191 protein-coding genes and 1 pseudogene (1 of these 192 running past the window's edge) are annotated in these 230,686 nt (G+C 45.1%); 92 read left to right on the forward strand and 100 right to left on the reverse strand.

Annotation, left to right across the window (positions count from 1 at the left end; all coding sequences use genetic code 11):
* Positions 1-80: the 3' end of a PQQ-dependent sugar dehydrogenase gene (locus JQC93_RS05495; RefSeq protein WP_205157481.1), read on the forward strand. 991 nt of this gene lie to the left of the window's left edge; 80 of the gene's 1,071 nt are visible here — the last part of the coding sequence; its start codon lies beyond the left edge, outside the window; it ends in the stop codon at positions 78-80.
* 88 nt (positions 81-168) lie between these two features.
* On the opposite strand, the gene JQC93_RS05500 is transcribed toward JQC93_RS05495, so the two are convergent.
* From JQC93_RS05500 to JQC93_RS05510, 3 genes are all read right to left on the reverse strand, one after another.
* Positions 169-546: an iron chaperone gene (locus tag JQC93_RS05500; protein ID WP_205157482.1), complete on the reverse strand. Its 378-nt coding sequence runs from the start codon at positions 544-546 to the stop codon at positions 169-171.
* A 17-nt stretch (positions 547-563) separates the two neighbouring features.
* A complete protein-coding gene (locus JQC93_RS05505; protein ID WP_205157483.1) occupies positions 564-1,262 on the reverse strand; it encodes a GIN domain-containing protein in 699 nt (232 codons plus the stop codon).
* 178 nt (positions 1,263-1,440) lie between these two features.
* The gene (locus JQC93_RS05510) at positions 1,441-3,468 is read right to left on the reverse strand and encodes a hypothetical protein (protein WP_205157484.1); all 2,028 of its coding nucleotides are present in this window, start codon (positions 3,466-3,468) and stop codon (positions 1,441-1,443) included.
* Positions 3,469-3,832: 364 nt separating this feature from the next.
* On the opposite strand from JQC93_RS05510, the gene JQC93_RS05515 reads away from it, so the two are divergent.
* A complete protein-coding gene (locus JQC93_RS05515; protein ID WP_205157485.1) occupies positions 3,833-5,014 on the forward strand; it encodes an OmpP1/FadL family transporter in 1,182 nt (393 codons plus the stop codon).
* A 107-nt stretch (positions 5,015-5,121) separates the two neighbouring features.
* On the opposite strand, the gene rplT is transcribed toward JQC93_RS05515, so the two are convergent.
* The 4 genes from rplT to thrS all read right to left on the reverse strand — a co-directional run bounded on the left by rplT (position 5,122) and on the right by thrS (position 8,295).
* Positions 5,122-5,475 (reverse strand): 50S ribosomal protein L20, encoded by a 354-nt coding sequence (gene rplT / locus JQC93_RS05520; RefSeq protein ID WP_084887931.1) that lies wholly within the window; start codon positions 5,473-5,475, stop codon positions 5,122-5,124.
* Positions 5,476-5,514: 39 nt separating this feature from the next.
* A complete protein-coding gene (gene rpmI / locus JQC93_RS05525) occupies positions 5,515-5,709 on the reverse strand; it encodes a 50S ribosomal protein L35 (RefSeq protein WP_019275792.1) in 195 nt (64 codons plus the stop codon).
* A gap of 102 nt (positions 5,710-5,811) precedes the next feature.
* Complete coding sequence (gene infC / locus JQC93_RS05530; protein ID WP_205158018.1) at positions 5,812-6,363, reverse strand: translation initiation factor IF-3; 552 nt, start codon at positions 6,361-6,363, stop codon at positions 5,812-5,814.
* A gap of 3 nt (positions 6,364-6,366) precedes the next feature.
* Positions 6,367-8,295: a threonine--tRNA ligase gene (gene thrS, locus JQC93_RS05535; RefSeq protein WP_205157486.1), complete on the reverse strand. Its 1,929-nt coding sequence runs from the start codon at positions 8,293-8,295 to the stop codon at positions 6,367-6,369.
* Between the two features lie 352 nt (positions 8,296-8,647).
* Between thrS and JQC93_RS05540 the strand changes: the two genes are divergently transcribed.
* Both JQC93_RS05540 and JQC93_RS05545 read left to right on the forward strand, forming a co-directional pair.
* On the forward strand, positions 8,648-10,783 hold the full coding sequence (locus tag JQC93_RS05540) for a PQQ-dependent sugar dehydrogenase (RefSeq protein WP_205157487.1): 2,136 nt from the start codon (positions 8,648-8,650) through the stop codon (positions 10,781-10,783).
* 95 nt (positions 10,784-10,878) lie between these two features.
* Positions 10,879-11,592, forward strand: coding sequence for a DUF3581 family protein (locus JQC93_RS05545; protein ID WP_205157488.1), 714 nt, complete (start codon positions 10,879-10,881; stop codon positions 11,590-11,592).
* A 56-nt stretch (positions 11,593-11,648) separates the two neighbouring features.
* Here the strand turns inward: JQC93_RS05545 and ydiJ are convergent, their stop codons facing one another.
* Positions 11,649-14,693 carry a D-2-hydroxyglutarate dehydrogenase YdiJ gene (gene ydiJ / locus JQC93_RS05550; protein ID WP_205157489.1) on the reverse strand — a complete coding sequence of 1,015 codons (3,045 nt, stop codon included), beginning with the start codon at positions 14,691-14,693 and terminating at the stop codon, positions 11,649-11,651.
* Between the two features lie 204 nt (positions 14,694-14,897).
* Between ydiJ and JQC93_RS05555 the strand changes: the two genes are divergently transcribed.
* The 10 genes from JQC93_RS05555 (at position 14,898) to cydC (ending at position 26,189) form a co-directional block, all read left to right on the forward strand.
* Positions 14,898-15,575: a DUF3334 family protein gene (locus JQC93_RS05555; protein ID WP_205157490.1), complete on the forward strand. Its 678-nt coding sequence runs from the start codon at positions 14,898-14,900 to the stop codon at positions 15,573-15,575.
* 240 nt (positions 15,576-15,815) lie between these two features.
* Positions 15,816-16,508, forward strand: a complete 693-nt coding sequence (locus tag JQC93_RS05560) for a DUF7168 domain-containing protein (protein ID WP_084887919.1) — start codon at positions 15,816-15,818, stop codon at positions 16,506-16,508.
* Positions 16,509-16,979: 471 nt separating this feature from the next.
* Positions 16,980-17,402 (forward strand): hypothetical protein, encoded by a 423-nt coding sequence (locus tag JQC93_RS05565; protein WP_205157491.1) that lies wholly within the window; start codon positions 16,980-16,982, stop codon positions 17,400-17,402.
* Between the two features lie 114 nt (positions 17,403-17,516).
* Positions 17,517-18,620, forward strand: a complete 1,104-nt coding sequence (locus JQC93_RS05570; RefSeq protein ID WP_205157492.1) for a phosphoribosylaminoimidazolesuccinocarboxamide synthase — start codon at positions 17,517-17,519, stop codon at positions 18,618-18,620.
* A 155-nt stretch (positions 18,621-18,775) separates the two neighbouring features.
* Positions 18,776-20,467: an NAD-dependent malic enzyme gene (locus JQC93_RS05575; RefSeq protein WP_205157493.1), complete on the forward strand. Its 1,692-nt coding sequence runs from the start codon at positions 18,776-18,778 to the stop codon at positions 20,465-20,467.
* Between the two features lie 11 nt (positions 20,468-20,478).
* Positions 20,479-20,799 carry a DUF3392 domain-containing protein gene (locus JQC93_RS05580; protein WP_205157494.1) on the forward strand — a complete coding sequence of 107 codons (321 nt, stop codon included), beginning with the start codon at positions 20,479-20,481 and terminating at the stop codon, positions 20,797-20,799.
* Positions 20,800-20,875: 76 nt separating this feature from the next.
* Positions 20,876-21,532 (forward strand): SanA/YdcF family protein, encoded by a 657-nt coding sequence (locus tag JQC93_RS05585; protein WP_205158019.1) that lies wholly within the window; start codon positions 20,876-20,878, stop codon positions 21,530-21,532.
* Positions 21,533-21,633: 101 nt separating this feature from the next.
* Complete coding sequence (gene trxB, locus JQC93_RS05590; protein WP_205157495.1) at positions 21,634-22,587, forward strand: thioredoxin-disulfide reductase; 954 nt, start codon at positions 21,634-21,636, stop codon at positions 22,585-22,587.
* 97 nt (positions 22,588-22,684) lie between these two features.
* Entirely contained in the window at positions 22,685-24,469 is a 1,785-nt protein-coding gene (gene cydD, locus JQC93_RS05595; protein ID WP_205157496.1) for a heme ABC transporter permease/ATP-binding protein CydD, read from the forward strand.
* The gene (gene cydC / locus JQC93_RS05600; protein ID WP_205157497.1) at positions 24,462-26,189 is read left to right on the forward strand and encodes a heme ABC transporter ATP-binding protein/permease CydC; all 1,728 of its coding nucleotides are present in this window, start codon (positions 24,462-24,464) and stop codon (positions 26,187-26,189) included. The genes cydD and cydC overlap by 8 nt, the downstream gene beginning before the upstream one ends.
* 59 nt (positions 26,190-26,248) lie before the next feature.
* Here cydC and JQC93_RS05605 read toward each other — a convergent pair whose 3' ends face one another.
* From JQC93_RS05605 to JQC93_RS05620, 4 genes are all read right to left on the reverse strand, one after another.
* Positions 26,249-26,734, reverse strand: coding sequence for an outer membrane beta-barrel protein (locus JQC93_RS05605; RefSeq protein WP_205157498.1), 486 nt, complete (start codon positions 26,732-26,734; stop codon positions 26,249-26,251).
* 153 nt (positions 26,735-26,887) lie between these two features.
* Positions 26,888-30,787: an ATP-dependent RNA helicase HrpA gene (hrpA, locus tag JQC93_RS05610; RefSeq protein ID WP_408068588.1), complete on the reverse strand. Its 3,900-nt coding sequence runs from the start codon at positions 30,785-30,787 to the stop codon at positions 26,888-26,890.
* 104 nt (positions 30,788-30,891) lie between these two features.
* A complete protein-coding gene (locus JQC93_RS05615; RefSeq protein ID WP_205158021.1) occupies positions 30,892-32,208 on the reverse strand; it encodes a MipA/OmpV family protein in 1,317 nt (438 codons plus the stop codon).
* A 201-nt stretch (positions 32,209-32,409) separates the two neighbouring features.
* Entirely contained in the window at positions 32,410-33,150 is a 741-nt protein-coding gene (locus tag JQC93_RS05620; protein ID WP_205157499.1) for a sulfite exporter TauE/SafE family protein, read from the reverse strand.
* Positions 33,151-33,229: 79 nt separating this feature from the next.
* On the opposite strand from JQC93_RS05620, the gene JQC93_RS05625 reads away from it, so the two are divergent.
* A complete protein-coding gene (locus JQC93_RS05625) occupies positions 33,230-33,670 on the forward strand; it encodes a tellurite resistance TerB family protein (protein ID WP_205157500.1) in 441 nt (146 codons plus the stop codon).
* 15 nt (positions 33,671-33,685) lie between these two features.
* Here JQC93_RS05625 and JQC93_RS05630 read toward each other — a convergent pair whose 3' ends face one another.
* Entirely contained in the window at positions 33,686-34,216 is a 531-nt protein-coding gene (locus tag JQC93_RS05630; RefSeq protein WP_205157501.1) for a 3'-5' exonuclease, read from the reverse strand.
* Between the two features lie 238 nt (positions 34,217-34,454).
* On the opposite strand from JQC93_RS05630, the gene JQC93_RS05635 reads away from it, so the two are divergent.
* From JQC93_RS05635 to msrB, 4 genes are all read left to right on the forward strand, one after another.
* Positions 34,455-35,087, forward strand: a complete 633-nt coding sequence (locus tag JQC93_RS05635; RefSeq protein ID WP_205157502.1) for a DUF2760 domain-containing protein — start codon at positions 34,455-34,457, stop codon at positions 35,085-35,087.
* Between the two features lies 1 nt (position 35,088).
* Positions 35,089-36,966 carry an Hsp70 family protein gene (locus JQC93_RS05640; RefSeq protein WP_205157503.1) on the forward strand — a complete coding sequence of 626 codons (1,878 nt, stop codon included), beginning with the start codon at positions 35,089-35,091 and terminating at the stop codon, positions 36,964-36,966.
* 67 nt (positions 36,967-37,033) lie between these two features.
* Positions 37,034-39,778, forward strand: a complete 2,745-nt coding sequence (locus JQC93_RS05645; protein ID WP_205157504.1) for a hsp70 family protein — start codon at positions 37,034-37,036, stop codon at positions 39,776-39,778.
* A gap of 130 nt (positions 39,779-39,908) precedes the next feature.
* Positions 39,909-41,030 carry a peptide-methionine (R)-S-oxide reductase MsrB gene (gene msrB / locus JQC93_RS05650; RefSeq protein ID WP_205157505.1) on the forward strand — a complete coding sequence of 374 codons (1,122 nt, stop codon included), beginning with the start codon at positions 39,909-39,911 and terminating at the stop codon, positions 41,028-41,030.
* A gap of 120 nt (positions 41,031-41,150) precedes the next feature.
* Here msrB and JQC93_RS05655 read toward each other — a convergent pair whose 3' ends face one another.
* The 8 genes from JQC93_RS05655 to JQC93_RS05690 form a co-directional block, all read right to left on the reverse strand.
* Positions 41,151-41,624 (reverse strand): DUF2947 domain-containing protein, encoded by a 474-nt coding sequence (locus JQC93_RS05655; protein ID WP_205157506.1) that lies wholly within the window; start codon positions 41,622-41,624, stop codon positions 41,151-41,153.
* A gap of 17 nt (positions 41,625-41,641) precedes the next feature.
* Positions 41,642-42,232, reverse strand: a complete 591-nt coding sequence (locus JQC93_RS05660; protein ID WP_205157507.1) for an HD domain-containing protein — start codon at positions 42,230-42,232, stop codon at positions 41,642-41,644.
* Positions 42,232-42,795 carry a ribosomal protein S5-alanine N-acetyltransferase gene (gene rimJ / locus JQC93_RS05665; protein ID WP_205157508.1) on the reverse strand — a complete coding sequence of 188 codons (564 nt, stop codon included), beginning with the start codon at positions 42,793-42,795 and terminating at the stop codon, positions 42,232-42,234. The genes JQC93_RS05660 and rimJ overlap by 1 nt, the downstream gene beginning before the upstream one ends.
* Positions 42,785-44,335: a transcriptional regulator TyrR gene (gene tyrR / locus JQC93_RS05670; RefSeq protein WP_205157509.1), complete on the reverse strand. Its 1,551-nt coding sequence runs from the start codon at positions 44,333-44,335 to the stop codon at positions 42,785-42,787. Before tyrR ends, rimJ begins: the two co-directional genes overlap by 11 nt.
* 74 nt (positions 44,336-44,409) lie before the next feature.
* Positions 44,410-45,483, reverse strand: coding sequence for a YcjF family protein (locus JQC93_RS05675; protein ID WP_205157510.1), 1,074 nt, complete (start codon positions 45,481-45,483; stop codon positions 44,410-44,412).
* Entirely contained in the window at positions 45,477-46,856 is a 1,380-nt protein-coding gene (locus JQC93_RS05680; protein WP_205157511.1) for a YcjX family GTP-binding protein, read from the reverse strand. The genes JQC93_RS05675 and JQC93_RS05680 overlap by 7 nt, the downstream gene beginning before the upstream one ends.
* 84 nt (positions 46,857-46,940) lie before the next feature.
* Positions 46,941-47,126 carry a hypothetical protein gene (locus JQC93_RS05685; RefSeq protein WP_205157512.1) on the reverse strand — a complete coding sequence of 62 codons (186 nt, stop codon included), beginning with the start codon at positions 47,124-47,126 and terminating at the stop codon, positions 46,941-46,943.
* 89 nt (positions 47,127-47,215) lie between these two features.
* Positions 47,216-48,727 carry a fumarate hydratase gene (locus JQC93_RS05690; RefSeq protein ID WP_205157513.1) on the reverse strand — a complete coding sequence of 504 codons (1,512 nt, stop codon included), beginning with the start codon at positions 48,725-48,727 and terminating at the stop codon, positions 47,216-47,218.
* Between the two features lie 129 nt (positions 48,728-48,856).
* Here JQC93_RS05690 and pabB point away from each other — a divergent pair, with 129 nt between their 5' ends.
* Positions 48,857-50,248: an aminodeoxychorismate synthase component I gene (gene pabB / locus JQC93_RS05695; RefSeq protein WP_408068589.1), complete on the forward strand. Its 1,392-nt coding sequence runs from the start codon at positions 48,857-48,859 to the stop codon at positions 50,246-50,248.
* A 234-nt stretch (positions 50,249-50,482) separates the two neighbouring features.
* Here the strand turns inward: pabB and sugE are convergent, their stop codons facing one another.
* On the reverse strand, positions 50,483-50,800 hold the full coding sequence (sugE, locus tag JQC93_RS05700; RefSeq protein WP_205157515.1) for a quaternary ammonium compound efflux SMR transporter SugE: 318 nt from the start codon (positions 50,798-50,800) through the stop codon (positions 50,483-50,485).
* Positions 50,801-50,880: 80 nt separating this feature from the next.
* Entirely contained in the window at positions 50,881-51,627 is a 747-nt protein-coding gene (locus JQC93_RS05705) for a phosphatase (protein ID WP_205157516.1), read from the reverse strand.
* 295 nt (positions 51,628-51,922) lie between these two features.
* On the opposite strand from JQC93_RS05705, the gene recQ reads away from it, so the two are divergent.
* The 4 genes from recQ to JQC93_RS05725 all read left to right on the forward strand — a co-directional run bounded on the left by recQ (position 51,923) and on the right by JQC93_RS05725 (position 57,729).
* On the forward strand, positions 51,923-54,049 hold the full coding sequence (gene recQ, locus JQC93_RS05710) for a DNA helicase RecQ (protein ID WP_328833340.1): 2,127 nt from the start codon (positions 51,923-51,925) through the stop codon (positions 54,047-54,049).
* Positions 54,050-54,146: 97 nt separating this feature from the next.
* Complete coding sequence (locus JQC93_RS05715; RefSeq protein ID WP_205157518.1) at positions 54,147-54,737, forward strand: CoA pyrophosphatase; 591 nt, start codon at positions 54,147-54,149, stop codon at positions 54,735-54,737.
* A 208-nt stretch (positions 54,738-54,945) separates the two neighbouring features.
* Positions 54,946-56,346: an asparagine--tRNA ligase gene (gene asnS, locus JQC93_RS05720; RefSeq protein WP_205157519.1), complete on the forward strand. Its 1,401-nt coding sequence runs from the start codon at positions 54,946-54,948 to the stop codon at positions 56,344-56,346.
* A gap of 192 nt (positions 56,347-56,538) precedes the next feature.
* Positions 56,539-57,729: an amino acid aminotransferase gene (locus JQC93_RS05725; RefSeq protein WP_205157520.1), complete on the forward strand. Its 1,191-nt coding sequence runs from the start codon at positions 56,539-56,541 to the stop codon at positions 57,727-57,729.
* Between the two features lie 88 nt (positions 57,730-57,817).
* On the opposite strand, the gene JQC93_RS05730 is transcribed toward JQC93_RS05725, so the two are convergent.
* From JQC93_RS05730 to nrfB, 17 genes are all read right to left on the reverse strand, one after another.
* Positions 57,818-58,462, reverse strand: coding sequence for an outer membrane beta-barrel protein (locus JQC93_RS05730; protein WP_205157521.1), 645 nt, complete (start codon positions 58,460-58,462; stop codon positions 57,818-57,820).
* A 99-nt stretch (positions 58,463-58,561) separates the two neighbouring features.
* The gene (locus tag JQC93_RS05735) at positions 58,562-59,197 is read right to left on the reverse strand and encodes a response regulator transcription factor (RefSeq protein ID WP_205157522.1); all 636 of its coding nucleotides are present in this window, start codon (positions 59,195-59,197) and stop codon (positions 58,562-58,564) included.
* Positions 59,198-59,206: 9 nt separating this feature from the next.
* Entirely contained in the window at positions 59,207-60,556 is a 1,350-nt protein-coding gene (locus JQC93_RS05740; RefSeq protein ID WP_205157523.1) for a cache domain-containing protein, read from the reverse strand.
* 103 nt (positions 60,557-60,659) lie between these two features.
* Positions 60,660-61,943 carry a TRAP transporter large permease gene (locus tag JQC93_RS05745; RefSeq protein ID WP_205157524.1) on the reverse strand — a complete coding sequence of 428 codons (1,284 nt, stop codon included), beginning with the start codon at positions 61,941-61,943 and terminating at the stop codon, positions 60,660-60,662.
* Positions 61,944-61,960: 17 nt separating this feature from the next.
* Entirely contained in the window at positions 61,961-62,482 is a 522-nt protein-coding gene (locus JQC93_RS05750; protein WP_205157525.1) for a TRAP transporter small permease subunit, read from the reverse strand.
* Between the two features lie 54 nt (positions 62,483-62,536).
* On the reverse strand, positions 62,537-63,616 hold the full coding sequence (locus tag JQC93_RS05755) for a TRAP transporter substrate-binding protein (protein WP_205157526.1): 1,080 nt from the start codon (positions 63,614-63,616) through the stop codon (positions 62,537-62,539).
* A 375-nt stretch (positions 63,617-63,991) separates the two neighbouring features.
* On the reverse strand, positions 63,992-64,363 hold the full coding sequence (locus tag JQC93_RS05760) for a MarR family transcriptional regulator (protein ID WP_205157527.1): 372 nt from the start codon (positions 64,361-64,363) through the stop codon (positions 63,992-63,994).
* Between the two features lie 133 nt (positions 64,364-64,496).
* Positions 64,497-65,150, reverse strand: coding sequence for an MBL fold metallo-hydrolase (locus JQC93_RS05765; RefSeq protein WP_205157528.1), 654 nt, complete (start codon positions 65,148-65,150; stop codon positions 64,497-64,499).
* 65 nt (positions 65,151-65,215) lie between these two features.
* Complete coding sequence (locus JQC93_RS05770; RefSeq protein ID WP_205157529.1) at positions 65,216-66,772, reverse strand: L,D-transpeptidase family protein; 1,557 nt, start codon at positions 66,770-66,772, stop codon at positions 65,216-65,218.
* Between the two features lie 95 nt (positions 66,773-66,867).
* On the reverse strand, positions 66,868-67,470 hold the full coding sequence (locus tag JQC93_RS05775) for a GTP cyclohydrolase II (protein ID WP_205157530.1): 603 nt from the start codon (positions 67,468-67,470) through the stop codon (positions 66,868-66,870).
* Between the two features lie 168 nt (positions 67,471-67,638).
* Positions 67,639-67,803 (reverse strand): hypothetical protein, encoded by a 165-nt coding sequence (locus tag JQC93_RS05780; protein WP_205157531.1) that lies wholly within the window; start codon positions 67,801-67,803, stop codon positions 67,639-67,641.
* Between the two features lie 71 nt (positions 67,804-67,874).
* Positions 67,875-68,336, reverse strand: coding sequence for a heme lyase NrfEFG subunit NrfF (nrfF, locus tag JQC93_RS05785; RefSeq protein ID WP_205157532.1), 462 nt, complete (start codon positions 68,334-68,336; stop codon positions 67,875-67,877).
* A gap of 7 nt (positions 68,337-68,343) precedes the next feature.
* Entirely contained in the window at positions 68,344-68,865 is a 522-nt protein-coding gene (locus JQC93_RS05790; protein ID WP_205157533.1) for a DsbE family thiol:disulfide interchange protein, read from the reverse strand.
* Complete coding sequence (locus tag JQC93_RS05795; RefSeq protein WP_205157534.1) at positions 68,862-70,748, reverse strand: heme lyase CcmF/NrfE family subunit; 1,887 nt, start codon at positions 70,746-70,748, stop codon at positions 68,862-68,864. Before JQC93_RS05795 ends, JQC93_RS05790 begins: the two co-directional genes overlap by 4 nt.
* A gap of 126 nt (positions 70,749-70,874) precedes the next feature.
* A complete protein-coding gene (nrfD, locus tag JQC93_RS05800) occupies positions 70,875-71,831 on the reverse strand; it encodes a cytochrome c nitrite reductase subunit NrfD (protein WP_205157535.1) in 957 nt (318 codons plus the stop codon).
* A gap of 1 nt (position 71,832) precedes the next feature.
* The gene (gene nrfC / locus JQC93_RS05805; protein ID WP_205157536.1) at positions 71,833-72,516 is read right to left on the reverse strand and encodes a cytochrome c nitrite reductase Fe-S protein; all 684 of its coding nucleotides are present in this window, start codon (positions 72,514-72,516) and stop codon (positions 71,833-71,835) included.
* 3 nt (positions 72,517-72,519) lie between these two features.
* Positions 72,520-73,110, reverse strand: a complete 591-nt coding sequence (nrfB, locus tag JQC93_RS05810) for a cytochrome c nitrite reductase pentaheme subunit (protein ID WP_205157537.1) — start codon at positions 73,108-73,110, stop codon at positions 72,520-72,522.
* Positions 73,111-73,578: 468 nt separating this feature from the next.
* Between nrfB and nrfA the strand changes: the two genes are divergently transcribed.
* Positions 73,579-75,000, forward strand: a complete 1,422-nt coding sequence (gene nrfA, locus JQC93_RS05815) for an ammonia-forming nitrite reductase cytochrome c552 subunit (protein ID WP_205157538.1) — start codon at positions 73,579-73,581, stop codon at positions 74,998-75,000.
* Between the two features lie 84 nt (positions 75,001-75,084).
* Here nrfA and JQC93_RS05820 read toward each other — a convergent pair whose 3' ends face one another.
* Complete coding sequence (locus JQC93_RS05820) at positions 75,085-75,642, reverse strand: TPR domain-containing protein (protein WP_205157539.1); 558 nt, start codon at positions 75,640-75,642, stop codon at positions 75,085-75,087.
* A gap of 118 nt (positions 75,643-75,760) precedes the next feature.
* The gene (gyrA, locus tag JQC93_RS05825) at positions 75,761-78,400 is read right to left on the reverse strand and encodes a DNA topoisomerase (ATP-hydrolyzing) subunit A (protein ID WP_205157540.1); all 2,640 of its coding nucleotides are present in this window, start codon (positions 78,398-78,400) and stop codon (positions 75,761-75,763) included.
* 287 nt (positions 78,401-78,687) lie between these two features.
* Between gyrA and ubiG the strand changes: the two genes are divergently transcribed.
* The 5 genes from ubiG (at position 78,688) to JQC93_RS05850 (ending at position 84,595) form a co-directional block, all read left to right on the forward strand.
* Complete coding sequence (ubiG, locus tag JQC93_RS05830; RefSeq protein ID WP_205157541.1) at positions 78,688-79,392, forward strand: bifunctional 2-polyprenyl-6-hydroxyphenol methylase/3-demethylubiquinol 3-O-methyltransferase UbiG; 705 nt, start codon at positions 78,688-78,690, stop codon at positions 79,390-79,392.
* 475 nt (positions 79,393-79,867) lie between these two features.
* Complete coding sequence (gene nrdA / locus JQC93_RS05835) at positions 79,868-82,156, forward strand: class 1a ribonucleoside-diphosphate reductase subunit alpha (protein WP_205157542.1); 2,289 nt, start codon at positions 79,868-79,870, stop codon at positions 82,154-82,156.
* 61 nt (positions 82,157-82,217) lie between these two features.
* A complete protein-coding gene (gene nrdB / locus JQC93_RS05840) occupies positions 82,218-83,351 on the forward strand; it encodes a class Ia ribonucleoside-diphosphate reductase subunit beta (protein ID WP_205157543.1) in 1,134 nt (377 codons plus the stop codon).
* Positions 83,351-83,635, forward strand: coding sequence for a 2Fe-2S iron-sulfur cluster-binding protein (locus tag JQC93_RS05845; protein WP_205157544.1), 285 nt, complete (start codon positions 83,351-83,353; stop codon positions 83,633-83,635). The genes nrdB and JQC93_RS05845 overlap by 1 nt, the downstream gene beginning before the upstream one ends.
* 81 nt (positions 83,636-83,716) lie before the next feature.
* Positions 83,717-84,595 carry a DUF3943 domain-containing protein gene (locus JQC93_RS05850; protein WP_205157545.1) on the forward strand — a complete coding sequence of 293 codons (879 nt, stop codon included), beginning with the start codon at positions 83,717-83,719 and terminating at the stop codon, positions 84,593-84,595.
* A gap of 63 nt (positions 84,596-84,658) precedes the next feature.
* On the opposite strand, the gene JQC93_RS05855 is transcribed toward JQC93_RS05850, so the two are convergent.
* The 6 genes from JQC93_RS05855 to JQC93_RS05880 all read right to left on the reverse strand — a co-directional run bounded on the left by JQC93_RS05855 (position 84,659) and on the right by JQC93_RS05880 (position 93,580).
* Positions 84,659-86,950, reverse strand: a complete 2,292-nt coding sequence (locus tag JQC93_RS05855) for an acyl-CoA dehydrogenase (protein WP_205157546.1) — start codon at positions 86,948-86,950, stop codon at positions 84,659-84,661.
* Positions 86,951-86,991: 41 nt separating this feature from the next.
* Entirely contained in the window at positions 86,992-87,618 is a 627-nt protein-coding gene (locus tag JQC93_RS05860; RefSeq protein WP_328833354.1) for a TetR/AcrR family transcriptional regulator, read from the reverse strand.
* Positions 87,619-88,003: 385 nt separating this feature from the next.
* Entirely contained in the window at positions 88,004-89,182 is a 1,179-nt protein-coding gene (gene nhaA, locus JQC93_RS05865; RefSeq protein ID WP_205157548.1) for a Na+/H+ antiporter NhaA, read from the reverse strand.
* Positions 89,183-89,356: 174 nt separating this feature from the next.
* Positions 89,357-90,475: a lipocalin-like domain-containing protein gene (locus JQC93_RS05870; RefSeq protein ID WP_205157549.1), complete on the reverse strand. Its 1,119-nt coding sequence runs from the start codon at positions 90,473-90,475 to the stop codon at positions 89,357-89,359.
* A complete protein-coding gene (locus tag JQC93_RS05875) occupies positions 90,475-92,928 on the reverse strand; it encodes an ABC transporter permease (protein WP_205157550.1) in 2,454 nt (817 codons plus the stop codon). The genes JQC93_RS05870 and JQC93_RS05875 overlap by 1 nt, the downstream gene beginning before the upstream one ends.
* Complete coding sequence (locus JQC93_RS05880) at positions 92,909-93,580, reverse strand: ABC transporter ATP-binding protein (protein WP_205157551.1); 672 nt, start codon at positions 93,578-93,580, stop codon at positions 92,909-92,911. Before JQC93_RS05880 ends, JQC93_RS05875 begins: the two co-directional genes overlap by 20 nt.
* Before the next feature lie 228 nt (positions 93,581-93,808).
* Here JQC93_RS05880 and JQC93_RS05885 point away from each other — a divergent pair, with 228 nt between their 5' ends.
* Entirely contained in the window at positions 93,809-95,269 is a 1,461-nt protein-coding gene (locus JQC93_RS05885) for a DUF2867 domain-containing protein (RefSeq protein ID WP_205157552.1), read from the forward strand.
* Positions 95,270-95,277: 8 nt separating this feature from the next.
* Here JQC93_RS05885 and JQC93_RS05890 read toward each other — a convergent pair whose 3' ends face one another.
* From JQC93_RS05890 to rsuA, 3 genes are read right to left on the reverse strand one after another with little or no spacing between them, the layout of a single operon-like run.
* The gene (locus JQC93_RS05890; protein ID WP_205157553.1) at positions 95,278-95,955 is read right to left on the reverse strand and encodes a DUF2913 family protein; all 678 of its coding nucleotides are present in this window, start codon (positions 95,953-95,955) and stop codon (positions 95,278-95,280) included.
* Entirely contained in the window at positions 95,955-97,145 is a 1,191-nt protein-coding gene (locus JQC93_RS05895) for a Bcr/CflA family multidrug efflux MFS transporter (protein WP_205157554.1), read from the reverse strand. The genes JQC93_RS05890 and JQC93_RS05895 overlap by 1 nt, the downstream gene beginning before the upstream one ends.
* Positions 97,142-97,855: a 16S rRNA pseudouridine(516) synthase RsuA gene (rsuA, locus tag JQC93_RS05900; protein ID WP_205157555.1), complete on the reverse strand. Its 714-nt coding sequence runs from the start codon at positions 97,853-97,855 to the stop codon at positions 97,142-97,144. The genes JQC93_RS05895 and rsuA overlap by 4 nt, the downstream gene beginning before the upstream one ends.
* A gap of 151 nt (positions 97,856-98,006) precedes the next feature.
* On the opposite strand from rsuA, the gene JQC93_RS05905 reads away from it, so the two are divergent.
* Together JQC93_RS05905 and rplY are read left to right on the forward strand one after the other, a co-directional pair.
* The gene (locus JQC93_RS05905) at positions 98,007-99,743 is read left to right on the forward strand and encodes a DEAD/DEAH box helicase (RefSeq protein ID WP_205157556.1); all 1,737 of its coding nucleotides are present in this window, start codon (positions 98,007-98,009) and stop codon (positions 99,741-99,743) included.
* A gap of 202 nt (positions 99,744-99,945) precedes the next feature.
* The gene (rplY, locus tag JQC93_RS05910; protein ID WP_205157557.1) at positions 99,946-100,224 is read left to right on the forward strand and encodes a 50S ribosomal protein L25; all 279 of its coding nucleotides are present in this window, start codon (positions 99,946-99,948) and stop codon (positions 100,222-100,224) included.
* 391 nt (positions 100,225-100,615) lie between these two features.
* Here the strand turns inward: rplY and JQC93_RS05915 are convergent, their stop codons facing one another.
* Genes JQC93_RS05915 through JQC93_RS05925 form a run of 3 tightly spaced genes read right to left on the reverse strand, consistent with a single transcriptional unit; the run spans position 100,616 to position 105,792 of the window.
* Complete coding sequence (locus tag JQC93_RS05915; protein WP_205157558.1) at positions 100,616-103,663, reverse strand: efflux RND transporter permease subunit; 3,048 nt, start codon at positions 103,661-103,663, stop codon at positions 100,616-100,618.
* The gene (locus JQC93_RS05920) at positions 103,663-104,715 is read right to left on the reverse strand and encodes an efflux RND transporter periplasmic adaptor subunit (RefSeq protein ID WP_205157559.1); all 1,053 of its coding nucleotides are present in this window, start codon (positions 104,713-104,715) and stop codon (positions 103,663-103,665) included. The genes JQC93_RS05915 and JQC93_RS05920 overlap by 1 nt, the downstream gene beginning before the upstream one ends.
* 21 nt (positions 104,716-104,736) lie before the next feature.
* A complete protein-coding gene (locus JQC93_RS05925; RefSeq protein ID WP_205157560.1) occupies positions 104,737-105,792 on the reverse strand; it encodes an efflux RND transporter periplasmic adaptor subunit in 1,056 nt (351 codons plus the stop codon).
* 134 nt (positions 105,793-105,926) lie between these two features.
* On the opposite strand from JQC93_RS05925, the gene JQC93_RS05930 reads away from it, so the two are divergent.
* Positions 105,927-106,691: a TetR/AcrR family transcriptional regulator gene (locus JQC93_RS05930; RefSeq protein ID WP_205157561.1), complete on the forward strand. Its 765-nt coding sequence runs from the start codon at positions 105,927-105,929 to the stop codon at positions 106,689-106,691.
* 64 nt (positions 106,692-106,755) lie between these two features.
* Here the strand turns inward: JQC93_RS05930 and JQC93_RS05935 are convergent, their stop codons facing one another.
* Positions 106,756-107,007, reverse strand: coding sequence for a DUF1289 domain-containing protein (locus JQC93_RS05935; protein ID WP_205157562.1), 252 nt, complete (start codon positions 107,005-107,007; stop codon positions 106,756-106,758).
* Between the two features lie 163 nt (positions 107,008-107,170).
* Here JQC93_RS05935 and JQC93_RS05940 point away from each other — a divergent pair, with 163 nt between their 5' ends.
* The gene (locus tag JQC93_RS05940) at positions 107,171-107,644 is read left to right on the forward strand and encodes an META domain-containing protein (protein ID WP_205157563.1); all 474 of its coding nucleotides are present in this window, start codon (positions 107,171-107,173) and stop codon (positions 107,642-107,644) included.
* Between the two features lie 46 nt (positions 107,645-107,690).
* Here JQC93_RS05940 and metE read toward each other — a convergent pair whose 3' ends face one another.
* Positions 107,691-109,994: a 5-methyltetrahydropteroyltriglutamate--homocysteine S-methyltransferase gene (metE, locus tag JQC93_RS05945; RefSeq protein ID WP_205157564.1), complete on the reverse strand. Its 2,304-nt coding sequence runs from the start codon at positions 109,992-109,994 to the stop codon at positions 107,691-107,693.
* A gap of 229 nt (positions 109,995-110,223) precedes the next feature.
* Between metE and JQC93_RS05950 the strand changes: the two genes are divergently transcribed.
* On the forward strand, positions 110,224-111,138 hold the full coding sequence (locus JQC93_RS05950) for a LysR substrate-binding domain-containing protein (protein ID WP_205157565.1): 915 nt from the start codon (positions 110,224-110,226) through the stop codon (positions 111,136-111,138).
* A gap of 46 nt (positions 111,139-111,184) precedes the next feature.
* Here the strand turns inward: JQC93_RS05950 and JQC93_RS05955 are convergent, their stop codons facing one another.
* The 3 genes from JQC93_RS05955 to JQC93_RS05965 all read right to left on the reverse strand — a co-directional run bounded on the left by JQC93_RS05955 (position 111,185) and on the right by JQC93_RS05965 (position 113,388).
* Positions 111,185-111,382, reverse strand: coding sequence for a DUF4250 domain-containing protein (locus tag JQC93_RS05955; RefSeq protein WP_205157566.1), 198 nt, complete (start codon positions 111,380-111,382; stop codon positions 111,185-111,187).
* Positions 111,383-111,467: 85 nt separating this feature from the next.
* Complete coding sequence (locus JQC93_RS05960) at positions 111,468-112,181, reverse strand: hypothetical protein (protein WP_205157567.1); 714 nt, start codon at positions 112,179-112,181, stop codon at positions 111,468-111,470.
* Between the two features lie 46 nt (positions 112,182-112,227).
* A complete protein-coding gene (locus JQC93_RS05965) occupies positions 112,228-113,388 on the reverse strand; it encodes a BamA/TamA family outer membrane protein (RefSeq protein WP_328833363.1) in 1,161 nt (386 codons plus the stop codon).
* A 183-nt stretch (positions 113,389-113,571) separates the two neighbouring features.
* On the opposite strand from JQC93_RS05965, the gene JQC93_RS05970 reads away from it, so the two are divergent.
* Together JQC93_RS05970 and JQC93_RS05975 are read left to right on the forward strand one after the other, a co-directional pair.
* Positions 113,572-115,848, forward strand: a complete 2,277-nt coding sequence (locus tag JQC93_RS05970; protein WP_205157568.1) for a YgiQ family radical SAM protein — start codon at positions 113,572-113,574, stop codon at positions 115,846-115,848.
* Positions 115,849-115,985: 137 nt separating this feature from the next.
* A complete protein-coding gene (locus tag JQC93_RS05975) occupies positions 115,986-118,565 on the forward strand; it encodes an HD-GYP domain-containing protein (RefSeq protein WP_205157569.1) in 2,580 nt (859 codons plus the stop codon).
* On the opposite strand, the gene JQC93_RS05980 is transcribed toward JQC93_RS05975, so the two are convergent.
* The 12 genes from JQC93_RS05980 to JQC93_RS06035 all read right to left on the reverse strand — a co-directional run bounded on the left by JQC93_RS05980 (position 118,562) and on the right by JQC93_RS06035 (position 135,208).
* Positions 118,562-118,765 carry a hypothetical protein gene (locus JQC93_RS05980; protein WP_084887753.1) on the reverse strand — a complete coding sequence of 68 codons (204 nt, stop codon included), beginning with the start codon at positions 118,763-118,765 and terminating at the stop codon, positions 118,562-118,564. The two genes, JQC93_RS05975 and JQC93_RS05980, sit on opposite strands and share 4 nt — an antisense overlap.
* A 137-nt stretch (positions 118,766-118,902) precedes the next feature.
* Complete coding sequence (gene lhgO / locus JQC93_RS05985) at positions 118,903-120,108, reverse strand: L-2-hydroxyglutarate oxidase (RefSeq protein ID WP_205157570.1); 1,206 nt, start codon at positions 120,106-120,108, stop codon at positions 118,903-118,905.
* Positions 120,109-120,147: 39 nt separating this feature from the next.
* Positions 120,148-121,161: a LacI family DNA-binding transcriptional regulator gene (locus JQC93_RS05990; RefSeq protein ID WP_205157571.1), complete on the reverse strand. Its 1,014-nt coding sequence runs from the start codon at positions 121,159-121,161 to the stop codon at positions 120,148-120,150.
* 204 nt (positions 121,162-121,365) lie between these two features.
* A complete protein-coding gene (locus tag JQC93_RS05995; RefSeq protein ID WP_205157572.1) occupies positions 121,366-124,443 on the reverse strand; it encodes a GH116 family glycosyl hydrolase in 3,078 nt (1,025 codons plus the stop codon).
* Between the two features lie 127 nt (positions 124,444-124,570).
* Positions 124,571-126,982: a GH36-type glycosyl hydrolase domain-containing protein gene (locus JQC93_RS06000; protein ID WP_205157573.1), complete on the reverse strand. Its 2,412-nt coding sequence runs from the start codon at positions 126,980-126,982 to the stop codon at positions 124,571-124,573.
* Between the two features lie 110 nt (positions 126,983-127,092).
* Positions 127,093-128,184, reverse strand: a complete 1,092-nt coding sequence (locus tag JQC93_RS06005; RefSeq protein WP_205157574.1) for an ABC transporter ATP-binding protein — start codon at positions 128,182-128,184, stop codon at positions 127,093-127,095.
* A complete protein-coding gene (locus JQC93_RS06010; RefSeq protein WP_205157575.1) occupies positions 128,184-129,533 on the reverse strand; it encodes a GH1 family beta-glucosidase in 1,350 nt (449 codons plus the stop codon). The genes JQC93_RS06005 and JQC93_RS06010 overlap by 1 nt, the downstream gene beginning before the upstream one ends.
* 3 nt (positions 129,534-129,536) lie before the next feature.
* Complete coding sequence (locus JQC93_RS06015; protein ID WP_084887740.1) at positions 129,537-130,433, reverse strand: carbohydrate ABC transporter permease; 897 nt, start codon at positions 130,431-130,433, stop codon at positions 129,537-129,539.
* A 1-nt stretch (position 130,434) separates the two neighbouring features.
* Complete coding sequence (locus tag JQC93_RS06020; RefSeq protein ID WP_205157576.1) at positions 130,435-131,424, reverse strand: carbohydrate ABC transporter permease; 990 nt, start codon at positions 131,422-131,424, stop codon at positions 130,435-130,437.
* Positions 131,425-131,497: 73 nt separating this feature from the next.
* Positions 131,498-132,745: an ABC transporter substrate-binding protein gene (locus tag JQC93_RS06025; RefSeq protein ID WP_084887736.1), complete on the reverse strand. Its 1,248-nt coding sequence runs from the start codon at positions 132,743-132,745 to the stop codon at positions 131,498-131,500.
* Positions 132,742-133,785, reverse strand: a complete 1,044-nt coding sequence (locus tag JQC93_RS06030) for a LacI family DNA-binding transcriptional regulator (RefSeq protein ID WP_205157577.1) — start codon at positions 133,783-133,785, stop codon at positions 132,742-132,744. The genes JQC93_RS06025 and JQC93_RS06030 overlap by 4 nt, the downstream gene beginning before the upstream one ends.
* 343 nt (positions 133,786-134,128) lie before the next feature.
* Complete coding sequence (locus JQC93_RS06035) at positions 134,129-135,208, reverse strand: LacI family DNA-binding transcriptional regulator (protein WP_205157578.1); 1,080 nt, start codon at positions 135,206-135,208, stop codon at positions 134,129-134,131.
* A 249-nt stretch (positions 135,209-135,457) separates the two neighbouring features.
* Here JQC93_RS06035 and JQC93_RS06040 point away from each other — a divergent pair, with 249 nt between their 5' ends.
* The 7 genes from JQC93_RS06040 (at position 135,458) to JQC93_RS06070 (ending at position 147,469) form a co-directional block, all read left to right on the forward strand.
* A complete protein-coding gene (locus JQC93_RS06040) occupies positions 135,458-137,560 on the forward strand; it encodes an alpha-galactosidase (protein ID WP_205157579.1) in 2,103 nt (700 codons plus the stop codon).
* A 132-nt stretch (positions 137,561-137,692) separates the two neighbouring features.
* Entirely contained in the window at positions 137,693-139,462 is a 1,770-nt protein-coding gene (locus JQC93_RS06045; protein ID WP_205157580.1) for a solute:sodium symporter family transporter, read from the forward strand.
* 233 nt (positions 139,463-139,695) lie between these two features.
* Positions 139,696-140,640: a trehalose operon repressor TreR gene (gene treR, locus JQC93_RS06050; protein WP_205157581.1), complete on the forward strand. Its 945-nt coding sequence runs from the start codon at positions 139,696-139,698 to the stop codon at positions 140,638-140,640.
* Positions 140,641-140,906: 266 nt separating this feature from the next.
* Positions 140,907-142,331, forward strand: a complete 1,425-nt coding sequence (treB, locus tag JQC93_RS06055) for a PTS trehalose transporter subunit IIBC (protein WP_205157582.1) — start codon at positions 140,907-140,909, stop codon at positions 142,329-142,331.
* Between the two features lie 72 nt (positions 142,332-142,403).
* On the forward strand, positions 142,404-144,101 hold the full coding sequence (gene treC / locus JQC93_RS06060) for an alpha,alpha-phosphotrehalase (protein WP_205157583.1): 1,698 nt from the start codon (positions 142,404-142,406) through the stop codon (positions 144,099-144,101).
* Positions 144,102-144,482: 381 nt separating this feature from the next.
* Positions 144,483-146,150, forward strand: coding sequence for a methyl-accepting chemotaxis protein (locus JQC93_RS06065; protein WP_205157584.1), 1,668 nt, complete (start codon positions 144,483-144,485; stop codon positions 146,148-146,150).
* Between the two features lie 533 nt (positions 146,151-146,683).
* Positions 146,684-147,469 (forward strand): ABC transporter permease, encoded by a 786-nt coding sequence (locus tag JQC93_RS06070; protein ID WP_205157585.1) that lies wholly within the window; start codon positions 146,684-146,686, stop codon positions 147,467-147,469.
* Between the two features lie 2 nt (positions 147,470-147,471).
* Here the strand turns inward: JQC93_RS06070 and JQC93_RS20445 are convergent, their stop codons facing one another.
* On the reverse strand, positions 147,472-148,710 hold the full coding sequence (locus tag JQC93_RS20445; protein WP_205157586.1) for a BamA/TamA family outer membrane protein: 1,239 nt from the start codon (positions 148,708-148,710) through the stop codon (positions 147,472-147,474).
* A gap of 409 nt (positions 148,711-149,119) precedes the next feature.
* Here JQC93_RS20445 and JQC93_RS06080 point away from each other — a divergent pair, with 409 nt between their 5' ends.
* From JQC93_RS06080 to JQC93_RS06150, 15 genes are all read left to right on the forward strand, one after another.
* Positions 149,120-150,094, forward strand: a complete 975-nt coding sequence (locus tag JQC93_RS06080; protein ID WP_205157587.1) for a TAXI family TRAP transporter solute-binding subunit — start codon at positions 149,120-149,122, stop codon at positions 150,092-150,094.
* A gap of 183 nt (positions 150,095-150,277) precedes the next feature.
* Positions 150,278-150,820 (forward strand): heme NO-binding domain-containing protein, encoded by a 543-nt coding sequence (locus tag JQC93_RS06085; RefSeq protein ID WP_205157588.1) that lies wholly within the window; start codon positions 150,278-150,280, stop codon positions 150,818-150,820.
* Positions 150,821-150,840: 20 nt separating this feature from the next.
* Complete coding sequence (locus JQC93_RS06090; RefSeq protein ID WP_205157589.1) at positions 150,841-152,571, forward strand: ATP-binding protein; 1,731 nt, start codon at positions 150,841-150,843, stop codon at positions 152,569-152,571.
* Between the two features lie 143 nt (positions 152,572-152,714).
* On the forward strand, positions 152,715-153,041 hold the full coding sequence (locus tag JQC93_RS06095; protein ID WP_205157590.1) for an STAS domain-containing protein: 327 nt from the start codon (positions 152,715-152,717) through the stop codon (positions 153,039-153,041).
* 75 nt (positions 153,042-153,116) lie between these two features.
* The gene (locus tag JQC93_RS06100; RefSeq protein WP_205157591.1) at positions 153,117-153,932 is read left to right on the forward strand and encodes an OmpA family protein; all 816 of its coding nucleotides are present in this window, start codon (positions 153,117-153,119) and stop codon (positions 153,930-153,932) included.
* On the forward strand, positions 153,929-156,040 hold the full coding sequence (locus JQC93_RS06105) for an SLBB domain-containing protein (RefSeq protein WP_205157592.1): 2,112 nt from the start codon (positions 153,929-153,931) through the stop codon (positions 156,038-156,040). Before JQC93_RS06100 ends, JQC93_RS06105 begins: the two co-directional genes overlap by 4 nt.
* Positions 156,040-156,741: an AAA family ATPase gene (locus JQC93_RS06110; RefSeq protein WP_205157593.1), complete on the forward strand. Its 702-nt coding sequence runs from the start codon at positions 156,040-156,042 to the stop codon at positions 156,739-156,741. Before JQC93_RS06105 ends, JQC93_RS06110 begins: the two co-directional genes overlap by 1 nt.
* A gap of 88 nt (positions 156,742-156,829) precedes the next feature.
* The gene (locus JQC93_RS06115) at positions 156,830-157,201 is read left to right on the forward strand and encodes an Hpt domain-containing protein (protein ID WP_205157594.1); all 372 of its coding nucleotides are present in this window, start codon (positions 156,830-156,832) and stop codon (positions 157,199-157,201) included.
* 56 nt (positions 157,202-157,257) lie between these two features.
* Positions 157,258-158,799, forward strand: coding sequence for a sigma-54-dependent transcriptional regulator (locus JQC93_RS06120; RefSeq protein WP_205157595.1), 1,542 nt, complete (start codon positions 157,258-157,260; stop codon positions 158,797-158,799).
* Entirely contained in the window at positions 158,799-159,872 is a 1,074-nt protein-coding gene (locus JQC93_RS06125; RefSeq protein WP_205157596.1) for a glycosyltransferase family 4 protein, read from the forward strand. Before JQC93_RS06120 ends, JQC93_RS06125 begins: the two co-directional genes overlap by 1 nt.
* Positions 159,873-159,914: 42 nt before the next feature.
* Positions 159,915-160,901 (forward strand): Solitary outer membrane autotransporter beta-barrel domain, encoded by a 987-nt coding sequence (locus JQC93_RS06130; RefSeq protein WP_205157597.1) that lies wholly within the window; start codon positions 159,915-159,917, stop codon positions 160,899-160,901.
* Positions 160,902-161,097: 196 nt separating this feature from the next.
* Entirely contained in the window at positions 161,098-162,351 is a 1,254-nt protein-coding gene (locus tag JQC93_RS06135; RefSeq protein WP_205157598.1) for a glycosyltransferase, read from the forward strand.
* Positions 162,348-163,520, forward strand: a complete 1,173-nt coding sequence (locus JQC93_RS06140) for a glycosyltransferase (RefSeq protein WP_205157599.1) — start codon at positions 162,348-162,350, stop codon at positions 163,518-163,520. The genes JQC93_RS06135 and JQC93_RS06140 overlap by 4 nt, the downstream gene beginning before the upstream one ends.
* Complete coding sequence (locus tag JQC93_RS06145) at positions 163,517-165,025, forward strand: lipopolysaccharide biosynthesis protein (protein ID WP_205157600.1); 1,509 nt, start codon at positions 163,517-163,519, stop codon at positions 165,023-165,025. Before JQC93_RS06140 ends, JQC93_RS06145 begins: the two co-directional genes overlap by 4 nt.
* 2 nt (positions 165,026-165,027) lie before the next feature.
* The gene (locus tag JQC93_RS06150; RefSeq protein ID WP_205158023.1) at positions 165,028-166,374 is read left to right on the forward strand and encodes an O-antigen ligase family protein; all 1,347 of its coding nucleotides are present in this window, start codon (positions 165,028-165,030) and stop codon (positions 166,372-166,374) included.
* A 10-nt stretch (positions 166,375-166,384) separates the two neighbouring features.
* Here JQC93_RS06150 and JQC93_RS06155 read toward each other — a convergent pair whose 3' ends face one another.
* The 4 genes from JQC93_RS06155 to JQC93_RS06170 all read right to left on the reverse strand — a co-directional run bounded on the left by JQC93_RS06155 (position 166,385) and on the right by JQC93_RS06170 (position 170,552).
* Positions 166,385-166,954 (reverse strand): TRAP transporter small permease, encoded by a 570-nt coding sequence (locus JQC93_RS06155; RefSeq protein ID WP_205157601.1) that lies wholly within the window; start codon positions 166,952-166,954, stop codon positions 166,385-166,387.
* Positions 166,954-168,243: a TRAP transporter large permease gene (locus tag JQC93_RS06160; RefSeq protein WP_205157602.1), complete on the reverse strand. Its 1,290-nt coding sequence runs from the start codon at positions 168,241-168,243 to the stop codon at positions 166,954-166,956. Before JQC93_RS06160 ends, JQC93_RS06155 begins: the two co-directional genes overlap by 1 nt.
* A 264-nt stretch (positions 168,244-168,507) precedes the next feature.
* The gene (locus tag JQC93_RS06165) at positions 168,508-169,491 is read right to left on the reverse strand and encodes a TRAP transporter substrate-binding protein (RefSeq protein ID WP_205157603.1); all 984 of its coding nucleotides are present in this window, start codon (positions 169,489-169,491) and stop codon (positions 168,508-168,510) included.
* Positions 169,492-170,036: 545 nt separating this feature from the next.
* Positions 170,037-170,552 carry a YgjV family protein gene (locus tag JQC93_RS06170; protein WP_205157604.1) on the reverse strand — a complete coding sequence of 172 codons (516 nt, stop codon included), beginning with the start codon at positions 170,550-170,552 and terminating at the stop codon, positions 170,037-170,039.
* Between the two features lie 289 nt (positions 170,553-170,841).
* On the opposite strand from JQC93_RS06170, the gene JQC93_RS06175 reads away from it, so the two are divergent.
* From JQC93_RS06175 to JQC93_RS06205, 7 genes are all read left to right on the forward strand, one after another.
* Positions 170,842-171,636, forward strand: coding sequence for an acyltransferase (locus tag JQC93_RS06175; protein WP_205157605.1), 795 nt, complete (start codon positions 170,842-170,844; stop codon positions 171,634-171,636).
* On the forward strand, positions 171,624-172,742 hold the full coding sequence (locus JQC93_RS06180) for a glycosyltransferase (RefSeq protein ID WP_205157606.1): 1,119 nt from the start codon (positions 171,624-171,626) through the stop codon (positions 172,740-172,742). The genes JQC93_RS06175 and JQC93_RS06180 overlap by 13 nt, the downstream gene beginning before the upstream one ends.
* Entirely contained in the window at positions 172,739-174,205 is a 1,467-nt protein-coding gene (locus JQC93_RS06185; protein ID WP_205157607.1) for a GumC family protein, read from the forward strand. The genes JQC93_RS06180 and JQC93_RS06185 overlap by 4 nt, the downstream gene beginning before the upstream one ends.
* A gap of 138 nt (positions 174,206-174,343) precedes the next feature.
* A complete protein-coding gene (locus tag JQC93_RS06190) occupies positions 174,344-175,522 on the forward strand; it encodes a glycosyltransferase (RefSeq protein WP_236009378.1) in 1,179 nt (392 codons plus the stop codon).
* Positions 175,509-176,687, forward strand: coding sequence for a glycosyltransferase family 2 protein (locus JQC93_RS06195; protein WP_205157608.1), 1,179 nt, complete (start codon positions 175,509-175,511; stop codon positions 176,685-176,687). The genes JQC93_RS06190 and JQC93_RS06195 overlap by 14 nt, the downstream gene beginning before the upstream one ends.
* 125 nt (positions 176,688-176,812) lie before the next feature.
* Positions 176,813-178,930, forward strand: a complete 2,118-nt coding sequence (locus JQC93_RS06200; RefSeq protein WP_205158025.1) for an LruC domain-containing protein — start codon at positions 176,813-176,815, stop codon at positions 178,928-178,930.
* 34 nt (positions 178,931-178,964) lie between these two features.
* Complete coding sequence (locus JQC93_RS06205; protein ID WP_205157609.1) at positions 178,965-179,429, forward strand: hypothetical protein; 465 nt, start codon at positions 178,965-178,967, stop codon at positions 179,427-179,429.
* 58 nt (positions 179,430-179,487) lie between these two features.
* Here JQC93_RS06205 and JQC93_RS06210 read toward each other — a convergent pair whose 3' ends face one another.
* The 3 genes from JQC93_RS06210 to arfB all read right to left on the reverse strand — a co-directional run bounded on the left by JQC93_RS06210 (position 179,488) and on the right by arfB (position 183,290).
* Entirely contained in the window at positions 179,488-180,411 is a 924-nt protein-coding gene (locus JQC93_RS06210; RefSeq protein ID WP_205157610.1) for a diguanylate cyclase, read from the reverse strand.
* 36 nt (positions 180,412-180,447) lie between these two features.
* Positions 180,448-182,559 carry a sensor histidine kinase gene (locus JQC93_RS20450; protein ID WP_205157611.1) on the reverse strand — a complete coding sequence of 704 codons (2,112 nt, stop codon included), beginning with the start codon at positions 182,557-182,559 and terminating at the stop codon, positions 180,448-180,450.
* A gap of 320 nt (positions 182,560-182,879) precedes the next feature.
* Entirely contained in the window at positions 182,880-183,290 is a 411-nt protein-coding gene (gene arfB, locus JQC93_RS06220; protein WP_205157612.1) for an alternative ribosome rescue aminoacyl-tRNA hydrolase ArfB, read from the reverse strand.
* Positions 183,291-183,407: 117 nt separating this feature from the next.
* Between arfB and JQC93_RS06225 the strand changes: the two genes are divergently transcribed.
* Entirely contained in the window at positions 183,408-184,592 is a 1,185-nt protein-coding gene (locus JQC93_RS06225; RefSeq protein ID WP_205157613.1) for a DEAD/DEAH box helicase, read from the forward strand.
* Between the two features lie 206 nt (positions 184,593-184,798).
* Here the strand turns inward: JQC93_RS06225 and JQC93_RS06230 are convergent, their stop codons facing one another.
* Positions 184,799-185,311, reverse strand: a complete 513-nt coding sequence (locus JQC93_RS06230) for a DUF3299 domain-containing protein (RefSeq protein WP_205157614.1) — start codon at positions 185,309-185,311, stop codon at positions 184,799-184,801.
* Between the two features lie 175 nt (positions 185,312-185,486).
* Positions 185,487-187,322 (reverse strand): amidohydrolase, encoded by a 1,836-nt coding sequence (locus JQC93_RS06235; protein WP_205157615.1) that lies wholly within the window; start codon positions 187,320-187,322, stop codon positions 185,487-185,489.
* Positions 187,323-188,027: 705 nt separating this feature from the next.
* Between JQC93_RS06235 and JQC93_RS06240 the strand changes: the two genes are divergently transcribed.
* Positions 188,028-190,271, forward strand: coding sequence for a Calx-beta domain-containing protein (locus JQC93_RS06240; RefSeq protein WP_205157616.1), 2,244 nt, complete (start codon positions 188,028-188,030; stop codon positions 190,269-190,271).
* A gap of 120 nt (positions 190,272-190,391) precedes the next feature.
* On the opposite strand, the gene JQC93_RS06245 is transcribed toward JQC93_RS06240, so the two are convergent.
* Positions 190,392-190,748, reverse strand: a complete 357-nt coding sequence (locus JQC93_RS06245) for a rhodanese-like domain-containing protein (RefSeq protein WP_205157617.1) — start codon at positions 190,746-190,748, stop codon at positions 190,392-190,394.
* A 152-nt stretch (positions 190,749-190,900) separates the two neighbouring features.
* Here JQC93_RS06245 and JQC93_RS06250 point away from each other — a divergent pair, with 152 nt between their 5' ends.
* A complete protein-coding gene (locus tag JQC93_RS06250) occupies positions 190,901-191,131 on the forward strand; it encodes a glutaredoxin family protein (protein WP_205157618.1) in 231 nt (76 codons plus the stop codon).
* 6 nt (positions 191,132-191,137) lie between these two features.
* Here JQC93_RS06250 and rlmF read toward each other — a convergent pair whose 3' ends face one another.
* Both rlmF and JQC93_RS06260 read right to left on the reverse strand, forming a co-directional pair.
* Positions 191,138-192,133, reverse strand: a complete 996-nt coding sequence (gene rlmF, locus JQC93_RS06255) for a 23S rRNA (adenine(1618)-N(6))-methyltransferase RlmF (protein ID WP_205157619.1) — start codon at positions 192,131-192,133, stop codon at positions 191,138-191,140.
* Complete coding sequence (locus JQC93_RS06260; RefSeq protein WP_205157620.1) at positions 192,130-192,630, reverse strand: M48 metallopeptidase family protein; 501 nt, start codon at positions 192,628-192,630, stop codon at positions 192,130-192,132. The genes rlmF and JQC93_RS06260 overlap by 4 nt, the downstream gene beginning before the upstream one ends.
* 211 nt (positions 192,631-192,841) lie before the next feature.
* Here JQC93_RS06260 and JQC93_RS06265 point away from each other — a divergent pair, with 211 nt between their 5' ends.
* Positions 192,842-193,258: a GFA family protein gene (locus JQC93_RS06265; protein ID WP_205157621.1), complete on the forward strand. Its 417-nt coding sequence runs from the start codon at positions 192,842-192,844 to the stop codon at positions 193,256-193,258.
* Positions 193,259-193,358: 100 nt separating this feature from the next.
* Here JQC93_RS06265 and JQC93_RS06270 read toward each other — a convergent pair whose 3' ends face one another.
* From JQC93_RS06270 to JQC93_RS06280, 3 genes are all read right to left on the reverse strand, one after another.
* The gene (locus tag JQC93_RS06270; RefSeq protein ID WP_205157622.1) at positions 193,359-194,171 is read right to left on the reverse strand and encodes a crotonase/enoyl-CoA hydratase family protein; all 813 of its coding nucleotides are present in this window, start codon (positions 194,169-194,171) and stop codon (positions 193,359-193,361) included.
* 106 nt (positions 194,172-194,277) lie between these two features.
* A complete protein-coding gene (locus tag JQC93_RS06275) occupies positions 194,278-194,820 on the reverse strand; it encodes a hypothetical protein (protein ID WP_408068592.1) in 543 nt (180 codons plus the stop codon).
* Between the two features lie 273 nt (positions 194,821-195,093).
* Positions 195,094-195,918 (reverse strand): DUF2797 domain-containing protein, encoded by an 825-nt coding sequence (locus JQC93_RS06280; protein WP_205157624.1) that lies wholly within the window; start codon positions 195,916-195,918, stop codon positions 195,094-195,096.
* 181 nt (positions 195,919-196,099) lie between these two features.
* Between JQC93_RS06280 and JQC93_RS06285 the strand changes: the two genes are divergently transcribed.
* Positions 196,100-196,681 (forward strand): DUF6151 family protein, encoded by a 582-nt coding sequence (locus JQC93_RS06285; RefSeq protein ID WP_205157625.1) that lies wholly within the window; start codon positions 196,100-196,102, stop codon positions 196,679-196,681.
* A 112-nt stretch (positions 196,682-196,793) separates the two neighbouring features.
* Here JQC93_RS06285 and JQC93_RS06290 read toward each other — a convergent pair whose 3' ends face one another.
* Complete coding sequence (locus JQC93_RS06290; RefSeq protein WP_205157626.1) at positions 196,794-197,927, reverse strand: ribosomal protein uL16 3-hydroxylase; 1,134 nt, start codon at positions 197,925-197,927, stop codon at positions 196,794-196,796.
* 218 nt (positions 197,928-198,145) lie between these two features.
* Here JQC93_RS06290 and JQC93_RS06295 point away from each other — a divergent pair, with 218 nt between their 5' ends.
* Entirely contained in the window at positions 198,146-198,313 is a 168-nt protein-coding gene (locus JQC93_RS06295) for a YoaH family protein (RefSeq protein ID WP_084887663.1), read from the forward strand.
* A gap of 61 nt (positions 198,314-198,374) precedes the next feature.
* Here JQC93_RS06295 and JQC93_RS06300 read toward each other — a convergent pair whose 3' ends face one another.
* Entirely contained in the window at positions 198,375-199,181 is an 807-nt protein-coding gene (locus JQC93_RS06300) for a Cof-type HAD-IIB family hydrolase (RefSeq protein WP_205157627.1), read from the reverse strand.
* 248 nt (positions 199,182-199,429) lie between these two features.
* On the opposite strand from JQC93_RS06300, the gene JQC93_RS06305 reads away from it, so the two are divergent.
* From JQC93_RS06305 to JQC93_RS06320, 4 genes are read left to right on the forward strand one after another with little or no spacing between them, the layout of a single operon-like run.
* On the forward strand, positions 199,430-200,446 hold the full coding sequence (locus JQC93_RS06305) for a GGDEF domain-containing protein (protein ID WP_205157628.1): 1,017 nt from the start codon (positions 199,430-199,432) through the stop codon (positions 200,444-200,446).
* Between the two features lie 59 nt (positions 200,447-200,505).
* Positions 200,506-201,558 (forward strand): aldo/keto reductase, encoded by a 1,053-nt coding sequence (locus JQC93_RS06310; RefSeq protein ID WP_205157629.1) that lies wholly within the window; start codon positions 200,506-200,508, stop codon positions 201,556-201,558.
* Positions 201,559-201,605: 47 nt separating this feature from the next.
* On the forward strand, positions 201,606-202,283 hold the full coding sequence (locus JQC93_RS06315) for an NAD(P)H-binding protein (protein ID WP_205157630.1): 678 nt from the start codon (positions 201,606-201,608) through the stop codon (positions 202,281-202,283).
* Positions 202,284-202,309: 26 nt separating this feature from the next.
* A complete protein-coding gene (locus JQC93_RS06320; protein WP_205157631.1) occupies positions 202,310-203,374 on the forward strand; it encodes a threonine aldolase family protein in 1,065 nt (354 codons plus the stop codon).
* Positions 203,375-203,454: 80 nt separating this feature from the next.
* On the opposite strand, the gene JQC93_RS06325 is transcribed toward JQC93_RS06320, so the two are convergent.
* The gene (locus JQC93_RS06325; protein WP_205157632.1) at positions 203,455-204,051 is read right to left on the reverse strand and encodes a cytochrome b; all 597 of its coding nucleotides are present in this window, start codon (positions 204,049-204,051) and stop codon (positions 203,455-203,457) included.
* Positions 204,052-204,142: 91 nt separating this feature from the next.
* On the opposite strand from JQC93_RS06325, the gene JQC93_RS06330 reads away from it, so the two are divergent.
* Together JQC93_RS06330 and JQC93_RS06335 are read left to right on the forward strand one after the other, a co-directional pair.
* A complete protein-coding gene (locus JQC93_RS06330) occupies positions 204,143-205,048 on the forward strand; it encodes a LysR family transcriptional regulator (RefSeq protein WP_205157633.1) in 906 nt (301 codons plus the stop codon).
* 51 nt (positions 205,049-205,099) lie between these two features.
* Complete coding sequence (locus JQC93_RS06335; protein WP_205157634.1) at positions 205,100-205,288, forward strand: helix-turn-helix transcriptional regulator; 189 nt, start codon at positions 205,100-205,102, stop codon at positions 205,286-205,288.
* On the opposite strand, the gene JQC93_RS06340 is transcribed toward JQC93_RS06335, so the two are convergent.
* The 8 genes and pseudogenes from JQC93_RS06340 to JQC93_RS06370 form a co-directional block, all read right to left on the reverse strand.
* A complete protein-coding gene (locus tag JQC93_RS06340) occupies positions 205,289-205,813 on the reverse strand; it encodes a hypothetical protein (protein WP_205157635.1) in 525 nt (174 codons plus the stop codon).
* 173 nt (positions 205,814-205,986) lie between these two features.
* Complete coding sequence (locus JQC93_RS06345) at positions 205,987-207,285, reverse strand: allantoate amidohydrolase (protein ID WP_205157636.1); 1,299 nt, start codon at positions 207,283-207,285, stop codon at positions 205,987-205,989.
* Positions 207,286-208,569 (reverse strand): pyridoxal-phosphate-dependent aminotransferase family protein, encoded by a 1,284-nt coding sequence (locus JQC93_RS06350; protein ID WP_205157637.1) that lies wholly within the window; start codon positions 208,567-208,569, stop codon positions 207,286-207,288.
* Between the two features lie 96 nt (positions 208,570-208,665).
* Entirely contained in the window at positions 208,666-209,484 is an 819-nt protein-coding gene (locus JQC93_RS06355) for a sulfite exporter TauE/SafE family protein (protein WP_084887626.1), read from the reverse strand.
* Positions 209,485-209,487: 3 nt separating this feature from the next.
* Positions 209,488-211,113: a gamma-glutamyltransferase family protein gene (locus JQC93_RS06360; RefSeq protein WP_205157638.1), complete on the reverse strand. Its 1,626-nt coding sequence runs from the start codon at positions 211,111-211,113 to the stop codon at positions 209,488-209,490.
* Between the two features lie 42 nt (positions 211,114-211,155).
* On the reverse strand, positions 211,156-212,385 hold the full coding sequence (locus JQC93_RS20260; RefSeq protein ID WP_328833536.1) for an amidase family protein: 1,230 nt from the start codon (positions 212,383-212,385) through the stop codon (positions 211,156-211,158).
* A gap of 18 nt (positions 212,386-212,403) precedes the next feature.
* Positions 212,404-213,306: pseudogene (gene puuE, locus JQC93_RS20265) on the reverse strand (allantoinase PuuE); the annotation flags it as partial.
* A 129-nt stretch (positions 213,307-213,435) separates the two neighbouring features.
* Complete coding sequence (locus JQC93_RS06370; protein WP_205157640.1) at positions 213,436-214,071, reverse strand: TetR/AcrR family transcriptional regulator; 636 nt, start codon at positions 214,069-214,071, stop codon at positions 213,436-213,438.
* Positions 214,072-214,412: 341 nt separating this feature from the next.
* On the opposite strand from JQC93_RS06370, the gene JQC93_RS06375 reads away from it, so the two are divergent.
* From JQC93_RS06375 to JQC93_RS06425, 11 genes are all read left to right on the forward strand, one after another.
* Positions 214,413-215,945, forward strand: a complete 1,533-nt coding sequence (locus tag JQC93_RS06375) for an ABC transporter ATP-binding protein (protein ID WP_205157641.1) — start codon at positions 214,413-214,415, stop codon at positions 215,943-215,945.
* Positions 215,938-217,077 (forward strand): ABC transporter permease, encoded by a 1,140-nt coding sequence (locus tag JQC93_RS06380; RefSeq protein WP_205157642.1) that lies wholly within the window; start codon positions 215,938-215,940, stop codon positions 217,075-217,077. The genes JQC93_RS06375 and JQC93_RS06380 overlap by 8 nt, the downstream gene beginning before the upstream one ends.
* On the forward strand, positions 217,077-218,003 hold the full coding sequence (locus JQC93_RS06385; RefSeq protein WP_205157643.1) for an ABC transporter permease: 927 nt from the start codon (positions 217,077-217,079) through the stop codon (positions 218,001-218,003). Before JQC93_RS06380 ends, JQC93_RS06385 begins: the two co-directional genes overlap by 1 nt.
* Positions 218,004-218,331: 328 nt before the next feature.
* Positions 218,332-219,408 carry a BMP family ABC transporter substrate-binding protein gene (locus JQC93_RS06390; protein WP_205157644.1) on the forward strand — a complete coding sequence of 359 codons (1,077 nt, stop codon included), beginning with the start codon at positions 218,332-218,334 and terminating at the stop codon, positions 219,406-219,408.
* A 105-nt stretch (positions 219,409-219,513) separates the two neighbouring features.
* Entirely contained in the window at positions 219,514-220,932 is a 1,419-nt protein-coding gene (locus tag JQC93_RS06395) for a xanthine dehydrogenase small subunit (protein WP_205157645.1), read from the forward strand.
* Positions 220,925-223,342 carry a xanthine dehydrogenase molybdopterin binding subunit gene (gene xdhB / locus JQC93_RS06400; RefSeq protein WP_205157646.1) on the forward strand — a complete coding sequence of 806 codons (2,418 nt, stop codon included), beginning with the start codon at positions 220,925-220,927 and terminating at the stop codon, positions 223,340-223,342. The genes JQC93_RS06395 and xdhB overlap by 8 nt, the downstream gene beginning before the upstream one ends.
* Positions 223,339-224,322 carry a xanthine dehydrogenase accessory protein XdhC gene (gene xdhC, locus JQC93_RS06405; protein ID WP_205157647.1) on the forward strand — a complete coding sequence of 328 codons (984 nt, stop codon included), beginning with the start codon at positions 223,339-223,341 and terminating at the stop codon, positions 224,320-224,322. The genes xdhB and xdhC overlap by 4 nt, the downstream gene beginning before the upstream one ends.
* Positions 224,315-224,839, forward strand: a complete 525-nt coding sequence (gene uraD / locus JQC93_RS06410) for a 2-oxo-4-hydroxy-4-carboxy-5-ureidoimidazoline decarboxylase (protein WP_172401001.1) — start codon at positions 224,315-224,317, stop codon at positions 224,837-224,839. The genes xdhC and uraD overlap by 8 nt, the downstream gene beginning before the upstream one ends.
* Entirely contained in the window at positions 224,836-225,198 is a 363-nt protein-coding gene (gene uraH / locus JQC93_RS06415; RefSeq protein WP_236009380.1) for a hydroxyisourate hydrolase, read from the forward strand. Before uraD ends, uraH begins: the two co-directional genes overlap by 4 nt.
* Before the next feature lies 1 nt (position 225,199).
* Positions 225,200-226,579, forward strand: a complete 1,380-nt coding sequence (guaD, locus tag JQC93_RS06420; RefSeq protein WP_205157648.1) for a guanine deaminase — start codon at positions 225,200-225,202, stop codon at positions 226,577-226,579.
* A complete protein-coding gene (locus JQC93_RS06425) occupies positions 226,513-227,724 on the forward strand; it encodes a urate hydroxylase PuuD (RefSeq protein ID WP_205157649.1) in 1,212 nt (403 codons plus the stop codon). The genes guaD and JQC93_RS06425 overlap by 67 nt, the downstream gene beginning before the upstream one ends.
* Positions 227,725-227,776: 52 nt before the next feature.
* Here the strand turns inward: JQC93_RS06425 and JQC93_RS06430 are convergent, their stop codons facing one another.
* The gene (locus JQC93_RS06430; RefSeq protein WP_205157650.1) at positions 227,777-228,139 is read right to left on the reverse strand and encodes a DUF413 domain-containing protein; all 363 of its coding nucleotides are present in this window, start codon (positions 228,137-228,139) and stop codon (positions 227,777-227,779) included.
* Positions 228,140-228,419: 280 nt separating this feature from the next.
* Here JQC93_RS06430 and JQC93_RS06435 point away from each other — a divergent pair, with 280 nt between their 5' ends.
* Positions 228,420-229,253 (forward strand): mechanosensitive ion channel family protein, encoded by an 834-nt coding sequence (locus JQC93_RS06435; RefSeq protein ID WP_205157651.1) that lies wholly within the window; start codon positions 228,420-228,422, stop codon positions 229,251-229,253.
* A gap of 152 nt (positions 229,254-229,405) precedes the next feature.
* On the opposite strand, the gene JQC93_RS06440 is transcribed toward JQC93_RS06435, so the two are convergent.
* On the reverse strand, positions 229,406-230,026 hold the full coding sequence (locus tag JQC93_RS06440) for a cytochrome b/b6 domain-containing protein (RefSeq protein WP_205157652.1): 621 nt from the start codon (positions 230,024-230,026) through the stop codon (positions 229,406-229,408).
* A gap of 116 nt (positions 230,027-230,142) precedes the next feature.
* On the opposite strand from JQC93_RS06440, the gene JQC93_RS06445 reads away from it, so the two are divergent.
* A complete protein-coding gene (locus JQC93_RS06445; RefSeq protein WP_205157653.1) occupies positions 230,143-230,574 on the forward strand; it encodes a c-type cytochrome in 432 nt (143 codons plus the stop codon).
* Positions 230,575-230,686 lie beyond the last annotated feature (112 nt).

Below are 230,686 nucleotides of genomic sequence, written 5' to 3' on the forward strand. Positions count from 1 at the left end.
GAGATATTAGCCTCTCGCCTAATGACTATCTCTATATCTCGACAGACTCAGGCAACCTGTACAGAGTTTTACCCAATTAGGCGTAATCTACGACTTTACAATGCGACCACAGCGGCCATCTGTTACTTAGCAGCCTGTTTTTAACAACGGACATTTAGCAACCGTCCTTTAGCAACTGTGGTCTTTGCCTGACTTCACATGGGCAGTCGCGTTCAATACGAACGTTTTGAAAGGACCTTCAACAACTTGCTTAGTCTTGCTAATACGAACACACCCCTTTCCTACATTAAAGTGCTCGCCGATTTGGTTTGTTGGGTCGATTTTTTCAATGTCGCCGACGTAAAATCCAATAAATTTCTGCTGTGCATTCAGATGAAATACCGGTTCATCATTAAACCGGTAACAAAGCATTTTATAGTTAATGCCCTCTTCCAGCTCAGGAAAACAATCCATCAATAATGTGCGAACTTGCAGCAGTTTTTCTTTGCGCCAATCGCTTTCCAACGCGTCGAGATAGTCATTTACTGAATTTACGTCATATTGCATCTTAATTCCTTTCGCAATTATTTGTATGCTGTGACCTGACCCGCGCCTGATATATAGGATTGAACCATTGCTTGAGCGCCAGTTTTGTATTTCACATCACCACTACCAGAGATTTGTACTTCCAAATCGTTTACCGTACCTAAAATAACGTTGGCGTTGCCGATTATGGTGACTGACGCTTTGTGACTGTTAAGTCCACTCAAGTCTAGGTCACCGGAACCTGAAATGGTGATCACTAGATTTTTAACGATTCCTCTTGCATGGAAGTCTGCTTGTCCCGCTACATCGATGGTAAAATCTTCGAGTTCAACTTTGCTTAAGTTAAGTTCGGATGTTCCTTTAATACTAATAGTAAAGTCGTCAAACTGATGTATTGCCAACCATGCTCGGGTTTGTTTGTCCAACACAAGATGATCAAACGTATCGGATGAAGCGTAAATACTTGCGCTGGTAGGCTCTATTTTGTCCTTTGAGGAAATGGTTAACATACCCTCAGTAAGTTCGTAACTCACCTGCCCCTGTAAGTTTTGGTCAATAGCGATATCTAAGCCATTAGTATGTGCTGGGCTAACCGTAATATAGGTGTCAATGGGTGTTGTAATTTGCATGGTGTCAAATGCGTCTAGAGTGACTTTTTCAGTCGTTACTTTACCGTCCCCTACGCTACTGCAACCTGCAAGAACCGCTAACGACAATAGGCCAATCCAATTTTTCATTACAACACCTCACTCCTTAAATTATGGGTTCTATTATGTCTTTGAATGGCATTAAAAGGCCAGTGATCTTTGTCTAAATCGTTCTTTTTGTTGCATTTGACTGTTATCCCTAAGCAACAAAAAGCCCCTGTTAATTGTTTTAACAAGGGCTTACGTCGGTACTAAAATTACTAACTATTTATCGCTCGATAGCGTCTTTCCAATCTAGGTACACGTTAATGGCCAAAGTAGCTTCTTCGAACGTCGCAGCGAAGTACTCTCTATGTGGGCCAGAATCTTCAACGATGCTTACGTTCTGCCCTTTAGATTTACGAGTAAGGACAATATCGTTGTCAGATGGGTCATCGTCGCTCAGCTGAATAAGCAATTTGCCATTTTCGATCGTCCAAGGCACAGACATTGAATCACCATCGCGCACCATAGGTTCGCTGATTTCAACGTCATACTCCGAAAATGAAAGCGTTGCTAGCATAGGGTATGGAGTTTTACTTGTTGAGTCATCGGCCAAATAATAGAGTGTGGTCCCAATAAGCTCATCCTGTGTGTATGAAACCATAGATTGTCCAAGGTTTGTTGGAGTAACCACGCCAAGGTCACCCTCTAGCGTTACAGCAAGTCCCGTATCGTCAGTAATTAAAAGGTAAGTATCTGTTTCGTCCTCATCAAAATGAATCTTCATGCCCTCAATTCGATAGTCCATTTCTTCGTCCGGAAACTCTGGAGAGGTAAATTGTCCGTCTGCGTAAGTTCCCGTGAAGATGAGTTCTTCGTGATAAAAACTAGTATTGAAACTGGCGTGGTACATCAATCTGCCAGATTCTAAAAACTGCTGTAGCTCACCTTGAGGTCCCGCGTTCTCACCTTGCCAACGTGTTAAGATATTATCTGCAAAATCAGCATCATAAGTAAAAATCGAATACGAATCTAAGTCGCTGCCAAAGTCGCTGTAAACGACCATCAAATCACGGTTGTTAACGAGCTTGGTCATCTGAAGTTGCATTGCAGAATCAAGAGCAACGCTTAGCAATCCATTTTCAACACTGTACGTTCCTGATTCAGAGGTTGAATCGTTTTCAAATACACTTAAAACTCCTGAGTTGAACTCCCATTTCAATAGCACAGGATCCGCTTCGCTATTATCTGAACGATCAAGCAGTTGATACAAAGTTGCACCGTCTAACTCTTCTTCTGTAAAGGTGTAAGCCACATGCTCATTATTGTTCACATCGTAGTTCTCTGTCGCGTGCAGCGTTAAGTCGCCATCTGCTTCAGGTACCGATAATCCAATTTTGTTTGATACATAAATGTAGCGATCTGTTTCCTGATCTTGTGGATATTCCAGATCATATATGGTGACCAAATCATCAGTAATTCGGAAACCGAGTGATTCGTCACTGTTCGAATCACGCCAAATACCGTCATTGCCGTAAATTCCAGTAAATACCCCTTCATCGCTCAAATAAGCACGATTTAAAGAAGAAAATGATAACTCTTCTCTTACGAGGAAATCTTCAACCGTTGAAATTCGAGGGGCGTCATCGACTTGAATGTCTCCAGAGTCGTCAACTTCAACGTCAATTTCGATTTCATCGAGATCCGTTTCGTCATCTATCTCGGAGATTTTGTCGTTTACTGCGTCAGCAATGCTTTTAAGCTGCTCTGGATCGTTGTTCTCTAATTGAGCGTCTAACTCTTTAGTCATGGTACGCGCAAGTAAGTGTACTGCCTTATCTTGCTTTTTAATGTAATCAGCACCAATGACTTCTGCATCAAGACCCAAATCAATGGCAAGCTCGTCAATAGTAATATCGTTTACTAAGGCTAACGTGGTAAACGGGGTGACGACACCAGTTTTGGTATCGGCAATCATTGTATAGCTGCGTGGACTAACACCGGTCGTATCAGAGTCTGAAGAAATACCACCAATGATATTTGCTACGATATAGCGCTTAACTGCATTGTCTCGGAGGGTAATGTTACCTTCTTTATCGGTCCAGCCGTGTTTAACACATGTATCATCCACAACGCTATTAGCGCAACTGCTTATGAATGCGTCTTCTAAATATCCATCAATAACGGTGAAGCGTGAAGTGGTGATCTCATTACCACCATCTTGATCATCGCCATTGTCACCACCAGAACTGCCATTACAACCCATTAAGCCAACATTTGCCGCAATCAACGCAGCTATCCATTTAATTTTCATTATTTTTCCTAGTCATTTTACTAAAAATCAATCCGTACTTTGTACGGCGCTGAACAGACTAGCGTAATTTAGTAGTGGGAATATGACATTGAAATGCAATCTAATCAGTATGTTACACAATGAAACACTAATGAGGTATATGCCAGTAATTTCATTATGTCGGCAAGATTATTAAATCCTTCATCAGGCAACACTGATTCAATCGCTGGCAATCGACAGTGTTTGTAAGCTGAAGTACAAATGGTTCTTAGATCGATATAAATGAAAATTATATGCAAACGTAAGTTGGATTTATGTATTGCAGTAAATCCACGTGACAGCATAGAGCCAATTTATCTATCGTCACGAGGCACTAATTCTCTTTATGAAAAACAATAAAAAATATTTAGCCGTTGTTATTCCGCTTTTAATCTCTAGCAATGCTAATGCGAGTGGTTTCTTTTTACCGGAAGCCACCTACTCTAACTTAGGTACTGCAGGTGCGGGTGACGGTGTTCATACCGACTCTGCGGCGGCAATGTTTACTAACCCGGCTACGATGTCTGGTATGGGTGACCGTCTATTCACTGGTAACTTGTCAGTGATGGATCTAGAAATGAAATACAGCGACACACAAGACCCTAGCAATCCTATAGGACCAAATGGCGATGCTAACGCGCATGAAGTTATGCCTACAATAGGGCTTTACTATGTTAAGCAGCTTAGCGATACCGTGCATGGCGGTATTGCGTTGGCTTCGCAAGGTGGCATGGCAGCCGATTATGGTTCTGATTGGGGTGCAGCGCTTGCGTTAAACGATATCACCTTAATGACCTTGCAGCTTAATAGCAGCGTTAGTGTTCAGGTGTCAGAGAAATGGTCACTGGGTGGTGGTTTGCAATTCAGTTATGCATCTTACGAAATGAACGCGACTGGCCCTAGCTTTGAGCAAGGTGATGACTGGGCTGTTGGGTATAATTTAGGTGCCCTTTATCAGCATAGCGAAAGGCTGAAGTTTGGCTTAAGCTATCGTTCTGCAATTGAACATGAGATTGACACAACAACATTGAACAGTAGCGTCGATGCCACAATTGGACTAGAAATCCCTGCAATTGCGGATATTTCAATGGCATATTCGCTAAACTCTGATTGGGATTTACTCGCGTCAGTACAATGGCACAATTGGTCAGCATGGGATACTACGCCCGTTAGTGTTGCAGGAGGTGACGCCTCTGTAATTAGGGGTTGGGAAGACGTTTGGCATTTTGCGTTAGGTACGGAGTATAAGCTTAATCGTGATTGGCGCCTTAAAGCAGGCATCTCTTACGAAACCTCACCGCAAGATGATCCATCGAAACAAAATGCAGACTTGCCTGTGGGCGAACAATGGCGCTACTCGGTTGGTGCATCAACCAAAGTGAACGACTACTTGATTGATTTCTATTACGAATATGCAGATCTAGGAAGCGTAGAAGTTGACCAAAGTAAAGGTCCTAGTGGAAATGCGGGATACGCTGGATATTTCGATGGCAGACTACACTTTATCGGTATGAGTGTAACTTACTAATATAGATTTATTTTTGCCCCGCTTCTAAGTGGGGCCTTTTATATTCTAAATGCAAGGCAATAAAAAAGGAGGCCGAGGCCTCCTTTATAAAGTCTTAAAGCGTTCTATTACAGAGCTGCTTTAGCCTTCTCAACTAGAACAGCAAATGCTGCTTTGTCGAATACAGCGATATCGGCAAGGATCTTACGATCGATTTCGATAGACGCTTTCTTAAGACCGTTGATGAAACGGCTGTAAGATAGACCATTTTGACGAGCTGCAGCATTGATACGTGCAATCCACAGTTGACGGAATTGACGTTTCTTGTTGCGACGGTCACGGTAAGCGTATTGACCCGCTTTAGTAACCGCTTGGAAAGCTACGCGGTAAACACGTGAACGTGCTCCGTAGTAACCTTTAGCTTGTTTTAGAACTTTCTTATGACGTGCACGAGCTTGTACACCACGTTTTACGCGAGGCATTATGTCTCTCCTAAACTAAACGATTGATAACTAAAAAGATTAAGCGTATGGCATCATACGAACAACTGCAGCCACTTCACATTTAGGAAGGATTGCATTTGGACGAAGCTGACGCTTGTTCTTAGTCGTACGCTTGGTCAGGATGTGACGTTTTGTAGCGTGCTTAAATTTGATTCCACCAGCAGTTTTCTTAAAACGCTTAGCAGCACCTTTGTTGGTTTTCATCTTAGGCATGATGAATAACTCCGCATTGTGATTAATTAAACAACATGTAACTAGGGCGAATAAAACCCTACAACTTAAAGCTGCAGGGCTATACTACTTGCAGGCCGTTTGTTACTTCTTTTTGGGGGCCAACACCATGATCATCTGACGACCTTCTATACGCGTTGGGAAAGATTCTACAACAGCGAGTTCTGCTGTATCGACTTTCAAACGGTTCAGAACGTCAACACCGATCTCTTGGTGAGCCATTTCGCGGCCACGGAAGCGAATTGTTACCTTCACTTTGTTGCCGTCTTCTAGGAAACGCGTCAGGTTGCGTAGTTTTACCTGATAGTCTCCAATATCAGTTCCAGGTCGGAATTTAACTTCCTTAATCTGAATCTGCTTTTGCTTCTTCTTCTGCTCTTTAGCAGCTTTGCTCTTCTCAAAGAGGAACTTGCCGTAGTCCATTACGCGACATACAGGTGGCTCCGCATTTGGACTGATCTCTACAAGATCCATTCCTGCTTCTTCGGCTGCTGCTACCGCTTCTTGAATCGAAACGATACCTACAGGTTCACCATCTGCACCCGTTAAACGAACTTCTTTAACGCCACGGATTTCACCGTTTAAACGGTGTGGGTTTTGCTTAACTGGCGCTTGGCCACGTCTTCCGCCTTTAATAGCTTATTCCTCCAGATTGAGCTTACGGCTAGCAATCTCGTCTTGGATGTATGAGATAAAATCATCCACTTTAAACTTACCGAGATCTTTACCTTTACGAGTACGTACTGCGATTTCGCCGGCTTCCATTTCTTGGTCACCACAAACCAACATGTACGGGACACGCTTCAAAGTGTGTTCGCGGATTTTAAAGCCAATCTTCTCATTTCTCAAGTCCGCTTTGGCTCTAATTCCACTTTTTTGCAGTTTTTTCGCTATTTCAGCTACATAAGCTTCTTGTTTTTGCGTGATATTCAAAATCACGGCCTGTTCTGGTGCTAACCAGGTTGGGAAGAAGCCTGCGTAGTCTTCGATCAAAATACCGATAAAACGCTCTAATGAACCTAAAATTGCGCGGTGAATCATCACCGGAACTTGACGTTCGTTGTTTTCGTCTACGTATGACGCGCCCAAACGGCCCGGCAAATTGAAGTCGAGCTGCACTGTACCACATTGCCATGCACGATCGAGACAATCATACAAAGTAAATTCAATTTTCGGTCCGTAAAATGCACCCTCGCCTTCTTGAATTTCAAAAGGGATGTCCATCGCTTTAAGAGATTCTTGTAGAGCGTCTTCAGAACGGTCCCAAATCTCATCCGAGCCTACACGTTTTTCTGGACGTGTTGACAGCTTAACAACGATGTTGTCAAAACCGAATGTGTTGTAGGTATCGTAGACCATTTTTATGCAAGAGGTCACTTCGTCTTGAATCTGGCTTTCAGTACAGAAGATGTGCGCATCGTCCTGTGTAAAGCCACGTACGCGCATAATGCCGTGCAATGCACCAGAAGGTTCATTACGGTGACATGAACCAAATTCGGCCATGCGAAGCGGCAGATCACGGTATGACTTAAGACCTTGATTAAAGATCTGCACATGACCTGGACAGTTCATCGGTTTGATGGCGTAATCGCGGTTCTCAGACTGAGTGGTAAACATAGCGTCGCCATATTTATCCCAGTGTCCTGAACGTTCCCACAATACACGGTCCATCATCAGTGGACCTTTTACTTCCTGATAATCGTATTCTGTTAGTTTTTCACGTACAAATACTTCTAAATCGCGGAAAATGGACCAACCATTGTGATGCCAGAACACCATGCCTGGTGCTTCTTGTTGCATGTGGAATAGGTCTAAGTGCTTACCGATTTTACGGTGATCGCGTTTTGCCGCTTCTTCTAAACGCACAATGTGTGCTTTTAGCGCCTTTTTGTCGTGGAAAGCTGTTCCGTAAATGCGCTGCAGCATTTTGTTGTCGCTATTACCACGCCAATATGCGCCTGCTACATTCATCAGTTTAAAATGCTGACAAAAACCCATGTGCGGTACGTGAGGTCCACGACACATGTCGACGTATTCTTCGTGATGGTACAACCCTGGACGATCGTCTTTGGCAACGTTCTCGTCTAAGATTTCCATTTTGTAAGGTTCGCCACGAGACTCAAACGTATCGCGCGCTTCCTGCCAGCTGACTTTTTTCTTAACGACTTGATATTTCGTTTTAGCCAACTCTTTCATACGCTTTTCGATTTTGGCAAGGTCTTCATCAGTCAAAGACTCTTCCATATCGATATCGTAATAAAAACCGTTGTCGATGGTTGGACCGATCGCCATTTTTGCTTGCGGGTACAGTTGCTTGATTGCGTGACCGAGCAAGTGCGCACAAGAGTGACGTACGATCTCTAAGCCGTCTACTTCGTCTTTTGCTGTGATGATTTCTAAAGCTGCGTCTTGTTCGATTAAATCGCACGCGTCAACACGTTCGCCATTTACGCGACCCGCAATGGTGGCTTTTGCCAAACCAGGGCCGATATCGGCAGCAACATCAAGAGTAGAAACAGGGTTTTCAAATTGACGTTCAGAGCCGTCAGGAAGTGTAATTACAGGCATGTTATGTCCTATTACAGTGGTCTTGCATACTAAGCAAGACGTGTTTTATTAATAATGCAGCTTAATTGGGTGAATGGCTGCGTGATAGGGACGCTGTTTTACGTACAAATACCAATGCACAGACAGCGAACGCAGCATTGTACTTCATTTAGCCTAAATGGCAATCACACCACCTTTGTTTAAGTCAACACAGCATTCCCCACCCTTTTCAATCAGATGCGAATTATCATAAGTTAAACAAAGTGATAAATAATCATCAACATTATGTACAACACATAACAACTAATGGCAGCATTAATACTGACTTTGCATCAACTTTAATTTGTATAGCAGTTCTAATAAGGAAGCGAACATGCGAGATAATGCGTTAAAATCGATATTGATGATATGCTTTCAACTAATCCTCATCTCGATTTCGGTCATAGTTGCGTACTACTTTTCTAGGCATTTTGATATTATCCCACGAAAAATACTGCACTTGCCTACGGTGTATGTAAGTACCTCAGATATGTGGACAATGCTTCGAGTATTTGCGGTTACTTACGCTATTCAGATAATCACTGTATTGATCATTACCCGAATCACGGCGTTTGAAACGATAAATCGGTTCGCGCTTGAATACATGTTCTATCTAGTCGCTTATACAACAGGTTCGCTATACATCTTCCTTGCAACAACCATTAATTACGATGCTCAGTTTATTGCAGCATTTGGCGTTTTCAGTACCTTAGCTTATGTTCTTAGCTACTATGTTTACGGAGTTAAAAATGGGGAATCGATATTTACGTTCCCGTTTAGGATCTTTGCTAGCCTAATTAAACGACTTTTCTCGTTGTCAGGACTCTTGGTTCTATTGTATTTCATAACGCCCTTATTGCTTGGTAAAGCGTTTGTTTCAGACAGAGACATTGCGAATAAAATTACTCAAGTTCGAATATTCTTTAATCCAATCGAGGAATCGGATTGGGGTTTTAAAAATCACCTTCCGGGCAAGACTTTTGCTCAGCCAGTTTTGGCTAAACAATCACCAAACGACGAAAGTGAAATTTACGTTCTAGAGCGCAAAGGAAAACTGTTTAGCGCTTCATCGTTAAATTCAGATTTACCTACAACTTTAGTAATCGATCTTTCGGATAAACTTGGTGAAGTTGAGATCGAAAATGGAGCACTAGGCTTCGCCTTTCACCCTAGATTTAGCGAATCAATAGATGAACAACCCTACATCTATGTATATTACACAGATTCTCGCCCTTCTGAGTTTCAATACAATCGACTCTCTAGATTTGACCTCAGCTTACCTACACTCGACGAACGAAATCTTTCAGAAGAAATTATTCTAGAAATGCGTCGTAGTAAGTCAGGGTTTCACAATGGTGGCTCCGTCGAATTTGGTTTGGATGGGTTTTTGTACTTAGGTCTTGGTGAAGGAGTACATCCTAAAGAGGCAACTCGTTATAATCAGGTTTTTCGTTCCGGAGTGCTGCGACTCGACATAGACATGGATGAAGAAAAAAGTGCCAAACCAACGATGCCATTTAATCATGGGCTCGCTCAGAACTATCTTGTTCCAAAAGACAACCCGTTTATCGGCAATAGTGATGTTCTCGATGAGTATTGGGCACTAGGACTTCGTAATCCATTCAGATTTAACTTTGATCCTCAAACCGGTCAGTTATGGTTGGGTGACGTAGGATCGACTGTGTGGGAAGAAGTTAATATTATTGAAAAAGGTAAGCACTATCAGTTTCCAGGGACTGAAGGCGAGTCTTGGCAAGGAAAAAGAGTGGAAGAACCTGAGAATATGGTCTTCCAAGGTCCATATTATGCATATGAACACAACGCTTACGACCGTGCAGTGATTGGTGGGGTTATTAATAGAGGCGAAACTTATCCTGGACTTGAAGGGCAATACATTTTCGCCGATAACTACTCTGCAAAGCTATTTATGGTTGATCCATTGGCAGAGCAATCGTCTCCTACAGATCAAAAGGCGGTACCTTTAGCACGAGCTAACCAATACGCACAACGCGGAATAAGCTCTGTAGTTCAATTGCGAAGTGGCACAATATTGGTGACAACATTAGGCGCAGCTTCTTCCCCAACTGGCGAGGTTTTGCAATTAGTTGACGCACAATATGCTGATATTACCGCTGCTGAAGAAACGACGAAGCAAGCTCCATCTGGATATAATGAACAAGCGACAGAAGAATTATTTGCTGTAAACTGCGCACGTTGCCATGGTGTAACAGGAGATGGAAATGGTCCCGACTCCGAAATGCTTGGCGTAGAAGAAATGCCCGATTTTACGTCTCCCCTTTACCAGTTTTCAGTAGACTCGACTGACATAAAAGCGATTATAGAACTTGGAGGGATCGGCGTAAACAAAAGCCCTATGATGCCTCCGTGGAAAGGTTTCTTAGAACCAAATCAGATAGATCATTTAGTCACTTATATAGAGTCTTTACCGGATAAACATCACAAGCACTAAATTCTTGGTCTATTCAGCCAGTAAACTGGATAGACCAATATTTTTGGTTTTAACGGCTATAATGCCGTAACTTACGACAGAGTATTAATATTAGCATGTACCTCACAAACTATTACACGGATGAAAATCAGTCTGTTCGATTTACCCGCCAACAAGCCAGTGATTTTGCCAAAACCATCGCGGGTGACTTTAACCCTATTCATGATGTAGATAACAAACGATTTTGCGTACCTGGTGATTTATTGTTTGCTTTTCTACTGCATAAAAATGGCCTGTCACAAAAAATGGCGTTTAATTTTGCAGGAATGGTTAACGAGACAACGAATATTCAGCTTGCTAAGCAATGCAACAACACGTCGTTATTGACCGACGATAATCAGAAGGTTTATTTAGAAATGACCCAATCTGGTGAGCTCAGTCATGACCATGCTTTGATAGAAAAAGTGGTTAAAGCGTATGTCGCGTTTTCGGGTATGAACTTTCCTCACATAATGGTTCCGCTAATGCGTGAGCAAGGAAAGATGATCAACATTGCGCGGCCATTAGTGATGTATCAGCACATGGAAGTTGAATTTCTTCACTTAGATATTGTTGACCCTAAAGTTAATTTCACTGGTGCGTCAATGGAAGTCAAAGGCAAACGTGGTCACGTTATACTCAATTTTGATTTTGTCGAAAATGGGAAAATAGTTGGGCACGGCACGAAAAACATGGTTGCCAGTGGCTTGGTCGATTTTGACGAAGGTGGAATCCAAGTGTTAGTCGACAAGTTCAATCTACTTAAAAGCAGTTATCTAGACGTGGCTTAACGACCTGTTACGCAATGGGATAAAAAAAGCCAACGTTAACGTTGGCTTTTTTGTGCTTAGCTTAGTGAGTTGAGCACCTCAACTGGGTGTAGGGGTTTGACCTCTGCAAATCGTTTCGCCTGGCTGCGACATGAGTAGCCCGTTGCCATGATACGGTTTGAGTCGTGTTTATCGATTGTCGGCCCCCAACTGAGTGCAAAAATATCTTTAGACATTTCTAATTTATCTTGCTCATGGCCAAAGGTTCCCGCCATTCCACAACACCCAACGGGTACCGCTTTAAAACAAGCGTTGAAGTGCTGGAATATCGTGCCCCACTCTTTCTCTGCGTTTGGCAACATCGTCTTCTCTGTGCAATGCGCCAACAAATACCAAGGCTGCTTACATCCTTCTACTTGAGGAGCATCAATGAGTCCTGATTCTAAACGAGGTAATAGCCACTCGTGGGCGGTCAACACATCGAAGCATTCATGGCTTGATTGTTCTATTTCCGAATATTCATCGCGGTAGCAAAGTACCAGCGCTGGATCAACACCTACCATAGGAATGCCAACCTCAGCAACTTCGGCTAAAAACTCTCCAGTAGAACGAGCAGTTTTACTAAATTGCTTTAAGAATCCTTTAATGTGTTGTGCTTTACCATTGGGTTTAAATGGCAAGACAACGGGAGTGATTCCCAGTTTAATGGCCAACTCAACAAACGCCTCAACGACTTGCCCGTCGTAATAACTGGTAAATGGATCCTGTACAATCAACACGTGTTTGTCTTTTTGCTGCTGACTTAATTTAGCCAACTGTGCCAAGTTAAACTCAGGCAACGGTAGCATGGACAACCGGGTAGCAAGCGTCGGATAGGTCAAGTGCGGAGTATCGACATAACCGACCGTCGATTTGATTAACTGATTCACCCAACGACTAGACAGCACACCGTTTACGACTTTAGGCAATGTCGCCATAAGCGGCAGTAAGTGTTCAATATTGGCGACTAGGTAGTCCTTAGCTGGTCGCTGGTAGCGCGAGTGGTAAAGATTTAAGAACCGAGAGCGGAAGCTAGGCACATCGACCTTGATTGGACATTGGCTGGCGCAGGCTTTACACGCAAGACAACCGTTCATAGCCTCGTAGACTTCATGAGAAAAGTCGTTGTGGTGTCGCTTGTTCAAACTGTGCCTAACTCTATCAATGAGGGTTTTAACCGGCGTTGCGCGATCAAGCGTTTGTTTCTCTAGATCAAGTATGTCGATGCCTTGTTCATTGAGCTGTCTGAGCCATTCCCTAACAAGACCTGCTCGTCCTTTTGGAGAGTGTTTACGGTCATAGGTTACTTTCATCGATGGGCACATGGGCGATGATGTATCGTAGTTAAAACACAACCCATTACCATTGCACTCTAACGCTTGGTGAAAGCTGTCTCGTACATTGACCGGAATCTGTCGATCAAAATAGCCTCTTTTAGTGTCACTCACTTTGACCAAACTATCGCTGCTATCAAGTGGTGTGCATATTTTGCCAGGGTTCATTTTGTTGAGTGGGTCGAATGCAGTTTTTACTCGGCGAAGCTGTTCAAACAATTGCTCACCAAAAAACTCTGGACCGTATTCTGAACGATACCCTTTACCGTGCTCGCCCCACATAAGACCACCGTATTTCGACACAAGCTTAACCACCTCGTCAGATAAACGGTGCATCAGTGCTTCTTGAGCAGGGTCGCACATATCTAATGCAGGACGCACGTGAAGCACACCTGCATCCACATGGCCAAACATTCCGTAATACAAATTGTGGCTATCGAGAAGCTGCCTAAATTCGGTAATGAAGTCGGCGAGATTTTCTGGCGGTACACAAGTGTCTTCGGCAAACGCAACTGGTTTTGCTGCACCTTTTGTTGCACCTAGCAGCCCAACCGCTTTTTTACGCATTCCATAAATCTTACCAATATCAGTGACGTTGTCACACACCTGATAACCGATAATACTGTCTGTGCCTTGCTTTAACTTGATGTCGAGCTGCGATAGTAGACGCGCAACGTCATCATTAACTTCGTCACTTGATTCACCGGCAAACTCCACCATATTAATGCCCTTCATCTCGGCATTAGGCACATCGGTGATTAACTGACTTACTGTATTCCAAACGATATCTTGCTTGGCAAGGTTCAGGACTTTTGAATCGATGGTTTCAACCGACAGTGCCTTAGCCTCAACCATAAAAGGAGCATGACGCAATGCAGAATCAAAGCTGTCGTATTTAATATTAATCAGTACACGTTTTTTAGGAATAGGCGTTAAATTGAGTGTCGCCTCCGTCAAAATTGCTAGCGAGCCTTCGGCGCCACACAAAATTCGGGTAAAATCGAACTCACCAGTATCCGTCAATGCATTCTTTAGATCATATCCGGTTAAAAATCGATTTAGATCGGGAAATTTGTCGATGATTAACGCTCGGTTCTCACGGCAGACCGCCTCGGAAATGGTAACCGCTTGCTCTGCAAAAGAGTCGGCTTTAGGCAGACCTTGAGAACCATCTGTTTCAAACATGGAGCCATCGGCAAAAACAGCCTGCAGTGATAAAACATGATCAGACGTCTTGCCATACTTTAGTGACCCTTGCCCTGAAGCGTCGGTATTGATCATCCCACCGATGGTGGCACGGTTGCTGGTCGATAAATCGGGCGAGAAAAAGTATCCGGCTTCTCGAACAGCATCATTCAACTGGTCTTTAATAACGCCTGTTTGTACGCGAACCCAACCCTCTTCGGTGTTGATCTCGAGGACTTTGTTCATGTGCCGAGACAAGTCAACAATAATCCCTGGTGTTAGCGATTGCCCGTTGGTTCCTGTACCACCACCTCGTGCGCTAAAACGGATATTACTAAATGGTGTGGTGTTGGCAAGACGAGTGATTAAAGAGATGTCGTCTGTAGTGCGGGGTAACAACACGGCGCTCGGCAGCTGTTGATAAACACTGTTATCGGTTGAGACAGCTAACCTACTGGAGTAACTTTTTTCGATATCACCGGTAAAGCCTTGCTGCTCTAACTGAGACAAATAATCTAGAGTGCTAGAATCGATAGAAGCTTGAGTATCGAGTCTTGGTATCATTGCGTTCCTTGCCTTTGTTCTGTGCGGGAACAGTGAATGTAACCGCATAAAAATTCAAATGAGTATATCGAATCACTTTACCTTATCTGTTTTTTAGTTCAACACGCATTCTCAACAAATAGTGGTTAAAAAACACTTGTCATCTCTGAAATATAAAATACCATGTACGGTATACCCAAGGGGTAGTAAATAAGGACGATTTAAATGCGCAAGAATAAAGTAGTGACTACAGAGGATATTTTACTGAAACTGTGTCAGTCGGTATCAGGGGTACTCACTTCAGCCACCAGTTCGCCAGTAAACTATTCGGCAATGGTGCAAAAAATAAACAAGACGAGTCTCAAGCCAGATTTTGGCTGTTTCGTTTTGTTCGACGGTGGGTTTTCGGGCCTGGTAGTGATTAACTTTACCTCGCAAGCGGCACTAGAAATCTACACCAATTACATGCGTAATATGGGGATGCCTGAAGAAGAACTTGCTATTTTGCACACCTCTGATGAAGTTGGCGATGTACTTGGCGAACTGATGAACCAGTTAGTGGGTGATTTCACAAACAAGATCCGTAAAGAGTTGCAAACCAACATTACCCAGAATCAACCTAAGATGCTGTCTCTCAATAAGCAAGTGTTGTTGTCAGTCGATACTAATCTTGACCGCCCACAAGCTCGACGAGTCACTTTTACCACAGAGCAAAACAACATCTTCTACCTTGAACTTGCTATGGATAAAACCGAATTTATTCAACTTGAAGAGTTTGAGGTTGAGGGTGATACCGACCCAGATGATATTCTCGACCAAGAACAGAATCGAAGCAAAAACACCAAAACCGAAAGTGTTAGCGACGTAGTCACTGACGATCTTCTTGATTCACTCGGTATATAGTTGCAAGCCAGTTCTAAAGGCCGCTTATGCGGCCTTTTTTGTTTTAAAATAATACGCATTTATCTGCTGTAACATCCACGTTGACCCTATTCACTGTCTCTTTCGCACAATTTCCTGGTGACTGTATATTTATACAGCTACTCGTAAAATGCTTATTTCTCGGTAATTATCCAAAGCTTTCTTTGATTGATCACAAGGAAATTTGGTAACATATGCCCCCTTAAAATTAAGAGGATAAGTATGGACAAGCGACGCGCGTTGAAGAAAATTGCCAAGTGCCTAGAATTAGGTAATTCGGCCAACGTTAACGAAGCCGCCAATGCAATCAAGATGGCGCACAGCTTAATGCTCAAATATGGTCTCGATAAGGACGATATTGAGTTTATTAAGATGGGAAAAACCCAATCGTCCCATTTGCTGCCCGCTTCAGTCGGTGAGTCCATATTGCGCATAATCCGTGGAATCAATACTCGATTTGGCGTTGAAGCCGTGCTAGTTAACCATAAAGGCCTAAAACGTGTTGAGTTTATAGGTGAAGCTGATCGTGCCATATTTGCCGCCTTTGCTTTCGATATCGTTTATCGGGAAATGAACCAGCAGACTGGACAGTTCCGCAATGGCTTCCAAGGTACTGGCACCAGTAATGCAGAAGTAACCAAACGAGTGAATTCATTTCTATCTGGCTGGATTGAAGGTGCGTTAGAAAAGCTCCCTGTAATCGCGCCTGATGACGACTCTCAAAACAAGATCAATAACTATATTGATAAAGAATTTAAAAATATCGATAGAGAAACGTTCAAAAAGCAGTTGTATGAAGCAATGAAAAACATCACTGAAGATTACGAAAAAGGGCTTAAAAAAGGACGTACTGTATCGGTAAGTCGAGGTGTACAAGGTGAGCAAGCTCGTAAAAGGCTTGGCAATGGGTCTTAATTGTAACGTTTAATTACTGGGCATTAACAGCACTGTAACAAATGTAAAAACTGTGTTATGCTTCACTTGTTTTCAAGTTAGTCGAGGCTGTATGCAAAAGGAAAGACAAAATTGCGACTGGTGTAAAGAGTTCCTGCCGGTCAACCCACTTAAGTATTCAGATGGCAAACGCTATCACTCATGCGATGGCTGCCTACCCTACGCAGAATTTGATATCCGCATGTTTAACTCTGATGAAAAACGGTTACAGAAAATATCTCTTCAGCTACAAGTAGCCTAGTAAAACTCTTCTTTCTAAGCCCCCTATTTTGGGGGCTTTTTTGTGCCTATAGCTTTTCGCTTAGCTTGCGGTCTCTAACCTCAACAGCAAGCACATGTCATAACAGCTCAAAAATACCGCAAAAAAAGCTTGCAAAACAAACACACTCGAATTACTGTTAATCCATACAGTATGTACAGGGAGACAGTATTATGAATTACACACAATCATCAGCCGCAGAAAACTCTTTTTCCGTTTCGGTTAATCCGCGTAACTCGTTTATTGCCTCCTCACCAGCAAAGTCGCAGCGCTCAGCCGATCACATTGCGAGTCAACTTGCACTAGCCTCTCGCCAAAGTAAGTGGATTCTATTTACTGGCCAATGCCCAAAACCTGATTTCAAATGGTTAAGCCAACGAAATGTCGACTGCAGTAAAGTGGTGTATCTCAAAAACTCTGACCATAATGAGCAGATAAAAGTGATTATGGATGGGATTTTGTCTGGAAATGCCTCAGCTATTGTGGCAACAAGTGCGATCGATTCAATTTCTCAACAACAGCTAACACAGCTCGCCAAAGACAATCACTGTGCATTGCATTTTGTTGATGTAAGTAGCGCGCAGCAACTGCATTAATAGGCGCCATAGCAAGCGCTTAAAGCAAACGTTTGCTTTATTGCTGGATCAAGAGGTGTTTTTTGGTATTATGCGCTCGTTGAAGCCGTATTACCCTTAAAGGAACGCCAAAAAATGAACTTAGCTGATCAAGTTTTAGATGTTAACGATGACTTGCCTATCCGTACTGACAAACCGGTACATAGCGGTAAGGTTCGCTCCGTTTATTGGTTAACCGAACAAGACAGTCGCCGATTGATTCAAGAAAAAGGCTATGATGTGCCAGCGGACGCTCCGTTAGCGATTATGGTGATCAGCGACCGCATTTCTGCATTCGATTGTATTTGGAAAGGTGAGCAAGGGCTCAAAGGAGTACCAGGAAAAGGTGCTGCACTAAACGCAATTTCAAATCATTGGTTCGACTTGTTTAAGCAAAAAGGTCTTGCCGATAGTCATATCCTTGATGTCCCTCACCCACTCGTTTGGATTGTTCAAAAGGCCACGCCTATAAAAATAGAAGCTATATGCCGTAGTTATATAACCGGCTCTATGTGGCGCGCCTACGAGAATGGTGAACGAGAGTTTTGTGGTATCGCGCTCCCAGAAGGTCTCACTAAAGACTCTCAGCTCCCAGAGTACCTATTAACGCCGTCAACAAAAGGCATATTAGAAGGCATTCCTGGTGTTCCGGCAGTCGACGATGTCAATATTACCCGTCAAAATATCGTTGATAACTTTGAAGCGTTTAATTTTAAAACAGTTCAAGACATTGATGCATATGAAGCCCTGCTGAAAGAAGGGTTTAATGTTATTTCTGAGGCATTGGCTCCACTGGGTCAGATTTTTGTCGACACCAAATTTGAGTTTGGTTATGTCAAAGACGCTGCAGGCAACGATAAGTTGATATACATGGATGAAGTCGGCACTCCAGACTCATCTCGCATTTGGGATAATAACGCTTACCAGCAAGGGAACATTGTAGAAAATTCGAAGGAAGGGTTTAGGCAGTTTCTTCTCAATCATTTCCCTGATCCAGATATTTTGCTTAACAAAGATCGCATGGCGGAAAGAGAAGCCTTGACAGCAGACAACCTATTGCCATTAGACACTATGACAACACTGTCCAAAACCTACACCGATATTGCTAAAACAATTACCGGTTCCCCTGTACATATTAGCCAAAATCCTAAGCAAGAAATTATCGATGTATTAAGAGCGCAGTACCAGTTGGTCGATTAATCTCATAATTCTCTATTACTCAAAGGCCAATCTTTCATAAGATTGGCCTTTTTGCACTGGCCAATAGAGAAAGTTACGGTTTAACGCATTTTATCACTGAATTTAGTGTGAAAAATGAATACACTATGCGCACCTATTTGCTGATTGCCTAGACCATGAAAAACGACAAACGCCCGCTATACATTCCTTTTGCAGGATCCGCACTGTTAAGTACTCCTTTACTCAATAAAGGCAGCGCTTTTTCAGCCGACGAACGCAGTTTCTTCAATCTTGAAGGCTTGCTCCCTGAAGCAACCGAAACCATCGAGGAGCAAGTAGAGCGGGCTTATCAGCAATATAAAAGTTTCGAAAATAGTATGGATAAACATATCTATTTAAGAAATATACAAGATACCAATGAGACTCTGTTCTATCGTTTGGTTCAAAACCATATCAGTGAAATGATGCCCATTATCTACACCCCGACGGTAGGTGCGGCGTGTGAAAATTTCTCTAATATCTATCGCCGTGGTCGTGGTCTATTTATCTCGTATCCAAATCGCGACCGGATTGACGACCTACTCAATAATGCCGCCAATCAAAATGTGAAAGTGATTGTGGTGACCGATGGCGAGCGTATTCTTGGATTGGGAGACCAAGGCATTGGTGGTATGGGGATCCCCATTGGTAAGCTCGCACTATATACCGCCTGTGGTGGTATCAGCCCAGCGTATACACTACCCATTGTCTTAGATGTGGGTACCAATAACCCGCAACGTCTTGCCGATCCAATGTATATGGGCTGGCGTCATCCTCGAATCAGCGGGCACGACTATGACGAGTTTGTCGATGAATTTATGCAAGCCGTGCAGCGTCGTTGGCCAGAGGCATTGGTTCAGTTTGAAGACTTCGCTCAAAAAAATGCCATGCCGCTTCTGAACAAGTACAAGAATCGCGTTTGCTGCTTTAACGATGATATTCAAGGAACCGCAGCAGTTACTGTCGGCTCGTTAATCGCGGCCTGTAAGGCTGCAGGTTCACAGCTTCGTGACCAGCGCATCACGTTTGTTGGTGCGGGCTCTGCGGGTTGTGGTATAGCGGAAGCTATAATTGCGCAAATGGTCGCGGAAGGATTAGACGAACAACAAGCACGTGGTCAAGTGTACATGGTTGATCGTTGGGGCTTATTGCAACAAGGTATGCCAAATCTTCTCGACTTCCAGAAAAACCTTGCTCAACCATTTAGCAACACTAAACACTGGGAACAGTCAGAAGATGCCGGTTATGGATTGTTGGAAGTCGTTAAAAATGCCAAACCAACCGTACTGATTGGTGTGTCTGGTGCTCCAGGGCTATTTAGCGAAGAAGTGGTAAAAACACTGTATCAACATTGTTCACAGCCGATTATTTTCCCGCTGTCTAATCCTACCAGTCGCGTTGAAGCGACCCCTGCAGACTTAATCGAGTGGACAGAAGGAAACGCGTTAGTCGCAACCGGTAGTCCATTTGAAGCTGTCGTCTATAAAGGTCAACGCTTCGAAATTGCTCAGTGTAATAACAGTTATATATTCCCTGGTATTGGCTTAGGCGTATTGGCTGTTGAATCTTCTCGGATAACAGATGAAATGCTTATGGAGTCAAGTCGCGCTCTCGCGAACTGTTCTCCTCTTGCACTTCAAGGTCAGGGGGCGCTGCTACCTCCACTAGAAGAAATTCATACTGTCTCTAAAGCCATTGCATTTGCTGTGGCCAAAAAAGCGATTGAACAAGGTGTTGCACTGAAGATCTCTGATGACGCAATACGCACGGCCATAGACAATCATTTTTGGCAACCAGTGTACCGCCGCTATAAGCGCACCGCTTATTAGGTCGTCAGTACATGGATGTAATCAATAGTTTCGCGCAGTTGTTAAGACCGTACTTGTCGGAAATTGCGATTTCACTCGTTGCCTGCACGCTCGTGATAGCGGGCAACGATATCAATCGTATTGTTCGCGGTGTGTTGCGTGGCCACAATTTCGTACTCCGTACCCTCGCGTTTGTATTGATTAACGCTTTTGGCTACGGCCTGCTCATTGTTCACCTATCCCCTTTTCTTGCACGGCAACTCGCTACGCTTAATTCAAACTGGTTAGTGAGTGTTGTCTGCGGAAGCTTTTTGGTGATTGGTGTGTGGGCGCAACGAAATAGACAGGTGTAACGTGATTAGGCGCAAACCTCCTCGTTCATTGCTCATTTGGCTCGCTCGCACAGTCCGTTCGCTGCTTATCGGTGGATTGGTACTTGCTGTATTAGCAGTTACTTTTGTTGTCGGAGTTGACCAATGGATTGCTCACAAAGCAAAAAATAAAATTGTGTCTAGTGTCGCTGATGCTCCGCTTGCGCCTGTCGCACTCGTATTGGGAACCAGTAAGTACATCGGTAAGTCACTCAACCCTTACTATACCTTTCGTATAGAGTCAGCGATCGAGCTGTATCAACAAGGCAAGGTCAAAGGCTTCTTATTGAGCGGTGACAATGCTCACCGCTCGTATAACGAACCTTGGACAATGAAACGAGATTTATTAAAAGCGGGTATTCCTGAGTCAGTGATCTTTCTAGATTATGCAGGGTTTAGAACACTCGACTCTATCGTACGAGCTCAATCGATATTCGACGTAGACGAAATGATTATCGTGACGCAAACATTTCATTGCTATCGCGCACTTTATATTGCTGATCACATTAAAATTGATGCTCATTGTTTGGGCGTTAAAGCCCCAATCCCAACACATTGGTATAATGTAAGGTTTCGAGAAATATTTGCCCGCACAAAAGCATTTTTGGACATCAATATCATTCATACGCAACCTCGATTTTTAGGCGACAAAGAGCCTATCATCGAGTTGCTCAATAATCCTGAACCAGAAAAAAAGGTGCATCAACAGGATTGATTTTTGTTGTGATCGCCGCAACTTAACATTTTGACTGCTTTTACTATCTTCTGTGGCACAAAATCAATACACTGCCAAAAACGTTGTTAATTGGAGAATTCATGGCTGACGTTATCCATAATCCATTGATCATTTTAGGATCAGGCCCAGCGGGTTACACTGCTGCTGTATACGCTGCGCGCGCTAACCTATCACCACTGCTTGTGACTGGAATGCAACAAGGTGGTCAGTTAACCACGACAACTGAAGTTGAAAATTGGCCGGGCGATCCAGAAGGACTAACGGGTCCTGCTCTTATGGAACGCATGCAAAAGCACGCCGAGAAATTCGAAACCAACATTCAGTTTGATCATATTCACACTGTTGATTTAAAAAACAGACCTTTTACCTTAGTAGGTGATAACGCTACGTACACCTGTGACGCATTGATTATTTCAACAGGCGCATCAGCAAAGTATATTGGACTGGAGTCCGAAGAAGCGTTTAAAGGTCGCGGCGTGTCTGCTTGTGCGACTTGTGATGGCTTTTTTTACCGTAACCAAAAGGTTGCTGTGATCGGTGGAGGAAATACCGCCGTAGAAGAAGCACTGTATCTGTCAAACATTGCGTCAGAAGTTCATCTGGTCCATCGTCGTGATACCTTCCGTGCAGAAAAGATCCTCATCAAACGCCTAATGGACAAAGTCAACAATGGCAACATTGTTCTGCATTTGGACCAAACACTGGAAGAAGTTGTTGGCGACGATATGGGTGTCACTGGCATGAAGCTTAAAAATGTTCAGTCGGGATCGGTTGTTGAGCATGACGTTATGGGTGTATTTGTTGCCATAGGCCATCATCCAAATACCGAGATTTTCAATGGCCAACTAGAGATGAAGAACGACTATATTGTTGTTCAATCTGGGCTGGAAGGTAATGCGACTCAAACCAGTATTGCTGGTGTGTTCGCAGCAGGTGATGTGATGGATCATACCTATCGACAAGCCATTACCTCAGCGGGAAGCGGCTGCATGGCCGCACTCGATGCAGAGCGCTACTTAGACAGTATTGAATAGTAATCAGGGCGTCAGTTAATTCTGGCGCTCTACTCATTAACCTGTCACTTAATTATTACGTCAGCAATCTATGCCACATAGATTGTATGGAATCTGCATGGACAAGCACACTCAAAAATCTCTTCGTAACTGGTTAAAGTTACAATCTAAACAAGCTCAGAAATGGATGATGCTATCAATAGCAATGGGGCTTGTATCGACCGTCGCCATTATTGCTCAAGCGGCGTTTATTGCGACCCTTTTACATTCAGCCATTATCGAAGCCACCGCATTAGAGCACCTGACCTCTCCTATTTTTGGTCTCGTTGCTGCTCTCGTTGTGCGCTCGTTGGCAAACTATGTGAAAGAAATCGCTGGGTTTAAAGCTGGTGCTCATATCAGAGTGTATATCAGACAGCTTGTGCTAGATAAGGTTCGTCAACTCGGTCCTGCGTATATCCAACAGAAGCAAGCTGGCGCTTGGGCAACGCTTATTTTAGAGCAAGTAGAAGAGATGCAAGATTACTTTGCAAAGTATCTTCCCCAAATGACCTTGGCTGGCGCAGTGCCTTTAATGATCCTGATTGTGGTATTTCCGCAAAACTGGGCTGCTGGCGTTATTTTCCTATTCACCGCACCTCTTGTTCCACTATTTATGGCTTTAGTCGGCAAGAAAGCCGCTGAAGCAAACCGCAAAAATTTTAAAGCGTTGCAGCGGTTGTCAGGCCACTTTTATGACCGCTTACAAGCATTAACCACCATACGCCTGTTTAATCAAGCTGATCAACAAGTTGAGCAGCTTAACGCTGCATCCGAAGTGTTTCGCAAGCGCACCATGAGCGTGCTAAAAATTGCCTTTCTATCCTCGGCGGTTCTAGAGTTTTTTACCTCAGTTTCCATCGCTATAACAGCGGTGTATTTTGGGTTTTCATTTATTGGTGAGCTCAATTTTGGTAACTATGGCTTGCCACTGACGTTATTCACCGGCTTATTCATACTCATCCTTGCCCCTGAGTTTTACCAACCACTTCGCGATCTTGGTGCTTATTATCACGCAAAGCAACAAGCCATTGGCGCAGCCGAATCACTGGTTGAGTTCCTAAATATTGCTGTTTATCAATCACAGTCGACAACACCAATTCCAGCCACCGACTCACTGCGGATCGAAGCAAAAGACCTGATTGTAACCGCTCAAGATGGCACTCAGTTAGTCGGTCCTATTAACGTCACAGTAGAGCAAGGAGAAAGTATTGCACTCGTTGGCCACAGTGGCGCAGGTAAAACGAGCTTAATCAATGCAATACTCGGCTTTCTACCATACAAAGGCAGCTTAAAGGTGAATGGTATTGAACTAAAAACCATTCAATCGGCAAGTTGGCATCAATGTATCAGTTGGGTTGGTCAAAATCCAATGTTGCTACATGGCACCTTGTTAGAAAACCTTAATTTAGGTGACCATGCCTACTCTGATCAGCAGATTCAACACGCACTGCATCAGTCACACAGTGATGAATTTGTTCACGAGCTCGGTTTAGATTATCAAATAGAAGACCAAATGGGCGGCTTATCTGTAGGTCAAGCTCAGCGACTTGCTCTAGCACGCGCCATTCTCCAGCAAGGGCAACTGTGGATCATAGATGAGCCTACCGCCAGCTTAGACTCTACCAGTGAAGCGCTCATTTTTGATTCTCTTTCACAGGTGACACAGCATAAGACAACACTCATGATCACTCACCAACTCTCCGCGCTTTCCACGGTAGATCGCGTACTGGTAATGGAAAAGGGCCAGATTGTCGAACAGGGTTCTTACGCCGAACTGGTTAAACAAGAAGGTGCATTTCATCGAATGCTAAACGACGCTCAGCACTTGTCATTAGACGGTAAGGAGAATTTAGATGGGTGATCTTAAACCTTACTTCCAGCTCTATAAGAAGCATTGGTTTCATCTAACCATTGGTTCGCTGATTGGATTGCTCACGCTTCTCGCCTCTGTTGGATTGTTAACTGTATCAGGATGGTTTCTATCTGCATCGGCAGTTGCCGGTTTAACCATTGCTCGCCAAACGTTTAATTACATGCTACCTGGTGCGGCGGTTAGAGGACTTGCAATAAGTCGAACTGCAGGTCGTTGGGGCGAGAGGGTGATCACGCATGATGCCACCTTTAAACTGCTAACGGATCTTCGTGTTCGATTTTTCAAACGCATGATCCCACTATTTCCACGAAAAAATGCCACTCTTCGTGACGCTGACTTACTAAACAGAATCACGGCTGATGTCGAAGCAATGGATCATATCTATCTAAGATTGGTCAGCCCTATTGCACAGAGTCTTATCGGTATTGTATTGCTGTCACTCATCGTAGCCTGGTTTGATACAGCCTCTGGACTTTGGCTAGGGACGACGCTTATTGCGGTCATGGTTATTTGGCCTCCCTTATTCTATAAACTGGGAAAGCACAATGGTGAACAACTCACTCTAACCAAAGCGACACTCCGAACGACACTGATCGATTATATTAGTGCGCACTCTGAACTTCTGATTTATGGCGGCGAAAACAAACGCTATAAGCAATTTATTCAGCAGCAAAGCAAGCTTATTGAACACCAGTTCTATCATGCTCGAATCAGTGCCTTAGCGAGCTCGTTACTCATGTTGGTAAATGGCGTTACCTTACTGGGTATCCTCTATTTGGGATTAAATGGCTATCACGGGGAGCCTGCAACTCCAATTACCGCTTTGATAGTGTTTGCCGCACTGTCTAGCATGGAACTGCTAATCCCTATAGCGGGGGCATTTCAGTTTTTAGGTCAAACTCTCACTTCAGCGAAGAGATTGAATCAAATAACGGAAGCATCCCCAGAAGTGACGTTTTTGGATGATGGCGCACAGGCTCAACCGCTGTCTTCTCAGTCGCTGGATGTTCAAATCGACAACGTAAGTTTTCAGTATTCAGAGCGCCCTGTTCTCCAGCAGATTGATTTAACGTTGCCTGCGGGCAGTAAAACTGCGTTATTGGGTAAAACAGGCTGTGGCAAGTCAACACTGGCACAACTGCTCACTCGCAGCTGGGATTGCGATTCCGGAGAGATAGTTTTTAATGGTGTGTCGCTGCGTCAAATCCCAGAAGACGTGCTAAGAGCGTCAACCTCTGTCGTGAGCCAGCGTGTTGACATTCTGAATGATAGTTTGCGAAACAATCTCACTATTGCCAACAACAAAGCTGATGACGAGCAACTCGCCGACGCATTACACAAGGTAGAGCTATCGCATTTACTCGATGACACTGGCCTAGAACAGTGGCTTGGCGACGGTGGACGCCAGTTATCTGGCGGCGAAAAACGTCGTATTGGACTGGCAAGGATGCTTCTTCACACTGGTAAACTGGTGATTTTAGATGAAGCAACTGAAGGACTTGATAAAACAACGGAAAAGAAAATGCTTGATCTTATTACCGAGCATTGTAAGAACAAAACGGCGTTGTTCATTACCCATAGACTGTCCAACCTGCATACCATGGACACTATAGTAATGATGGAGTCTGGACGGATCGTAGAGCAAGGTGACTTTAGGTTCCTGCTGAAACAAAACGGTCGATTTAAACGCCTTACCGAAGCGCTCTAAATCATACAAGCAATAAAAAAAGCCCCTTTTGGGGCTTTTTTATACGTCGAGAAATCGTATTAGAAAATATGAATTGTCGCGTTCAGAGTAAAGCTATCTACGTTACGATCGCCCATTGCGAAGTTCTGGTAGCCCGCACCGATTGATACCATAGAAAACACAAAGTATTCAGCGCCAACACCATACATGATGTCATAGCCATCTTCGTCACTAAAGCCAGTCGCACCTGCTAGGTCGTAAGTGTGAGCGCCAAGACGGCCATAGACGTGCAGTGGACCAAAATCGATGCTTGGTTTAATAGCCAAGTACAAAGACGATGAAGAATCTACATCAAAGTCAGAAAAGCCTGCACTACCGTGATTTTGGTAGCCTGCTTCAATACCAATGATTGGAAGAATACCAGTACCAATGTGAAGGCCAGTTGTTGTTGCACTGTCGCTATCAAAACCAGCTTGACCAATGTTTGCGCCGCCGTAAAGCCATGCGTCTGCCATTGCGAACGTTGAAGTACCTACTAGAGCAAGAGCAAGAAGTGTCTTTTTCATTATATTTCCTTTTGGATAATTCCATGCGGCAATCTACATTGCCGCTCTTTGAGCTTTAAGCTGTATTATGCAAATTTTTGGCCATCTAACCAGAGCTTAGTAACCTCAACTCATAGTTGTCGTTCTAAGTGATTTAAAAATCAGCACATTTTGCTACAACTCCGAAATAGCGTTATAAATACGTTTGTCTGAAATTGGAAATGGCGTACCCAGTTGCTGTGCAAAATAGCTGACCCGCAGCTCTTCGATCATCCAACGGATAGTTTTTGCCTCTTCAGGCACTGCCATACCCTTAGGTATTTTGTTAAGCAATTCTTTATATGCGGTATTGACCGACTCTATCTTTAACATGTGTATTCTATCTTTAGCTGGATCAATTGGGAGTTTTTCTAAACGCCTTTCTAGAGCCTTCATGTATCGCAGAATATCAGGCAACTTCTCCCAACCACAATCTGTCGCAAATCCTTTGTAAATTAGCCCTTCTAATTGCGCTTTAATGTCAGAAAGTGCAAATGCCATTGACAGGTCTACCCTACCCTTAAGCTTTTTATTGATCCCAAACGCCATGGTTAAAATGGTTTCAACCTGTTGTGCAATTTCAACCACAGTATCGCCGAGCTCTCCTCGGACCGTTTCTTTTAGACGCTCAAAAGACTCCGACTCCCAAACCAAACCTCCATGCTCTGCAATGAGTTTATCCACACCGCAGGCAATACAATCATCAATCAAATCCATAACTTTTCCATACGGATTAAAGTAAAGCCCTAGTTTTGATTTATTCGGCAAATTGGCATGCAAGTATTTGATTGGCGAAGGGACATTAAGTAGCAATAATCGGCGTTGTCCTTGCTGCATAACCTGTTGTTGCTCCGCTTGCGTTTCATAAAGTTTGATGGAAACACTGTTTTTGTCGTCGACAATCGCTGGAAACGCTTTAACTTTAAAACCACCACGCTTTTGTTGATACACTTCTGGTAGCGCGCCAAAACTCCAAGTGTGCAAATCGCGTTGCTCAATATCATCGTCGGCAACTTTCGACAAAGTTTGCTGAACTTTATCTTTTAAGCTCTCTTTTAACTCAAAAATATCTGTGTGCTCTTTGAGCTTTCTATTGCGATGATCGACAGCTCGATAGGTAATTCTTAAATGCTCAGGAACTTGATCCAACTTCCAGTCTTCACGAAGAACTTCCACCCCAGTCATGCGGCGCAGTTCTTTTTCCAGTGCATCTAACAACGGCATCTGCATCGGTTCTATACGCGCTAGAAACGCTTGTGCATAGTTCGGTGCAGGAACAAAATTTCGTCTTAGCGTTTTTGGCAAAGACTTTATCAACGCAATGATCAACTCTTCACGAAGACCTGGAATTTGCCAATCAAAGCCGTCTTGCGTGACCTGATTAAGAATAGGCAGCGGGATATGTACCGTTACACCATCACTGTCTTGACCGGGTTCAAACTGATAGCTCAATTTGAGTTTCAAGCCATCTTGATACCAAAAGTTAGGATAGTCTAAATCGGTAATATGAGACGCATCACCTTTGAACAGTGCTTGTTTTTTAAAATTAAGCAGCTCGGGTGACGATTGCTGGGTCTTTTTCCACCAGCTATCAAAGTGCTTGCCAGAGACGACATCAGTGGCGATACGTTGATCGTAAAACAGATAGAGATCTTCGTCGTCAATCAATATGTCACGGCGGCGCGATTTATGCTCAAGTTCTTCAACTTCTTTGATGAGCTTCATATTGGCTTTAAAAAACGGATGCTTATTGTCCCAGTCACCTTCGACTAGTGCAGAGCGAATAAAGATTTCTCGAGAAACAACCGGATCTATGTTGCCATAGCTCACGAGACGTTTAGCAACTATAGGGATGCCATACAGCGTTACTTTTTCATAGGCCATCACTTGAGCGCGTTTTTTCGACCAATGTGGCTCGCTATGGCTACGTTTAATCAGATGCCCGGCAACCGGCTCTATCCATTCTGGTTGGATCTTGGCAACAATGCGGCCCCATAAGCGCGATGTTTCAACCAACTCTGCTGCAATTATCCATTTAGGCTGCTTTTTAAACAGTCCAGATGCTGGGAAAATATTAAAGCGAGCGTTGCGAGCACCCTGATATTCATTCTTTTCTTGGTCTTTAACACCAATGTGCGACAACAAGCCCACAAGAAGCGCTGCGTGGATCGTTTGATTGTCCGCAGGCGATTTGTTGGGTTTGTAATCAAGCTCTCCCATCACTTGGGAAACTTGGAAGTAAACGTCCTGCCATTCACGTACACGTAGGTAATTTAGAAAGTCTTGTTTGCACTGTTTTCTAAATTGATTACCTGAAAGCGCCTTTTGCTGCTCTTTAAGATAATTCCACAAGTTAACAAATGCGATAAAGTCAGACTCTTTGTCAGCAAAGCGTCGGTGTTTATCGTCCGCTGACTGCTGCTTGTCTGAAGGACGCTCACGAGGATCTTGAATTGCCAATGCCGACGTGATCACCATCATCTCATGCAAACAACCCAATGCTGGTGCCGCCAATACCATTCTCGCCAGTCTAGGGTCGATAGGTAAGCGAGCAAGCTGTCGACCAATTTTGGTTAGACGATGGACACCACTACTATCACTTTTTTGTAATGCGCCTAACTCGTCCAGTAGTCTTACACCGTCAGAAATATTGCGTTTATCGGGCGCTTCAACAAACGGAAATGCTTGAATATCACCTAACCCCAAAGCCGTCATTTGTAAGATAACTGAGGCGAGATTGGTTCTTAAAATTTCTGGGTCTGTAAACTCAGGGCGGCTTAGGAAATCCTCTTCTGAGTACAAGCGAATGCAAATACCTTCGCTCACTCGTCCGCAACGCCCTTTCCGCTGGTTAGCGCTGGCTTGTGACACAGCCTCAATCGGTAATCGCTGCACTTTGGTGCGATAGGAGTAGCGACTAATACGTGCGGTACCTGGATCAACAACATACTTGATGCCGGGTACTGTTAGACTGGTTTCGGCAACGTTAGTACTGAGTATGATTCGTCGACCAGCATGTGATTGAAATACTCGGTTTTGTTCAGCCGATGATAAGCGCGCATAGAGGGGCACCACTTCGGTGGCTCTAAGTTTCAATCGATTAAGCGATTCTGCTGTATCTCTGATTTCTCGTTCACCATTCAAAAACACGAGAATGTCGCCTTGACCTTCCAGGCATAGCTCTTCGACGGCGTCATTAATGCCTTCTAGCACGTCTCGCTCTGACTCATCCTCACCATTAAGTGGACGATATCGAGTTTCTACTGGGTAGGTGCGCCCCGACACTTCAATGATCGGTGCATTATTAAAGTGTTTTGAAAAGCGCTCCGGGTCGATTGTTGCGGAAGTAATAATGACTTTGAGATCCGGTCTCTTAGGCAGCAAGTTGCGAAGATAACCCAAGATAAAGTCGATGTTTAAGCTTCGTTCGTGCGCTTCATCGATAATGATAGTGTCATACTGATTTAAGAATCGATCATGTTGAATCTCGGCCAACAAAATACCGTCAGTCATAAGCTTGACCTGAGTTTTGTCCGAGACTTGATCGTTAAAACGAACTTTATAGCCAACAAACTCGCCAAGCGGTGTATGCATTTCTTCTGCAATGCGGTTTGCAACGGAGCGAGCGGCTAAACGTCTTGGCTGAGTATGGCCAATTAAACCATACTTGCCTCTGCCAAGCTCTGCACAAATCTTTGGTAGCTGTGTGGTTTTCCCCGACCCTGTTTCGCCTGCCACAATCACAACTTGATTCTCTTCAATGGCTTTGGCAATGTCGTCGCGCTTTTGACTGACTGGCAAGTCCTGTGGATAGTCAATAACAGGCTTAGCATTAAGGCGCGATTGCACCTCACTCATTGAACGAGCAATATCGAGCGCTATCTGGTCATAAACAGCGTTTCTTGACTCCTCTGCTTTAACTCTTTGTTCTCCTTGAATTCGCTTGGACAAGCGAAAGCGGTCTCGGATCATGCATTGAGACAAGGCTTTTCTTAGGCTCTTCGGGGAGTTTTGTTCAAATGTGGGGGATGACACGCGCGACCTTCCATCTACGATTCTATTGCGCGCGATTGTAGCATAACCGTCAACAAAAAGGCCGCTTCAAGCGGCCTTAGTCAGTCGATTATTAGGCCAGATGGCTAAAAATGATACTGTAAATACACAGCGTTATAGTTACTTCCGCCTTTAAGTCGGCCGTATTGAGACGACTTTTCGAATATGGCTGAACGGTGATGAACATAGTAGCCTAGCCAAAGGTCATTAAGATCTGGGGAGTTAAACAGATCACCTATATTCACATCAAAAGAAAAGTCTAAGTAATTTAGCAAGTTACTAGTGTTTGCATAGTCTTTTCTTTCGGTAAAGTCATACTGTTCCAAGTAAGTGACATCTTTGACGTAAGACAAACCTTCGGCAACACCGACACGCCATTTAAATGGCCAGTTAATCGTGTAATAGGCTTTAATTGCGACGACATATTCTTGGGTGCTGCTTTGTTTTTCGTGGCTCCAGTGCCAACCAAAACCAGGTGTTACAAACACTTCTAAAGGAAGACCAAACAACTCATCGGTTAACGGGTGTCCATAAAACAACGTCGTCAATTGACTGTTGTAAGGATCTTTTTCGACATCAAAGCGCATAATATCACCTAAACTCGATGGCGTTCCCCAAGCATGGGCAATTCTCCAATAAGCTTTGCTGTCTAGTTCTTTTTTAGGTGGCACATCTTTGTTGTTAAAGAAGCCAAATCCAAGGTAGTACTCAGCCTGTGTGGATTCATTAATAAACGAGACACTTTGGGCTTCATCATCTAAAAATCGATAATCAATTCCGGCAAGTAAATAAAGGTTGGACGCTACATGGTAGGAAACATCTAAACCGATATTATAATCAATACCCGAACCGATAGATTCACCCACTTGCACATCGTCAACAACCAGCGGCTCCAAACCGTAATACAAAGAGTTAAAGCTTGCCGTCTTGTAGCGCATTCTCAAATTGGGTTCAAATATAAAATCGTTATAACCGTAAGTGCCACGCGCTTCTAAGTTTGAGTGCCAATTGGTTTTCTTATCTACCATGGCATCAAGTCTAAGTGTCCAATTTTCATCGACGTTATAGTCAAAAAGGACACCAACGTCACCTGTGTCTCCACCAATAAAGTTTTGATAGTCAGCAGGAATATCAATAAAGCGCATGCGAGCGATAGCAGACACAGTTAGCGGGCTTTGGTCATTGTCATATAGATACAAACCGCCCTCAATCCCATCTAAGTAACCGATTTCACCTTTGTAAAAAAGCATTGGGATAAACGTCGACACCGAATCTTCGTCAATACCATTATCGTATACAACGTCTGCATTTCGAAAAACTGCAGCGATGCCCCATTCTTGCTCTGGGTAGACATTATCGGCCGCATAAGTGGCTGTTGAGACAAAAGCAGTGCCAATGGACATCGCCAATAAAGAAAGTTGCGTAGAATGTTTAAACAATTAAGAATCCTTTCTTAGGGAACAGTCATTGATAAGTGATAAATATCCACGCTATACAATGACGTCGATTGCTCTAATGAGTGTAATCGCAATCCCATGATAAAAAAAGAGTAGTGTGCACTCAATCACATTGATGAGAAACACGAATAACAAAACAAGTGGCTACTAATAAAACAGAAACCCTTGCACGATGGCGGTGATTCCGCTCAGTGAACATAGCACCAAAGAACCATAGCGAATACTTTGTTGCGATATGCGTCCTAAACAGAGCAGCGCTAATCGATAGCCTAAGTAAGATGCAGGCAATAATGGTAGTGTCAGCCACACATGGGTAAGCGTGAAATGACCAACAAAAAATAATACAATCAAAGACATAATCGAGCTAAAAAAGAAGAATGCCGACAGGTTACCACGTAACTTATTGGCCTCTTGGTGCTGCAATAAAAGTGCCATAGGTGGTCCCCCAATGGCCGACGACGTGCCCATAAACCCTGAGAAAAATCCCGCAATCATCATGCGTGACGGATTTGGCTCTATACGAATAGGCAACAAACTAATGCATACCGAAAGCAATACAAAAAATCCAAGTGCTAATGACATTAAAGAGGCAGACACGTACACCAGTAACAACCCGCCCACGACCGATCCCGGAATGCGGCCTATTATCGCCATTTTAAGTCCACCAATAGAGATCGAACTTTTGTGTTTAGAGGCATTAATTAACGACAGTCCAATTGCGACGAGGCAAATTGGCGCGGGAACGTAATGGGGATCCAGTTGAAACAGCAGTGGCGCTGCCACAATGGCCATGCCAAAACCAATGGTTGTTTGTACAAATGACCCAGCAAATATCAGTAAAACGGCAAGGGCTACATCTAATGTGAATATCGAACTCAATTCAAACATGTTGCGCTTAAGGCTCCAAAGGTTGTATTTTTGTAGTTTGCACCCATTTAAAACTTAACCTGTTTGAATCGAGGCAACTATGATTAGAAAGATCAGTCAATTGTTCCAAAAGCTAAATCCTGAGCCACTTGAAACCAGCAGTGAGTCTCAGCATCAAGCCATTGCAGGGTTACTCTGTGAAGTATCGCATGCCGATAGTGTGGCGGATCTAGACGAGCATCAAGCCAAAGTAAGTTTGCTTCAAAAAATCACTCAAATTCCAGAAAGTGAATCAATTGCTCTCATCGAAAAAGGGGCTCAACAATTAAAAGACGCGGTGTCACTGTTTGAATACACCACACAGTTGAGAGCCATGGATCCAGAGCAGCGTTTTGAGCTAATTCAAGGTCTATGGGAAGTCGCCTATGCCGACGGTACCGTTGATCCGCAAGAAGAAGCGATCATTCGCCAAGTTGCGGAGCTTTTGTACGTGGATCATAGTGAATACATTAGAGCCAAGTTATCGGTAGTGCCGCACTAAGATAAGCAGACGCGATTACAACATGGTAAGCGCCAGTTTCGCCAAATTGTAGGCATCGACATAACCCGAATGCTGTCGCCCTTCCCAAGCAATACCTTGAGATTCTTGAGCCTGCTTATGCCCTATTCGTTTGTCTTTTAGGCGGTGCTGGATTCGATACAATGTGGCTAAGTTAATAAACTCTTTGAACGGAAACGGAATTCCTTTCGATTCACACTCATTAAAAAATATAAGGTCATCTCTACCCCAACTGGCGTAAATCTTATTCGTGCCACCGAAGTTTTTGATCATGGACTGAATAACCTGCTCTAGAGGTCTGCCTTGTTTTTCAATTTTTCGCGGAGTAATACCGGTTAGTTCAACACAAAACTGAGACACCTGATCTCGTTCTGGTTTCACATAATATTGAGCACGTTTCACGATGCGTTTTGAGGCCAAGTCGATCTCCGCTAGCCCTATTTCAATTATCTCTCCCGTTGTGCCCTTGCCATCCACGTTCCAACAACACATTTCAAGGTCGAAACACACTACACGGTTATAGTTCATGCTCGTTGAGTCCTAAAATTTCTTGCCACAGATTGTACCCATCCCATCGCTCAGGTCAAAGAACAAAGAACCTACTAGGCATTAAAAGCGACTGGATTGATTACTTTTTGTCTCACCTACGATAGATTGCTGTAAAAGTGGTCGAATCAGCGGGTGTAGATGCTTGAATTAATTACACTCAACCCCATATAAAGCTACAATCTAGTCAATTATCTATTCAATAGCGAGAGCATGTACCATGACTGTAAACCTTTCCCAGATCCCTGAGGTTTTTGATCTATTACACGGCATATTAGCCGCGTTAGCCTTGACTGGCTTTCTATTGGCATTCAACAAAAAACCCCAACTTATCGAAAAAGAAGTTGAAGTCGAAAAGATTGTAGAGGTTGAAAAACCAGTTGAGAAAATCGTTGAAGTTGAAGTAGAGAAAGTCGTTGAGGTCGAGAAAGTTATCGAGAAAGTGGTTGAAGTTGAATCAAACCTTACCACCACGAATCAAGATTCTGCGTTGCAGTTGCTGTCGCTAATGCAAAAAGAAGCTCGCCTCATCGATTTCCTCAACGAAGACTTAACCGGCTTTAGCGATGAAGATGTAGGTGCTGCGGCGCGCGTCATCCATACGGGTGGTCAAAAACTGCTTAAAAACTATGTCGAATTGTCGCCTGTGCGCACTGAAAGCGAAGAAACAACGGTACAAATAGAGCAAGATTTTGATCCCCAAAGTATCCGCCTAGTAGGGCAAATCGTTGGTGACGGACCGTATCGTGGATTGCTGCTACATAAAGGTTGGAAAGTAGATAAGCTTTCGCTTCCAAAACTATCAAAGGACATTAATTTGTCGGTCATTGCTCCAGCAGAGGTAGAACTCTAATATGTCACAAGCGTTGTATCATGTGGGTATAGATTTAGGAACGACCCACTCCGTAATAGCTTACAAGGATAAAAGTGACCAAAACAATGGCGTTCAGTTGCTGCCCATTGCGCAACTTACCGCTCCAGGGCAAGTTGAAGAGCCTCTTCAGCTCGCGTCTTTCGTTTACCAAGCTCATCATCACGAATTGGGCGAAGGGTCTCGAACCCTTCCTTGGACGACAGAGCCAGAGGCGTTAGTCGGGACAATTGCTCGTAACATGGGCGCCAAAAGTCCCACTCGATTAGTCAGCTCAGCGAAGTCATGGTTGTGCCATGCCGGAGTTAATCGCCGCGAAGCTATTTTACCTGCTGGTAGTCCAGAGGAAGTTGAGAAAATTTCTCCTTTACGAGCAACGGAGCTGTATCTTACACACCTTCATGATGCGTGGAACCATCGCTTTCCAAACGCACCTATTTCGGAACAAGATGTCACTATCACTGTGCCCGCATCGTTTGATCCAGCAGCGCGTGAACTCACTGCTGAGGCGGCGCGTAGTATCGGTTTTGAACATCTCACTCTGCTTGAGGAACCTCAGGCAGCTCTTTACAGCTGGCTAAACTTGGCGGCAGACGACTGGCGTGAGCAGCTAGAAACTGGCGATACTATCTTAGTCGTCGATGTTGGCGGCGGTACCACCGACCTTTCACTGGTGGCGGTTAACGATGATGACGGCAACCTCTCTCTCGAACGTATTGCAGTGGGCGAACACATCTTGCTTGGCGGCGACAACATGGATCTTGCCCTCGCCTACCAAGTGAAAGCAAAACTCGCAGCGATTGGCAAAGATATCCAGCCATGGCAAATTCAGGCTATTACTCAAGCTTGTCGTGATGCGAAAGAAACATTGCTTGCAGACAACGACATAGAGTCAGTGCCTATCGTTGTCCCGAGTCGTGGTTCAAAGTTGCTAGGTACTACGCTCAAGTGCGAGTTAACCCGACACGAAGTTACGCAGTTCTTAGTCGAAGGATTTTTCCCTAACGTTTCTATAGACAATCAACCGCAACAAGCCCGCCGAGGTGCTCTAACCCAAATGGGTCTGCCTTACGCGCAAGATCCAGCCATTACCAAGCATATTGCCGGTTTTCTTTCCAAACATGGCGAAAACGCGGAGCAAACCAATGACCCATATGCGGCAATGGTTAGTAATCCAATGTTGGGTGGACAACCTGCAGAGGCAGCTTCTAGCGCAAGTTTTAGAGCGCCTACTGCCATTTTATTTAATGGTGGCGTATTAAAGTCTGATCGACTGAGAGCACGCCTGCTAGACACCATAAACCAATGGCTTACTGAAGCAAATAAACCAAACTTAAAAGTACTGACGGGTACAGATTTGGATTTGGCGGTTGCTCACGGCGCGGCATACTACAGTGAAGTACGACAAGGTGATGGCGTTCGCATTCGCGGCGGTATCTCATCGAGCTTTTATATCGGCGTTGAAAGTGCATTACCTGCCATTCCTGGAATGGCGCCACCGATGGAAGCCTATTGTATTGCGCCATTTGGTCTTGAAGAAGGCAGCGAAGCTGTCATGCCAAAAAAAGAATTTGGTCTTGTCGTGGGTGAACCGGTGCATTTCCAATTCTTTGGCTCAACGGCTCGTCACCATGACCAAGCAGGAGATCTACTTGACCACTGGGCTGACGGCGAATTGGATGAACTGCCTGAAGTGCATCTAACGTTGTCCGCAGATAATGGACGTCAACCTGGTGACATTGTCCCGGTTACACTGCGATCTTCGGTTGATGAATTAGGTACTCTGCAGTTGCAAGCTATTGCATCAGACAATCAAGAAGCGTGGCGTGTTGATTTTGACCTGCGGGCAGAACAAGAATAACCCTTAATCAAAACGGCGCTTTAAGCGCCGTTTCATATTGCTAATTTGTTTTATCTTAGGTGACCCTATGAGCCGTCCAGCTTACTTAGTGGGAATTGATCTTGGTACCACTCACTGCGTCGTGGCTTTCGCCAGTATTGATGCTAACCCCAATGAGCCGATTAACTTACTTCCCATTCCACAACTTATTGGTCCTGGACAAGTAGCAGACAGACTCAGTTTGCCTTCTTTTCGGTTTCATCCGCATTCGACACAATTTAGCGTCGCTGATCTCACCCTACCTTGGCAACAGCAGCCGGTGTTAGGCGATGAGCAACCTGCAATCATTGGCGAGTGGGCTCGCGAATTGGGTACGCACTCTCCATCACAACTGGTGTCTAGTGCGAAAAGCTGGCTGTCCCACGACAAAGTCGATAGACATGATTCCATTTTACCCTGGATTGCGAGCGAAGAGACTCACCGCATATCGCCGGTTATTGCCAGTGCGAGTTACCTCAATTACTTGCGACAAGCATGGGATCATCAACATCCCGTCCACAAACTTGCCGAACAAAAGCTAACAATCACCATTCCCGCCTCTTTTGATGAAGCAGCTCGAAAACTTACCTTAGAGGGCGCGGCACTCGCGGGATTACATAATGTTACCCTGCTAGAAGAGCCTCAAGCCGCGTGTTACGACTGGGTTGCTCGAAGTCAGCAAGACGCTGAGCAGCAGCTCAAAGAGCATGCGTCAATTTTAGTGGTGGATGTTGGGGGCGGTACTACCGACTTAAGCTTAATAGCCACCCATGACCACAATAACAATTTTGAGTTGAACAGGGTTGCAGTCGGAGAGCACTTAATGCTTGGCGGTGACAACATTGACCTTGCCATCGCTCATCTCGCTGAAAGGAGCTTAAATAACAATGCGCGTATGAATACGGCCAATCTAAGTAAGCTGGCTCAACAAGCGCGTAAAACGAAAGAGCTGCTGCTAGGCGACAACGAACTGACTGAATCAAAAATCACATTACTCGGTAGCGGCTCAAAGCTTATTGGAGCAAGCCGAAGTACCTCCGTAACGAAATCTGACCTTCATCAATTAGCGTTAGACGGCTTTTTCCCACTTACTGATATCGACACTCTGCCTAGTACCAAACGAGGCGCGATCGTAGAGTTTGGTTTACCGTTTGTCTCAGATCCTGCTATATCGAAACATATAGCCCAATTTTTAGCTCAACATCAACAGCAGACAGGTTTACCTACAGCGGTGCTCTACAACGGTGGTTTATTTAACAGTGCTTTAGTCGCAAAACGCGTTACTGAACTTCTATCATCGTGGTCAAGTCGTGAGGTGACTGTATTAGAGAACCCTCACCCTGATCACAGTGTTGCTTATGGCGCCGTTGCCTTTCTACAGGCCAAACAAGGTAAACTAGCCACCATCAAGAGTGGTGCATCGCGCAGTTTCTACCTGCACCTTCCTAGCAAAAGTGGCCCCGGTCGAGCTTTGTGCTTACTTAAAAAAGGGGAAATGCCAGGAACCGAGGTTAAACTCACCGGTCGCACTTTCAATCTTACGATCAATCAGCCCGCTCGATTTCATGTACTCAGTGCCCATCAAGAGATATTGATTAAACAGAATGAAGTTGCGCACGGTCAGATCATCGACGTCGTGAACGCACCTTTGCATCCGCTACCAGCACTTGTTACTACGATAAGTGACAAGAGCATTGATGCCAACAACGTGGACGTCCAACTGATCACTCAGCAAACCGAGATTGGAACCATTAAGCTCGAGTGTCAATCCTTGGTTTCTGATCACCGTTGGGAGCTAGAGTTCGATACTCGACAACATGCTAATCCAGATTCTGACGGTGCACCCTCCCCTCAACTTAAGACTGCCAATCAACTCATCAGTCAGGCTTTCAGTGGGAACCGGAAAATTTCTGACGGAAAAGAAATCAAAACTCTTACTCGCCATCTAGAAAAACAGCTCGGCAACAAAGATGATTGGTCATTTAACACGCTTCGCAGTATTTACGATACCTTGCAGCAAGGAAGAAAAAGACGTCGCCGTAGCGATAGACACGAACAAGTTTGGCTACGACTTGCGGGACATACACTTAGACCAGGGTTTGGCGACGTGAATGACTCTTGGCGTATTGAGCAGCTATGGGCATTGAATCAGCATACATTGCAATTTCCATCCACTCAGTCGTGGAATGACTGGTGGACGTTATGGCGCCGCGTCGCTGGTGGATTAAATCAGGAACAACAAGAGCAGTTGTTGACACAACTTGCACCCTTTTTGCACCCAGGTGCTGTTAGCAGTAAGCAAGGACGCGAACGTGCTCATCAACATGGGTACGAGTCGATGGTGCGATTGGCCGCGTCATTAGAACAACTTGAAGCCGAAGATAAACTGCTACTAGGAAACTGGTTCTTTAAACGAGCAACCCAACAAAAAGATCATGTTGCGACACACTGGTGGGCAGTTGCACGGATCGGGACAAGATTTTCAATGCAACAGAGCCAACAAAAACTGTTGCCAAAATCCACGGTTGAAGCATGGTTAACCTCGTTGCTTGCGTTAAGTTGGGACAAAAGTGATGGCATTGCATTTTGTGCAAGCATGCTCGCCGCCAACGTCGCTGATCGTGAACTGGTGGTTAGCGACTCACTGCAACAGCAAGTCATCGCGCGTTTACAACAGGTTAAAGCACCAGCGAGTTGGATCTCAATGGTCGCTAATGTGCAACAATTGGATAGCGAATCTCAGGCTAAAGCTTTAGGTGATACGCTGCCAAGTGGTTTAAAACTGGTGTCATAGAATACACCTTAGCCACTGTAATCAGTGATCAATACGCGCCGTTTTGCGTAAAAAATAGTGGTGACATTGAAAGAAAAATAGCGAAAACCATGTCTACGTTAATAAGCTACCCAAAAAACAGGGAACAGATATGAAGTTGTTAAAATCATCGTGGCTCATTGCCCTACTAGTATTTGCCGCATTTGGCTCGGTTTTGTCCGTTGCCAAGACAGCTATCGAGGTACCTGAAGATACAGAATTGGCCACTCTTGCGGGTGGGTGCTTTTGGTGTACCGAATCAGACTTAGAAAAGTTGGACGGCGTGTATGATGTCGTTTCTGGTTATGCCGGTGGCGAGAAACCGAATCCAACGTATAAGGAAGTTGCTTCAGGAAAAAGCGGCCATATTGAAGTCATACAAGTAAGCTACGACCCTTCGGTTGTTTCTTATCTAGAAATTGTCGACCAATTATTTAGACACATGGATCCCACCGACAATCTAGGCTCGTTTGTGGATCGTGGCCCACAATATCGCCCTGCTGTGTTTTATCACAATGAGCAACAGAAAGCGCAAGTTGAACAGTTTATTACTCAAGTTGATGCCTTAGGCGTGTATCAAAAACCGCTAAAAGTGGATGTATTACCTCTGGAGGAGTTTTACGTCGCTGAGGATTACCATCAAGACTATTACAAAACCAATCCAATTCGATACAAATACTATCGCCATGCTTCTGGTCGTGACCAATACCTAGACAAAATATTTGGTAAAGATCGTGAAGAAAACCCAGTAACCTTACTAAGTCTTATAGAAGGTCAAGCAGCAACGGACGCAATTGCGTATGCCCGTCCTAGTGATGAAGAAATTAAACAAAAGTTGTCGAAACTGCAATGGGTTGTGACTCAAGAAGAAGGCACCGAGCGTCCTTTTGACAACGAGTTTTGGGATAATAAAGTTGACGGTATCTATGTCGATATTGTATCGGGCGAACCGCTATTCTCGTCAACCGACAAGTACAAATCAGGAACAGGATGGCCAAGCTTTACCAAGCCTATTGATTCGCATTATGTAACTGAGCACGAAGACACAAAACTCTTTTACACCCGCGTTGAACTACGAAGCAAATATGCAGACTCGCACCTAGGCCATGTGTTTACCGATGGGCCTGCGCCTACAGGTTTACGTTACTGTATTAATTCGGCCTCTCTAGAGTTTATCCCCAAAGAACAACTGGCTTCTCGTGGCTTTGAACGCTACCTTCCGATGTTTGAGTGAAGTTAGTCGATGCCTTAATGGGTTTTGAGCATCAACATTGAGCTCAAACGAGAAAAGCGCCATAAGGCGCTTTTTTTATTGCTTAAACTTAGCTGCAATCACACTCTTAACAACGAAGTGTTAAGGGCGTGTACCTAGTTTCACTTTACCATTATCTTGAAACCATGCTGCTTGCTTACGGCGACGAGCAATCAAGATAGGACCATCATCGTAAAACAGAAAGTTTTTCCAATGGCGTTTAAACGTTTTCCAGTTTGTCTCAATGACATTGTATTTTTCATAGCAAAAGTAGACCGTAACGTCGTCCTGCCAATCTAAGTGCGCCAACAACTCTTCGGGCATAGAGTCATCATCTGAATCCCACGACTTCATCCACTCTTCTTCACGGCTCCAGTTTTCAAGATTTGATGGCCAATCTTGGCGATTTAGACGCTCCATATCTGGGCTTTCTCGAGAGATGTTTTCTTTCCAAAACTGCGCCGCCTGCGCTTGCGAAAACGGTTTGATAAACGTTTGTGCTTCTTCACTCAGTGGCATAGAAGCGTGAGTGAAAATCCACTTTCTTTTATAGTCGTCAATCGATTGATATTTCATAGTAAATGCTTGTATTTTTATTCCGGTTTTAGCCAGCCGTTTTCGACAGACGTTTCAATGATGTTTAGCGCTTTCGTCCATAATGCGCGTGAGCCCTTCTCGATGCGGCCATTGATTGCGATGACTTGAGAACGACTGATGCCATGTTCTACCCAACTCTGCCCACTATTATTAAAGTTCATCAATAAAGGGATAAAACGATCCATGGCTTTGGCAAACCGTGCTTCCGCCGACTGCGCTTGCTCAAACTCATCCCAAATTGCACGTAGTTCTGCACGTTGTTCGGGCTCTAAGTAGCCAAATAGGCGATCGGCCGCCTCTAACTCTTTTTGCTGCTGGGATTGCGATGCAACTGCGTCATAAACAAAGGTATCGCCAGCATCTATTTCAACGATATCGTGCAGCAGAAGCATTTTGATCACTGTATTAATGTTAACAGGTTCATCCGCATGCTCTTCACATAACAGAGCCATAGTAGCGACATGCCAACTGTGTTCTGCGGTATTTTCTAGACGCCCTTGAGCGGATTTTACTTTTGTACGTCTGAGCACGGACTTTAGTTTATCGAGTTCGAAAACCAACGCCAATTGTTTATCTAATCTATCCACTACTGTGCTTTCCATTGTTGGTTGATAAGTGACGTCAAGACATGGTCTTGCCACTGTCCATCAATAAGTAAATACTGTTTTGCTAGGCCTTCTTTTTCAAATCCAAGCGACTCTAAAACGTTGGCGCTGCGAACATTGCGAGGAATGTATGCGGCCATAATTCGATGTAGTCCTTTTTCAGCAAACATCCATTGACAGGCCGCTTTCAACGCTCGCCTCATAATGCCACGCCCCTGTGCACTGCGTGCTAACGAATACCCCACATTACAGGCGTGAAATGGAAACTGGGTGAGATTCGAAAATGAAATAGTCCCTAACATGACTCCATCGCTATCAACGATGACACAGTAAAACGCAAGATCATGTTGATGTAACTCATTCAGCTTAATAAGTTTTTGTCGCCAGCCTTGCAGCGTATAGAACGCTTCTTCTCGCTTAGGGTCCCACGGTTTTAGGTGCTCTCTATTTTGCAAGAAATAGTCACTGATCCTGCCGGCATCTTCTGGGGCGGCTAATCGGAGTATAAAGTCAGACTCCTGATGAATACAGTCATTAGTCTTCATGCTTATTGATCTCATAATCTCGTAATTTATTGGCTATTGAGGTGTGTGAAACCCCTAAACGCTTGGCCAGTTTCCGGCTGCTTGGAAACGACAGATACAAGGTTTGAATGATTTGTGCCTCATAGGCCTTCATAATCGATTCTAACGAACCTTCAAGGTTCAGTTTTGCGCCTTGCTGAGACAACGCGTGTGGCTTCAAGTCGAAGGCACTTGCATCCAATAATTGCCCTTCACTCAACGAGAGAGCTCGTAGCGTGGCATTTTCTAACTCGCGAATATTGCCTGGCCATTGATAGTCCGCCAGTGCGGCTTTCCCGTCATCAGTGAGTTGGGCTTTTTCAACGCCTAAATCTCGGCTATGTTTCGCTATAAAATGCTCAAGCAGGGGTTCAACATCGTTTAGACGTTCGCGAAGAGGCGGAATGGTGAGGTTTAACACATTGAGCCTAAAATAGAGATCTTCTCTAAAGGCGTGATTATCCACCATACCGGCTAAGTTTTTCGCCGTCGACGCTATAACCCGTACATCTACGTGTACCTCTTCTTCCTCGCCGACTCGTCGAAAAGTACCATCTTGTAGAAACCGCACCAATTTCATTTGTAGGTGTGGGCTCATCTCGCCAATCTCGTCCAAAAAGACGGTGCCGCCATCGGCAAGTTCAAAAATACCTTTATGACCTTCGCTTTGGTTAAATTGGCCCGCAGCGTGCCCAAACAGTTCTGTTTCTGCTACATCATCGGGCATCGAAGCACAACTTAATATCAGGAACGGATGCGCTGACCTTAAGGTAGAGTCGTGGCACGCTCGAGCCAACACTTCTTTGCCGGTTCCTGTTTCGCCTTGAATGAGTAACGGTTGATTTAGTGGGGCCAGTTTTTTAGCTTGTGAGATCATCACTTTATGTTTGCTTGAGCGCCCTACAAGGTGCTCGAATACACGAGCTTGCCTGCTTGGTTCGTTAATCACCGGTTGCGCCGCAATCATGCTCTTGCTGCGAATAGAAACCAACGTACTGGCATGCATCGTTTCGGTTTCATTCTCTTTAATGTATATAGGGATAGCGTCTAAATCGTAGTCAAGGCCGTCTATGATGACAGTGAAGCTTTGCTCCGTTGCGCCTGCATCAAGCCATTTGCTGTAACTGAATCCGGACAATCGATTTGATAATACCGACCCAGGTAAACAGCCATCTCGCTCGCCAAACAGTTGCAATGCCGCCTTGTTGGCTTTATCGACTTCGCCTTTGGTGTTTAACGATAGGATTGGCTGAGGCATATTGTTTAGCAGAGAGAACAGCTCATGGTTCTCACGCTCACTTGGCATAAATTGGATGGTTCTAACGTCTGTCACACCTTGAATTAGGCGAATTTGAACCATGAGTTCACGAAACAACTCGAAGTCTGTTTCAGTGCAGTTAAGATAAATTTTTCCGCGTACATCAATTTCGATACCTCGAAGATCGATGTGACGCGCGACCAACAATTCGAGCAGCTCTTGAGTTAGCCCTAAACGATCGAGGCACAACACTTCCAATTTCATGGGGTTACAACACTAGGTGTCAACAATACTTGACACCTAGTGTGAGGTATCCGCTTTTCGCGGTCAAGAATTACCTATTTAAAGGTGAGTGTTTTAAGAGATTTCAGCAGATTTGCTCGCATATCCATCAATGTAAAACGTTGCGATTCTTTCCACGAGACGGGGCGCAGTAAATCAACGGTTCTGATCCCCAATCGAGCGACTAACAGCCCTACCCCTACACCTTGGGCTAACCGTGTAGAGACTCGCGCTGTCATGTCCATCGAGAGTATATCGACGCCAGCGTCAATGGCCACTTCGGTTGCACCTGCGGCGGCCATAGTGACAAATACCTGTCTGAGCAAAGATACTCTTGACCAATACCCAAGCTCTACACCGTACAGTCTGGATAATTCATTGATCATTTTCATAGCGCGCCACGCGACAATGCCAATATCGGCAAGCGCAAATGGACTTGCCGCTACTAAGATGGCGCATTGACTCGAATATTGGCTAACAATTGACTTTGCTTGAATGTCTTTACTCGCCAAAACTAAATTGTCGTACAGTGTAAACAGATGTTCTGCACTGTGGCTTTCGTTTTTGGCGTCTAGCCATTGTTGAAATTGAGGCTGCTCAACGCTTTTTTGTTTGTGTAAACTCTCAATAAACGCTTCGGCTTGTTTACGCTGATCGGCTTCGATGATCGCATCGACTTTGTCATTCATCGAAATCTGTTTTTTAAGTCTGCGTAGCTTAAACCACTCCCTACCAATCGCGCTTGCCCCCGCAAGAGCTACCGCACTGCCAAAGGCTGCCCATCCCAGTCCCAACCAATCCTGCGACACTGCTGCAGTATACCAACTGTTTAACAGTTGCCACGAACATAGGCCGCCAAAGCTAATCAGTCCGAGCTTAGTCCAACGACTTACTTTTTTGGGCTTTAACGCAGTCTCTAAGGGTGATTCGACCTCTTCTTCTGGCAATGCCACCGGGGTAAATGTCTGCTGCTGCTCAAACAGTTTTGCCGCACTTAATGTTTCTGTATTGATCTCATCGGTTCGCGCTTCTTCGAACACCTTCTTTGGTTTATACGAACTCGACTCATGATTAGGCTTCATATCGGCATTGTGCGAGTCATTGGATTCAGACGATGTCGGTTTTACCACAGTTTATCTCCTAATAAATATTCTAACGCTGCGTCAATTCTTATATGTCCAAGCGGTTCAAGTTTAGAGTACTGCTTAGGTGCAAATGGAGAGAACTCAAAACCCGCTTTTGCCCAATAATCAGCATGAGGCAAGTTATCTGGGACTTCACCTGGATACACGGTGACGGCATTGTAGGCCATATCTCGACCTCGCAGCGCTGGAGATTTGCCGTTTGAGTCGGTAACCAATCCATACTCTGTGGCTTGAATAGAGCTTACAGACATCGTTTTTAGCTCGACGTGCTCAAAAGAGGCGTATTGCCAGACAGGGGCAATCAATGTCTGCAATAACTTATCGACATTCTTTTGCTGCTCTGGCGTGACGTGGTCAATTTTGGTGGTGGCAAACAGTAGTTTGTCGGTTTTGGGCGAAAACAAACGATTTATGAGTGAATGCTTGCCAAACTTGAAACTTTTAATGATCTGCTCGAGGGCAAATTGCATATCTACGAAAGCGTGTTTACCTTGATTGAGCGAACCTAATAGATCCACCAGCACTATTTGGCGGTTAAACTGTGCAAAATAGTGTTTGAAAAACGGTTTAACGATTTCTTTTTTATACTCTTCAAACCGCTGTTCAAGAACGTATCGAGCCGACTTTTTAACCGTCTTGTTTGAAAATGCGCTTTTAGGCAGCGGGAAGAAATCTAATATTGGCGCCCCTGCATACTCACCCGGCAATACAAAGCGCCCAGGCTGGACATAGTGGTAGCCATGATCCTTACATTGATGTAAGTAATCTCGAAAAGTGTTGGCCGTTTCGTTAAACACCTGGTCATCACAGGGCAAATCGGGATCCAAATTGGCTACCTCGTGTATCCAGTCATTGGCTAGGGCTTGTTTGGTGTCATCGAGCCGTTGATACTGACTGTCGCTCCATTGCTCAAAGCTAAGTTCAAGTAGCGGCAAATCCAACAACCATTCTCCTGGATAGTCAACAATATCCACGTATAAGGTGGCTGTACTTCCCATTAATTTCTTGGTGCGCTTTTTGGGAGTGTAACGTAAGGCGAGTTTAATCGCCCCAACATCGGTTGTCGGTTTGGGCCAAATGGGTGGCTCTAAACTTAATGATTCGATGGCGGCGTTATAGCCAAAAGTTGGCGTAAGAATGTTGGACTGTGTTACCTGCCTTGCTCCAAGCAAGCGACCTTGAGATTGTGCCGTGAGTAAAGGCATCGCTTTGTGCGTGGAGCTGTATAACAATTGATTAGTAACAGACGTGATGAAAGCGGTTTTACCGGCGCGTGATAGTCCGGTGACACCCAATGAAATATGAGCGTCGACACCGCGTTGAAGTAACTGGTTAATTTCGTTTGATATTCGCTTCATACAGCCCTCTAGTTTTACTCAGAGTAAGCAAATAGTATTCAAAGATCTAGCCATTTACCCAACGCGATATCATTCTGCTGGATGTTAATCTTCTTCAATCAGTTTGTAGATGACAAAAAGAGCCAACTCAAGCAGAAGTGTCAGGACAACCGTGATAGTCACATACTTTTCGTGGAAAATAGCGATCCCACCGAGTATCAGGTCATAGGCAATCACACCGCCAACCAAAATAGCGATGAGGATTTGTAAAGCTTGTACAAACTTTGGCATGGTTTCTCCAGATTAGTTTTTTCTTTACTTTAGGAAATAGCTCGTTGAAATGATAGGAAAAAGCGCAGAAAACTGCGCTTTTCTTATTTTTAGTCCATCTCTGCGATTTTTACTTTCCAAGTATCAGGACCAATCTGGTGTGCGTTCGCACCGTTTGAATCCACAGCGACCGTAACTGGCATATCTTCTACTTCGAATTCGTAAATAGCTTCCATACCGAGGTCCTCAAACGCCACAACTTTCGCTTTTTTGATCGCCTTAGACACCAAATAAGCCGCGCCACCCACAGCCATTAAGTAAGCCGCTTTGTGTTCTTTTATGGAAGCAACCGTCTCAGATCCACGCTCAGCTTTACCGATCATACCGAGGACGCCCGTTTCTGTGAGCATCATATCGGTAAACTTGTCCATACGAGTCGAGGTTGTCGGGCCAGCAGGACCTACTACTTCGTCCCCTACGGCGTCAACAGGTCCAACGTAGTAGATGAACTTACCCTTGAAATCGACACCCTCAGGTAGCCCTTCTCCACTTTGCAGCATAGATTGAATACGTTTATGAGCAGCATCTCTTCCGGTTAAGATTTTTCCTGATAACAATAATGTCTCACCCGTTTTCCAGCTTTGGACATCATCAGCCGTAATATTATCAAGATTCACTCTACGCGTGTTTTCGCCCGCTTCCCAAGTGATCTCAGGCCAATCTTCCAGTTTTGGCGTAGGCAATTCGGCTGCACCGCTACCATCTAATGTGAAATGCACATGGCGCGTCGCAGCACAGTTAGGGATCATGCACACAGGTTTGGATGCGGCATGGGTTGGTGCGGTTTTGATTTTTACATCAACGATTGTAGTTAAGCCACCTAAGCCTTGTGCACCAATGCCTAGTTTGTTGACTCGATTGAAAATATCAAGTCGAAGCTCTTCTTCAGCATTCTCTGGGCCATTATCGATAAGCTGCTGAATATCAATATGTTCCATGAGTGACTCTTTGGCCAATACCGCGGCTTTTTCCGCCGTGCCGCCAATGCCTATACCTAGCATACCTGGTGGGCACCAACCTGCTCCCATTGTAGGCAATGTTTTCTCAACCCATTCTGCTATGTCATCTGATGGGTTTAGCATGACCATTTTGGTTTTGTTTTCAGAGCCGCCACCTTTAGCCGCAATCTGCACTTCAACTTTATCACCAGGCACCATATTAATATGTACTACTGCTGGCGTATTATCTTTAGTATTGATCCGTTTGCCCGCCGGATCTTTTAGAACCGATGCACGCAACGGGTTATCGGGGTCGGTATAAGCTCGACGTACACCTTCGTCCACCATTTGTTGAACGGTGAGATCGCTGTTCCATTGCACTTGCATACCAATATTCACAAAGCAGGTAACAATGCCAGTATCCTGACAAATTGGTCGACGACCTTCAGCGGACATTCGCGAGTTTATTAAAATTTGCGCGATGGCGTCTTTGGCCGCTTGGCTTTGTTCCTTTTCGTACGCTTGTTCCAGCGCCTGGACAAAATCAAGTGGGTGGTAATAGGAAATATATTGCAGAGCATCAGCAACGCTGCTGATCAGATCTTCTTTATTTATGACCGTCATAGCGATTCTCTTTTATCGTTCTAGGCTTCCAGTGAACAAAACTTGTCCTTTCAGAACCTGTTGAGCTTCAACAAGTTCAATTTATGATACTCTTGGCAGCCAAAACTGGCTATTTAGGGATTTATGTCTTTGTCACAAATTACGCAATTATTTTCTCGTTTTAGTTTCGATAGTGCGAAATTTCAAAAACTTAGTCTCGATTATCACCCCTTGTTGGCCCAAGAGCTGTTTTCTAAAGTTCACCACAAGCCCTGGTCAATGCTGCTCTCGTCGGCGGGCGCTGTTCACCCAGATAGCCGCTATGATATTGTGGTTTTTGATCCCATTGCATCAGTGTCCAGCCAAGGGACAGTAAACGTTATCGGTAGCTCAGACAGCTCAATCACAATTAAGGCCGCGCCATTTAAGGTGCTGCGCGAGATTGAACGCTGCTTACCAAACTGGGCAGAACTCGAGCCTAGTTTGCCATTTTGCGGCGGCATTTTAGGCTTATGGGGGTATGAACTGGGCAAAACGATAGAGCATGTCGCTGTGAGCACTATAAATGATATCTCTGTGCCGGATATGGCCGTTGGCGTGTTCACATGGGCTATCGTTATTGACCATAAAACAAAAACGGCATCAGCAGTGGGTTTAGACGCGAAGGCGCGTTACGCTCAACTCAAAGCGTCAACTCAGCCAGACCCCACGCCTTTTTCTTTAGTCAGTTCTTGGCAATCAAATATGGACAAAACGAGCTATATCGAGCGCTTCAACAAAGTAAAACAGTACATCTACGCGGGTGATTGCTATCAGATCAATTTGGCGCAGCGATTCCAAGCAACCTATCAAGGTTGTGAATGGCGCGCCTTTCAAAAACTGGAAGACAGCAATAAAGGTCCCTTTTCTGCCTTTTTGCGTTTAGAAGACTCGGCAGTTATCAGCGTATCACCAGAGCGATTTATTCGCTTAGATGGCGATGATATGCAAACCAAACCGATAAAAGGGACGCGGCCACGAGGCGATACTCCTACCCAAGATAAAAACAATGCGGTTGCACTCGCAAACGCTGAGAAAGACCAAGCAGAAAATCTAATGATCGTTGATTTATTGAGAAATGACTTTGGGCGAGTGGCCACTCCAGGCTCAGTACATGTCCCCATACTCTTCGATGTTGAGTCATTTCCAGCGGTTCATCATCTGGTCAGTACCGTTGAGGCAAAACTTGCTCCAAATAAGAGTGCCAGTGAACTGCTTGAAGCGTGCTTTCCCGGCGGCTCAATAACTGGGGCTCCAAAGGTACGCGCAATGCAAATCATTGAAGAGCTTGAACCACATACTAGAAATGCGTATTGCGGAAGTATTGGCTATATCAGCAACAATAATAAAATGGACACTAATATTGCAATTCGAACACTAGTAGCGCAAAACCAAACATTGTATGCATGGGCAGGAGGAGGTTTAGTTGTGGATAGTCAGGCCGATGCCGAATATCAAGAGACCTTAGACAAGCTGGCGAAGATCTTACCTACTTTAGACTAAACAAGCCTTCTTTGATTAAGAACTTTTATACCAAACGAAGTCATTAACTGGTCAGAAAATTGAGCTGGACACACCAATGAAAGCAAGGCAAAGATTTTGTAGATAGTGGTTTTACCTACAAAATCTTGAACGCCGTTATCAGTGACTTCAACGTGTAAGAATAATCAGGTAATGGCTTTTGCTGGTCCTAGAGCGCACTAGCACTCTAAAAGTTCATATCGTGTGGTGAGCCATTTAACTGTGAGCCAATTTTAGTCCAATAATTCCGGCAAAAATCAAACCAAGACTTACCAATTTAATAACATCGGTAGATTCATCAAACAGAACAATCCCAAACAGCGCGGTCCCAATTGCACCTATCCCTACCCATATAGCGTAGGCAGTACCAACAGGAAGGGTTTTCATTGAAACGCCGAGCAATACTATACTAAATAGTAAACAGCATACTGTCGCAATAGACGGCCCTAGTTTGGTGAAGCCTTGTGAATATTTGAGACCTATGGCCCACCCAATCTCTAATAAACCTGCGACGACTAAAATTATCCAATTCATAAATTTCTCTATGGATTGGGGTCGTCCCCATCAAAAAATTGAGCGGTAAGGTCGTCCTTACTTCTATTAGTGATCTCTTTTTAATACAGTGAGTCGAACTCGGCAATACGTGGTTTGCCCCGCAGTGTCAGAAAGTGCAAAAACTGCTGAGTCGACGAGGTAATAACCCTTTCTTCGCGCACATTATATTTCTCTAACAAAGCAACCGCGAGTTGCAGTTGGCCTATTTGATCGTAAAAATGAGCGTCTGACCCGGTAGTAAATAGAACCCCAACTTTAGCGCCCACTTCGACAATTCGGTCGCAACGCTCTTCACTGCCTTTGCGACTGTTGCCGATCAGCGACGTATTATTAATTTCTATCGCCACATCATTGTGTTTGGCGCAGGACAACACTCGCTCAATATCAAATGGGTAATTAGGGTTGCCCAGGTGACCCAACGCATCTATTCGACCACTCTCAATGGCCGAAATCAGGGCCTTGGTATGGCTTGCCTCATCACTTGGATGAAAAATAGGCTCATGGAAACTGCCAATCACCCAATCTAAAAGAGGGTCTGATGACAACGGAAGGTCAATCTCTCCGTCTTCGTTACAAATATTGGCTTCTACTCCACGGATAATACCGACACCTTCCAAGAATCGAGGTAATATTTTTTGGTTATTGAAGTACCAATAGTGAGGAGCACCTGGCATTTTGGGCGCATGGTCTGTTGTACATAATAGCGACAGACCATGACGTGAGGCTGCTGAGGCATTTTCAGTCAAAGTGCTATAGGCGTGGCCTGAAGCAACGGTATGGGTATGAGTATCGACGACAATGTTCATTGATTTCTCTTTGAATTCTACTACTAGATTACGACCGAGTTGGCATCACTGTGTTGACTGTAAGCACAGACAAGCACTTAAGGAGCCACTATATCGGATTTCGTGTCCATTGACTAAGCATCCTCATGTTTAGATGGGTTACAAAATAATTATAAGTACTAAATTCGGTTGGATTGAACGATATCCTGACAGCTTGACTAGCGTTTTGTATTCAGTTCGCTACTATCTCTTTTCATCTAATTCAAGTGTATTGCCACTGCGTGTCGATACCCCAAATGAGTACAAGAGAATCGGCGTGGCACAATCCCCCTTAAACATATTGCAATCGGTATTTGGTTATTCTGACTTTAGACATCAACAGCAAGACATTGTTGAGCAACTCATCGATGGCAATCATGTTCTAACAATCATGCCAACCGGTGGTGGCAAGTCATTATGTTATCAAATACCCGCTCTCGCCAGACAGGGAGTTGGCATTGTTGTATCCCCGTTGATTGCTTTGATGAAAGACCAGGTCGATGCTCTGCATCAATTAGGCATTAAAGCTGCGTTTCTAAACTCTACACAAGATCAGTACGAGCAGATTCAAGTGGAGCAATGGGTGCTCAACAATGAAATACAGCTACTCTATGTTGCACCCGAGCGGTTATTAATGGAGCGAACTTTACAGTTGTTGGAACAAACATCGATTTCTTTGTTTGCCATAGATGAAGCGCACTGTGTGAGTCAGTGGGGCCATGACTTTCGTCCTGAGTACCAAAAGTTATCGATACTTCAACATCGCTTCCCATCCATACCGAGGATTGCTCTGACTGCGACAGCAGACTCAAAAACGCAGCACGAAATCGCCACGCAGCTTGGTCTTGTCGACGCGAAGCACTATGTTCATAGTTTCGACAGGCCCAACATTCGATACCATGTTAACGAACCAAACAACGCTAAAGCCGATCTTTGGTCGTTTATCAACGACTCTCACGCTAACGATGCCGGTGTTATCTATTGTTTGTCACGAAAAAAAGTCGAAGAAACTGCGCAGTGGTTGAACGAGAAAGGCCGCACCGCACTGCCCTACCATGCAGGCTTATCTAATCAAGTGCGAGAAACAAATCAGCAACGATTTTTACGAGAAGATGGCGTGATCATTGTGGCGACAATCGCGTTTGGGATGGGTATTGATAAACCGGATGTGCGGTTTGTTGCGCATTTAAGTTTACCCAAAAGCATCGAGTCGTATTACCAAGAAACCGGACGCGCTGGACGAGATGGCGAGCCAGCAAACGCATGGATGGCCTACGGCATGCAAGACATGGTGTTGCAAAGACAAATGTTGGAAAACTCAGATGGCCCGCGCGAGTATAAGCAAGTTCAATCTCAAAAGCTCAATGCGCTATTGGGCTATTGTGAGTTGATCGACTGTCGTCGCCAAACACTGTTGCGATACTTTGGACAGCAGAGCGAACCATGCGGTAACTGTGATAACTGTTTGTCCCCGCCAAGTACATGGGATGGAACTGAAGCAGCGCAAAAAGCATTATCTGCAGTCTATCGATGCGGCCAGCGCTTTTCTGTCACCTACATCATAAACGTGCTACTGGGTAAAAAGGAACAACGAATAGAGCGCTTTGGGCATGACAGATTATCGACGTTTGGTATTGGCACAGATCTAAGTGCAAACCAATGGAAAGGGGTTTTTCGTCAACTTATCGCAATGGATTATTTAACCGTTGAAGGTGAATTCAATAACTTAAAACTCACATCGAGTTGCCGAGAAATCCTACGTGGCGAAAAACGTGTGCAACTTAGGCAATTAAGAAAAAGCAAAAGTGCCTCTCGTGCCACCCAATCTGCGGCTAGCGACGCACTTGATGCAGCAGACTTAGAGCAATTTGAAAAACTCAAGTCCGTAAGAGCTCAGCTCGCTAATGAACAAGGCGTGCCAGCATACGTAATCTGTCATGACAAAAGCTTACGTGAAGCCGCTAGGTCTCGCCCACTAACTAAAGAATCATTATCTAGCGTGTCGGGCTTTGGCGAGAACAAAGTCGCAAAATATGGTGACGCAATTATCGCGGTCATTGAAGCACGCCAATATGAAGCTAGACAGCTAAATGCAACGGAACAACAAAGCTGCACACTGTTTAAACAAGGGAGTAGCATTGACACAATCGCCTCGCAACGCTCGCTATCAAGTGCAACCATCTATGGACATTTAGTGAGCGGCGTTGAAGTCGGTCAACTCGAGCTTCATCAGCTGATGGATATTAATGAATCAGATCTTGCTGTGCTATCTTCAAAAGCCCAACAGTTAAATTCAATCAGTGATAGGAAACTCAAACCGCTGTTCGACGCTTTGGGAGAATCATGGAGTTACGATCAACTCAAAGCCATACTTGCCCATCTAACGTGGCAAAACAGACCCTAGTAATGAACCAATAGGTCGATTATTCTGTATTTAAAATAAGTGAATCGGCGCGATAACTTTAAAACGCCTATTATCGTTAACTTCTGAATAGATGATTATGACTAAAGACGAATTTTTGTTGCGCTTTCAAAGCCTTTCACCCACACAGTATCAGCACCATCGGCCACTTTCTAAGGTGCACTCTTCACCGAGACCACTGCGTGACGCCGCGGTACTGATTGGATTGGTCGAGCGAGAGCAACAGCTCCAGCTGGTGTTAACTCGTCGAGCAGACCATCTAAAACATCACCCAGGACAAGTGAGTTTTCCTGGCGGTAAAGTAGAAAAACACGATCTCGACGTAGCGGAAACAGCTTTGCGAGAAACCCATGAAGAGTTGGGTATTCCGCCACACAAGATCAAAGTTATTGGCGCACTTCCGTCACTCAATACAGTGTCTAGTTTTTCCGTTGTACCCGTCGTTGCTTTTATCGATGCAAGCTATCAACCGATCATCGACGAGAACGAAGTGGCAGAACTGTTTGAGGTTCCAGCATCATTCATACTCAGTCCAGACGCCCTAAGCAGTTACAGTGTCACTCATAAAGGCGTGTCTCATACTATTTATGGCGCTTTGTTTGAACAACAATTTATTTGGGGTGTAACCGCACAAATATTGCACGCCTTACAGAGGCAACTTTCGATTTGATCGTGTTTGTCTTTTGTTTAAAGTCTGGTTTTTGATGCCATAACCAACAGATAAGGTACAAGTCCTAAAAAACCGCTATTTTTTACTGTATTGCCGGCAATTAGTGGTTGAAGCCAAATAATTGCTAGGTAAACTGTACAGATCGATAAAAGTGCGCACTGCACTGCCTGTTTGGGCTCTTTTTATACACAATGGAGTATTACATTACATGACTTACGCGCCTGTTAAAGACGTGCTTGGTGGTAAGCTAGCTATCGACAGTGAAGTTACTGTTAAAGGCTGGATCCGCTCACGTCGTGATTCCAAAGCTGGAATCTCATTTCTTGCCATTTACGACGGCTCATGTTTCGACCCGATTCAGGCCGTGGTCCCAAACAATTTAAGCAATTACGAGCAAGAAGTACTTAAGCTGACCACCGGCTGCTCTGTGGAAGTGACCGGTACCATTGTCGAGTCTCCAGCTAAAGGTCAGGATTTTGAGCTCGCCGCAACCGCTGTAAAAGTGGTTGGATGGGTTGAAGACGCCGAAACCTACCCTATGGCAAAAACACGTCACTCTATCGAGTACTTACGTGAAGTCGCTCACTTGCGCCCTCGTACTAACGTCATTGGTGCGGTTGCCCGCGTCCGTAACTGTTTGTCGCAGGCGATTCATCGTTTTTACCATGAGCAAGGCTACTTCTGGGTCTCTGCCCCACTGATCACAGCGTCAGATGCTGAAGGTGCAGGAGAGATGTTCCGCGTATCAACGCTGGATATGGCTAACCTACCGCTGACTGATAAAGGCGACGTCGATTACAACGAAGACTTCTTCGGAAAAGAAACGTTCCTAACGGTATCAGGTCAGCTAAATGCTGAAGCCTATGCCTGTGCACTAACCAAAGTGTACACCTTTGGACCTACATTCCGCGCAGAGAACTCAAATACCAGTCGTCACCTAGCTGAATTCTGGATGGTTGAACCTGAGCTCGCTTTCGCTGACTTAGATGATGTTGCCAAACTGGCAGAAGACATGCTGAAGTACGTATTTAAAGCCGCACTCGATGAATGTCGTGACGATCTTGAGTTTTTTGCTCAACGCATCGAAAAGCAAGCCATCACACGTCTAGAGCAATTTGTTTCTTCGGATTTCGCGCAAGTTGATTATACCGACGCGATTCAAATCCTTCTCGATTCGGGTAAGACATTTGAATTCCCTGTTGAGTGGGGTATCGACATGTCTTCAGAGCACGAACGCTACCTCGCAGAAGAGCACTTTAAAGCACCTGTCATCGTGAAAAACTACCCGAAAGATATCAAGGCATTCTACATGCGCATGAACGACGACGGTAAAACCGTTGCCGCGATGGATGTACTTGCACCAGGCATTGGTGAGATCATTGGTGGTTCACAACGTGAAGAGCGTTTAGATGTACTGGATGCGCGTATGCGTTCTATGGACATCGATCCAGAGCACATGAGCTGGTACCGCGACTTACGTCGCTACGGTACTGTTCCTCACGGTGGCTTCGGTCTAGGATTCGAGCGTTTGGTTTCTTACGTTACTGGTATGTCTAACATTCGTGATGTGATTCCTTTCCCACGTGCACCTCGTAGCGCGAACTTCTAATCAGTTAAATAACCAAATGATTGGCATTTTCACTTAACAAACATGTCAAAATAAGGTTTTAAAAGCCAACTCATATCGAGTTGGCTTTTTTGTATAACTTTTATAGAAATAGGCAATGGTTTGCTATTGTTTCATGCTGTGCAAAAAGGTATAAAGAAAGTAGTTCATTTCACACAACAGGGAATTATTACAATGTTTGAAACCGTCGCGGCGGCCCCCGCCGATCCAATTCTGGGCCTGACTGAAGAGTTTAAAAAAGACGCTCGTGCTGAAAAAATCAACCTTGGGGTTGGTATCTACAAAAATGAGCAAGGTGAAACTCCAGTCTTAACCACGGTTAAAAAAGCGGAAGCTGTCTTGTTAGACAGCGAAAAAACCAAATCTTACCTTACGATCGAGGGCACTGCAGCTTACGGACTTGCGGTTCAAAAATTGCTGTTCGGCGCAGAATCAAACATTGTAACTGAAACACGTGCTAAAACAGCTCAAGCCCCTGGTGGCACAGGAGCGTTACGTGTAGCCGGTGAGTTTATCAAGCGTCAATTGGGTGCTCCACGCATCTGGATCAGCAATCCAACCTGGGCTAACCACAACGGTGTGTTCACTGCTGCTGGTCTTGAGACCAAACAATACGGCTATTACAACGCTGAAACGAAAGACAAAAATTTCGATGCGATGGTCAGCGATCTTCAATCTGCTGAGAAAGGCGACATTGTTTTGTTACACGGCTGCTGCCACAACCCAACGGGTATTGATCCAACAGAAGCAGAATGGCAAACACTTGCAGACTTAGTTGCTGAAAAACAACTTATTCCCCTATTCGACTTTGCTTACCAAGGGTTTGCAAAGGGTGTAGAAGACGATGCTAAAGGTCTTCGCATTTTTGCACAAAAATGTGACGAGTTATTGGTTGCGAGTTCTTTCTCTAAAAACTTTGGTTTGTACAACGAGCGTGTTGGCGCCTTTACTTTGGTAGCGAAAGACAATGCCGTTGCGACTACTGCGTTTTCACAAGTCAAAGCTATCATTCGCTCGATTTACTCTAACCCACCAGCACACGGCGCGGCAGTAGTGACACATATCTTAAACGATGACGCACTACGCTCTGAATGGGAACAAGAAGTCGCAGAAATGCGCGATCGAATTCAAGAGATGCGTACCCTGTTTGTTGAAACACTAAAACAAGAAGGTGTAGAGGCTGACTTTAGCTTCATCGAACGACAAAATGGTATGTTTTCTTTTTCTGGCCTAAGTAAAGAACAAGTTGAACGCCTCAAAACAGAATTTGGCATTTACATTGTTGGCTCTGGCCGTATTAGTGTAGCCGGTATGACCAAGTCAAACATGGGACCATTGTGCAAAGGCATTGCTGCTGTACTTTAGTTCTGTATAAAGCTGAAAACACAAAAAGGATCCCAAGGGATCCTTTTTTTATTGCTGTCATAAATGACTTATTCAGGTGTTAACGAACTTAGAAGCGAAACTTCGCCGTAATGCCAAAGTGATTAATATCACTGCGGGAAGCGACAATGTATTTCCCGTAACCACCAAAACTAAAGTGAGAATTAAAGTAATAGTCACCGGCTAACTCAAAGGATGTTTCGTTTGATAGTTTTGAATCCATATACTCAACAACGAAACGACCTTCAAACGAGTCAGTAAAGCCGTGATAGGCACCAATATTGATCGCTGAGGTGAAGTTAGCTTCGCTTAGAACTTCGTCAACATTGTCGTAATTAGATTCTACCCAAGCATAGCCTAGCCGACCTTGTACAACAATATCGGTGCTTTCTTCAACTAACATGCGGTAGCCAATCATGCCGGTTAAGTAATCTGCCCGTGCATCTGACTCGTCATTGTTAGTAAAACGCCCTTTATAATTAACGCCAACTAACCAAGACTCGTTAAGCATCAGTTGGCCATTGAGGCTACTCACTGAGACTTTTGAATTAGGCAAATCATCTGGATTGATCTCTCCGCCACCGAGTGAGACTTGAAAAAAGTTATAATTGACAGGTGTTTGATATTCTCGATAACCGCTCGAAATCACATCCGCTGCTAAAGCGGGTAACGGTAAAAGACATACTAAAAATAAACGTGTTGCTTTGATATCCATCCTACTTCACTTTGTTTTACATCCTAGCTGTTTGCACGAATTGTATCAGAACATCCTACACATATCTCGACACAGCTTCAGAAAAACGAGTTTAGTTGGTTATAACATTCCTCTCTCAAGCGCATACTTTGCCAAGCCAGCTGCGGTTTGTATTTTTAGTTTGTGCTTTATATTTTGTCGGTGCGTCTCAACTGTACGGACGCTTATATCTAAATTTGTGGCAATTCGTTTGTTGCTTTCGCCTTGTGCAATCAGTTTTAACACCGATTCTTCACGTCGACTCAACGGGTTTGGCTCGGTAGATTCGGATTTTCGAGGCGGCTCTGAAAAAAGTGTTTCCGTCACTTTCTTGCAGAAATACGTACCACCGCTATACACCGTTTTAATGGCTTGCACTAATTTGTCAGAGGATATCTCTTTTAACAAATACCCCATCGCACCAGCTTGCATGGCTTGCATGATGTACTCTTTATCCTCATGCATGGTTAACATTAGAATTTTCAGGTTTGGATGACGCGATTTAAGTTCTGTCGTTGCCTCTACACCGTTCATTAGTGGCATGTTGATGTCCATAAGCACCACATCCGGTGTCACATCTTCAATGACCTCAATGGCCTGTACGCCATTTGACGCAAGACCGACGACTTCGAATGAGGCTTCCATGTCCAATCTTAGCTTAAAGCCATCTTGAACAACCTGATGGTCATCCACAATTACGATACGAATTTTTTGCATTGCTCTTACCTATCCTACATCAAGCAAAATTGAGATCTCTGTACCTGCGCCTTTTGCACTGTCTATGTCAAAGCTGCCACCGACAAACTCAACGCGCTCACGCATATTACGCAGCCCTATACCATCATTTCCTTTTAAGCTACTACGATCAAAACCAATACCATTATCACGCACAATCACTTGGTAACTCTCTCCAAGCTGTTGGAAAAGAAACTCTACTCGAGATGCTTTTGCATGTTTGTCGATGTTAGTCAGTGCTTCTTGAATCACTCGGTATAGCATAGTTGCTTTTTCTGGCGCTGGTTGAGTGATGTCGTCACTCAAAACACGGCTAACATCGATGTTTGAGTGCGAAATAAAGTCGTCTAAAAGTGAATTGATTGCGGCCAAAAAACCTATGTCATCGAGTGCAGATGGACGCATCGCATGAGAGATATCTCTTACTTCTTTTATAGCTGATAATATTCCATTACGGCTGCCTTGAAGATGTTTAACCTGCTCGGAGTCTCCGCTGTCTTTTACTCGGGTCATCGCGAGATCTAAATGGCATATAGACGATACCAGCATTTGGTTCACGCCATCATGTAATTCTCGAGACAAATGCTTTTTCTCATCCTCTTGTAACATTACCGTCTTGTGAGCAAGCTCTTTTAAGTTCGAATCCGCTAGGCGATGCTCTCGAACGTTAATAACCAAAGTCACTAGGACAATCAGCACCACGGAAATGACAAAAATGGAGGTGAGGGAAAAAAAGGTGTTATTGACGTTACTTTGAACCGAGCGTTGCATATTGGCGACGTCGGTAACGATGTCTTCGATATAAATCCCCGTGCCTATCATCCAATCCCAGCGGTCTAACCAAACCGCGTAGCTCATTTTAGCCGCTACTTTTCCTGTAGATGGCCGTTGCCAGTCATAATTATGATACCCCCCACCATTTTGAGCCGCGTGCAACAGTGAACCAATAATTGAGTCGCCATATTGGTCTTTAAGATGCAGTAGGTTTCTGCCCTCTAACTCGAGGGAGATCGGATGAACGAGGTTAAAACCGTGTTGGTCATACACGAAAAAGTAACCATCATCACTATAACGAAGGTTACGCAGTATTTTTTTGACCTCTTGCTGCGCAATATGGTCTGGAATGGCTTCATCAGAGATGATGTGCGAAATAGCGGCAAGGGCAATATCGGCGCTGTCCAATAGAGCCTGTTCTCGTGACTCTAACATTTTGGTTTCAAACAGCGATATTTCATTTTCACCCAATTGCTTCATTTGAAACACACTGATCCAAACTACGCTTACAAATACTATGCACAGTGGGACAATGGTCAATAGAAACAATTTGGTTTTTAACGGCATGGACTCTCCAAATCATATAACGGCCTAAAACAGCAGGCTCTATTCATAGACTAAGAGAGTCCATCATGGGTTGCGAATGTGTAAGTGATTTGTAAGAACTAAATCACATACCGTAAAACCCTGGGAACACCAATAGTGTTAGTAAAACAACAATTTGTATAGCAATAAATGGCATAACACCGCGGTAAATATCCCTTGTGGTCACCCCATCTGGTGCCACGCCTTTTAGATAAAACAAGCTAAATCCAAAGGGTGGTGTTAAGAACGAGGTTTGAAGGTTCATCGCGACTAGAATCGCGAACCACGCCATGTTTATCCCCATAAGCTCAGCTACGGGAGCCACGATCGGTACGATAATAAAGCAAATCTCCACAAAATCGATAAAGAAGCCAAGTAATAGAATCACCAGCATGGTCACGATCAAAAAGCCCCATTTCTCACCCGGTATTGCTAACATCCACTCTTCAACGAGATAGTCGCCGCCGGTATAGGTGAAGGCCATTGAGAATGCTGTAGCACCCAACAGGATAGCAAACACCATCGCAGTAACTTTTACAGTCTCTTTCGACGCTTCATATAGCATACCCCAGCTAAACTGTCGGTATAGCAGTGCTAATATGATCGCACCTGCTCCGCCTAAAGCTGACGATTCAGTCGGTGTTGCCACACCCGCGAAAATAGAGCCCAGTACAATAATAATCAGTGCAAGTGGCGGTATAATGGCTTTAAGCGCGTTAAACACTTCCGTTTTTCTGTCAATATTTTCTTCTGACAAAATTGGTTGCGCCGCTTCAGGATTTAGTTTTGCGTAGATTAAGATATACACAATATAGGCGCCAACAAGAACCAACCCTGGCCATATTGCCGCTTGAAACAGGTCACCAACGGGTACGCCTAATACATCACCCAATAAAATGAGTACAATCGATGGCGGAATAATTTGGCCTAATGTGCCAGAGGCACAGATGGTTCCACAGGCAAGACCTTTGTCGTAATTGTATTTCAGCATAACTGGCAACGATATAAGACCCATTGCCACCACAGAGGCTCCAACTACACCTGTAGACGCTGCCAGCAAAGCACCGACCAATACGGTTGATATTGCAAGGCCACCTCGTACTCCACCAAACAAACGCCCCATAGATTCAAGTAGTTGCTCTGCTAGCCTGGTCTTTTGCAGAACCAACCCCATAAACACAAATAGCGGGACAGCCATTAACACCGTGTTTTGCATGATCGACTCAATTCGATAAGGCATAAAGGCGAACATATCAAAGCCCTCAGCCCACACACCAAATATGAGTGCGATACCGCCAAACGTAAACGCCACGGGAAAGCCCAACAAGAGAGCAAACAGCGCGACAAAAAACATCACAATTCCAATCACAACGAACTCCGTTTGCGTTATTTGATAGAGGTAGATGGAGAGAGTATTTTATTCAGTGAGTGCAATAACATGCCTATTCCACTTACTGCCATAAAAAAGAAAGATAAAGGTATCATCGCTTTTATGATCCAACGATGAGATAGGCCACCTGGATCGCCAGATGTTTCACCTAATAAATAGGACTCTTGAGCAAAGCTAACGCCATACCACGTGACGAGTAAACAAAAAGGTAAAAGGAAAAACAGCACACCCAGCAGGTCTATCCATGCTTGTACTTTTCGGCTTAGTTTTTCGTATAAGATATCAACTCTGACATGGCCACCTGCTTTTAGTGCGTAAGGAACACCAAGTAAAAATACAGCTGAAAATAAATGCCATTCCATTTCTTGAAACGCTATCGACACATCGTTAAAGGCGTAACGCATGACAACGTCATAGACTACGTTTGCTACCAATAACAAAAACAGTGTCGCGGATATCACGCCAAGTAGGTCGCTGAGTTTGTTGATCGCTCTTTCAAGGGTTTGTAGACTTCTCACAATACATTCCACTTTAAGTTGGGGGCAAAGCCCCCAATAATTAACAGAGGTAGATTATTTCGCTTGGCTGTTTAGGTAAGCGCGATGAGAAATATCTGTCCACGAACGTACTTGCTCTAAGTAAGCCGCTTGAGACATTTGAATCTCTTTGGCTAAAGCATCTTTTGCAGCATGCTCAGCAAGTAGTTTGTCGTTAGAAGCTCTAAATGCTGCCATAACTTCTGGTGGGAAATCTTTAACTTGTACGTCTGGGTATTCACTCTTCATACTTGCCCAGTTTTTACCACTTTCGTGAGTTGCGTGGATGTACATGTCGTACGCAGCCGTTCTCATTGCTATGCGTAAAATCTCTTGTAGATCTTCTGGCAAGCTATCGAATTTACGCTTGTTTACGAGGAACTGAAGCTCAGATCCTGGCTCATGCCACCCTGTGTAGTAGTATGGGGCAATTTTGTGGAAGCCCATACGCAAGTCAAGTGATGGACCTACCCACTCTAGAGCATCGATAGTGCGACGTTCCAGTGAGGTGTACAATTCGCCAGAAGCAATGTTTGTAGGTTTCGCACCAAGATCCGCTAGGATTTCACCAGCAAACCCAGGAATACGCATTTTAAGTCCCTGCAAATCATCAACGCTGTTGATTTCTTTTTGGAACCACCCACCCATTTGGATATCACTGTTACCGCCAGGGAAAGACATCACGTTATGTGGCGTATACACTTGTTCCATCAACTCCATACCACCACCGTGGTAGAACCAAGCGTATTGCTCTGCTGGAGTCATCCCGAAAGGCATTGCTGTAAAGTAGAGCGTATTCGGCACTTTACCTTTCCAGTAATACGATGCTGAGTGTCCCATGTCATATTGACCCGATTTAACCATATCAAACACACCGAGTGGCGCTTTATGTTTGTTGGATGAATCGATACGAATTTGTAGGCGTCCATTTGACATCTTTTCGGCCATTTCAGCCATGTTCTTAGTCGCATCACCAAATATTGGGAAGTTAGGTCCCCAAGTCTCGGCAAGCTTAAGACGATATACCTTGTCTGCTGCAGTGGCGCTAAAGGCGATTGCTCCTAACGCCAAAGAGAGGGTTGATGTTTTTATCAGTGTTTTAATCAGACCACTCATGATCTCTTCCTTGTTGTTGTGTAAACGCCTTAACATTGGCGCTTACTGGTCAAAAGGAAAATACCGAGTGTTACCGATCATAAACGGCGAGATGTAACATCATAAGACCTATGTAGTACGTAGTACTACGTAATAGATATTTTGAGCTCAACCTACATATGTCTAACAAACAATAACTTAAATAACATTGATGTTAACAATTATTCTAAGTAACTACGTAGGTAGTCACATCGGCGAAAGATTACAGAAATGTGAAGCTAGGCGCAATAATCAGTTACAAACGATTAACATAGAGAGCTCTGGTGTCGCGGTCGACGTCAATAAGGCGAAAAAAAACCGAGCAATGCTCGGCTCTTTAAACACAGTGTTCAGTGACTATTTAGTCGTGTAAATTACTTTGTTTCCTGCTTGTTGGTTGCGAACAACCAACTCTTGTTCGACAAGTTTTTTGAGTGCACCTGTCGCCCAAGAAGCGGCTTTAGCATCTTCTTGACCAGCTTCTAGGCCAATCCCTTTCGGGTTAATACCTTCTGGGTTTGCGCGGACAATATCAAAGACCTGTTGCTGCTTTGCAGTAAGCTTGATTTCACTAGCCGGTGCCACTGGAGTCGATACTGGCTGTTGCTCGGGTTCAACTTTTTCATTTTTAGGAGCCGTCTTAACAACAACTTTTGGCGCAGTAGTTGCACCCGTTTTTACCCATTTTTTAAGTTTATTCTGAACCTTACGCTTGTGAGCAAGTCTCATTTTAGTCTCCATTGAGGTGTCTTACAAAAAGTGGCGCACAGTCTATAACAAAAGGCGCGTCAAATTAAGCACTTGATGGGTATTTACTCGAACTTGTCGACAAATCACGTCCAATCGACGACAAAATGCTCAACTAATATAGCGGCATCTCGTCAGCAACAAATGGGTTTGAGCGTCGCTCATGACCAAAGGTAGACTCGGGGCCGTGTCCTGGGACAAATTTCACTTCGTTCCCAAGAGGCCAAAGCTTTGACTTGATTGAATCGATTAAGGTATTGAAGTCGCCTTTAGGAAAGTCGGTGCGCCCAATGCTGCCGTTAAACAGCACATCGCCAACAAAGGCTAATTTCGCACTTTCAGAGAATAGCACCACGTGACCAGGCGTATGACCAGGCGTATGGATAACCTGCAAGGTCTCATCGCCAAATGTCACTGTGTCGCCTTCATTTAGCCATTGCTGAGGTTCAAAGGCTTCGGTCAATGGAAAGTTGAACATTTGACTTTGACCGGGCAATCCTTGCAACCAAAAGTTATCGTCTTTGTGAGGGCCAATAATGTCAATGCTTAGCTTTTTCGCAAGATCGGTCGCGCCGCCCACATGATCAAGATGACCATGGGTCAACACCACAGAAACTACCTCTACCGACAACTGCTCTATTTGACGCCTAATTGCCGCTACGTCGCCACCCGGATCGACAACAATGCCCTGCTGTGTTTTATCGCACCAGACAATTGAGCAATTTTGAGAAAATGATGTAACAGGTAACACGTGATACTGAAGGGCCATGACTCACCAAAAAGGATTAATTAACTAGCCGAACTATCGCAATTCAGCTAGGTAAAATCAAGCGTCTAATTCATAGCAAGATCAAATAATCGGGAGGTGTCATCATACCCATAGATATCTTTACGCATATGCAGTTGCCCTTTCTCAACCCAAGCGGACCGATAGATAAACTCCACCGAAATGCCTCGTTTCATTCTGACCTTTTTATTACTGTCGTCACTGAACAAAGGTGACTTGGACTGACCTGACACCTCAAGCAATGTTTGAGCAAACTTATCAGCGCCTTGGACCCGAACACACCCTGAGCTAAATGCTCGTTCTGAACGACTAAAGAGTCCTTTTGCCGGTGTATCATGTAAGTAAATAGCACGGTCATTAGGTAATAGGAATTTGTATTGGCCCAGAGCGTTATGCGAGCCCGAACTTTGAGTCATTCTGTAATTAAAAGTCTCGGCATTTACTGAAGACCAGTTGATTGAACTACTATCGATCACTCGATCACTTCCCCAGTAAGGGATTATGGAGATATTTTGATCGACTAAATACTGGTTGTTCTTGGCGACCTTGGGCAGCAAGTCTTTACGCATGATCTTAATGGGTATATTCCACGTAGGGTTTACCACTATGGTACTGAGACTGGTCCACATTAATGGCGTTGGTCTCTCCTCTTTACCTACGATGACGCGAGTTTCAAATTCGAGTTGATTGTTTGCCCAAAATTTCATTTTGTACTGCGGCAAATTAACTTGGATATAGGCCCTTTTCTGGGTTGAGAACCCACGTGAACGCTCAATATTAAGTGCAAGCACCCTTATTTTTTGCGCCGCTGGATAATTGATCCAGTAAAGGGTCTGCTCCCCAACAATGCCGTCTGCCTTTAGTCCGTGAAGGCTTTGAAACTTCTTAACCTGTTGTTGCCATTGCCAATCATAGTCAGAGTGTGTTGTCAGTTTAGCCGGTACTACAATACCGCTTGCGGACAGTTTTTGAGCCAAAAGCTGTGGATCGTTGATTTGTGTGCCGCGGCGTAGAAACTGATTAAAGCGCTTCTCTAGCCCTTGGCTGTTCGAAATCACTTTTAATTGTTCAATGACGGGCACATTGGTCTTATAAATGGTGTTTACTGGGTGAGTCCGTCCAATAAATGCAAGCAATTGATCGCTTCTGATAGCGTCTATGAGCTGATCCAATTCCCTATCAGAAATAGACGGTAATTTTCGACTGACCTGACCGCCATGAAACCACTGCTCTGCATTATTTCGTGCGTGATGGGTGTACGACAAGTATCGAAGAAAAGCGTCTGTCGCGAGCAACTCGTATCGATAGTATTGATGATTTTTCTTTGCTTCTTGCATTGATAGATAGAGCGATGAGAACTCTTTTGAAATGCCAGCAAGATGAATAACCTCTAGTCGAGCCTCAAGCTCATCAGCTAAGGTTGGATCCAACCACACAAACTGGTGATGTATTTCTTCATAGAGTGATTCAATTGTCGCTGGGTAGTTCAGTGCATTGAGTTGTTCTGAGGAAGAGACCCAGCCCAACCTTTGTAGCATACTTGATGACGCCGTAGCGCTAAAACTCATCACTACAACAGTGAGCAGTACCATATTCAGTTTCATGACAACATCCTTGAACTGATTTCTTCCCTTTAAGTATGGCAAACATTTTAGAAAAAAAATCTCGCATAACGCGAGACTTTAATTAACTCTTTGAATCATTTGTCAATTTTAAGACGGTGTTTGCCATGACTGACTTTTGCTTGTAGATAGGCCTCATTCCCCTCTTTGATGTGTGCTAGCGTAGAAACAACCTGATCAATTTTAATATTATGCGACTCTAAGTCTCTAATTTTTTTAGGGTTATTTGTAATTAGTCGTATTATACACACATCGAGAGCGTGCAACATTTCAGCGGCTTCATGAAATTCTCGTAAGTCATCACCAAATCCCAACTTATTATTAGCTTCGTAGGTATTCAGTCCTTGGCTTTGCAGTTCGTAAGCGTCAATTTTGTTGTACAAGCCTATTCCACGACCTTCCTGACGTAAATACAGAAGAATGCCGCCTTGATGTGACATCTTGTCGATTGTCTCATCCAGTTGTTCACCACAATCGCAGCGAGACGAATGGAAAACATCACCTGTCAAACATTCTGAGTGCATGCGAACCAATGGGGATTCGCTTTGTTTGTCAGCTTGTTTAAAAATGAGCGCAACATGCTCTTTATCACTGCTTAATCCGTTGAAAGACAGCAACTCAGCATCTATGTCGCTACGTTGACCCACTTTCAATGAAACACGGGCTCGAACATCAGCCATATAATCTCCTAACACCTATTAGCCTTCGCCAATACATGACTTTACTTATTATCGCTAACTATGGGGTTATCGCATTGATAAATCAATCTCTTTAGAAATAAGCGAAGAATAAATAGGCACAAAAGCAAAAGGGCCGCTAATGCGGCCCTTCTATAAATTCGTCGGCGATCAGTGTGTCGCTTTAATTTTTTGACTGTTCAGTTCTAACCACAGTTTTTCAAGTTCACGCTTTTCTTCTTGGGTAAACAATTCGTTGGCAAATTCAGTGCACAACACTAAATTGCCAATATGAGCCTCAAACTCTTTTTTCCATTGTGTGATAAGCGCATCCATAGCTATACCCTGATTTCTGAAAGATTCCTTTTTGATCTATGAGAAATTATACAGAACTCAATCCTGTTAATCTAGTCGTTTTTTGTACTATTTTGGCTCTTTTTAAACAGAACATAAATTATGAATGCGAGCAAGCCTAACAATGCCAGAGGCGCAAACCACAGGACCAACGTTTGACTATTTAGGCCTGGATTATAGCGAACGAATTCACCGTATCGATTTGTCATAAACTCGATAATCTCTTGATCAGATTGCCCTTGCTTTATTTTTTGATAAACCACCAACCTCAGATCCATCGCCATCGGCGAATTCGACTCTACAAGGTTTTGATTTTGACATTGCGGACAACGTAATGACTTCGCTAAACTAATGGCTCGCTTTTGCTGCTCTAAACTATCGAACTCAAACAACTCTACTTGTGCAATTCGTTCTTGATTGTCTGAGACAAACAGGTCGTTCCCATGACTGTAAAAGCTGCCAACAAGTAACAAAAAGGCTAAAACAACCCATTGCCCACGGTGTACGAGTCTCAAGGTTTTATTACTCCATTAGTAACGGTTTGAAGTATCGGTCCCATTTCGCCGCATCTAACGCCCCACGAAAACGAGTTAATATAATACCGGATTCATCAATTAAAAAGGTTTCTGGGGTCCCGACAACGCCGAATTCCATAGCAACGTCCCCTAATGGGTCAAACAAGATTTTAGAAAAAGGGTTGCCTCTATCGCGCAACACTTGCTTCCCAGCACTGGCGGTATCCCGGTAATTAATACCAATGATATCGATGTCCAGATTGTTGCTCAATTCGAGCAAATAAGCGTGTTCTTGCATACAAATAGAACACCAAGAAGCCCAAACATTGACCAAGGTATAAGCCCCAAGCTCATCTTGTATGCGCACGGTGTTACCGTCAAAGTCGACACCGCTAACTGCAATAATTGACTGCCCGCGCATAGGGTCTTGTTCGACGATATGGCTAGACTCACCCTCCAGTGCAATATAGGCTGACATGAGCACAACCACACCAAGAAGAGCCAGTAATAGTATGGTCAGTTTTTTCACGTCTGCTCCCTAATTTGACTAGGCACGGTAATCGCGCTGTATAGGCGTAAAGTGGCGGCAATGATCAGCATAATAGCGGCAATCCACACGAAGCTCATACCCGCTTTATACTGAAACTTTATGATGTAACTGCCGTCAGCTAGTTTGTTTCCGAGGCTTAAGTAAAGATCGCCGTGCCATAGAGAGGCAATAGCTGGTTCACTCATATTCATGACTCTGACTTGGTAATGCCTTTTTTGTGGTGTTAACTCATATACACTGTTGCTGTTAACATTGTCCGCGATTGAAAACCGCCCTTCCAAAGCCGTGTAATTAGGTCCTACCAACCAGCGTTTTTCATCAAATGACAGCGTATAATCAATGAGATCGGTGCTCTCGCCTACGCTGACTTTACGGTTTACCTGATAGGAATGACCCTCGTAAACAATTGAGCCCGCGACTAACATTAATATCGCCATATGCGCAATATACGATACCCAATGAGTTCGTACTGTTAATTGTAAGGTCAGTAATGCTGCTGCACAGAAGGTCAACGGCAATAACAGTATTGATGCATAACTCGTGAACCCAAATGCGGAATAACTAAGCACTAAACCACAAATATACAACGACGTACCAATTAACCCCTTGTGCTTATAAGCTATACCGGTGACTAAATGTAGACATAACGCGATAAGACCCACAGCGCAGATTATTGAGAACAATGTATTAAAATACGGTGCGCCTACTGAAATCGAACCTAAGCCGAGGATCTGAAATATCATCGGGTAAAATGTGCCAAGCAACACGACCATGGTAGCTAATACCAGAAGTCCAACACTGGTCAGTAAAAATAATCGTATCGGTGTCCAACGAACACTATGTGAGGTTGTAAGCCGTTCGGCATTAAGGACCAAGGGTATAGCTCCCATTAATAGCACTAATACGCTTAGACCAATCAACACAACCCCTTTACTTGGATCAACAGCAAAGGCATGAACTGACGTTAACACGCCGGACCGTACAATAAACGTACCAAGAAGGCTTAAGCTAAATGTGACGAAACACAATGCTAGCGCAACAACCGGAAAGGCTACGTGGCGTTTAACGACAAACAGCGAATGAATCAGCGCTGTGGCTGTAAGCCAGGGTAATAAAGACGCGTTTTCGACCGGATCCCAAAACCACCACCCTCCCCATCCAAGTTCGTAATAGGCCCACCAAGCCCCTAGTGCGATACCGCCCGTTAAAAAAGCCCATGACACAAGAGACCAAATGCGGATAAGAGAAAACCATGATGTTGAGATTTGACCATTCCACACCGCAATACACGCTGCTGCAAAGGGAGCACTAAAACCAACATAGCCTACATACAATAATGGCGGGTGGATAATTAGCGCCACATCTTGCAACATAGGATTAAGATCTCTTCCCTCTGATACCCACATTGACTGCAATTCAAACGGGTTAGAAAACACCAATACGAATACACTCAGTACTCCACCAATGCTCATCATCAGCAACAGCGTTTGCTTTAAGTATTCGGTATTGTTCGTCGATTGGGTACTAATAAGCGTCGCCCAAAAGTGGACAACCCATACCCAAAATAGCATTGAGCCTTCATGCCCACCCCAAACGGCTGCTAAACGAAAAAACCAAGGCAATTGAGAGTTTGAGTGAGCGGCGACATAGGCATTAGTGAAATCATTACTGTAGAAACTCCATGCCAACATCGCCATTGACGCAGTCACTGCCAAAAAGGACAACCACACTAAATACTGAATAGTGCGAGCTGACCAATGCTTGTTGGGCGAAGCAATAAACACCGTTATCAACTGCACGCTTGCAGTTAATGATAGCGAGAAACTAAAACACAGTAACAATAAGCCAAGGTGAGACAGCATGTTAAATTCTACAGTGAGAAATTGGGAGAAAGTTAGGGTAACAGTTAACCATGATGGCGGCTAATTGATTGTATATATGAAAGTAATGAACGTGAACTCTGTGCTCACGTTCATTATATTGCGCGATTAAACAATCGTCATTTGTCCTGCATAGAGAACAAAGGTGCGTAACATCAAGACACCGATTAAACTCATGCTGGTGACGAGCACAATGAACACCGGTTTGTGACGAGTATGAGCACCAACAAAGAAGTTAAGAGCCAACGGCCCTACCATACCAAAAGCGATCACGCCCCACCAAAACCATTTAGCCCAAAACCCACTTCCAATCGCGTTCCAAGCTGCCAACTCTGCAGAGCCGCCACTGAAAATAAGGCCAGTGAAAAAAGTGACGATGACGAAAAGTTCAAACAGGACGACGGGACGCTCAAAACTGTGCACCCAAGCAACGCTTTTTCCTGTCGCAGGCTCTTTAAACCATTGTGTACCAAATAACATGCATGCCGCAGCGCCAGAAGAGAGCGATGAGAACAAGAACAGTATCGGCAATACTGGATTATTAAGCATTGGATAGGTTTTTAATGCGGATAGCAAGAACCCCGTATATGCGGCGAGCATTATTGCTAAGAGCCCTAAAAACAGCTCAATACCGTTTTCAAACTTCTTAAACCAATCGATTATTCCAGCCGCAAAATGTAACGGCTTAGGCATAAACTTCATGATGGTATCTTTAAAAATAATGGCTATCCAAATAAACAGAATTACCATATAAACTTGGAACAAGATCACCCCCATCGACATCACTGACGTTGGGTTGTAATAGAGCATTATTTTCCAAAATGATAATGGTTTAGTTAAATGAAAGACCAATATCAATAGACCCGAAATAATACCAAATGGCGCAAGCCAAGCAGTTGCTTTCAATATGCCATTGTCAGCAGGGTCGCCTTCGATCACTTTACGTTTAAGATATATGGATATCATGACGGCGCCTGCCGACATACCCGCTAAAAATAAGTAAATAGCGATTATCCAATCCCACACTAAGGAGTCGAAGTTAAAAGCGGCTTCAAAACTTGTCATTTTAAATTTCCCCCTTGTCATGCGGGACTTTATACAGCTTCGGCTTAGTACCTAAATCGACTTTGTCGCGGTACACCGTCTTATTATTAAGGACCTTATTGATGTCACTGTCTGGATCGTTAAGATCGCCAAAAGTGAGTGCTTTAGTCGGGCACTTTTCGACACAAGCTGGTAGTTTTCCTTGTGCTAAATTGGTGTCGCGACAGAAATTACACTTATCCGCAGATTTTGTTTCAGGGTTAAAAAATCGAACTTGATAAGGACAGGCTGCTAGGCAATATCCACAACCGACACATTTATCGTTATCAACGTCTACGATGCCTGTTGCAGCATCGGTATACGCTGCGCCTGTTGGACAAACATACACACAAGGTGCATTGTCACAGTGCTGGCATGAGGTTCGGTTGAACTGATAGTCGGTATTGGGGTACTCACCCTTTGGATCAGAGCGAGTGATTTCGAGTCGAGATACACCTTCTGGGACGTCATTCACTTCTCGACAGGCGTCGGTACAAGCGGTACAGCCGATACAGGCGGTTTCGTCAAAAACCATTCCGTAACGTTTTTTGCCATCTTCCATTTCGTAGGCTAACGACTTAGTACTTACCGTCGCCGTCCCCGCCACACCAGTAGTCACAATGACAGCACCGGCGCCAGCAATGAAGTTTCGTCTTGAGCAGCTCATACTCTACTCCTTGATGTCATGGGTACGATTAAAGTCGGCGTGACAAGCAACACACATCTCGATAAGTTGTTTACGTTCGTAGTTTAGAACACCTTGATCATGGCCATGAACTGCGTGGCAGTTTGTGCAGGTCAAATTCTTAGCGTGTACATCATGAGTCCAGTTTGCTTTTTGCAAACGCTCAGGCGTATGACAGTCGGTACACTGTTGGTTTGCCTTGAGGATCTCATCATGGGAAAGAGTGGTAGTTTTTGTTCCTTGGCGAGATTGAGCCGGCTCAAAAGTTGTCACTTGATCAGCGTTAACTCTATGCTCAGGGCCTATGTTGCCGTGGCAATCGGTACAGGTAACGTTCTTACCCTTCTTTTCTAAAAAGCCTTCCCCATGAGACTGTCTAATCGTGTCCTGAGCGTCTTTATGACACTGAATACACTTATAGTCGGGATCTCGTTGCAGCTCGACAACATGTCGAGAAGAGTCAGCTTCTGTGCTAACGGCTCCTTCATCTGCTATCGAAGAAAAAGAAAAACCAAAGAGACAAAGTACTAGAATGGAACGTAGCAGTGTCACCATGGTCAATTTAAAATTGTCCATATTTCATTCCTTGTGCCAGACAGTGTTTTGCTTTAGCAGAAAAACACCTGGATATAACAAGTGCTTGAAGCAATTTCTGCCTCAAGTGAAATCGACTCACATTTTAAAATTAACCACAACGCTAACAGGGTAAAGTGTAACTCGATATTTCCAGTTGGCGATATTTTGATGTCTATTTAGTGACCCGTTTCACTATTTCCCCTTCAATTGATAAGGGTTATCAATTAGCTGTTAAATCAGGTATTTAGCCCTTAACGGGAAATGTTATACCCCTTTAGGGGTAGTTTATTTTAAACACGATCTGCATCACTCATCAAAATTGATTTGGCGCAATTTTAACCAAATGTTAATTGGCCAATAGCGCAATAACTACTTACACTTACCCGTAATACGAAACATCTTCGATTCAACATTTGAAATCTAACCTCACAACGCTAGGTATCAAAATTAAAATACGGAGATAGCATCGTGAATAAGCAATGGATAAAACATTCCGCTGCGGTATTGGGTTTAATAATGGGAGCCACCCTTGGCTCTTCGTTGGTGAACGCCGCTGACGACAAGTTTGATGATCCCCGCAACGAGACATTTGAAGCCAACCACCCTGATCAATTCCATACTTGGAAAGCGACGTCGGAAAGCAGTGAGCTAGAAGATGCGTTAGAAGGCGATCCAAACATGGTCATCATGTGGGCAGGATATGGCTTTGCAAAAGACTATAACAAAGCGCGTGGTCACTATTACGCACTCGACGATGTACGCCAGACACTTCGTACTGGTGGTCCTACTGACGAAAATACCGGTCCAATGCCTATGGCGTGCTGGAGCTGTAAGAGCCCAGACGTTGGTAGAGTGATTGCCGAACGCGGTGAAGACGGTTACTTTGAAGGTAAATGGGCACGTTTGGGTGCCGAAATTGCCAACCCTATCGGTTGTTCTGATTGTCACGACACTAGTACAGAAGAATTTAAGAACGGTGAACCAGCACTTAAACTAACGAAACCGTATGTCGAACGTGCAATGACCGCTATCGGTAAACCATTTGAAGATATGAACCGCCTAGATCAACAAGCGGCAGTATGTGGTCAATGTCACGTAGAATACTACTTTACCGGTCCAAACAAGAGCGTGAAGTTCCCTTGGGATATGGGTACCAACGTCGACGAAATGGAACAGTACTATGATGCGCTAGGCTTTAAAGATTGGACGCACGGTGTGTCTAAAGCCCCAATGTTAAAAGCACAGCACCCTGAGTATGAGACATGGCGAGATGGTATACACGGTAAAAACAATGTCGTGTGTACTGACTGTCATATGCCTAAAGTAACTAAAGAAGATGGCACAGTTTACACTGATCATAAAATTGGCAATCCGTTTGATCAATTTGAAGATACCTGTGCCAACTGTCACACCCAAAGCAAAGACACGCTACAAGGCATAGTTTCAACGCGCAAAGCGCAAGTTTTAAATATGAAGTTAACTGCCGAGAAACATATCGTTGCTGCTCACTTCGAAGCGAAGGCCGCTTGGGATGCAGGTGCTACAGAGTCTGAGATGGAAGATATCCTCCAAGATATCCGTCATGCTCAATGGCGCTGGGACTACGCCATCGCATCACACGGTGTACATATGCATGCTCCAGAAGTGGCGCTAGAAGTGTTAGGTACTGCTGTTGACCATGCATCTGATGCGCGTACTAAACTCGCTCGTCTTCTAGCAACCAAAGGTATCACTGATCCAATTGCACTACCGGATATCTCGAGTAAAGAGAAAGCGCAACAGGCACTTGGTATGCCTATGGATAAGATGAATGAAGAGAAGCAGCATTTCTTGGAAACTCTTGTACCTCAATGGGAAGAAGAAGCTGAAAAGCGCGAAGCAACATACTAATTCCCTAACCTAACGACAAAGCGGCCACTTAAAAGTGGCCGCTTTTTTATTTGCATACATACAGTGCTTGGTGACGTGGGGCGGTTAATGTTTTAACGATTCAGCTTGATGGATCAAACTAATAAGTCTTTCACGATCAACGCCCAACCGGTCAGACTCGATGATCTGCTCCCAATAGCTTATGGCTTTATCATATTCAAAGTTTACAAACGCATCTGAAGCTAATAGGGTCAATGCGCTTTCATTGTCACTGTCTATAGACAAAGATTGATCAAGCGCTTGTTGCACCTCAGCGGTAATACGCTGTTTATTGATATAATACAGCGCTGTTGCTCCACCTGCCCATGCATCAGCGTTATCTGGAAGCAAGCGTCGACTGTAATCAAAACAGGTTAACGCCGACTCGAGTTCACCGCTAAACAGATAGAATTTTCCCAACTCCAACCAGGCCAATCCATCATTAGGGTTGTCACGCAGCGTATCTTGAAGCTCAAGCATAGGATCGCTTGAAGATTCCATTGCGTGTTGAGCCATTTCATTGATGGTGGGTGCTACTGGAACGGGTGTCTTTAGATACCACCAACTTCCAAAAGTAACCGCAACGACCACACCGCTGGTCAGATATAACGATCGATGAATCATTGTATGTTTCACTATATTTGCATAAACCACTACCACGACCTTACGTTCTGGTAGTGATTCACCGTTTTGAACCGAATAAAAAGCCGGGCAATGCCCGGCTTAAATCGTTGTACGTGCTTTACTCTTGGTCTTGAGTTGGCTCGTCTTTATTGTCTTCTTCAGGTGAGCCAGTCTGCTCTGTAGCCTCAGCGACTACTTCACCTTCTTCGCCTTCTTCAAGAAGAGGCTCTTCCTCTATCTCGTCAATGCGTTGAAGCGCGACGACATTTTCATCTTCAGCCGTTCTGATTAATGTAACACCTTGAGTATTACGTCCAACCTGACTGACTTCTGCAACACGCGTACGAACCAGTGTTCCTGCGTCGGTGATCATCATGAACTCGTCACCTTCTTCAGTTTGCACTGCCCCTACTACACTACCGTTACGCTCAGAAACTTTAATCGATACAACGCCCTGCGTTGCACGGCTCTTCGCTGGGTATTCCTCAAGTACAGTACGTTTACCGTAGCCGTTTTGAGTTACTGTAAGAATATCGCCTTGGTTGTGCGGAACAATCAAAGAGACAACTTGATCGTTATTGGTTAACTTAATACCGCGTACACCAGCCGCAGTACGACCCATGCCACGCACTTGTGTTTCGTTAAAGCGAACGACCTTACCAGATTTAGAGAACAACATAATATCGTTCTCGCCATTGGTAATGTCTACACCAATAAGCGAATCTTCATCACGTAGGTTCACGGCGATCAAGCCGTTAGAACGAACATTAGCAAACTGATCCAGTGATGTTTTCTTCACTGTACCGTCACCGGTTGCCATAAAGATAAATTTGTCGTTACTAAACTCAGATACAGGCAAGATTGCTGTAATGCGTTCTCCCTCTTCCAAAGGCAGAATGTTTACAATCGGCTTACCACGAGCGGTACGGCTTGCCTGAGGCAATTGGTACACTTTTAGGCGGTAAGTTTTACCACGAGTAGAGAAACAAAGGATATTGTCATGAGTATTTGCGACCAACAAACGCTCAATGTAATCTTCGTCTTTCATCTTAGTGGCGCTCTTACCTTTACCACCGCGACGTTGAGCTTCGTAATCACTCAAGATTTGATACTTAACGTACCCTTCGTGTGACAATGTCACTACAACATCTTCTTGAGCAATCAGCTCTTCCATATCAATGTCGTGGATCGCAGCAGTAATTTCTGAACGACGCTCATCACCAAATGAATCACGGATTAAATGCAGTTCTTCGCAAATAACTTCCATTAGGCGTTCAGTATTAGCCAGGATGTGCATCAACTCTGCAATTTCGTCGAGAAGTGCTTTGTACTCATCGAGGATTTTTTCGTGTTCCAGACCGGTCAATTTTTGTAGACGAAGATCCAAAATCGCTTGCGCTTGTTGCTCAGTTAAGAAGTACTGACCATCACGAATACCGTATTGCTCTTCCAACCATTCTGGACGTGCAGCATCGGTTCCAGCTCTCTCGAGCATTGACGCGACATTACCCAAGTCCCAACCTCTAGCGATCAGTCCTTGTTTTGCTTCTGCAGGAGTCGGAGCTTGACGAATCAATTCGATGATTTCGTCTATGTTGGCTAACGCCAATGCCAAACTCTCAAGAATGTGCGCGCGATCGCGTGCTTTGCGAAGCTCAAAAATAGTACGGCGTGTAACTACTTCACGGCGGTGATCAACAAAGCGGTGAATCATTTCTTTAAGGTTGAACAGTTTTGGCTGGCCATTATCTAGGGCAACCATGTTCACACCGAAAGTCGTTTGCAATTGAGTGAGTGAGTAAAGGTTATTCAGTACGACTTCACCAACTGCATCACGCTTACACTCAATAACAATGCGCATACCGTCTTTGTCAGACTCATCACGCAGTGCACTAATGCCTTCTACTTTCTTATCTTTAACCAGCTCGGCGATTTTTTCGATCAAACGAGCTTTGTTTACCTGATAAGGTATCTCACTGACAACAATGGTCTCTTTGCCATTTTTCTCAGCTTCGATTTCTGCTTTGGCTCGCATGTAAACTTTACCGCGACCCGTTTTGTAAGCGTCAATAATCCCTTTACGACCGCTAATTAATGCTGCCGTTGGGAAATCAGGACCTGGAATGTACTCCATAAGCTCATCGATAGTGATCTCTTCATTATCGATGAAAGCCAAACATCCGTTAATGACCTCAGTAAGGTTATGAGGTGGGATGTTCGTTGCCATACCTACCGCGATGCCTGAAGCACCATTTACTAATAGGTTAGGCACTCGTGTTGGCATTACCGCAGGAATTTGTTCGCTGCCGTCGTAGTTAGGAACGTAATCAACGGTTTCTTTGTCAAGGTCAGCCAACAGTTCGTGAGCGATTTTCGACATACGAACTTCGGTATAACGCATTGCCGCGGCAGAGTCACCGTCGATAGAACCAAAGTTACCTTGTCCATCCGCAAGCATATATCGTAACGAGAATGGCTGTGCCATACGAACAATAGTGTCGTATACCGCACTGTCACCGTGTGGGTGATATTTACCAATTACGTCGCCAACAACACGCGCCGATTTCTTGTATGGTTTATTCCAATCATTGCCAAGTACATTCATCGCAAACAAAACGCGACGGTGCACCGGCTTTAAGCCGTCACGCACATCAGGAAGTGCACGACCCACGATGACAGACATCGCGTAGTCGAGATAAGAGCCGCGAAGCTCATCCTCAATGTTTACGGGCGTGATCTCTTTTGCTAATTCGCTCATGGAGCCGCTATCCCTCTATATTACTTTTCGTTATTGCATCGACTCGACGCAACACGTGCAAGACCCGAAAATATACCATACATAACTTAAAGCCTGAATTACTTTCCCGGGCTGTTTTTAAGGTTGTGACATAGGTTGCGCGTTAATTGTTCATTTTTGGCGCCCTATTCGCTAGGTGATTGAAAAATAACCACTCTAACTCACCAAACTTAAAATCTATCGTATCACGCATCCCTTTTGCAATTTATTCGGTATACTTGCTCAAAATCATCAAATGGACTGTATGTGTGACTCAAAACGTTGACCTAGCTGAAATCAAAAAATTTGAAGACATGGCTTCTCGCTGGTGGGATTTACAGGGTGACTTTAAGCCCTTACATCAAATCAACCCGTTGCGGTTAGATTACGTCATCGAGCATAGCAACGGTTTATTTGGTAAAACCATTCTAGATGTGGGATGTGGTGGCGGAATTCTTGCCGAAAGCATGGCTCACCAAGGCGCAGTGGTCACGGGCCTAGATATGGGCGCTGAACCGCTTGAAGTGGCAAGATTGCATGCATTAGAAACGGGTGCAAAACTTGAATACGTACAACAAACTGTAGAGTCTCACGCCGAACAAAACCCAGAAAAGTATGATGTGGTGACCTGCATGGAAATGTTAGAACACGTCCCCGACCCTGCGTCCGTGATACGTTCATGTTATGCGTTGGTTAAGCCTGGGGGCAAAGTATTCTTTTCGACACTCAACCGAAATATAAAATCCTACCTGTTTGCCATTGTCGGTGCAGAGCAATTGCTAAAGCTAGTACCTAAAGGTACTCATCACCACGAAAAATTCATCAAACCTGCTGAGCTGCTCAAAATGGTTGATCAAGCTAACCTTATCCCACTGGGTATAACCGGACTCAATTACAATCCAATGACCGACAATTATTGGTTGGGGAAAAATGTTGACGTCAACTACATCGTCCATACGCAAAAGCAGCCGTAAATATACAGAGTTTAATCCCAAAAAGGTCTTAGTGATGTCGATGGTATCACTAAGACTTATTCATTAGTTTATGCTAGTTTTAATGTGCAAAACCGTGCACTCGATCTTCAAAAGATCCTCAAGAGTCGATCTCGCTATAGTTTAAATAAATCAACTTATTTATTTGAATTGACGTTCATATTTCCCCCATCATTCAAAGGGGAGTTTTCGCAAGTCTTGTGATAGCTAAATCGTTGCGTGAGTGGTTGCTAACATATTTTTTTAAATCTCTGCTCATACCCATATTGTTGAGAAATTCAAGACTTGATCATTATCAATAAACTCTCTATCTTGTAGCCCCAGCACAGAGTTATAACTATATCTTGTGTTTACTAACTAACCAATTAGTTAGACATGGATCACTAAGTCGGGTTGTTTGAGGTCTTAAAACTAATAAAACGCGGCTTTACTTACCAAGTTATGGATACAGAGCAAAATGAACCAACAACTTACCGTCACTAAACGGAATGGACGTCAAGAAAACATTGATCTCGACAAAATCCACAAAGTGATTACTTGGGCCGCGGAAGGCCTAGAAAACGTTTCTGTTTCGCAGGTAGAACTCAATTCTCACATCCAGTTCTACGATGGCATTTCGACCTCAGATATTCACGAAACCATCATCAAAGCGGCTGCAGACCTTATCTCCGAAGAGACACCTGATTACCAATACCTCGCAGCACGCCTGGCGGTATTCCATCTGCGTAAAAAGGCCTACGGTCAATACGAGCCACCAAAGCTTTATCAACACGTGGCACGCTTGGTCGACATGGGAAAATACGACAGCCATATTTTGGAAGATTACTCTCAAGCAGAACTTGAAGAGCTTGGTGAATACATCGATCACAAACGCGATTTGGACTTTTCCTACGCCGCTGTAAAACAGCTGGAAGGTAAATACTTTGTTCAAAACCGTGTATCAGGTGAAATCTACGAAAGTGCGCAGTTCTTATACATCCTAGTGTCTGCTTGCCTTTTCGCGAACTATCCGCGCGACACTCGTTTAAGTTATGTTAAGCGTTTTTATGACGCGACCTCAACGTTTAAGATTTCACTGCCAACACCAATTATGTCTGGCGTTCGTACTCCGACACGTCAATTTAGCTCGTGTGTATTGATTGAATGTGGTGACAGCCTAGATTCTATCAACGCAACCTCAAGCTCGATTGTACGTTATGTCTCGCAACGCGCTGGTATTGGTATCAATGCCGGTCGTATTCGCGCACTAGGATCTGAAATTCGTGGCGGGGAAGCATTCCACACCGGTTGTATTCCTTTCTATAAGTATTTCCAAACTGCTGTGAAGTGTTGTTCTCAAGGTGGCGTTCGTGGTGGTGCAGCTACGGTGTTCTACCCACTTTGGCATGGTGAAGTACAGTCGTTACTGGTACTGAAAAACAACCGAGGCGTAGAAGAAAACCGTGTTCGTCATATGGACTACGGGGTTCAACTCAATAAACTGATGTACAGTCGCCTAGTAGAAGGCGGAGACATTACTCTATTCTCTCCATCCGATGTACCTGGGCTCTACGATGCCTTCTTTGAAGATCAAGACGAATTTGAACGTTTATACGTGAAGTACGAAAACGATGCCAGCATTCGCCAAGAAAAAGTCAAAGCGGTAGACTTGTTTTCATTATTGATGCAAGAGCGTGCATCGACTGGCCGAATCTATATTCAAAATGTCGACCACTGTAACACTCACAGTCCGTTTGACGCTAAAGTAGCGCCTGTTCGTCAATCTAACCTCTGCTTAGAAATTGCGTTACCAACCAAGCCACTAAACAACGTTGAAGATGACGAAGGTGAAATCGCCCTATGTACGTTGTCTGCTTTCAACCTTGGTGCAATTAATGAACTCGATGATTTTGAAGAGCTTGCAGACCTGGTAGTGAGAGCATTAGATGCACTACTCGATTATCAAGACTACCCATTACCAGCGGCGTACAAATCAACGATGAACCGCCGTACTCTAGGTGTTGGCGTAATTAACTACGCTTACTACCTAGCTAAAAATGGCGTCAAATACTCTGATGGCAGCGCAAATGGTCTCACTCACCGAACTTTTGAAGCTATTCAATACTACTTGCTTAAAGCCTCTGTTGGTCTAGCCAAAGAGCAAGGTGCGTGTCCGCTATTTAATGAGACAAACTACGCGAAAGGTTTGCTGCCGATTGATACTTATAAAGCGGATTTGGACAAGATCTGTGACGAGCCTTTGCATTTCGATTGGGATGCACTGCGAGACGAGATCATGACGCACGGTCTACGTAACTCTACTCTGACTGCACTAATGCCTTCGGAAACATCGTCTCAAATCTCTAACGCCACCAACGGCATAGAGCCACCACGTGGTTACGTCTCTGTCAAAGCATCAAAAGATGGCATTCTTAAGCAAGTTGTTCCTGAGTTCCAGAAGTATAAAGAGAACTATGAGCTGCTTTGGACTATTCCATCGAACAACGGTTACCTACACCTTGTTGGTATTATGCAAAAGTTCGTAGACCAAGCGATTTCGGCTAACACCAACTACGATCCAAACGTACACGACAGCGGCAAAGTGCCAATGAAGTTACTGCTTCGCGATCTATTAACTGCTTACAAGTTCGGCGTGAAAACACTTTACTATCATAACACTCGTGATGGTGCTAAAGACGAACAACAAAAAGGCGGTGTCGTGGTAGAACAAGACGACGATTGTGCAGGCGGCGGTTGTAAGATTTAACGTCTAACCGTGAACGAATTAATAAAGGGGCGATTACGCCCCTCATTACAAAGAGGTTAAAATGGCTTACAGTACATTTACCCAAAAGAAAAACGACCAACTAAAAGAGCCTATGTTTTTCGGCCAGCCGGTTAACGTAGCTCGCTATGACCAACAAAAGTTTGAGATTTTTGAAAAGCTTATCGAAAAACAATTGAGCTTTTTCTGGCGCCCGGAAGAGGTTGATGTATCGAGCGACCGTATCGACTACAACAACCTCCCAGAACATGAAAAACATATTTTCATCAGCAACCTTAAATATCAAACTCTGTTAGATTCCATTCAAGGACGTAGCCCCAACGTTGCCCTACTCCCTTTGGTTTCGTTGCCAGAGCTAGAAACGTGGATTGAAACCTGGTCGTTTTCAGAGACCATCCACTCTCGCTCATACACGCACATCATTCGTAACATCGTTAAAGACCCTGCCGTCGTATTTGACGATATTGTCGAAAACGAGCATATCGTCAAACGCGCCAAAGACATCTCACATTATTACGATGATCTCATCGCAATGACTGGTGATTACCACCGTCTTGGCGAAGGCACACATCAAATCAACGGCGAAACCGTAAACGTTAGTTTGTACGAGCTTAAAAAACAGCTCTATAAATGTTTAATGTCTGTGAATGCGCTAGAAGCGATTCGCTTTTATGTCTCGTTCGCCTGTTCATTTGCCTTTGCTGAGCGTGAGTTGATGGAAGGTAATGCTAAAATCATCAAGTTGATTGCACGAGATGAAGCGCTGCACCTTAACGGGACTCAGCATATGGTGAATCTGCTGCGTAACGGGCAAGACGACTTCACTTTTATGCAAATTGCCGAAGAGTGTAAGCAAGACTGTTTTGATCTGTTTAAAGAAGCGGCTGAGCAAGAAAAAGAGTGGGCTGAATACCTGTTTAAAGATGGCTCCATGATTGGCTTGAACAAAGACATTCTTTGCCAGTACGTGGAATACATTACCAATGTTCGTATGCAAGCTGTCGGTCTTGACGCCGCTTATCCAGACGCAACAAGCAACCCTATTCCATGGATTAATGCTTGGCTCTCATCGGACAATGTACAGGTTGCTCCACAAGAAGCAGAAATAAGCTCTTACCTTGTTGGTCAAATCGATAACGAAGTGTCGGCGACCGATTTCGAGGACTTCGAGCTGTAATGCATCTAGTAACTCTGAACAAGCTGACTCAAATTCGCGCTGAAGACGATCAAACGCTTCTAGAAGCGATGGAGAGTAGCGATTTGATTCCAGAGTACAACTGTCGCGACGGGCACTGCGGTGCCTGTCGCTGCACACTCGATGAAGGTGATGTCGAGTATATTGGCTTTGCTATGGCCTATTTAGCACCCAAACAAATCCTACCTTGTATCTGCAAAGCAAAGTCTGCGGTTAAAATCAGTTCAGTAAATTATCAATTACGCATCAAAACCGAAACAAATTGAGAGATTTACGTGAGATAGGTTTTAAAACTGCAAATAATAAGCGATAATCTCAAAACGAATTGTCTCCAAGGAAGGTAAGTTTTGCGCAGTAAATATTTAGCAGCAGCGCTATTAACCACTGTTTCAACGACTGCTTCAGCGTTTGAAGATTTCTCACTTACGTCCGACCATAATAATAGCTGTCTAAATAGCATCAGTTATTGTTCAGAACCATTGGCTTTTAATAAATCCACCGTTACCGCCGATGACTATTTGCGCTTTGACGAACCAGACCTTCCTATTCATTTTACCCTACAATCTGAAAAAGATTGGAATTACCTCGCAGAGCAAACTTATACCATTCTAGGGTTGAGTATTGTTACTGTTGGTATTATGACTCTGCTACCCGAAAGCATCACCAAATGGGATGAAGAATCTCGTGATCTTAGTAACCTCGGTGATAAGTGGAAAGAAAATGTCAAAGCCGGCCCAGTTTGGGACAGAGATGAACACTTCCTCAACTATGTAATGCATCCCTACTTTGGTGGTGTCTACTATACCTCTGCTCGCCACGCAGGCTTTAACGAGTTCGAGTCTTTCCTCTACTCCGCAGCAATGTCTGGGCTATTCTGGGAGTATGGCGTAGAAGCCTTTGCCGAAGTACCTTCTTGGCAAGATCTCTTTATTACACCCATGTTTGGCGCCGTTGTTGGTGAGTTAATGTTACAAGGCGAACAGCACATTTTGGCAAACGATGGCGAAGTTTGGGGCTCAAGTGGATTTGGTAGTTTCACTCTGTTCTTCTTAAACCCAGTGGGTCACATTCACTATTGGGTAACCGATGCTTGGGGTGGCGACGCCGAAGGTAAGTTGATGTTTAACCAATGGTTTGACGATCCAAATGCAACTAGTTTTGCAATCGACTCAGGTGCTTCATACGATCCAACGTTTATAGGTTATCAACTGAGTTTGAAGTTTTAATTCTATATTACACACAAAAAAGCCAGACATTGTCTGGCTTTTTTATTACTCACTTAACGTTGCTTAAGCAGCATCATCGACTTTTTTGCTGCTAGCAGGACTTTGAGGTCCATTCGTTAGCGTCTGTGAAAAGTCGTGACTGAAGTGGTCTACCTGAATCGCTTGGTAGCGAAGTTCATCGGCTTGTTTAATTCTATCCACTTCTTGCTCGGTAAAGATACCTTGCTCTAGCGCTGCATCCAATTTCTCGTATAGCGGAAGCGCCTTAGATATCTTTTTCTCTTTGATAGCTTTAAACAGCTTTTTCTCAAGATCTTTAATACCGTACATTGCCTCGAACGCTAGCTCCATTAGACCTACTGAGTCCTCAGTAGTGTTTTCAAAGTAGCAAAGATTGGTTAAACGATCGCGCTGCTCACCCGGTACCATCATCAATTGAGCCACTTCCAAAGTCACTTTGTCATCAGGAGCCGTAAAGTGGTTACCCAATGGGAATACAACGGCTTTTAGTCCTAGTCCAGCAACCTTGCTTGGGAAATTGCGGTACGCTTCTTCTAACGATTTAGCGCCCTGATGCATACAGTGTTGCAATGCGTATTCAACATACGGCAAATCTTGCTTAAGCGAACCATCGTCTTTGAATTTTTTCAGTACCGCAGACGCAAGATATAGGTAGCTCAAGCCATCACCAAGACGCGCTGAAATCACTTCTTTGCGTTTTAGCTCACCACCGAGTGTCAACATAGCCGTATCTGCAGAAAAAGCTAATGCGCGACTTAGACGAGTAAGATGCTGATAATAGCGCCCCAGTGGACCACTTGGCTTACCAACAAAGTGAGAACCCGTTAGCGCCGAGCCTAATGCACCTAACTTATTGCCCAACGCGTGTTGAATGTGTTTAAACAAAACTGCATCAAACTCTTTAGCACCTTCTTTGGCATCTGGATTGGCCGCAGCTTCCATCTCTTTAAGCACGTAAGGGTGACAACGGGTTGCCCCTTGACCAAAGATCATCAGGTTACGTGTTAGGATGTTTGCACCTTCAACCGTAATCGCGACAGGTATACCCGCATAGTGATGCCCAAGGTAGTTCATTGGCCCTACTTGTATCGCTCGTCCAGAGTGGATGTCCATACAGTCGTTCAACAAAGTACGTGCCATTTCGGTCATATGGTACTTAGCAATCGCAGTCACGATGCCGGGTTTCTCTCCCATATCGAGTGAGGTGGTGGTTAAGGTGCGTGACGCTTCTAACAGATACCCTAGTCCGCCGATACGCCCCATCGCTTCTGCTACACCTTCAAACTTACCGATAGACATACCAAACTGTCTACGTACATAAGCATACGCACCTGTAGTACGAGCGGTTAGATGCCCTACTGCCGTACCTAGAGCAGGTAAAGAGATACCGCGTCCCGCTGACAAACATTCAACCAGCATGCGCCAACCTTTCCCGGCGTACTCTTGACCACCAATGATCCACTCCATCGGTATAAAGACATCTTTGCCTCGTGTAGGACCATTCATAAATGCTAGACCAAGTGGGTCGTGACGCTCGCCAATTTCGACGCCTTCATGATCCGCAGGAATAAGTGCACAGGTGATCCCTAGATCGGCTTTGTCACCAATTAGCCCCTCTGGATCTTTAAGTTTAAACGCCAAACCAAGTACTGTAGCGACAGGAGCAAGAGTGATGTAGCGTTTGTTCCATGTAAGGCGAATACCCAGCGTTTCTTTTCCTTCAAACTCTTGTGTACACACAATGCCTTGATCAGGGATCGCGCCTGCATCCGAGCCAGCTTCAGGTCCGGTTAATGCAAAACAAGGAATGTCAGTGCCGTCGGCTAAACGTGGCAACCAGTAATCTTTTTGCTCTTGCGTACCATAGTGACTTAACAACTCACCAGGACCCAATGAGTTGGGTACCATTACGCTAACCGCTGCGCTAAGACTGCGCGTAGCAATTTTGGTGACAATGGTCGAGTTAGCTAATGAAGAAAACTCAAGACCACCGAATTTTTTAGAAATGATCAGCGAGAAGAAACGCTCTTTTCGCATAAAATCCCACACTTCTTTCGGAAGGTCCCTATCCTCGACCACAATTTTATGGTCATCAAGCATAGACAATAAGGTTTCAACCTTGTTATCCATAAACGCTTGCTCTTCCGCCGTTAGCTGAGGCTTCGGATAGTTGTGTAGAGTGGACCAGTTTGGTTTACCACTAAATAATTCACCATCCCACCATACACTGCCCGCTTCCATCGCTTCTTTCTCGGTACTAGAAAGCGGTGGTAGCACTTTTTTGAACAGTTTAAAGGCTGGGTCACTTATCCATTTTTGTCTTAGCGAACTCATACTTTCATCCTTCTCTTTCACATCTATCTTTATAATATTATTTAGTTATTAGCGCTTACGCCTGCGGCAAGAAAAGGGATCAACTGATTAATGATCACTTCTGAATCCGCGGCCCTACCGAAATCGCTAAACGCAATCTCCATTAGAGCTTGGCTGCTGGCCATAGTAAAAACGCATGTCCCTAATACAAAGTGCAACCGCCAAAAAAGTTGCTCCCGTGTTAGGTCTGGGCTTGCGCGGTGAACAGCGGCAATAAACTGCTGTAATACGTCATCGTAGTGATTGGTAATAAACCATCTCAGGTGGCCCTGAACATCAGAGTAGCCTCGACCCACTAACAACATAAAACGACTCGCACCATTGTCGCGAACCGCATTAAGATTCATTAGTGGCTTTTTGATGGCTTCGAAAACGGCTTGCATATCGTGATGAGGTTGTTGCTCAAGTTCGGTTAGAGCTCGTCCCAAGGCAGGCATAAATGCTTCTAGATACTGATTAAGAACAGCTCTAATCAAACTCTTTTTGTCACCAAAATGGTAATTAACAGAAGCGAGATTGACATCGGCTTTACTGGTAATAGCGCGCAATGAAGTGTCGTTAAACCCTTGCTCTGCAAACAACCCTTCCGCGACTTGCACAATCTTCTCTTTTGTATTCACTTTATGCACGTTTCAATCACTCGTATTAAACACCTGTTTGAATACTACCCCAACAACATCACATTAACAAGAGCGCAACAAAACATTCAGATCACATCAACGCCAAAAAAAAATGAATTATTTTTGAACCTTTGTTGGTTAGCCGGGTCTTATTTAATGTGAACGGTAGATACTTGGTTGAATGTGATTTCTATCTGTGTTTCTTTTTTCTGCCGTTGCGATGCTGCTAATTTTTCATTAACTCCTATGTTTGTATAGGCTCATTCAAATTTGAATGGGCCTTTTTTTTGTCCCTTTTGCAGTTAGAAACCATTACGCTCGTAACATCCCCCGATCGACAGACATAAAAAAACCGCTCGTAAGAGCGGTTTTTGTTGAAACGATTTTCTTGTGTTTAGCTGTTCGTTGTCACTTGCTCTACTTCAGCGTCAGCAGCAACTTTTGGCAGTGATTTGCTCAGCAACGTATAACCAATCAAAGCAGACAAAGTTGACCCCATCAAAATGCCCAAGCGCGAGAATGTATCAAATCCAAGTGATGGGTCAGTAAAGGCCAGTGACGAGATGAAAATCGACATTGTGAAGCCAATACCACACAGCACTGATACCGCGAAGATATGGTTAAAACGAACACCTGTTGGCAGTTTCGCCCAGCCAAATTTAACGGCTGCAAAACTAAACGTGAAGATACCAAGCGGTTTACCTACAAGAAGACCTAGTGCGATACCCATAGGTAGTGGCGCTGCTAAGCTTGATAGTGATACGCCTTCCAACGAAATACCCGCATTAGCAAAAGCAAATATTGGCAGGATTAGGAACGCAACGTACGGGTGTAATGCGTGTTCTAGCTTCTTAAGTGGAGATTTGCCGTCTTGGCCTTTAAGTGGAATAGCAAAACCAAGTACTACACCTGCTAAGGTTGCGTGAACACCAGACTTAAGAACTGCGAACCACAGCACTGCGCCAACTAGCAAGTACCAACGAGTCTGAGAGACGCGTTTGTGGTGCATCCAGAACAACAGAGCCGTCATTGCAAAACCTACAGCTAATGCCATTGCTGACAGGTCGCTACTGTAGAATAGAGCAATAATGACAATGACACCAAGATCATCAATGATGGCTAGTGCAAGTAAGAATACTTTAAGGCTAACAGGAACGCGTTTACCAAGCAGCGCCATAATACCTAGAGCAAAGGCAATATCGGTAGCAGCAGGAATCGCCCAACCATTTAACGCTGCAGCGTCACCCATGTTAAACAACACGTAAACTAGCGCAGGAGCAACCATACCACCAACGGCGGCGATCGCTGGGAAGATGGCGGTTTCACGCGTCTTAAGAGCGCCTTCCATCAGCTCACGTTTAACTTCCAGACCAATCAGTAGAAAGAATACGGCCATCAAGCCATCGTTGATCCAGTGTGATACAGACATTCCTGCGACGTAACTGTGCAGTACTGCATCATAAGTGCCATATAGGGGAGAATTGGCGATAACCATTGCAATGGCTGCTGCAATTACTAGAAGAATCCCGCCAGCGGATTCCATTTTGAAGAAGTCTTTAATGACGTCACTCATCACTATTACCTTAATTAATTGTGTCGATACTTACAGTAAAGCATAACGCATTTCCATAAGTCCTTTTGTATGACTTAAGTGTATGCAGCATTTGCAACTTAATAAACTCGGTAGTTACTGAAATAAACATCGAGAAAACCGAAGTATTCGCCAATGTAGACTTAAATCCACAGACTAGTACCCCATAAGGTGCATATAGCCAGCACCTTGATGAGTACCTGTTACTTTGACTGCTCCTGACCAGTATGGCACTAAAGATGGCAGCCATTGTGTATAGTTTAAGGCGTCTACCACGACATCAACTTGCTGAGACTCAATGGTAATTGCCCACGTCACGGGAATTTTTTTGCCACCATTTTGATATGAGTGCTTAATCGGGCGGATAATAATATCGTCGTCCCCCAATTTGATCATTCTTCCCGATTTATCAATAAGCGCACCATATACATACGGAAGCTGCTCATTAATTCTAGACAATGTGATAGATAGGTTTCTGCCATCTTGTAACCGGACACCAAAACGGTCCCAGCCAAGTAGCTTGCTCTCAAGGATATTGGAGCCCCACTCTTTGGAAAACCATCCTGTCCCACTCACTTCAATCTTCTTGCCATCAAGATCGATTGTGCCGGTAACATTTAAAAATGGTGCACCAAATTCGTAACTGGCGACAGGTAGGAGATCGTGCTTAGGTCGATAGCCTTCATCACCTTCAAGGACATATGGACCCACTGAGAACGAATTCAGATCTAAAGAAAACGTTTTGGTATCAATAGTAAGCTTTCCAGGCAACGGGTAACGCGTCAGAGCCTTCCACTGCCAGCTATCAATCCAAAACAGGAAAGGCTTCGTTTCAACACCGACTTGTCCAATGCCACCGCGAGCAATACGTTGCTCAAATAGATTGATTTCCCGAGTCGACAACGCTGCATTCGATACGTACACCTGTGGCTGTTTCCAGCCTTTACCGCGATGCTCATCTAATGCAATACGAAACACATCCCACGACACCCAATATTCATTCCCCTCTTGATCTTTTAATAAAGCAAAGTACGTACTGGATTCGTGCTGATAATCTAGATGGAAGTTAAAATCGTCAGGTAACTTAACTGCTTTGCCGGGCAGTACGGGTTCAAATACCGTAAATACGTTTATCTCTCGATTGGCAAAGGTGCTCGAACTTTCGGTGCTTTGTTGGGCAATGAATGTGTAACGAGCGGCAAACGCAATTAGGAAAACCGCTATAGCCATCACAGCAGCAAACGCCGTTTTCTTGGTGGTAGTATTAATTCCCATTACAACGCGTCTCTAAGCGACTTCATAGGCGATCGAATAATGACCTGCCAAATAGGGAAAATTCCGGCCACGACCAAAGCAAGCAACGCAATTGCGATCGTTTTCGCGTATTCCCACGGTATTACATGTACTTGCATTGTCCATCCAAAAGCAAATTTTAATATCAGCTCCACAACATTGTTGGCTAAAGCCAGCCCTAATGGAAGAGCGATGAGGGTAGAAATCAAACCAAACATCAGCAGCTGCAACCCGCCAATGGTTAATAATTCTGCCGTCGAAATACCAAAACAACGCATTAAGATAGTATTACGCTGGCGGGATATTTCGCCGGCTAAAGTGGATAAAAATATCCCAAATACGGCGATCACTAAGGTAATGTTGCCTAGTGAGTCGGCAATACCAAAGGTGCGATCAAACAGCGCCATAGCACGTGCATGCAATATTTCATTTTCTACAATGCGCTCCGCAGGTAAACGGTATTTTTGAACCAACTTACCGACTAACTCACCACGATCTGATTTGTCATAAAGGTCAATCCCGAGCGCAATGCTGCCATTTGTTTTAAGCGTCGCTTTCCAACTGCCATGGGACACCAGCACTTGGTCGTACGGGTTACCATAATCGTAGTATACTCCTGTGACTAACCAGTCTTGCCCAAGTGGCGCAGGCAGCGGAATTTTTTGGCCAATTCTAATATTGTTTTTAAGCGCCATAGATTCACTGATCATCACCGAACGGCTCGAGTGCAGCATCTCCCAAAACATTGGCATGGTAACTTTTACTGACAAGCCATTAAGTTCTTCAAGGCTCGAACCAATACTGACAACATCCAATGTCCCTTTTGGTGTAGGAAGTTCAGCTTCCCAACGATGCCATACACCTTTGACCTCGGGTTGACGAAGTAGCCATCTAGAAACAATATCCGCACTCTCTTTTGACGGAGAAACGTAAATGTCGGCAGCCAAACGTTGTTCAAGCCATTTGTGTGTCGTTGCTCTGAAACTACCTACCACGGTTTCTACACCAATATTTGCTGTCATGGCGAGAGTAAACGCCATCATCGCCAAACCTCGATAACTCATACTCGCAGCAGCATCAGCAAAAAACAGCCTTACTTTCATGCTTTTGAGCCTAAATGAGAGCTGGTTGAGCACTTCAAATACGACAAACGGCATAAACAAAGCAACCCCTACCAGCATCAGTGCAATGATGACAAAACCAGAAAAAATGGTCTGCGGCGCCTGATAAATAGCCAGAGCGATGGTGCATAGAACCGCGGCAATAAGGGCTTGCCAGGAAAACTCTTTACCAGCAAAGCGAACCAACGACAACCTCGCGGTCAATCGAATGGGTTGAGAACGAAGCAAGCGAATCAATGGCCAAAAGCACGAAATCGCTGCACCACAGATCACCATTAATAAACTATAGCGACTCCAGTTCCAGCTCCAATTAAGCTTTAACTCTACATTAGCGTTATACAGCGCACCCAGACTGCTCGATACTGCAGGTAATAGCTGATTTGCTAACATCAGTCCAAACGCGTTACCCAAGATCCAACTGACTAAGACAAGTAGTACTAATTCTATGGTTAATGCAATTATCAACTGCCAACCTGCAACACCAGCTTGTCTTAAAATCCCGACGATAGGCTGCCTTTGTATAAGAGATAGTGACATCGCTTGGTAAAAAATAAAAAGACCAACCAGAAATGAAAGCATACCCAACGCGGTCAAATTAAGATGGAAGGCCTGCGTTAGAGCAATTAATTCGGATTGGTCACTCTTTTTAAGCTTCATACCAGGAGGTAAAGACTCAGCCAAAGCATTGAGTTTTGCTTGCGGCATCTCGCTACAGCCAATGAAGGAAAGGCCTGAACTCTGACGAATTTCGCGAATATAGGCGAGATCAGCCAGCAAATTAGGCCCTTTTACAAACTCGTCTTTATCTAAAACTACCGGTCCAATCGAATTACCATTCATTAAAGGAATGACATCGCCATTTTCCCAATCCATAAAGTCCAAAAATGCTTGGCTCGCTAAGACCGGGTGAGGATGCTCTAGCAATCTCAACAATGTTAGCTGATCAAGAGAGTCACTGGAGTTTAATTGTATGAGTGAAAGAGGGTCAGTGCCCACAATGGTCACGTCGACACCATCTTCGGTACGGACTCGATAAAATTCGAAGGGGGCACATTGACTGTAGCCTTGGCGTCGTAAGTGGACGTAGAAGGCTTGCGGAATTTTGTTCGCTATATTTTGTGGAACAATGCGATAAGGCAAAGGGTTTGCAAAAAGCCGCCCACCCGTTTCGTAGCTGCTTTGAGCATGCTGGTTAATGGCCAGCACGCCGACTAATATAGAAACACCCAACGTCAACCCTAGCCAAACCATTAAGATTTGAAGTGGATGTCGCCGGTAATGACCAAGTAGTGCTTTAACTACGGGCCATATCATTCAATACTCCTCCTTGAAGGCGAATGGTTCTTTCCATGTATTCCGCTACTTTATTACTGTGTGTGACCAACAATAATGTACACCCTAGATCACGGGTAAGTTTGGTCAACAGCCGCATTACTGCCTCGGCGTTTCGTTCATCAAGGCTTCCCGTTGGCTCATCCGCAAGCAGTAACTTCGGTTCCATATAGAGTGCACGTGCGATTGCCGCTCGCTGTTGCTGCCCACCCGATAGCTCTTCTGGATAACGCCCAAGCAACGGCAATAAGTCTAGCGCAGACATAATCATCCGCCACAAGCCATCGTCGTTGTCATGCCCTTTTAACTGGCGACAAAAACGAACGTTATCGGCAACATTTAGCGTTGGGATCAAATTATACTGTTGAAAGACGTTGCCAATATTGTTTCGTCTAAATTTGGCACGGTTGTTCTCTTTGTAACGATGCATGGCAAAATCATCAAACCAGATCTCACCTTTATCTACCTTATCTAAACCAGCAATTAAATTGAGCAGCGTACTCTTTCCAGAGCCGCTTTCTCCCATAAGGGCTATTTGTTCACCTTGCTCTAGGATCAGTTCAGCGCCCTGAAGCACAGGGTGGAACTCTTCTCCATCAACGAAACCTTTACTCAGGTTTTTAAGTGTGAGCATGCAAGACATGTCCTTAAGTTAAGCGACCATGAAATCTACTACATTATGTGGTCTAAAAAAAGCATTCGTTAACAAATTGATTACAAACGTACTATTTGTCTAGATGTTATGGTAGAACCAGACAATTAGGCTACCCTTTTAACTGTGCTGCACGAAACACATCAATACTACTGTGTATTTCGACTATCACATTGAACTTTATCAATAATAAGAGCCACAGAGGTAAAATTGAATCAAAACATACTAGTGATTGGTGCGAACGGTTATATTGGCAGCAATTTGGTGCCACATTTACTGAATCAAGGCCATAAGGTTGTCGCATGCAGTCGGCAAACCGATCTTCTTGCTCAGCGACTTGATACCCACCGTAACTTGACGATCCGCCCATTAGACTTAGCCAATCAAGCTCAAATCCAAGCAGCACTCTCAGAACCATTTGATGTTATATATTTTTTGGTTCATGGTATGGCACAAGGCGTTGATTTTCTCGAGTTTGAGCTAGAGTGGGCCTCTAATCTAACTCAGCAACTCTCACCAGAATTGGCTGGGCGAATTATCTACCTTAGTTCGCTAATGCCAGAAAACACTGATAGCAAGCACCTTATTGCTCGTAAGAAAACGGGCGAAAGGCTTCGGCAAGGTCCAGTTCCTGTAGTAGAAGTTCGTTCGGGAGTCGTCGTTGGTCCTGGTTCAGCCGCCTTTGAAATTATGCGCGATATTGTTTGTCACCTCCCCTACATCGTCGCGCCAAGGTGGGTTGATCAGCAGTCCAACCCGATAGCGTTGGACGATTTACTGTTCTATTTAACCGAACTGATCACTCTACCGTTGAACCAAGAACGAGACCCAATTATTGATGTTTCAGGCCCAGATGTTTTGTCGTACGCCGAACAGTTTTCAATCATCGCTAAACACGCTAATGTTAAACACAAATTATGGCGTTTTTCGTCTCTGTCACCAAAGTTTGCAAGCCTTTGGTTACGGGTTTTAACGTCCGTCCCTCACACCATAGGCCAGGCTCTTCTGGAAGGTTTAAAACACGATTTCGTAGGTAATAACCAGAAAATAGAGCAGCTCTATCCCCGTCAGTTGATCTCTTTTGATGACGCCGTCGCTTCAACGCTGCGTAGCGAAGGCGAATTTGTGAAAAGCGAAGTGTGGGGGTTCGATGAAGCCGCGCTCAAGCGCTGGCAGCCAGGTTATGGGTACTACCCAAAAGTTGCAGGCGCCAGTATTGCTACTGACTGTACACCAACCCAGTTATGGGATGTGATCATGGGGCTTGGCAGCCCTAAACAAGGTTATTTCTATGCCAATGGTCTGTGGCGTCTACGCGAGTGGTTGGATTTTTTTGTTGGGGGCGGTAAACCCATTAGACGCCAACCTCAAGGCCGCGAATTACAACTAGGCGACCATATAGATTCATGGAAGGTCATTCGTATTGAGCCTAATCGATTTGTCTCTTTACTGTTTGGAATGAAAGGCCCAGGTTTAGGAAGGCTCGAGTTTACGGTTAAACAAATTGAGCAAGAGCAAGCCTTAAAATGCGAATTAAGCGTTAAGGCTTGGTGGCACCCACAAGGTTTTTGGGGGCTTATCTATTGGTACGCTATGTTTCCAGCTCATTTGTTTATATTTAGAGGCATGGTACGAGCAATTGTTCGTAAAGCTCAAAAGCGCACCTCTTAAGACTAGTTTTACACTGGTGTCGGAAACGCGTTTGGGATCTCAGGGCGCGTTTTTCCACAGTTTTCAGGAAACACCCAGTATAGGCCGTGGTATTTGATCACCGACTTGTAATCACTTTGTTTATGCACCAACAGCCCTACTTGCATCGCGGTTTCTATAAACTGCTGATGATCGCCTCTAACAAACACTCTAATCGGTTTGTGAAGTCGTTCAGCCTCAGAACCATCAATAGCTTCAAACCACTCTTCGCACTCTTTAGCGCACATTACAACCGAACTTTTGCCCTCAGTAAACACTTGGTTTTTGCCAGTGATTTCAAATTCGTTTGTCCAGCTCCATCCGGCCTCTTCCAAGCGATCCAGCAATTGATTGATATGCAAATCCGTAACAGGCTGCAACTCTTCCATCGACGGTAATAATTGCTGGTAAAACGACTGTAAGCGAAGAAACTCTGTATACAGAGCACTGCTATTGCCACTGCTTCGTGCCATTTTTTGCCAGCCAATTAAGTCCTTCGCGACGCAGCTGTCATAGCGCTGTTTTTTAATGCTATTGGTGATCCATCGCGCCAAATAATTGGTATTGCTCACTGGGGTATTGGCCACTTTCTTAGACTCATGAGCTACCGCTAGCTCTCCGATCGCGTCATCTAGCACGCTGCGGATCTGTTGAACATAGATATTCATTAAGCTTTTCTCCCCAAGGTAATATAAAACGCTACAGACAACATAGAACAAAAGGCCATAGTAACCAGCATTGGCCAACTCTGTTCGCTTGGCATTAAGGTGATGGCAAAGCCAACTAAACCACCCACCCCAAATCTCAATGTGCCGGCAAGCGATGAAGCGGTTCCCGCAATACTCGGATACTCTTCAAGTAACAGTGCCATCGTATTACTGCCTATTATCGACATAACACCAACAAAAAGCATCACGCTGGGGACAATCACCCATAACCCTAAGTCAAACACCCAAGCAGACAACAGCCCTAGACCGGCGATTGATTGAATGGTGAGTCCTAAACGAATCATGTAGTGCGAACCTTTTTGCTTCACAATTCGGCCGTTCAATGTGGTCATCATAATTAATGTCACTACATTGAGCCCAAACAGGTAACCAAAGTGTTCTGGCGCTACACCATAAATATCGATATAGACGAATGAACCCGCGGTTAAGAATGCGAACATCCCCGAAAATGAAAACGCGCCGCACAACACCAGTCCAAGTACGACTTTATTAGTTAGCAGTTTCGCGTAGTTTTGCAACGTTGACTTTAAGCGTAAAGGTTGCCTTTTTTCTACCGGCAAGGTTTCTGGGATGTATTTTAAAATAGCGACCAAAATGAGTATCGCGTACACCACTAATACGCCGAAGATAAATCGCCAACCTAAGAACACCGATAAATAGCCACCAATTAATGGTGCGGCTAACGGCGCAACGGTCATTACCAGCGTAATAAAAGACATGGTTCGCGCAAAATCTTCTCGCTGGAACATGTCCCGCACTACTGCTTGGATCACAACAGCGGCAGCAGCGCCTGCAAAGCCTTGTATTGCCCGTACAGCAATTAACGTATCGATGTTAGGTGCGAAGGTACATCCAATCGCGGCCAGCCCAAAGGCTGCGACACCCGCCACCAATACAGGTTTACGCCCATAACTGTCTGCCAATGGCCCATGCAACAGTTGCCCTAGCGCAAATCCTACCGTGTAGATAGTAAGCGTCACTTGAACACGGTTTGCTTCTGTACCTAACCCATCAGCAATCGCGGGCATTGCGGGTAAATAAAGGTCAATTGCCAGTGGTGTTATTGCACTGATTGCACCGAGTAAAATAAATAGAAAAAGACTCAGCTTTGGGGCTTGAACTTGGTTCATTCATGTTCCTTTGATCTAGGCCATACGGAAAGGATTTCTTGTTCGGTGAGATCTCGGTACTCGCCTGGCTCTAAGTCTTGGTCAAGAGTGATCGCACCGATCGACTCTCGATGCAATCCTTCTACTTTGTTTCCGAGCGCGGCAAACATGCGCTTAACTTGATGGTATTTCCCTTCAGAAATGGTTAAGCGAGCGGTATGTAAGTCAATTTGTTCCATCACACCGGGTTTTGTCGGCTCTTTTTCATTTCGAAGCAATATCCCCTGCTCTATCTCAGTGGCATAGTGCGATTGAATTGGGTCAGCAAGCTCTACTAGGTAGGTTTTGGAACACTTGTGTTTTGGTGACGTGATTCGATGGGACCATTGCCCGTCATCGGTAATCAACACTAATCCTGTGGTATCCACATCCAAACGGCCAGCAAAATGCAAGTCGTCATAACGAACCTCGTCTAACAATACAAACGCGGTATGATTAAATCCATCTTCATGCGAGCAAACAAAGCCCTCTGGCTTGTAGAGCATAATATAACGAGGTCCCTTGAGGGTTAATTCCCGTTCCTGCCAACACACCGAATCTTGGTCAGAGACTTTCGTTGACCCGCTTTTCACTGTTTTTTGATTAAGTTCTATGGCACCTGACTTGAGAAGTTTGGTCGCTTCTTTGCGAGTGACTCCTAAACAGTCACAAAGAAATTTGTCTAACCGCATTACTGCTACACCTATTATTACTTTGAGAGGATGGACGATGCTTGAAGGCACCCGTGCAAATGTTGCTTGCAGAAGGAGTGGACTAAGAAATCGAACGAAGGCACTATTATACGAGTATTCGTCTTAATTGTGTGACAAATTTTACCTTCAGATGTACAAACTTCGTAATTATCAATCCGATGCCGTTAAAGCTGTTGTTCACTATTTCCGTCGTCATCACTCACCTGCGGTAATTGTTCTTCCTACGGGAGCAGGAAAGAGCTTAGTGATCGCCGAATTGGCACGAATTGCCCGCGGTAAAGTTCTTGTTTTGACGCACGTCAAAGAGCTCGTCGAGCAAAATCACGCCAAGTATGAAAGTTACGGTGTCACGGCATCCATTTTTTCTGCAGGTTTAGGACGAAAGGAACACCAACAGCAAGTCGTCTTTGCGTCTGTACAATCGGTGGTAAATAGTTTGGAGCAGTTTAGCCAACCCTTTTCGCTGGTGGTCATCGATGAATGCCATCGAGTTTCCGACAACAAAAAATCAAGTTATCAAAAAGTACTTAGTCACCTGCAATCTATCAACCCCACTATTCGAATATTAGGTCTTACTGCAACACCTTATCGCTTGGGATTGGGATGGATTTACCAATACCACACAAAGGGCATGGTAAGAACGGACTCAGAGCGGTACTTTAGAGATTGCATCTACGAACTCCCTATACAATATTTACTTGATGAATCCTTTTTAACCCCAGCCAGAATATTGGATGCGCCGACGCTAAGCTATGACTTTTCAACTCTTAAGCCTACGAGTATGGGAAGGTTTAAAGAGTCCGAACTCGATCAGGTGCTAGACGCCAGTCGTCGAGTCACTCCACAAATCGTCCAACAGATATTAAGTGTTGCCAAAGACAAGCATGGGGTCATGATTTTTGCCGCGACAGTACGGCATGCTCAAGAAGTACTATCGCTTTTACCTGAGCAAGAATCTGCGATTGTCATCGGCGATACGCCGACTAAAGAACGAGATGACATCATCACGCGGTTTAAACAACGCGATATAAAGTATCTTGTCAATGTGTCTGTACTGACCACCGGATTTGACGCCCCTCATGTAGATCTCATTGCGATACTAAGGCCAACAGAGTCTGTGAGTCTCTATCAGCAAATTATCGGACGCGGGTTACGGCTTTGCGACGGAAAACAAGAATGCTTGATACTCGAATATGCGGGCAATACCTTTGATTTATATCAGCCTGAGGTTGGCGAACCTAAACCTGACTCAGACAGTGAAATCGTGACCATCCCCTGCCCAGCGTGTGGTTTCAACAATAACTTCTGGGGTAAATTAGATAGCAATGGATACTTACTAGAGCACTTTGGCCGAAAATGCCGCGGCTACTTTGAAGATGATAATGGTCATCGAGAGCATTGTGACTATCGATTTAAGGCCAAGTATTGCAACCAATGCGGTGCAGGCAACGATATCGCGGCTCGAATATGTTATGAGTGTGACGCCGTTTTGGTTGATCCTGATAAAAAGCTCAAAGACGCACTCAACCTAAAAAATCACTTGGTGTTTGCCTGTCACGATATGACGATGGAAACGCGCAAAGACAAGAACAATAAAAACTATCTAAAGGTCGATTATGTCAGCGAAGAAGGCGCTCGCGTCAGTGAACAGTGGTTTTTAACCAGCAAAGCTCAAAAACAGCGCTTTGCAAAACAGTTTGTACGCCCACACCTTGCCGATAAACATAATCCTTATAACGCTCTAACGCCAACTGCAGCCGTCGACAATCAGCACCGCTTTCGTTTACCTGCATTTATTGTTGCGGCGAAACAGGGACGATTTTGGACGTTAAAAGAGAAGATTTTTGACGATGAACTTTCCGGTTAGTAGTGGGGATTATGGATTAGCGAAAAATCGATTCGAAAGCCTGTGAACATCTTGCCTCAAACGGGGCATGATGATAGACTCCGCGCTCGCTTTAGCTGTTTGTCCATTCATTTAATATGAAACAAACGCAAGCGAACTAGCCACAAGTAAGGTCGCATTACATTGTGGGACTTAATTAATCATCAATTTCGAGAGTTATACTATGAAATTTGAAGCAGTAGTACGTACTGAACTAGGTAAAGGTGCGAGCCGCCGCCTACGTCACGCTGGTAAATTCCCAGCAGTTATCTATGGTGGTGAAGCAGAAGCAGTTGCAATCGCTCTAAGCCACGATGAAGTTTTGAACCAAATGGACAAGCCTGAGTTCTACGAGTCAATCACTCTAGTGGTAGACGGCGCAGAAGTTAAGGTTAAGCCACAAGACGTTCAACGTCACGCGTTCAAGCCAAAAGTTGAGCACATGGACTTCATCCGTATCTAATTCCCTACCAAGGAATTAGCTGGATAATCCAACCTTTTGCATATACGACTATTGGATTTACCACCCAGTAATCGAAAAAGAATTTGAAACCCCGAGGCCTTACCAGCTTCGGGGTTTTGTTTTATTTGGGCTTTATCACTCCGCAGCGCCGCAGGTATCATACCAATCGAAGTGATTAACTGGTCAGAAAATTGCGACGGAAAAATCGCTGAGAACAAGGCAAAGATTGCCGTAGATAGTTGTTCTACCTACAAGATCATTAACGCCGTTATCAGTGATTTTAACGAGCAAGAATAACTAGGTAATTGCTTTGCTTGGTATAAGAAGCCCAAATAAAAAGGCTAACATTACTGTTAGCCTTTAGAACTATGATTGCTAGTGTGGAGTGAACCTAAGCTTTCACGTTATAGAATGTTGCATAAAGCAATGGAACAACAATGAGCGTCAACACGGTAGCAAAGCCTAAACCTGCCATAATTGTGACCGCAAGAGAACCAAAGAACGGATCGACAATCAGCGGTAACATCCCCAATATCGTTGTTATTGCCGCCATACTTACCGGCAATACCCTACTGGTCGCACTGTCCAGCACCGCGTCATATGGCGCTTTACCACTCGATAGATCCATGTTGATTTGATCCATCAGTACAATACCATTTTTCAAAATCATGCCGCTTAAGCTCAACAAACCTAATAAAGCCGTGAATGAAAATGGCATCGAAGTTCCTAGTAGACCAAACGACACACCAATAATCGCAAGTGGTACTGTTAACCAAATGACCAGTGGCTGTCTTACCGAGTTAAATAGAAGCATGGTAATAATAAACATTATGGCGTATCCAAGTGGCATTGCACTTGCCAAAGCTTCTCGAGCGTCATTCTGCGATTCGTATTCACCACCCCACTGCAGTTCGTAGCCAATTGGCATAGGATACGCTTCAACTGCAGGTCGAATACGATCAAACAGTACTGCTGGGGTTTCACTGCTTAGTATGTCGTGATCCGCCAGTACGGTAATTTCACGTTTTCTATCGCGACGCATGATCAACGGCTCTTCCCATTGCAACGTTATGTCGTCCATCACTTGAGTTAATGGAACATAGCTCTGCATAGTAGGGCTCCATATCTTAAGCAACTCCAGAGTGTTTACATCCAGACGTTCTGCTTCAGGCAATCTAACTACAATGGGTAGTTGTTTGGTGCCGTCTCTAAAGCTCCCCATAGTGCTGCCACCAAACGCCATGTTTAACGTTTTGGAGAAATCTTGCTTAGAGACGCCTAATCGACGCGCTTTCGATTCGTTAAATTGGGGAACAAGCGTTTTTGTGCGCTCTTGCCAGTTATTCTTTACGTTTCGCGCCCCTGGATCCGCTGCAATGATCTTTTCAATGTCTGTCGCAATGGAGCGCAAAGTGTGTGTATCTGGACCTACAATTCGTGCTTCAATTTTTGACGCCGGTGATGGGCCAAATTCACCAACTTGAATGCGGAAGTTTGCCATTGGATACTCAACAGGAAGCTGATGATAAAACCGCTCAACTAACGTAAACAATGAGTCTAAGTCATTAGCGCGCACCAGCAATTGAGCATAAGACTCATACGACTTTTCAGAATTATAAGTCAGCATGTAGCGCTGCATGCCCTGACCGATTGTCGTCGCGACATAATCAACTTCTTGCTGCTCACGCACAAAGGCTTCAATCTCTGACACTTGCTCCGATGTTTCTCGAATGTCTGTCCCTTGTGGCATCCATACATTTACAAAGAAAATCGGCGTATTTGAGATTGGGAAAAACTGTTGCTTAACCTCTTTAAAGCCTACCACCGCCGAGCCCATTAGAGCGACCAACATAATGATGGATAACCAACGAAACCTTAGAGCAAGAACTAGACTCTTGCGAAACAAAGTAAAGACAAACCCTTGGTATGGCTCTTCAATTTCACCATCAACAGAATCGACCTCTTTCAAAAAAAGTTCTGCTAAGAATGGAGTTATCGTGAGCGCGGTCACCCAACTTAAGAAAAGTGAATACAAAAGAACCCAAAACAGCGATCCCATGAATTCTCCTGTCGCATCTTGAGACAAGCCAATTGGTGCAAAAGCGGTGATGGCGATTACGGTTGCGCCGAGTAGCGGCCATTGAGTTTGCTTAACAATCGCGATGGCAGCGTTCATTTTGCTTAGGCCACGTTTCATGCCCGATTGTATCCCTTCAACCACCACAATGGCGTTGTCGACCAACATACCGAGTGCGATAATCAGTGCGCCCAATGAAATCCTATGAAGTTCAATTCCATGATTATCCATGAGGATGAAGGTACCCATCACCGTAAGCAGCAATACCAATCCAATGATTAAACCACTTCGCCACCCCATGACAAACAGCAACACGACAATCACGATGCCAACAGCCTCCGCAAGGCTGATTAGAAAGCCATTTACCGATTGCTCAACTTCAGCTCCTTGGTCGTAAAAGGTGTCCAATTGCATACCCAGCGGTGTATCTTTTTCAAGCTCAGCTAAACGCGCGTCGATGCGTTTACCTACTTCGACAACATTCACCTCAGCCGCGTAAGAGATACCAATATTTAAAGCCGGCAAACCATTAAACAGCAATTGATGCGATGGCTTCTCAGCGATACCTCGACTTAATGTCGCGACGTCTTTTAGCCGGATCAATTTACCTGTGTCGCGACCATGGATTACAAGCTCGCCTAACTCTTCGATGGAGGTCAGTGTTCCGGTTGGACGAATTGTCAGTGATTCACCTGAAATCATGACAGCGCCGGCAGATTGAACCGCATTTTGCTGTGTCAGCAACCCAAGAACAGAGTTAAGGTCTATATTAAATGTTGATAGACGCTCAGTAGATACCTCAACAAAGATCTGCTCACTTTGCGACCCAGAAATATTGACCTTTCCGACGCCATCCACAAGCTCAAGCTCGCGGACTAAGTAGTCAGCAAAGCGTTTTAGCTCGATGTAATCGTAGGTTTTCCCCGTTAACATCAGCGACAGACCATAGACGTCACCAAAATCATCATAAACCTGTAAACTTTGCAATCCAGAGGGCAAACTTGGCTCTAAGTCGTTAATTTTTCTCCGCATTTCATCCCAAATTTGCGGAAGTTCATCGGGCCCATACTGCATGCCCATACTAACCATGATTTGTGTCTTACCCTTGCTCGAATTTGACGTCACCTTGTCCACATAAGGCAGTTGACGAATCGCTTTTTCTAGCGGGTAAGTCAGCTCTTCTTCAACTTCTAATGCAGTTGCACCAGGGTAAATACCAATTACCATCGCGTCTTTAACAGTAAATGCAGGGTCTTCAAGTCGCCCTAAATTCTGAAATGAAAGCGCACCGCCAATCAATAAAACGACAATGAATAGCCAGCTAATAACGCGTTTGTTAATAAAAAATTGAGCCATGTTCATTATTGATGAATCCCTTCCACAATGTGTAGTTCACTGCCTTGTTCGAGTTTAAGCAGATTTGTTGCAATGAGCTTGTCACCAAGCTCGACACCACTGTTAATTACCGCGCCATTACGATTTATCTGTCCCACCTGAACCGGTTGTTTAACCGTTTGACCTTGCTCTAACTTCCATACTACAAATTGCTCGGCTGCATCCCCAGCGACAAGAAGTTTAGTCGGTATACGAACGGCTATTTTGGATTTGGCCAAATCTCCGTTTGCATCCACTTTGATTGTTGCTGATGTACCTGGTAATACCGGCGGATCAAGTTGTGGTAACTCAAATTGAGCGACGTAGCTGTTTGCCGTTTCAAGTGGCTCGCCACTGTACGACTTCAAAGTCGCTCGATACTCACCAGAATTCGAAGAAAACTCTACATCGGCAGTCAGCTCTCCTTTAGGTTGATCTTGTAGCCAGGTAACAAAGCTATCGGGAACCGTTGTTGCCACCAATATTCTTGAGCCATCATATAAAGACGCAATGACATCACCTGGTTGGATCACTTGATATTGTTTTACAGGTACCTCAGCCACTAACCCTGAGAATGGCGATTTGAGTTCAGTAAACGCTAGTTCTCTGTTGGCCAGTTCTAATGAGATTTTGGCCAATGTGTAATTTGCTGTAAGCTCCTCGTACTCAGCAGCTGAAATCATGCCTTTCTGCTTAAGTTGCTCTGAGCGCAGCAGCTGATTTTGAGCAAGTTCAAACTTTGCTTCGGCATCATTTACTTGCTGTTTTTGTTTTACGTCGTCTAGCGTTGCAATTACATCGCCTTTTTCAACTTGTTGCCCTGCTTTAACGAGCAATTGGCTAATCTTTCCAGATTGCCTAAAAGAGAGCTTAGTTAAGTCATAAGGCGTAGCTGCCCCCTGAAATTGGCTCTGTTTGACACTAACCGCTTGATCTACGTTGTAGGTTGATACCACCAATGGCGCAGGTTTTATTTGTTCTGAAGTAGGGTTGCATCCCACGCTCAATAAGGGCAAAAGGATCACAGCTAATTTTTTCATTGAATGATTCCGTATCATTAATTATATGCCTCGCTCTCTCACCCAAGGACGCACTTGTTGTCCGTCTTGTAGTGCACTAACCCCTGTGGTCACGAAGTACTCACCGTCGTTGATTCCCGTTAACGTATTCTGTTCATGGTCAATAGTAACGTGGCGCTTACTTACTTCACTGTTAATTGGGTTATAAATCCATACCCATCCATTCGTAATTCCGTCCGTGGCAGTCACCTCGATCCAACTCGAAGTCGGTATGGATGTTGAAAAGCTCACGCCTTGCTCTGCGACTTCAACTGTGCCGCTCATCCCTGGTAGCAACGCAAGTGTTTCGCTCGCTTCTAAAGAGGCCGTAATTTGGAAGGTATTGGTGTCCTGGTCGGGACGAATAAAGGATTCGGTAACACTCGCCATTAACGGTTGATTTGGTTTTGCGTCAAGACGGAAGATCAATCCAAAATCAGCGTCCAAGATTGATTGAGCGGTTGTAACTGGTACATCAAATCTCACTTCATAAGATTGAGTGTCCACAAGGGTTACTACTGGTTGCTGCGCGCCAACAACTTCATGAGCTAACACATGCTTAATCGACACCATGCCATCAAATGGCGCTTTTAGTACCGAGTAGTTAAGCTCAGTTCGTGCTTGATCTCGTTCAGCTTGAGCAATCTCAAACTGAGTGACACTTTGGTCATAGCGATCTCGGCTAATCAGGCTTTGTGAATAAAGACTCTCCGAGCGTTGATGTTTTGCACGGGCAAGATCGAGCTCAGCTTGCTTTGCAGCAAGGGCAAGTTGGTAATCTTTTTGATCCAAGGTTGCAATGACATCCCCTTTCGCAACGTGCTCTCCCATTTCCACATCAAGTTGAGTCACCTCACCAGCCACACGAAACGACATGACAGTCCGATTTGCGGCGACGACTTCACCCAAGAAGCGATGTTGATTAGTACCAATTTTCTTCTGATACTGGCTCATTTTAACTGGCTTAATTGTCGGTGATAAGGACTCTTTCGACTCCACTTCACATCCAAGCAACAACATCGTTGATATCAATGCGAACGCTATTTTAGAGGTCTTCACTATTCAATCCGTTATTTATTACACACTCGTGCAGTATATTCATAATTCAGAATTTGACAATATATTTTACAAACGTACAATAAAATTATTCAAAAGAGCGAAATGTAGGAATTATCAGTGTTGGAAGGCAAATAATGGCAGCGAAGAAACAAGGTCGTCGAACCGCTGAACAAGCAAAAATCACTAAGATCAAGATAATGACCACTGCTACCATTTTGTTTTGTGATCATGGCTACCAGCAAGTTTCGCTTAGGGATATTAGTGAGAAAGCCGGTGTGTCTCACAGTTTAATCAGACATTATTTTGGCGCTAAGCATCAGATTTGGGAGGAAATTTTGTACGCCTGTCACAATTATATGACTCGCTACATGATAGAACTGCAAAAAGTAACCCACCACGACAGTGACTCAAACATCTCACTGTATCGTTTTCTTGTGTGTTTGATGGCGTTTGTCATGAAACGTCCTCGACTTTTTCAACTGATCTTCGCTTGTGCGCAAATGACCGACCCAGTAAAAATGCAATCAGAAGAAGAGCAGCAGCGAAATCACGATCACTTGGATCTCATTTTTAATGCCTACGAAATCTACCAAGACGAAAACCTAACTTACTCGCAAGAAAAGCTCACAATATTAAAATGGAATTTTTTGAATTTTGCCTCCACCCCAATTTTGCTTAAGCCATTAATGTTTAAGATTTTGGGTTCTGACCATGATCGAGGATTACTCACCCATTGGCGATTGTACGAAAACCAGATGAGCAAAGAGTTGAATGTGGATGACTCAGATCGAATCCGAGCTAACTCAATCAGTGATGTGGTTAATGAGTTTGATATTCTAGACAGTGATGTTGCAGAGTTCTTAAAAGAGTATTTTGCAAAAAATGGGATGCAGTGTTAGTAAGCGGACCTCACTAATTTGTGGCCAGTGCCATAACGAAAAAGATCAACAGTTGCTTTAGAAATTAAAATAACAGCTGTTGCGGTGATGGCGAGGTTACATCGGATTGAACGGGCTTTTGAGACTGTTTACGCCGAGCACGAACATAGCGTTGACGGCACAGTTTGATGACATGTTGCTTCTGGGTGTCTGAGTAAGAATTCCACTGAAAACGCTCGTCACGCTTGCGCATACAGCCTTTACAATAGCCACTATCATTCATACTGCATATGCCAACGCAGGGGCTTGCAACACCGATAAAATCAAGCTGTTCCATTGCTTTCTCCGTATATGATACGTTGACGCTAAAACGATTGTACTGTTGTACATCATTATCACTATACACAGCTCAGTAGAAAAAATAAAAGCCCGTAGTCCCTCACTTTACCCTGACAATTGCGTTATATTGTTGTTTATACTCAATATCGTAATCAATCAACATGGATTTCATTATGCGTAAAACTTTAACCGTAGCCGCAATTGTCGGTCTGCTTGCCGCCTGCGGCGCAACCTCGAGTGAACAATCGGATGCAGCGATGAACGACGCGACCACAGTGCTCTCTGCAGCGCAGTTACAACATCATAATTGGGAACTTGTCTCTGTAAATGGTGAAGCGATTACAGTATTGGAGGGGTTTTCCGTACCGAACCTAGAAATTGGTGAGAAACTTACCGCTAACGGTAACGCCGGTTGTAACAACTTCTTTGGGCAAGTCGAACTTGAAGGCAACTCACTGAGAATTGCACAAATGGCGTCAACCATGAAAATGTGTCCTGAAGAGGTTATGAGCTATGAAATGGCGATGTCACAAGGGCTGAGTGACTGGAATGATGTCAAACTAACCAAACAAACCTTAACCCTAGAAAACGGCATCAACACCTTAGAATTTACGTTAAAAGATTGGGTGCACTAAAACCCAATTTAATGCCGCACAGCCCATTAGGCTGTGCGGATTATTACTACGCAAATTCCTTGCGCAATTTCTTCGCTACATTCACCATATTTTTCAGTGACTTTTCGGTCTCATCCCAACCTCTTGTTTTAAGACCACAATCTGGGTTTATCCAGAGTCGCTCTTTTGGAATCTGAGTCGAAGCTCGCTTAACCAATTGCTCCATCCACTGCTCCGATGGAATATTGGGTGAGTGAATATCGTAAACACCCGGTCCAATTTCATTTGGATAGTCGAACGCTTCAAACGCATCCAGCAACTCCATATTCGATCTCGACGTCTCAATGGTGATCACATCGGCATCTAAGTGAGCGACTGAGTCAATAATTTGGTTAAAATCGCTATAACACATATGCGTATGAATTTGTGTTTCTGGTAACGCACTTGATGCAGAAACCTTAAATGCGTCTACTGCCCACTCCAAATAATGCTGTTGATCAGCAAGACGTAGCGGTAGCCCCTCTCTTAGTGCGGGCTCGTCAATTTGAATAATATTGATGCCAGCATCTTGCAAGTCAGACACTTCTTCTTTTAACGCAATTGCCAGTTGCTGGGTGATAGTTTGACGAGTGATGTCTTCTCGAGGAAAAGTCCAGCACATTAGTGTCACAGGGCCTGTTAGCATTCCCTTCATTGGCTTAGTGGTCAGAGACTGAGCATAGCGTGTCCAATCAACAGTCATTGGTTCTAGTCTTTCAATGTCTTCAACCACTATTGCCGGTTTAACACATCGAGAACCATAGCTTTGGACCCAACCGTACTGCGTAGTTTGGAAACCATTCAACTGCTCGGCAAAATACTCAGCCATGTCATTTCGTTCAGGTTCACCGTGGACCAACACATCTAAGTCTAACGATTCTTGGCGCTCAACGACTGCTTTAATTTCAGATCGGATTTGCTTGCGATAAGCGTCAAATGTAAGCGCTCCCGTTTTAAACTGACTGCGCAGACGGCGAATATCTCCTGTCTGAGGAAAAGAGCCGATGGTTGTTGTTGGAAAGAGCGGCAAGTTAAGAGCGTTTCGCTGCGCTGCTTGGCGTTCTGGAAAGGGTAAAAGCCGATCGCTAGACTGCTCTTTTAAACGTTGTAGCTTTTGTTGGACCTGCGGTTTATGGACATTGATTGAGTTTTTACGTTGATGTATCGGTCGACTATATGCGAGCACCCTTTCCGCATACTCGCTTGGATTAGATAGCGCCTTAGTTATCTGGCAAACCTCAGATACCTTTTGTTTAGCAAACGCAAACCATGATTTGGTGTCAGCAGGTAGCTGCGTTTCTAGTTCTAAATTTAGTGGCGAATGCAATAAAGAGCAGCTACTTCCTATCCAAATCTGTCGAGCCGACGTAGCATTCCCATTCAACGAATTAGACAGGTTTTCTAGCCAATAGTGGGCGTCGCATTTCCACACATTTCGCCCATTCACCACACCTAATGAGATTACCCAATCGTTAGGTAACACCGACAGTGCCTCGATCAGCTGTGCTTCATTTGCCACTAAGTCTAAATGTACACCATCAACCCTTAACGTTTTAATTATAGCTAGCTTATCGTCAATTCGGTCAAAATAACTGCTGAGTAGCAGTTTTACGGTTCCACCAAGCTCATCATACGTAGGTTTGAAGACTTGTAACCACTGAGAAGGTAAATCCAAACTCAATATTGGCTCATCAATTTGTAACCACTCAATGCCTAAATCGGCCAATCGCTGGATGACTTGTTGATAGACGGCCACCAATTTTGGTAGCAAAGTGAGGCGATCAAAGCTATCGACCTCTTTGCCCAAATATAAGTAGCTAATCGGCCCGAGTAATACAGGCTTAACACTGTGTCCAAGCGCTAACGCTTCTTCAATTTCATCAAACAATTGAGACCAGCTTAATTCAAATTTATCATCAGCTGAAAACTCTGGGGTTATGTAATGGTAATTAGTATTAAACCACTTGGTCATGTCCGATGCCGCAGCACCACAACAGCCTGAGTTCGATTGCCCTCTTGCAACTTTAAACAGAGTATCCAAGCTAATATCGCTGTCGCCGCGATGACGTTTTGGAAGGTGTCCTATCAACGCGCTGGTCGATAAAACATGATCGTACCAAGCAAAATCACCAACTGTTACAAAGCTTAGCTGTGATTGGGTTGCCCAGTTTTGCTGGCGTATGGTTTTGCCGACGTCTCGAAGTTGCTGCTCCGTAAATTCGCCTTTCCAATATTTTTCTAACGCAAATTTTAACTCTCGCTGCTCTCCAACTCTTGGGTAGCCTAAAACGTGACTTTTGAAAGAATGATTAAGGGTGTTTGCTTGGCTCATGATTGCTGTCCTATGGGTGTTTGCTCCGATGTCATTTACAGTAAGTGGCCTTGTCATCATCGACAAACGACAAACTTTCATCAGCAACTTGAAAGTTTTTCATGTCATTTGGACGTCTAGACGTTTACTTTGAGGTGAAAGTTAGGCAAGGTAATACAGAGTAATGAACCTCGAGCCTTATTAAGGCCGCCAAACCTGAGTCGCATGAGACAGTGGTAAAAGGAAAACCATGATTGAATTAAAGCACCTTAGAACCATCGTATCTTTAAGAGATACGGGGTCGTTAACTGCGACAGCAACCTCTTTGCACTTAACTCAATCGGCCCTATCTCATCAAATAAAGGACTTAGAGACCCGTTTAGGTGCGCAATTATTTTTACGAAAAACACGTCCGGTTAAATTTACTCCTGAAGGCCATATTATTTTGAAACTGGCAGACCAAGTGTTGCCACAAATCGCTAAAGCCGAAGGAGAGCTCGCCAGTCACAAAGAAGACGCCAATGGCAGACTGCATATGGCCATCGAGTGTCACTCCTGTTTCCAGTGGCTAATGCCTGCAATAAAAGAATATCAAGTCGCTTGGCCAAACGTGAGTTTGGATTTTTCATCTGGATTTGGTTTCGAACCACTACCTGCCTTACTTAATGGAGAATTAGACTTAGTCGTCACGTCGGACGTTGCCCCTAGAGCTGATGTCCACTATGAGTCTATGTTTGATTTTGAAATGCGTTTGGTGACTGCAACTACACACCCACTCGCGCAAAAATCTATTATCGAGCCAAGCGATTTAGTGTCACAGACAATGATCAGCTACCCCGTACAAAAACAACGTCTTGACGTATATAAGCATTTTCTTGCACCTGCTCAATGCGAGCCCGAAAAATGGAAACAAGCAGACAACACCTTAATGCTGATTCAAATGGTGTCTGCTGGACTAGGCGTTGCCGCTCTTCCTAACTGGGCAATCAGCGAGTTCTCTCGTCAAGGGTTGATCGAGTCTATCCCATTGGGTGATCAAGGACTTTGGCGCCGCCTATTTGTCGCTGTAAGACATGCCGATAGAGATAAGCGATACTTGCAATCATTCTTTTCAACCGCCAAACAGCAGTGCCAGCAACACCTTGATGGTGTGAAGATGGTCTAAACGAAAAAGCCGCCTGATTAGGGCGGCTTTCTATGCTAAAAAGTCATTAAAACTGAGATTTAAACTGATTAGTCAACGGATCGTAGCTAAACCCTACATCAGCTAACTTATTGTTCAGTGACTCCATATCAATTTCATACATCGTGGCAAGCTCTTCCACGCTGTGACATTCGAGTCTTAATTTTTCATTGACGATACCTATTAAGATATTGCCATCCCATTTATTGACGTTACTGAGATCCATACCTAGCGCTCCCTATGACTGCAAACACCCCAAACTCTTTGTAAGCATAGTCCGATTTGTAAGGGTTAGCGGTTCAAAAACGTGATTAAGGTAAAATATACATAAAAATCAGATGGGAAGAAGAGAGCCCTGCGACTGACATCCATAGCGCACTTTTACGGATCTCAACACGCTTTAGCAAATGCCAGTTCCATATTGTTAACGCAAAAAGCAGTGTACTAATGGCAACCAACAGTGGGCCTAAGATAGATTCGGCAGATTGTATACCGTTCACTAAACCAGTAGACACTAGCCCAAGCCATAGTAATAAATAAGCAAAACTCATGACAACAGCGCCAATGGGCAGAATACGGTGAAACGCTTGTAGTCGAGTTCTTGCCAGCAACAGCAGTAAGTGTGCAACACTGGCGCCTAACAGTAGCGTCATCACTAAATAGAAGCCAAATCCAACCACACTTTCCCATAAATAGGTTTGGCTTAGCTGCTGGTAAAACGCCAAACACCCTACTAGACTCGCCCACACAGCGGCAATCACTAACGCCGCTCGCGGCCCCAGCAACCGTGTTTTTTTAGTTTGAACTTGGCTACAAAACCAGCCTAAAAATAAGGCACTAGGTATGAGCCAAATATTAGTGACACAAGTAATAGCGAACAACCCACATAAAATTGCGATCGAACGATGCAAGCGGCCTCGTTGACCGGGACAGATATCGCCTTTATACAAAATGACAATAATGAGCCAAAGTGCACCAACAATTGCAGGGACCAACCACACTGCGTTTAATACTTCTATCGACAAAACCGAGTTCCTATTACTTTAATCTAAACATCAAAAGCGACGAATCCTAAATGCCTGTGCCAACGGTGATATAAAAGGCCGAATCATCTTCACTAACCGCAATGTCTACACCGGCTTGAATGCCATATCGTCTGGCCATCAAATAACGAAAACCTGTGCCAATTGCAGGAGTGGGGTTATTCCAAAAATCGGAAGCGCTGTCACTATACACACCTACCCCACCAAATAGTAGAGCTGTCCAACGAGGATCAATATGCCACATCACCTGCGCCTCAGCTGTACCTGTGTAATTGCCTTGGTACTTAAATGAGGGTAATCCGCGTAGATCAGCGTAGGGTTTTAGTGTTCTAGGAAGCAATCGACTGTCTGACGACAACACGTTGTATTCAGCTGCAGCAATAAAAGTGAACGACTTAGACAAAGGGAAATAGGCTTGTCCCTGAGCTAAAAGCGTTTCAAAGTCATAATCACTGCCAATTGATTCGTCAAACCATAGGTATTCCAGGTTGGTGTAATACCCCTGACGAGGGAAAAAGAAGTTGTCTTTATTGTCATATTCAACATTAAAACCAAGTGCCGATGTAGTGAATTCTTTAGTAAAGCCAAGATCAGGTATCCCCGTACCGTTCGAACCGAGTCCAAATTCGGCATTACTAAAAAACTGTTGCACACCTAAAAACAGATCGCTGTCGGCTAATCTAAATTGCAGTTTTTGCATTCCGCCTAAGCCAACCGTTTCAGTTTCGACGCTAAATTGATTATCTGAGCCAAAATAGAGATCCAACACCACGTTGCCGTAGCCAATCCCGCCTAGGTATCGAATCGAATCTTCCTTCCAAACATGACGGTGGCCGAAAAAACCAAACCAAGTCCCATTTTGAGTTGCCCCACCGCCTAAAACTGTCACCGCAGGTGGAATTAACTGAGCACCGCCGTCAATGGAGGTGAGCGCCAGTTGGCGCCTCTTTTCTGTCTGCTCTTCAGATTCATGAAGGAACATACCCACCATACCAGCGCCATACCCTAACGCGGGCTCGGTAATAAGAATGGGAATGGGTAAAAAACCGTAGGCGTTTTCGGCCAAATACTCACCCATATCAAACCGACCATCAATTGGATCGGTAAACGACACCGCAATGGAAGGTGTACTCATTGCGCCCACTGAAACGGCTAGCAATGTACGCCAAATAGGATTTAATACTGACACGTAAACACTCCTTGTTTTTACGTTTTACGACAGGTTGTTACGACTAGCTTACCAACATTTATTAGCGAACAACACCGACAAACGAAGGTTTAAATTCACCTCTCTCAAGCTGCTACACTATTCTTACAAGACAAATCACTCTGGCATCGCTATAATTCGCGGCTCGATTTGGTGAGGTAATAAATGAACAGTCCCGTAACTCCTATCTATGAGCACAAAAAATATTGGGCCGAATGCTTTGGCACGGCGCCATTTTTGCCAACCTCTCGCAAAGAGATGGATGCGCTAGGATGGGACAGTTGTGACATTATTATCGTCACAGGCGATGCTTATGTTGATCACCCAAGCTTTGGCATGGCGATTATTGGTCGCCTGCTTGAAGCGCAAGGCTTTCGAGTCGGCATAATTGCACAACCAGAGTGGCAAAACAAAGACGCCTTTATGTCACTGGGCAAGCCTAACCTGTTCTTTGGCATCACTGCCGGCAACATGGACTCTATGATCAACCGTTACACGGCCGATCGTAAGCTGCGCCATGACGATGCGTACACCCCAAATAATGAAGGTGGAAAACGTCCAGATAGAGCGGTGCTTGTGTATTCGCAGCGATGTCGTGAAGCATTTAAAGGTGTACCGATCGTACTTGGTGGTATTGAAGCCAGTTTACGTCGTGTCGCGCATTACGATTATTGGTCCGATAAAGTTAGACGCTCGGTTTTGCTTGACGCTAAAGGTGACATTTTACTGTTTGGTAATGCCGAACGAGCACTGGTCGAAGTTGCCCACCGCTTAGCCGCCGGTGAAGACGTCAAAACCATGACCAACATTCGAGGCACTGCAGTCAACTTGCCCGCAGTTCCTGAGCACTTTGCTGTGGTCGATTCTTCGCGTATAGAGAAACCAAGCAAAGCTGTATGGAAACCACAAAACCCTTATCAGGTTGAAGAACAGTGTGAAACAAAAGCCACTGAACCCGATGAGGCAAAGCCAATATACGTGCGCCCAAGTCGCCACGACTCAGAAACAACTGCCGTGCGTTTACCTGCATTCGAGAAGCTGAAAAACGACCGTATATTATACGCACACGCCAGTCGCGTGTTGCACCTCGAGACCAACCCTTACTCAGGCCGTGCTTTAATTCAAAGACACGGTGATCGTGAACTATGGGTGAATCAAGCGCCGATTCCGCTGTCGACAGAGGAGATGGATTACGTATTTGATCTGCCTTATGCGCGCGTACCTCATCCTATGTATGGCAAAGCAAAGATCCCAGCCTACGATATGATTAAGACCTCGGTGAACATTATGCGCGGTTGTTTTGGCGGCTGTTCGTTTTGCTCTATCACCGAGCACGAAGGACGGATCATTCAAAACCGTTCTCAAGAGTCTATCATTGGCGAGCTCGAAAAAATTCGTGACAAGGTGCCTGGTTTTACCGGTACTATCTCCGATCTAGGTGGTCCAACCGCCAACATGTATCGTCTTGGATGCAGCGATCCTAAAGCGGAAGTGAATTGTCGTCGCCCGTCGTGTGTATTCCCTGGAATTTGTAACAAGCTTAATACCGATCACCGACATACCATTGATCTTTATCGCGCCGCCCGCCAAGTAAAAGGGGTTAAAAAGGTGCTGATCGCCTCAGGTGTACGCTACGATTTAGCCATTGAGTCTCCTGAGTATGTCAAAGAGCTTGTCACACATCACGTAGGTGGGTACTTAAAAATAGCGCCAGAGCATACAGAGAAAAATCCTCTCGATTTAATGATGAAACCGGGAATGGGTACCTACGATCGCTTCAAGGACATGTTCCAAAAATACAGCGAGCAAGCAGGCAAAAAGCAATACTTGATCCCATATTTCATTTCAGCCCACCCAGGGACTGAAGACGAAGACATGTTGAATTTGGCGCTGTGGCTTAAATCAAACAACTTTGAATGTGACCAAGTACAAAACTTCTATCCATCGCCAATGTGTAACGCAACCGCGATGTATTACTCTGAGACGAACCCACTCAAGCGTGTTAAGTATAAAAAGCGTATTGACGTGCCAGTCGCTAAAGGAGAACGACAACGTAGGCTCCATAAGGCTTTATTGCGTTATCACGATCCCGATAATTGGCCAATGATAAGAGAAGCACTTATCTCTATGGGTAAAAAACACTTAATTGGAGATAAGCCAAGTTGTTTGGTTCCGGCAGAAGACGTCGACTCGAAAACCCCAGCACAGCGCCGCAAAAGTGGCCGCCATGGTGCAAATCGTTTTGCAACCAAACATACTAAATCGCAACCAGGTTTTGACAAAATGCACTCTAAAAAAGGTGGTGAGTCTAAAGCAAATAAAACAGGTACGAATAAGCCTCATGGCAAGTCAGTTGCAAGAGGAGGTAAGCCCGTGGCGAAAGGTGGTAAGCCAGTGTCGAAAGGTGGTAAACCTTCGCACAAGCCTAAAGGCAAGCGTTAATTGTGAAAAAGCACTGCTCCGGCGGTGCTTTCTTGTATCCAAACCCTAATAATTATTGCTAATTATCAGCGTGTTATGTTCTATTACGCGCCGCGGTAGTCTATGCTTCAGGTATCTGAGATTACCTGACCGCCAAAATGAAAAAAGTTCCTTTCCATATCTACCTGATTTCTACGTTAACGCTACTGATGGTAGTAACAGCGATTATTGTAGGCGATCAGCTACAAAGCAAGCTCAGTGCGATGAGTAAAACCTACATTGACGAGGTCGCCTACTTACAAAGCGAAGTCATGCACCGTACTTATCAGCAGATTGATATCAACATAAGAGATATTGTTTACCTGCTCGAAAACCAAAGAGAATACGATGGGCAACAACCATCAAAACTGAGTGATTTGACAACCAATACCCGGGCCATAATAGAGCGAGCATTTCAATCAAACTCGACATTTCTATCGCTCACACTAATGAGAAACAACGAATCAATCCTTCGCGTTGAATACGATCACGACGAACTACAACTTTTAGAAGTTGAGCCTAAGCCTATCGACTTAAGTGTAAAGTCGGTTGACGGTTCTTTACATCTTAGCTATGGAAAAGCGGTTGAGGGCGATGAAGGATTCTATTTTGAGCCAAATTTTCGAATCGCACCGCCATACAAACTGGCAATACAGTTGTCGACAAATCGATTTTTCGATTCCATTCAAGATTTTCTAGAAGACAAACAAGATGTCGGTTTTTACCTAGTCGATAAATACAACGGCATCAATATTTCATCATTCCAAGCCAATGGTCTAATGAGTGACGAGCAAATATTTTCGCTGATTCAAGAACGTCCAACAAAAGTTACCTTTAACGACATACAGTATCGGATCATTTATTACGAGAAGGGAATGTCGCAGTTTTTAATGTTTACTGCCGTACCGGATAGAGTGATCTCGAAGCAATTCTCACCTATCGTAAATGAATTGGGCACGCAGCTTTTACTAAGCTTCTTAATGATGTTGTTGAGCATATATATTCTAACTCGGCTTTCCACCGTTAAGATTAATCAAATTACTGACATCGCGAACAAGATCGCGCTTTTTGATTTCTCAGCAAAGCAGTACCCTAAGTCCCCCATTTCTGAAACCAATCAACTTAGCGAATCCATAGAGCAGCTAGAGTCGACTATCCAGCAACTACTTTCGTTGATCGTCAATGTTGCCTCGGCAAATTCACTTAACCCACTCTATAGAACACTCCATGACGCCGTCGTACCCGCATATGGGAGCAGCGTGTCCCTGTTTTATGTTTATGAGGAACAATGTATCGATGCCGATACTATGCAAGAACGAATTCTAGAAGAAATCGTTAATTACCCCGTAGAATTTTCAAATTCTGATGGTACAACGACTTATAGGTACGATCTCACTGACGAAAGTGGGCATACCATTGGGGTGATGTTTATGCGCTCCCATAAAAACCAAGTGTTTAGTAACGAACTCCAAGCTTTCATCGCGCAATTGTCCAATCTAGCAGCAATATCGCTCAGCAAATACCAATTGCTCAAGCAGCAAAAAAACTTATTAGCTTCATTTACTAAAACCATTGCTTCAGCAATCGATGCCAAGTCTCCTCATACAGGTGGTCACTGCCAACGCGTACCTGAACTCACTATGGCGATGGTAGAAGCGGCACAAACTGACAACGATTCATGGAAAAATTTCAATCTAACCGAAGAAGAGTTGGAAGAGATCTACTTGGCTGCTTGGTTGCACGATTGTGGCAAACTCACCACCCAAGATCACGTGATTGATAAATCCACGAAGCTGGATATGTTTGGCAATCGAATACACGAAATTAGAACCCGCTTTGAAGTGTTAAAGCGAGATATAGAAATCAAAGCGCTCGCGAGTCATGTCGATAGCAAAACGCTCGAAGTGGTTCAGCAGCAGTGCCAAGCAGAATACGATACTTTGACTCATGAGTTCGAATTTGTTGCCAAGATTAATTTGGGCGAGTCCTTTGTATCAGAACATGATGTCGCAGCTCTACAACGAATATCAAACCGAACTTACGTGAGAACCTTTGACGCAAGTATTGGCTTGTCATGGGAAGAGAGACAGCGTACCACGCCAAAAGACAGCTTAGTTGGCATACACGAGAATGTGATTGCTGATAAGCACAACCACATTATTAATCGAGATTTGTCACACCAAGATGACCAACGATTCACACTTAAAGCCCCCAAGCACAAATACAATTTTGGCGAGGTTTACAACCTGTCGATAACCCGTGGTACGCTAACACCAGAAGAGCGCTTCTTGATCAACGACCACATCATCCAAACGATCAAATTACTTGAAGAGTTGCCCTACCCTAATTACCTCGCGAGCATTCCTCTAATTGCTGGTGGGCATCATGAGAAAATGTCTGGCGATGGTTACCCACTGTCCATTGAGGCCGAACATTTACCAGTCAGCGCAAGAATGTTGGCCATTGCTGATATTTTTGAAGCACTCACCGCAAAAGATAGACCGTACAAGACACCCAAGACACTGTCACAAGCGCTGTCTATACTAGCCAAAATGGCCAAAGACAGGCACATCGATGCGGATCTACTGACACTGTTTATCAGTCAGGAAATCTATATGGCGTATGCATTGAAACATTTAAATCCTGAGCAAATAGACTCGGTAGATCACCAGAGTCTATTTGCGGTTTATCAGGGTTAATGAACTGAAGCGTTTTCGGTATTACCGAAACTCGATTGTGAATAGATTTGGGCTAAGGACTTGGGTCCTTTTGCTGCCCCACCTTTGGTCGATTGATGTTTAATTGCTTGCTCGTGTTCGGCGGCAGATTTAAGAAATGCAGGATCTTGCATGGCTTTTTTGCGCGCCTGATTTACTCGTTCAATCACGTCATTTAGCATTGTTCACCTCCACACTATTGCTGTCTATACATACAGTTATAGTGTGGCGAAAAACGTTTGTCAAACAATTTACTGTTTTTTCATACAGTGGTTTTGCATGCAGTACTGGTATTTAAACACTGTACCATCATCAGAACTTATAAAGTGCTATACTTTTCAGTGACTTGCTGAACTATGTATTCACCAATTGGCATTGCTGAAGTGGCCGCAGGAGATGGTGCGTTGCAAACGTGTAGACTCCGACGAGACGCTTCAAACAAAAAGTCATGCACTAACGTCCCATCGGATTTAACCGCTTGAGCACGTATTCCCGCTGGGTAAGTCGATAGTTTTGAAGGGGTAATTTGATCGCAATATTTTTGAACCAGTTTGGTGTACTCACTCTTAAACAGTGAATTTTTAAACTCTGTCGCACCCTGCATCCAATGTTTGCTCGCTACCTTCCAAAAGCCAGGAAAGCGCAGTAATTCGGCGGTGTCCTGAACGCTGAAATTGCAGCGGCCATACCCTTCTCGCTTCCAACCTTGTACAGCATTGGGGCCTACTGTAATCGTGCCATCCACCATCGGGGTGATGTGGACACCAAGAAAAGGAAGCTCTGGATCTGGAATGGGGTAAACAAGATGATTGAACGTAAGCGATGGATCGTCGAGACGATAGTATTCGCCGCGGTAGGGCACAATTTGAAAGTCTTTTCCTAGCCCAAGCATTTTAGCCAAACGATCCGCCATTAACCCCCCGCAGCAGATGACGTAACTTGCCTCGATTGACTCTGTATTGGTGTCCAGAGTAATATTGTCCTTTGACTCGCGCATTGCGGTTACTGGAGATTGATAGATGATACTGCCACCCAACTGTTCAAACTCATCGGCCATTGACTGACACAGCGCAACGTAATCAACGATGCCGGTGTCTTTAACAAACAATGCGCCAATGCCATTTACGTTAGGCTCTCGTGCGAGTAATTGCTGTTTGTCGAGGAGCTCCACCTCAATCCCTAATTCGGCGGCGCGCTCTTCAAGGGCAAGCATCCTCTGGAGTTCTAGTGCATTGGTTGCAACCAATAGCTTACCAATTTGTTTATACGGCAGTTTTTTTTGCTGGCAAAATGCGATGGTTTTCAATAGCCCTTGCTTGCAAAACTTCGCCTTTAAGCTGCCCGGTTGATAGTAAATACCTGCGTGAATAACACCGCTATTATGGCCCGTTTGATGTTGGGCTAATTGGGTTTCTTTTTCTAGTAATGCAATGCTTTTATTTGGGTAAGCTTGCTGAAGTTGCCACGCTGTGGATACCCCAACAATTCCGCCACCTACAATCACAAAATCAAATTGTTTGTCCATTGAACCTTCCCTGTTCTAGCTCACCGCTCATTCTCAGCGTTAACGATACAACGATTTTGTCGATTGTCTAACTATGAGGTCAATCGGAGGTAACCGTTCTTCAAGGCGATCACCGGAAAGGTGATTTAGTATTGTGTTGGCGCAAAGCTCGCCTAACTCTTCGACCGGTTGCCTTAATGTAGTCAGTGCCGGAGTAAAGTACTGAGACGTAGGCAAGTCATCAAACCCAATCACAGAAACATCTTCTGGCACTCGAATATCTCGGTCATGCAATGCCTTGATCGCGCCGTAGGCAGTAAGATCGTTTGCAGCAAAGATAGCGGAGAAGTGAATTTTGCTGTCGATCAGTTTTAGCGTTTGCTCATACCCCTGCTCACAACTAAAGTCGCCCTCTTTGACCAATTTTGGATTGATTTCAATATCGGCCTCAGACAACGCACGCTTATAACCTTGATAACGAGCCCCAGAGTCTGGTTGGCTGTGTAAACCCTTTATATGCGCAATATTAACATGGCCTTGCTGCATCAAGTGAAGCGTCGCCATATAGCCACCTAGCTCGTTATCGAGCTGCAATGAGTGCACATTAGGTGCTTCAATGTCATAACCTAATGTGACCATAGGGATAGATTGAGCCATGCGCACGATTTTTTGCTTTTCGAGGTTTCCGGTAACCACAATGATCCCGTCAACGTTGCTCCTAAGCAGATAGTCGAGTGCGTGCTCTTCCAGAGAGCTTCGCCAGTGACCTGACGCGATAACCAACGAATACCCTTGCGCGATCAGTGTTTTTTCCATGTCATTGAGAATGCGACTGGTGAATGGGCTATCTGGGTGCTGAATAAGCACACCGATGGTCATTGAGCGCCGTGCCGTATTTACCTGCATTTGGTATTTGGGTTTGTATCCACTGTCGATAATAGCTTGTTCAATTTTTTGCGCCTTGTCATCGGAGACAAAACTGGAGCGATTTAGGAAACGAGAGACAGTGCTAACGGAGACACCCGCTAGTTTTGCAACATCATAAACACTTGCTGAAGTTTTTGTTCGGGCCATAGTATTTTCAAGGTCGGAGTCATAGGTATTACTATATGACTGTTAGGCGTTATTGCTAAGTACAATGCAGCAAAACTGTGTGTAAAAACATAGTTTTGTTTCCAAATAGTGGACGTTGTACTGTTCACAATTCATATGTGATCACCAAGAAAAAAGTCAGCCTAGATAGGGCTGACTTTTTGGTCGTATTAAAGACGATTTTCCCTAGTATAGATATGAGAAAATCATTCCCGGTCTAAAGTAACGGCCTGCGGTGTACTTCAATCCTGTGCTTAACAACCAAGGGTGAAGTTTTGTTATTGACGCAGCGTCAATGTCTTTGTTAACCAGCTCAAAGAACTCAGAGCGATCTTTAGTGATCGATGGGTGCACTCGCCCATCGCTTAGTAAACAGCCACTGGTTTTTAGCGCGGTAAGCCATTCACATGCTTTAGGTAAAGCCAAATCGAACTGATCTGCCAGGTCTTCTGCACTCACTGCAACCGAACAGTTAAAGCCTTCTGGCGCTGCAAATGGAATCTTCGCCAATTCATACAGTGCGTCATACACCGTGTTCATCAGCGCTTCGGCTTGCTCGGTTTTTCCTGCAAGTCGAAGAGCGGTAGCAACACTAAACTGAACACCAATCCAAACATCTTGTGCTTGGAACGCATCATGTGGCGCGCCATCGGCCAAAACCATGTTAGCAACACCCAGTTTTGGACTGTTTGCTTCAAAGTTACGCGCCAAAATATAGTCAAGGCTGCGTTCGATGCGAGATGCATCAAAAATGCCTTCTAAGCCAATCAGCTTCAAATAACTGTCAGCAAGCAGCGCATCGCCAAAGCTATTATCTGAATCAGCAACCAATTGATCAAAAGCCTCAGTAAACGCCTGCGGCGCGATATGTTTCAGCTGCTTTTTCTTCACTTGACGTTGTTCTAACTTAGACAATGGACTGCCAGCGTCGACACTATCGAGGTATTGGTTTAACGCCACCATGTCGCTAAGTGGATTGCCTGTCATCGCAATACCCAGAGCTTCTAACGCTTGGTACTCAACGCCAGTCAGATGCTTTGCCTGAATCGGCGTGACAAAGAAGTGGTAGTAACCTTGCTTTTCGTCCCATAGTCCCTGCTCGAGTGTCACTAATGCCGCGTCAGACTGTGCTCGCCAATCCGCAGACAACTCAGAATGCCCAAGCATTGAGGCCATTTCAGATGCTGCCTTCAATCCTGCAACCCACAAACTGCCACAGTAGATAGACACACCATGTGATGACAAGTTATCAAAGGTATCATCGGTGCCGCGAGTTAGAGGTAACGTATCACCCTCTTCGATTAGGTTACCGAGGTAATCCAAACTTGCACCAATCGCTTCCCAGCAGGCTTTCACGATCTCTATATCACCGCTGCGCTGATAGTGGCGATACACCATCAAAATGTATTTCGGTGCGAGGTCTTTCCACTCTTTCACATTGTGCCACGTATACGCATCTGGCTGAATATCAAAAGGACTGCCTAAGTCATGAATAACTGCGCCAGTGATTGCGCGAACACCTTCGTATTTACCGTCAACCAACTCTGCGTGTGGCTTATCTTCGTACTCCCAAAAACGACGTGTTGTATCGTCAGCGGCAAGTATGGCATTGGCAAACTCTTTCATCACCGAACCATCTAGCTCTGGCAGTAAATACAGCAGTGAGAACGAACCGTAAAAGTACACGTCAAGGGAGTTAAAGAAAGGGTAATCAACACACTCTTTCACCAAAAACTTGTCTTTTGCATCCCATACCGTTGACTCAGCTAAGAAAGACAATGTGTTCATCGCCATTGTCGCATGCTTAACCGCCGCACTGTCGCTCATGGACTGCTTAGCCTTTGCAAGGTAGTCTGATTGCTGGTCAACAATGCGCTTTTCAATGCTTTCTAATTGCGGCAACCACTCGTTTAAAATGGTGTTTGCGGTGTTTTCATTTGAGTAAAACTGGGTATAAGCTTTCTCTGATTCCCAGCCGTTAAGCGATATTTTTTTGTGATCGTGAAGCTGCGCAAAACGCACGTCCACAGACTCGCCTGGTTTTAGTTCCACTTGCACAGTGACAAGACTGGCTAGCGCCTCGCGCTTGGTATAAATACCGTAGTCGAAATGATCGTTAGTGCGACCCGTTTCAAGCGCGGCTTTAACCACTTTATCGCGCTTGGTGGTGTAGACATTACGCTTTGTAGTCGCCGTTACTTTGCCAGATTCAACCAGCGAACGGTCGACCTGAACGCCGTAAATGACTTCACCCTCGATGTCAGCTGCATACCCTGATTGGCTGCTTTGACTTACGCCATTAAACAGCTGATCGTCATGGGTAAACTGAACACTTTCATGGTGTTGACTGATTGGATTTTGAGTAAGCGAACACGCCGAATCTTGAATGCCGTCACGGCCTTTTCGGTACGTCGAGCCAATAAGGTTGTTCAGTGGTTGGACCAAAGTGACGAGTTTGGTACCACTGCCCTGGTTACTGAGGCTAAAGTGGTTCCAGTGCATTGGCAATGAGCACAGCACTTTGTCGTCTTTAACCACAGGAGACACCACTTTACGGCTGACCGCAATATCACCAAACGACTGATAGTCGAAATGCGCTATCGGGTACAGCGCTTTGTAGTCGATCTGTTCGCCAGGTACTGCATTGACTTCACCGCGAGTCGCTTCTCCAGCGGTCAGTGCCAAGCTTTGTGCTGACGTGTTAATCAATAAGCCGTTAAAGAAATCCACCAGCACTAACAGCTGCGTCTCTAACGCACGTTCGTCTACTTTAATAGCGTTACGTGTTTTCGAATTGAGTTCGATGTTCCAACGTTGGAAACTGTCGCGGTTGTCCGCGTAAAACGACCCACTGATTGCTGCTTGCTTAATGCTCTCTAACGCCGTCGTAGCCTCGGTGAGATCCAACGTTTTGCCATTGAATAACGCTGGGTAAAACTTTAGGAAAATGCTGACTTCATCCATCTTTCCAAGCGCAATGTTATCTAAAGATAACGGCGCCATCACCGAGCAGTAAAAATCGTTAAAATGAATGTCTTCTTCACTGCAATCAATGAAAATGCCTGGAATGGAGCTAAAATTCGGCGTTTGACCCTGAGGGGTCAGAGTAAAGGTACTGCCAATGCCACCGATAGCCATCCCAGTATTTGCCGGAGTTGTCGAGATTGGCGTGTACCAAGGTTGAATAAACTCAACGGCATCGCCTTTGCGACACAATTGTGCTGCACTGCCGTGGTAAGTTGTGTAGGGAATACTGTTTATCATAATTATGCCTTCGATATTGCCTCGTGGAGAAGCAAAATGTGTGTCGGTAAAAGGCTCGTGCTGCTCATAGAGCGACCACTGACACGTGCTTTGAAAACAAGGGGAGGCTTACCCTCCCCTATAGCGCTTAACCTAAGATCACATCAATTTGATGATCACCAGAGGTGAAAATTGGCGCTTTATTGCCATTGACAAGTTCACCGTTCACGCGCATCTCTTTCACACCCTTGCTGACACCATCAGGATTGGTGACATGAATATGGTAAGTTGCACCGCGGAACTGACGTCTCACTTTAAACTCTGGCCACTCACTCGGGATACAAGGATCAACCGTTAAACCATCCACTTCTGGGCGAACGCCTAGAATCCATTGAGTACCAGCAACGTAGGTCCATGACGACGTACCCGACAGCCATGCATTGCGGCCCAAACCAAATTGAGGATGCTCATCACCCAAAATGTTTTGTGGGTAACAGTACGGTTCTGATTCAAACACATCTAAGCTGTCGTTTTTCGACGCTGGGTTAATTTGACGATAGTACTCGTAAGCACGCTCGCCATTGCCCATTTTCGCTTCAGCAATCATTACCCAAGGGTTTGAATGAAGGAAGATACCGCCATTTTCTTTCGCACCCGGTGGGTAGGTCGATACGCCACCCAGTTTCGGATCAAAGCCATTGTAGCCTGGCGTTGATAGCTTAATACCATTGGCTGTATTTAGACGAGTGTTTACTGAATCCAGCGCTTGTTGAGCACGCTCTGGTGTTGCAAAGCCAGAAATAACAGGCCAGCTTTGACCGTTAGTATAAATTTGGCCTTGCTCGTTAGTGTGAGAGCCAATTGGCGCACCGTTTTCATCGAAGTAGCGTACGTACCACTCACCATCCCAACCGCACTCATTGACTGTGGCTTTCATTTCGTCGTACTGGCCGCGAAGCTGAGCTGCCAACTCAACATCACCGCGTAAATCACACAGATCGAGCATGTCTAAAATGGCTTTACCGTACATGCTAGCAACCATCATTGACTCAGCGCCAGTGGGTAAGTTTACCGTATCGTTCCAGTCGGCAAAGCCAAGCAGTGGCAAGCCGTGTTGGCCTTTGTTGCCGTAAGTGAAGGCGATAGAACGTTGTAAGTGTTCCCAAACGCTAGCACTTTCTACTGGAATGCCTTGTTTATCTTTTTGGTAAAACGGAATGACTTTGTTTAAGAATTCTGCGTTGCCGGTTTCTTTAACATATTGAGTCACTGCGTAGACAATCCACAAGTGGTCGTCACCGTAGTAATCCGGGCGATCTTCTTCTTCACGAGAGTCACCTGCGTTGGCTTCCATCGTTGATGGGAAGAACTGGTGCATCGCCGAGCCATTTTGATTTTGAACCGAAAGCAGACGCTCAATAAACTCACGTGCTTCCTCTGGCATATGCGTAATCACGCCCAACGTGTCTTGTGAAGAGTCACGGAAGCCAATTCCACGTGCGCCGTAGCCTAACTGATACAGCGATAGATAACGCGACCAGTTTTTAGTGGTATGACATTGACGTGGGTTATGCACGTTCAACATTGAGTTCATTGCAGGATCTGGGGTTTCTACTTCAACCGTGTTGAGGTAATCAGTCCAAAACTCACCAAGCTCGTTAAAAGCTGCATCAACCGTGGCATGGTCACGGTATTTTTCAAGCATTGGGATCGCCGTTTCTACCGTTTCTGCTTGTGTCAATTGCACAACGGTACGCTCTGTTTGATTGCTATTTAGCCAGCCAAGACGCAAGTTTAATGCGCCAATATTATCGCCACGCAAACACTCGGTGTTACCCAGTTCAGCCATTTCGATGGCTTCAGGTTTCGCCCAGCTGCCGTAGCCCATTTTACCCAAGAACTGCTGACGATCGCCGTCAAACGAAGTTGCAACGCGATCAGCGGTCATGAGGTTTACTGAGAAGTCACGCTTCATGAACGCATACTGCTCTAGAATGGTATGACCTTGCGCTTGTTTATGCGCTTTTAGAGTCATGGTTTGAGGAACCCAATCCGCGTTTAGTAGTTGCTTTAGGGCATCAAAGTGAGTGAACTCGTACACGGGGATCACATCTACGTGCAGGTTCTTATCCGAAATATTGGTGATCTTAACGTCTTGCAAAAGCACAGGATCGTTTTTAGGCACGAAAAAGGTTGTCTCGCAGCGCACGCCATAGGCTTCTGCTACGATGGTGGTGTAAGACAAACCGGTATGGTTTTCAAACTTATCCAAAGGCTTAAGCGTTGGCGTGTAAAACGGTGAAAAAATCTCTTCGTTGCCATTTTCATCACGCACTTTAAGGTACAAAGTAGACCCTTTAAAGTCAGAGTTTGGAAGCTGAGCGACGTATTTCGTAATACGATTAAGTGCTGGATCACCCTTACAAAGCAATACACCGCCGTTGCTGTCAACAATGCCACCAAAATCCAAAGTACCCACGTAGTTACACCATTTAATGGGTGTGACTGGTGTCGTTGCTACGTACTCTTTGTTGGTGTCGTCAAAATAACCAAATTTCATGTTAGTCCCTTACCTCCCCTTCTGGGAGGCGATAAAAGTCTAGGTAAGTACAGCACTCTTTGCTCACAACATTCACGATTGGTGAACTAGAGTGCTGAGTAGTATGCAGATTAGTTTGCTAGTGAGTTTTCACTTAATGCGTCAAACAAATGCAATGAATCAAGATCGAGATACAGCGTGACTTCATCTGCGGCAACTTCTGTCGCCTGAGTTTCAACCATCAGAGGTTGACCCGCGATTTCAGTCTTAAGCAAGATGCTTGCGCCTAGTAGTTCTTTGTCTTTGATCTTCACAGGCAGCGGGAATACACGGTCGTGATCGACCAGCTCTGCACGCAAGTGAATGTCCGTTGGACGAATACCCAAATGTAGAGCGACATTCTTAGAGGCATGCGCCTTAAAACGCTCTGGAAGTGGAATACGCGTCTCGCCGATTTCGATAAAGAACTCACCATTCTCATCCACCATTTTTGCGTCCAACATGTTCATTGATGGGTTACCAATGAACTGAGCAACAAATTTGTTTGCAGGGCGTTGGAAAACGTCCGTTGGCGTACCAACCTGAGCCACGTAACCGTCTTTGAGGATAACAATGCGATCCGCCAGCGTCATCGCTTCGATCTGGTCGTGCGTTACGTAGATAGTGGTGGTTTTGAGTTCGCGGTGAAGCTGCTTAATCTCTTCACGCATGGTGCCACGAAGCTTTGCGTCTAGGTTAGACAGGGGCTCATCAAACAAGAATACTTTTGGTGTACGAACCATTGCGCGGCCCATAGCCACACGTTGACGTTGACCGCCAGACAGCTCTTTAGGTTTACGGTCTAGTAGTGGATCAAGTTCGAGCATTTTAGCTGCAGCGCGCACTTCACGGTCGATGTCAGGTTTTTTCATGCCTTTAAGCTTAAGTGCAAACGCGATGTTTTCGTACACGGTCATGTGTGGGTACAGTGCGTAGCTTTGGAATACCATCGCTAAGTCACGGTCTTTTGCGTCAATCTTATTCATTAGCTTGCCGCCAACGTAGATTTCGCCCGAGGTGATGCTTTCTAGACCCGCAAGCATACGCAACGTGGTGGATTTACCGCAGCCCGATGGGCCAAGGAATACCACGAACTCACCGTCTTCAACGATAAAATCAAAGTGCTTTACAACTTCTACATCATCAAATGATTTTTTGATGTTCTTAAATTCAACTTTAGCCATTATTTATTCCCCGCAGCACGCTCAACTAGCATAGCTTGGTATGCCTTAGCGCTCTGTTTAAGTGTTCTTGTTTGTGTTGTGTAGTCGACGTGGACAATGCCAAATCGTTGCTCGTAACCAAAGGCCCATTCAAAATTGTCCATTAGGCTCCAAGCAAAATATCCGTCTATCTGCACGCCAGCTTCAATAGCGTCATGCGTGGCTTTTAGGTGGGTCTGAAAGTAGTTAACGCGTTGTGTGTCATTAACTTCACCATCCGTTACAGAGTCGTCACCAGCGGCGCCATTTTCTGTAATGTAAATCGGAGGCAAGTTGTCATAACGCTGTTTCATCGCGACCAACAAATCGGTCAGACCTTGTGGGTAAACTTCCCAACCAATGTGCGTTTTTTCTACGTCTTCCAATACCACTTTCTCGACAACATTGTGTTCGTTTAAACGAACTACATTGCGCGAGTAATAGTTCACACCTAGATAATCGATAGGAGCAGAAATGATCGCCATGTCGCCCTCTAGTATCATGGGCATATCGTATGGGTAACGCTCTTTCACGATTGCTGGGTATTCACCTTTCAAAACTGGGTCAACAAACCAGTGGTAACTTTCGGCTTCAGACAACTCTACTGCAAACTGGTCTTTTTCACTCTCTGCGTACGCAGGCCATGCGTTTACCACTAGACCGTGCATCGAGTTAGGGGCGTTTTTACGTAGTATTGGCATCGCCAAACCGTGTGCGAGCATTGTGTGGTGCGACGCCAAAAAGCCTTCTTTGTTGCCTTTAATGCCAGGGGCATGGATGCCAAAGCGGTAGCCTAAAAATGCCGATACCGCTGGCTCGTTCAGGGTACTGTAGACATCAATCTTGTCACCAAAGTGCTGACTTACAATGTCCGCGTATTGCGCAAACTTGTAGGCGGTTTCACGATTTAGCCAGCCACCTTTTTCTTCCAGGTATTGTGGGAGATCCCAATGGTACAGCGTCACGTAAACCTTCATTCCAAGTGCGTGGCACTCATCAATGATGTTCTCGTAAAACTTAAGTCCCTCTGGGTTCACTTCACCATCACGTGGCACAATGCGTGACCAGGCAATGGACAGTCTGTAAGCATCCACGCCTAGCTCTGCAATCATCGCGACATCTTGCTTCCACAGATGATAGTGATCACAAGCGACTGCCCCATTGTCACCGTTGTCGACTTTGCCCGGTACGGCGCAAAACGTGTCCCAGATAGAAGGCGTACGACCACCCTCTTCTGCGCCACCTTCAATTTGGTATGACGACGTCGCCACACCAAAGACAAAGTCAGACTTCAGCATGCGTGAGTTTATAGGTAACTCATACTTTGCCATGGATTACCCCTTCACCGCGCCAGAGGTTAGACCGCTGATCATCTGCTTAGACGCAAATAGATAGGTCACAACTAGTGGCAAAATGGAGATAGTGGTACCTAGCATTACCGCGCCCCAAGGGGTGTTTGGAATACCTTGCACACTTCGTAGTGCCTGTGTAATTACGTAGTTCTCTGGTGTCGTTAATACAACAAGGGGTTGCATGAAGCTGTTCCAGAAGAATACGAACTGTACGATGGCCAGAGTCGCAAGTGCTGGTTTAAGCAGCGGTAGAACCACACTGAAGTAGGTTCTGAACTCACCAGCACCATCCAGTTTTGCCGCTTCTAGCAGCTCTTTAGGAATCGAAGCAACCACGTGCTGACGCATAAGGAAGATACCAAATGGTGTCGTTGTGAACGGTAGCCATACCGCCATGTGGTTATCCATCAGACCCAAGAACTTCACAATCATAAAGTAAGGGATCAGGCTCAATACCGGCGGGATCATCATCGAACCCACGAGCATGCCAAACAGAACGTTTTTGCCTTTGAATTTAAAGACCGCAAACGCATAGCCACCCATACTACAAAACAGCAATGAAATAGTGGTGCCTAAAAATGCAATGTAAATCGAGTTAAACATCGCTTGCCAAAACGGCATGATCTCTTGAAGTCTTGCATAGTTGATCATCAAGCTATCGCCGATGGCAAAGCTGATGCCGGTGCTAAAGATTTCACTACGATCACGAGTAGACAGCAGTGCAGACCAGAAGAACGGGAACACCGTTACAAAGGCTGACACTATCAGTACGATGGCTAAAAGGACCATCAATACTTTGGTTGTGATTTCAATGGTTCTATCGCTAGGCTTCAATGCAGCCCAAGTCGATGACCCTGGTGCAACAGTTTGAGTAGACATATTAATTCCCTTGTAAGCCTTTTTTACCGAAGAATAAGAATTGGACGAGTGTACAGCAGGCAATCAGGGCAAATAGCAGCCAAGAAATTGCAGATGCAGTACCCATTTCTAGCCATTCCCAACCGACTTTATAAAGGTACATAGAGATGGTTAAACCAGCTTGACCTGTACCACCTGTACCACGAGTCAATACAAACGGTTCTTCAAACAGTTGCAAGTTACCAATGATAGTCATGGTGACGGCAAAGAAAATGAACGGACGAATCATCGGCAGTGAGATAGACCAGAAACGTCGGAACGCATTAGCACCATCCATTCGGGCCGCTTCCAAGATTTCTTTAGGAATCGTCATAAGCCCAGTGGTGTAAAGAACAATGTTAAAGCCGGTGTATTTCCAGAAAACCACAATCGCGATAGACGGTTTGATCATTGTCGCGTCGTCTAGCCAGCGAATAGGTTGAAATTCAAGTACCCACGCGAACGCCCAACCCAATAGCGGGTTTTCAGCAAGTGCGATCAACGTTTGGTTGATGATGCCTGAGCTTGGAGAGTACATGTTGAAGAAGATAAGCGACGCGGCAACGGTCGAGGTGATGTACGGCAAGAAGTAAGCCGAGGTCAACCAATGACGAAGTTTAGGCCCCATCGAAACAAGAATGTAAGCAACTGGAATCGCCACAAGGTGCTGTGCAATACCAGATGTCAGTGCTAACCAAATGGTGTTGCGAAGTGAACGCCACAACCACGGGTCGGTTAATGCAAGGTGATAGTTTTCTGTACCCACATAGTTCATGGCCCCTAAGCCTTCAACGGGGTTCCACTCGTGAAAGGATAGAAAGACAGAGAACAGTAACGGGAAGATCCCGAAGATAGAGAATATAACTAGGAAAGGTAACAGGAAACCATACGGTGTAAGCGCTTTCAAATTGAACCGAGAAAAAAAACTTTCTTGTTCAATGGTTTCACTCGCCTTGTCAGAAACGTGGCTCATGGTAACGACCTCTTAAATGCGGGAGGCGAAAATCGCCCCCCAATTAAGTGTAAAGATTAATAGTGAGTTTTTATTACATGTTGCGAGTGCGGCGCTTGATTAGACGCTCCGCATCAGCAAGTGCAGTTTTGATGTCTTTACCTTCATCAAGTACTTCCATCAAAGCATTCTCAAGAATGATTGAACGTGCAACGTGGTCGCCTTTTGCTGGAGCAACTGGCTTGATGTTTTGAGCCACTTCTGCAAACAGTACGCGAGCTTCTTGTCCGCCTAGGAAGTCCACTTTCTCGTTGAACATTGGGTCATCGTAAGTAGACACGTTCGCAGGAAATGCAGCAATAGTTTCAAACGCTTCAAGTTGAACATCACGTTTGGTTGTCATGTACTCAATAAGTTTCCAAGCTTCGTCTTGGTTTTCGGCTTGAGTAGGAATAGATAGGAATGAACCACCCCAGCTACCGTAAATACCATCTGGAAGGTTAGAAACGTTCCAGTTACCTGCTGTTTCAGGTGCCATCCAGTTCTGTAGGTGACCTAGTAGCCATGCGCCAGAAAGCTGTGTGGCTAGAGTACCGTTACGGAAACCTTCATACCACTCGTTAGACCATGCTAGGATGCGGCCATCAAGCTCTTTGTCACGGATACGTTTTGCTGTTTCAAATGCGTGAACAAAACGCTCAGAGGTGACTACTGGGTTGCCTTCAGCATCAAAGTACAGACCTTCACCTTCTGGAACAGTAGTAAAGATGATTGCTTGAGCAACGTCAGCTGCAGAAGCGATTAGCTGTACATTTTGCTTCTTAAGAACTTCACCCGCTGCAATGTAAGAATCCCAGTCTTTGATCACTTCATTGATGTCTAGACCTGCTTTTTCAAACACATCAGTACGGTAGTACATAACACCTGGGCCAAGGTCTACAGGGATAGCGTATACGTCGCCGTCGCCGCCTTTACCTTGTGTCCAAGCGTAAGGTGCAAATGTTTCAGAGTACTTGTCTGCGCCGTATTTCTCAGAAAGGTTTACAAGGCCGCCAGACGCAACAAAAGGACCGATTTTTTCTACGTCTACTACGATAACATCACCTGCGCCAGAACCTGTTGCTAGGTTAGTCGTCAGTTTAGTGTGGTGATCTCCGTGGTTGTTCATCAAGTAATCCACTTTGATGCCTGTTTCTTTTTCAAAATCAGGAAGGATTACTTTTAGGCTGCTATCAAAATCTGGAAAACCGTCGAAACGGATCTGGCTGTCTGCCGCTGAAACAGCTGTGGCACCAAGGGCCGAAGCTACTGCAACTGATAGAGCTAAGGTTTTGAAGTTCATATTATTTCCTTATTAAAATCGTAGGGTTTTTTCTCTAGGTCCTTAACCGAATTCCGCGCTACTAAAGTAGGTGATAGCGTGAAATTCACGTTTCGTACACTCTGTTTGAGTTTTGCCAGTGTTAAATTCACGGCTTCCACTCCAGTTTGTTCAATCGGAAAGTGAATGGTTGTTAATGCAGGCGATAAATAGCGCGAGAAATTAACGTTATCAAATCCCACCACAGAGATATCCTGTGGAATGTCCAAACCGTGTTCTTTCATACACTCCATTGCACCAACGGCCATATGGTCATTCGATGCGAACACAGCGCTAAAATTACAGTGTCCTTGCTCTCGGCGTTGCAAGAGCTTTTCCATTGCTTTAAATCCGCTTTTTTCGGTAAAGCCCGATTGAGCGACTAACATCTCGTCATACTCTAGCCCTGCAAGTTCAATGGCCTTGCGGTAACCGAGTAATCGACCCCGTGCATCAGACTTATCGAGAGGTCCGGTAATGCACGCAATGCGCGTATGTCCATTTTCTAAGAGATGCTTTGTGGCTTCTATGCCACCAAGTTCATTGTCAATGCCTATGCAGCTAGTCGCCATTTCTGGAACGAAGCGATTGACCAAAACCACTGGAATGCTGCGTTTATCTAAATCAATCAGGAAGTCATCACTCAACTCCAGAGTATGGAGGATCAGCGCATCGACACGACGTCCCAATAAAAAATCCACTGACTCTTGTTGCCCTTTTTGGGTATTTGAGCCTGCTGTTACCACAACGTGATAACCAAATCGTCTTAAGTTATCTTCTATTTCTTGCAACAAGCTGGCGAAAAATGGGCTACCTAACTCAGGAACAACAATACCAATGCTGTCTGTTCGGCTAGAGGCTAACGCTTGTGCAATACTGTTTGGTCGGTAACCCAGATCTTGAATCGCTTGTTCGACTTTAAACTTTTTGTCTGGACTAACCGCACTGGTTCCGTTTATGACTCGAGATACCGTAGCTTGAGAAACTCCTGCTCGTTCCGACACATCTTTTATCGTTGTCACAGGTTTATTTCCTCACCACTTGAAACCGCTTACAGCAGAGTATCTGTTAGAAATTGATGGATTTACGTGAGTAAAATCACAATGACTACGCAGATTTATCGGTAAATATTCAAAGGGTGAATGTCTAGACAAATTCTCATTTACTCATGAAACTGTTTCATGGAAAGATGAATATAAACTAAAGAATTAGTAAATAGACAAGGAAATAGGTGCGATTTTTAGTAAATGTGTGTTACCGGCGGGCATAGATTCAAAAGCGTGTTAAGACCAAAATCTCTACTGGCTATATCGAAAAACCTACTGGTGCCAGCATACACGGCTAGCACCTGAGGACGAACGAACGTCAGCTTTCATTGACCAGCAACTCTACTTGTCGCAGTAATTGTTTGATCTTAAGTTTGTTGTTTTGCTTAGAAACTTTACTTTCGCTGCTTCTTCGGGTGATCAGTTCAGAAGCAATCCGGCGCTGTACTAGTGGCCCACGAAATAGTGGGTCTTGGTTTTTTAAGAGTATGGCTTCTTTTACCGCTTTCTCGCCAACCGCGATAAAATCTTGCTTAACCGTCGTCAGTGGTGGGGTAAAGTAAGCGCTATCATGAATCCCATCGAAGCCCGTTACTGCAACGTGCTCTGGTACATGAATCTGCAGTTCATCCAATGCTCGCAATGCGCCTAAAGCCATTTGATCGCTCGCCACCACTATGGCATCAAACTCAATATGCTTACCTACTGCCTCTCGCACGGCCAAATAACCACTGCTTGCTTGCCAATCTCCTTGGTACTGAAACGTGACCTCTTTATTAGCGTTATCTATTTCATCAAGCCATGCGTGTAATCGACTGTTCGCTGCACTGGACTCGCGTGGGCCTGATATTAATAAGAACTTTTCTCGCCCTCCCTCGATCAGATGCTGAATAACTTGGGCTGCGCCCTGGATATACTCACCATGTACCCAATGTACGGGAGTCGATTCCGGCACATCAATGAAGATAAGATGCAAACTTGGAAATTGTTCGACTAAGGTGACAGCCTCTTCCTTAGATAGAGGAACGTTTAAAATGATGCAATCGACTTGTTGAGCAATCAGTTCTCGCATTGCCACATGTATACTGTCGAGACCCGGCTCTGAGACTACAGAAAAGGCTGTTCCAAAATTTAGCTTATGCGCCTTTCTTCTTACACCGTCTGCAATAAGTGCTGCACCATGTAACGCCATGTCTAGCGTAATCAAACCAATATTGGTCGATTTTGCTCGGCTCAACATTTGCGCGCCTTTGTTAGGCACATACCCTAGTTGTTTGATCGCTTGATTCACTTTATCGCGCGTCTGTTTCGCTACACTCTCTGAGCCGTTAGTAACTCGCGAAACTGTTTGAGTCGATACACCGGCTAATTTTGCGACATCTTTAAAGGTTACATTCATTGTATTTACCATCTAGCTCACCTCGTACTCGTCAATGTTACTCCAACTGCACTTTTCGAACTGTGTGACACCTCTAAAAATGTTTCCGAAAACACCAATAAATGTTCTCGAAAACAGTCGATCTAGAGCAAGTTTCCCTCAAATACAAGTGTGTTTAGATCACACATAGAGTCACTTTCACTACAAAATTTTTGTCACTGACGCACTATTGCGACCAGATAATGTTCACGAAAACATAAAGAGTTTGGTATGACAAAATTTTTACATCTGCAAAGCAAAAACCACAGTCTGATCATCAAGACAGATAAAGTGCCAGAGATTCTTCACTGGGGGGCTAAGATTGCACACATTGATGAAGACTTACTGCTATCAACAGAGCGTCCTATTTCACAGGCGCGCCTTGATGTCGACGTTCCGCTGTCCCTGTGTCCTGAATTAGGAAGTGGTCACTTTAATGCACCGGGCATTGAAGGCCATCGAGACGGTTATGACTGGGCACCCGTTTTTCAGCTTTCGTCTACCAAGGTTGAGAACAATCACGCCACATTTGTCATGAATGACGATGTTGCTCAGCTCGAGTTGACCGTTGAGATCAAGTTGGATGCCGCTACCGACGTGGTTCAAAAGCGTGTGACAGTGAGAAATATGGGTAACAGCAAGTACTATCTTGGAAAGCTCTCCTCTACCCTACCATTACCTAATCACGCCAACGAGCTCATGACCTTTCATGGTCGATGGTGCCATGAGTTTCAAACTCAGCGTCAACGCTTTGAGCACGGCGGATTTATGCAAGAAAACCGTCGCGGCAGAACATCCCACGAAAACTTTCCGGGTCTGTTTGTCGGCAGTAACGGATTTAGTGAACAACTGGGTCAAGTTTGGGGTTTTCACTTAGGTTGGAGTGGTAACCATCAAATGCGCGCAGACGTTCGCAGTGACGGACGACGTTTTGTTCAGGCTGGTGAATTGCTTTTATCAGGAGAGTCGATATTAGATGTAGACACTCAGTATCAAACACCTTGGCTGTATGGCTGCTACAGTCAAACAGGTCTCAACGGTATCTCCCAACGCTTTCAGCAATTTGTACGCGATAACATCGTATCTTTCCCAGTTAAAAAGCCACGCCCGGTTCACCTTAATACTTGGGAAGGGATCTATTTTGACCACAAACCAGAATACATCAAAAAAATGGCCTCTGAAGCCGCAGAGATGGGTGTAGAGCGATTCATCATTGACGACGGCTGGTTTATCGGCCGCGACGGTGAGCGAGCAGCCTTGGGTGATTGGTATTTAGACGAACAAAAATACCCTAATGGTTTGGAGCCTGTCATTGAGCACGTAAATCAGCAAGGTATGGAATTCGGTCTATGGGTTGAGCCAGAAATGGTCAGTGAAGATTCCAACCTTTACCGCAACCACCCTGATTGGGTGCTAGGCCTTAAAGGGTATCATCAACCGTCTGGTCGCTGGCAATACGTTCTCGACTTGCAAAATCCCGACTGCTTTAATTATTTGTTTGAGCGACTTAACGATCTGCTCACTCGTTACAACATCACATACCTTAAATGGGACATGAACCGTGAACTCGTCCAGCCAGGGCATCAGGGCCGCCCAGCGGTGCATGGTCAAACTCACGCTTTGTATCGATTAGTCGATGCTCTCAATCACGCGCACAACAATGTCGAAATTGAATCCTGTTCATCCGGTGGTGGTCGCATCGATTTTGAAATTCTTAAACGTACTCACCGTTTTTGGGCATCTGACTGTAACGATGCCCTAGAGCGTCAAGCCATCCAGAAAGGCATGAGTTATTTCTTCCCACCAGAAGTGATGGGTGCGCATATTGGACCTGCAGAGTGCCACTCAACCAACCGTCGACACGGCATTAACATGCGCGGTGTAACGGCATTAAGCGGTCATATGGGCGTGGAGCTGGATCCGGTAAAAGAGTCTACCCAAGAAAAAGCGGCATTTTCTCGATATATCGCCCTGCACAAGCAATATCGTCATCTGTTGCACGGCGGCCGAAGCTTTAGGATCGATCCTGCGGATAAAAATCAGAACATTTACGGAGTGGAAAGCGACAACGAAATGTTGATCACAGTATGTCAGTTAGCCATGCCAGATCATGCGCTTCCTTCGCCACTTCGGATCAGTTGTGCCGACATTAACGCCAAGTACCAAGTGAAGTTAGTAGAGATGCCACAAACCAGTTTCCAGCTAATGAAACAGCGTCCAAAATGGCTAGACAAAACGCTCACTTTAAGTGGCGACAACCTCAAAGAAATCGGTTTAACACTGCCTATTTTGGACCCAGAATCCGCGCTAATGGTGCATTTACAAAAAATCTAAACAGCCATAGCAATACTCAATAAATCCAAGGTTAGACTGCGGCGCATCAATCGCTTCGTAGCGACGTGCGCTGCGCGGTCTAGCCACAAAAAAATACTATTCAATAAGACTAAAAATTAAGGACTAATAATCATGCCCATGACAATCCTACTGTCATTCTTATTCTTTACCGGCTTTGTGGTGTTTGTCACCTGGTCACGGGTGAAGAATCAAAAAAATGACACCAAAGACGGCTTCTTCCTTGGTGGGCGAAGCCTCACCGGCGGACTCATTGCCAGCTCACTGATCCTCACAAACCTTTCTGCCACCAGTTTTGTTGGTATGAGCGCACTGTCGTTCAAAGGCAATATGTCAGTCATGGGTTATGAAGTTGCATCAGGGATAACCTTGATCATCATCGCGCTGTTTTTGGTGCCCCGTTACCTTAAACAAGGCATCACCACGATCCCAGATTTTCTGGAGTCGCGATACGACTTGTCGGTTAAGCAATTTGTGACCGTACTATTCTTACTGAGCTACATTGTAAACTTATTGCCAAACACCCTTTACGCCGGTGCCATGGTGATTGGTGGCATCTTTGACATCGAGACAATGCTCGGGATTAATCGTTTCCAAGCTATCTTGCTTATTTCATCCATCATTGGTTTCTTAGGTCTGTTCTACGCCATTTATGGTGGACTAAAAGCGGTGGTTATCGCCGATACCATGAACGGTGTTGGACTGATATTGGGTGGACTTATGATCCCAATTTTCGGCCTGATTGTGTTAGGTGACGGCAGTTTCTTTCATGGCGTTGAGGTGATCACCACTAACGCAACCGACAAGCTTCAAGCGGTTGGTGCAGAAGACGATCCAAATGTACCATTCTCAACCATGTTTACTGGTCTACTGCTCGTAAACCTTTATTACTGGGGCACAGACCAAGCAATCATTCAGCGTGCTCTTGGTGCTAAAAACCTAAAAGAAGGCCAAAAAGGCGTCATTCTAGCGGGTGCGATTAAAGTGATCACGCCACTATTTTTGATTGTTCCGGGGATCATCGCTTATCACATGTTTGGTACCGCTGACGCGGCAGGTCAAAGCTATGAAGCCGACACCATGTACACCCGCCTTGTAAATGAAGTACTGCCTAAACCGCTGGTTGGCTTTTTCTTAGCAGCCATGTTTGGTGCCATTTTGTCTACTTTCAACGGTGTATTAAACTCATCGACGACCCTTTTTACACTTAACGTGTACAAGCCAATTTTTGACAAAGAGAACAAGCTCACTGATGAGCAACTCGTCAACAAAGGCCGCTCTTTCGGACTGTTTATCGCGATTTTATCGGTCGGTATCGCACCGTTTATCATGTTTGCTCCGAACGGACTGTTTGACTTATTGCAGCGATTAGCCGGTCTGTTCAGTGTGCCTATTTTCACCATCGTGTTTATGGGCTACATCACTAAACGTGTTCCTGCAATTGCTGCAAAGGTATCGTTAGCAATATTTGTATTTACTTACGGTATCATCCAGTTTACGCCTGCTTCAATGCACCAATACCTTGGTCCACTGCAGCCTCTCGCAGAGCTGCACTTCTTCCACCAATTGGCGGTATTGTTTGTGTTCTGTTGCGTAATCATGTTCGCGTTTGGAAAAGTGAGGCCACGTGATACCGATTATGTTCTACCTGTAAACGAAGATATGGACATTAAGCCTTGGGAATTCCGTTTTGAAGCATCTGCGGTAATCCTTTACATGGTGCTTGGCGCGTACATTACCTTCTCGGATCTTGGTTTGGTTTCAGGTGACACGTCATTCATGGTTACTTACGCATTGTGCGGAATTGTTATTATTGGCGGCCTGTTTGCTCGTATCAGAAAGAAACAAGCTAAGTCTGCGCAGCTTACTGCGAAAGAAGCTTAAACGTTATTAACACTAAAAGTTAATGATGCATCCGCGATAACTTATGACTTAAAACCCCACTGTATGTAGTGGGGTTATATGTTTTGATACGATTTTCGAAACGCTTTCTCTTCGTTAGCAATGGCGATTTGCCCAGAGAAATCCCACCGTAGCCCTATTTCGCTTCATTTACGCTTAACCCACCTGTCGTTCCTTTGTTATAGTAACGCTTTGTTTTCTAAACAATCGACAGCATGACTAAAAAACTGACCATTATTGACATCGCGAAACTCGCTGGCGTAGGTAAATCGACGGTATCGCGAGTGCTTAACGACGATCCCAAAGTGAAGCCAGAGACTAGAGAAAAAGTCGAGCAGGTGATCAAGGAATCCGGTTTTGTTCCTTCCAAGTCAGCTCAGTCGATGCGCGGTGGCAGTCAAAAAGTGATCGGTGTGATCATCTCTCGCCTCGATTCAGTATCAGAAAACCAAGCTGTAAGCCCAATGCTTAATATTTTGTATGCCAATGGTTACGACGTGGTGTTTATGGAAAGCCAGTTAGATACCGTTAAAACCAATGAGCATCTTGACGTGTTGTACAAACGCAATGTCGATGGTGTGATCCTATTTGGGTTCACCCATTGCGATGAAAACGCCCTGCTTCCATGGACAAATAAAATGGTGGTGATTGCTATGGACACACCAGTGGTATCGTCCATCAATTACGACAACCAAGGAATGATTGAAAATGCGTTGGCTCACCTTACAGAAAAAGCGCTGACCAATATTGCGTTTGTAGGGGTTGATCCGCAAGATAGAACCACCGGTTTGGCGCGACTTACTGCCTATCAAAACTGGTGCGAACGACATAATGTCACCCCAAATTTTGCAACCGGTGAGTTAACTCATCAAAGCGCTTACTCCGCGACAGATGACGTTCTAACAGAACAAACTCAAGCTATTGTCTGTGCTAGTGACACCCTTGCATTAGGCGTGCTTAAACGTTTGCAAGAGCTGAGTCGGAGTGACGTCATTGTAACCGGTGTTGGGGGCTCATCTTTACTCTCGTTTTTGTTTCCGACCGTTTATAGTGTCGACCCCGGTTATGCTTTAGCGGGTGAGAAAGCAGCTAACATGCTCATTAAGAAGCTTGCTGGTGATACCGCTATCACTCATTTAACACAAACACCCCAGTCTTAATCGCTTTAGTCTTTTCTGCTTTGTCTTCGTCTTAGTCTTAGTCTAGCGATTAGCTCAGACCGATGGCTCAGTCTGAGCGATCTATACTATAGAAACATCATTAAACAACATTTGTTTGTGATCACTCTCAAGGTATGGGAATGTTCCCAATTTACATTTTTTGTTTGATTATGTATTGTTCACCTTAACGAATGGGAACATTCCCATTAATAAGCAAAACATACGTAAGAAGTGTACAATTTAAATATCCAAAGTGGACAAAAACTATGAGTAAGATAGCTAAACAGGACGTTCAACGTCTTATCGAATTAGTCGGTGGCAGCGACAATATCGCCAGTGTCAGTCACTGTTTAACACGCCTAAGATTTGTGTTAAATGACACCGATGCTGCCGATGTTAAACTACTGGAACAGCAGCCATTGGTTAAGGGTTGCTTCACCAATGCTGGTCAATTCCAAGTGGTCATTGGTACCGAAGTCGACGAAGTGTATAAGATACTGATTGAACTTTCCGGTAAATCATCGGCATCAAAAGATGAATCAAAAAATGCTGCACGTCAAAACATGAATATTGTTGAACGCGGCATCTCCCACCTTGCAGAAATTTTTGTCCCTCTTCTTCCTGCAATCATTACTGGTGGTTTGATTCTTGGTTTCCGAAATGTGATTGGCGACATCAAAATGTTTGATGGCAAATCACTGACTGAAATCAGCGAGTTTTGGTCGTCAGTTCACGCTTTCTTGTGGCTTATCGGTGAAGCTATTTTCCACTTCCTACCTGTGGGTGTTTGTTGGTCTACCGTTCGCAAACTTGGCGGAACGCCAATTTTGGGTATTACACTAGGTATTACTCTCGTGTCGCCACAGCTCATGAACGCCTATTTAATAGGACAGCAAGACCCTGGTGTATGGGACTTTGGACTGTTTGTGATAGAAAAAGTCGGTTACCAAGCTCAGGTTATCCCAGCGATGCTTGCCGGTATGGCACTAGCGTTTATCGAAACGTCCCTGAAACGAATTGTACCGTCGTACTTGTACCTTGTAGTCGTGCCATTCGTTTCGATCCTTGTCTCTGTTATTTTGGCGCACTCGCTTATTGGCCCATTTGGCCGAATGTTAGGCGATGGTGTGGGTATTGCGGCTAAAGCTGCGATGACGGGTGACTTTGCAATGCTTGGTTCAATGATTTTTGGCTTGCTTTATGCGCCACTGGTTATCACCGGTATTCACCACACCACAAACGCCGTAGACCTTCAACTAATGCAAGATATGGGTGGTACACCAATCTGGCCTCTTATCGCACTGTCTAATATTGCTCAAGCATCAGCAGTCGTTGGTATCATTATCATCAGTCGTAAAGCCGGTGAACGTGACATCTCTGTACCTGCGGCAATTTCGGCCTACTTAGGTGTAACAGAGCCTGCCATGTACGGCATCAACTTGAAATACAAATTCCCAATGCTAAGCGCGATGATTGGCAGTGCGATTGCAGCCGGTGTGTGTGGCGCAGCAGGTGTTATGGCAAACGGTATCGGTGTAGGCGGTCTTCCAGGCATCTTGTCTATCCAACCACAATTCTGGGGCATCTATGCTATCGCCATGTTGGTGGCTATCTGTGTCCCAATGCTATTAACGCTGATGTTCTATAAGCGTGCGCAAATGAAAGGTGAGTTAGAACTCGCCAACGCATAACAGTTACACCTTTTAGGGCGGACTCTTTTCCGCCCTTTTCATTGATTTATTTTCGGTAAGTGAGCAAACGCTATGACCCTTTTAAGCCAAGATCCAAACTGGTGGAAAACCGCCACAATCTATCAAATTTATCCAAAAAGCTTTTGTGACTCACAAGCAAAAGGTACGGGCGATATTCAAGGCATCATTTCAAAGCTCGATTACTTAAAACACCTAGGCGTCGATGCGATTTGGCTAACCCCTATCTATCAATCCCCGATGATTGACAACGGCTACGACATTTCCGACTACTACAGTGTTAATCCAGACTTTGGCACGATGGGTGACTTTGATGAGTTATTAGCACAAGCGCATCAGCGTGGCATCCGTATTGTTATGGATATTGTGGTCAATCATACCTCCACAGAGCATCACTGGTTTCAATCGGCTCTGGGAGACAAAAATAGCCCTTATCGCGACTACTATATTTGGAAAGATCCCATCGACGGCGGTGAGCCTAATAATTGGGAATCCAAGTTTGGTGGTAACGCATGGGAGCTTGATGAAAAAACGGGGCAATACTACTTACACCTTTTTGCCAAAGAGCAGGCTGATCTCAATTGGGAAAACCCTACGGTTCGAGAAGAAGTAAAACGTGTTATCCAGTTTTGGGCTAAAAAAGGTGTCGATGGATTCAGATTGGATGTTATTAACCTAATTTCAAAGCAACAAGATTTCCCATCTGACGATTCGGGGGACGGACGTAAATATTATACTGACGGTCCTCGCGTACACGAGTATCTGAGAGAGATCAGTGACGCTGTATTTCAAAAATACGGCAGCGTTACCGTGGGTGAAATGTCGTCAACAACCCTAGAGCATTGCCAGCAATACTCATCACTGGATCAAAAAGAATTGTCGATGGTATTTAACTTCCACCATCTTAAAGTCGATTACCCTAATGGTGATAAGTGGACTGCTGCGGACTTCGACTTCATACAGCTTAAGCAAATTTTTAATACCTGGCAAACCGGGCTCAATGGCAAAGGTTGGGGAGCACTCTTCTGGTGTAACCATGATCAGCCACGAGTGGTGAGCCGATTAGGTAACGACACCGAGTATCGTGTCGAGTCAGCCAAGATGCTTGGTGCGGCTATACATATGATGCAGGGCACCCCTTACGTATACCAAGGGGAAGAATTTGGCATGACCAATCCTGGTTACCAAGATCTCGCGCAATACCGCGATGTTGAAAGCACTAATATGTACGACATTATGGTGAGCCATCAAGGCGTTTCGCACTCTGACATGATGGACATTTTACGCCAAAAATCCCGCGACAACTCTCGTACACCTATGCAATGGAACGCCACGAATAATGCCGGTTTTTCAGGTGGTACTCCATGGTTAGACATCGCTAACAATTACCAAGAGGTTAACGCAGAAAATGCGGTAGCGGATCTCAATTCGGTATTCTATTTCTATAAACGGCTTATCGAATTACGTAAGCAAGTACCAGTGATCACTGATGGCACTTACTTAGATTTAGCGCCAGAGCATAGCCAAGTATTTGCCTACTTACGTGAGAGCGGCAATCAGCAATTAGTGTGTATTAATAACTTCTATGATAACCCAGTGGATTATACGCTCCCTTCAAACATTGGCGTGTCTCAAGCAAAGTGCATACTAGGAAACTATCGCACCAGCCAAGCTGACATTCAGTGTGAAGTTCAGCAATTGCAACCTTATGAAGTTCGGATCCTGTTAATTGAGCGAAATGTGGAGGCATAAAAAATAGATGCTCCTCTCCCCCCACAAAAACAATAAATACATCTAGATAAACCACGCTTGCTCGACAACAGCGCCCTTAGGTTGGTAACACCTCTAAGGGCGTTTTTTTATAGTGGATCCATGAGGTTATGAAACGTTTCCATACAAATCTAAAAAAACCACTTATACCTCACCAAATAAACGCATGCACATTATCAATACTACGAGATTTTATTATTCACTTTCTGAATATTAGGTTAAAAATTCCACTCAATATTTTGCTCGTGAGGTCGATAGATAGAAAGACACCGGAAAAATGTAACAATTTGTATCCGGTGCGAATATAAAAATAAAACGTCGGATGCACTCGTTACCCCGAATATTTTGGTAAAGGAACAACTTATGAAACTCACAATTCGCCAGCGTTTAGTCGCTTTGACGCTCATCCCAATATTGATCATATCGATTTCGATGCTTGCGTTTACCCAATATGAAGCCAAGTTACTTACTGAGCAACAAATGACGTCTGCTGAAGAACAGATGATGGAAATGAAACGTATCGAGCTACGCTCGTTGGTAGAGGTTGCAGAAACATCACTCGCTGATCTTCGTCAAAACAATGGTACGAAAGAACAAGCTTTATCGCTTTTGAAAAACCTCGCCTTTGGTCCAACTGGCTACTACTTCGCCTACGACTCGAAAGGGACTCGTCTAATGCTGGGTAAGAGCGACGCAGGTATTGGAGACAACTTTTGGAATACTCGCGACACCGAGGGTAATCTATTTATTCAGCAGCTTGTTGAGCGCGCAAAACGCGGTGAATCCACCATTACTACTTACTACTTTCCTAAACTTGGCCAAACTCAATCTTTGCCCAAAATGGGCTACACCGTTTACATTCCAGAATGGGATATGGTAGTGGGTACAGGCTTTTACACCGACTCTATTGACGCTACCCTTGCGCTAATGCAATCTCAAGCCACTGAGACACAAAAGGAAGTGCTGTGGGAAACTCTACTTATGTGTATCGCAGTGAGCGTCCTGTCACTGGCGTTTGGTCTGTTCATTTACCGCTCTATTAGCACTCCACTTAACGAATTTAGTACGTCAGTAGCACGCTTCGCCTCTGGAGATGCCGACCTTAAGGCACGCATTAACGACTCACAAATTCCTGAGTTCAGTAAGCTAGCCAGCGACTTCAACCACTTCTTAGGGAACTTGCATTCCATAATCACTATGGTGAGAGAAGTTTCGGTAAACGTTCAAGATGAAACGCAGCAGATGAACAATACCGCAAATGAAGTACAGGAAATTAGCCAATCGCAGCGCCAAGAAACGGAACAAGCAGCGACGGCAATGACCGAAATGACCACCACAGCGCACGAGATTTCTGGCAATGCGAACCAAGCAGCCAGCGCAGCACAAGAAGCAGAAACAAACGCTAAAGAAGCTATGGACACAGTGATCACTGCGGCAAACACAGTGACCGAACTGGCAACAGAAGTCTCTGAAGCCAATACCGTGATCTCTCAGCTAGAAGAAGATGTTCAAAATATCTCAGCAGCCCTATCGGTGATTCAAGGCATTGCCGAACAAACCAACTTGCTGGCACTTAACGCCGCAATCGAGGCTGCGCGAGCAGGTGAGCAAGGTCGTGGCTTTGCGGTTGTTGCGGATGAAGTTCGTCAACTAGCCAGTCGTACTCAAGAAAGCACCGGTGAAATCCATGACATGATAGAAAGCCTCAAAGCAGCATCTGACGCAGCCGTGAGCGCAATGGATTCGAGTACTCGACGTGGTGAGGCGTCAGTCGAAGAATCAGAGCAAGCGAAAGTGGCTTTGGAATCAATTCAACACTCTATCCACACAATTATGGATATGAATGACTTAATTGCGACCGCCACTGAAGAGCAAAGTATCGTTGGCCAAGACATTTCGCAACGCATCGTGGCGATTGCCGATCAAAGCCAACAATCTGAAGAAATGGCTCAGTCGAACCGTGATAGAAGCCACACTTTACAAACAAAAGCCAATGAGCTTAATCAACTTGTTGCACAGTTCACATTGTAAAATCTAGTTCAAGTTTTGCCCAACCTTGATCAAGATCAATATTGGGCGATTTTCTAATTTTTGCTTACAAATTCACTTCCCCTATTTGCAAGAAAATGGCTAATATTAAATCAGAAGCCAACGAAATCGATTGCGCAATATATGGGAGGTGCACATGCAACGCGACTGCTACGGGCTATGTCTCAATAAATCGACGCTTAAATCGCACAGTAAAGCCATATTTACTCGTATTAGTGCCTATTCTAGAGGTAATAACGAGCCTAAAATTCAATTGTCTATTCCGCAAATGAGTGGAACACAATTGCTATCTATCATAAAACACCACTCACCTCTAATGTGGCGCGCAGAATACATGTGCAAGCCGAGTGACTAATTACTCATTGATTTTAAATAGAACGCAGCGTAATGCTGCGTTTTTTCTTTTCAGATCAAACGACTATTAAACCAGTTCAAAATCTAGTCAAGTAAAAGCATTGCCAGAGTAAGTCAGCACTTTTACACTACCTCTTCATTCAACATCTATGAGACCTTCAATGCAGCAATCTTTAGACATTGCATGGCTTGATCTTGGCCTTTTTAGCATCCTGCTTCTCATACCTCTCGGGATCAGCCAATACTATCGACTTAATATAAGCAAAGATGCTCTGATTAGCATCGCGAGGATGGCCATCCAACTATTTCTTGTCGGACTTTACTTAGAATTTCTTTTTACCCTAGACAGTATTGTCATCAACATTGCTTGGTTGCTAGTGATGGCCTTGGTGGGTGGTAGCGCCATCATCAGTAAAGCGCAGTTGCTTCGCAAGCAGGCTTTAGCCTCTGTGGTGGTCGGACTCTGTTGCGGGCTGTTTCCGGTATTGTGTGTCACTGTTGTATGGTTGATCCAACCAACTCCCCTATATAGCTCTCAATACCTAATCCCAATGGGTGGGATGTTACTTGGCAACAGCATGAGCGCCATTATTATTGCGTTTAAAACCCTGACTAAAGCTTTTTCAGAACGAGAAATGGAATATCAAGGCGCAATCGCATTAGGAGTGAGTGGGCGCTATGCGTGCCAACCATTTGTCCAAGATGCGTTGAAAAGTGCATTTGCACCGACGCTGGCAACCATATCGACGACAGGCTTGGTGTCGCTACCTGGCATGATGACAGGGCAAATCTTGGGTGGTGTATCGCCACTTATTGCCATCAAATATCAGCTTGTGATCATGATGGCAATTTTTATTATGATGACCATCGCGACAACCGTCTCAATAGAAATGCTACTCAAGTTGAACTTATCGCGATCCGGTGCCAATAAACTTGAGTATAGATAGCTCTAAAATGGATGCCCCGCCATAACCCACAGGGCGCTTCCTTCCGGAGACTGAGCGTAATCCAATCGCACCACTAACCCGGCGGCGAATGCTCGAAAAGAAACTCCGGCGTCGTATTTCATATTTGAAAATAGCTCACGCGCACTGTACTCGGGCGCTACCTCACCCACTTCCACAAACGGCACAACCTGCAGCCAATCTATCTGGAACAGTGAAAGAAGCGGAATATCTGGTGTAGGGTTGTAATCTAAGGTGTAGCGATACTCTAGTGCAGAGTAGATAGCCGCTTTATCGTGAAAACGATTGGAAGCATAACCTCGCATTCGATTCCACCCGCCAAGCGAGGCCCCTTGTGAGTATGGTGCGCCATTGGCAACATATCGTGAGCTGCCGTCTACATCGATAACTTTCCAGGATGGTGAATAGGCCGTCCAGAAATTAAACGCTAGTACTTGCTGTCTTGCCCAATCAGACTCACCCAAATCCCAATAGTGACTGGTATCAAATTCTATCGCGTTCCAACTACGATCTTTTCCTAATAGCGTACCATCGTGTGTATATGCGATGTATTGGCGAGATCCTTTTGAAGGGTTTGGCACAAAATCAGTATTATCGTAATGCAATCCAAACTCTAGCCCACCTACCGAGCCTGCAATCTCAGATAAATCTGGGTTTTCATAACTTTCGTACTGACTGAAACCGCGCAGCATGATTAAAGAAGAGCCGGTTGTTAACGGGTTCCACGATTTGTGTGGCGTGGGATTAGAAAGCAGTCCGCCGCGCGTTCTATAGTTTAATGTTGATGTTTCTCGGTGGTGTCCAATAGGCAAAACATACTCTACTTGTAACTCGACAAAATTAGAGTATCCCGAACCGACCACTGCATCATCTGGACTGGAATGACTGCTTCCAGGTAATGGACGCTGGTAAGGTATAGGCTCATTCGGCACCGAAGCGTGAGCGGTTTGTTCTGGGAAATAGCCTAAGAAACCCAATCCCGTAACGAACCAACGCTCTGTACCGGGTATTTGGAGGTTCCAAAAACCCAATGCCGCGCCATAACTGTCTGCGCCACCATACATGGTAGCACCAATGGTTAACTGATCTTGGATAGCTCCGTTTACCATGCCTCCCAAACCAACATTAAACCCCATAGTCTCGGTCGAGAACGCATATGGCAAAAGCAGCTTATTGGCAAACCCTTCGCTGTGCTCAGTGCGCTCAAGGTTGTACTTGGGCACAGGACTCGCCGCACAAACTAGAGTTGAAGCTAGTATTGCTATGGAGCCGATAAACGAACGATTGATAAAAGAGAGTCTCAAAACTAAATCCATGTTAGGCCAAATCCCCGATTAGAATACGTGCATTCTTCTCATTTGTTAAACAGTAACCTCTTTTAAGCGCTTAATTAGAATGAAAAATATTTAAGTTTTTGAGAGGAAAATGTTCAAAACTACAGTTTCAGTCACAAAAAACTCACAAAATTTGAGGTTAAAGCACACGTGAAATAGCTTTGCTATGCTTTAATGTGGACGAAAATAGTTGTGCTAAGCAACTGTTTTTATAGATAGCTCTAGGATTTGTTACACAAACCAATTCTAGACTACACTGTTGTGAGAAACAGAGATGAACTCAATTAAAGGGAAAATTATGAATCGCAAAACAGGATTACTGACCGCTACAGGTCTAGCATTAGCTCTTGGCTTTTCATCAGTCGCTACAGCTAACCAAAGCTTTGTAACTATTGGTACAGGTGGCGTAACTGGCGTTTACTACCCAACCGGTGGTGCTATTTGTCGTCTAGTTAATAAGTCTCGTGCAGACCATGGCATTCGCTGTTCAGTAGAAAGTACCGGTGGTTCGATTTACAACATCAATACCATTAAAGCAGGCGAACTTGACCTAGGTATCGCTCAGTCAGATTGGCAGTACCATGGCTACAATGGTACTAGTAAGTTCTCTGATGCAGGTCCATACGAAGACTTACGTGCAGTATTCTCGGTTCACCCTGAACCATTCACTGTAGTCGCTCGTGCCGATGCTGGTATCAAGACATTTGAAGATCTAAAAGGTAAGCGCGTAAACATTGGTAACCCTGGCTCAGGTCAGCGCGGTACGATGGAAGTGCTGATGGAACGTTACGGTTGGGATAAAGGTGACTTTAAACTTGCGTCAGAGCTTAAAGCGTCTGAGCAATCTAAAGCACTATGTGACAACAAAATTGACGCTATGGTGTATGTAGTAGGTCACCCAAGTGGCGCAATCAAAGAAGCAACGACTTCATGTGACAGCGTCATTGTAAATGTTTCTGGTGAGAAAGTTGACGCTCTGATCAGCGATAACAGCTACTACCGTACAGCAACTGTACCGGGTGGCATGTACAACGGTAACGATGCAGACACCATGACATTTGGTGTTGGTGCAACCTTCGTTTCTTCTACCAATGTACCAGACGAAACGGTATACCAGATCGTTAAAGCAGTATTCGAGAACTTCGATACCTTTAAGAAATTGCACCCTGCTTTCTCTAACCTGAAGAAAGAAGAAATGGTGAAAGATGGACTTTCTGCACCACTTCACCCAGGCGCTCTTAAATACTACAAAGAAGTGGGTCTTGTTCAATAACCCCTTCCTTTTGTAATGCACTACTACGGCTCACTTATGTGGGCCGTTTTTTTATGGTTTGCGTGTCATTTGCGTTTCATGGATCGCTGATATCATAACTTTAGTGTACAGCGTTACGTAACCTAGTCTTTTTGGACTAAACTCAATACTATAAGCTATACCAACATCACTAAGGATGGTGAAATGAAAGGAATAATTTTCACTGAGTTTTTAGAGCTTGTCGAACAACAATTCGGTTTAGAAACATTAGATAAAGTACTCGACCTTTCTGAAGATCAAGGTATTTACACCTCAGTAGGCAGTTACGATCATAAAAGTTTAGTTAAACTGATTGTCAATTTGAGTAAAACCACCGATATCCCAGCGGACGCCTTACAAGAAGTATTTGGTGAAACCGTTTTCATCAGTTTACTGAATACCCTACCTGATAATGCAGGCATTTTAGATTGCACACACTGCTTTGACTTTGTTCGCCATGTAGAAGAATACATCCATGTAGAAGTGAAAAAACTGTACCCAGATGCTAACCCGCCGAAATTTGATTTTGTATCAGAAACAGAAACACAGCTGGTGTTCGATTACTCTAGTGCACGTTGCATGGGTCATGTCTGTATTGGGCTATTAAAAGGGTGCGCAAAACACTTTGACCAACAGATAGAGATTGGATCTCAATCGCTTAACGAGCAAGGAAGCGAAGTTCGATTTGTAGTTAATCTAATTGAATGAGTATCTGTTAAGGATTAGGCGTGGAAAACAAAGTACCCAAGGCGCAAAATAACACCGTTTCAACTCGCGCTCTTGAGCGTAAGTTAGCGCGAGAAATAGCCTCACGAAAACAGGCTGAGCAGTTGTTAGAGCAAAAAAGTCTAGAATTATTTCAAGCGAATCAAAAACTTGAAGTCGCGGTTGCTCAGCTCGAACGTTCGTCTCAGCAGAACATGCTTAAACTTGAGTTTCAGCAACATATAGATGCGTTGCTCATTTACTTTGGTAGAGCCTTTCTAAACCATCACTTAGACGACGTTTTAATCTCGAACTTAGTCCGAAGACTCACCCAAACCCCGCTTATTTGTTCCAGTTACGTCAAGCTTAACCCTAAACTCAATCTCGAGTTACAAAAGCCACATTACGGCTCTAGTGCCATTGCGAAAGACGTTGCCGAAACCCAATGGCAAGATCGCGTGTTGCATATTCGACTGATGGCTAAGCAAGAAGACATTGGTATTCTGAGTATAGAAGTCATAGAAACCGACTATGATTTAGAGTTTGTTCAGCGCTCATTTCAATTAGTTGCGGCCCTCTTGGCTGGTGCGGTAAACCGGCAGCTTATTATTGATAGAAACATCGAATCTCGTAAAAAAGCCGAGCAGTCAGAGCAGTCTACTCGTGATTTCTTAGCGATGATTAATCATGAATTACGAACCCCGCTCAATGGCCTATTGGGTAGCGCAGAATTATTGTCTCAAACCCCGCTCGATGCTCAGCAAGATGTTTTACTCAACAACTTGTCACAATCTGGTCAGTTTTTAAGGGTCATCATTAACGACCTGCTCGACTTCAGCAAGATTAACACTGGTATGTTTGAGCTGATCCCGAACAACTTTGAAATGTGCAGCTTAATTAACACGTTACGCAGTATATTTTCCCCAAAAGCCATCGAAAAATCCTTAGAGTTTTGTATCGACGGTGACACGTCGCTACCAAGTCTCGTCAATGGAGATCGTGAGCGTATAACCCAAGTGTTGGTTAACCTCATCGGCAACGCTATACGTTTCACAGACCGTGGTTTTGTCTCCGTTAAGTTTAGTTGGCATAACAACATATTAAGCTTTGAAGTTAGTGACAGTGGTATTGGGATCAATGCTTCTGATTTTGATAAATTATTTCAACCTTTCACTCAGGCCGATCGATCAAGCAAACGCAATTTTGAGGGAACAGGGCTTGGGTTAGCAATATGTAATCAATTGCTCGAATTAATGGGTGGAGACATTCAGTTTGAAAGCGAAGTGAATGTAGGGACTCGCTTTTACGGTCACTTACCACTGCATAAGGCAGAGCAATCGGCGCCTTCCCTTGCCCAAATAACCAAACAACGCACCACGGAGTTACCGAAAAGCACCAAAATTTTGGTGGTCGAGGATATTACGGTAAACCAGATCATCATCAAACAGATGTTAATCAAAATTGGAATCACCCCCGATATCATGCCCAGTGGTATCGACGCGCTCGACGCTGTCAAAGCAAGCCACTACGATTTGATCCTAATGGATTGCCGTATGCCAGGTATGGACGGATTTGAAACCACCAGCAAAATTCGACAGCTCGGATTCACTTTGCCAATCGTTGCCCTCACCGCTAGCACGACAGCTGCAGAGCGCGAACTCTGCTTTGAATCAGGCATGGATGACATTTTAACCAAGCCGTATACATCGACTGAGCTCTCAAATGTCCTCTCAAAATGGTTATTAGACGAATAATCAAAATGAGAATAGACCAACAAGCCTATTTCTCAATATGAGAAATAGTCCATAAGCCGTTGAATATAAAATAAAATATATTTTGGCACGTAATCTGCTCTAACTACATTGCATTCGCAAGAACACAGTTAGGAGACAGGATTATGGAACTGCAAATTACCCCAGTAGATAACACCTCGCTATCGCTCTGTGTCATTGGAGACTTTGACGCTCAAACCATAAAAGAAGCGCAAGTCTGTATCGATAAGCTACTTACCGACGACAGCCATGAGCACATCACCATCGATCTCGAACACGTCGATTTTCTCGATACCTCTGGCATTGGCACCATTGTCTACTTTTATAAGCGCCTTTATGAACGTAATAGAAGTTTGAGCATCTGTAATGCTCATGGACAACCGCTAAAAATGATGGAATTGCTTCGAATCGGTCAGGCAATCCCATTAAACGCTGTAGCAACACAGGTATAGCACTACAGCTATTTCACCCAAACTTTTTCGACACAGTAATAATCAACAACATTGCGCTCAACGGAGAACGACAGTATGGCTAATCTAACTATAAAGAACGTGTCTGTATCAATGCTGGCTGCAACCGTCATCGGTTGCACCAGCTACCCTGACCACGGCCAAGGTGGTTTAGGTGAATTTGCCTCTGCGTCAGACTTCTCTCCCGTGATGCCCGATGAGCCAATGGGACCAGAGCATGGTCTACGTTTTGACTTTCATTTAGCCAAACTGCATTTGGACTCCTTGATCCAAAAAGGCGCAGAGTGGTGTTTTCCCGCAGCCGTAGTGCAAGCAAAAACCAAAGAAAATCGCATTGTACGAGAGCTTGAAGGACAACTGCTTCTTGATGCGGCAAACGACATTGTGATTCAGAGAAAAAACCTAGCCAAACTGGAAAATCAGCTCGATTACGTGCGCTCTCAAGCGAGTTGCGTCCCACCAGAACATAATGCTGCATTTCAAAACGAAGTTGCCGTGATCACCGAACTGGTAGAGCTGCTGAATATTGATAATCAGTTTGCTATCGACTCGATTGAGATTAATCCAAAGTACATGGGTCACCTAGCCAAAGCGACTACATTGCTTAACCAATATCCCAACTTAAATTTACGTGTGACCGGGCACGCTGATGTCACTGGCGATGCTCAATACAACGATAAGCTCGCAATGGGTCGCGCAGACCAAGTCAAACGCTACTTAACTGTGTTTGGTCTACCACCTATGCGCATTCAAACCCTTTCTGTTGGCGATACGCTACCTCTTTTTGAAGGTGAGAGCGCGGCAACCAAATTGACTAACCGCCGAGTCAGCATTGATGTTGTATCGACCAGTTCGACAGGAGGCAACCAATGAGCACCTTACACCTTACACTCACCCTGATTCGTCGCATCGCAATCATTGCCGTGTTAATCAGCTGCTCTGCTTTTGCCAGCGCAAACTCAGTACAAATTGGCGATAGCGTGCAGATTAACCTACCCGGTGAAGCCAGTTTAAATAGAGCCTTTCAGGTGGATAAAACAGGCCGAATTGAGCTGCCTGAAGTTGGACCGATATACGTTGCTGGTTACAAAGATGACCAATTGGACAAAGCAGTGCGCGAGCAATTGAGCCAAGCCTACCGAGATCTCAACACATTGAGAGTGTTTGTGGCTAAGCGACAAATCTTGATTTCAGTGCAAGGTTACGTGCAAAACCCAGGTGAATATACTCTGGCTGACAACGCGACCGTACAAATGGCGATTTACGCCGCAGGTGGCTTGCGTGCTGGTGCGCAATTAGACCGCCTTCAGCTAAAGCGAGCTGGAGAAGTAAAACTATTTAACTATAAGCAGTTTTTAGATACGGGTGTGAACAACACACTGCCTAAGCTGGCTTCATTGGATACATTGTTTATCCCAGCATCCCCGCTTGTCGGCAACATTGAACAAGAATTTGACGCCGCCAAGCTTGCCAATGCCGGTGACAGCGCCGACAGCCGCACCGCAATTAAAGTCTTTGGTGAGGTGAATGCGCCTGGCTCTTTTAGCTACAAACAAGAGATGAACTTAGTGGACTTGTTGATGCGCTCAGGCGGCGTAACTCGCTACGCCAGTGTAGAGCAGATCCGCGTGATTTCGGGTAACACCCCAGCCTTGTTTAACTTGAAACGCTATTTAGACACAGGCGACGAGAGCCTATTACCTAACATCGAAGCTGGCGCGACTGTATTTGTTCCAAAAATGGAAGAAGAGATCAAATCTGGCGCCAATACTGTGTATGTGATGGGAGAAGTGGCTTTTCCTGGTGCCTATGAGGGAAACAAAGGCGCAACCTTTATGGATATTCTGGCAAACGCAGGCGGCCCAACGCGCTTTGCAGAATCTCGTCAAATTAGGCTAATTAAAGCAAATGGTCGCGTTATTCGTTTTGACCTTACTGCCTATTCAGAAGGGCTGACCAATCAAATGCCTCCTGAAATTGAAGCGGGTGACGCACTATTTGTCCCTGAAAAAACCGACATGAATGAGAAGTCATGGCTTAAAGTGGCTCCGAGTCGAGCAGTGAAAGTGATTGGTGAAGTTGTTAGACCTGGACGCATTGAATGGTCCAGTGAGATGGATCTAATGGATTTGCTGGCTCACGTTGGCGGCCCTACCTTGCGCGCCGATACCACAAAAATTGAGATTGCTTCAGGACGTGGACCTGTAGTGATATTCGACCTCGACAACTACATCAAAAACGGCGCTCAGGCGAGTGAGCTTCCTCAAATTTCGGCGGGTGCTATCGTCCGAGTACACGACTTACCACAAGATCCATCTGACAATAAATCCCAGTGGGTTCGTCAAAGCTCTGATGCGTCAATTTATGTCTTCGGACAAGTTAACTCTCCAGGTCGCTACCGCTTCACCAAAGAGATGCACTTTCTCGACATTTTATCAGCCGCGGATGGCCCAACTAAAGATGCCGATATTCACAATGTTCGCGTAACTCATCGCAACAAGGCACACGCGCAAGTAAGCAAACTCAATCTATCGCTTTACTTTGAAACAGGGGACGAATCACTATTGCCTGTTGTCGTACCGGGAGACACTATCTACATTCCAGAGAAATCTAAAAACTGGCTCGATACTCCTAAAGAGACCACCGTACGCGTGTTAGGAGCAGTAAATAACCCCGGCCGCTATAACTTTGATGACAACATGACAATTCTAGATTTGCTTGCCGAAGCTGGAGGCACCAGCGAGTTTGCCTATCTAGAAAAGATCAGCATTGTGAACCTATCATGTTGTCAAAACCAAGCACGCATTTTTGACCTTATCGAGTTTAGTAAAACGGCTAACTTTAGACAGCTTCCTGTTATACGCGCAGGTGATACGGTATATGTTCCTCATGAAAAAGAAAGCTTTGCTCAAAAGGCTCGCAACAGCCTAGATGATGTATTCAAAATCGTAACCACAATCGTCTTAATTGGAGCGCTATAATGAGCCTATCCGCAACCCTGTCAGAGATTGAACAAATCTTCATACAGCTAGAGCTGGATAAGATTGATACTGTATGCGTAACCGCGGACAAGTCGGGAGCAGGTGCGACTAGCGTTGCTATGGCTCTTACCGAGCGTTATTTGCTAGCAGGTTACAAAACATTGTTGGTCGACTTTAACCTGTTTAACCCCAGCTTTGATGCATTTGAATTGCCCGCAGAGACACAGGTGGAAGGCAGTACACCAGAGTTTATTCGCCATAATCAGAGTCAGCATTGTTTTTCTGGGATCCAGGCTCCCACGACACTAGACAGGCAACTGGCGTTTAGAGATCCTATCAATCTATTGAAAAGCATTGAGAAATGGCAAGCTAAGTACGACAAAATTATCGTAGACAGCACTGCCTTAAACCAATGCAACCAATCCAACATCCCCACGGTCACCATTGCAAATGTTGTCCAGGGGACACTATTGGTTGTGTCGGCAGGTAAAAGCAACACAAATGACCTTCACGACGCGACCGCACTGCTTAAAAAAGCCCACGCCAATGTATGCGGTATCATTCTAAATCAACATCAGCAAAACACATTGGCTGAGGAGATCGCCAATATTGTATCCCGAGTGCCTTTTGTGGGGTCTCGAGCCTCAAGCAAAATCAAGAGCTACCTAACAGGAAGTTCTCTGTTTCGCTACGGGGTCTAAATTATGACATCAAATTAGCCGACAAATTTGGTGCAATGCCATTTTTTGGGTTATCGTTCTGTATACCTTATCGACTAAGGAGGGTCGTATGAGTTCTCAATCTCTACCAATTTTGGACCACACTGTTCTTGAAAGGATCATCGAAGATACTGGTAGAGAAGTATTACCTCTTCTTTTCGAAAGCTATCGAGCCGAATCCAGTGACTGGATGAATACGATCAATCAAGCCATCGTTGATAAAGATACCGAACAACTAGAATTTGGCGTTCATTCACTGGCCAGTACCTCTTTATCATTAGGGGTTTTGGCGCTTGGACATACGGCTCGAAAAATGGAACACCTCTGTTTAGCAGGAAAACTCGATGAAGCCATTACACATCATCAGCATTTGGTTGGGCTGTTGCATTCATCACATCAAGCGCTTGAACAGTTTTCCAACGAACTCGGTAGTGACACCTAAGCATATAGCCCTACTTTAAGGATTATATAGGTTAAGAATAGTGGTAAGGATACGTTATGAGACCAAAGGTTTTGCTAGTAGAAGACTCCAATTCACTGGCTATTTTGTACCAACAGTATGTTAAAGATGAACCCTATGATCTGTTTCGGGTTGATACTGGTGAAAAAGCGAAAGCATTTATTCGTGATCAACGCCCTGCCCTAATCATTCTCGATTTAAAGTTACCCGATACCTCTGGTGAAGAAATTCTTGACTGGATTGTTGCTGAACAGCTTCCTACTTCGGTGATCGTTGCAACCGCTCACGGCTCGGTAGATATTGCGGTTACCCTCATACAAAAGGGAGCCAATGACTTCCTCGAGAAGCCTATTCAAGCCGAACGACTAAAAACCTCTATTGCACTTCATCTAAAGCAATCCAAACTAGAAAAACTGATCACTAATTTCGAAACCAAATTTGATCGCCATAACTTCCATGGCTTTATTGGTTCAAGTTTGCCCATGCAAGCGGTGTATAAAACCATTGAGAGCGCCGCACCCACCACAGCAAGTATCTTCATTAATGGTGAGAGTGGGACAGGTAAAGAAGTGTGCGCAGAGGCCATTCATAAACAAAGTACCCGCGCGAAACGCCCCTTTGTCGCGATTAACTGTGGCGCAATCCCAAAAGACTTAATGGAAAGCGAGATATTTGGGCACGTTAAAGGTGCGTTCACCGGCGCAACCTCCGATCGAAAAGGCGCTGCGCAACAGGCCGATGGCGGGACGCTGTTTTTGGATGAACTGTGTGAAATGGAGCTAGAAATGCAGAAGAAATTACTGCGTTTTTTGCAAACAGGACGATTTACCCCCCTTGGTGGGAGCAAAGAAATTCAGGTAGATCTTCGCATCTTGTGCGCCACCAACCGAGACCCTATGGTTGAAGTTAGAGAAGGTCGTTTTCGTGAAGATTTGTACTATCGCGTCCACGTCATTCCAATCGATATGCCACCACTTAGAGAGCGCGGAAAGGACATTATTACTTTAGCGGAACATTTTGTGAAACTGTACGCCAAGCAAGACGGCAAGCAGTTTTCTAAAATAAGCAGTAACGTTAAACATGTCATGTCGAGCTACTATTGGCCAGGAAACGTCCGCCAGCTTCAAAATATTGTGCGCAATATCATCGTGTTAAACGACGGTAAAACGGTTGAGTTAGAGCACCTTCCGCCACCGCTCAATAAACAAACCGCAACCGGTGCCCAAGCCTCAGAACACGCTAAGTCTGCGATTATGGGGGCCAGTTTTACTGATTCAATCGTCTCTCCGGCAATATCTCCACCCGCTGTTGAACACAACACGCCGCTAGGAACTAACGAGACTATATCCGCTGACGTTGTGGCTCCACAACCATCCGCCGAGATGATGGACGAACCGCTGCCACAGTCAACACCGAGACCGGTTAGACCGATGTGGGAAGTAGAAAGAGAAACCATACAAAATGCTATCGCATACTGCGATGGTAACGTCATTAACGCAGCAGTGCTGCTAGATTTGAGCCCTGCTACGGTGTATCGAAAAAAACAGCAGTGGGAAGCACAAGAGAGCGAGATAGAGTAATGCAGTTCACCTCATCCTATCGCGGAGGAAGTAACGTGGTTCGTCATGCAACAGATATTTGGTTACTACTAGACAGCCTAACATTCGGCGGTATCGAAAGTTATGTTTTAGAGCTGGCAAAAGGTTTAAAACAACAAGGACAAGTGGCGCAGGTCGTTTTACTGTCTAAGCACGACGAAGAGTCACTACTGATCGACAAATTAAAACAGGCCAACATTCGTTTTCGTTATTTGCATCAATTGGTTGAAGCACAACCGTCCACATCGTTACCCACATTAACTAAACAACTGTTTATCGCGTCACGTAAACATAAGCCAAAGGTCATTCATGCTCATGGCTATAAAGCGAGCATTATCAATAAATTAACTCCACATAGAGCCAAAACTGTTGTTACTTACCACAGTGGAGAAACGCCAAAAGGCAGAGTCTGGCTGTATGACTTTATTGACCGATACACCGCCGGTCTCGCTACGCATAACTTAACCGTTAGTGCGCAGATTTCGCAAAAAATTCCTTATTCAACCACGACCTTAAACAACTTTATTGCTGTCAATAACGTACAGCCTTCTACTGGAAAACAAGTGGCCTTTGTCGGACGATTAAGCCATGAAAAAGGCCCCGACCAATTTGTCTCGCTAGCCGCAACGATGCCAGATACCGAGTTTCATCTTTACGGTGACGGTCCAATGCGATCAGAAATCACCTTACAATCGGGTAGCAATGTCCATTTGATGGGGTTTGCATCAGATATGGATAGAGCTTGGTCTAACATTGGTTTGCTCGTTATAAGCTCACGATTTGAAGGGTTAGCGATGACGGCCATTGAGGCCATGGCACGAGGGATCCCGGTGGTGAGCACCCGGGTGGGCGCAATGGATAGCTTAATCGCACACGACGTTAATGGCTGGCTAGTCGACTCCCCAGACCAACTGGCTCAATTTGTAAAACGCTGGCAAGAGTTAACTCCGAAGCAGCGCAACAAGATAAGCGCTTGCGCTCGTCAAACGGTTGTTGAAGAGTTCTCATCAGAGGCGGTTGTGACACAGCTGCTTAATCACTATGCTATAGCTTAGCACTACCAATCAATAAACCTCATATCGACATGGATGACGATAGTGAAAAACTTTCAACTGGCTTTGACGGCGGCATTACCTAGTTCGCTGGTCATTGCGATTGCTTTGCCCTGCTCTGTGCTTGCTGACGCAATAAATGACGACATTAAAATCCTGCTACAAAGTCGATTCGCGGCAGCGGTTATCCTCACCGATAGCGATGCGCTCGAGTTTGGGTTTGCCAGTTTTGATCCCAACGAATTGATTGACACTGGCGACGACAATTTAGGCAGTGACACAGCCATAGAGAATCGAAACAACAAATCTACGTATATTCTTCCCTACGGATTTGATTTTGGCGAGCAAGATCAGCACAGCATCAACAGCAAATTGTTTTACATCAACTCAAAGAACGACCTTTCCCTTGTCGATGATGTTAACGATAGTCAACAACTGACTGAACACAGTTATGGTGCGGCTGTGGGTTACTCCTACCAAATTCCGCTGTCCGAACACTGGACTCTGTACCCGACAATTAACACCTATCTTACCTATTATAAAAACAGCTACAGCACCGATGTACCAGAAGCCCAAGAGATTGAAGACGCATTAAATGGCCGTATTATTAACACCTCTGCCTGGGCCCTGCTGTTTGAGCCTGGGTTTACGCTTGATTATCGCCTGCCAACCTCTTGGGGACGATGGCACGCAAGCTCGAAGTGGAACTATTTCAACGGTATCGCTTGGGGCGATGCCAATGATGGAGATATAGGTCACCCCAATGGCTGGTACATTACCAATAGAGTAACCGGTTATTACGATCTATTTAGCAAAAAGCATACGGTATTCTTAGGAGCAAAGCGTGTTGACCTATCCGCCATATTGCAATCTGAGTTAGGCGCTCAACACTACTACGGCGCTTCAATTGGTTGGCTTTATAACAACCCAACTCGCTGGGAAGCGATTAAAAATATTGGCCTTGGCTTAAACCTAAATTACGGCTCTGCACTAAAAGGCGGCAGTATCGTCTTTCATTTCAATAAATTTTAGGCCTGATGAGAAAAGCTTGCCGAGCACAGCCCGACTTACCGATCCTAAAAGAGGCTACCAAGCTGATTCTCAATTTGAGAATAGCAAGCAAAGAACAATTTAACTGATTAAAAACAACAAGTTAAAAACTGGCATTGCACTTGCTCTATAACAATAGACACATGGATTATCGTGATCTTTGTTTAAGGAGCTGGCAATGCAAAACTCAATACCGCTACTGTTTGTACACTTTGGGGATGATTGGATCCGTGGCAGCGAAGTATGCGCACTGAATTTACTCAATAATCTAGATAGCCGTTTTCTGCCTGTTTTATGGACCAACAATAGCGCTATGGCGTCAGCGGCTCGACGTGCAGGGATCGCCGTTGAGTTCGAACGTTTTGATATTGCTGTCAGCTTTGACTCGTCTCGACGCCGCTTTAACCTGCTAGCATGGGCAAAGCAGCGCCGCAGAGCCATTCAACTTATTAAGCATTACCAAATCCAGCTCATCCACATTAATAGCGGGGCACCCTGTCAATGGGTGCTCGGTGCCGCTAGACAATGCAACATTCCATCATTGACTCATTTGCACAGCCCTTACAACTTGCACGACAGAATAACCTTAGGCCTCCATGTAGCCCCATACATCGTCTGCGTCAGTCATGCAGTCAGTCACGCTCTCCTCAATGAAGGCTACCCTAAACAGCAATTAAGTGTTGTTCACAATGGTGTGCCAGAATCGCTAGATACTGACCAAAATGTGTTTAGCGTCAAACAATACTTGGGCATAAAGCAAAATGAAAACGTCGTTGTCAGTGTGGGATCACTTATTCATCGCAAAGGGTTTGATCGAGTAATAAGCGCCATAGAGTGCTTACACCGCCAACAGACTCATTGCCACTTGGTCATCATAGGTGACGGTCCAGAAAAAACAGCCTTAAAAGCTCAGGCCGCAACTCTTGGACTTGAACACTACTTGCATTTCGTTGGGGAACAACCCGACGTAGCTAAATGGCTTTGTAGTGATGTCGACGTGATGGTTAGTGGAGCACGAAGCGAAGCCTTTGGACTGGTTCTTGTAGAAGCTGCTCTTGCTCGTTTGCCAGTCATTGCGCCCAATGTAGGAGGTATTGGTGAAGTCGTGGATCACCTTAAAACGGGCATACTCTATGTAAGTAACCTCAATACTCCACCATTGTTGGCTCAACATATAGCACACCTGTTATCGGACTCGGTATTGGCAAGACGCCTTGCCTACAATGCGTATCGAAAAGCTAAAACACAGTTTACCGTTGCTGCTAACCAACAAAGCATGGAGCAACTGTATCAGAAGCAATTAGAACAAAACCCAACGCAGGCTCACTCTCGGCTGCGCGCGCTACTAAGGCCAGTTCCTAGCATTATTGCTCATATCAAACGCCGCTGGTTGTCCATTTCATCCTCTGCGACACAAGGGTCTACATTATGAATACGGTTAAAACAGCGTCCACTATTGTGTTTGATCCCATCCCTTTTCATGGTGGCTCTAAAGTGGCGACTTCGACGGCGTTAAAACAGTGCCCTAACTCGAGCAAATTCTATATTTTGACCGCCACCCCCAGCAGCTGGGCTAAACGCTTGCCTAGCGCTCATATCCAGCCATTGTCGATGGCTGCTGTGTTGTTAACGCAAACAACAGGGATAGGCTACTGGTTAAAGCAGTTTTATCTAGCTGTGTATTTGGGGTTATTTTGCGCTCGGGTAAAAATGAAAAATAAACGACAACCGCTGCAACTGGTTCTTGCGTCAGGTCATGGTGTCGATATGGCCGGCTACTGGTTGTCAGCGCTCTTTGTCATCAAGATCACTCAATTGATCCATGGCCCCGTAGGAAAAAGTCGTCTCTCGAGTTACGCGTTTCGACAAGGACATCCCACTTTTTACCTACCTAGCGCCAAAGACTCTTTGCTGGCACTTAACCAAGAGAGCGGCTTACCTCGCAACTGCTTGCCCTTTGTTAATGGACTAGACAAACAGGATTGGCCTCGCTCAAGAGAAGGTTCATTTGATTCGACTTTGCAAATTTTCTGGGCAGCGTCACTGTTAAAGTGGAAAGGCTTGTCAGTGTTAGACGAGGCGTTGCAATTAAATCACTTGGACCGACAATTCCGCACACGCATATGTTACATACAACCTAAAAACTCGCATCAGCCACAAAGTTCGTTGCCCACAACACTTCAAAACTGCGTATCCATGCCTAATCCAAAAAACCTTGATCTTATTCGAGCTCAAAGCCACTTGTTTATTTCAACCAGTCATCAAGAACCTTTTGGCTTGTCCATACTGGAAGCATTAGCGGCAGGGCTCGTAGTAATCATCCCTAAAGATGGGGCTTATTGGGATCAGGAATTAGAACATGGTGTTAACTGCTTTAAGTATCAAGCAAACGATCCATTCTCACTCAATCTTTTGCTCGGCCAACTGCTAGTAAATCGTCACAAGCTCGCGCACGTTGCAAGCAATGGGCAGCGTCATGCCCAAAGTTACCATGCTCATACATGTTACGCTCATATTGTTGAAGCGCTAACCTCACTTGACACCACAGCATGCCGACTTAGCAGTCGCCGCGCATCATCGGCATTGAGGGCTAAGTCATGACAGCGAATGCCACCGTTACTAGCCAAACGAAACCTGCGAACGCAAGTGCCACAATGACCGATAAACGCAATCCCATCATAGCAATGCTGCTGTATGCGTTCGCGCTATTTATTATGAAAGGTTTATCGCTATTGATGCTGCCGATCATCACGCGATTCTTATCACCAGAACTCATTGGTCAGTTAGAAATAGTAGCCGTATCAACATCCTTTATTGGTTTGCTTTTTAGCCTATCACTGCATGAAGTGCTGTATCGTTTTGTCGCACAAAAAAGTGGTAGTGCACAAAACAGAGCCGCGGCAGAGCTATTTTGGCTTACCTTGTTGTGCTCTACTCTTGGATCAGCGTTACTCACCGCTTTTGTCCAACTGACCTCACTAAATCTCTATGGCCTGTCCAAAGACATACTCTCTTTAGCGGCACTATCACTCAGCATTGAGGGTGGACTTGCCGTCGGGTTGGCCTGGCTACGTCTTCAAGACCGCGTGAGGCTATTTTGCGCAATCTGTGTTGCCGGTAGCATCCTACAGGTTGCGTTGGTATTGGTTGCACTCAACGCTAACTGGGGGATATTTGGCATTGTATCAGCAGGAGTAGTCGCGCACTCCTTGCAGCTGTTCACACTTGTTTTAGTGACAGGATTTGCGCTTAGGTTACCCGATATCCAGACTACACAGCGCTACCTAAAATATTGCGTTCCAATGATGCTCTCAGGGCTGTGCGCATTTGGATTAAATGGTGCAGAACGCTACTTTATCGCCGAGTCAAGCGGACTGGTTACATTAGGGTACTTTGCTATCGCTGCAAAGTTTGCTTTAGCAATGTGTGTACTGGTGCAACCCTTTGGAATGTGGTGGATGCCTAAGCGATTTGCGATGCTAACCGATAATCCTCAAAAGGCCTGTGACATCACCCAGCTCGGTATAATATTGGTATGCATTCTAGCCATCGCCGTCACTCTCTTTGGACAATGGGGCATCACTTATATTCTGCCTCAAAGCTATGCTCCCGTTGCGACAATCATATCAGGCACGATTTTTATGGTGTTAGGCAAAGAGTGCGCTGAATTATTGAATCTATCATTGCTGAGTCAAAAGCGCACAATTTCGCTGTTAAGGATTAATATAACCGTTACACTCATTACCCTTGTTGGGTGTTACCTATTAATGGATCACGGGCTGTGGGCGCTCATGGTTGCGGTAGGAGTTGGTCAGTTAATGAGAGCACTAAGTATTTTGCTCATCGGCCAATATGGTCAGCGCCTACCCTATTCCTATACCACTTTGTCATCGACTGTTTTGGTTACTATTACGACCATAATGGGCCTTTCGCTTAGCTCTAATGCGCTGATGTCTTTGGTTACAGCTTTGGGTGCTTTAGGCATTCTAGCGGCTATTGCCTCAACGTTGATTACCCACTCTTGGGCCAACCAGACACGACGAGGTTTCAGCACTTGGCGTCATAAGTTGTCTCGTACTCTTTCGCAGCAGCGGGTGAAATCATGATAATGAGCCGCTACCCAAGTGTATTAATGTGCTGCGCTTACGTTATGGTAATTGTTGCTCTGTGGGGCATGATCCCGCACCCCGCAGTCGCCGCCGCACTTGGTCTATTACCTATTGCTGCTTTGCTAACGATCCGCTATTTATTTATTTGGGTATTGCTGTTTGTGCTGTTCTCTTTTTTCCGCCTACATGAAGTATTTCCAGTCCTTATGCCTTTTAAACTGCCTATGTTGTTGTCGTTGGCGGCATTAGGCTCGCTGGCGTGGCACAGTTTGGTTAGTCGAAGCCTAACCTTGTACTGGTCGAGACCGATGAGTTGGCTGTTTGCATTTTGGATCTGCGTGATTGTTGGCTTAGTCATGGCATCTAACCGTGGTATCGCGATTTCATCATTTACCAGTGTCTATTGGAAAATCATGGTCATGACACTCGCCATAATCTGGGTGGTCAATCACCCAACACAGCTAAAGTTGGCGTGCTGGGGAATTGTTGCAAGCGGATTATTGGTCTCTCTGGTCGCAATTCAAAATGCCTTATTAGGCATTGGGTTGGTGGAAGGCAGTCGCGTCACAATAGGCAGAAATATTGGTTCTATGCTGGGTGATCCTAACGACCTTGCATTGGTTCTACTTTTTCCTCTAGCGTTCGCCTGCGGCATTGCCTCAACATCAAGGTTAAGCAACAAACTGCGATTTTTGACTGTTATCGTGTGCTTAAGTTTATCCTTCGCCATCATTCAAACTCAAAGTCGAGGCGGACTACTAGGAATGATGACCGTCTACGCTGTTTTTTTACAGCAGACTATCCGTTCTAAAACTGTACTTATCTCGTTAGCCGTTGTTGGTGCAGTCGTTCTATATTTTGTCGCAGGTATAGGAGAACGTGCGTCAGGGGGAGCCGCTGAAGCCGGAATCGACGCTTCAGCCATGGGGCGATTATATGCGTGGGAAGCCGCATTCAAAATGGCATTCGATAATCCTTTTACCGGTGTTGGACTAAACAATTTCTACTTTAATTACTATTTCTATAGTCCTCATTGGGATGGCCTCAATCACGCGGTACACAGTACTTGGTTTGGCGTCTTGGCAGAGACTGGGTTTCTAGGACTGTTTGTATTTCTTGGTTTAATCGCCTCACTGGCTAAAACGGCCGTGGCGACTTTAAAACGATCAAAGAGCGCTGACAATCCGCCTGCTTACCTGTTTGTTGCAAGCAAGGCGGTCGTCGCAGGATTAGCAGGTACCGTGGTTTCAGGGACCTTCTTAACCCAAGGTTTTGTATGGCCGATCTACATTCTCGCTGCAATAACCATCGCTGTCGCGCAACTGAGTAAGCAACATTCTCTATAGAGCCTATTCGCTAGGATGCTTTTTTCGGTTCCCAAAACCACTTTGCTTCTGCAATGACATCGACTATCGAGTAAACCAGCATAATGAATGATGAGATTGGCACGCACGAATATAAAATCCACTGTTTAATTTGAAAAGCGGTCGTCACCTGATTTGTCTTCATGGTGAGTTTCAGCGAATACCAAAACAAGATAGCCATAAACGTTGCTGATATCAATAATATCAGTAGCTTATATACATGCTTAAGAGATTCATTTTTGATTCTTGGTGTGATCCAATCGCCCACCGAAAAATGGAGTTTTGCGCACCACAGGCCAGCCGCACCATAGAAAACCAGCGCCGCAAAACTCAACTCAATGATTTCATCAAACCAATAGAACGAATTTACTGTAACCACACTTTGGATAAAATTGCCGATCCCCTCAAATCCGTGATTGAGCAAAAACTGAATCAAATCATTCACCAAACGTAGCGATATGTTGGCAAGCAATAGCAACCCCAATACCGCAAACATGGTCATAGCGATATAACGTAGGATTCGCTGCACCCAAACATCCATTGTCTTCAACACCGAAATCATTACAACTCTCCCATTATAAGGTTGGGCAAGAACAGCGAAATACTAGGAACAAACGCTATCAGAAGAGTGATCAATAAAATCATCAGCAAATACGGCCAAACCCGCCTCGCTAACGCTGGCATTCCCACTTTGGCGAAGCTGTCTACCGCAAACAAGCACATCCCAACCGGCGGTGTTAAGTTGCCGATCATTATCAATAGCACCATCACAACACCAAAATTAACTAGATCTATGGCAAACATATTGGCTATTGGCATAAACAACGGAAGCGTAATTAAGAAAATCGCATTCCCTTCAAGAAAAAGCCCCATAGTTAATACAATGCCAATCACTATCCACATGACAACCGACTGCGTTGCGCCAAATCCAACTAATGTTTCGATAACGCTGTCTGGGATTTTTTGATGGATGATCAACCAACCAAAAAAGTTGGCCGCAGAAATGATAAACAGCAAACTGACTGACTGAGCAATCGATTTATAGATGATCCCTGGGACTTCTTTAAGCTTTAAATCTTTGTACATGAATCCCAGTACGGCAGCGTAAACACACACCACCACCGAAGCCTCTGTTGGTGTGAAAAAGCCACTCATGATCCCGCCGACAATGATCACTGGTGCCATTAACGGCCAAAATGCACCATTGAAAGCAGAAAAACGTTCGCGCAATGATGCCTTATGTGCCGCTTTTGGGTAATTCTTACGCTTTGCTAAAATACTCAGTGCAATCATCATCCCGAGCGCCATCATGACCCCAGGCACAAAGCCCGCTAAAAACAGTCGCGCGACGGACACGCTTGTAATTGAGCCATACAACACAAAAGGAATACTGGGAGGAATGACCGGCCCAATCACCGATGAGGCAGCAACCAATGTCGCTGAATCAGCAGGGTCATAACCCTGATCGACCATCGCTTTGTGCTCGATTTGTCCCAATCCCGCCGCATCGGCAACCGCAGATCCCGACATACCAGAAAAAATCACACTGGCCACAATATTGACCTGTCCAATACCACCTGCGATATGCCCAACCATCGATTGAGCGAAACGGAAAATTCTGTCGGTAATGCCCCCCGTGTTCATTAGGTTGCCAGCTAAAATGAAAAAGGGGATCGCTAACAGCGTAAACCCCGTTGTGCCGTAATACATACGGTGAGGCAACATTGCCAATAGTCGAGCATCACCGAGGCCAACAAAAAAGAGCACCGATGTTAAACCAATGGCAACAACGACAGGGACATTAATGAGGAGTAAGAAAATCAAGACACCGAATATGGCTAAGGTCAACATACTTGTAATTACCTATCATTTTTTGACAGTACAAAATAGGGATAGCCACCTAATACAAAACCTTACATTATTAATATCTATCTGGGTATTCATTATAAAGTCAGCCAGTAAATTAATTACCAACTAAAACCCTAATAGTTATTAATCATGGTGTTCTATATTCTTTGGTAATTAGCAATTCCCTTATTAAAGGCTTAAAACAACGTTAGGTTTCGCCTTACATGAAGGCGAAACCTAATAGCGACATATCAACAACGTTGTTGATTACATGCTCGCTTTAGTCATTGCAATCCATTTATCAAAGTTGTCTTCACCCACTTTTTTCTTAATCTGTTCATAGGCAGGGTCCATCATGTCTTGGAATGGACCAAGTTCAGGCTCGTCGATAACAATTCCTTTATCACGCATGTCTTCGATCTGCTTCATCTCCTCCTCTCTCATGAGTTTTCTCATCAGTAGACGAGCTGAGTCTGACTCTTCGCGAACAATTTGTTGTTGCTCCGCGTTGAGTTGACTCCATGCGTCACTAGACACAACATGCACCATAGAGCTGTATAGGTAATTGATGATCGAAATGTATTTTTGCGACTCATACAGTTTCAAACTGTAAATCACGCCAATAGGGTTTTCTTGCCCATCGACCACGCCTTGGCGCATAGCCATAACCAACTCACTAAACGAAATGGTTTGCACATTTGCCCCAATCGCTTGCATCGCGGCCTGGTAAGTCATCGCAGGAGGAGTACGTATTTTCAGGCCCTTAACGTCTGCTGGAGACATAATTGGACGGACTGAGTTAGTTAACTGGCGGAATCCCCAATCCCAACTGGACAGATAAACCAATCCAATCTTATCGAGTTCTGGCGCGGCCCACTCTTTGAAAGGTCCATCCAAAACACGATCTGCATGTTCTGCATTGGCAAGCGAAAATGGAATGCTAACGACATCAAATAACGGGACGTGTTTGGCCAACTGGTCCTGTCCGGAAAGACTCATGTCGACGACACCCATAATGACCTGCTCTAGCACTTCTGGTGGACTTCCTAACGCGTTATTTGGGTAGAGTTCCACTTCTACCTCGCCGTCCGTTCTGGCTTGAACTTGCTTGGCAAATTGCATGGCCGCAATATGTGAAGGGTGGCTCTCTGCGCCAAAGTGACCTAATTTAAACTCTACTGTTGCAAACGAAGACGACGCCCACGCAACGCACAGTGCCGTGACTAATCCTTTTTTAATGCTAGAACGCATAGTACACTCCTGATGGAAATTAAGTTCCTGCTTAGTTGAGTGAGCCAATATTACCGCGCACTCTCTTAGTTCATCTTATTTATATAAATAGATGTGTAATTTATTTCCCATTGCAAATAATGGGTATTATTATAAATTTACTTTCAGAAAAGGAATTACATCAAATAGCGCATAATAAACCACTACCTAGCCATATTAACCTGCTTAACCACTCACTATTAAAACGCTAACAACAGACAACGATCCCTTTTATTACCTGACCATGTAAACAATACTAATAATGCGTTTGGTTCGAAGTCGCATCGGTTACATAACCATTGCCCTCATAGTATTGTATTACAATACTATAACAATAATAAAACACAAAAAGCTCGGCGTCAGATCTCATTTCTGGTCAAATAATGCACAAATCGTGTAAATTTTGAACGGGTTTAATGGTGCAATTGGATTGAAAACGAAGGATTGAGGACACAAGATCAAAACTACAGCTAAATTGTAGTTTAGTGGCAACAGAATCAACTCGCCTCACGTAAAGAGGAAGCCGTTTACGCGGGCACTTTTACTCGAGACATTCTAAACAGTGTCACTGACATCACACTGATATTAAAGAGATCATTGAGTATCGCGCCGTATGTTCCAACCATAACAGAGTTAACCAACCAAACGCATGTACATAACAGCATTGCCATACGCATCGCTCTGCCAGAGAGAAAAAAGAGTGCGTAACACGAGATCGCACTGGCGGTCCAGGGCAGCAAATCAATAGGAGCTTTATAGACCAACACACTTAGACCCGTTTGCAAAATCATAAATACCCAGAACCATATCGCCCCACGATACTTGATTGACCAAAGTGCCCGTACAGAATTGATCGCCAGATTAACGCCAGCCACCAACGCTCCCAAAATTCCGTATTGAATCGCTAGCAGCAGACACCCCAACGTTAGGAATACTCTAAAGCGATGATCATTGGTTGATGAAAACGCAGCGATACTGCAACCAAAGGTAATGAAACCCAGAGCTTGTGCCAAGGTATAGAGATTTAACCCTAGTTCGTTCATGGGGTTCGCCTGCAGTAAAAAAATGAACAAAAACTCTATCACCGAAGCTGTGACTAAACTGTATCCCCACTCTAAATTACCAACGATCACCTACTTCGTTATCCTAATTTGGAAGCGCCATCTCCTTGATAAAAGTCTGTTATCGCAATTCAACAAAGCTGTGATTCTCATTTTGAGAAAATGTAACCACCACTTACTAACCCTCTGTTATTAAACACTTTAATAAGTGGCACAGATCATGGATTACCCCTATACACCCATTAATTGGATGCCGTCCGAGGAGTAGACCATGACAACGTCCCTAAACCACATGAAGGTTTGGTTAAAACACAGTGAATACCCGCTGGCAAAAAAGCTGTTTCGATTGGCTAAGCGAATCCGAACCTTTGAAGTAAGAATGCCTAAAGCGGTTAACTTTTGTGTCTACACCATTTACGTCGCTATTCGCTCGTTGTGTGACGTAACATGCCGCTTATTTATAGCGCAACCTGCGTTTCGTGGTCGCTGCGAAAAAGTCGGCTCACAGCTTTACCTTTATGGTGGCGTTCCACTGATTACAGGTCCCCTTCACGTCGAATGTGGCGATCGATGTCGTATTTCTGGTCACACGACCTTTTCTGCAAGCAGCCACGTTTGCCAGCCCACGCTGTTTATTGGCAATAACGTAGGAATAGGTTGGCAAACCACGATAGCAGTAGGCACAACGGTTAGCATTCATGACAATGTACGTATAGCAGGTGGCTGTAATTTATTTGGGTACTCTGGCCACCCTCTAGACGCCAAGTCACGTGCCGAAGGCAAGCCCGATGAGCTAGACCGAGTTGGCAGCATTACAATAAAAAAAGACGCATGGCTCGGAAGCCGAGTGATTGTTCAACCTGGTGTGGTCATTGGAGAAGGTGCCATCATCGCAGCAGGCAGCGTAGTAACATCAGACATTCCACCGTTTGTCATCGCAGCTGGCTCACCCGCAAAGGTTATTAAGTCGCTCTCACCGTCGGCCCAGCGTTTTATCCCCAACAAGCATGAGACCCGTAATAACGGCTCTTCCAAACACAAGGAGGCCAAATCATGCGCGATCTAATTGTATTTGGTGAGGACTTTAATGGTCTGCCCTCAAGCACTCAACATTTGGTCAAACATCTTTCGACGACTCGAAAAATTCTATGGGTCAACTCTATTGGATTGAGAAAGCCCAAACTCACAATCAATGATGCTAAACGTGCAATTGGCAAGCTATTTGGCGCGTCAAAATCAGATTTTCGTGGTACTGATACCTCTTCCACAACACCACACAATATTGATGTGGTGAACGTGCGCACCATTCCAGCACCTAGCCGTCACTGGGAGCGTCAACTTGCAAAATCTTTGATTCGCGCCCAGCTCGTTCCAAAGATTGAAAAGCTCCAATTACAGGCTCCTATATTATGGACCTCACTGCCCACCGCCGCTGACCTTTGCGGCCTACTAGGCGACACCAACGTGGTCTATTATTGCGGTGATGACTTTGGCGCTTTAGCCGGCGTAGACCATGACACTGTTACAACACACGAGCAAGAGCTGTCGAACAAAGCCGACCTCATTTTAGTGGCAAGTGCGAAAGTGCAGCAAAAGTTTCCTGCATGTAAAACGACGCTCATTCAGCACGGCGTTGACTTTGAACGTTTCACCCAACCTACCCCTCGCGCGCTAGATTTACCGCAAGGTAAACCCATTGCTGGATTTTATGGCAGCTTATCAAAATGGTTGGATTACCCCTTGCTCAACCAGCTTATTGCAAACATGCCCGATTGGAATTTCGTTTTTATTGGTAAAAACGAACTTTCTCACTCGCCGCTCAATCCAGCGCCCAACTTACATATACTTGGTCCAAGGCCTCACTCAGCACTGCCAAGCTACAGCCAACATTGGCATGTCAGCCTGTTACCGTTTTTAGACACGCCGCAGATTCAAGCTTGTAGCCCCCTCAAACTGTTGGAATACATTGCTGCAGGAAACCCTGTAGTACATACCCACTTTGATGCTGCTAAACCCTACCTAGACCAAACAAACCTGGCTAATAGTGCGGCTCAATTTGAGCGAGCACTTCGCTCTCACCGAGAGCTAAAACAGCCTCAGCCGGCTTCAATCCAACATGATAGCTGGTCATCGCGAGCTCAATTTGTAGATTGGTTATTGGAGTTATTATGACAGATCTTACTATTAGGCTGACGCACATCATTCTGGCCGCTTGGAGACGTCGAGTCCTTATTCTGCTACCTACGTTGCTATTACCCATTGCGGCCGTATTTGTGAGTAACAATGCGCCCAAAAGCTACACCTCACACACCAGCATGCTTATCCAAGAAACGTCTAAAATGAACCCGTTTTTGCAGGATTTAGCGGTCTCTTCAATGCTCAACGAGCGGATAAGTGGTATTAAAACGCTGCTTAAAAGTCGTCACATACTCACTATGGTCGCCCTAGAGCAAGGCTTATTCGAAGAGGGAGATCCAGAAGGATATAAAGATGAGGTTATGGCAAAAATTGGTGCCAACCTGACGGTGAGTCAATTGGGTAAAGACTTACTGAAGATCCAGTACACCTCTAATGAACCAAGTGGCATGAAATCTCTTCTAGAGTCAGTAAGTGAGCATTTTATCGAACAGATTTTAGCCCCCGAACGCAGTTCGATACGTGATTCTAGTGAGTTCTTAGCGGGTCACATCGATACTCGATTTGAACAGCTGCAGTTAGCTGAGCAAAAGTTGGCCGACTTTACCAACCTAAACTCGAGTCTCACCCCGGAAATGCAATCACAAAGCTACGCACAAATTGCCAGTTTAAGACTCACCTTGGCTGAAAAGGAAGCTGAGTTGTTGGGGGTCGAAAAAAGCTTAGGTAGTTTGGATGATCAACTGTCTAAAACCAATCCTGTGGTGGGCCGAATCGAAGAGCAGATTATTGATATACGCAGCGACTTAACACTCTTGCAAGCCAAGTACACCAATAGTCATAGCGCCGTTCAGGCAAAACAGAGAGAACTGAAACGCTTAGAGCAAGAACGTGCAGTACTTTTGTCCGCCAATCATCCCACCTTAAGTGCTGACCAATTATGGGATGTTGCCAGTAGCCAAAAACTCTCTACCTCAACCACGACTCAACCTCTGTTAATGTCGCAGCTTGAGCGATTGCAACAAGTACGTGGCAGGTATGAGGCTCTAAAAGAAGAAACCGTCACCATGAACGCCATGATCATCGATCTTGAGAAACGTACCCAGCAATTTGGTGACAAGGCCAAGCAGATTTTTAGGTTACAGCGGGATGTTGAACTGAAGCGCGAACAATACGAAGCATTACTGCAGCGTTATGAAATGGCACAATTGACGGGCAGTCTAGGCGATTTTGAAGAAAACAAACGAGTGAAAGTGATTGATCGTCCCTATACACCAAGCACTGCGAATAACCTCCCTACCGTGGTTTTCATCGTCGCAGGACTCGTCGGCGGATTAGGGCTAGGTATTGGTCTCGCTATCGTCTTTGAACTGTTTGATTCCACCATCAGAAATCGCTGCGACGTCGAATCAGTCACCGACATACCAGTGGTGTCGTGTTTGCCTAATTTTAACCAAGTCGCTATCCAACTTGCTTCTCAAAATGAGAAGCCAACCTAAACGTTAGATAATAACCTTTAAAAACAGAAGCTTACAGATTGGCACGTACTATGCAGTTCACTTGGTAAGTAAACAATTCATCCACACATCTTGAGACATCAATGATGAAGCGGGTCACTGAGGATAGGGAACCTACGAATGATCGCAGAGACACTAACACATCGACAATCTTTGGATATGTCCAGCGGACATAGGACGAAAAAGGTCGTGCATGTTGTGCAACATCTCCGTCCTGGAGGGTTGGAATGCTTAGTACTAGATTTCTTACGCTACGCACCTGCCCACTGGGATGTCCGAATTATCTCACTAGAGGGCGAGGCAAAACAGGCAGTAAACGACTGGCCTGCGTTGCAGCCCTTTAAAAACCAGATCACTTTTCTCAATAAGAGCGGTCGTGGCGTCAGTGTTAAAAGTATTAAGCAACTCGTCAATTACCTAAACAGCCAAGATATTGATGTGGTGCACAGCCATCATATTGGCCCACTTCTATACGCGGGAATCTCTGCAAAACTAACATCATTGGTCTCGACTCAAATAACATCGGTACATACCGAGCACGACGCTTGGCATCTCAATGCAAGCAAAAATCGCGCGCTACAAACGATATTGTTGAGACTTACCAAGCCCATCTTAGTTGCTGATGCGCAGGCGGTGCAATCCACACTTGCAACGCTGTTTCCTTTTACTCAGCCACATACCATCTATAACGGAATCGATACTCGCTCATTTTCACTTGGTGATCGCCTTAATGCGCGCACAGCTCTTGGTCTTTGTGGGTTCAATAAAAACGACATTCTCATTGGTAGCGCCGGCCGCTTAGAACCCGTCAAAGGGCACGACTTATTGATTAAGGCAATGCACTTTATGCCAACCAACTACAAGCTCGTCATTGCAGGCTCTGGCAGCCAAAAAGAGACACTGCAAAATTTGATAAACCACTTAAACCTTCAAGAGCGCGTCACTTTACTCGGTCGAGTGGATGCTATGCCTCAGTTTTACCAAAGCTTGGATGGGTTTTGTCTTCCTTCTCGACGCGAAGGGTTTCCACTGAGCGCGTTAGAAGCGCAATCTTGCGGTATTCCCACAGTCGTCACGGAGGTGGGCGCAAGTGTACAAACCCTATGCCCTACATCGGGGTCAAGCTGTGCACCCTTTAGGCCTATCGCCCTTGCAAAGATTCTTCTTCGTCTTAAGCCACTAGACAAGCCTTCCGCCATTCAAACTCGACAGTACATCCAACACAATTTCGATGTAAGAAGCATGGTGAAGCAGTACCAACAGTTAATAAAAAAGGGAGTTCACAATGAATACTTTTGACCTGATTTGGAGTTCGCTATTTTGTGTATCAGCGGCACTAATTATTTATCATCACGTTGGCTATCCGCTGCTTTTGAAAGTCTATTTAGGTGCGCTAAAACGTCGTGAAACCAGCGAAAATGATCAATACCCATCGCAAAACACCGAGGAAGAGATGCCATCAATAACCATCATCATCCCTGCCTACAACGAAGCGCAATGGATTGCCGAAAAAATCCGCAATGTCGCTATGCTGGACTATCCAAAACAAAAACTAACCATCGAGATCATTTGCGATGGTTGCACCGATGATACGGCCAAAATTGCCCAGCAGACTATCCAAGAAGCGACCTGCGCCGATACCTTTTTCCGAGTACATGTTCATCAACAAAATAGAGGGAAAGTTCAGGTCCTGAATGAAGCAATGCTGTCTGTGTCGAGCGATCTTACTGTACTCAGTGACGTTTCTGCCGTGGTGTCTATCGATGCCCTCAAAATTGCGCAGCACCACTTTTCCGACAGTAATGTAGGGGTAGTTAACGGCCGTTATACACTGTTTGAGAAAGGCTCTGAAGGCGAGTCGCACTACTGGAAATATCAAAGCGAAATCAAGTACGCGGAATCTCAAATTGCGACCACAATAGGATCACACGGTGCGTTTTATGTGTTTAGAACCGCCCTATTTAGTCCGTTACCAGCTAATACCATCAACGATGATTTCGTCATTCCGATGAAAATCGTGGGTCAAGGTTACGCGTCGGTCTACGACACCAATGTAGTGGCAACCGAACTTGAACCTACCACAATCCAAAACGACTTCTCGCGCCGCTTAAGAATTTCCGCTGGGAACATGCAGCAAGTCATTCTATTGGCTAACTTATTTCACCCTCGATTTCGACACATTGCATTTGCGTTCTTTTCTGGCAAAGGGCTTCGTTTGCTTACGCCATACCTAATGATGGTTGCGCTAATCAGCAGTTTGCAAATGATTCATCTACCTATTTTCCAAGCGCTTGTTTTTGCACAGTTGGCCGTATACGCCATAGGACTTGCCGGCATCATGGTCCCGGTGATCAATGCTAATCGCATTTTGCAACTGATCCATTACATGTTGCTCGGACACGCGGCCAACTTAATTGGTGGTCTTGGATATTTAGTCAATGACTCGCGAAAACAAGGCAACTAAACCGCCTAGATATCACCATAAGTTCGACAAATGGCAATGACAAATTACGCACCATTGCACGTTCTACATCATTAAGTAAGGGATTCGTAATGAATAAACCATGCGCAATATCCAATAAAAGAAAAATGTTTCACGAAGGACTGACTTTATCAGCATGCTTACTGTTTAGTTTGAATGTCTTTGCTGCCCCCTTTGATACCTGTCCCAGTAAAGCGTACCTGTTTCAATCTAAACCTGTACAAGTGTATGGTCTTAACTTAGTCACTGGTGAATCAAAGCTTCTGCAGGCAGATACTGGCACTGCATCTAACATCAATGGTGTAGGTTTTGATATGGACAGTCGCTATATCTACGGCTACGACACCACGAATAAAGGCTTAGTACGCCTAGGGAAAGACTTTAAAGTTGAACCCCTAAATGTTGTTGGCTTGCCGCAAGAGTTCACCTTCTACGTCGGCGATGTGTTTAACAGTGTGTATTACCTGTACCGCAAAGGACAAGGGCTGTTTTCAGTCGACCTAACCCCACTAGAGAGTGACCCTACCGCCAGTTTGACGTTTAATCAGGTGAGCAACAATGGATCATTAACACTCACTGACTTTGCGTTTCATCCCCTAAATCAGTTGCTCTACGCCGTTGATAATAGGACCGGTGTTTTGCACGAAATCAATCCCAGTGATGGCTCGACTACGCTCATTGGAGACACGGGCGTTACCGGGACGTTTGGCGCAGGTTACTTTGACGTAAATGGTAATTACTATCTATCTCGCAACTCAGATGGTGCTGTTTTTAGAATCGACCTATCGGATGAGATGCAAATCGCAAATGGGCAAGTCGCTGCGGTAAAATTCGCCGATGGTCCCGCGTCAGGTCAAAACGATGGTGCACGTTGCGCCCTCGCTCCATTAATTGATGAAGACTCTCAGATTGATTTTGGTGATGCACCAGACAGTTATGGCACATTATTGACAAATAACGGTCCACGCCACCAACTTGATGGTGTTACCTACTTAGGCAGCGGTGCACCTGATGGAGAGCAAGATGGGTTTACAGCGCCACTAAGCGACCAGGACACTGGGTATTACGACGAAGATGGGGTTAACTTTGTTACCTCAATGGAGCCAGGGCTCGATTCTATTGTTGTGGTCGAAGCGTCGACATCGGGTTACTTATCGGCATGGTTTGACTGGAACCAAGACGGTGACTTTGCTGACGAGGGCGAGCAAGTCTTCACAGATACTCTTGTTGAAGCCGGGCGTCAGTCTCTGATATATAACGTCCCAGTCAGCGCAGAAATTGGCAACAGTTGGAGCCGCTTTAGATTTAGTCAACAACAAGGCCTTGGGTTTGATGGCGGAGCAACATCTGGAGAGGTGGAAGACCATCCCATCTTGGTGACTGGCGAAGGGGCGACAGTGCGCTACTTTCCATCACAAACCGGCTATGCCACCCTCGCCTACGAAGATAACTGGCCATACACCGCTGACTACGACATGAACGACGTAGTGATCCACTATCGCGTTACCGAAATCGTAAAGCAGGACAAAGTGGTTAAAAGCATTATTGAAGGGCGTCTTGCGGCAGTCGGCGCCGACTACCACAACGGTTTTGCTATCGGCTTAACAGGACTCGCAAGAGTCGATGTGAATGCTGCAACCACACGTCAATATCACAATGGTGTTCAACTGGCGGCAAGTGGACTAGAACAAGACAGTGACCAGGCCATTTTTATTGTCGCTGATGATGTGTCGACGAAAAAAGCGGAGCAGTGTCGCTATCACCGAACAACCGTTGATTGCACCGCACCCGAGAACTTTTCGTTTGAGCTGCATATAAACCTAAACGACTCACCGAGCGCAGATAGCCTAATCGCCATGCCCTATGACCCATTCATATTTGCCACTCCTGGATACTACCATGGCGAGGGTCTTCCATTTCAGCCAGGAAGAACTTGGGAAGTCCACCTTCCTGATCATCCACCTACTGAGAAATTTGACCAAGTACAGCTGTGGAATCTGGGTGTAGATGCCAGTAACCCTGACCAAGGTGTTTATTTTAAAACGGCCAATAATCTTCCTTGGGCACTGTTAATCACCGAGGAGTGGCAATGGCCACTGGAACGCATCGAGCTTCTTCAGGCCTATCCACAATTTGCTGAATTTGCTCAAAGCAGTGGTAAGAAAAATGCGTTTTGGCACCTAAAGCACCATGCGATACCCAACCGCACATTCCAAAACCGTTAAGTAGTCAGAAACGCACATTGATAGGATGATTATTATGAATCAGCAACATAAAAACACATACAGCTCATTAGTTGGGATGATTGTTATAGTGATGTCCCTTGGGTTGTCGGGGTGTGGTTCCGACAGCGATACAGCTAACACGCCGCCTGTCAGCGAAGCCCCTTCGGGAACAACCGACATAAATCTTAGCATGCAAGATTTATCGGTAGCAGCCGACTTTGATTACGAGCTGGTTGATACTCGCCACTTAACGTTTGATCTCTCTACAGCAGCATCGGGGTACATCGCAATCTACTCACAATTTGATGCCAACGGGGACAGTTATCGACCAAAGCTACGATACAAAATTGCTCAAACCCCGATTGTCTCAGGAAAAGGCGAGATTGAGATAACGTATGATATGGCCAATACCACATTACTCGCCGAATTGTGGAGTTTAGACTCGGATCAACCTAATCAATATCTAATTACCGAAGGTGTCGAGCTCATTACCGACTAAGTGCCTATCGTATAAATGGCTACCTACAGAAATAACTTCGCCTGTATTACTGTAGGTTTCACCGGTAAACTTGGGCGTCATTCGCCGATATATAACAATCCCTACCTTCAGATTTTGCGCGGTACAATGCTTGGTCCGCGAGTTTGATCAACTCGACTTGATCTAGCGAATCTATTGGGTAAATCGCGCCGCCAATGCTTATTGTGATTGACGTCGACTCTTGCCCGAGTTCGAATGTGTAATTGCGTACGATGTTGATGAGTCGTAATGCAATGTCTTTGCATTTATCGCGATTGATATTAGGCAGCATAATGACAAACTCTTCACCACCATAGCGAAAGAATTTGTTGGTTTCCATTAGGTCTTGTTGCAGCAAATGGGCAAACTGCTTAAGGACAAAATCACCAAACTGGTGCCCAAAAGAGTCGTTAATGGTTTTAAAGTGGTCAATATCGATGAATAACAGCCCAAACTCACTCGAATCTTGAGAGGCTTGTGTAATTTCAGAGTCGACAAATTGATAAAATGGACGCATGTTATAGAGCCCAGTCAGTGGGTCACGGACTGCCAACTCCTCAAGTTGCTGTACTAACATTGCGTTTTTGGTTTGCAAGCGTCGCTTTTCCAACGCTCGATTAACCGACGACAACAAGATATCTAGATCTTCAATGGGCTTTAACAGATAGTCATAAGCCCCTGCTCGCAAACAGTCAATCGCTGTGGACTCATCGCTTTGGCCAGTCAATATGATCACATCGACGCTTTTTGGCCCTTGTTGTATATCTTTTAATAGTTCAATACCGGTTTTGTTTGGCATGCGCACATCACTGATCACCAAATCAAAGTCATCGCGCAAGAAGCTCTCTAACGCAGCTTTTCCATCCTCAGCCAACGTTACGTCAAACCCTTCGTCCGTTAAGAGTTCGCCCAGAATTTCTCTGATTTCTGGCTCATCATCCACCAGTATTAGTTTCTCAACCATTGTCCTTTCCTATCTACACTTAATCCAACTCACAACCTACGACAAAATAGGAAGCTGTATCCGCATTGTGGTGCCTTGTTGGCCAGTACTCATCACGTCTATCGTGCCACTATGAGCTTCAATAATTCCGTAGGAAATTGAAAGGCCCAGCCCAGTTCCTTTACCTTCTTCTTTGGTGGTGAAGAATGGATCAAAAACGTGATCTTGTTTGTCCACGGGTATCCCAGTACCGTTATCTGAAATCAAAATTTCTATGTGATCGGGTTTATCTATTGATCGTTGGGTTGTAATTGTTACGCGCTTTTCTGCGCTATTCTCGTCAACTGCATCACGTGCATTGGTTAGCAAGTTAAGTACAACCTGCTCAAGTTGATTACTATCGCCACGCACTTCGGGCAGATTGTCTTCCAGTGACTGTTCGGCAACGATGTCGTGCAGCCTTAACTGTTCACCAATCATATAGAAGCAGTTTTCGATAACCGAATTCACCTTCATTGGGTTGTATTCGACCGACGACTGGCGAGCAAATGTTCGCAAATGGTCAATGATCTTCATCATTCTCTTAGAATTAGCATTAACCGAACCAATAAACTTCTCCAAGTATGCATCGTCTAAGGTCCCTTTAGTTCTCTTTCTCTCAAGCATTTGACTGCCTGTTCGAATGATCATTAACGGTTGGTTAAGCTCGTGCGCAACCCCCGCTGAAAGCTCACCAATCGACGCTAACTTACTGCTTTGTACAAGCTGTTGCTGAGCGACTTGGAGCTCATTGTAAGACTCTTCAAGGGCCGATTGCACAATCTTAAGCTGACGTATATCACTAGCAACACATACATTACCGGTCACCTCTCCCAGCATGCCTAGAGTGTGCGAACTAGAAAGGAGTACAGGAATTCTTTCTCCTTCTTTTGAGACATAGTTGAGCTCTTTTCGGCTAGCGTTGCTTTGTAGCACTTCCTGTACTTCACCAACGCATTCAGAAGCAAATAAAACAGAATAGTGTTTACCGATTAATTCATGTTGTTGGTAGCCCAGAAGCGCCAATGTCGCTTGGTTCACCGTTTCTAGAACACCGTCTGTCGATACCACTACAAGGCTTTCATTTAGACCAACTAAAATACTATTTACGTAGTCTTTCGAGACTGTCGTCGTTTCCAGTTTGTCGGTCATTTCGTTAAAGTATTTCCCTAATTGACCGATTTCATCCTGCCCTTTTACATCCGCCCTGTTCGTAAAATTACCGTTAGAGATCTCTTTAATTGAAGCCACCAATTTGCCCATTCGGATAGCAATTGACTGGCCTAACTGCCTAGAGATGATCGAAAACACAACCGTAAACAGCGCACTCATCACTATGAACATAGCGGTGAAATTAGATACGGTAATGTCAGCTCGCTCAAAGGAGTCTTCAACTTCTCGAGTTTGCAGCGTAATCGCACTATCCAGTGTTTCTAGGATTTCTTCTTCGTACTCCTCAACATTATCTAATGTTTCATAGATAGTCGCCGAGGTTGCAGCCAACTGCTGCGCGGATTGTAGAATGGTTTCAGTGAGATGGTAGATTGGGTCATAAGGCATAAATGTTGGACGATTAACCAATGTGGCTTCTAATGACTCTAGTCTTTGATCAAAGAGCAGCTCCATCATTTGTTGCTCATTCTCGCCCGCGCTAATCTGTTCAGGTTCGCCACCCTGATCTTCGCCGTCATCATCGTCTTCAATGTGGGTAGAAATGATTTTATAGGTTTCAATTAGCAGCAGGTTAACGTCATTGTATAAGTCAATCGCAAACTGCTGATGACCATTACTGTGTGCGACAGAGTCAAAACGACTAAACCTATTCATAAAATCGACGTGTAGCTGGTTGTGCGATTTCAACTGCTGTTTTTGGATGACAAACTGGTCGAAAATGACCTGAGCGTAGTTAGAGAACACCTCTGCATGCAAAACCATTTGTTTTTTTAGTTCAAGCTCAGTCTCATCACCAGGTGCAACCGTCCACTCATCCAACCAAGTATTGAACTCTTCAACAGACTCGTAAAACTCGTCAATTTCACCTTCGTCGCCCGTAGCTACAAACCCTTGTATTTCAGCAAATAATCGATTAGATGCGGATTTTAGTTCCAAAATGGCAACGATATCAGGCACCGTATCCGTAGCTACGTAGTTGAATAAGGTTTTTACCTTACTAAACCCGTAAATTGCGGTACCGCAGAAAAGCAGAAAAAAGAGGAGATACAGAAAAAAGTTATACCTTAACTTTTTGTGAAAGGATAAGTTTTCCAGTTTGTTCATAGCGCGTACCAATGAGTAAACACTTTCTCAAACTCATGGTGATGAAGTGCTACTGGTTAATGTCGTCGATCGTTAATTAGACGATACTAACACAAGACAGTACGCTGTACAGTAACTTTAAATCATAAACGCTGTTTGCAGGTGAACCATCTCATAAATCAGAAGCTTGGTTGTCAAATAACCTTGCCGCGCATCGATTTCGTTTGAGAACGAACTTGTTTGCCTTTAAGGCGTCGCTCTTTGGACGCGCGTGTAGGTCGCGTAGGACGACGTGTTTTTTGAACAACCATCGCTTGCTGAATAATGGCCACCAAACGATTGAGTGCATCTTCTCTATTTTGCTCCTGATTTCGGTATTGCTGCGCCTTTATCGTGATCACGCCAAGTTTGGAAATCCGAGAATCATTCAGCGCTAGAATACGCTCTTTATACACCGCAGGTAAGCTTGAGCGGTTAACATCAAACTGTAAATGTATTGCCGAGGACACCTTGTTAACATTCTGCCCGCCTGCTCCTTGTGCACGTATAGCAGTCAACTGTATTTCCCAGTCCGCCAGCGATACCGTGTTGGATATTTTTAACATACCTCGTGTATACCTTATCTAAATCCACTTTACAGTGGCGAGTGTACCGCTTAGTCGATGCAGTGGCTATGCCTGTTGTGCTACACTTCGCCCAACTTTTTCTGAGTCTTAATTATTATGTCATTTTCTAAGCTTGGCCTTAACTCAAACCTTACCAACGCGCTTCAAGAGCTGGGTTATTCCACCCCAACATCCATACAAAACAAAGCGATTCCTGTGGTTCTCGAAGGTCGCGACCTTATTGCTGCTGCGCAAACAGGTACCGGTAAAACCGCCAGTTTTGTATTGCCTATCTTGGAGCAGCTGTCAAAAGGTGAAACCCAGAAAAAGAAACGAATTCGCGCTCTTATTGTTGCGCCAACTCGTGAACTGGCCATTCAAATTAACGACAAAATTACCGACTATGCAAAACATACCTCGCTAAAATCGGCTGTGGCTTACGGCGGTGTCAGTGACGCCCCTCAAAAACAAGCATTGATCGACGGAATAGACATTTTAGTAGCAACGCCGGGTCGATTGTTGGATTTGTACGGCCAACATGCTGTTTACTTTGAAGAAGTAGAAGTACTTGTGCTCGACGAAGCCGATCGCATGCTCGACATGGGCTTTATTGAAGACATCAACAAGATCTTAGATCGCCTGCCCGCAGACGTGCAAAACTTGCTGTTCTCGGCCACTTTGTCGAAAAAAGTACGTGATCTGGCGAAAACAGCAGTACACGACCCATTCGAAATTTCCATCGCCGCAACGGATGCGTCAAAGCCTAATATAGAGCAGTGGTTAGTCACGGTCGACAAAGATAAAAAGTCGGCACTACTTGCCCACCTCATCAACGAAAACCAGTGGCCACAAGCACTAATTTTTATCGAAACAAAACATGGTGCTGCAAAACTTGCCGCGCAACTTGAAAAGCGCGGCATTAAAGCCGAACCCTTCCACAGTGGACGCAGCCAAGCCATACGCTCTAACCTATTGGAGCAGTTTAAAGCGGGTAACATTCAGTACATGATAGCGACAGGTGTGGGTGCTCGAGGAATCGACATAGAAGGCCTACCTCTTGTGATCAATTACGATCTCCCGTTCCCTGCAGACGAGTACGTCCATCGCATCGGCCGAACCGGTCGTGCAGATCTGTCCGGTGAAGCCATCTCTTTTGTGTCTAAAGATAACTTCAAAAACTTATGCATGATTGAAAGCAGACTTGGGCACTTGTTAGAGCGCCGCGTCGTTGAAGGGTTTGAGCCGCGCAAGGAAGTCCCTATTTCGGTGCTGAATTACGTGCCAAAGCATAAACGAACTTAACCAAAGATTAGACACTATAGCGAGCTGTTTCAGTTCTTATGGTGTCATACACATAAGAGTTGCTCAGCAGGATCGATGTGTCCGTGCTAAGCAACTCTCCTCAACGACACAGCTCTGCTAGTATCACAAGCAAAAGGTTAAAGATATCTGCGTAAACAACAGGTTGAGCCATACTCACTTTTACTGCACCTCCACACTCGGCCTACTTACCTATTGTCGTAGACTTCAAGTGCATCACCTTCGATAACGTAGGCTGTTTCAGCTAACTCGTGGTTGATCGTTTCTGTCTTGAGTGTACCCACTACATACACAACATCCCACAACTCATAAATAGGTGCGCCTTGCGGGAACTTCACATAGATAATTTGATTTGGCGGTGGCGGCGGTACATGGATGCATGCTCCAACAAAGGGCACCAGTAAGAACTCTGTAATCATCACGTTATCGCCTTCAAGTGGGATAACAAAACCCGGTAGTTTGACTTTATGATTGTTGAGCTCTGGCCGAACGTTGCCTATTTTGGATTGCTGCGCTGCAAGCGATGTCGACTCATCGTGAGGGGCGACCTGAGTCATAGAAGGAAAGCTATGACGCTCTTCTGGGGGAATCAGATCGAGCCAGTGTAGTTCTAGCGGTTCATCATTTATCTGTGACGCTGATAAGGAGGGTGCAAAAAATAGCATACAACTGATGGTTATCGTTGATATATAACGAAACATGATTTTCACTCTTATGTCGCCTAGCATATTAGTAGGCAAGCGGTTATGGGGACCATCCTTAGCAGCCCTAAATAGTCTATCTAATTAATTATCAATATGTTGCGCGTATCGATACTTAACCTTGATTGAATGGAACGATGAGCAACCGTCAAGCAGTTGCTCATCAATAAAAGCCTTATGGGCGAGCCTTAAGTACTTTACCTGATAGCACTGTACCCCAAACTTCAATGTCCTTGATATCAACTGGGTCTACAGTAAACGGGTCCTCTTCTAAGATAGCAAAATCAGCAAGCTTTCCTGGTTCTAGACTACCAATCTTGTTTTCTGCACCTAGAACGTACGCAGCATCGATAGTGATAGCTCTCAATGCTCTTTCAACGCTAACACGCTGCTCTGGCTGTTGAACCGTTTTATTATCTTCTGCAATACGGTTTGCGGCAGTCCAAGCTCCGGTAAGCGGCAACATAGGTACTGCTACTTGTGGGTAGTCAGAGTGAATACCAAATACTACACCTTCACGTTCAAGGTCTCCCAGACGTGCTAGTCCACTGGCGCGATCGGGACCGTATGCTTGATCGGTATGCAGCAAACTGCGGAAATGTGTGAAATAAACATTGGCAGACACTACAGCACCTAGTGCTTTGATTCGGCGAGCTTGCATCTGATTACTCATACTAAAATGTTCAATAGAGTAACGGTGGTCGAACTTTGGTTGCGCGTTTTGTAAGTTTTCTAGTGTATCTAGGGCTTGGTCGAGAGCGTTATCACCGTTAGCATGGATATGAATTGGAATGTTGTTATCCCAATATGGCATTAAGTTTTCGGTCATGACATCCCATGGAATAGAGTTAAAAGATCCATTTGTACCATCTAGATACCCAGGGAAGCCGACACGAGAAGACATTAGTGGTAATGAACCATCGGTTAACACTTTCACGCCGTTAACCCATAGATTGTCGGTATTACGCGTTTGCATCTCCTTATAGGTTTCAATCGCCTTATCACCGTATTTTTGTTCTAAGCTGTGTACATCAGCTACAAGCATTAAGCGGACTGGGAAATTGGGATCGTTGGTTGCAACCACCGACTGTGCCCACTCATCATCAAAGTCAATCGCTCCATACATCAGCTCTGCCGTTGTAGTAATGCCTGCTTTCTTGGCGATGTCTGCCATAAACCGCAGTCCATCACCATTAATGCCACCTGATGCAGTCATCTGACCGAAGATTGGACGAAGCGCCATAGGCACAGCAGGTACCTCATTGAATACACCATTTAGCTTGCCATCTTTATCTTTGAACACACCTTCTACCGTTGAGTCATCCTTTACACCTGTCATGGCAATAGCTTGCGAGTTAAGAAACGCAAAGTGAGGTGCAAAACCAATAACAAAAATAGGTCGAGTTGTAGAGATTGCGTCTAATGCAGTACGATCTAAAGCACCACCGTGGATAGCAGGATCAAATCCCCATGCAATGAGTGGTTCAGTGGTATCGCCCCCCTCATCGATAGCTTTTTGAAGAGTAGCGATCACATCATCATGAGTTGGAGACCCTGGGTTTGTACCATTGCGACCCGGCCAGTCCATCGAACCAATGTAAAGTGAAGACATAAATCCAGCGGACATGTACATATGTGTATGTGGTTCAATAAACCCTGGCATGATGACTTTGTCAGCAAAACGGTCATCAATGGAGTGTTCATAGCGAGTAAGCCAAGGTTGCATCGACTCCAATGAACCCACTGATAGGATTTTTCCGTCTAGCACTGCAATCGCTTCTGCTTCAGGTTGTCCTGGGTACATTGTGTGGATATTCTTAGCCGTATAAACGGTAATCGGGCTGCTTTCTTTTGTTGAGTTTAGCGCTTGCACCCAATCAGGTTCATTGGGTGCATTAGCGAATGCTGATTGCGCCCCAATACTGAGAAATGCAGACGCGCAAATGGTAGATAATGACTTTTTGATAAATGGTTTTGAATTCACGCTGTTTCTATTGAACAGTTTTCTCATGCCCTGTCATCCTTAAGATTCAGTAGGTTAAATATAAGGTCCTCTACATCACTATCTGTTGTTGATAGCGATATGGATTGCTATTGGCCGTTTAGCCGCGGGCATTATCAAGGTGTTTCGTATGATCAGAAAATCGCTGTTGATGGATTAGACCATACAAAAAGGTTGGGCTTTGGAGGTATCATTTGTTGGAGATGCTAGCCAATAGAAGATAACGACAGCATTGGAGAATATAGGTGGACGACCAGATGGAGCACGAGAATCTAGGTTTGTCCGCTATACGCCATTATAAATGGCTTTGGGCAAACCTAATGGCAAAGTACGATAGATTAATTATTGCCAAAACACAACCGTTCAATATTTGTTAGACGCACTATGAACAACAGGTTGATTTTTATCGAGACCAAACATGCCGGATAGGTTCAGAAGCCCGGTATTAACACAGAGACTTTATGTAAATGACTGCAGCCCAGCCATACACTTTTAACTACTATAGCAATTAAGTTATGTAGCGTTTTATAGATAAACCCATGTAACATATCTCAAAATCAAGAATTACAACATTTTGTTTACTTCCAGCTAATAAACTAAAGAGTTAGATATTTTCACATCCACCCTTCCTCGTTAAAATATTGATAACAATTATCATTAACATCCACGCTATTTGTGGGGTTAATTAATGTATCAACAACAAGGTAGCAGTGGATGTATATCAAACCTTTGAATGCTTTAGGGTGTATCACTCTATTCGCTCTCGCTGGATGCGGTGGTGACGATTCTTCAGGTAGCAATAACGAAAACAGTTCTGGCAGCAGCAGCTCTGTTCTGACTCAAACGTATCAGCTCGATAGTGATCTTTCAGTTTGTCCAAACGGCGGAGTTAGCATCGACTTGGGCATCGACCTCAATAGCAACGGCGTCCTAGATAATAGCGAAGTCACTGAGACTAAAGTTGTGTGCAATGGTATTGATGGGGAAGATGGAGAGTCCGGCCAAGATTTGCTGACCGTAAACGACGTAATGGCTAATGAAGCTGACGGTTCACTTACTTTTACTGTCCTACTCAACCAAGCTAGTGAAGTCGCTCAAAGTTTTAACTATGGAACAATAGACGTCACCACAACGGTAGGCGAGGACTATTCGGCAGCAGCAGGATCCATTGTATTTGAGGCTGGAGAAACTGAAAACATTATCGAAATATCGCTCAATAATGACACCGCTTACGAATGTACCGAATATTTAATACTCCAGCTTTCTGGTGGTTATTCAGCATTTGGTGTCATAGAACCAGATAGCGACGTCAACACTATCAATTTCGATGAATCTTCAATTGAAGTACTCGAAAACGCTGCTACGACCTCAGTGACGTTAACGCTAGATAATGCGCACTGTGAATCTACAACCATGGCTGTGACCTATCAAAGCGACGACGCAACACAATTCAGCGACTATTTGCCAGCCGATGCTGTAATCAATATTGGTGAAACAAAAGCAACTATCGACATCGACATTGTCGATGATGCAGAAGTAGAGGCACGTGAAACTATTAACTTATCTGTCTCTAGCAGTGGCGTTCTTTTCGTTGGTGACAACAACAGTCTGGAGTTGTCTATTTTACCAGTAGTTTCTGAAGTGGATGGGGGTTACTACTCTACCTGTGCTACTTCCATCGACGGCCTGACTAAATGTTGGGGCTACGGTGACAACAATACGTTTTTCCATACGGGTTCGGAAGAGTATGGTGAGTACGACTCTCAGATGGGAGTAAACCTTCCTGCCGGTCAATTTGGTAGTACCGTTCCCCTCTCTGTTCACGTTGGTGAATACCTTGGTTGCGCCATCTTTGAAGGTGGAGTAGCAAAATGCGTAGGTGACCGAGACTCAATGGGAGCGGATTCATCTATCTACGGCGGCTCTCTAGGTGATACAGAAGATGAACTTGGAGACAATCTATTTGTGTTGAATTTAGGTATGAATTTCTCTGTTAAAGAACTCGGGGTTGGGTCAGACCATGCCTGTGCACTCTCTGATGCTGGCGAGATCAAATGTTGGGGTAGCAATAACCATGGCGTTCTAGGTTACGATAACAGTATGAGAATTGGCGATAATCACGGAGCAGAAATGGGGGATGCTCTCGCAGAGGTTGAGCTTGGCACAGATGAATTCGTAGAACAACTTAGTGTGGGCTATTTGCACAACTGTGTATTGCTTCGAGGGGGAAATGTTAAGTGTTGGGGCCGCAATAATAATGGTCAACTTGGCTATGGAGATGAAGTTTATCGCGGCAACGGTAAAGATGAAAACAATGTTGATTTGGCTGATGGCGAAACCGAAATGGGAGACAAGTTAGACTATATCGATCTTGGAACTGGGCGAACGGCAAAAGCGATTTATGCCGGTTATGCCAACACCTGTGCAATTTTGGACAATAATGATCTTAAATGTTGGGGCGATAATAACTACGGTCAACTTGGTCAAGGTAGTGATCTCGATATTGGTGATGAAGAGAATGAAATGGGCAACAACCTTCCTGCTATTCAACTCGGCACAGACCTATACGCAACCGATATTGCAATAAGCTACTATCATATCTGTGCGAAGCTCAATGACAATACGGTAAAATGCTGGGGCGATGGTGAACTCATTCCTGATGGCCGTAACTCAGACTACACTCTCGGTGATGGTAAAGATGAAAATGACGAGGATTTGGCCATTCCATTAAGTGAAATGGGCGACAACCTAGCTCGCATCGATCTGGGTGCTGTCTCTACGGTGAGCGACATTACCGGCATGGGTTATCAGACCTGCGCAGTTTTAACCAATGGAACAGTGAAGTGCTGGGGTTATAATGAGTATGGAGAAATGGGTATACCAGAATACTATGGTGATACTTTAGGCGACGATGACGGAGAAACTGGCGAAAACATGCCAACGGTTCGTATTTACTAACGCTATTGCAACACACAAGCCACGTTTATAGCGTGGCTTGTGGCTTCTACGCCGCTACTTAGCTTGTCAGTATTTGGTGGAGAGTAATAGTGAAGACAACATCTATACATTAAGCAGGTGTCACTTCGACTTTACTGACATCAACTCATTCAGCCCACCACCGTTATGTACTTTTACATAGCCTTTTGACAGCAAGATCTGCTCTGCGCTACCTGAGCGATTGCCACTTCGGCAATACACGACAACAGGTTGATTTTTAGCAAGAAAGGAAAGATCGGCTCGATCGAGTTCGCCTACTGGAATGTTTAGCGCACCTTGTAAATGGCCAGATTGAAACTCTCCCACAGTTCGAACATCTATGACTACCGCGTCTTGCTCAATCCAATCCCAAGCTGCTTGGGCTCGTTCACTGGCTGTCGCAACGCTCGGTAGTAGCGACGCCAAAGCTACTACAATGAAACCTTTAATCTTACTCATACTCTGCTCACTCTTAAGTCCAAACATCGTTATAACGTAATTTTATCGCTAAATCTGTGCGCAATCGTTATTTCAGCGTGTAACGGTACATATTCCATTTTACGGCCGTCTCAATTACACTGCTCACGTCATTATCAAACACATAAATGCTCATGAAAAGACTTGTCTTATACGTCGGTGATAAGTGCCCTCACTGCAAAGAAGCTCAACGTTACCTAGACTCGAAAGGGTACAAATACCGTCTAACCAACGCAAAAATGCAGCGCGGCCGTAAAGAGTTGCAAGCTATAGGCGCCCGCTCAATCCCTGTACTAAAAATTGGCGATCAAGTCATGGTTGGGTGGAATCAAAAAAACTTTGAGCGGATGTATAACCAGTCGTAGAGAATGTTATTTGCTGATTGAAACCGCAAAGGCTTTACGCTGAGTCTTGCCCATAAATGTCCATGCTGCGAAGCGGCTTACTTTTTGACCTTGATTCATCTCGACAACCATCATCTCTAGTGCGCTGGTTTTCTCTAGTGCACGTTTCAACTGACGAACGTTCTCTTTTTTCGAAATCAGTGTCGAAAACCAGATCACTTGTTCGGCAAATTTTTGGCTTTCCAACGCCATATTACGAATAAAAGCTTCCTCACCACCTGAGCACCACAACTCGTTACTTTGGCCACCAAAATTAAGCGTTGCCGTTTTTGATGATTTGCTCGCGCCCTGCCCTTTGTTCTTCGACAAGTTAGCGACTTTACGTTGGCTTCCCTGCTGTGCGTCTTGCATCGATTTATGAAACGGCGGATTGCACATCGTTACGTGGTAACGCTCTTTGGGCTGAATAATCGACGTAAAGAAGTGGCGATCATTCACTTGAAGACGACACTCAATGTGCTCTTTCAAATGAATATTGTTTTCTATAATGCTGTGAGCATTATTGATTGATACTGGGTCGATGTCTGAGCCAACACAGTTCCAACGATACTGGCTCGCACCAACAATTGGATAGATGCAGTTGGCCCCTGTTCCAACGTCTAATGCGTTTACTGACACATCATTGCTGTCGAGATCACGACACACCATTTCATGCAAACGATGGACATAATCGGCACGCCCTGGGATAGGCGGGCACAAATACCCTTGAGGTATATCCCACTGCTGCACACCATAACTGTGCGCAAGTAGCGCTTTATTCAGTAATTTGACCGATTTAGGATCGGAGAAATTAATGCTTAAGTCACCACTTTTGGCGGTGATTAGGTGTTCACCCAGTTCAGGGGTCACTTGGCACAACGCCTTCATTGGGTAGCGACCTTGATGGCGATTATTTGGGTGCAAACCCGCTTTGGATTTGTTTTTGGAGACTAAAAGTGTCGCTTTGGTTTTATTGTTGCTCATGACCCTTTTAACTCCAAGCAAATAAGAAATAAACGCGCGTCCAGCTCTAGCTGATGGTAATCCGGCTCCATGTGACAACATAGCTGATAAAACGCTTTGTTGTGCTCTTTCTCTTTAAGGTGCGCCAGCTCATGCACCACGATCATTTTTAGAAGCGGCTCTGGGGCTTCCCGAAACACGGTTGATATTCTGATTTCGTTTTTTGCTTTTACTTTACTGCCATGAACTCGGCTAACGTAACTGTGCAGACCCAATGCGTTATTCACTAAATGAATTTTGTTGTCGTATACCACTTTGCTTAACGGCGCTGTTTTTCGCATATAGCGATTTTTAAGCTGCATCGCGTAATCGAACAGTGCTTTTTCACTCTTAAACTGGTGAGACTGAGGGTATTTTTGCTCGAACCACTGAGTGAGCTTACCGGACTCGGCCAACTGAGTCACTGGGGTTGTAATGTGCTCTGGGTAGCCTTGGATGTACTTTAACGATGTCAGCATAAAACCAAAAAATAGGCCGCTAAAAAGAATGGGACCGTATAGTAACGCAACTGCGCTAAGCCACCAAATGTCATCCACTACTCGAGGAATTAATTGCTTGTTCGCAATTAAGTGATAGGCACTGAATCACGTTAGCAACACAATGAACATTCTTACTCTATTATTGAAATAAGGTTAACTCGAACGTAAATAAATCAGAGGTTTCATCACTATGCAAAAACCGGTTAAGGGATCTTGCCAGTGCGGGCAAGTGCGCTATACATTGCACAACAAACCAAAGGGAGTTTTTGCCTGTCATTGCACCGAATGTCAGAAGCTTTCTACTGCCCCATACAGTGTCACCGCAATCATTGCGAAAGACGACATCGAATTCAGTGGTAAAATGGATGAATGGTCACGTAGCTCGGACAGTGGCAATACCAATAGTGCTAAGTTTTGTCCTAATTGTGGAAATCGGATTTACCATTTCAATCCAGACGACCAAGCCACGGTTAAACTCAAATTAAAGCCAGTCGATAGCGAGTCGGCTCACCTTTTTGAACCTACCGCTCATATCTGGACGCAAGAAAAACTAGACTGGGTTGATATCCCCAAGGGGCTCAAAGTGTGCCCCAAGGCGTTCCAATAAAGAAGTGAGGTGCGCATAACACTGTTTTGCTTAGCCACTATTTCGTGAGCTCAAATTTGGTACTACTGAGTTTGTAAGCCAAAGTTTGTAAGCAATCAGTCTACTTGAACTGACGAGCGATATAGTCTTTCTTGTCGTCAGGTTTGCGCTCCCTTTTAACCGCAATAGCGCGATTTTTTCCAAGTGCCACCTTAATCTGATACCAGGTTTCAAGCCACAAAGCTTTGCCTGGCGATGACCACCATGTGTTGTGATACAGCTTTTTGTTTGCAGCGAGCACATCGGGTGAGCGATTGATGCACTCTAAAGCTAACGCGTAAGCCGCTTCAAAGGGATCTTCCTCAATCTTGGTAACTAGACCATATTCTTTGGCTTGTTCTCCAATGATCTCTTTTGCGGTCATGGCCATTTCAAGGGTGTGATCTTTGCGCATCAATTCCCTAAACGCGATAGCGCCACCCATATCAGGGATCAGCCCCCATTTTGCTTCCATAATAGAAAAGCTGGCGTCTGGAGTCGCAATACGAAAATCCCCACCACTGGCAAGTTGTAAGCCACCACCCCAACAGCGGCCATGAATAGCGAAAATCACTGGAGCAGGGATCTCACGCCACCCTAATGAAAAACGCTGTGCTCCATTGGGTGAAAATGGCCACCATTTGAAGAGCAGCTTCATAGCGTCGGTTTTGCTGGTAAGAATGGATTTAACGTCAAGCCCTGAACAAAAGTCACTGCCGTTGCCTTTCACAATCACAGCTCGCACAGACGGATCTTTTTTAAGGGCTCGTGTGGTGGCATTTACGGCCTGAAACATCCCCATATCAATAGCGTTAAGCTTGTCTGCTCTATTCAAACAAACCGTAGCAATCCCCTGTTCGTCAATGGTGTAAGTCACTCGCTTTTGCTCAGCCATCACATCCTCCTTGAATGGTCTTACCAGCAAGATAAACAATTCATTAACATAGGAGAAGAAATTTTTACAATATCTGTGGTAGAGGATGGAAAACGGGCGATGGACATTAACGAACGACGGTCCACTGCTTAACGCTGGCTTCTGCTTCATCACATGGAATCATTTGTAGCGCGCGTTTGACCCATGGGCCCGCAACTTGTGTTTCCGCGACAACAGTTAAGCAGTAACTTGTGTCTGCTTGAAGCCTGAACGTACTGTCACCCTCTCGATACTCAAAACCCTGATGCTTTGCTTCACTGCAATCGAGTAACGCGATTTCGCTTTTGCCTGTGGCCAAAAGTGCCTGCATGCACAAGCCTTCATACGCATAAGAGCGGACCCTATTAGTGTTAGCATCGTATTCAAATCTCACGTCATGTCCAGAGTGATTTCTCGGTGAGCCCTCAGGCGCTTTGGGTTTGCAAGTGTGCGTTTGCATCAGTTCAGATTGACCGCGTCCATAGGTGTCTAAGCAAAATCCATAGCCATTTGGTTCATCCAGATTGTTGCTTAAAACAATGTAAGGAGGCTCTGTGGGAACTTTTGGCGCCTGGGAAAACACTTGACCAGAAAAACAGATACACGCAGTAACCAATGAGAGTTTAAACATAGAGTGAGTCATAAAAAAGTCCCTTTTTTCGTTGATGAATGTTTAGTCTGCAAACAGGTGTTGCAGCAATATTGACTATAGACTTTGACGAAATATTAAGACAGCGGCTTTACATTACCCATACCGTTTTAAGTATGCAGAGTGTCGTGTAAGACGGCCCGCTTCACGATGCCCAAGTTCAACTCGTTAAACGAATGCGCCCTCAATAAATAACCATATTGAGGGCGCGTACGTCGTCTATTTCAAGTAATAGTGTTTGCCGATAAGCTTGACCTAAGCAAACACTTTCACTTCATAAGAGGAGAATTTTCTGACATTGATAACACCAGTATCAAAGATAAGGTACTGCCCTTTAATCCCTTTCAATGTCCCCGTCACTTCGGGATTCTTATCGAAATTATGCGAAGTGATTTTCACGGGATGCTCATTCACCGGATATGAGATGGCAGTAGTTTCTCCATTGAGCACTTGCACCGCATCGTCTCCAAACTTTTGTCGGATTTCGGTTAACGTATCTTCTACCAGCGGCAATAACTTGGAAAATTTCTCAGCCAAATCCATAGGCTCTCCGTCTTGTTTAAGCAGAGTACGCCAATTGGTTTTGTCTGAGATTTGCTTTGCCAATTCAATTTCGATTAGGCCCGATATATGGCGAGTCTTCACTTTAAAAATCGGCAAGCCTTGCGTGGCCCCTTGATCGACCCAACGTGTTGGAATTTGGTTATGCCGCGTAATACCCACTTTTAGGCTTGAGGTATTAGACAAGTACACATAGTGGTCAATCATGCAGTTCTCTTCGCCCCACTCTGGCTCACGACAGGTCCCCACGTCGTAATGGCAAGTTTCGGGCTTCATTATGCACATGTCGCAACTGGCCAGCTTTCTCATGCACACAAAGCAGTGACCTTGAGAGTAACTCTTCTTGGTCTTTTTTCCACAAGACGAGCAAAAAATGTTTCCTGTGTGCACAAGTGTTAGCGGCTTTTCTAGAAACTGATTAAGCTCAACCAACTCTTCGCCCACAGGCAATCTGTATTGAACATCACCACCTAAGCTAGACTTCATTTTGCTTAGCGTTCCCTTTGCGATTAACGACATACTTTTTGAACCTTTTCGATGAATGCAAAATAATGTAGTCCCAGAGTGTACCAAGAAGAGTGGCCTGTCAAAACACTTACCATCACGACTGTTGCCCTCAGTTGCCTAGATCGCCGTTCCGTAGTATTTTGCACAACAAGCATTTTGTTTACTTTCAATAACAATAACCTAGGGACAGCAAATGACCGACGTGAAGCTCAGCTGTAAATGCGGAGAGGTACAAGGACGCTTAAAAGACGTTACCCCAAAAAGTGGTAATCGCTTGATCTGCTACTGTAAAGATTGCCGCAAGTTTTCTAATCAGTTCGAACATGGAAAGGAATTGCTCGATGAGTTTGGCGGTTCGGAGGCAGTGCAAGTTGCGCCCTCTAACTTTCGGATCGATAAAGGAATGGAACATGTCGCCTGCATGAGGTTAACCCCCAAAGGTATGAATCGCTGGTACACCTCTTGTTGTGATACGCCAATTGGTACGGTACCTAAGCCCACTATTCCCTTTATTGGTTTACTGCCAAGTTTTATCGCACCAGAGCACAACCTAGAGAAAACCTTTGGACCCGTTATTGGTACTGTGTACAGTGAACAAGCAGAAGACCAACAAGGTAACAATCCTCACTTGCCAAAATCGAGCAAATTGACTCTCGCGAAAGTTGCGGGGCAAATACTAATATGGAAAGTGATCGGTAAAAGTAAACCTAACCTGTTTTTTGACGCAACAGGAAGACCCATAGTTAAACCGCTCATTTTAAATCAAGACGCGTAATCGTCTTTTTATAACGCATACAACCGCATTGCCATCCTTCGCAATGCGGTTTTATATTGGCTGTTATGCCAATCGAAGTCATTAACTGGTCAGAAAAATGCTTTGGTGGGCATTAACCGGCAAACCAATACCCTTTGTTTAACAGCGTGCACAGTAGTTCTAATACTTCAGCATCTATTGAGGTATCCTCGATGGCGAGGACTTCTTTATCACTCATACTATTCACACAAGCCACCATTGATGGTGACACAGCAAAGACTTCACCATTAATGAACACTTTGCTGCGATCGTTTTGATGAAATAGCACCCGCAAACCCGATACTTTTGTAAGATCATTGCCCGCTTGCAAATACTCTGCAAGCTCTTGTGGGTTCCATGGCTGCTCGGTAGGAACGATATTAAGTTGATGCCTAGATTGACTCAGCATGCAGCCCATAAAGTCCCCAACCATATCTGGATTGTAAGAGGCGCTGGTCAACATTTCAGTTAATTCATCGAGCGCAGAAGCACTGATCTCACCATATTGGGCCTGCTTGGACAAATTAGGCTGCTGCCAGTGCTCGTTACCCACATCATGTGCCAACACATAATCGGCAAAATTGCTGACTAGCTCTTGCTCGGTTGGAGAGCGGTATCCCATCGAGTAGCTAAGTGATGGCTCCAATGCATATCCACAATGAGGAAAACCAGGTGGTATATACAAAATATCACCAGGCTCTAGCACGTCTTCGATGATTGGATCAAACGATTCAATCTGACGCAACCCACTGCTTAGGTTTGTTTCGGTATACTGACCTACATCTTTATCGCCTACACTCCAGTGACGACGCCCCATACCTTGAATGATAAACACATCATATTGATCAATGTGTGGGCCTACACCGCCATCCTTGGTTGAAAAACTGATCATTACATCGTCAAACAACCAGTTAGGCATACCTTTAAACGGTTCGACCAATTGCGCAGCACCTTGATGCCAATGATTTGCAGCTTGCACAATAAAAGACCAGTTTGTTTCGGGAAGCTCGGCAAACTTTTCTTCAGAAAACGGCCCATGCTCAGCAATCCATTGACTGTCAATATTTGACACAAAGCGAGAGTCAACTTCTTCTTCCAGAGTTAGACCTGCCAACTCATCGGGAGAGAGTGGGTCCACAAACTGTTGAAAGCCTTGCTTGATGATTGTGGGTTTCTTTTGCCAGTAGGTTTCTAAAAACTGATCGAGAGAAAAACAAAGTTGGTACATGTGTGCCTTGGAAATGGGAATTGATTTTGTGCGGCAGTATAGCCTAAAACACACAAGCTTTAGGCAGCATTTTTGGTTCTGCTTTTGATTGCGCTAGGAGCTTTGAGTTCACAGACGCACTAACAGCAGATGGCGACAGTTAAACTGGCGTCAACGCGGCATTGATACTGGCGACGATTAATACTATAGTGCGCCGTCATACACATAGGAGCACAAATATGTTTGATGATCTTCCCCAGCTTTCTCACAAAGAACAGCAGCAAGCGGTAGAAAAAATCCAGCAAATGATGTCGGAAGGTATCAGCACCGGCCAAGCGATTAAAATCGTGGCTGACGAAATTCGCGCCGAAGCGGCAAGAAACAAAGCGGCGAAAGATGAATCCTAAAAAATGGTTCAGCATTAGCTGAGCCATTTTTTTTAACACCATTTTGTATTAAGCCTCTGTTTTAAGAAAGGATTAGTTCTTCAACAACCAGCGCGATACCATCGTCTTCATGGCTCGCCGTCACTCTGTCCGCAATGGCCTTAGTGTCCTCATCCGCATTATCCATCGCAACACCTACGCCGGACATCTGCAACATCGCTCTGTCGTTACCAGCGTCGCCAAAGCTTAAAACTTCGTCCATCGATATCCCTTTGTCTTCAGCGATGGCCTTTAATGCCACCCCTTTATTCACTTCTGGGTTTAAAAACTCAAAAAAGATGGGTGCACTTTGTACCAAAGTAAACTGCTCGGCCAAATGATTGGGTAACTTAGCAATTCCATCGGTCAAACGCTCTGGTTCACTGACCATTAATACCTTGATGATCGGATGGTCATCTTCTAAGTCATCAAAGTTATATTCAGTGACATCGACTTTATTTACTTTAGCTTCATGAGCGGTTTGAGGGTTGTGACGAGGTGTAATGACGCCGTGGACGGTCGAGAATGCGTGCATACTCAAGCCAAGTTTATCGACTTCTTGTTTGATCATCTTCGCGTCTTTGCCTGTGATACCTTTGCTCAGTAACGTTTTATCCTTAGTCAAATTACTCGATAATGCGCCGTTAAAGCTGATCATGTAATTGGGTTTCGACGCTATCTTGAGCTGTTCCCATATCGGTGCGATACCAACATTAGGCCTGCCCGACGCCAACACAATTTCTACGCCTTTAGCGTGTGCATCCGCAAGGGCCTTTTGTGTACGAGGTGAAATTGTCTTGTCTTTTTTTAGTAACGTACCGTCGAGATCTAGAGCGATCAATTTAATCATTTTACCAATGCCTTATGAACAATTTGAAGAAGCCATATTCTGAGAGCATTCCACCTTACAGCTTCGTAATTGCGCATGCAATCGCACGCCTAAAGGATAGCGAACCAAAAAATTTCACGCTTCAATACTAATTTGGCGTGATATACGTAAAGAATATAAGGTTAATCTAGCCTCAGCGGTGTCAATTTGTAAACGTATGGAATACTATAACAATAACTAAAGACCGCTCTGAGCTATATGGACTTCAAATGAGCCAAGACGACATCGCCAAAGCAACACATATATTAAAGCAAACTGTTCCATTGATGATGCAGCATAAAGTTGCCGCTACGCCGCCCAATTATGCACTGTGGTATACCTATGTTGAACAGTCTAACCCAGACCTAAACAGTTCATTAGATTCAATTGTCAAAGAAAAGAAGCCGTGCACTCCAAGTACCAACGAAACACTCTATAAACAGTACATAGCCGGTACGCAAGAAACCAGTTTTGATGAGCTAAAAAGAAACCTAGAACTTATGGTAGCCGAGTTATCGAGCACCATGAACACAACACTATTAGACAGCTCCGATTTTTCACAAAAAATAGACACCAGCTTCGCCCAACTCGAGCGTGTGGAAAACGAAGGCCTATCGATGGACCAGGTTATGGACACCGTTCGGCTGCTGGTAAAAGAGTCAAAATCAATACGCCATTCCACCAGCTTTTTCACTAGCCAACTAAACAACGCAACCAGCGAAATTGCCAAACTTAAACAGCAGCTTCAAGAAGTCCAAAAGGATGCTTTGTTTGATGCCTTATCTGGCTTGTACAATCGCCGAGCGTTTGACAAAGATATACAGATGCTTTGCGCAAGTGGTGATGCGTTCAGTCTAGTTCTGCTGGATTTGGACCACTTTAAAAAGCTGAATGATGACTACAGTCACTTACTTGGTGATGCGGTGATCCGTGCCGTCGCCAATCGACTAAAAGCCGTGAGTCGTGAAGGCATTAGTGCGTATCGTTATGGTGGTGAAGAGTTTGCACTCATAGTACCAGACAAAGATTTGCGCATTGCTCGCCACTATGCCGAAACTGCAAGACGTTCGATTGAGAAAATCGCGGTTAAAGACAAGCAAAGTGGCCGCAGTGTTTCCTCTATTACCGCGTCGTTTGGCGTTGCCGAGATAGACGAAAAAGAAAGTGCGCTGTCATTGATTGGGCGAGCGGACAAATTGCTGTATGAAGCGAAACAACTGGGTCGAAACCGAGTTATGCCGCTTTAGCTACGCTTGGCACAATCAATTGTGCTAACGTAGTGATACACCAGCAAGGAGAAGCCAGAATGGATTATGTGAAACTAGGCAGCAGCGATATTAACGTGTCGAATATTTGCCTTGGTAGTATGACGTGGGGTAAACAAAACAACCAGACCGATGCGGATCAGCAAATTGACTACGCATTGGCGCAAGGGGTGAACTTCATCGATACAGCAGAAATGTATGCAGTGCCCCCTACTCCCGATACATACGGCACAACAGAGGCCATTATTGGTGATTGGATCGCAAGACACCAAAACCAACGTAAAGACCTAACTATCGCTACAAAAATTGCGGGGACGGGTCTTCCTTGGGTTCGAAATGGCGGACCTATTACTGGCGAAGCGGTTATTCAAGCCGTTGACCAGTCTCTAAAGCGATTACAAACCGACTACATCGATCTTTATCAACTGCACTGGCCAAATCGAACTTCTCCCCATTTTGGCAAGCAGTGGCCCGGTCAAATTCGGTTTACGGACGTTGATCCTCAGCACGAACGTAACCAAATGCTGGAGATATTACATGCTCTCGATGACTGCGTAAAAATGGGTAAAATCCGTCATGTCGGCCTTTCAGACGAAACCACTTGGGGGATAACCACTTATTTAGAGCTTTCTAAGACGCACGGCCTCCCCAAAATGGTCTCTATTCAAAATGAATTTAACTTACTGAGCCTAAAAGATTGGCCTTATCTTATTGAACAGTGCGTGCATCAGAATGTTGCCTACTTACCTTGGTCACCGCTTGCAAGTGGTGTCTTAAGCGGAAAATACGCAAATGGTGCCCGCCCCGAAGGCAGTCGCTGGTCAATCAGCAATCCGCGGGGTCTACACAGAGATACGCCTCAAACTCATCAAGCCGTCGAGTGTTACGTAAACATTGCTAAGCAAGCCAATCTTACGCCTGCACAATTGGCGCTGGCGTGGTGCAAGCAAGTCGACGGCGTCACGTCGACTATTATTGGCGCAACCTCAAAGCAGCAACTCATTGAAGATATCGCTGCATTTGACGTTGTTTTGGACCAAGAAACGCTCGACATCATTGGTCAGACGATCCGTCAATTTCCAGCCACTTTTTAGTCATAGACCTCGCCCAACACGCGAGCTAAGTTCAACAAGGATATTCAATGACATTCCCGTCAAATTCCACTGTCATTGTTGCCGGTAGCACGGGCTTAATTGGCTCTTCAGTTATTAAGCAGTTGCTACTAGAGCCCAATGTTTGCAGTGTGACTGCGCTTAGCAGACGACCGTTACCTTTTCAGGCAGAAAAGTTACAGGTTGCGATACACTCCCCACTGGCTGTGCCAGTCGAGCCAGGTACTGAAACCACTTATCACTATGGGTTTATTTGCCTTGGGACAACGATAAAGCAAGCGGGCTCTAAAGACGCGCTCGAAGCCATTGACCGCCACTTGGTCGTGAATATTGCCGAGCAAATGAAAACTGCTGGCGTTCGCCACCTTGCTGTCGTGTCCTCCATTGGCGCGAATGCCAAATCAGCATCGCACTACCTTCGCTGTAAAGGGTTGATGGAACAAGAAGTCAAAGCCTTGGGCTTTGACAGCTTAGTGTTTGCCCAGCCGGGCCCCTTATCGGGTGAGCGAGAAACCACTCGCAAAGACGAAGTATTACTTCAACGGGTATCTAAGTGGATAGAGCCACTTATGGTTGCAGGGTTGAAAAAGTATGTGCCTATTTCTGGCGAAGATGTCGCAACAGCTATGATGAGCGCTGTGACTCAACCCAACGCAAAAAGTGTTCAGCGACTCAACACAATTGAATTACGCAATCTAATACCTTAAACCATCAAGCTTCAGGTTAAATCACCATGTCACAACAGCTAAAAAATCAGTGCTCTATTCATATTCCAGGAAATGCCGAGCCAACACCTGCCGAACATTTTGAGCAAATGGCCGCGTGGTGTGAAAAGCACCAAGTCGACCATGACGTTTACGGTGATGGAGCAACACTGCAACAGTTTGAATCAAAAATTGCGACACTTTTAGGCTATGAAGCCGCGATGTTCGTCGTTTCTGGCACTATGACGCAACCGACTTTGCTGGAAATGGTCACCCAACAATCGGGCAAGTCCAACGTTGTGATGCACAGCAGTAGTCACATTCTTTTGCATGAAAATCAAGGATTTCAACTGCAAAACCGTTTCAATGTCCTTCCTGTCGGGCACCGATTTTCACCGTGGACAACCAATGACTTAGCTCAAATTGTCGATCCGATAGCCGCGGTCCTCTATGAGCTGCCGATGAGGGAAATCGGTGGACAACTTCCAGTGTGGGAAGAGCTACAAGAAATCAAAGCTCACTGCCGTCGCAACAATATTCACATGCATATGGATGGCGCAAGATTGTGGGAATGCTCAGCCTTTTACGACAAAAGCTATAAAGAGATCTGCTCAGGATTCAATACCACCTATGTCTCACTGTATAAGGGCATAGGTGGAATGGGTGGCTCTATGCTGTGCGGCAGTCAATCTATGATTAATGCGGCAAAAGTGTGGATGCAGCGTGTTGGTGGCAACTTGTACCATAGAACACCTTACGTGGTATCAGCAATGATGCAGTTTGACCAACGTATCGACGCCATGCCAGACCTCTTTAAGCGTACCCAAGAGCTTTACCAACTGCTCAACCACTACCCCACATTGCAACCCGTGCCAGTGAAACCAAACGCGAACATGTTGCACCTTTATCTGCCTCACAGCTATGAGAGCGCTGTCAACATTCGCGATACCTTGGCCAAAGAGCACGGAGTTTGGATTGGTAACCCGCAGCGAACCGATAACCCTATGCAGTCAAAAATTGAATGGTATGTAGGGGATAATCTACTTGCAATACCAAATGCCAAAATAGAAAAAGTTCTTTTGGCATTAAGCTAATTCTGTTTAGCCAATACCCTATAAGACACAGCCTCCCTATATAATAGTAAGCCTCTCATCGAGAGGCTTTTTTGGCGTAATCACAATGCTCTTCTTTTCTGAACATCCGCTTGCCGCTGTTTTTTATTTCGCTTAAACCACATCGACCGCAGCACCCCATCCTTTTTCACAAAACCATGAAACAGCGCTGCTCCAATATGTCCAATGAGTAGTAGCTTGAAGCTGCTAACAGCCGATTCATGGAGCGAACGCATCGACATGAATGTTGACTCACTGTAACCGTCAACTGAGGCGTTACTCAGGTTAAACGTCCCAAATACATTCACAGCCAATTCATGTTGCTGCGCGGTCAAAATACCAGTAACTGGAATGGCTATCATGCACAGATACAACGCGTATTGCATGGTGAGTGCGGCCGCTCGTTGTGCACTAGGTAAAGGGTGCACCGGTCTTGGGGAGCGAATAACAAACCGTTTAGTTAGCCTTATTAGCAGTAATATGATCACTAGACTGCCTATGCTTGAGTGGCCTGTGAGCATTACTAAGCGATCGGCCTCTGTGGTTGCGCTAGCAAACCCTTGCCCGGCCAATAACATAAGTACGAACAGAAACGCCATAACCCAGTGTAACAGTCGATAGCCCAAGTCGTAGCGCGTTGATTGTTGTTTGATATCCATAATTGTTTTCCTTGTCACTCTGTATTGCACAATTATGAATTAGCAGCCAGAATCAACAATACCAAATAAATACAACGCACTGTTTTCAAATATGAACAATGATCTAAACGAAATCCGTATTTTTGCCAAAGTCGCTCAACTGCAAAGCTTTACCAAGGCAGCGCAAGCATTAAACATTGAAAAGTCCACTGCCAGTAGCAAGGTGAAGCAGTTAGAAAATAGATTGAACATCCGCCTTTTACAGCGCACAACACGTTCGGTGCTGCTGACTCCTGCTGGCGAACAATATCTGGACTATTGTTTGGATGCGCTCAATGCGTTAAACCAAGCAGACAACTACATTGCTGAGCTGAATCAAGTACCTTCTGGCTACTTAAAAGTAGCGGTACCCCATAATTTTTTGGATGTGGTCATCGACTCGGTGATCACCCCATTTTTAAATGCTTACCCACAAGTAAGCTTGGAGATCATTCAAACCGATAACGATATTGACTTAATAGAAGAAGGGTGTGATCTCGCCGTACGCTTTGAGTTTAACGATATTGCAGACAGTTCATTGGTGTATCGAAAACTGTTCGACACCCAATGGATTGCTGTTGCGACACCCGAGTTTATGAATACCCACGGCTACCCAAAATCGATCGCTGAAATATCCGCGTTACCTAGCGTGGGTGTAGTGGGGGCTCACACCTCACGAACTCATAAAGGTAATCAACAGTTGTACTGGCAAGGCACCAAGGTCCCACTGACTCATCGCTTAATCACCAATAATGCCCGTGCAACCATCGAGGCGATCAAAGCCGATATTGGCTTTGGTGTGATGCCAAAAGGCATGGTGAGAAATGAACTAGAAAATGGAACGCTCGTACAGGTAAGCCCAAAGCTGAATATCGAACACTCAAGCATGTATGTCGTCTATCCCAGTCGTATTGGACAACCGGCGAAAGCGAAGGCGATGCTAGAGGCGCTGCTAGAATGGGCTAAACAGAGGCAATAATGGAGAACACTAATTATGCCAACCCCACGCGATATTAATTGAACAAAACCAATGTTTAACCTTTTCGAGCGAGAGTATCAAACCTTATGCTATTTAGCGCAAGGTCTATCTGGAAAGCGAGTTTCGCAACGTATGGAGGTGAGTTACGAAACGACTCGCAAATACATTAAAGTATTGCTGCGAAAGACAAACACCCACTCGCAGCAGGAGCTGTTATCCCTGCTGCTTGCGTATTCGTGATCAGTTATTCATCATTTGCTCTATTTCAGTGAGATAAGGCGCAATAGCTTCACGGTCGGAGTCGGTGGTTTGTTTGGCGTATTCGAGTAACGAAGTAATGGCCGCTTGGCCAGCTTCAATATTTTCCTTCATCGCCTCGTTTGCGTATTCACTCTCAAGCATGGCGGCTGATTGCGCAAGACCTTCCTCCATTTGAGCGACCATCTCGGGGCTCATCGCCGCACCAAATATTTCGAAACTGGTCTCTTTGAGTTCGGTTATGCTATCGAAGCCATACCCACTAATCATTTTTGAAAACTCAGGATAAAATGACTCTTTTTTGAGCATTGCCTCTGCTTCTTCGTCGCTCAATCCTTGAACTTTAGAATCAAATTGCTCGAGAATGTCGCCGTTATCACTGGACCACTGCTCAATTGCCGGTATCGCTGCCATCCAATTTTCAACTTTAGTGGCCGTTAGCGCAGCAAAGCTGGAAAAACTGACTAACAACGAGATGATTGTGACTACGTATTTTAGGGCTCTCATGACGACTTTCCTTTTCCCAAGTGTAAACATTTCAAGATAGTCAAAATTAACGTATTTAACGGCTAGATACAGTAATTCATAGCCGCTATTGCGGAAATTTCCTAAAAGTGACACTCACAATCCACATCACTAAGCCAAGCGATGAACCACTTTAGATCAGCGGACAAGCATAATCACTGGTGAGCATATGATTCCACGAGGAGCAGCAGTGATTGCACTGCCTTCATAGTATCGTGCTGAGTTACCGATTCGGCTGGGTGATGGCTCACTCCCCCTTCGCAACGCATAAAGATCATTGAAACCGGCATTCTATCGGCCAATATCATTGCGTCGTGCCCTGCCCCAGACACTAAGCAAGTCGATGACTCACCTAACTGTTCCATTATTGTGAGCACGCGCTTCATCATAAGAGGATCGCAAGCTACAGCACTTGCGTTGTGGGTTTGAAGCCATTTTAAACGGCCATTGGGCATCTCAGAGCACAGCTGCTCTAAATCCTGTTGTAGTGATTCGATGACCGCATCTCGAGCCGCATCGCTGCTACTTCGAATATCCAAGCTTAACACCACACTACCAGGAATAACATTTACCCCTCCTGGCATCACCTGCATTTTACCCACCGTGGCCACTACAGGATGGTCGCTGTGAGCGGTTTGCATTGCTCGTTGGTACACCGACTCGACCCATCGACTAGCGCACACTAGCGCATCGCTTCTCAATGCCATAGGGACTGTTCCTGCGTGCCCAGCATGGCCATGAATTTCAATGTCAAAGCGTCTCGCGCCAGCAATCGAAGACACCGCCGCCAACGACAAATCTTTCTCTTCGAGCACAGGCCCCTGTTCAATATGCAGTTCTACATAGCCAAGTACTTCATTGCTGTCGACGTGGGCACGAGAGACTTTAGACGCATCGAGTCCAAACTCGTGCATCGCTTGGGCAAGGCTTACACCGTCAGCATCGGTAAGCTCTCGCCAAGCAGGGTTCCACTTACCAGCGATGGCTGAGCTTCCCAGTAACGTACACCCAAAGCGGGTGCCTTCTTCGTCCCCAAAACCAACAACATCGATATGATAGTCAAACTGCGATTGTTGCTTGGACAACTGCTGTAAAATGACCAACCCAAGCACCACGCCCAATACCCCATCGTACTTTCCTGCATTGGGAACGCTGTCGGTATGAGAGCCTATAATGAGACGTTTGGCATTAGTATTAGCACTTGGCAATCTAAGCCATTGATTGCCCGCTGCGTCTTGCCAGCTACTGAGTTGATACTCACTTGCCCACTCAACCAGTGTTTGGTTAGCCTGTTGATGCTCTTTGGTGAGGTATCGACGGTCGACTTGGCCTGGCGTCTGAGTTAACAAAGCCAACTGCTCACAGTAATCTAATGCTCGCGCGGCCAATTCGTTAGTCATTGAGCTGTTAGCGTCTGCAGTGATTGAGTCTAGAGAAGTTAACGTTTCGTTCATTTAACCCTCCTCAGTAGCAGTAGCCTGTGATGTGTGGTTCACACCATCAACAGCATGTCGTGAACAAGAAAACTCTGCAAGAGCACTCGGATACGCCGCCCCTTGATTTACGGGAACCCCAGCCTGCGTTAACAACGCTTCCAAAGCGACCAATGTAGTGAGTACAGTATCTAAGCGAGCATTGTACCCCATTGTGCCAATGCGCCAGATTTTGCCGTGCAGAGGTCCAAACGAGGTGCCTATTTCAATATTAAACTGAGTAAGCATCGCGACTCTCAAAGCCTCACCATCAATGCCACTAGGGATAACAACACCAACTACATTGTTCATTTTATGGCTTTGGTCGCCAAACAGCGTTAACCCCATCGAAGTGAGCCCTGCGCTCATCGCCGCGCCAGCACGTTGGTGACGCTCAATAACCTTAGATAAGCCCTCTTGCAAGTTAAGCTGCGCGCACTCGCGCGCCGCATACAACATACTGCTAGCTTCTGTATGGTGGTTAAGCCTTTCGCTTCCCCAATAGTCCAACACCATACCAATATCAAAATAGTTAGACGCTATTCGACTGTTACTGCCACTAATATGATCATCGGTACGGATCCCTTCTTCAATGTGTTTACGTGAGCGAATTAGAGAGACGGCTTTTTCACTTAATGTAATGGGCGCCGAGCCCGAAGGACCGCCCAAACACTTTTGAAGACCGGCGGAAACAGCATCCAGTCCCCACTCGTCGCTTTTGAGCTCATTTCCTACGATGGACGCCGTTACATCAGAGTAAAATAACACTCCGTGTCGGTGACAGATCTCGCCAACTTCGGCAAGCGGTTGCAACATTGTGGTCGATGTATCACCTTGAACCAGTGCCAATAATTTCGGCCGGTGGGTCTTAATGGCAGATTCGATGGTGGACTCCGGTACAACCGTTCCCCAAGGCACCTCAAAGGCAATAACCTGTGCACCAGCGCGTTCCGCGATCTCTTTTAATAGATGGCCAAATCGACCAAATATCGGCACCAATACTTTGTCACCAGGTTCAATCAAAGAGACTAATACTGCCTCGATACCGGCACGCGCTGTACCATCAATAAGAACCGTCGCTTCGTTATTGGTTTGAAAAATGCCTCGATACAGCGCCATAGTCTGGTTCATGTAATCGGTCATCTGAGGGTCAAATTGGCCAATGAGCTGATTACTCATGGCTTGCAATACTCTTGGGTATGCGTTTATCGGCCCTGGCCCCATTAACAAACGCGGCGCAGGCGATAAACGTTCAAACATGTCCATATGTTATTTCCTTATTGTTCTTCTAATCGTTTTTACTTGGGTGCACGAGTGCACCTGTTTATCTGGTCATCTGGTCATCTGGTCAAATAAGAATGGCTATAAGACTTGGATTAGCATTCGGATGCCAGTAAAGGCCAACGTCACCGCAAACACCTTTTTGAGCATCACGCTGTCGAGTGCTTTGCCTATTCGAGCGCCCACTGGGGAAAACACCACCGTTAACGGCACGATACAGGCAAAGCCTAACCAGTTGACTAACCCGACGTTGCCAAAGGGGGCATCATCAGGCGTTGTGCCTACTAACAGCATGGTGATCACACCCGGCAGTGCAATTAGAAGCCCTACGGCTGCTGCGCTGCCTACTGCGCGGTGCGCTGGAAAGTTGCAAGCAGTGAGTGTCGGTACGGTTAACGTACCACCACCAATGCCCACCATGGAGCTAAGCCATCCGATGACAGTGCCCATTACACCTTGTCCCGCCTTAGCGGGAAGTTGCTTTGACAAGGGTGCTGCATTGGCACGAAACAGCATGTTTACTGCCGAAACCGTCGCAACTACACCAAACAATCCGGTCAACCATGGACCACCAATTTTAGCGACCATTAAGCTGCCGCAGATCACCCCTCCGGTGACGAACGGCGCCCACCAACGAATCAGGTCCCAGTCAACATTGCCATTTTTATGGTGCGAACGTATAGAGCTGATAGAGGTTGGTACAATGGTGGCTAGCGACGTGGCAGTCGCAATTAACATCGCTGAAACAGGAGACACATCAAACCCTTGGAACAAAAAGTACAGCACCGGCACAATAACAATGCCACCGCCGACACCCAGTAAGCCCGCTAAAATTCCTGCGACAATACCCGTCGCGACCAGTGCAAAAAACACCGGTAAAAGTAGTGTAAGTTGTTCCATGAATTATGAATTACCTTGTAATAATTGACTGACGAGGATCCCAGCACCATCGCTGCGTGGGTCACTCGAACATCGTGTGACGGTGTCACTTACGTGAATCGCTCCGGCATGACCAAAAAACTCAGCCAATGCTGGCGCAGCAACCGCATCATGACCTCTGTTAATCAGATGAGTCCCATAGAGGTCAAAAAGTGGCTGCTCCAATTTAAGATTATCTTCCGATTTGCCCCATGTTTTGCCTAACAACCATCTTGGAGCGCTAATGGCCTCTTCTAATGGTTGGCCTTGCACGAGATGTCGCCAAATAATGGCCGCTTGAGTTTGCGGTTGCCCCTCACCACCCATAGTGCCATAAATTAAACGAGAGCCATCGTTAAGCAATGCCATAGGAGGATTAAGAGTATGCATCGGTTGCTTGTTTGGTGCTATAGCGTTAGGGTGTGTTTGGTCAACATTAAAGCCTAGTGAACGATTATTCCACACCACTCCAGTCGCTGGATTAACCAAACCACTGCCAAACTCCCAGTAGATGCTTTGAATATAACTCACTGCGAGCCCTTCACTGTCAACGACACCCATCCACACGGTATCGCCAATGGGGCCCGGTGATGGCCAAGGTGCGGCTTTGTCAGTAATACTCGTGAGCTGTCCATTTAAAACAGCGTCGCTCAATTGCTGATGCTGCATTTCCCGGCACGCATCACTATCCGCCAAGTGCTGGTTACGCCAATCAAATGCCTGCTTAACGGATTCGATAAGTAGATGCAGCAGTTCTTCCTCACCGGTTGCACTTTGAGAATGGCTTTGTGAGACTGATTTGGCGCTAATGTACTTGTCCAACAACGCAACGATCGACAGTGATGCACTGCCTTGTGTGGGCGCAGCCAAATTAAAAAACGCCCCCCATTGAGTCGATATGGACAATGGAGTTTGCCACGCTGCGCGAGTATCACAGAGATCTTGAAAACGGATTGGACTGCCCTGCTCTTTCAGAAAGTGGGCATTCTCTTTGGCAAGCTCGCCATCTAGCCAGCTTTGCAATCCATCGCTTGCTAAGCGACGATAAGTCTGGGCAAGTGCCGGCAAGCAAAGCTTCTCTCCCACGCTTGGCACCACGCCATTGGGCATAAACACCTGCGTAAAGTTGCTGCTTGGGTAGTCAGTATGCAGCTTCTCAATGCCTGCCTTTAAGGTCTCCGTTACTTCAAAACCAGATTCAGCCAACAAGATCGCCGGTTCAAATATTTTGTCCAGACTAAGCGAGCCTTTAAAACGCTGTAACGCCTCTTTCCAACCCGATACCGCGCCGGCTGTGGTCAAGGCAATTTTGGGGCCGCGTAAATGCGCGCCAAACTCGCATTGACCAAGTTCCAGCGCACTTTTGCCCGCGGCATTAAGTGCTATCGGCGCCTCGCCCGGTTTATGGATCATCCAAAAGCCGTCACCACCTAAACTGGTCATGTGCGGGTACACCACTGTCAGCGCGCTCGCCATAGCAACACACGCCTCTATCGCATTACCGCCTTGTTGCAGAATGCGTTCACCTGCAGCAGCTGCACTTTTATGAGGGGCAGTTACAGCGGCGTGATATTGGGTGTCATTGTCCGTTTTGTTGCGGCTTAGCTGCATACTCACTCCTTTGATTTGATTAAAAAAAGCCCAATTATTGTACTATACGCGTAGAACACGCTGCGCCATATCGAACAGATCCAGTTCTCGATGTTGATGGGCTAAAAAACTTATTGAATGTACGCTGACTTTGCCTTCCATCACATCAGACTTTAGTTGTGTACTCGCAGGCAGAATTGGGCAGCTTAACTGAGGCCAACCGCTTAAACCTGCTATTGCTGTCAATCCTAATAACTGCTCTCTTGAATTATTGTTGGCCGTACCATGGGCAGATAACAGACTCTCTGCTGTTGGGGCAGTAGTTGGGGTTGTGGGTAACATCAACACCACACCTTTGGGTAACCAAAATGGCAATGCATCACGCCACTGTTTTAGCCATTTGTCGGCTTGAATCTGCTTTGTTAAAGGAATAGATTCTCCCCAATCAATACGTTGACGAACCGATTCTCCAAAACTATTTTTATGCGCGGATAACCACTCGTAGTGCGTACGCCAGATAGACTCCGCCTGCAACACTGAAAAACACGCTGCTCGCTGCTTACTGTCTAATACTGGAGGGTCGAGTTGCATCTTTTCGCCTTCGTAAGTGTTAAAAAGTTTCCGCGACAACTGTTTCGTTTTAGCGTCGACACCACTCCATAGCGCCTCACACCAAGCCAGCGGCCTATCGACACTTTTACGCAGTGCCAAGGTTTGCAGCTCATTGTGATTGAGCAGCACACAGCTGGCTTTTTTGAGCGCCTGCATATCGCGAGTCAGCAGCCCAACGGTATCAAACCGAGGTGCTAGCGGAACCATTCCTTTGGTCGAGATACTGTTCTGGGTTGGCCTTAAGCCATATAAGCCACAGTAACTCGCGGGCACTCTTACCGAGCCTCCGGTGTCACTGGCAAGCCCAATGTCAGACTCTCCTCTGGCAACGGACACTGCCGCGCCAGAGCTGGATCCACCTGACAGATGGTTATCACTGTGTGGGTGGAGTGACAGTCCATAATGACTATTGTCTCCTGCAAGGGAATACGCTAATTCATCCAATTGCGTCTTATCACCCAACTGCGCCCCAGAATCCAACAGCCTTGTTACAGCTTCTGCATGCTGAGTTGCTGGCTGCGCTGTTTCTGCCCATATAGGCAACCCTGCACCCGTGATTGTCCCCTCAACATCAAACAGATCTTTCACCGATACCGTCAGACCCGATAACACGCCTTCTCCCTTTAGTGGGATCGCACTGCGCAAGTCGGCAACTACATGGTTTTGCTTTAAAGGCGCCACCAACTTCGATGACGCGGTATTATGTGGATGCTCCGCTAACCAATGCTCAGCAATCGCCTCTCGGGTTGTGCACCACACATCATCAAATCCTTTCACATAATCTAAAAAGCGTCGCAATCCTGCCAATCGGCCAGGACGTCCTGCCAATCGACAGTGCAAGCCGATACTAAGCATCTTAGGTGAATCAGCCCCTTCTTGATAAAGCTCATCAAAGGCGTCTTTCAAATATAGGAAGAAATGCTCACCGGTATTAAAGCCTTGTGGTGTAGCAAATCGCATATCATTGCTGTCTAACGTATAAGGAACAATCAACAATGGCTTACTGTACTGGGTATCCCAATAAGGCAGATCATCGGCGTAGCTGTCTGCGCAATAGAGAATGTCGTCTCGCTCTGCGATGATTTTGAGCGTGTGAGGGCTTGTGCGTCCGGTATACCAGCCTTTGGGTTTACTGCCAGTTACGCGCTTATGGATCTCAATCGCTTGCTCAATATGCTCGCGCTCTTGCTGCTCAGTAAAGTGCTGGTAATGGATCCAGCGAAGGCCATGACTAGCAATCTCCCAATTAGACTGCTGCATTGCAGCGACAGCGCTTGGATTTCTCTCTAATGCGGTGGCCACTCCAAACACAGTAACGGGAATTTGGTATTGATTAAACAATCGATGTAAGCGCCAAAATCCACTTCGACTGCCGTACTCATATATCGACTCCATGCTTAAATGACGATCGGAATATGACTCGGCTCCGACAATTTCTGACAAAAACTGCTCTGAGCCCTCGTCACCATGAAGAACACAATTTTCTCCGCCCTCTTCATAATTCACTACAAATTGCAGCGCTATTTTCGCATCAAATGGCCAATGAGGGTTTGGGGGAAGCTCTCCATAGCCTATGAGATCCCTTGGGTATTGATTGGTCATCACTGCTCCTAACCATTAACACTGAATCGCTCACCAAGACATTGACTTGTCTGTTGGATTTGCACTTCATTTCAAACTTGTTATCAGTTGGTTAAGCAAAAATCTGACCAATTGTTCAGGAAATTAATTTTAAGAGCTCGAAACCGCTAAATTTAGTCCTCGTAAAATGGTGCTTACGGTAAATTCTTGCGCCTGTAAAAACTCATCGTCGGATAATTCTCGACCTTTTAATAAGGTAATTTCCGTGTCGAAATCGGCGTAAAACTGGGTTGTGCCCCAGATCATGAACAGCAGGTAGTACGGGTCTATTTTGGCCATTAGCCCTTGTTCGCCCCAGCTTTCAATCACGCTATGTTGGTGGTGGGTCCACTGGATCATCGGTCGTTCAAGGACATCTCGTATGTTTGGAGCACCTTGTATAATTTCCATAGCAAATATTTTGGAATGAAGCGGGTGTGAACGGCTGTATTGCATCTTTTGCTCAATGTAGGTTCGCAGCACAGCCGCAGGGTCTTGCTGGGCTTTATCGGCGCTAAACCCCTGATTCCACATATCCATTATGTCGCTAAGGAGCGCTTTATATAACCCTGTTTTCGACTTGAAATAGTAAAGAATATTCGCTTTGGGTAGGTCCACACAATCGGCGATTGCTTGCAACGACGTCCCTTTAAATCCATGTTTAGCAAACTGTTTAGCGGCAGCTTGTAAAATGCGTGCTTCGTTGCGTTGACGTATGGTACCACTTGCTTTTAGAACACTTTCCATCTGCTTTTCAAACCCTTATCGCTATCGTATCACATAGTCTCGGTAGATCATTACCATCTATAAACCGCGAAATTGTGTCAAGTATTTCATCACTCCAAGAGTGATTGCCTATTCGAACAAAAGGCGATTAAAAAATTTTTATCGCTCTGCGAATACTCAACCATCTAGACTCTTTGTAGGTCAAAACATCGCACCAACATCGTGCAGCTGCACCAGAGGGTGACACATTTTCACAACAAATGAACAACAAAGCCCCCAAATGCCATTTCTGAACACTTGGTCAAGTTATTGCATTAATTAGTCCATTGTTACAAAAAGTAAGCACAAGGGAGTGTGTCATCATGGACTCTACACCACTGATTGAATTGTGGAATCTGAGTAAATTGTTTCCGGGGGTAATCGCCAACGACAATGTCAGTTTCGACATTAAAAAAGGCGAAATCGTTGCGCTTCTTGGTGAGAACGGAGCTGGAAAATCAACCTTAGTTAAAATGATCTATGGGGTGAATCGACCTGACGATGGGGCTATTTTGTGGGAAAACAAAGAAGTATCAATTCGATCTCCCAACCAAGCTCGTGCATTAGGTATTGGTATGGTTTTTCAACACTTTTCGGTTTTCGAAACCCTGACGGTTAAAGAAAATATTGCGCTTGGGCTCGACAAAGAATTTTTACGCGATATTGAAGATCTCTCCGCGTGCATTAACACCATTAGCCAAAAATACGATTTACACGTCGACCCCGATCGCTACGTGCACAGTTTAAGCATTGGCGAACGTCAACGTGTAGAAATCGTTCGCTGCCTCATTCAAGATGTAAAATTGCTTATTTTGGATGAACCCACTTCTGTTTTAACCCCTTTGGAGGTAGCTGGGCTATTTCGTGTTTTGCGTCAGTTGGCCTCTGAAGGCAGCTCCATTTTGTTTATCAGCCACAAACTCAACGAAGTGACCGAGCTATGTGATCGAGCGGTGATACTGCGTGGCGGTAAAGTGAGCGGACACTGTAATCCTAAGCAAGAAACCTCCGCCAGTATCGCCCGCATGATGGTGGGCGACGAAGCGGAGATCACCACCTCATTTACTAAAAAGCACGCACAACACGAGCTTTTACGCACCCACCAACTCACGCTGGCAGCTTCTCACCCATTTGGTTGCGGACTTACTGATGTGAACTTATCGATTAAGCAAGGCGAGATCATTGGCATTGCAGGTGTCGCCGGAAATGGACAAGACGACTTACTGGAAGCGCTAAGCGGCGAAGATGCTCGTATCCCAAATGAATCCATTGTGTTTATGGACGCCCAGATTGGTCAGTTGGATCCTCATCAACGCCGATTAAAAGGGATCACTCACGTGCCAACCAATCGGTTAGGTCAAGGCGCGGTGCCAGAGATGTCTCTTATAGACAATACGCTTTTGACAAACAGTCACCGCTTTATCCGTTTTGGTCTGATTGCAAAAAAATCACTGAAAGCATTGACTCAAACATTAATCAAGCGCCACCAAGTTAAGTGCTCGGGCGACACTGCTCAGGCCAAAAGCTTATCTGGGGGCAACCTTCAAAAATTCATTATCGGACGAGAGATAGAACAGACGCCAAAACTATTGCTGTGTGCCCACCCCACATGGGGCGTAGATATTGCGGCAGCGAGTGCCATTCACCGTAACCTGATTGCCCTTCGCGATGCTGGGTCAAGTGTGTTGGTGGTGTCTGAGGACATAGACGAGTTATACATGATTTGCGATCGCATTGGCGCACTGTATGAAGGGCAACTGTCGCCTATTGAACCCGTCGATAAACTGAATAAAGAAACCATTGGCCAATGGATGGCCGGTGCATTCGTTGAACGTAAGGATATCGCTCATGCTTAAGGTCGAGCCTAGAGTAGAAAGTTCTGCATTAATGGGGTGGCTGTCTCCAGTATTAGCCATCGTACTCACTATGTGTGTCAGCAGTATAATGTTCAATGCGCTGGATATTCGTGTATTAGACGCATTGGACGTGTTTGTCGTCCAACCGCTTACCGACCCCTATAATTTGGGCGAGCTAATGGTAAAAACAGCGCCATTGCTGCTGTGCGCTGTCGGCTTGGCTCTCTGCTACAAAGCCAACGTTTGGAACATTGGTGCAGAAGGTCAGCTTCTCATTGGTGCGGTCGCCGCCAGCACCATCGCTGTTCAAGCCACCGAGCAAAGCAGCGCCGCAATCAGTCTGCTTGCTTTACTTGTAGGGATTGTCGCTGGTATGGCGTGGGCCGCTATTCCTACCCTCCTGTATCGCCTCTTTCACACCAATATAATTCTGACCACTATCATGCTCAATTACGTCGGTTTGTATACGCTACTATGGGCCGTTCATGGGCCGTTAGCTGATCCGCAAGGCTTTGGCTTTCCTGAGTCGGTAATATTCGCCGATCCAGTCTTGCTGCCTACGATTATGGAGCAAGGCCGTGCGACGATTAGCATTATAGTCGCTGTGGTCTGCGCAATCATCGCAGGCATGGTGCTGTATAAAACCGTGCCTGGTTTTCAACTTCGCGTGTTTGGTGAAGAGCCGTCTGCTGCACGATACAGCGGTTTTTCAAACAAAAAGATAATTTGGGCAGTCATGTTATGCGCTGGTGCACTAGCAGGACTTGCAGGCGCTGCCGAAGTCACAGGTCCCATTGGGCAACTGATCCCCTCGGTTTCACCTGGTTACGGCTATGCCGCCATAATTGTTGCCTATCTAGGGCGATTAAATCCAATTGCTATCATCTTCGCGGCGTTTTTCATGGGGACTCTGTATATGGGGTCCGATCTCGCGCAGATTGAATTGGGGTTGCCTACAGCGATAACCGGTTTGTTTCAAGGAACGCTGCTGTTTTTCTTGCTGGCGTGCGATTTTCTAATCTATTACCAAATTAAAATTGTCCCTTGGCCTTCTAATAAAAACCGCCGTCAAGCGCTCGATGAGTCACGCACTCAAACCAAAACCAAACCGACCGTTCAAGGAGCGAACTAATGGATGCACTATTGATTCAACAACTGGCTATAGCCGCGTTAAAAACCGGCACTCCACTGCTATTGATCGCGCTAGGTGAACTGATTTGTGAGAAGTCGGGGGTGTTAAATCTCGGCCAAGAAGGCATGATGCTCATGGGCGCAATGGCAGGGTTTGCTGGAGCGTTTTACACCGGTAACCTTTGGTTTGGGGTGATGCTAGCGATGGTCGCAGGCATGACCATGTCGCTATTGTTTGGCCTTTTGTCACTTAAGCTTAATACCAACCAAGTGGCGACCGGACTGGCACTGACCATCTTTGGCACAGGACTCAGTGCGTTTTTGGGCAGCTCACTGGTAGGGGCAACCTTAGACGGTTTCGCGCCATTCGCCATCCCAGGGCTGAGTCAAATCCCATTCTTAGGCCCGCTACTGTTTAATCAAGACTTATTAGTGTATTTGAGTTTTATCTTGGTGGCAGTAAGCGCTTATGTGATGGGCTATACGCGTATTGGACTCACACTACGAGCGGTGGGTGAAAATCCTCACGCCGCCAACGCGCTAGGGATCAAAGTTGTGGCAGTTAGGCTAGGTGCGACCCTATTTGGTGGTGCAATGGCCGGCTTAGCCGGTGCCTATCTGTCCCTTGCGTACACACCAATGTGGATGGAAAACATGACAGCAGGACGAGGCTGGATAGCGCTCGCACTGGTGGTGTTTGCTTCATGGAAAATAGGCTATTTAGTGCTGGGGGCCTACCTATTTGGTTTCGCTTCCATATTGCACCTTGTGATGCAAGGTATGGGTGTGGACATATCGCCAAACTTACTGGCGATGATCCCCTATTTGGCCACCATCATTGTCATGGTCCTCATAAGCTCTAATGCGCTTAAGCAAAAGCTTGCGACCCCAATGAGCCTTGGTAAACCCTTCGACGCACGCGTCTAACTTTCCGCTTCTTTTAGTCGGGTCTACACAACAAGATAAAGAGAGCCTTAATCCGCTCTCTTTTTTTGTGCACTTTTGAATGCATCATTTATGTGCAGCTGCGCATAAATGGTACATATAAATTACATTTCCGTTAACTTCTCAGCTAATCCACGAAAACAATACACGCATAAGTTATTGAAAAATAAAGAAACAAAATATAACTCACTCCGTAACACAAAAAACACGACCAATTGGTCAACTTTTTGCAAACACAACATATCAGTAACAAACAAAAATGTGCTGACTACGGTCAGCAGTGATGGAGAAAGCGATGAAGGACTATTCTATGCAACTGAAAAAATGGTTAACTGCCACAGCGGTTTCCTTAGCAACGTTATATTCTGGGCAGCTATTGGCAGACGATCCGCTTAAAGTGGGTTTTGTCTATGTCGGTCCCGTCGGTGACCACGGTTGGAGTTATGAGCACGACCTTGGCCGTAAGGAAATGGAGCAGCACTTTGCTGGCAAAGTTGAAACCACATACGTAGAAAACGTCCCCGAAGGTGCTGACGCCGAGCGAGTGATCACTCAATTAGCAAAATCAGGACACGATGTCATTTTTACAACCTCTTTTGGCTTTATGAACCCAACACTTAAAGCATCTAAGCGTTTTCCTGATGTCACCTTTGAGCACGCTACTGGGTATAAGCGTAGCGACAATCTGTCGACGTATGCACTGCGTACCTACGAGGGTCGTTACGTCTCGGGTGTTGCGGCAGGAATGACCACTAAAACCAATACCATTGGCTACATCGCCTCTTTCCCGATCCCAGAAGTGATCCGCGATATTAACTCGGTGTATATGGGTGCAAAAAGCGTCAACCCTGATATCGAAATCAAAATTGTATGGGTAAATACTTGGTATGACCCAGGTAAAGAGTCCGACGCAGCTAACGCGCTGATGGATCAAGGCGTTGACGTCATTTTACAGCACACCGACAGCCCAGCACCGCTGATTGCGGCCGAAAAACGCGGCGTGATGGGTATTGGTCAAGCATCTGATATGAGTTCGTTTGCGCCAAAATCGCACATGTTCTCAGTGCGTGATGTTTGGGCTCCACACTACATTCGAACTGTCGAAGAAGTCATGAGCGATAGCTGGGCACCGGAAGATTACTGGGGTGGATTTGCTGATGACATTTTGCAGATTGTCTCTATCAATCCTGATCTTCCAGCCGAGCTGAAAGAAGCCATTGATTCAACCCACAAGTTGATTAAATCTGGCGAGTTCCATCCGTTTACCGGTCCAATCAAGGACAATCAAGGAAACGAAGTGGTTCCTGCAGGTCACACTTTAACCGATAACGAGTTAGCCGGTGTGAACTGGTACGTTGAAGGCATCGACGCCACTATTCCTAACTAACCCCCTTTAGCTCACCGGTTGAACCAAACAGGTTCAGCGGTGAGCTTTTTTATAACCAATAAATTGACCAATTGGACAGCTTTTTAAAACGTTAGGAAAACCATAATGTTAGAGATCATGTTTAACGACCAGATACAGGTTATTAATGGAGCCACAGCCGATACCATGCTGCTCGCCTATTTGCGTGAGCAACAAGGGCTCACAGGCACCAAAGAAGGGTGTGGCAGTGGCGATTGTGGTGCCTGCACCGTTGTTATGGTCGAGTTGGCTGACGCCTCATCAAACAATCTGCGTTATCAACAGATCAATGCGTGCATTACCCCGTTGCACGCCTTACATGGTAAACAAGTCCTAACGGTTGAGTATTTAAAGCAAAGCGACAATTTGCATCCAATTCAGCAAATTTTGGTCGACAAACACGCCACTCAATGCGGTTTTTGTACGCCAGGGATCGTCATGTCTTTGTTTGCCCTTGCAGCGCAAAAAAGCAAAACCGAACATCCCTTAGATTATTTGGCAGGAAATCTGTGTCGCTGCACCGGTTATGGACCAATCATTGACGCTGCTAACGCCATTAATGAACTGGAGCCTAGCGCTGTTGATCTCGAAAAAGAAGCCGCAGCTATTCACTGGATGCAGCACTGTGAACCCCTTTCACTGCCTCATTACCAAACACCGACAAGCCGCCTCGATCTCGCAAAAGCCATAAAACAACATCCAGACGCGCGCTTTGTCGCTGGAGGTACAGATCTGGCCTTAGAGATCACGCAACAACTTAACGACATTTCGCAATTTATCGACCTAACACAGGTCGATGATTTAGGTTCCATCACCGAGCACAGCACCTACTGGCGAGTGGGGGCTGCCGTTCCGTTGGTTAAAGTACACGCTTTTTTCAATACCCACTTTCCAACCACCAACGAAGTATTTGAGCGTTTAGGCAGTTTAACCATTCGCAACCGCGCCACACTCGGAGGCAGTCTTAGTCACGCCTCCCCCATTGGTGATATTGCGCCTCTTTTGATCAGTTTATCGGGCAAGGTAGAAGTGGATGATGGACAAACGAAGCAGCTGTTTAAGACCGAAGACTACATTACCGGCTACCGTGAAACACGCTTAAAACCCGGCCAATGGGTGAGCGCCATACATCTGCCCAAACCCAACCTGAATCAGCAACACCGAATTTATAAAGTCAGCAAACGTTTTGAAGATGATATTTCGACGGTCGTGCTCGGCATCAATTTAGCGATTGGAAATGATCGCCGTATTAAGCAGTGCTGCATCGCGGCAGGTGGCGTGGCGGCCCGCTCTGTTCGCCTGGCTCCGCTTGAGTCGATCATGTTGGGCAGCGAATTTAGTCAAACGCTGGTTAACCGAGTGAAGTCTGCTATTCCAGAGATCGTTCACCCACTGTCCGATGTAAGAGGCAGTGCTCAGTATCGGATTCAACTGCTGCAAAGCCTAATACAACGATTCTATTTCGAGTGCCACTCTATCGATACGAGGTTAAGCCAACATGCGTAAACTTACTCCTCCTGCAAATTCTACTGCTTCCACTGAAGCGACAACGTCATGGAAAGTGGTAGGCAAAAGCAAACACCATGAAAGCGCCATCAAACAGACCCGTGGCGACGCGCTTTTTATTGACGACATTGTGCTACCAGCTGGCGCTTTACATGCGGCCGTGGTGGTCAGTGACGTGGCAAAAGGTGTGATTCAATCCATCGATTTAAGCGCCGTTGAGCAGCACCCCGATGTAGTGAAAGTACTAACGGCCGCTGATATACCAGGAAAATCGGATATTGGCCCCATCTTCGAGGGTGATCCACTGCTTGCTGATGGTCAGATTAAATATCACAGTCAGCCCATTGCTTTAGTTCTCGCAACCTCTCACCGCAGCGCTTGGCAGGCGGCAAAGCTCGCGTCGATCACACTCATGGATCAACCTGCATCCGTGGCATTCGACAGCGCCGAGCGAGAGCCACACATATTGCCAGCCCGACAATTTATCACGCCAAACCACATCGAAACATCCAGCGAAGGGCACAGCGACACGTCAAGTGCTGACGACGTTATCATCAATTCCTCTCTGTCGATTGGCGGCCAAGAACATTTCTACCTTGAAGGTCAAATTAGTTTGGCGATGCCAAGCGAAGACCGCGGGATATTTGTTCGCAGTTCTAGTCAGCACCCAACCGAGGTACAAACTCTAGTCGCTGAAGTTCTTGGGATCCCTTTTAATCAGGTCACCGTCGATATGAGGCGAATGGGCGGCGGATTTGGTGGCAAAGAGTCGCAAGCTGCTCAATGGGCGTGTCTTGCCAGCTTAGGCGTCCACCATACTGGTAAAGCAGTAAAAATGCGTTTGCCTCGCGGCATGGATATGTCCATGACCGGTAAGCGCCACCCTTTTCACAACCACTATCAACTGTCCGCAAGCTCAGAAGGTGTCATCAATAGCGCATCGATTACAGTAAATGGATTATGCGGTCACTCGGCGGACCTATCCGGCGCTATTGTTGACCGAGCCATGTTTCACGCTGACAACGCCTACTACCTCAATAAAGCGACGATCACCGGAAACCGATTAGCGACCGACACCGTGTCGCATACCGCCTTTAGAGGATTTGGTGGTCCACAAGGAATGATCACCATCGAAGCGGCGATGCAACACTTAGCGATCGCGACAGGCAAAGATGCATTAGATATTCGTCTCGCTAACCTCTATCGAGACGACAAAAACATCACCCCCTATGGTCAGGAGGTGGAACAAACCAACGAAATGAAAGCGATCATCGAGCAGCTTGAACAGAGCGCCATTTATCGCAAGCGACGTCTGGCTATTCAGCAGTGGAATAAAACCAACCCAGTACTTAAAAAAGGACTCGCACTCACCCCCGTCAAATTCGGCATTTCATTTACTGCTACCCATTTAAATCAAGCTGGAGCGCTGGTTCACGTCTACACCGATGGCAGTGTTCAGGTATCTCACGGCGGTACGGAAATGGGTCAAGGATTGCATACCAAGGTGGGGCAAATTGTGGCTCAAACATTAGGGATCGACTATCAACACATTTTGGTGACGTCGACGCGCACCGATAAAGTGCCTAACACCTCGCCCACTGCGGCGTCATCAGGCGCCGATCTCAATGGAATGGCTGCGCACAATGCCGCCAAAACGATTAAAGAGCGTTTGATCAATTTTGCTCAGCAGCACTACAAACTCAGCGAGCCCATTGAGATTGTTGCGGATGAGCTCGTGAGTGGAGAATTCAGACTCTCGTGGCACAAGCTTGTCCAAGAGGCTTACTTTGCCCGCGTATCACTTTCTAGCAATGGCTTCTACAAAACCCCAAAAATTTGGTTTGATATGGAAAAATCGGTGGGTCGACCTTTTTTCTACTTCTCATTAGGCGCGTCATGCAGTGAAGTCACCATCGATACACTCACTGGTGAAATGCAAGTAGACCGAGTCGACATTGTGCATGACGTGGGTAACAGCCTTAACCCAGCCCTAGACTATGGTCAAATAGAAGGCGCCTTTATTCAAGGTATGGGCTGGCTCACAACCGAGGATTTGCGCTGGGACGACAGTGGTAAACTCGCCAGCAATAGTCCGATGAACTATAAAATTCCCACCATTGGTGACTACCCAGCACAACTCAATATTTCACTGAGTGAACACGCCAATCCGGAACATAGTATTTACCGCTCTAAAGCGGTAGGTGAGCCGCCCTTTATGCATGCCATTAGCGTGTGGTGCGCCGTCTACGACGCCATTGGTTCGATCAGCGATCACACTATTGCTCCTAAGCTGCAAGCCCCCGCGACGGGTGAACAAATCTTGCAGCAATGCATGGCTCAGTATGAACAAATAGGTTACACGCGCGCCGAGGTTAAATCCACGGACTCGCGAGCTAAGGAGTGGGTATGAATACACTAAAGCCCCAACCGTTACATTCCCCTTCCCTTTCCTGGCTAGAGGCGTGTCAGTGGTTGGAATTAGAGGCGCAAGCTTATTGCATCGCCACCGTTATCGCGCATATGGGATCCGTGCCAAGAGACAGTGGCAGTAAAATTGTGATCACCGAGTCGAGTCAGTATGACACGCTAGGCGGCGGTAACTTAGAGCACCAGATCATTAATCATGCTCGGGAGCAATTAACCCATCGCCTCAGTGAGCCCAACGCCAATCAGACGGAAATCATCCGCTTTGCGCTCACCGCCGACTTAGCGCAGTGTTGCGGGGGAGCGGTTCAAGTACTGCTTGAGTATTTCAATACCGCGCCCCAAAGGGTCGCTCTCTTTGGCGCAGGCCATGTTGGTCAAGCTTTATGCACTATATTGGCGAAACTGCCTTGCGCCGTCACCGTCTACGATCACAGAGACGATTGGTTGTCGACGTGCAGCGCACTGGGTGTGGCCACGCAGTCTTTTAACTGCGCAGAGTCCGCGATACGGGGATTACCCAATAATACCTTGGTGGTGATCATGACCCATGATCACGCTCTCGATTACGAACTGGCAGAACAAGCTTTACAAAACCCTCGCCTTCCCTTTGTGGGACTTATTGGCTCTGCGTCTAAAAACCAGCGATTTCGCTATCGCTTAAACCAGTCATTGGACAATAGCCAACTGCTTGAAAAGTTAACCTGCCCTATTGGACATCCCGACATCAAAGGCAAATTGCCAATGCAAGTTGCAGTTTCGGTAGCGGCTCAGTTGATGCAGCAATTTGAGAAAAATCGCCCGCTAACACACGAGCCAACATCCACTGCGAAGCTAAACACCGCTGAGCAAGTCTCCTCTAAGCAAGTCACCTCGAAGAAAGCAAACGAGCTCCAATGGCAACAGGCCAATCTGGCGCGCAAGCAAATAGCGGCGATGCCTTTGGAGGGAAGTAACCATGGATAATCCACTGCCTATCACTGACGACATGGTCTTTATCGACCTAACCTGCGACCAACTGCAAACCGTTTGCAGCAGTGCGCATTGGCAACAGGTTATGGGGCAAAAAGCGCCATTTGTGAGTCGAGAGCACCTTATAAAATCGGCAACGCAAGCGTTTGATGAGTTATCACGAAAAGATTGGCTTGAAGCCTTCGCCGGGCACCCAATGATCGGCAATTTAGAATCACTCAAGAAAAAGTACGCCCAAGGGGCCGCTTTGAGTGAACAGGAGCAGTCTGGGACTAAAAGCGCCTCCGAGCATGAGCTGCGCTCATTACTCACCCTCAATCAAGATTATGTCGAGCGCTTTGGCTTTATATTTATCGTCTGCGCCACCGGTCAAAGCGCAGCCTCGATGCTGATAGAACTCAAACGACGCATTCGACGCGATGCTCAACAAGAATTTGACACAGCCACCACCGAGCAACGAAAAATTTCGATGATTAGACTCGATAACCTTATTTTGGAGACTCTAAAATGAGCCAACAACCTACTGGCAAAAGTACTTCACTGCCGACCATCAGTTGTCATGTACTGGATACCGCACAAGGCTTGCCAGCACCAAACATTGACGTCTCGCTATTTGTGTTAGGCCAGCAGCAACCCATCGCCACTGGGATCACCGATATCGATGGCCGAGTCGTCCTTGATACCAGCAACCAGAGCATCGAAAGCAACACTTTACAGCTGCGATTTTATACCGCTGATTACTGCCTTGCGCAGTATAAGAGCGCCTTCTACCCGTTTGTCGATGTGCACTTTACCGTCGACCCAGAGCAGGGTTACCACATCCCATTACTGTTATCGCCTTACGCGTACTCCACCTATCGAGGCAGTTAGTATGAACCAACAAATACATCGCGGCAGTTTACTGCACTTTCCAAAATCGACCATCGATCCGGCCAATAACTACCAATACATTAGCGACGGCGTATTGGTCGTCGAAAACGGTAGAATATGTCATATCGGTGAGGCAAAGGCGTTTTTTAGTGACCGCACCAATCAGCAACGTCTTGAACAAGGCGAGGTTGAGTTACACAAAGGACTTCTATTGCCAGGGCTGATAGACAGCCATGTCCATTTCCCACAAATCGAAATGATCGCAAGCTTTGGCAAGCAGCTTCTAGACTGGCTCAATGAATACACCTTCCCCACCGAAATGCAGTTTTCCAACCCGCATTACGCACAAGCGCAAGCAAGCTTTTTCGTGGAGCAGCTATTCGCTCACGGCACAACCACCGCCAGTATCTTCGCCACCGTTCACACCCAGTCGGTCGACGCTCTATTTGAAGCAGCTCAGCGGTATAACGCTCGTATGATTTGCGGCAAAGTATTGATGGACCGATTTTGCCCAGAGGCGTTACAAGACACTGCTGAAAGTGGCTATAGAGAGAGTAAGACGCTGATTGAACGTTGGCACAAACAAGGTCGCGCTTTGTACGCAATTACCCCTCGCTTTGCGCCTACCAGCAGCCCAGAGCAGTTAGCCAAAGCCGGTCAATTAGCCAATGAGCACCCAGACACTTTCATCCAAACCCACCTAAGTGAAAATCTCGGTGAAGTAGAATGGATCAAAGAGCTTTATCCAAGTTGCCCCGAATACTTAGGCGTGTACGAACGCTACGATCTTGTACGCGACCGCGCGCTATTTGGGCATGCCATTCACTTAAACTCCCGTGAATATACAGCGCTATCACGTTCAGGCGCTAGCGTCAGTTTTTGCCCCTCGTCCAACTTATTTTTAGGCAGTGGTCTGTTTGATTATGGCGCAATGCAAGACCATAACATTCCGGTGTCTATTGCCAGTGATGTTGGCGCAGGAACCAGCCTTAGCTTATTTGCCAATCAAGCGGACGCCTACAAAATTTGCCAGCTTCAATCACTGAGCCTAAACCCTTTCGAATCGCTTTACCTCTGTACTCAAGGGGCGGCGACTGCCATGGGACTTAGCGATCAGATTGGTAATTTGAACGCTGGCACAGAAGCCGATTTTATCGAACTCGACTTAATGGCCACCCCAATGTTGCAGCAGCGATTAGTGCGCTGCAAAACCCTCGATGAGCAGCTTTTTGCCGCCATCACATTAGGCGATGAACGCCTGATCGAAAAAACCTACGTTAATGGACAACAAGTGTATCAAAAAGGAGCAACGTCATGTGGCCACAACTCTACGAGTGGATTGCACTCTTCATTAAATGGTTCCATGTCATCTGTGCGATAGCTTGGATTGGTGCGAGTTTTTACTTCACTTGGCTAGACAACAGCCTAAAAACCCCTCCGCAATGGAAACAAGATCGCGGCATTAAGGGCGATTTGTGGGCAGTGCACGGTGGTGGGTTTTACGAAGTGGCCAAATACCAAGCAGGCCCCAAAGAGATGCCTGAAACCTTGCATTGGTTTAAATGGGAAGCGTACACCACGTGGCTCACAGGGACTGCGCTGCTGGTCTGGATGTACTATTTCAACGCAGCGGCCTATTTGGTCGACCCACAAGTATTAGATCTCAGCGGCCCTCAAGCCATTGGCTTAGGGTTAGGCGCGATCCTTGTTGGGTTAATGACCTATGAAATCATATTGCGCTCACCACTGTCTCGCACAAAAATCTCGTTAATGGCAAGCTTAGTTATTGCAGGAACGCTGTTCTTTTACCTGTTCTGTCATGCATTTAGTGGGCGTGGCGCGTTCATTCATATGGGAGCGTTAATTGGCACCATTATGGCCAGTAACGTGTTCATTAGCATCATTCCGGGGCAACGAAAAATGGTGGCTCAGGTGGCGGCGAAGCAGCCCATCGACCCCAAACCAGGGCTTGAAGGAAAAAGACGCTCCATCCACAACAATTACTTTACCCTTCCGATCGTTTTTTTGATGATCAGCAATCACTACCCGATGGTGTATCAACATGCCAATAATTGGCTGGTGGGCATGGCAATTTTACTGCTTAGCGCATGGGTTCGGCACTATTTTAACCTAAAGCATTCGGGTCAAAAGCAGCCCTGGGTTGCCATAAGTGGTGTGACAGGATTGTGCGCGCTAGCGATAGCAGTGAGTTACCCAACCAACCACCCGCATTCTAATATGGCAACAGCTACGAAGCAGTCGTTGCCATCCACTGCCCTGACGGAGTCTCAGCAGGTGGTCATGACCATTATTGACCAGCGCTGCGTAAGCTGCCACAGCCAATCACCCAGTGATGACGTCTTTACCATTGCACCCGGAGGGGCAAAGTTTGATAATTGGCCGGAGATTGAACGCTGGGCACCACGAATATTAGCGCGCTCTGTTCATACTCAAGATATGCCTTTTCTGAATAAAACCCAAATGACGCCGCAAGAAAGATTACAACTACAACAGCTACTGCAATAAAAATAAGCCGGAGTGGTTAAGCATCCACTCCGGCTTTTTATTTAAATTCTATTTAATACGCTTCAACAGCTTCATCAGAATAATCCGAATGAATGGCCATAACTGACTGGTACTTTCCTCGGCTATTTAATGTGTGGAACGTTTTTCGGCCTCTGGCTAACTGAAGGTACTTTAACCACGTACGTTCAATTTTACTCTTTGCTTTTCCCGGGTTATGCAACACTTTAATAAAGTGCCGCTCTTCTGCATTGACCGGCAGAATCTCTCCAAGCTCCAGCGCTATTAGGGTTTGCCCAAAGGTGGTAAGAATTTCATCTTCTGAAATAGTGAAATTCCCACATTTCCCGAAACCACGCGGGAAGGCTACATTGTCGAAAAATCGTCTTTCTCCAATACGAATATCACTGTCAATCATTGTCTTGTCCTCAATAGGAATCGATGGTCATGTTTCCAGTGAACAATATTGGCTAAATAAGCATTTTTCCAACGAAATATTTTTTCCTTATCAATAAAATCTGTTTGTCGATACGTAAATAATCATCCACAAAAATTCATTATCGAATCAATAAAAATTATTCAGTGATAAATTGCCTTAGAACTTAAAATAACCAATGACAGACCCAATTTAATCACTATAATCCGCCCACCATTTAATATCACCTCATCAACTGATTTATTATTAAAGAGCCAAGTTAATGTTAATCCCAGAGTTCAACCTCCCACCCAAAGTTTTGTTCACCGCGGCTTTTATCGTTGCTGTGTGGATCGTAAGACAGTTATGGATTGCCACAATCAAGCGTTCGAGACGACGATTGGAGGAGCGACAAAAGAGCTGGATTAGCGTTGCCAAAAACCTGTGTAACCTAGCCATTGTGCTTGGAATTGCTGCGGTGTGGTTGTCTGAATTGCAGAACTTCGCAATCTCGGTGGCAGCGTTTACCGTCGCCTTTGTAGTGGCGACAAAAGAACTATTGCAGTGCTTTTTGGGGTTCTTTACTTGGGCGACCAACCGCCCTTTTCGCGTCGGAGATTGGATTCAAATTAACGATCAATATGGAGAAGTAGCAGAAATTGACTGGATAAAATTTAGGTTGCTCGAAGTCGACTTTGAAAATGGCTATTGCTATACCGGACGTTCAATCACCGTTATGAACAATGTGTTGCTCACTCACTCGGTGATCAGCTTAAATTTCATGCGTCGATATGTTATGCACAAGTTCTCAATCTATCGAGACAATAGCGTCAACCTGTTCGAGCTTAGAGAGCCTGTCACTCAGACAATAAACGAGCTGATCGCTCCGTTTCAAGATGTGGCAGCGCGATACTCTAACCTCATCAGTAAGCGCCTCGAAATCGAAGCCACATCCATCGAGCCGTTTATCGATATTCATACCTCGGATCTCACTCACCAGGTCTTTTCGATTACCTTGTTTTGTCCAACTGAAGAAGCTCACCAACTTGAGCAAGCCATTACTGAGCGATTTATGGCACTGTGGTATCAGCGTGCGAATGGAGCCAGCAATAGTTAAAAACGGAGAATAAATTCTTCTGCATTATAATATTGAGGCGTTGTGCCGAAGAAATGAGGAGTTTTTTTGAACTCCTCATTGCTTGTGTAAAATTTGGAGATATTTGCGACTTAGAGAAAGGTGTTGTTAGACGCCAAATTGAGTCTTTAAAACTAAAGAATGTAGAAGAAGTATGCCGAAAAAGGAACAACGAACAGCAACACAATCAACGCTTTCTTGGTCGACTCGAGTTTAACTTGGCGTGACGTTTTTAAATCGCTGTGTCCCGTCACCATCGCTTTAACCAAAGGTTTACCTTTAACCTTGTACATCGCAATGGCGGCCAGATGCACGCCAATCACATAAGGCAGAATGGTCGAACCCCATTCGTGGGTAGCCACTGCTAAATCGTACACTTCATCGGTAATTAACGGCGCGGTAATACTCACCTCATCGAACAACCCACCAACCACCATCCCGGTAATGCATTGAATAAACAGCAGCAAAATCATTGCCAGCACCATCCATCCGCCTGCGGGGTTGTGCCCTACTGAGTCATCTTCTCGACCTGATAGGTAATTGAATACGCGCTTTGGACCGGCTAAAAACTGAGAAAAGCGGCTGGTTTCACTCCCCAGTATTCCCCAAACTATACGCCATAAAATCAGGGTTATTAGCAGCAGACCCAATTCAAAATGTGGTCCTTCGCCGAGATTCCCCGTGATAATCATTGCCACAACCAGAACTGCTTGTCCCCAATGGTAAAGGCGTGTCGGTAAATCCCAGATTTTCATGGCGTTCTCCCTAAGCGACGTTGACAAAAATTTACACTACCCTATTTGCATGCGCAACAGGGACTCGGTACATTATTAACTTAAACAGGACGTTATTACTTCAAAAGGACAGAGTGATGAAAAAACCGCTACTCGTACTATGCATGCTTTTGCCAACGCTAGCGCTAGCCAACCCACATAAAGAAATCATTGAAGCGAGACAAGGTGCGTTTCAAACTGTTGAAGAGAATACCGACGCCATAGGCGCTGCACTACGTGGCTCTGACGTTGATTGGGCTGCCCTAGCAGCGCTAAGCGCTCAGTTGGTTGAACAGACTCTGCTGCTACAAACTGCTTTTCCAGAAGGCAGCACCGAAGACAGTAAGGCAAGAACATCGATTTGGGAAAGCCCAGACAAGTTTAAAGAGCAGTTAACCAAACTCGATGCCAGCATGAATGAGTTAAACACTGCAGTTTTAGCACAAAACCAAAGCGGAGCTAGCGCCGCAATTAAAGAAGGGCTAACCACTTGTAAAGCCTGCCACAGAAGCTACCGCGAACGCCGATAAAGCTCATGCGCCAAACCAGAGCCGTTATTCTGGATTGGCGCATTTTGATGTCTTTAAAATAAAAAACCTTCAATCTCCAATATTCAGAGGCATATTTTCGCTATGTCTTTGC

The organism is Vibrio ulleungensis, assembly GCF_016900875.1.
Lineage (GTDB): Bacteria > Pseudomonadota > Gammaproteobacteria > Enterobacterales > Vibrionaceae > Vibrio > Vibrio ulleungensis.

Excerpts from the sequence above, each read along its gene's own strand:
- JQC93_RS06165 (WP_205157603.1), bottom strand. The coding sequence starts at position 169,491 with ATGCGTTCTAGCATTAAAAAAGGATTAGTCACGGCACTGTGCGTTGCG.
- JQC93_RS05640 (WP_205157503.1), top strand. The coding sequence starts at position 35,089 with ATGTCACAAGCGTTGTATCATGTGGGTATAGATTTAGGAACGACCCAC.
- xdhB (WP_205157646.1), top strand. The coding sequence starts at position 220,925 with ATGCGTAAACTTACTCCTCCTGCAAATTCTACTGCTTCCACTGAAGCG.
- JQC93_RS06045 (WP_205157580.1), top strand. The coding sequence starts at position 137,693 with ATGCCCATGACAATCCTACTGTCATTCTTATTCTTTACCGGCTTTGTG.
- JQC93_RS06085 (WP_205157588.1), top strand. The coding sequence starts at position 150,278 with ATGAAAGGAATAATTTTCACTGAGTTTTTAGAGCTTGTCGAACAACAA.
- JQC93_RS06015 (WP_084887740.1), bottom strand. The coding sequence starts at position 130,433 with ATGTCTACTCAAACTGTTGCACCAGGGTCATCGACTTGGGCTGCATTG.
- JQC93_RS06200 (WP_205158025.1), top strand. The coding sequence starts at position 176,813 with ATGTTTCACGAAGGACTGACTTTATCAGCATGCTTACTGTTTAGTTTG.
- JQC93_RS06120 (WP_205157595.1), top strand. The coding sequence starts at position 157,258 with ATGAGACCAAAGGTTTTGCTAGTAGAAGACTCCAATTCACTGGCTATT.
- guaD (WP_205157648.1), top strand. The coding sequence starts at position 225,200 with ATGAACCAACAAATACATCGCGGCAGTTTACTGCACTTTCCAAAATCG.
- JQC93_RS06260 (WP_205157620.1), bottom strand. The coding sequence starts at position 192,630 with ATGCTGACATCGTTAAAGTACATCCAAGGCTACCCAGAGCACATTACA.
- rimJ (WP_205157508.1), bottom strand. The coding sequence starts at position 42,795 with ATGAAGACTAATGACTGTATTCATCAGGAGTCTGACTTTATACTCCGA.
- JQC93_RS06095 (WP_205157590.1), top strand. The coding sequence starts at position 152,715 with ATGGAACTGCAAATTACCCCAGTAGATAACACCTCGCTATCGCTCTGT.
- treC (WP_205157583.1), top strand. The coding sequence starts at position 142,404 with ATGACCCTTTTAAGCCAAGATCCAAACTGGTGGAAAACCGCCACAATC.
- JQC93_RS06150 (WP_205158023.1), top strand. The coding sequence starts at position 165,028 with ATGAGCCGCTACCCAAGTGTATTAATGTGCTGCGCTTACGTTATGGTA.
- JQC93_RS05725 (WP_205157520.1), top strand. The coding sequence starts at position 56,539 with ATGTTTGAAACCGTCGCGGCGGCCCCCGCCGATCCAATTCTGGGCCTG.
- uraD (WP_172401001.1), top strand. The coding sequence starts at position 224,315 with ATGGATAATCCACTGCCTATCACTGACGACATGGTCTTTATCGACCTA.
- JQC93_RS05875 (WP_205157550.1), bottom strand. The coding sequence starts at position 92,928 with ATGATATGGCCCGTAGTTAAAGCACTACTTGGTCATTACCGGCGACAT.
- JQC93_RS06330 (WP_205157633.1), top strand. The coding sequence starts at position 204,143 with ATGAACAATGATCTAAACGAAATCCGTATTTTTGCCAAAGTCGCTCAA.
- JQC93_RS06195 (WP_205157608.1), top strand. The coding sequence starts at position 175,509 with ATGAATACTTTTGACCTGATTTGGAGTTCGCTATTTTGTGTATCAGCG.
- JQC93_RS06070 (WP_205157585.1), top strand. The coding sequence starts at position 146,684 with ATGCAGCAATCTTTAGACATTGCATGGCTTGATCTTGGCCTTTTTAGC.
- JQC93_RS06265 (WP_205157621.1), top strand. The coding sequence starts at position 192,842 with ATGCAAAAACCGGTTAAGGGATCTTGCCAGTGCGGGCAAGTGCGCTAT.
- JQC93_RS05515 (WP_205157485.1), top strand. The coding sequence starts at position 3,833 with ATGAAAAACAATAAAAAATATTTAGCCGTTGTTATTCCGCTTTTAATC.
- JQC93_RS05505 (WP_205157483.1), bottom strand. The coding sequence starts at position 1,262 with ATGAAAAATTGGATTGGCCTATTGTCGTTAGCGGTTCTTGCAGGTTGC.
- trxB (WP_205157495.1), top strand. The coding sequence starts at position 21,634 with ATGGCTGACGTTATCCATAATCCATTGATCATTTTAGGATCAGGCCCA.
- JQC93_RS06125 (WP_205157596.1), top strand. The coding sequence starts at position 158,799 with ATGCAGTTCACCTCATCCTATCGCGGAGGAAGTAACGTGGTTCGTCAT.
- JQC93_RS06315 (WP_205157630.1), top strand. The coding sequence starts at position 201,606 with ATGACATTCCCGTCAAATTCCACTGTCATTGTTGCCGGTAGCACGGGC.
- JQC93_RS05545 (WP_205157488.1), top strand. The coding sequence starts at position 10,879 with ATGTACCTCACAAACTATTACACGGATGAAAATCAGTCTGTTCGATTT.
- JQC93_RS05625 (WP_205157500.1), top strand. The coding sequence starts at position 33,230 with ATGATTAGAAAGATCAGTCAATTGTTCCAAAAGCTAAATCCTGAGCCA.
- JQC93_RS05605 (WP_205157498.1), bottom strand. The coding sequence starts at position 26,734 with ATGAAAAAGACACTTCTTGCTCTTGCTCTAGTAGGTACTTCAACGTTC.
- JQC93_RS06355 (WP_084887626.1), bottom strand. The coding sequence starts at position 209,484 with ATGGAACAACTTACACTACTTTTACCGGTGTTTTTTGCACTGGTCGCG.
- JQC93_RS06370 (WP_205157640.1), bottom strand. The coding sequence starts at position 214,071 with ATGGAAAGTGTTCTAAAAGCAAGTGGTACCATACGTCAACGCAACGAA.
- JQC93_RS05575 (WP_205157493.1), top strand. The coding sequence starts at position 18,776 with ATGAAAAACGACAAACGCCCGCTATACATTCCTTTTGCAGGATCCGCA.
- JQC93_RS06140 (WP_205157599.1), top strand. The coding sequence starts at position 162,348 with ATGAATACGGTTAAAACAGCGTCCACTATTGTGTTTGATCCCATCCCT.
- JQC93_RS05775 (WP_205157530.1), bottom strand. The coding sequence starts at position 67,470 with ATGGCTGATGTTCGAGCCCGTGTTTCATTGAAAGTGGGTCAACGTAGC.
- JQC93_RS06290 (WP_205157626.1), bottom strand. The coding sequence starts at position 197,927 with ATGTACCAACTTTGTTTTTCTCTCGATCAGTTTTTAGAAACCTACTGG.
- JQC93_RS05795 (WP_205157534.1), bottom strand. The coding sequence starts at position 70,748 with ATGCTGTCTCACCTTGGCTTATTGTTACTGTGTTTTAGTTTCTCGCTA.
- JQC93_RS06435 (WP_205157651.1), top strand. The coding sequence starts at position 228,420 with ATGTTAATCCCAGAGTTCAACCTCCCACCCAAAGTTTTGTTCACCGCG.
- JQC93_RS05770 (WP_205157529.1), bottom strand. The coding sequence starts at position 66,772 with ATGAAACTGAATATGGTACTGCTCACTGTTGTAGTGATGAGTTTTAGC.
- JQC93_RS05980 (WP_084887753.1), bottom strand. The coding sequence starts at position 118,765 with ATGCTAAATGACGTGATTGAACGAGTAAATCAGGCGCGCAAAAAAGCC.
- JQC93_RS05620 (WP_205157499.1), bottom strand. The coding sequence starts at position 33,150 with ATGTTTGAATTGAGTTCGATATTCACATTAGATGTAGCCCTTGCCGTT.
- gyrA (WP_205157540.1), bottom strand. The coding sequence starts at position 78,400 with ATGAGCGAATTAGCAAAAGAGATCACGCCCGTAAACATTGAGGATGAG.
- JQC93_RS06185 (WP_205157607.1), top strand. The coding sequence starts at position 172,739 with ATGACAGATCTTACTATTAGGCTGACGCACATCATTCTGGCCGCTTGG.
- JQC93_RS06065 (WP_205157584.1), top strand. The coding sequence starts at position 144,483 with ATGAAACTCACAATTCGCCAGCGTTTAGTCGCTTTGACGCTCATCCCA.
- cydD (WP_205157496.1), top strand. The coding sequence starts at position 22,685 with ATGGACAAGCACACTCAAAAATCTCTTCGTAACTGGTTAAAGTTACAA.
- JQC93_RS06145 (WP_205157600.1), top strand. The coding sequence starts at position 163,517 with ATGACAGCGAATGCCACCGTTACTAGCCAAACGAAACCTGCGAACGCA.
- JQC93_RS06160 (WP_205157602.1), bottom strand. The coding sequence starts at position 168,243 with ATGTTGACCTTAGCCATATTCGGTGTCTTGATTTTCTTACTCCTCATT.
- JQC93_RS06205 (WP_205157609.1), top strand. The coding sequence starts at position 178,965 with ATGAATCAGCAACATAAAAACACATACAGCTCATTAGTTGGGATGATT.
- JQC93_RS05760 (WP_205157527.1), bottom strand. The coding sequence starts at position 64,363 with ATGAGACTTGCTCACAAGCGTAAGGTTCAGAATAAACTTAAAAAATGG.
- JQC93_RS05765 (WP_205157528.1), bottom strand. The coding sequence starts at position 65,150 with ATGGCCCTTCAGTATCACGTGTTACCTGTTACATCATTTTCTCAAAAT.
- sugE (WP_205157515.1), bottom strand. The coding sequence starts at position 50,800 with ATGAATTGGATAATTTTAGTCGTCGCAGGTTTATTAGAGATTGGGTGG.
- JQC93_RS05890 (WP_205157553.1), bottom strand. The coding sequence starts at position 95,955 with ATGAATATCTATGTTCAACAGATCCGCAGCGTGCTAGATGACGCGATC.
- JQC93_RS05680 (WP_205157511.1), bottom strand. The coding sequence starts at position 46,856 with ATGAAGCGAATATCAAACGAAATTAACCAGTTACTTCAACGCGGTGTC.
- JQC93_RS06275 (WP_408068592.1), bottom strand. The coding sequence starts at position 194,820 with ATGTTTAAACTCTCATTGGTTACTGCGTGTATCTGTTTTTCTGGTCAA.
- JQC93_RS05905 (WP_205157556.1), top strand. The coding sequence starts at position 98,007 with ATGTACAAACTTCGTAATTATCAATCCGATGCCGTTAAAGCTGTTGTT.
- JQC93_RS05715 (WP_205157518.1), top strand. The coding sequence starts at position 54,147 with ATGACTAAAGACGAATTTTTGTTGCGCTTTCAAAGCCTTTCACCCACA.
- JQC93_RS06350 (WP_205157637.1), bottom strand. The coding sequence starts at position 208,569 with ATGGACATGTTTGAACGTTTATCGCCTGCGCCGCGTTTGTTAATGGGG.
- asnS (WP_205157519.1), top strand. The coding sequence starts at position 54,946 with ATGACTTACGCGCCTGTTAAAGACGTGCTTGGTGGTAAGCTAGCTATC.
- JQC93_RS05615 (WP_205158021.1), bottom strand. The coding sequence starts at position 32,208 with ATGTCCATTGGCACTGCTTTTGTCTCAACAGCCACTTATGCGGCCGAT.
- JQC93_RS06245 (WP_205157617.1), bottom strand. The coding sequence starts at position 190,748 with ATGAGTAAGATTAAAGGTTTCATTGTAGTAGCTTTGGCGTCGCTACTA.
- JQC93_RS06250 (WP_205157618.1), top strand. The coding sequence starts at position 190,901 with ATGAAAAGACTTGTCTTATACGTCGGTGATAAGTGCCCTCACTGCAAA.
- rlmF (WP_205157619.1), bottom strand. The coding sequence starts at position 192,133 with ATGAGCAACAATAAAACCAAAGCGACACTTTTAGTCTCCAAAAACAAA.
- rplY (WP_205157557.1), top strand. The coding sequence starts at position 99,946 with ATGAAATTTGAAGCAGTAGTACGTACTGAACTAGGTAAAGGTGCGAGC.
- JQC93_RS06335 (WP_205157634.1), top strand. The coding sequence starts at position 205,100 with ATGTTTAACCTTTTCGAGCGAGAGTATCAAACCTTATGCTATTTAGCG.
- rplT (WP_084887931.1), bottom strand. The coding sequence starts at position 5,475 with ATGCCTCGCGTAAAACGTGGTGTACAAGCTCGTGCACGTCATAAGAAA.
- JQC93_RS05995 (WP_205157572.1), bottom strand. The coding sequence starts at position 124,443 with ATGATAAACAGTATTCCCTACACAACTTACCACGGCAGTGCAGCACAA.
- JQC93_RS05930 (WP_205157561.1), top strand. The coding sequence starts at position 105,927 with ATGGCAGCGAAGAAACAAGGTCGTCGAACCGCTGAACAAGCAAAAATC.
- JQC93_RS05570 (WP_205157492.1), top strand. The coding sequence starts at position 17,517 with ATGAACTTAGCTGATCAAGTTTTAGATGTTAACGATGACTTGCCTATC.
- nrfD (WP_205157535.1), bottom strand. The coding sequence starts at position 71,831 with ATGACAAGTTTTGAAGCCGCTTTTAACTTCGACTCCTTAGTGTGGGAT.
- JQC93_RS05920 (WP_205157559.1), bottom strand. The coding sequence starts at position 104,715 with ATGAAAAAATTAGCTGTGATCCTTTTGCCCTTATTGAGCGTGGGATGC.
- JQC93_RS05950 (WP_205157565.1), top strand. The coding sequence starts at position 110,224 with ATGATTGAATTAAAGCACCTTAGAACCATCGTATCTTTAAGAGATACG.
- JQC93_RS05565 (WP_205157491.1), top strand. The coding sequence starts at position 16,980 with ATGAATTACACACAATCATCAGCCGCAGAAAACTCTTTTTCCGTTTCG.
- JQC93_RS06175 (WP_205157605.1), top strand. The coding sequence starts at position 170,842 with ATGACAACGTCCCTAAACCACATGAAGGTTTGGTTAAAACACAGTGAA.
- JQC93_RS05685 (WP_205157512.1), bottom strand. The coding sequence starts at position 47,126 with ATGCCAAAGTTTGTACAAGCTTTACAAATCCTCATCGCTATTTTGGTT.
- JQC93_RS06035 (WP_205157578.1), bottom strand. The coding sequence starts at position 135,208 with ATGAATGTAACCTTTAAAGATGTCGCAAAATTAGCCGGTGTATCGACT.
- JQC93_RS06385 (WP_205157643.1), top strand. The coding sequence starts at position 217,077 with ATGGATGCACTATTGATTCAACAACTGGCTATAGCCGCGTTAAAAACC.
- JQC93_RS05510 (WP_205157484.1), bottom strand. The coding sequence starts at position 3,468 with ATGAAAATTAAATGGATAGCTGCGTTGATTGCGGCAAATGTTGGCTTA.
- JQC93_RS06080 (WP_205157587.1), top strand. The coding sequence starts at position 149,120 with ATGAATCGCAAAACAGGATTACTGACCGCTACAGGTCTAGCATTAGCT.
- JQC93_RS05500 (WP_205157482.1), bottom strand. The coding sequence starts at position 546 with ATGCAATATGACGTAAATTCAGTAAATGACTATCTCGACGCGTTGGAA.
- JQC93_RS06170 (WP_205157604.1), bottom strand. The coding sequence starts at position 170,552 with ATGAACGAACTAGGGTTAAATCTCTATACCTTGGCACAAGCTCTGGGT.
- JQC93_RS06270 (WP_205157622.1), bottom strand. The coding sequence starts at position 194,171 with ATGGCTGAGCAAAAGCGAGTGACTTACACCATTGACGAACAGGGGATT.
- JQC93_RS05755 (WP_205157526.1), bottom strand. The coding sequence starts at position 63,616 with ATGAGTGGTCTGATTAAAACACTGATAAAAACATCAACCCTCTCTTTG.
- JQC93_RS05580 (WP_205157494.1), top strand. The coding sequence starts at position 20,479 with ATGGATGTAATCAATAGTTTCGCGCAGTTGTTAAGACCGTACTTGTCG.
- JQC93_RS05870 (WP_205157549.1), bottom strand. The coding sequence starts at position 90,475 with ATGGGAATTAATACTACCACCAAGAAAACGGCGTTTGCTGCTGTGATG.
- JQC93_RS06115 (WP_205157594.1), top strand. The coding sequence starts at position 156,830 with ATGAGTTCTCAATCTCTACCAATTTTGGACCACACTGTTCTTGAAAGG.
- JQC93_RS06295 (WP_084887663.1), top strand. The coding sequence starts at position 198,146 with ATGTTTGATGATCTTCCCCAGCTTTCTCACAAAGAACAGCAGCAAGCG.
- cydC (WP_205157497.1), top strand. The coding sequence starts at position 24,462 with ATGGGTGATCTTAAACCTTACTTCCAGCTCTATAAGAAGCATTGGTTT.
- JQC93_RS06020 (WP_205157576.1), bottom strand. The coding sequence starts at position 131,424 with ATGAGCCACGTTTCTGACAAGGCGAGTGAAACCATTGAACAAGAAAGT.
- JQC93_RS06225 (WP_205157613.1), top strand. The coding sequence starts at position 183,408 with ATGTCATTTTCTAAGCTTGGCCTTAACTCAAACCTTACCAACGCGCTT.
- JQC93_RS06010 (WP_205157575.1), bottom strand. The coding sequence starts at position 129,533 with ATGGCAAAGTATGAGTTACCTATAAACTCACGCATGCTGAAGTCTGAC.
- JQC93_RS05940 (WP_205157563.1), top strand. The coding sequence starts at position 107,171 with ATGGATTTCATTATGCGTAAAACTTTAACCGTAGCCGCAATTGTCGGT.
- JQC93_RS06000 (WP_205157573.1), bottom strand. The coding sequence starts at position 126,982 with ATGAAATTTGGTTATTTTGACGACACCAACAAAGAGTACGTAGCAACG.
- JQC93_RS05845 (WP_205157544.1), top strand. The coding sequence starts at position 83,351 with ATGCATCTAGTAACTCTGAACAAGCTGACTCAAATTCGCGCTGAAGAC.
- JQC93_RS06235 (WP_205157615.1), bottom strand. The coding sequence starts at position 187,322 with ATGAGAAAACTGTTCAATAGAAACAGCGTGAATTCAAAACCATTTATC.
- nrdA (WP_205157542.1), top strand. The coding sequence starts at position 79,868 with ATGAACCAACAACTTACCGTCACTAAACGGAATGGACGTCAAGAAAAC.
- rsuA (WP_205157555.1), bottom strand. The coding sequence starts at position 97,855 with ATGCGGTTAGACAAATTTCTTTGTGACTGTTTAGGAGTCACTCGCAAA.
- JQC93_RS05915 (WP_205157558.1), bottom strand. The coding sequence starts at position 103,663 with ATGAACATGGCTCAATTTTTTATTAACAAACGCGTTATTAGCTGGCTA.
- JQC93_RS06230 (WP_205157614.1), bottom strand. The coding sequence starts at position 185,311 with ATGTTTCGTTATATATCAACGATAACCATCAGTTGTATGCTATTTTTT.
- JQC93_RS05820 (WP_205157539.1), bottom strand. The coding sequence starts at position 75,642 with ATGATTCATCGATCGTTATATCTGACCAGCGGTGTGGTCGTTGCGGTT.
- JQC93_RS06320 (WP_205157631.1), top strand. The coding sequence starts at position 202,310 with ATGTCACAACAGCTAAAAAATCAGTGCTCTATTCATATTCCAGGAAAT.
- JQC93_RS05690 (WP_205157513.1), bottom strand. The coding sequence starts at position 48,727 with ATGACGGTCATAAATAAAGAAGATCTGATCAGCAGCGTTGCTGATGCT.
- JQC93_RS05735 (WP_205157522.1), bottom strand. The coding sequence starts at position 59,197 with ATGCAAAAAATTCGTATCGTAATTGTGGATGACCATCAGGTTGTTCAA.
- JQC93_RS06100 (WP_205157591.1), top strand. The coding sequence starts at position 153,117 with ATGGCTAATCTAACTATAAAGAACGTGTCTGTATCAATGCTGGCTGCA.
- JQC93_RS05645 (WP_205157504.1), top strand. The coding sequence starts at position 37,034 with ATGAGCCGTCCAGCTTACTTAGTGGGAATTGATCTTGGTACCACTCAC.
- JQC93_RS06345 (WP_205157636.1), bottom strand. The coding sequence starts at position 207,285 with ATGAACGAAACGTTAACTTCTCTAGACTCAATCACTGCAGACGCTAAC.
- JQC93_RS05990 (WP_205157571.1), bottom strand. The coding sequence starts at position 121,161 with ATGGCCCGAACAAAAACTTCAGCAAGTGTTTATGATGTTGCAAAACTA.
- uraH (WP_236009380.1), top strand. The coding sequence starts at position 224,836 with ATGAGCCAACAACCTACTGGCAAAAGTACTTCACTGCCGACCATCAGT.
- JQC93_RS06105 (WP_205157592.1), top strand. The coding sequence starts at position 153,929 with ATGAGCACCTTACACCTTACACTCACCCTGATTCGTCGCATCGCAATC.
- nrfB (WP_205157537.1), bottom strand. The coding sequence starts at position 73,110 with ATGGACAATTTTAAATTGACCATGGTGACACTGCTACGTTCCATTCTA.
- JQC93_RS05895 (WP_205157554.1), bottom strand. The coding sequence starts at position 97,145 with ATGAACCAAGTTCAAGCCCCAAAGCTGAGTCTTTTTCTATTTATTTTA.
- JQC93_RS06425 (WP_205157649.1), top strand. The coding sequence starts at position 226,513 with ATGTGGCCACAACTCTACGAGTGGATTGCACTCTTCATTAAATGGTTC.
- JQC93_RS06340 (WP_205157635.1), bottom strand. The coding sequence starts at position 205,813 with ATGAGAGCCCTAAAATACGTAGTCACAATCATCTCGTTGTTAGTCAGT.
- JQC93_RS06155 (WP_205157601.1), bottom strand. The coding sequence starts at position 166,954 with ATGATTTCGGTGTTGAAGACAATGGATGTTTGGGTGCAGCGAATCCTA.
- JQC93_RS06395 (WP_205157645.1), top strand. The coding sequence starts at position 219,514 with ATGTTAGAGATCATGTTTAACGACCAGATACAGGTTATTAATGGAGCC.
- JQC93_RS06380 (WP_205157642.1), top strand. The coding sequence starts at position 215,938 with ATGCTTAAGGTCGAGCCTAGAGTAGAAAGTTCTGCATTAATGGGGTGG.
- JQC93_RS06440 (WP_205157652.1), bottom strand. The coding sequence starts at position 230,026 with ATGAAAATCTGGGATTTACCGACACGCCTTTACCATTGGGGACAAGCA.
- metE (WP_205157564.1), bottom strand. The coding sequence starts at position 109,994 with ATGAGCCAAGCAAACACCCTTAATCATTCTTTCAAAAGTCACGTTTTA.
- JQC93_RS06310 (WP_205157629.1), top strand. The coding sequence starts at position 200,506 with ATGGATTATGTGAAACTAGGCAGCAGCGATATTAACGTGTCGAATATT.
- lhgO (WP_205157570.1), bottom strand. The coding sequence starts at position 120,108 with ATGGACAAACAATTTGATTTTGTGATTGTAGGTGGCGGAATTGTTGGG.
- JQC93_RS05740 (WP_205157523.1), bottom strand. The coding sequence starts at position 60,556 with ATGCCGTTAAAAACCAAATTGTTTCTATTGACCATTGTCCCACTGTGC.
- ydiJ (WP_205157489.1), bottom strand. The coding sequence starts at position 14,693 with ATGATACCAAGACTCGATACTCAAGCTTCTATCGATTCTAGCACTCTA.
- JQC93_RS06360 (WP_205157638.1), bottom strand. The coding sequence starts at position 211,113 with ATGCAGCTAAGCCGCAACAAAACGGACAATGACACCCAATATCACGCC.
- treR (WP_205157581.1), top strand. The coding sequence starts at position 139,696 with ATGACTAAAAAACTGACCATTATTGACATCGCGAAACTCGCTGGCGTA.
- JQC93_RS06280 (WP_205157624.1), bottom strand. The coding sequence starts at position 195,918 with ATGTCGTTAATCGCAAAGGGAACGCTAAGCAAAATGAAGTCTAGCTTA.
- nrfC (WP_205157536.1), bottom strand. The coding sequence starts at position 72,516 with ATGAGCTGCTCAAGACGAAACTTCATTGCTGGCGCCGGTGCTGTCATT.
- treB (WP_205157582.1), top strand. The coding sequence starts at position 140,907 with ATGAGTAAGATAGCTAAACAGGACGTTCAACGTCTTATCGAATTAGTC.
- JQC93_RS06210 (WP_205157610.1), bottom strand. The coding sequence starts at position 180,411 with ATGGTTGAGAAACTAATACTGGTGGATGATGAGCCAGAAATCAGAGAA.
- JQC93_RS06445 (WP_205157653.1), top strand. The coding sequence starts at position 230,143 with ATGAAAAAACCGCTACTCGTACTATGCATGCTTTTGCCAACGCTAGCG.
- JQC93_RS06300 (WP_205157627.1), bottom strand. The coding sequence starts at position 199,181 with ATGATTAAATTGATCGCTCTAGATCTCGACGGTACGTTACTAAAAAAA.
- JQC93_RS06190 (WP_236009378.1), top strand. The coding sequence starts at position 174,344 with ATGATCGCAGAGACACTAACACATCGACAATCTTTGGATATGTCCAGC.
- JQC93_RS06025 (WP_084887736.1), bottom strand. The coding sequence starts at position 132,745 with ATGAACTTCAAAACCTTAGCTCTATCAGTTGCAGTAGCTTCGGCCCTT.
- JQC93_RS05935 (WP_205157562.1), bottom strand. The coding sequence starts at position 107,007 with ATGGAACAGCTTGATTTTATCGGTGTTGCAAGCCCCTGCGTTGGCATA.
- JQC93_RS05630 (WP_205157501.1), bottom strand. The coding sequence starts at position 34,216 with ATGAACTATAACCGTGTAGTGTGTTTCGACCTTGAAATGTGTTGTTGG.
- arfB (WP_205157612.1), bottom strand. The coding sequence starts at position 183,290 with ATGTTAAAAATATCCAACACGGTATCGCTGGCGGACTGGGAAATACAG.
- JQC93_RS06390 (WP_205157644.1), top strand. The coding sequence starts at position 218,332 with ATGCAACTGAAAAAATGGTTAACTGCCACAGCGGTTTCCTTAGCAACG.
- JQC93_RS05975 (WP_205157569.1), top strand. The coding sequence starts at position 115,986 with ATGAAAAAAGTTCCTTTCCATATCTACCTGATTTCTACGTTAACGCTA.
- msrB (WP_205157505.1), top strand. The coding sequence starts at position 39,909 with ATGAAGTTGTTAAAATCATCGTGGCTCATTGCCCTACTAGTATTTGCC.
- JQC93_RS06110 (WP_205157593.1), top strand. The coding sequence starts at position 156,040 with ATGAGCCTATCCGCAACCCTGTCAGAGATTGAACAAATCTTCATACAG.
- JQC93_RS05730 (WP_205157521.1), bottom strand. The coding sequence starts at position 58,462 with ATGGATATCAAAGCAACACGTTTATTTTTAGTATGTCTTTTACCGTTA.
- JQC93_RS05555 (WP_205157490.1), top strand. The coding sequence starts at position 14,898 with ATGCGCAAGAATAAAGTAGTGACTACAGAGGATATTTTACTGAAACTG.
- JQC93_RS06325 (WP_205157632.1), bottom strand. The coding sequence starts at position 204,051 with ATGGATATCAAACAACAATCAACGCGCTACGACTTGGGCTATCGACTG.
- JQC93_RS05560 (WP_084887919.1), top strand. The coding sequence starts at position 15,816 with ATGGACAAGCGACGCGCGTTGAAGAAAATTGCCAAGTGCCTAGAATTA.
- JQC93_RS05780 (WP_205157531.1), bottom strand. The coding sequence starts at position 67,803 with ATGGATGCGCTTATCACACAATGGAAAAAAGAGTTTGAGGCTCATATT.
- JQC93_RS05635 (WP_205157502.1), top strand. The coding sequence starts at position 34,455 with ATGACTGTAAACCTTTCCCAGATCCCTGAGGTTTTTGATCTATTACAC.
- JQC93_RS06240 (WP_205157616.1), top strand. The coding sequence starts at position 188,028 with ATGTATATCAAACCTTTGAATGCTTTAGGGTGTATCACTCTATTCGCT.
- JQC93_RS05655 (WP_205157506.1), bottom strand. The coding sequence starts at position 41,624 with ATGAAATATCAATCGATTGACGACTATAAAAGAAAGTGGATTTTCACT.
- nhaA (WP_205157548.1), bottom strand. The coding sequence starts at position 89,182 with ATGAGTGACGTCATTAAAGACTTCTTCAAAATGGAATCCGCTGGCGGG.
- JQC93_RS06375 (WP_205157641.1), top strand. The coding sequence starts at position 214,413 with ATGGACTCTACACCACTGATTGAATTGTGGAATCTGAGTAAATTGTTT.
- JQC93_RS05955 (WP_205157566.1), bottom strand. The coding sequence starts at position 111,382 with ATGGATCTCAGTAACGTCAATAAATGGGATGGCAATATCTTAATAGGT.
- nrdB (WP_205157543.1), top strand. The coding sequence starts at position 82,218 with ATGGCTTACAGTACATTTACCCAAAAGAAAAACGACCAACTAAAAGAG.
- JQC93_RS05540 (WP_205157487.1), top strand. The coding sequence starts at position 8,648 with ATGCGAGATAATGCGTTAAAATCGATATTGATGATATGCTTTCAACTA.
- rpmI (WP_019275792.1), bottom strand. The coding sequence starts at position 5,709 with ATGCCTAAGATGAAAACCAACAAAGGTGCTGCTAAGCGTTTTAAGAAA.
- JQC93_RS06305 (WP_205157628.1), top strand. The coding sequence starts at position 199,430 with ATGAGCCAAGACGACATCGCCAAAGCAACACATATATTAAAGCAAACT.
- JQC93_RS06285 (WP_205157625.1), top strand. The coding sequence starts at position 196,100 with ATGACCGACGTGAAGCTCAGCTGTAAATGCGGAGAGGTACAAGGACGC.
- JQC93_RS06430 (WP_205157650.1), bottom strand. The coding sequence starts at position 228,139 with ATGATTGACAGTGATATTCGTATTGGAGAAAGACGATTTTTCGACAAT.
- JQC93_RS05970 (WP_205157568.1), top strand. The coding sequence starts at position 113,572 with ATGAACAGTCCCGTAACTCCTATCTATGAGCACAAAAAATATTGGGCC.
- JQC93_RS05855 (WP_205157546.1), bottom strand. The coding sequence starts at position 86,950 with ATGAGTTCGCTAAGACAAAAATGGATAAGTGACCCAGCCTTTAAACTG.
- JQC93_RS06180 (WP_205157606.1), top strand. The coding sequence starts at position 171,624 with ATGCGCGATCTAATTGTATTTGGTGAGGACTTTAATGGTCTGCCCTCA.
- thrS (WP_205157486.1), bottom strand. The coding sequence starts at position 8,295 with ATGCCTGTAATTACACTTCCTGACGGCTCTGAACGTCAATTTGAAAAC.
- tyrR (WP_205157509.1), bottom strand. The coding sequence starts at position 44,335 with ATGAAATTGGAAGTGTTGTGCCTCGATCGTTTAGGGCTAACTCAAGAG.
- JQC93_RS06040 (WP_205157579.1), top strand. The coding sequence starts at position 135,458 with ATGACAAAATTTTTACATCTGCAAAGCAAAAACCACAGTCTGATCATC.
- JQC93_RS06005 (WP_205157574.1), bottom strand. The coding sequence starts at position 128,184 with ATGGCTAAAGTTGAATTTAAGAACATCAAAAAATCATTTGATGATGTA.
- JQC93_RS05705 (WP_205157516.1), bottom strand. The coding sequence starts at position 51,627 with ATGAACATTGTCGTCGATACTCATACCCATACCGTTGCTTCAGGCCAC.
- xdhC (WP_205157647.1), top strand. The coding sequence starts at position 223,339 with ATGAATACACTAAAGCCCCAACCGTTACATTCCCCTTCCCTTTCCTGG.
- JQC93_RS05880 (WP_205157551.1), bottom strand. The coding sequence starts at position 93,580 with ATGCTCACACTTAAAAACCTGAGTAAAGGTTTCGTTGATGGAGAAGAG.
- JQC93_RS06135 (WP_205157598.1), top strand. The coding sequence starts at position 161,098 with ATGCAAAACTCAATACCGCTACTGTTTGTACACTTTGGGGATGATTGG.